Below are 230,686 nucleotides of genomic sequence, written 5' to 3' on the forward strand. Positions count from 1 at the left end.
TTCACTGCGTGTCTGACCGCACAGACCGCGGCTAAAAATACCGGCACTATCCCTATTCAAGGCTGCACAGCACCTGTCTTGTGCCAAAATGGCAATGCCAGTGCTGGGAGTCTCTGCCATGTCTGTTATGTCTACCCCGCTTATCACTAATCACCTGCTGCAACTGTTAGCTGACGCTGACCGCCATGTTTTATTGCAGCATTGTGATGTGGTGCAGCTGCAATTTGCCGATATTCTTTGTGAACCCAATCAACGTTACCGTTACCTGTACTTTCCACTGAGCGGCTTTATCTCGTTGGTCACAAAACTGGCCGGTCACAAACCGCTGGAAATGGGCTTAATTGGCAACGAAGGCATGCTGGGTGTCACACTGGCACTGGGCATTAGCCAGGCGCCAATGCAGGCAGTGGTGCAGGGCAAGGGCACTGCCTGGCGTATTGAGGTCGCCGATCTACAGCAAGTATTGCTGCAGTGCCCGCACTTGCGGCACATCCTGCAACAATACCTGTTTGTGCAACTGTCGCAGTTATCACAAAGTGCGGCCTGTGCACACTTTCATGAACTCAGTCCCCGACTGGCGCGCTGGTTATTAATGAGCCATGACCGTGCACATAGCGATCAGTTTTATCTTACCCACCAGTTTTTGGCTGACATGTTAGGTGTGCGCCGCAGTGGTATCACCGTGGCGGCGGGTTTGTTGCAACAGCAGCAGTTAATAAGCTACAGCAGAGGCATGATGAGTATTTTGAATAGACGGGCACTGAAGCATCTGGCCTGTGAATGTTATCAAGCGGAGTTGGATGACTACCGCTCAGTACTGGGCGAGCCCACTAACCCGCTCAGACCACACTGCGCCCAAGGCACACCATAAGAAGGGCTCGCGCGGCAGAATGCCAATCCCTGACAAACGGCACCGAGCCGGTATGGTCAGCAGTATCTGCACGACACCAGCACCAGGCCAGTATTGCGCCGCTAACCATCGCAACGGCCAGCCCCACCGGCGAACTGGCTTTGTCGCTCACCGCCAGGCCTAACCGCCGGCTTTGCTGAACTAACTGACGGCGCTGCTGGGGTAGCCGGCATGACAGCAATGTAATACGTTTATCGGCATCCATGTCAGCCCACCTTGTCATCAGCAGTAAGCTGGCGCAAGCTGCGCATAGTGGCAGGAAAGCGTAACAGCCGGCTGTAATGCCGACAGCGACGCAGCAGCAGCCACACGCCGAGTAAGTTAGCTATTGTTGCCAGTGCCAACGCCTGTGCCAGCGATACACCATACTGCTGGGCAAACAACACGATTTGCGCCAGCAGCATAAACCACAGCGTTAGTACCAATAAGCCTACTAACAGAGCAGACACCAACAGCGCTACCATGCTGTAGGCTACGCGTTCACCTTCCAGCGTGATCAGCTGCAGCTGGTCATATAGCAGTGCCCGGGCTTGTTGCCACCAACAGTGCCATTGGGTACTGACATCGCTTTCAGATGAAAAAACACCCGCATCAGCGGGTGCCTTTGTTGAGTCAGCTGGCATCGCCGCCACCACTGCGATGGCTTAGCCACCAGCTAAATAACACACCACCGGCCAACGCGAGACCAATCGACATTAGCGGGTGATTGCGCACCTGAAGGCGCGTACTGTCGGTCAGTTGCTGCTGCAGATGCTGCAGCTGTGCACCCTTTGTGGATATCGCCTCGGCAGCATGATTGGCACCATTGGCCATTTTATCTACCGTACTGTGCGCACTGGCAGTCATGTGTTTTAGCGCCGGCGCTGCGGCATCCGCTGCGCTGTCAATTGCACGATGCACGCTACCAGATGCCGTATCAACTTTACGGCTAAAGGTATTGTTACTGGTGGTTGGATCTGTTAGCTGTTCCATAATAACTCCACTGATAAGTGATGCTGGCAGGCTTGCCAGCGTCCTAGCAACAGTATGTCGGTTTGCCGTACCAACGTCGGTGCGCTGTCGCGCTTAGCGTCGATAATGGTCATTCTTGCGACTTAGCAATAATCACCTCTACCCGGCGATTCTGCGCCCTGGCATCAGCCGAAGTGTTCGCGGCCAACGGCTCGCCCTCACCTTTGCCCATTGCACTTAACCGGCTGGCTGCAATACCTTGCGCCACTAAAAAGGCTTTTACCGTATCAGCCCGCCGTTGTGATAGCAGCATGTTGGCGGCGTCAGAACCAATATCGTCGGTATGCCCTTCAATTTGCGCGATGCGTTCAGGATAGGTATTTAAGAACTGCGCCAGTTTGTCCAGATGGTTATCGCTGCCCAGTTTGAGTTCAGCCTTAGCCGTGTCAAACAGTACGTCACCCAGTGTCACCACCAAACCTCTGTCTGTAGGCCGTGCGTTAAGCTCTGCCACTTCATCCCGCAAATTTTGGCTGGCGGCATCGGCTCTATCTGCACGCTCACGCTCAGCTCGCGCATCAGACAATGCCATCTGTTCGCGGTTCTCTGCCACTATAGCTTGTCGTCTGGCTAGCTCGCTTTCACTGCGGGCACCAGAGGCATCAGTGCGGGCGCTGCGGGCATCGGCCTGCGCCCGCTCGGCTTCTCGTGTGCGTGCATTAAGTCTGATGTCATCACGCTGCTGGCTCAGTTGTGCCCGCTGCTGCTCCAGCCTGCGGGTTTTCGCCTGAGTGCTGGCCAAAGTGACTTTGCGCTCAGCCATAGTAACGCGATGTGCGGCCAGGGCGCTGTTTTTCTCGGGTTGCTCTGCCACCAATACCGCCCGCTCAGCCTCTTTAATAGCCAGAGGGGCTAACAAGGCCAGTTGTGCATCTGCCTGTAATTGGGTTAACTGCTGACGCACGGCCGCTGCGCCATCCGGCGCTTTAGGTGCACTGGCACAGCCACTGATAAAAACAGTGGCAAGGCTCAAACTCAGTAGTGTTTTACGAAGTCCGCTGGTCGTTTTCATGGTTTTACTCCTGACAGGTTACGTTGTGTTTCCTGTTGCAGCGCATTAATACTTTGCTGCATATCCTCGTTTATCGCCTGCGCTTTTAACAGCTCCGCTCTGGCGATTGCCAGCTCAGCACTGAGCTTTGACTGCAACGCCAGCCGCTCGGCCTGTGGCATGTTTTTCTGGGCTATGGCGGTTCGGGCCGCAGTAAGCTCAGTACGGGCTGTGTTTAACTCAATGCTGGCATAGCGCACCACCTGAGCACGCTCAGCATTGGTTATGGCTTGTTCTGCCGCTTGCAATTCGGCCTGTGGTGGCTTAGGTGAGGCCGAGCAGGCTGTCAGCACCATCAAGGCGCCGAACAGCGCCAATTTGCACGGCTGAGGCTGGACGCACCAGGATCTGCCGTTACCGGGAAGGCTAATAAAGGTATTCATCTGTCGCTCCTGCTAGTGGCGGGCTGCAGTGAAGCTGCGCCCTGAGATACCATGACACAACGACGCGGTATGGTCGGTGCGCTAGCGCGCATAGCGGAAAACTGTTACGTTAACAAACCACAGGGCTAGCTGGCATAACCACCACCCCGCTGTTTTGCCCGATACATCGCTGCATCAGCAAAACCGATCAGTGCCTGCGCATCGTGGGCATCAGCCGGGTAACAGGCAACCCCGACACTGGCCGACAGTGATAAGGCACCAATAGCTAAGTGATATGGCTTTGCCAGTACGTTAATCAGTTTGCCAGCAAAAATATGAGCGTCCTGTTGTTGTTTAATGCTGTTCAGTAACACCAAGAACTCATCACCACCATGCCGGCTTACTGCGTCACTCTCTCGTATGGTGTGCTTTAGCCGGCTACTAACCTGCTGTAATACCGTATCACCAACGGCATGGCCGTATTGATCGTTGATAGGTTTGAATTTGTTCAGATCAATAAAAAGTACAGCAAAAATGCCCCGTTGCCGCTTCGCCAGGCTGATAGCCTGCTGAATACGGTCTAACATAATGCTGCGATTTAACGTTTGTGTTAGTGCATCACGCTGGCTACTTTGTGTCAGCTGCTTAAGCTGCGTTTGGGCACCAGCATGTAATACCCCGGCTTGTAATAGCGACACTAACAGCAGCTGGTTATCCTGCTTGAGTTGTTGCTGCTGTCGCTGCCACATATCATGCTGCAACATCAGCTCACAGCGCATTCTCACCAGCTCCGCGTGCTGACTTTCTGTACACAGCTGCAGTACGGTTTTTCGCAGCAAGTGCGCGTCGCAGTTTTGCGGCTCATTCATGTTAGCGGCCTATTATGTTGGAGGTTAACTTTGGGCTTTGCTCAGCCTAACGCGAAGGCTATGGTGCTAATGTGCGGTTTCGCACATTAGCTGCATAAAAGTGACATTAGAAAATCAGCTGTTTTGAGGTAACACTTTTTACACCACGGATATTTTGCGCCAGCTCTATCGCCAACGCCTGCTCTGCGCCGCTATCTAACTTGCCTGACAGCGTCACAACACCTTTTTCAGTATTCACTGAAATATCAGCACCGCTGACATTGCTGGAGTACATAAACGTCGACTTCACTTTAGTGGTGATCCAGCTGTCGCTTATTAGTGTGCCCTTGGTATCGTCGGTGTAGGCTTTGCCGGCCGCCGGGTTATTGCTGACCTGTAACTGATTGCTTACCGAACGCACACCATCAGTATTTTTTGCCAGTTTTTCGGCGTGTTGTTTTGCCTGTTGCGTGGCAACGGTGCCAGACAGCTCAACCTTACCGTTATCTGTCACAACTTTGGTGTCCATACCCTCGGTATGCTTACTCCACATCAGCTTAGACTTTACGGCTGTGGTTATAGCGGCATCGTCTACCACATCACCAAAACCACGGGTACTGCGCTGTGGCCGGGTGTATTCGGCGTCCACCTTTATCTGATTATCGACGGTTTCTATACCGCTGACGCCTGCAGCAATAGCCTGCGCCAGTTCTTTGTGCAATTCCTCATCGACATTGCCCGTGAGCGTCGCTTTGCCATCCTGTACGCTGACACTCAGGTCGTGCGCTCTGAGGTAAGGGCTTAGTGCATAGGTAGTCCAAATTTGTGCTTCCTGACGCGCATTGGCGACTGACTCACTTTGCTTGTTAATCCTAGCGGCATCTTCGGCCAACACCGGGCTGTTACCCAATATCAGCGTGATAGCCGATGCCAGTAGCAAGCGGTTATTCATGTGGCTCATACAATATTCCTTGCATTACTAAAGGATCCGCCGGCACCTTAATGCAGCACCGGCTGAAGATACTGGCTATGCCAGCTTGCATTTATCCAAAAAGCTGGCAACCTGCTTGTCGGCCATGTCGCGGCCGATGGCATAGCGCTGCTGCACCAGATTGCTAAGCTGTTGCGGGTCACCCTCACTTTTAAGAATCTCGGCTTCGCTAAGCTTGCCCCATTGGCTTTTGGCTGCTTTCACCTGCTGCGGCCATTTTGTCTTAACTGCATTGGCTGGCGTGACCTGAACTGATTTAGCGCCAGGGGCCGATTTATCGCCGCTGATCCCCTTGTCTGCCTGAGCATTCTTGCCGGCAGCGTCTGTTTTGGCAGTTTTAGCCACAGGATCTCCACGATACTGCTCGTCATATTTGTTCATGCTAACCTCGTCATCATTTACCGCCGTTACAGGGCTGTATTGGCCGGTGATGCACTGTAGCGCCATAAGGCAGGGGCAGTCCGTGCGCTAGCGCGCATATCAGCAACATTGTTTTAGTGTTATCGATAAAATGGTCCACATCGTATTAACCTTCAGCTATAGTAAACCGCTGTCGAGGCACCAACAGGAGTCCGGTGTTGCAAACCAGTCAGTTGCTTATTCAGTTAATGTTGTATGTGTTTTTGCCGCTTTGGGGTATTGCCGGTTTTATTGACTGGTGCTGCCACCGCGCTACCCGCATCGAGCAGACCTCAGGCTTAAAAGAGTCGCTTATTCACTCGCTGATGGGCATACAAATGGCAGTGCCGATTTTGCTCTGCCTGCTGTTTAAAGTGAATGTTCTGATCATGCTGATTTGCCTCGCCGCCTGGCTGGCACATGAACTGGTGGCGCATTACGACGTGCATTATGCGGCGCCTAAGCGCCATATCAGCGTGTGGGAGATGCACGCGCACAATTATCTGGCCACCCTGCCACTGTATATGCTGCTGCTGATTATCGTGATTAACTACCCGGTGTTTATTAAGCTGGTCAGTTTTAACTGGCAGGGCGAGTTTTACTTGCAGCGCATGCCCTATGCCCACGGTGGCGAGGGGTATTTGCCGTATTATCTTGGCTTTATGGCTGTAGTCTGTGTGCTGCCGTATATGGAAGAAAACCTGCGCTGCTTAATCGCGGCACTGAAGCGGTCGCAGGTGCAGGCATGAACGTTTATATCACCAGTAGCGGCCACTTTTTACCCGGCCCGGCTATTAACAACGATGAAATAGAACCACTGCTGGGGTTAGTGCACGGCAAACCCAGCCGGCTGCGACGGCGCATTTTACAGTCTAATGGCATTCAAACACGGCATTATGCAATTGATGCCAACCACAACACCACCATATCAAACGCCGGCATGGCAGCCAAAGCGGCCGAGCATTGCCTGAGCAGCAGCTTTTTAGGCAAACGGCAGATTAAAATGCTCAGCGCGGCCACCAGCCAGGGCGATATAGTGCTGCCGGGTTTTGGTTCTATGCTGCAGGCTGAGCTAGGGTTAAGCGACATTGAACTGCATAGCAGCCACGGCATTTGCTCCAGTAGCCTGATGGCACTCAAAGCCGCCTTTACTAATCTGAAAACCGGCGAACAGCCAAACGCGCTGGTGGTGGCCAGTGAGCTGACCTCACGCTTATTTAAAGCCAGCCGCTATGAAGCCGCTGGCGCAGAGCTGGATTTTAACGCTGAGTTTCTGCGTTGGATGTTATCCGACGGCGCCGGCGCCCTCCTGCTGGAAACCCAGCCGCGCGGCAAGTGCTTTCGTATCGACTGGATCCGCAGTTTTTCACATGCCGATGCGTACCCGGTGTGCATGAGCGTGGGTTATGCCAGTAGTAGCCATAGCGCTGGCTGGCAGGACTATGCCAGCTATGCCGAGGCTGAAGCAGACGGTGCCCTGTTAATTCGTCAGGATGTGCGTTTACTGGAAAATATCGTCAAACTGGGTGTCGATGGCTACCTGCGGTTAATCAGCGAAGGTCGGGTACAGCCAGACAAGATAGACCATGTGCTGTGCCATTATTCATCGCATTATTTTAAAGGCAAAATTTTCGACATGATGCAGCGCGCCGGCGTTGGTATTGCCGAGCATAAGTGGTATTCAAACCTGTATAGCCGCGGTAATACCGGCTGCGCGTCTATTTTTATTATGTTGGACGAATTTCGCACCAGCCAGCCACATCAGGTGGGCGATACCATTTTGTGTATGGTGCCCGAGAGCGGCCGCTTTAATAACGCCTATATGCAACTTACCGTGGTGGAACCATGACAGAGCACGTATTAAACCCACACAGCCAGCAGTGTTTACAGGCACTGATGCGGGTATGGTTTGACTTTGAGCGCCAGCTGGGTCGGGTGCCACTGCTCCAGCGTTTAGAGCGTGGCCAGTTTAGCAAAGCTGATTATTGCCAGCTATTGCTCAACTGGCGCCAGCAGGTGATAGAGGGCTCGCGCTGGATCAGCCGCTGTGCCTCCAGCTTTGACCGTGATTACAGCGATGTGCGATCCACCATTATCGGCCATGCCCGAGAAGAGCACCGCGACTACGAAATGCTCGAGCGCGATTATGTTGCCGCCGGCGGCAACTTAGCCGATATTCAAACGGCACCGCGCAATATTGGCACCGAAGCCTTACACGGTTTTTTAATGTACCGTGCCAGCCAGCCAAACCCAGTCGATTTGGTGGGTGCTATGTGGATTATTGAAGGTTTAGGCCAGAAAATGGCCGACAACTGGGCAACGCAAATCGACCGGGCTACGGGCGGCGATGGCAGTTATACCCGCTTTATGCGCTACCATGGCGCGAACGATGATAACCATATGCAAAAGCTGTATCAGCTACTTAACCGCTTATGCCAGAGCCCGGCTCAGCTCAGCGCCATAGTGCGCACCGCCCGCGTAACGGCAAAACTGTATTGCCTGCAACTGGAAGAAACCGACCATGACTACAGCGAATAAAGCCGGTTACAGCGCCTATCTGCGCGCTATCGCTAACGACAACTCACTGCCGATAGAGCAGGCTGCGCTGGATCTCTGGTTAAAAGATTTGCAAAACCCGCTGCGCTGGAGTGCAAGGCCGCTATTGCAGTTTATTTTTGCCGTATTACTGCACCTGATCTGGCTGTTTAAACGCCTGCCGCTGCCGCAGTTTAGCGCGCACAACACGTTGCAACGGTTAATTTGCTGGTTTTGCACACACTTTGTTAGTAAAGAAGCGAATTTACTGATCTTGCGCCACTATGCTACCGAGTCCAATGTGCTGAATTTTCTCGCTGCCAACAGCCCCAATGTCAGTTTTAACCCGGTGCGGCTGTATCCGAAAAGTATCGCCGATATGCAACACGCCAGCTTTGTTGAGCACGACCAGGAACTGTTTCGCCTGTTTGCTGAACTGGGCCACTGGCAATCGCCAAAACAACCTCTAGGCCCGGGTGAGCTGAACTGGCAGCATTGGCAAAGCATTGATATGCGGCGCTTTGACATTGCTGAAAAACGCACCCAGTGGCTGGATTTTGAAACTTCGCATGCGCTGTTTATGTGTTTGTTTTGTTTATTGTTAACCCGTGAAGAGTACCGTGATGCGATTAACGGCTTTAACCTGGACCAGTCTATCGCCATTCGTATTGGCGATCTGGTGGGTGATAACAGCCTGCGTGAGCTGGCCTATAACAAATATCCGCATTATTTAGTCGGCCCATGGAATTTAGGCCAACGCTTTTTAATGCACGGTTTTTTTACCGAGCATCTGTATGCCTACCTGCAGCAACATAAAACTGACCAAACCCAGAAAAATAGCACATAAATTACACAATTTATTTATATTAATCTGGCAAAACTGCACCGCTAACCGCATAATCTGATCCGTTTCCCAGCAGTATCCGGGACTATTTTTCAGGGAGAGAATCAGATGCTGCGAAGCTTAATTGTATTAACCGCGTTTTTTTGTCTGGCCGGCTGTAAAGACAAAGTAGAAATCCGCTATACCGACTTTAACGTGCCACACATTATAGCCACTTCATATTACGGCCTGGGTTATGGCAGTGGTTATGCTCAGGCCGAGGAGAACCTCTGCACACTGGCCGAACAAATCGTTAAACTCAAAGGCGAGAAGTCGCGCCACTTTGGCCCAGGCCAGCAACAATCTAATGTGCTGTCTGACTTTGGTTACAAAATTCTTGATTATCCCAGCCAGGCACAACACTATCTGCTGCAACTGCCGGAGGAAGCTGGCGAGCTGCTGCAGGGCTTTGTCAGCGGCTTTAACGACCGACTGGCTGAGTTAACACCAGATGCCTACCCCAGCCCATGTCGTCAGGCCAGCTGGGTTAGCCCGATCACCGCCACCGAGTTACTGGCCTATCATCTGGACTTAGCCGGCCTGGCTAGCAGCCGCAACTTACTGCTGCCCATGGCCGTTGCCCAACCGCCACTGCCAAACAACCAGCAGCAGGTCGCCCCCACATTTCAAGCTGAACATATTCTTACCAGTCGTGGTTTGGGCAGTAATGGCTGGGCGTTGGGTAGCGATACGACGTCCAATGGACAGGGGGCCTTACTGGCCAACCCGCATTTTCCGTGGGATGGTGAACTGCGTTTTTTTCAGCAGCACCTAACCATTCCCGGCAAGCTGGATGTTAGCGGCGTGACCCTGGTTGGTCTGCCAACAGTACTGATCGGTTTTAACCCACATCTAGCCTGGACTCACACGATTTCGCAGTCGAAACAATTTACTTTTTATCAGCTGGAGCTAGACCCGGAAAATCCGCTGCGTTACCGCTATGGTAATACCTACCGCGACTTTAGCCCGCAACAGGTGAGTGTTGATATTGGCTTGCCTGATGGCAGTGTACAACAAGTGTCGCGCACGTTTTACCACAGCCATTATGGCCCACTGTTGGATTTAAGCCCGTTGGACGCCAGCCTTGGCTGGACAACCCAATCTGTTATCAGTTACCGCGATGCCAATGCCGGTAATTACCGTATGCTGCAGCAATGGCTGGCCATTGGCCAGGCGCGCAGTAAAACCGAACTGATGGATGCGCTGGCGCAGCATCAGGGTATTCCCTGGGTGAATACCTTAGTCACTGAGCAAAGTGGCGCCGTGCATTATATTGACGCCAGCCAGGTGCCCCAGCTACACCCTGTAGCCGAGGCTTACTGGCGTCAGGCCAGCCAGTCACCGGCCCTGGCAGCGCTTTGGTTGGGTGGTGACGGTGCCGTGTTGTTGCCCGGTAGCGAGCCCATATTTGAATGGCAAGACAGCGGCCTGACGCATGGCGCCGGCCTGGTGCCCCTGCAACAGGCGCCCCAGCTGAGCCGCCGTGATTATGTGTTTAATGCCAATAGCAGTCACTGGCTGGTCAACCCACAACAGCCACTAGAAGGCTACAGCCTGATGTACGGGCCAGAGCGTAGCGAGCTTAGCCCGCGCAGTCGCTACAATGGCCAGTTGATAAACAGCCCGCAACTGATGGGCGCAGACCAGCGTTTTAGCGCCGCAGAGCTGCGGCAAGTATTTAACCGCAACGAGAGTTTATTCTCCGGCAGCTTTCGTCAGCAGTTAGTACAGCATTGCCTGGCCAATCCCCTATATACAAATGCCACCACTGAGCAGAGTATTGATTTGCAGCCGATATGTCAGGCACTGGCAAACTGGGATGGCCGCTACAACCTTAACAGCCGCGGCGCCCATGTAATGCGCGAGTTTCTGGCAGCGTTTCGAAGCCCGGCGCATGCCGCTCTTCAGCCTGAGCTTTATGCTGTTCCCTTTGATGCCAATGATCCTCTGCATACCCCTGACGGCTTAGCCACTGCTGACAATCCGCTAGCGGATCCTGTACTACAGGCATTAGGTCAGGCGGCTCTGCGTTTACAGCAAGCGGGCATAGCGCCTGATGCAACACTGGCCAGTATGCAATATCTCATTAAAGCTGAAGGCCAAACGCCAATTGCGATGCCAGGTGGCTATTCATATGAGGGGCTATTTAATATGGCCGAAGGTAGCCAGCAGTCACGCAGTACCTCAGAGCTGGCGAATAATATTACCGGCATCGGCAGGCCCGACTCGCCCTTGTTGCTGCACTTGCTGGCAGGTGAGCCGCGCGAAGCCTATACGTTAAACTCCGGTTCTAGTTTTGTCATGGCAATGGAATTTACCGGGCAAGGCCCAAAAGCCAGTATGCTGCATGCCTATAGCCAGGCACATGATCCGCAGTCGCCGCATTTTAATGACCAAACGCTGTTATACCGCAATCAAAAGTGGCAACCCATGTACTTTACGCCAGCAGAGATACAGCAACATACCAAACGGCTTATTCGGTTTAACCTACAAAGGCCAGAACAACAATAACCAGGAGCACTTAGGCTGTAATGAACAAGGTCGCACTGATCACGCTGCATGGCATGGGGGAAACTCAGCCCAACTACGCTGAGCCGTTGTTTCATCAGTTACGACAACAAGCCGGTCTGGCTGACAAGCCGCTTTATTGTGCTGCAGTGTATTACCAGGATTTATTGCAGTATAACGAGCAGCGGGTATGGCAGGCGCTGGGAAAAGGTTTACGCTGGGCGGCGCTGCGCCGCTTTATGCTGTTTGGTTTTGCCGACGCCGCTGCACTGGAGCACCGCAAAGAGCAGCCGCATAGCTTGTACCATTACGGTCAGTTAAAAATTGCCCGCACCCTGTATGTTGCCCGCCAACAACTAGCCACAGATGGCCAGCTGGTATTCCTGGCGCACTCATTGGGTGGCCATGTATTGTCGTGCTATCTGTGGGATGCCCAGCAAGCCAAGGCAGGTAATAAACCCGCAGCTGGCATCTGGCGTGACATAAAACGCTATCAGGCCGGGATCAGTGGCGATACACCACTTACCGATGATGACATCGCCTTTTTACGCGGCGATAGGCTGTCGGCGATAATCACTACTGGCTGCAATATTCCGATTTTTGTTGCCGCCCATGCAATAGAACAAATTATCCCCTTTACTAAGCCTAACACCGACTTTGTCTGGTATAACTTTTATGACAAAGATGATGTGCTTGGCTGGCCAATGGCGGGCTTGTCAGACGCCTATGCCAGCCTGGTAACGGATATTGAAGTGAACGCCAAAGGCGGCTTTTGGGGCTGGTTAACGGCCAGTTGGAACCCACTGTCACATAACCAGTATTGGCGGGATAACACCGTGCAACAAGCGTTGGCAAAGCGACTTAACCACTTGCTCTAGCCGGCAAATATTATCGATTAGCAAAAACAAAAAAGCAGAGCTTTCAAGCTCTGCTTTTTACTTGGGGCACTGCCTAATTAAGCACGTTTACGGCGTAACAACAGTAAGGGTAACGCCAGTAAGCTAAACCAACCGAAACTGCCACTGGATGGTTTGTTAATTTTGATGTTTAGTGCAGAAGTGCCGACCATACCGGCCGAATCAGTAGCAGTTACCACGACGTTATGCGTTTTGGCATCTGCTTTAGTTGGCATACGGCGTAACACTAGCTGGTTATCTACCACAGTAAACAAATCACTGTTTGTCGATAACTGCATTAAAGTAGCATCCGCTTCAGTAATTTCTACTTCAATGTCAGCAACTTTGGTGCCAGCTGCCGCACCAACATCAAATGCAGCCTGAGTTAATGTCGTAGTAACCTGTGGCGTCTCATCTGCCAGGTTTATTACGTCAACTAACACTGTAACAGGCTCTGATGTATTGCCCTCAGTATCAAGTGCAATAACTTCTAGCTGAACCTGCGTCAGACCAGCATCATAGTCCAACACTGCACTATTGCTAACAACAATGTCGCCGTTCTTCAGCAATGAAACCGCGTTTGAACTGCTTGCTGCTAACACGAACTCTGAAACTGGCGACGTAAAATCAACTTCAGCGTCTACCCTACCAACAACAGTGTCGTTAGCGGCATTTTCTTCTACTGTAAACTGCTGCCCCGCTATCACAGTTGGGGCCTGACCTGCGGCATTAATATCAGCGACAGCGATGGCATCACCGACATCAGATAGTAATACAAAACCCTGATCAGTTGTCCAGTTCAATACGGCAGATTGCCCTGGCGCCAACTCAGTAATTACGGCCGCATCTTCCTGAATGGTTGCTGCTGGTAACGAGGAGGGTGTATCAGCAGCAGCGTCAAGAGATGTCATGGTCACATCTGGTGACAATGCTAATTTAACAGTACCGACGATAGCGTCATCATTTGGCAAGCCACCAACTGAACCCAGGTTGTAACCATCGTTGAAGCTCAGATAAGCCACTCGGATATCTGAACCGATATCAGCAGCTGATAAACCAACGTCTTCCAAACACGCTGTTAGGGTAACATTACGCTGACCGGACACATGGTACGCATCACCAGCAATACCGCTCAGAGTACCAAACGGCACAGCAAATGACCCAACATAGCCGGTGAAGGCCGGGTCGGTTGAGAAGCTACCCAAGCGGCTTAACAACAAACTCATTACTTCATAATCCCAGCTGCCGTTGGCGCCGATATCAAGCAATACTGAGAAGTTCGCCTGCAAAGCATGCATTAACGGCTGATCAACAGTGAAGTTCGGTGCCAGCAGGTAACCAGAAGTACAATAATCGGCAGGAATTACATCCAAAGTCGCAGCGCGTAAATCTTGCGCCACATTATCTTTTGCAGAGGTGCCAACCAACTGAGCTGCAAATGGGCTAACCGATACCGCACCATCGTTACGAACAATGTAACGAATACCCTCTTCCGTGATATCTGAACGAATTTTCAGATCAGCGTTAGCTTTCGGAAGAATATGATAAACCAGGTGTAAGTCATGGCTCTCACCAGTAGAAGGATCGTTCAGCAATAACGCACCATCGTACTCAACCGTTGTCAGTAAGTCGTTCTTTTCTGAAGTTACACTGCCGTTTGCTAACTCCCAGTCATGTAATTTTGTTGGATCAATCGTGACTTGCACATCAAAGCTCACTGACTGACCTGGTCCTACAGAGACTGACGAAGGCATTGACCAGGTTAAAGCGCCCGTTGCCGTATCATCAGCAAAACGGTCTTGCACCGACAAATTGTACACTTTGGCTTCAGCGCCAAAGTTCTTTAAATTAACTGTTTTAGTGAATGTTGACACCTCGGTCATAGTTTGCAGACCGAAGGATAATGCAGCTTGCTTAGTATCGAATTTGGTATCGTACACCCAAGCAACTGCAGGCGAGTTGATAGCTTTTTCTACATCAACCAGACCTGCCCCCATCATGGTGATAGGTGCTAAAGCCGCTTGCGGATTCAGCGCTACAGGCTCAGCTGTCACATTCATATTCGCCGTGTTCATTAACATGGCTTTGGCTTCAAACGCATTTAGTTCTGGGCGCGCCTGACGTAACAAGCTCACCGCACCAGCAGTAATAGGACCTGAGAATGAAGTGCCGGTCGCTGGCGCAAGCCCTGTACCAGTACCCACATCCGCAACCATTATGACTTCACCCGGTGCGGTAATTTCAGGCTTTAATAAACCATCCATCGCCGGGCCACGTGAAGTAAAGTCGGTAATCGCGCCTGGTACAGCAAATGCCTCACTGACAACGGCGTATTCGACTGTCTCACCCTCAGCCAGCAAGGCTTTTATCACCTCACCATCTTCCAACGAAATACCTACCGTTGGAATGGTAATGCCTGGTGCATCGCCACCAGCACTTACCGGTCCGGCGCCGGCCGCGTTATTAGCTATGATGACAAACGCTGCACCTTTTTCCTGAGCGTTCAATACTTTTTGTGTAAAGTTACACGCACCACGGTCAACCAATACGGCTTTACCCGTTAAGTCTACATCCTCTGCAAAGGCATCACAGGCGAGATTGTTCGCTGCAATATACACCAACTCGGTATCTGCACTGCTGAAACTAAACTCTACTACCGGATTAAAACCTGCTGCAATCATCTCAACAGTTTCACCAGCTAAAGTGCTGGTTGTAAGGAACGCAGACTTGGCTGTTGGGTGAGTCATCGCGCCCACAGATAAAGCGTTAGGAGTAGTACTCGGACCTCCAACGATAAAAGGATTTGGACCATCGTTACCAGCTGAAATCACCATGTTAACGCCAAGCTCTACCGCACGCTGGATTAATAGTTGGGTGCCGCCAGAGGTATCCGTTGAGCCAAAATCACCACCCAATGACATGTTAATTACATCGACTCGGTCAGATAAATCGCCGTCACCATTTGGATCCATCGCGGCTTCAAGTGCGTTAATTTGTGCTAAACCCGGACAACTCTGGGTACACACGGTGTAAGCATAAAATTCTACTTCAGGCGCTATACCGTTAACTGAGTTAGCGACTGAAGTTCCGTGGCCCTCTGTAATAGGGTCAATAGGATCCGGGTCGTTGTTGATAAAATCATAACCGCCAATGACTTTGCCTTGGGGCCAGTTTACTGGGCCTTGGTCTGCAAAAGCAGCCGCATAAGCTTCCTCAGTACCGGCACCGCCCAAGGCTGCGTGGGTGTAATCAACACCAGAATCCAATACAGCTACCTTAATACCCGCACCAGTCGCCACACCTGACTGAACTACTGCAGACGCTTTGATATATTCTTGGCTGGCAGCAACTAATGGCTTGCTATCATAGACAGGTAGAATTTGTTTTACAGCAGGATGCTTAACCAACGCTTTCAGTGCTGAATCATTAGCCTCAACAACGACAGACGCTGCAAGATGACGGGTTGTTGTTAATACTTTTGCATCCGGATCTAGCTGTGTTAACTGCGCACTTACCTGCTGCTGTAGGCTGGTGATTTCAGCAGATAAATTCTGTGCCTGCTGAGCATCATAAGTACGACCAGACAAGGCAGCGCTGGTTGGTTTGGCATGCAACTCAATCAGGTAAGCAGATGCACGTTTTGTTTCGTTTTGCTCTATGCTCAGCTCACCTTTTCGATCCATACCCGCTACGGTAACTTTGGCACCCATTTTAAATTGCTCAAGCGTTGCTGCTGAAGCAGCACCGCTTATCGCTACTGCAACTGCAAGCGCGACCAACGATTTATTAACCTGTTTCAAAATGTTCTACTCCATACTTCTACTTGTTAGATTATGCACTCAACCTGGATTTTTATTGTTGGTGAGTAACTACTCTATTATCACAACCGTAAAAGAATGTAACGCTACATTGTCAATTTTTATGACAAAAAACAGGCAACATCTGTAAAGTTATTTTGGCTTTAGACTTTTCTTTGTAACAAAATAGAATAAAAATAAGTCAAAAATGTATTTTCTATTTCATCGGCAAATAAACCGTCACCACCAAGCCACCAAAAGCATGGTTATGTAACGTAATATCACCATGGTGCATATCGACTATCTTTTTGATAATCGCCAGCCCAAGGCCTGAGCCGCCGCTGCCACGGGCGATATCGCCCTGAGTGAAGGGTTCAAACATGGCTTTCATCTGATACTCGGGTATGCCAGGGCCATGATCGCGGATTTGTAAATAAACCCGTTTACGATTGCGTTCAAAACCGGTGGAAATCTCAATATCACCCTCGCTGTAGCGCAAGGCATTTTCCAGCAAGTTATTCAACAAGCGCTTGATAGCAATACGACGCAGGGTGATGTCAGGCAAGTCAGATGCCAGATGGGTACTAATATGGCGCTGCTGCAAATGTTCGGCTTGCACCAGCTCCTGCACCAGGGTATTCAGGCTCTCTCTTTGGCCGGGCTCTTCTTTGTGGTGGCGCAAATAATCAATAAATTGGTCGATAATGGCATTCATATCTTCAATATCATTAATAATGCCATCGCGGATCCAGCTGTCTTGTTCGTGCATCATCTCCGACGCCAGTCGGATTCGGGTAAGAGGCGTGCGCAAATCGTGTGATACACCGGCCATCAGTAAGGCCCGGTCTTGCTCTAACTGCCGGATACCGCGCGCCATGTAATTAAACGCCTTGGTTACCGCGATAATTTCAGTCGAGCCTTTATGCTCAGGTAGCGGCGGTGGAAACTCACCGCGACCGACCTGCAGCGCAGCCTGTTGCAGGCTTTTAAGTGGTCGGTTTAGCTGGCGGGCGAACAGCCAGCCTCCGCCGACACTGAGCACGCCTATCATCAGTAAATAAAACGTCAGCGGCGAAAAATCGGTTTCATCCAGCCCCGTTAGCGGCACTTTTACCCAATACTGTGGTGCCTGCGGTGGCCGCACCCAAAAAGCATAGGTATCGCCTTGTGCCACCCGCACCTCGGCAGGGCCGCCTAACTCACGCGACATCAGATCGGAAAAATAACCGTAGTAGCTGGCTTGTGCCAAACCGTGTTGCAGCGCCTGCTGCTCATCGTATACCTCAATGCCGGTGGCCTGCTGAAAGCGGCTGGTCAGCTCTTCCGACAGCACGGACTGATCATGACCCACGTCGATAAAGACCACCTTGATTTGTTTAGCAATAAGATGGTTAATTTGTTGCGTTGTCGGCTTGATAACGTAAAACGCCACAGACAAGTAGGACACCAGCTGATTAATCAGCAGCAAAAGGCCAATTAAAAATACCGTTTGGCCAAAGGCACTGCGGGGCAATAACCGCATTTAGCTTACACTGCCGTCGGGCACAAACACATAGCCCAAGCCCCACACCGTTTGGATATAACGCGGGTTAGCTGCATCGTCTTCCAGCATGCGGCGCAAACGTGATACCTGCACATCAATACTGCGCTCCATCGCTGAGTAATCACGGCCGCGTGCCTGGTTCATCAGTTTATCGCGTGACAGCGGTTCACGCGGATGGCTTACCAACACTTTGAGCACGGCATATTCGCCACTGGTTAACGGTAATAGCTCATCACCTTTGCGCATTTCACGGGTTGCCAGGTTAAACTTGAATGGGCCAAATTCGACCACGCCCTCATGCTGGCTGGGTGCACCGGGTAGCTCTTTACTTTTACGCCGCATAACAGCACGGATCCGCGCCAATAACTCACGCGGGTTAAAGGGCTTAGGCAGGTAATCATCGGCCCCCATTTCCAGGCCAATAATACGGTCAACTTCATCACCTTTGGCGGTCAGCATAATAATAGGGATTTCATTTTCCTGCTGGCGCAAGCGGCGACAGATCGACAAACCATCTTCACCGGGCAACATCAGATCCAACACCAGCAGATGAAAGTTCTCACGTTCCATTAAGCGTTGCATCTGCTCATAGTTTGCCACACTGCGTACTATGTAACCCTGCTCAACCAGATAGCGCTCTAATAGCGCACGCAGACGCATATCATCATCGACAACAAGAATTTTCGGCGTTTCTGAACTGGCCATAATGAAGCCTCCCTGAGATTTGCTTCACTATAAACGAAAAAACCGCCGCGGCGAAAAACCTTGGCGGTTGTTTATGTTACAAAGTTTGTCAGCCGATTTTTACCTTTATGGCTGCTCGTTTACCGGCACCCGTTTCAGTGGCGGGTTTACCCAAACCACGTGGCCGGTGTGAGCACTGGTACGGGTTAAGTTATTTGCTTGCTCAGTTAAATCCGGGTCTACCACATAAGTATATTTTGCCGGCGCAGTAGAACAGCCTGTCAGGCCCACTACCAGTAACGCGGCGACTACACTGACTTGTTTTGCTTTCATGCGCTGTTACCTCTTATCGTTGTGTAAAACAACTATAGTCAAGCGGTCATTAGCTGGCTAGCATATTTTTGTGACATCTAAATGACAGCAAGCACAAATAGAAAATAATTTACATGTTATTGTTTTTATTGATAATTTAAGCAGCTTAACTCTTATCCCGGTAAAGTTTGCGTCAATTAACTGACAGCCGATACAGTCCTGCGGTAAAAACTGCTACCATCACGCCTTCTGTTATTTAACAATAGTCGACATGCGTACCGATCTTATTACCCGTGAGGGCTTTGAAGCCCTGCAACAAGAGCTTGACTATCTTTGGCGCGAAAAGCGCCCCGACGTTACCGCCAAAGTCGCCTGGGCCGCCAGCCTGGGCGACCGCAGTGAAAACGCCGATTACCAGTACAACAAAAAGTTACTGCGTGAAACCGATCGCCGCATCCGCTTTTTGCGCAAGCGGCTGGAAGTGCTGAAAATTGTCGACTATTCGCCACAGCAGGACGGCAAGGTGTTTTTTGGTGCCTGGGTAGAGATAGAAAACGAGCAGGGCGAGCAGCTGACATTTCGTATCGTCGGGCCCGATGAAATATACGGCCGCAAAGACTACATCTCGATAGACTCACCGATGGCGCGGGCGCTGCTAAAAAAAGCCGTCGATGATGAAGTGCTGGTTAATACACCGTCAGGCAGCAAATTGTGGTTTGTTAATAGCATTCGTTATTCTTCACCCGCTTAATGCAGTTTATTGGATTTTTTGCCGCACACAGGCGACAATCGGCGCAGCTTATCAGCGTTGTCGCTGATGTTTTCTAACCCGAAAAGGGTGTAAGTACTCAGGATTTTGTAAGTTATGTCTATCATTGTTAAGCAAATTGCCGCAGAAATAGCCGCTCGCCCAGAGCAGGTCGTCGCCACTATCGCGCTGTTGGAAGAAGGCGCTACCGTACCCTTTATAGCCCGCTACCGTAAAGAAGTGACCGGCGGCTTAGACGATACCCAGCTTCGGCATTTAGAGCAGCGCTTAACTTACCTGCGCGAGCTGGAAGAGCGCCGTCAGGTGATATTAAAAACCATTGATGAGCAGGGTAAGTTAACACCCGAGCTGAAAAGTGACATTCTGGCAGCTGACAATAAAACCCGCTTAGAAGACTTGTACCTGCCTTACAAAGCCAAACGCCGCACCAAAGGCCAGATTGCCATTGAAGCAGGCATACAGCCGCTGGCTGATGCCTTGTTGCAAAACCCGGCGCTGAACCCGCAAACCGAAGCCGCGGCCTATATTAATGCCGACGCCGGCTTTGCCGATGAAAAAGCGGTACTCGATGGCGCCAAGTATATTTTAATGGAGCGTTTTGCTGAAGACGCTAACCTGCTGGCCCGTTTGCGTCAGCATTTAGCCCAGCATGCCATGGTAAAAAGCACAGTGGTGGCTGGCAAAGAGCAGGAAGGCGCGAAATTCCGTGATTATTTTGCCCACAGCGAAAGCTGGAAAACCACGCCGTCACACCGGGCGCTGGCCATGTTGCGCGGCCGTAACGAAGGAATCTTGCAGCTGCAACTGGTGCCGGATGCTAACGAGGAAACCGCTCATAGTCTGTGCGAGCAAATGATTGCCAGCCACTTTAATATTAAAGACGAGGGCCGCGCGGCAGATGCCTTTTTACGTACTGCAGTGCAGTGGACCTGGAAAGTAAAACTGCATCTGAGCCTGGAAAATGACTTACTGGGAGAGCTGCGCGAAAAAGCCGAAGAAGAAGCCATTAAAGTATTCGCTCGTAACCTGAAAGACTTACTGATGGCCGCGCCGGCCGGTATGCGCACCACACTGGCGCTGGATCCGGGCCTGCGTACCGGCGTTAAAGTCACCGTAATTGATGAAACCGGCAAGCTGTTAAACCACACCACCATTTTTCCGCATGCGCCACAAAATATGTGGGATAAGTCAGTGCGCAGCCTGGCGGCCTTGTGCCAGCAGTATAAAGTTGAGCTGATTGCCGTAGGTAACGGCACCGCCTCGCGTGAGACCGATAAGCTGGCCGGCGAAGTGATTAAAGCGGTCACAGGTCTGAATATCCAAAAAGTGATGGTATCCGAAGCCGGTGCGTCGGTGTATTCCGCCTCTGAGCTGGCGGCACAAGAGTTTCCGGATCTGGATGTGTCGCTGCGTGGTGCTGTCTCTATCGGCCGCCGCTTGCAGGACCCGCTGGCCGAGCTGGTGAAAATTGAACCCAAAGCGATCGGCGTGGGCCAGTATCAGCATGATGTTAATCAGAGCCTGCTGACTAAGTCACTCGATGGTGTGGTAGAAGACTGTGTAAACGCCGTTGGCGTTGATCTGAATACTGCTTCAGTGCCACTGCTGGCGCGGGTGGCCGGGCTAAATAAAACCCTGGCGCAAAATATCGTGTTTCACCGCGACAGCCACGGCCGCTTTAACGAGCGTAAAGAGCTGTTAAAAGTGCCACGTCTTGGGCCAAAAGCCTTTGAGCAGGCCGCCGGTTTCTTACGCATTAATAACGGCAGCAACCCGCTGGATGCCTCAGCCGTGCACCCGGAAGCCTACCCATTGGTAGAGAAAATTCTTGCTGCGCATCAAAAATCGGTAGAGCAAATTATTGGTAACAGCAGCTTTTTAAAATCGGTAGATGCCAAAGCCTTTGCTGATGAGCACTTTGGTGTGCCTACTATTACCGACATCTTAAAAGAGCTGGATAAACCGGGGCGTGACCCGCGGCCAGAGTTTAAAACCGCCAGCTTTAAAGACGGCGTTGAAACCTTAAAAGATCTTACTGTCGGCATGCTGTTAGAAGGTGTGGTGACCAACGTCACCAATTTTGGTGCCTTCGTCGACATTGGCGTGCATCAGGATGGTTTGGTACATATCTCATCGTTAACCGATAAGTTTGTCAGCGATCCGCATCAGGTAGTCAAAGCCGGTGATGTGGTAAAGGTAAAAGTGCTGGAAGTGGACATAGAGCGTAAGCGTATTGCGCTGACTATGCGCATGGACGAGCAGCCGCAACCCAAAACAGCAGCCGACAGAAATACACCGCGGCCACAGCAAAAAGCCGCTGCACCACGCCAGAGTAAACCGGTAGAGAACAACGCGGCTATGGGTAATGCTTTTGCCGAAGCTTTCGCCAAGCTGAAAAAGTAAGCACCAATAAAAACGCCAGCTTAGCTGGCGTCAGGCTTGTTGTAATGACTGTTTAATTTGCGGCTCAGTAGCACGCTGGTAAAAACCCGCTATCACACTGCGCCGCAGCGCCATCTGAGCGGTATCAGCCAGGGTGTCGCGCTGCGGAAACACGATGGCGCCACCGGCATCATCATTTACTTTGTAGCTAATGTCAGTTTGTATCTGCGGGCCGGCGAAAATCTGTCCGACAGCCGCTTCGCCATTCACACTGGCGTCGGTGTTACTGTCTTGCTGTACTGACTGGGCTGGTTCAGCCTGGTTGTTACTAACGACAGCAGAGGTTTGCTGCACCACTTCGGCTTGTGCTTGTAGTTGCCGCTGCGAGGCCTCGGCAGCAATGCGTCTATCTGCCGCTGAGGGTTCGGCCGGTGCCAGCGCGGCGGCACGTACCTGTTGCATTTTTTGCACTGTGGCTTGTGGGTCGCCGGGTACCGGCGAGATGTCTATTTGTACCTCACCACCCACCGCATATTGTTTACCATCCGGGCCTAGCTCATAAGAGTAACTGGGCGCGCCGGCATAACGGCCACCCACAGCAGCGTGCGCCTGCTCGTGCGCTTTCACTTCCTGATCACGGCTTTTCAGCTGCTGAATTTGCTGCTGCTCTTGCTGCTCAACTTTTTCCTGCTCAGCCTGCTGGCGCTTCGCCTGCTGTTGCTCAGCGGCTTGCTGCTTAGCATCTTGCTGGGCGCTTTGCTCACGCTGGCTATCAGCATCGCCATTTTGCTGGTCGTTACCCTGGCGCTCTCCACGGCCTTCTATCGCCTGCTGTGTTTCGGTTTCCTTGCCCTTGGCATCATACAAGGTCACCGCTGGCTGGCTGTTTGCTGTGCGGCTGCGCTCATCACTCACCGCCGGTTTATCGGGGCTGGCCTTTTCAGATTCTGTTATAGGTACAAATAAATCCCGCCGTACCGCATCGCGCCGCGCCATTTCGGTCGGCGGATTGGCGGTATTAATACTCACGTTGGGATAATTTGATACCAGCATCAGCGTTATACCCGGATATCAATCACACTACCGAGCACCTGATCGGCGGTTTGGATACTTCGCACATTTGCCTGGGCGTTACGCTCTTCCTGCCCCAATTGCACCAGGCTGTTGGTTAGCGACGGCGCCTGCACACTGGATGCTGAATTCGTGGCGGCTGGGTTGGTTGCTGCAGCCTCTGGCGTTTGTGCTACGGCTTGTTCAGTATCACTTTGTGGTCGGGTTTGGCGGTTAATTTCCAAAGTGGCCTGAGTGACACCCTCGCTGGCGCGGGCAAAGCCCTGCATACCAGAGTAAAACGCTGATTGAATGTCCAAGATACACCTCCTGCGACTTTAGCAAATACTGCTCAATTATTAACCAGGTTGGCGTAAAAGGGAAGCCTGCCCTTAGGCTATTTGGTTGTAAGCCTGGTGACCCTTCACACCGCTTCGCCTAACCAGTTGTTTAACCAGTCAATAAACAGCTGCGGGTGCGAAATAAAAGGCGCATGTGAGGCATGTTCAGCCACAGTAAACCTGGCCTTGGGCTGCAACTGTTGTAACTGCGTTAACACGGCCACCGGCACCAGTGAGTCAAGCCGGCCATAGAAACCGGCAACCGGCTGGCGTAACGCAGCAAACTCAGGCCGTAAGTCGCAGTGCAGCAGCTCAAGTGCACCCGCTATGGCATCTTGCGCTGGCATCGGATAGGCCATAATGGCCTGTTTTAACGTTTTAATATCATCACGGGCGCTACGGCTACCCAACGCCTGTATTGCCAAAAAACGCTCTACTGTTAGCGGCAAATTCTGACTAAGGGCGCCGGCAAACTGCTGCAGTACAGTTAGCTGCATACCCGGCCAGTCAGGCTGTGCAACAAAGCAAGGCGATGCGCCAATCAGCCCCAGTTTTGCCACCTTGTGTGGGTATCGCTTTGCCAGCGCGATGGCCAGCATGCCTCCCAGTGACCAACCACATACATAACTGCCTGTCGGGATTTGCTCTGACAGCTGCGCTACCACTGCATCCAGACCATATGGCTGTGGATAGTTTACCGCATTACCAAAGCCAGGCAGATCCGGTGTGGTTAGCATCACATTGGCGGCCAGTGTCTGGCGAACGCCCTGCCAGACGCCCTGGTTTACACCCCAGCCATGCAGTAAGACCAAAGCGGGTTTGTCAGATGTCATTTGCCCTGCCATAGTTATCAAAATGTAAATTTAATGAGTGATTAAGTTGCTTACTGCGCTTATTCGACAGTTTGCCCGGTTGTGGCACGCCGCACTGCCTGCCAGTTGTCTGTGGTGTAGTTTACCGGTGCAGCGCTTTGACCGCCAGCTCTGTGCCCACTGCCAGCAGGCGCTGCCGCAGCTGCCTTACCCGCATTGTCATTACAACCTGTTGTGGCTGCCGCACGTCAGCCGCGGCCTGAGCAAAACCCGTTTTGATCAGTTACTCAGTGTGGGCTTTTATCAGCAACCATACCGCCACTGGCTACAGCGCTGGAAGTTTGCTGCCGATGCGGCTGCCGGCGAGCTGTTACTGCAGCAATTTGACCTGATGTTACAGCAGTACCAACAAGACCGTCAGCCGCTACCACAGGCCCTGCTGTACGCGCCTATGCACCCACGCCGCCAGCGCCAGCGTGGCTTTAATCAGGCCCAATTGCTTGCTGAAGTGGCCGCCGCCAGGTTGAATATTCCGCTACTGCACGCTTTTAGCCGCAATACCAGTGTGCCGGCTCAGGTGGGGTTAAACCGCAAGCAGCGGCAACGCAACCTGCGCCAGGCTTTTACGCTGCAAGCCGGCACAACATTACCCGCTTGTGTCGCCCTGGTGGATGATGTGGTCACCACCGGTGCTACCGCCAACGAGCTTTGCCGCCTGTTGCGCCGGGCCGGCGTGCGCCAGATTAGCCTGTGGACGGTAGCAGTAACCTTAAATCATTAACCGGCGTCTGCGCTAAAGCTATGGCCCAGGTACAGCGCATTAACTAAAAGCCGGCTGGAGCCATAAAAATAGCCGCGAAACACCGGGTTATCGGTCATGGCGATCACCCGGCCTTCACCGGCATTATGTGCCAACAGCACGGCGCTTTGTTTTATGCGCGGCAAGTATTCTGCTGCCGTATAACCGGCCAACTGCGGCTGCTCGCTGTACAGCGCCACATTAACAAAGGGCTTGTGGCTGGGTTGTAACAAGCTGGTGCTGTTTTTAAACACCGGTAAACGGTTACTGGTTAAGCCAAAGGTGAGCGGGTGGCTTAGATCCAGCTCAGCCTGATAAATCGCCCCCGCAATACGCTGTTTGCCGGCCAGCAGCTCTTTATCCTGATAGCGCAGGTTATCGGCCGGGATCAGGCTATGCATTTCCTCGCCCTGCCAGACGCCGGTTTTTAGCAACCCCACCCGCGCCAACCAGGCCGCACCCGCTTTATGGCCCCACAACACACCGCCTTGCTCCAACCACTGGCGTAGCTTAGTGACTTCAGTGTCCTGCCAACTGCGGTAGTTGCCATCTGGCAAAATAATATGGCTGTACCGACTTAAATCCAGCTGTGCTAAACGCTGCGGTTCGGCCATGCTGGGCGAAATACCAGCCAGTCGCTCCAGGTTGTACCAGGCTTCACCGGCTTCGGTGGAATTAATACCCGGCCCGGCCAGCAGTAACACTTGCGGCAGCTGCACCGGGCTGAAGTTATGGCTGCCCAAGTCACTGCCAGTGGGGGTTAAACCCGAGCGGATTGCCTGTAGCGGCAAGCTAAAGCGCTGCTGCACACGTTGCAGCCGGGCAAACCAGTCTTGTTGCTGTTGCAAACCAGCGGCGACTACCATGCTGCCGGCCGGCAAGTTGATTTCACCCTCGCCACTTAGCGCGCTAAAGTCTTTCATTGCCGCACGCACGACTAACCGCTCGGCCAGTAACGCCTGCAATAGCAGTGGTGCCTGCTGATCCTGCCAGTTAAAGGCATAAGCATAAGCGCCTGCTGCCAATGGCGGCGCTTTGGCGGGGGCCGCTGGCCAGCTACTGCTTAGCAGGTTACTGGCCGGTTCACGGTTCAGTGCAGTAAAGGCAATATTGTAGGCGTAGGGTAAGGTCCAGGCTGACACATCATAAAAGGTATTGTCTTTAAAGGTTTTTTCCGTGCTGAACATGGCTTTAATCAGCCGGTATTGCGGCTGTTGTAGCGACACATAGTAACTGCTGCCGGCAGTATAGCTGTTGTCATCATCCTGCCAGTCGCGGCTTAACGCATAGACCTGCACATGGTGGCGCTGCAGCACGTCCAGCAACGCGGCCAGCCGGGTAGGGTCAGCAGTTTCAGTTAACATATAGCCTTTAACTTTGCTGGCGCGGGCCTGCTGCAAAGCCGATTTATAAAACGACTGCTGATAAGCCAACAGCTCGGCACGTTTGGCCACAGCACCGCGGATGGTTGATAACGAAGCCGTCAGCTGATTCTGAATGGTGGCACTGAAACTGAGCGGGCCATTGATGCTGTCCTGCACATGACCGCGGCTGCTGGCCTGCTCAAATAAAATACCAACACTGCCCTGGATATCCGGATAGGTTGAGCCTTTGCCAACATAAAAGTCGTCAAAACTCTCTTCGGTGTAGTACAACTGGCTACGCTCATCGAATGCTGCGGCATGAAACTGTGCCAGCTCTGCTGTCAGTTCAAAGTTGCGCTTGGGTGTCAGCGGATAATTGCGGCTTGGAATACCAGGTTGAAAAAAGTAACTGCTGTTGGTGCCCATCTCATGGTAGTCACCCACTACGTTTGGCAACCACTGTTGGTACTGCGCAATACGGGCCCGGCTTTCCGGGTGCTGCAGTAATAACCAGTCGCGGTTTAAGTCGAACCAGTAATGGTTTGGCCGGCCATTCGGCCAGGGCTCTACATGCTCACGGTGCTGCGGATCGGCCACCGGTGCCGCGCCTTTGTGCATATTGGCCCACAGCGCAAAGCGGTCATGGCCATCGGGGTTTAATACCGGCTGTAACAAGATAACGGCGTTATCCAACCACTGTTGCACCTCGGCAGTTTCTGCGGCGGCCAAATACTGCGCCACTAACATAGCGGCATTGGCGCCACTGGGTTCATTACCATGCACGCTGTAGCCCAGCCAAATCACCACCGGCGCATCGTCCGGTAAACTTGCGCCATCTCGGGCGGCGGCAACATGCTGCTGGCGGATCTGCTCCAGCCGCTGCAGGTTGCGTTCAGATGACAACACCAGTTGCAGCAAGGGCCGTTGTTCATGGCTGTAGCCAATAATCTCAAGTTGTGCTCGCGTTGAGGCCGCGTCGAGCTGCTCGAAATAACGCTGGATCTGATCATGACGGGCATGCCATTCACCTACGCTAAAGCCCAACACTTGCTGCGGAGCGGGCAGGGGCGACTGGCTTGGAGCCGGGCTGTATACCGGCTTGGCGATGCTGGCAAAGCTGAGTAGTAACAGGCTTAATGCAGTGTAATATTTCATTAGTTCATGTCCTTTTTGCTGCGGCTACGTTAGCCAGAACAGCGGCAAAACTCAAGGGGGCTGGCATCAGTGCAGCAGGAGGAGTATCATAGCCATTAACCTAGTAATTTAGTCAGGTACTATTATGATTACGATTTCAGAACAGGCGCAGCAGCACTTTGCCAAGCTGCTGGCCAAACAGCCAGAAGGCACCCATATTCGCGTTTTCGTAGTTAACCCGGGCACGGCGCAAGCGGAGTGTGGCGTATCTTACTGCCCTCCCGACGCGGTAGAAGACAGCGACTTGATGCTCGACTTTACCGGTTTTAAGGCGGTAGTGGATAACGAAAGCCAGCCGTTTTTAGTCGATGCTGAAATTGATTTTGTTACCGATCAGATGGGTTCGCAGCTGACGTTAAAAGCGCCGAATGCCAAAGTACGCAAGGTGAGTGACAATGCGCCCTTATTAGAGCGGGTGCAGTACGTGATTGACAGCGAAATTAACCCGCAGCTGGCTAACCACGGTGGCCGTGTTAGCGTAATGGAGCTGACCAATGACGGCGTAGCTGTGCTGCAATTTGGCGGTGGTTGTAATGGCTGCTCTCAGGTGGATTTAACCTTAAAAGAAGGGATTGAAAAAGAGCTATTAAACCGCTTCAGCGGTGAGCTGTCTGGTGTGCGCGACATTACCGAACATCAGCGTGGCGAGCACTCGTATTATTAAGCTTACCACCAGGCTGCCCACCTGACGGCAGCTGCGTTTAACGCCCGCTTATGGTATAAAACCAGCAGGTTTTTACTGTGGCGGGCACTCTATGACACACCAGCTAAAAAAATTCAGCAGCTTACTGTTGGCGGTAGGCTGTTTGCTTATTGCTCCTGCACAGGCAGCAGTGATGCTGATTTACCATCATGTCGCCAGCGATACGCCAAGGGTCAGCAGTGTAACGGCCGACGAGCTGCGCGGCCATTTACAATATTTCAAAGATAACCAGTTTCAGGTGATTGGCCTGGATGTGTTAATTCAGCATTTGCAGCAAAACACTGCGATACCGCAGAACGCTGTAGTCATCACTTTTGACGATAGCTACGAGAATAACTTCACCACCGCGCATCCGATCCTGCGTGAATTTGGCTACCCCTATACCATTTTTATCAGCCCAGGCAGCATTGATAAGGGTGATGGCCCTTTGCTGAACTGGCAGCAAGTAAAGCAAATGTCAGACGAGGGCGTACTGGTAGCTAACCACGCCATGTGGCATGAACATATGGCCAGGCCGGAATCGGGCGAAACAGAGCAGCAATGGCTTGAGCGCATGAAACAAAGCATACTGGCGGCCGAAGAGAAAATTGAACAGGTTACCGGGCAACGCCATCAATGGTTGGCCTATCCTTATGGTGAATACAGTGCAGCGCTGGAACAACTGGTCAGCGAGCTGGGCTTTATCGGCATTGGTCAGCATTCCGGTGCTGTTGGTGCCGACAGTGCGTTAACCCGCTTACCGCGCTTTCCGGCCGCAGGCCGCTATGCCGATCTCAAAGATTTAGCGCAGAAGCTACGTACGCTGGCGTTTAGCATCACTGATTACCATGCTGTAGACCCACTGGTGAGCCAAAACCCTCCACCGCTGACCTTAACCCTGAAGGTAGAGGACTTTAACCGCCAGCAGCTGCAGTGCTTTGCCGGCAGCGAAGTGCTGACGCCACAATGGCTGAATGACAACACCTTTAGCGTGCGCGCAAGTGAAGCACTTAATAAAGGCCGCAGTCGCTATAACTGCACCGCGCCATCCCTTAGCCGTAAAGGTTATTTTTACTGGTACTCGCAGCCCTGGCTCAATTAAAGCCTTGCCAATACCAACGGAAAATCCGCTAACAGCTGCTCGGCGTCTACTACCGGCAGCTGGCCGACTTGCATCGGCGGTTTAAACATCGCCACCAGCTGGCCCAGCGGGTTAATCAGCACTACCGAAGCACTGTGATCAACCAGATAGTTCTCTTCGGTGGTGCTGCTTAACGCATACATCAAGCCCAACTGACGGACAAAAGGAAATAACTGTTCATGGCCCGCTGTCATGCCCAGCACATTGGCTTGCTCAAAGTAACTGACGTAATTGTTTAACTGCTCTATGGTGTCACGGTTTGGATCAACTGAAATAAACCAAACCTTTAACGGCTCCTTCACCAGTGCAGCCAACTCAGGCTGCACGCCGGCCAGCTTAGCCAGGGTTAACGGGCAAATATCCGGGCAATAGGTATAGCCGACAAACGCAAGAGTCCATTGGCCATACAGCCGCTCACGGTTTACCGTGTCACCATGCTGATCGGTCAGGTTAAAGTCGGCCAGCGCTCTTGGCTGAGGGTATACCAGCGCCAGTTTTGGCTCGGCATGGCTACTGGCCAACTGATACAGCACAACGCCCGTGACCAAGGCCCCTGCCGCCAACAACACATACAACAGTTTACGAAACATAAATCGGCGCCACCTTAATATAGTGATCCACTAATAGCAGCAGGAATAATACCATCAGATGCACAACAGAAAACTTAAAGGTGGCCATGGCGCTGCCACTGTCGGGGTTAAACTTCAGTTTCCAGGCATGCTGCATAAAGCGCAGGTTTAACAGCGCACTGCCCAGCAGATAGATGGCCCCGCTCATGCCTACTAAATAGGGAAGTAAGCAAACAATAAACAGCAGCATCGTGTATAAACAAATCACACTTTTGGTAAACTCAATACCGTGCGTTACCGGCAACATAGGCATATTGACGCGGGCATAATCATCGCGCCGGTGAATCGCCAGCGCCCAAAAATGCGGCGGCGTCCAGGTAAAGATAATCATCACCAGCAGTAGCGCATGGCTGTCGACACTGCCGGTAATCGCCGCCCAGCCCAGCAGTGGCGGCATGGCGCCGGCTAAACCACCAATAACAATATTTTGTGGCGTGGCCCGCTTTAAGAACATGGTGTATACCACCGCATAACCAAACAAGCTGGCCAGCGTCAGCCAGGCGGTTAACGCATTTACCAAGCCATATAAAATGATAAAACCTGTTATTGCCAGGGTAAAAGCAAAGCTGCTGGCCTGTTTGCTGCTTAGCCTGCCTTTAGCCACCGGGCGGCTATAGGTGCGGGCCATCTGCGCATCAATGCGTTGGTCTACTACATGGTTAATCGCGGCGGCCGCCGCCGATAGCAGGCCTATTCCCACAGTGGCTGCCAGCACAGTCAGCAAGTCCGGCAGGCCGGGTACGGCCAGCATCATGCCCACCCAGGCCGTTAGCACCAACAGCGCGACAACCTTGGGTTTGGTCAGCTCGAGATAATCTTTGGCACGGCCCATCGCACTCTGCCGTTTAATCGCAATACTCATACTGTTGCCCTCCGTTGCCTGCTGTAACCCAGCTGCAGGTAAATCACCACCAGCAGCATCAGTAAATTTGCTGCAACAAAATTGTGTGCCACCGCATTCGCCAGCGGTAAGTGCAGTGCCACATTGGCCACGCCTAAACTAAACTGCACTGCCAACAACGCCGCTGCTGCCAGGGTTAACCGCTTCATTAAGCTGCTTTGCACCCGGCGCCACAATTGCCACAGAAACAGCGCTAACACCGTAAGTGTTACCAGAGCACCAAAGCGATGGAACACATGTACCGTTTGCCGCGCTTCGGCCGACATGACGCCATATTCATAATCGTCATGGCCTAAGTGTAAATCAAAAGCCTCAGTGATATTTAGCCGCTGCTGCCAGCCGGCTTCACAGATCGGTAAGTCAATACAGGCCAGTGCCGCATAGTTGGCAGCTGTCCAGCCACCCAGTGCAATCTGTGCTACCAGCACAATTATCGCCAGCACGGCAAAAGGCTTAAGTGCCGCCAGTTGAGGCTCCTGTACCTGATACTGCGGGTGCAGCCGCAGCCAATGCACCGCCAGCAAACACAGCAGACTAAAACCACCGAGTAAATGCCCCATTACCACCAGCGGTAATAAATTTAGCGTTACTGTCCACATACCCAGCGCGGCCTGAAACACCACCAGCGCTAACAGCACGGACGGCAACACCTTGGGGCTGGCGCGGTTAAACAGCGCGACAAAGAAGATAGCTGCAATCAACAGGCCTAAACTGCCAGCAAAGTAGCGATGAATCATTTCATTCCAGGCTTTGTGCGGCTCCAGTGGTCGTTCCGGAAAGGCTTGCAGCGCCGCTTCGACATGATGCGGCTTTTGCGGCACCTTTAAAAAACCATAGCAACCGGGCCAGTCAGGACAGCCAAGGCCCGCATCAGTCAGGCGAGTATAGGCCCCCAGTAAAATAACACCCATAGTCAGGAAAATGGCGATAGTCGCCAGCCATTGTTGTTTTTTCATACGCTGGTCCGATCGTAGTTAACTAACTTAAGTAAATCCTGCCGGATGGCTTTGGCCGTCGGCGCCATCTGCTCGGCTGATGCCGGCAGCGGGTACCGCAGCAGCACCAGCCCTTGCTGATCAATCAGTAAGATCTGGTTTTGCAGCTGCTCTGGCAGCGGTAGTAACACCTCAGCTTTGCTGATCGCATGATAAGCCTCCGGCACAGTCGCATCGCCCAGCAACAGTGGCTGCACATGCTGCTGTTTGCGTCCAAGGCCCAGATATAACTGCTGTAGGGTGTGTAAACCCTGTAAACATTGACTGTCACAGTTTGCCGCCGGTGCCACCGCTAAACGCCAGTGCGCTTTCGCCGTGGTAGGCGCCAGTAAAAATACTTCTTGTTGCTGCCATTTGCCCTGACTGGAAGCGCCGGCATTAAACCAACCTTGTTTCAGCACCAGCCAGGCTGCCAGCAATGGCAGGGCACAGCAGCCGATAAACAGCGCCATAAACTTATATTTATTCATCTTGCACTCTCCCCTGATGCGCGGCGGCCAGTGCCACACCAACGACTGCCACTGCCAGCAAGAACCATTGCAGCGCATAACCCCGGTGCTTTTCTGGCGGCAGTACCACCGGCTGATAATGGCTGATAAACGCACTGCTTTGCTGCTGATACAACAACACCGGCAACAGGTTAAGACCACTGATGCGTGCCAGCTCGTCATAGTCAACCTGCTGAATGCGCATTGGCCAGCTGCCGGTCTCTTCGGCATTTTGCCCCAGTAACATCAACCCCGAGACTTCGGTACGTAATAAGCCATCTAACTGAATATACTTGGGTACTTCGATAAGCGGCAGCTGACCGCGGTCGCGCCCTCCAGCCACCCAGCCTAAATTCACCAGTAACAGTTGGTTTAAGCCCCCAGTTTGCACCGGCACGATGACATCGTAGCCCACCTGACCCTCAACAATCTGGTTATCCAGCAGCCAAATGTAGGGGGCAAGCCAGCGTGCTTCGCCTCTAAGCGGTGCACCATCAATATCTGTCGATTCCAGCGTAGCAAGTTGCCCAGGCGTTAAGGCACCCTGTGAATGTAATGCAGCAAGACGTTGCAGTTGTTCCGTTTTTTCGCTGGCACGGCTCAATTGCCACCAGGACAAGTTGATTAAAATGGCAAAAGCAGTCAGAGTGAGGCACAGCCATAGCGGATTAACGGCAAAATACTGTTTTGCCAATTTAATGCGCATAACTCAGTCCCCGGAGGCGGTTTGCTATGTTGGTAAAGCTCGTTGTCATCGCACTACTACTTTTTATTATTTTTAATCTGGTGCGGGCGGCCTTGGTGATGTTGCGCCAGCCACAACCAGAAGTTCGCATGTCGCGTTTTCTTGGTCGTCGGGTGCTGTTTTCAGCCCTGGTACTGCTGCTGATCTTTTTAGCCCAGCTACTGGGGCTGATTGATACCAACCCCAGGCCTTACTAACGCTAAATTACATACACAAACACATATAAACACAGCCAGACGACATCAACAAAGTGCCAGTACCATGCTGCTGCCTGAAAAGCAAAATGCTTCTCAGGCGTAAAGTGGCCTTTTAACACCCGTAAGAACACAAACAGCAGGATGATGGCACCCAGTGTTACGTGCATGCCGTGAAAGCCGGTCAGCAGGAAAAAGGTGTTGCCATAAAAGCCCGATGCCAGCGTTAACCCCAGATCGCGATAGGCGTGAATATACTCATACACCTGTAAACCAAGGAAGGTCGCGCCCAGCAGCAAGGTAACCAGTAACATCAGCTTTAACTGGCCACGTTTGTTTTGCTCTAAGCCGGTATGAGCAAAGTGCAGGGTAATGGACGACAGCACCAGAATGGCAGTGTTAATCAGTGGCAGCCCAGTAGCCGGCATGGCCTGGGTTTCAATACCACCGGGTGTTTTTAGCAAGGGCCACATGGCTTCGAAATTTGGCCAGAGAATTTCAAACGTCATTGCGTTGTTACTGCCGCCACTTAACCAGTCGAGTGCAATCACCCGGCCGTAAAATAAGGCACCAAAAAACGCCATAAAAAACATCACTTCTGACACAATAAACCAGCTCATACCCTGACGGAAAGAACGGTCCATTTGCGCGCTGTACAAGCCACTCATCGACTCATCAATAACGTTTTTAAACCAGCCGAACAGCATAAAAATAAGCACAACAAAGCCGGCAGCAAGCATGTAGCCACCAAAACCGGGTTGTTGTTTAGTAACTTCGTTAACATAGGTGCCGGCACCAAAGGCAATCAGAAATAGCGCAACTGCGCCAACGATTGGCCAGGGGCTCTGGGCAGGAACATAGTATTTTTCGTATGTCTTAGTCATGTTATTCCCCAGGTTGGGTTGAAACGGCGCTGCTGTCCTGCCAGGCGCTGGTTACATCATACAAAGTGTAAGACAGCGTAATGGTAGTGAACTGGCTGGGTAACGCCGGATCGACATAAAACTGTAATGGCATCAGCATGTCCTTGCCGCCAGCTAACTGCTGCTGGGTAAAGCAAAAACACTCTATTTTGTGAAAGTACAACGCAGCCTGTCCTGGTGATACCGATGGCACCGCCTGACCGACAATCATGCGGCCGGTCGGGTTTTCTGCCAGATAATTCATATTATGAATTTCTCCGGGATGCACTGTCATTCTGGTAACTTCAGGTTTAAACACCCAGGGCATTTGCTTGTTGGGTCGGGCGACAAACTCAATCACCACCTGCCGGCTGTTATCTATCATGGCTGCCTCAGCCGAAGCGGCCGTAGCAGCAGTTTTACCGTTTAAACCGGTCAGGTCACAGAACACGTCGTACAGCGGCACCAGCGCAAAACCAAACCCAAACATGGCCAGCGCAGTTACGGCTAATTTGACGGTTAACGGTTTGTGTCGCAGTGCCATAGCCGGCTCCTACTTAATTACCGGTGGTGTATCGAAGGTATGGTATGGCGCCGGTGAAGGCACTTGCCACTCTAAACCTTCAGCACCTTCCCACACCTGTGCTGTCGCTTTCTCGCCGCCACGGGCACACTTGACGAGCACCCAGACAAAAATCAACTGCGAAGCGCCAAACAAGAAGCCACCAATGCTAATAAAAGCATTAAAATCGGCAAACTGCAGTGCATAGTCCGGAATACGTCTTGGCATGCCGGCCAAACCGACAAAGTGCATCGGGAAGAACAGCAGGTTTACCGAGATCAGCGAGCACCAGAAATGCCACTGGCCCAGTTTTTCGTCGTACATATGGCCGGTCCATTTCGGTAACCAGTAGTAAGCTGCGGCAATAATCGAGAATACTGCACCTGTCACCAGTACATAATGGAAATGTGCTACCACAAAGTAGGTATCGTGGTACTGGAAGTCTGCCGGAGTAATGGCCAGCATCAGACCGGAGAAACCGCCGATGGTAAAGAGCACAATAAAGGCCAGCGCAAACATCATCGGCACTTCAAAGGTCATGGCACCGCGCCACATAGTGGCCACCCAGTTAAATACCTTCACGCCGGTGGGCACGGCTATCAGCATAGTGCAGTACATAAAGAATAAAGCACCCGCCACCGGCATACCCGTGGTAAACATATGGTGCGCCCAGACTAAAAACGACAGGATAGCGATACTGGCAGTGGCGTACACCATAGAGGCATAGCCAAACAGTGGCTTACGGGCGAACGTCGGCACTATGGCGGAGACAATACCAAAGGCCGGCAGGATCATGATGTACACCTCGGGGTGGCCAAAGAACCAGAAAATATGTTGGAACAGCACAGGGTCACCACCGCCGGCCGCATCAAAGAAGCTGGTGCCAAAGTATTTATCGGTCAGTACCATGGTCACCACCCCCGCCAGTACCGGCATCACCATAATCAGCAGGAAGGCAGTGATTAGCCAGGTCCAGACGAACAACGGCATTTTCATCCAGGTCATGCCGGGGGCACGCAGGTTAAAGATGGTCACTATCACGTTAATGGCGCCCATAATGGACGATATGCCCATAATGTGCACCGAGAACACAAATAACGCCGTGCTGTCGCTACTGTAGGTGGTGGACAGCGGTGCGTAGAATGTCCAACCGAAGCTTGGGCCGCCACCTGGCATAAACAGCGACATCAGCAGAATTAAAAACGCAAACGGCAGGATCCAGAAGCTCCAGTTGTTCATGCGCGGCAGCGCCATATCAGGCGCGCCTATCATCATTGGTATCATCCAGTTAGCCAGGCCGGTAAAGGCGGGCATTACCGCACCAAACACCATGATAAGGCCATGTACTGTGGTCATCTGGTTAAAAAAGTTGGGTTCAACAAACTGCATACCCGGCTGGAAAAGCTCAGCACGGATCACCATCGCCATAGCGCCGCCGATAAAAAACATGATCAGCGCGAACACCAGATACATGGTACCGATATCTTTATGGTTGGTGGTGTAAAGCCAGCGTTTTATGCCGCTGGGTTTGTGGTCATGATGCTCGTGATCATGTTCATGATCTGTCACTACTGCACTCATCCGTTATTCCCCTTTACCTTGTAGCACGGCGTGCACATCAGCCGCCTGCACCAGCTCGCCGGTATTGTTACCCCAGGCATTACGCTCATAGGTAATTACCGCAGCAATTTCTTTTAAGCTCAGCTGCTTGGCATAAGCCTGCATTGCAGTACCGGCTTTGCCGTTCAGAACGATGTCTATATGGCCCGGTATATCATTCAGCGCCATGGCGCTGCCTTTCAGTGCAGGGAAAATGCCGGCTAAGCCCTCGCCATTGGGCTGATGGCAAGCCGCACAATAGGCAATGTAGGTGCGCTCACCGACGCTCATCAGCTCGTCCATGCTCATGTTCATTGCCAATAGCTCCTGCTCCTCCGCTTTGGCCTTGGCAATACGCTCAGCTTCGCCGTTTAACCATTGCTCGTAATCGGCAGGGTTTTTCGCAATCACCACCACTGGCATAAAGGCGTGGTCTTTACCGCACAGCTCAGCACACTGGCCGCGGTAAATACCTGGCTCCTCTACCCGGGTCCAGGCTTCGTTGATAAAGCCGGGGTTGGCATCTTTTTTCACGGCAAAGGCCGGTACCCACCAAGAGTGGATCACGTCATCTGATGTCATTAAAAAGCGCACTTTTTTGCCGGTAGGGATCACTAAAGGCCGGTCTACCTCAAGCAGGTAGTTTTCGCCTTTGGCAAACCTGTTATTGATTTGCTCTTTAGGTGTCGCCAGCAAGGAATAGAACTCGACATCGGTGTTTAAATACTTGTAATGCCATTTCCACTGCGAGCCGGTCACCAGCACAGTGACATCAGCCTCTGTGGTGTCTTCCATTGCAATCAGGGTTTTGGTCGCCGGAATGGCCATGATGATTAAGATAACTACCGGTATCGCCGTCCAGAGTATTTCTACTTTGGTGCTTTCATGGAACTGAGCCGGCTGCACGCCACGTGCTTTTCGGTGCCGTAGAATGGACCAGAACATGGCCCCAAACACCACTGCACCTATAGCGCAACAAATCCAGAATATCGTCATATGCAGGCTATACACCTGCTGGCTGATTTCCGTTACACCTTTGGTCATATTCAAAGGCATATCTGTTGCATTAGCGGTTGCAGCTAAAAGCAAGGCTGGCAGCGACCAACGAAGACAACGCGTTTTCGTCACTGGACTTCTCCTCTGTCATTTTGCAAAGCAAACTGCAGAAACTAAGTACACAGTACTACACGGTTCTTACACACCCACACCGAACCCATGCCTGAAGTTTCATCAGTTTATTATTGTTATTGTAAGTATCGGTTTCGGGGCTAGCGCTGAAACCGGATCTGACCCTGTTGTTATTTTTTAATCAGATTCGGGTTAAGAATTATCCAAATAATGGCGGCTGTAAACCCCTAAATAACAAAAGCGCCGGCAAACCCATGTGGTCATACCAGCGCCTCGAGTGAAATAACTTACTGAGCTTAGTACAATTTATAACCAGCTGCCGTTACGGATAACGCCTACAGCCAAGCCTTCGATAGCAAAATGCTGCGCACGCAGGTCTACTTTTATCACATCAAAATCTTTATTTTCTGGTTGCAGCAATACGGTGGTGCCTTCACGCTGAAACCGCTTCACCGTGACATCTTCATCTACCCGCGCCACAATAACCTGACCGGGTTGCGCCTGATTGGTTTTATGCACCGCCAGCAAGTCACCGTCTAAAATACCAATGTCCTGCATGCTCATACCCTGCACCCGCAATAAAAAGTCAGCATGCGGCTTAAACAAATTAGCATCAACCTGGTAATAGTCCTGCACATGCTCGGTCGCCAATATTGGCTGGCCAGCCGCCACCTTACCAATTAACGGTAAACCTAATTGCTCTGGCTCATCATTATCCACCAACCGGATGCCTCTGGAGGTGCCCGGCATCATTTCAATTACGCCTTTTTTCGCCAGTGCTTTTAAATGCTCTTCTGCCGCATTCGCCGACTTAAAGCCCAGCTGCTGGGCTATTTCAGCCCGTGTTGGCGGCATTCCGGTGTCTTGTTGATAGTCTTTAATCAGTTGCAGGATCTCGGCCTGCCGCGGTGTTAGTGGTCTCATAGTGCTGGTTACCTGTACAGTGAATACTGTGAGTATATACAGGCGTGTAACAAATGCAAGTTTCAGTCAGCGCGGGCAATTTTCCAGGCCACGCCATCGTGTTATGCTATGCCACTTTGTTCGTTGAGGAAGAAAGGCAATGTTTCGGCCGGTAAAGTTGTTTGCAGCCTTATTAAAATGGCCATTGTGGCCGCTGCTGAAGTACAAGATAGTACCGGAGCAACCGGTAACTGAGCTGGCATTAGAGCAAGCTAAACCCTTGTTCTATATTTGCACTACAGAATCAGCTGCCGATTTCGCCGCCATGCGGCGTATATGCGAAAAGCTCGGCTTGCCTGATCCGGCAGATAACGTCATGCTGGACGGTAAAGCCCATCCACGCACTTTATTTCTCGAAAAGCCCCACACCCTTTTGCTGCCGCGCGGCAAAACCACGGCTTTGGCGCAAGGCCAGGCGTTGTTGCAGGCCCACCTGGCTAACCCGCAGCTGGACGCCCAGCTAATGCCGGTAGCCTTGTTATGGGGCCGGGCGCCGGGTAAAGAAAACAGTATTAAATGGCTATTAGGCGAAGCCCATGCGCCTAATTGGCTGGCAAAGCTGTTGATCGTATTGATCTCTGGTCGCCATACGCTGGTGCGGTTTAGCCGGCCAGTCTCGTTAAAAATGATGGCAGCGCAGTTTGGCGCTGGCGAAAGCACTGCACATAAACTACTGCGCATGTCGCGCTTTCACTTTTACCGCCAGCGCCTGGCTGCAACCGGGCCGAAACTGGTTAACCGTGCCCAGTTGTTTAATGCACTGTTAGGTGCACCAGCGCTGAAAAAAGCCATTGAAGATGAAGCCAAAGCCAAGCGGATTTCAGTAAAGGCCGCCCGGCAAGAGGCACGTAAGTTGCTGCTGGAAATTGCTGCTGACTATCGCTCGTCAACCTTGCGGGTTGGCGACAGAGTACTGCGCTGGTTATGGAACAAGCTGTATAAAGGTATCAAGGTCAACAACGCCGACATGCTGCGCGACCTGGCACAAAAAGGCCATGAGATCGTGTATGTGCCCTGCCATCGCAGCCATATGGATTACCTGTTGCTTAGTTATGTTATTTACCAACAGGGCCTGGCACCACCGCATATTGCGGCCGGTATTAACCTGAACTTCTGGCCGGCCGGGCCGATTTTCCGCCGTGGCGGCGCTTTTTTTATTCGCCGCAGTTTCAGTGGCAATAAGCTGTACTCGGCAGTATTCCGTGAGTACCTGTGCCAGCTATTTAGCAAAGGCTATTCGGTAAAGTACTACACCGAGGGCGGTCGCAGCCGTACCGGCCGCTTACTACAGCCAAAAACCGGCATGCTGGCGATGACACTGCAGTCTATGCTGCGTGGCATAGAGCGCCCGGTCACGCTGGTGCCGGTGTATCTGGGCTATGAGCATGTAATGGAAGTAAACACTTACCTGCGTGAGTTAAAAGGCTCTGGCAAACAAAAAGAATCAGCGCTGGGCGTGTTAAAGGCCATTCGTAATCTGCGCGATTACGGCTATGGTTTTGTTAATTTTGGCGAACCGATAACCCTGAACAGTTATTTAACCCAGCAGGTGCCCGACTGGAAGCAAAACATCGATCCGCTGGAAATACAAAAACCGCAGTGGCTTAACCCGGTCGTCGCGCATCTGGCCGACAATTTAATGCAACGGATTAATCAGGCAGCCGCGCTTAACAGTATCAACTTACTGGCACTGTGTTTGTTGGCCACCGAGCGCCATACTATGGCCCGCAGTGAGCTGACGGAACTGTTAAGCTTTTACCTCAGCTTACAGCGGGCAGTACCGTACCATCAGCAGGTGACACTGCCACAGGAAAGCGCCGCACAACTGATAGACCATGCCATCAGCCTGCAAAAAGTGCAACAGCACAGCGACAGCTTTGGCGAGCTGCTCAGTTTGACGGCAGACAATGCCATTCTAATGAGTTACTACCGCAACAATGTGCTGCACTTATTTATGCTGCCCGCCATTATTGCCAGTGCAGTGCTGCACCAGCGCCGTATCAGCCTGACACAGCTGACCGCTATAGTACAGCAGTTGTATCCACTGCTGCGCCACGAGCTGTTTTTAGATATCAGCTCGCCAGAAACCTACAGCAAAGCCGTATTACAACACCTGGTAGAATCGGGTCTGGTGCTGCAGGAAGGCGATAATTACTGTGCCCCGGCGCAACACCAGAGCGGCTTTGCCATGTTAAGTATGCTGGCGCACAACGCCGAGCATACTTTGCAGCGCTATGCCATGGTATTACAACTGATCCAGCGTGAAGCGTTAAACCGCGCCGAGCTGGAAAAGCACAGCCATGAGCTGGCGCAGCGTTTGTTAAACCTGCACGGCATAACCGCGCCCGAGTATTATGACAAACAATTGTTTGCCACCTTACTGGTAGCGCTAAAAGACAGTGGCTACAGCCAGCTGGATGAACAAAGCCGGGTGTGCGCCACCGAGCGCCTGCATCAGCTCAGTGACACCGTCGCCGGCTTATTACGCAGTGAGGTGCTGCAAAGCATTCACAGTATTATGCCAACCAGCAGCCACTAACGGCTGCTAGGGTAAGCGCGAATGACCCCTTCCTGAATAGTCGACGCCACCAACTTACCCGCGCGGTTATAAAACTGACCGCGCACTAAACCGCGACCACCGGACGCGCTGGGGCTGTCAACCGCATATAACAACCAGTCATCAAAGCGAAAATCCTGGTGAAACCACATCGCATGGTCAATAGTCGCGACTTGCATGTTTGGCGCCATAAAAGACTTACCATGTGGCTGCAAGGCAGTAGGCAGAAAGTTAAAATCTGATGCATAAGCCAGCAAATACTTATGAACGCGCAAATCATTCGGCATGGCGCCGTTGGCTTTAAACCAAACATAACGTTTGGCCGCACTTATCTGCGGTTTAAACGGGTTTTGAAAATCGACCGGGCGCATTTCAATCGGTTTTTCACAAATAAACTTGCTGCGCAGGCTTTCCGGGATCAGCTGGGCATGCTGCTGGTAAAACTCTAAATCAGACACCAGCTGCTCTGGCGCCGGCACTTCTGGCATCTGGTCCTGATGTTCAAAGCCGGTTTCTTCTGCCTGAAACGACGCCGTCATATAGAAAATTGGCTTACCAAACTGAATGGCGCTCACACGGCGGGTGCTAAAGCTTTTACCATCACGGATATTTTCCACTTCGTACACTATGGGCCGCGACGCATCGCCGGGGCGCAAAAAATACGAGTGAAACGAATGCACCTTGCGATCTTCTGCAATGGTCTCTTTTGCTGCCGACAAGGCTTGCCCCATTACCTGTCCACCGAACACGGCCTTAAAACCTAAGTCCTGGCTTTGGCCACGATACAGGCCCTGCTCTATGGTTTCTAACTTCAATAAGGCCAGCAAGTTGTCTAGTACCTGACTCATGGTTTTCGCTCCGGTTCCGTTTGTGCAAACTATAGTGGTATTCTGCCGCAAACGACGGAGATCAGCAAAGATGGCGTATTGGTTATTTAAAACCGAACCTGAAGAATGCAGCATTGATGATTTTGCCCGCGCCCCAAACAAAGCTATTGTTTGGGAAGGGGTACGCAATTATCAGGCACGCAATATGTTGCGTGATCAGGTAAAACAAGATGATTTGGTCTTTATTTATCACTCTAGCTGCAAACTGATCGGAGTAGCAGGTATCGCCAAAGTGGTGCGTAGTGCCTATCCGGATCCGAGCCAGTTTGATAACACAAGTGTTTATTTTGACGCGAAATCTTCGCCGGATGCACCGCGCTGGGTAGCGGTGGACCTGGTGTTTGTTGAAAAATTACCGGCTATTATCACGCTGGACAAAATGAAAAGCTCGGCTAAGCTCTATGGGTTGCCCCTGGTGCAAAAGGGCAGCAGATTGTCTGTTATGCCGGTTACCGAGCCGCAGTGGCAAACCATTTTGCAGCTGGGTGAACTGCAATAACAGATGTGTTGCAAACCCGATATCCCTGATAGTTGGAGCCTGTTATGTCTACTGAAAGGCGCCAGATGGACAAGGATATACATTTTTTCTGGGACGATCTGAGTCTGGCACAGAAGTTTTCCGTCGCGGAGTTACAACGCTTCGGCTACGATTTACTGTTTGTTCGTCATCTTGCCAATGGCAGTTTGGCGGTGCTGTCGGCAGGGTCTAAAATGGCCGCCATTGATATTGACGGCCAGATTGATACCGAGCCCCAAGTCGTATTACGTCATTAAAGGTCGTGCTAACCACGATATGCTGGCTTAGAGGTTGCTGACTTTCGCCGCAGCCTCTTCGCCAGCGAGTCCCGCCACCGCACTACAAAGCTGGATGTAAGCCATAATCGTATTACTTTGCCACAGCGTAGTCAGCCGGCTGTGTTTTTTCATCATTTGCTCCAGCACCAGACTGTCCAGCCCGGGATGATGGCGCAACTGCTGTTTAAACACTTGCTGCGGCAGTAACGCCTTTTGGCAGCACTCTTTTATCACGACCGGTAAACTTAAACATAACACCCGCGCCAGCTGCATTTCACGGTTGCTCAGTAGCGGCTGCGCCGGTTGCAGCGCTAATTGCTGCTCTAACAGGGATTTCTGTTGTTCTGCCAGTTGATAAGCCGCCTGCTGCAGCCGGATTGATTCCTGCTCACGCTGCGCTAACTGTTTTTGTAAGGTTTTATTGGTTTTACCCAGTTGCTCAGTTTGCCACAAGACGTACAACAACACCGGGGCCAGTACCCCGAGTACTACCAGCCACATCATAATGCACTAGATCCCCAACATAGGTCACCGAGTACCACAGCGGCGGCAAAGCCGCTGTGATCAAGAGTATTTTTATTGCTGGCTATTATCCGGGGCTTGCTTCGCGCTGGCAATATAGTTACGCACTAATTGTTCCAGAATTGGCAGCGGCAAACTACCGTTACCTAACAGTTGATCGTGAAACTCACGCACATTAAAGCGGTCGCCCAGTGCTTGCTCTGCTTCAGCACGCAGCCGCTTAATGGTAATTTCACCCAGCTTGTATGACAGCGCCTGGGCCGGCCAACTGATATAACGGTCAATCTCGGTAGTGACGTTGTGCATCGACAAGGCGGTATTGGCGGCCATAAAGTCAATCGCCTGTTGCCGGCTCCAGCCCATACTGTGCATGCCAGTGTCGACCACTAAGCGGGCGGCGCGCCACATTTCATACGTCAAGCGGCCAAAGTTACTGTAAGGGTCCTGATAAAAGCCCATCTCCAGCCCCAAATACTCGGCATACAGACCCCAGCCTTCGCCAAAGGCTGAGGTGTAAAAGCTGCGCCGATAATCCGGTAAACTGGCTTGCTCACTGGCCAGGGCAATTTGTAAGTGATGGCCCGGCACCGCCTCATGTAAGGTCAGTGCCTCCATTTCATACAGCGGACGGCGGTTTAACGCATAGGTATTGACCCAGTAAAAGCCCGCCTGGTCATCACGTGAAGCGCCGGAATAACGGCCGGTGGTGTATTTAGGCGCAATCTCAGCCGGTACCGGCACCACACCATAAGGCGTGCGGGGCAGGGTTTTAAATAACTTGGGCAGCTGTGCATCGGCTTTTTTCGATAAGAACGCCGCATAACGCATCAGCTCGTCGGGCGTTTTCGGGTAAAACTGCGGATCCGTGCGCAAAAACTGCACAAATTCGGCAAAACTGCCGTTAAAGCCAAGGTCATCAATTACTTGCTGCATTTCGCCACGAATGCGTTTTACTTCATCCAAGCCAATCTGATGCACCTGTGCAGGTGTGAGCGCCAAAGTGGTGTAATGCTGCAGCCTGTTTTGATAGTACTCGGCACCATTTGGCAGCGCTGAAGCGGCAATACTGTCGCGGGCTGCCGGCAGATACTCATCCAGCATAAACTGATAAAACGCCTGATAGGCCGGGTTTACTGATAAACGGATTTGCTGTTTAGCTTCATCGACCAGCTGTTGCCAATCAGCATCGCTGACAAAGGCCGGCTGCTTAGCGAAGGGCTGAAAAAACACGCTGTCGGCAGGCTCTGCCACCACGTAAGAGATAATACTTTTCTCAAAACCGGTCAGTACTGCTTTGGGTTGTGTCATGCCGCTGGCGATACCCTGACGCATCCAGTCCGTTTGTTGGCTCATGTAACGGGGTATCGCTGATAATTGGCGCAAATAGTTCTGATAATCACTGATACTGCGAAAGGCGGTGCGCTGAGGCAAAAAACCCAGGTTGGTATGAAAACCCGACTCTGCTGTTAACGGCATCAGATGTGCGCCAAAGCGGTATTCGTCAATATCGTCGGCCAAACGGTAAGCCAAAATCGCATGATTAATGCGGTTTTGCTCTGACAGGCTGTTGACATTGACTTGCTGCAGCTTGGCTTGCCAGGCTAACCGTTGCTGCTGCCGCTGCGCCAGTGCCTGCGGCGACATATCAGTTAACTGACCAGGCTCGCTCTGGCGTAAACGCTGCTCACCCTGCCATATTTGCTCTGCCAGGGCGGTAAAGCGCTCATCAGCACGTTGCGGGCTACCGGCACAGGCGGTGAGTAATAACGTCAGTAAAAGCAGCACTTTAGTATCAGGTCGGCTAGACATAAAACGAGATCCTTGTGGGGTGTAATGCGTCGATTGTAACCACTTTACCGGCCAAAAACAGGCCGTTAAACGGCGTACAAGGGTAATTAGTCGGATTAGCAGCTTTACAGCGACCGTTGTAGTGCTGCTTTTAGCAGCAAACTGACGTTATTTTCTGCGTATGCATCGCAAACGCCGTACGGCAGTTGCCAGTATTTAATATTCGCGTAGTATGGCTATGGCATCAAGTACGTTATCATCTGGCTGTGATTGGCAGCGGGTTAAGCAAGCGGAGTTTTACGTGGTCTTATGAAGTATCAGGATTCACTACAGCAAGCCAGTGAGAAGGCCTCTCAGGTTAAGGTATTTTTGCAGCGTGCCAGGCTTGCGGCTCATCCGGTCAACTATGCAGTTTGTTACGAATATATCAGCGGCCACAATGCCGCACTCTGTCACATCATTGAGCAAAAGCTGGCGGCACAGGCGCCGCTTGATGATTTTGTCATGGCAGACTTATACAGCCGTTTTTTAACAGATCACAGCCCACAGCAAGAACAGTTAATGCAAGATGCCAGCGGCATCGCTACCCGGGTCGCCGCTTATACCGATGTTGCCGCAGAGCAACTGGAACAGTACCTGCAGCAACTGGATAGCACTGTAATGCAACTGCAGCAACATGAGGTATCCGACCCTATTCTCAGCGATATTGCGCAGCAGTTACAACAAAGCAGTGTGCAATTTCAGCTAAGCCAACAACAAATTCAGCAACAGTTACTCACCGCAAATCAGCAAAGCCAGCAACTGCGTCAGGAAATAGAGCAACTAAAACAGCAGCGCTTATTAGATCCGCTCACCGGCTTATACAACCGCCTGGCAATGCAAAATCAGTTAGATATCTGGTTTACCGAGCAACCTGAACGGCGTATTGCGGCTATTGCGGTAGATTTGGATCACTTTCACCGCTTTAATCAGGAATATGGTAGCGCCGTGGGCGATGTGATCCTGTCGAAGGTGGCGCGCAAAATCAGCAGCTATGTACAAAGCAGCGGCTTGCCGGTGCGCTCGGGCGGTGAAGAATTTTTAATTCTGCTACCAGACGTTGATTTACGCAGCGCCAGTGAAATCGCTGAGCAGGTGCGCCGGGGCGTGGAAAAGCTGCGGTTTGTCTCCTCCCGCAACAAAAAAACCTTGCCAAAAATTACCATCTCGCTGGGTGTGTCGGTATTTCAACCCAATGAAAACTGGTACCAGTTTTTAGGCCGTACCGCCGCCGTGCTGTCACTGGCCAAACAACGTGGCCGCAACCAGGTGGCCAGCGAGACCATGCTGGCAAGTTAACCCAACAACAACGGCGTATAGAAAAGCCAACACAGAAGTTGGCCTGTGCGCTGTTATCTTTTACACTAGCCGCATTTAACTGCCTACAGGCCCGCAGCATGACTGATAAGCAAAACACCACGCATTTTGGCTACAAAACCGTTGCCGCCGAGCAGAAAGTCTCGCTGGTGGCCAATGTATTTCACTCTGTCGCCGCCAAGTACGATGTGATGAACGACTTAATGTCGCTCGGCATTCACCGTTTGTGGAAACGCTTCACCATTGACTGCAGTGGTGTGCGCCCCGGCCAGCAGGTGCTAGATTTAGCCGGCGGTACCGGTGATATTACCGCGCTGTTCTCCAAGCGGGTGGGGCCAACGGGTAAGGTGGTGCTGGCGGATATCAATGCTTCTATGCTCAATGTCGGTCGTGACAAGCTGCGCGATTTGGGTCTGGTTAACAACATTGAGTATGTACAGGCCAATGCCGAAGCGCTGCCGTTTGCCGACAACAGCTTTGATATTATCAGCATTGGTTTTGGCCTGCGTAATGTAACGGATAAAGACGCTGCACTGCGCTCTATGTTTCGCGTGCTAAAACCGGGCGGCCGCTTGCTGGTGCTGGAGTTTTCCAAACCCGAACAAGAGTGGCTCAGCAAGGTGTATGATTTGTACTCGTTTAAATTGCTGCCGGCGATGGGCCAGTTAGTCGCCAATGACAAAGAAAGCTATCAGTATCTGGCGGAGTCTATCCGCATGCATCCGGATCAGGAAACGCTAAAAGCCATGATGCAGGACGCCGGTTTTGCCGAGGTGAGCTACCACAACCTCACCGGTGGCATAGTCGCTTTACATCGCGGGTACAAATTCTGATGTTACCGCTGTTGCCCCAGTTTATCTGTGCTGTGGCAGAAACAGCTATGGCGAGATTGATCGCGATGGACCCGGATGCCAAGCCACGTTTAGCCAGGCTTGCCGGCAAACAACTGTCGTTTCGCTTAAAAGAGTGGCCAACCACGCTGGTACTCAGCGCCACTCACGAGACTATTTTGTTTAACCAACACGACCACAGTGTCGATTGCGCCATTGTTACCGATATGGCCAGCTTACGGCTGCTGCGCGACCCCAGCCAGCTCACGCGGCTGATTAAAGCCGATGCACTGCAGATCGATGGTGATATTCAGGTGGCGCAGCAATACAGTCATTTTTTTCAGCAGCTAAATCCGGACTGGCAACAACGTTTGTCACTGTATGTTGGCGACGCCGCTACGCATAAAATCAGCCAGAGCCTGCTGCAGTGGCAGCACTACTTAAGCCAAAAAAGCCAGGCACTGGCCCAAATGGGTGGCGAACTGTTACAGGACGAGCTCAGAGTAAGCCCGGATAAAGCTGAGCTGGCACAATTTAGCCGTGACGTCAGCGAGCTGGCGGCACGAACCGATGTTTTGCAACAACAACTTGCCGCTTGCAGGGAGTCCTAGTGCGTATCAGTCGTTTTTATCAAATCCAGAAAACCTTATTACAATTTGGTTTGGATGAACTGATCCCCGCGCAGTGGCAGCCCTGGTACGCCAGGCTGGCAAGGCGCAGTTTGTTTTGGTTGCGTAACCAACACCCACAGCAGCCGGTGGGGGTGCGTCTGCGTCTGGCGCTGCAAAGCCTGGGGCCAGTATGGGTAAAATTTGGCCAAATGCTATCGACCCGGCGCGACCTGTTTCCGCCGCACCTGGCGGATGAATTAGCTAAGTTACAGGACAAAGTGCCGCCCTTTGATGGTGCCAGAGCGCAGCAGTTAATTGAACAAGCGCTGGAGCTCAATGACATCGCTGAGCTGTTCAGCGAGTTTAATCAAACCCCGCTGGCGTCTGCCTCTATTGCCCAGGTGCATACAGCCTGCTTACGCCAGGATGATGGCAGCCTGGCCGATGTCGTGATTAAAGTGATCCGTCCAGATATTAAACAGCAAATTCTGGCCGATCTGGCACTAATGGATACGCTGGCCGATGCCGCCGCGCGCTTTTTACCCGACGGCAAACGGTTAAGGCCACGCGAAGTGGTGTCGGAATACCGTAAAACGATCCTTGATGAGCTCGATTTACAACGTGAAGCGGCAAATGCCATTCAGTTAAGGCGTAACTTCGATGGCTCAGACTCGCTGTATATTCCCTTTGTTTACAGTGATTACAGCCGCACCAATGTGATGGTAATGGAGCGCATCTATGGCATACCGGTGTCAGACATTGCCGCACTGGAAGCGCAAAACACCGACATGGAACTGCTGGCCAAACGCGGTGTAGAAGTATTTTTTACCCAGGTATTTCGTGACAGTTTTTTTCATGCGGATATGCACCCGGGCAATATTTTTGTCTCACGTGAACACCCTGCTAACCCTAAATATATAGGCATAGACTGCGGCATTGTCGGCACCTTAAATGCCGAAGATAAACGCTACCTGGCGGAAAACTTTGTTGCCTTTTTTAACCGCGATTATAAAAAAGTCGCGCAGTTGCATGTTGACTCGGGCTGGGTGCCGGCCCATACCAAGGTGGAAGAGTTTGAAAGCGCTATCCGCACGGTGTGCGAGCCCATTTTTCAAAAGCCGCTGGCCGAGATTTCGTTTGGTCACGTATTGCTAAACCTGTTTAACACCGCCCGTCGCTTTGATATGCAGGTGCAACCGCAACTGGTGCTGCTGCAAAAAACCTTACTGTATATAGAAGGCCTTGGGCGTCAGTTATATCCACAGCTGGATTTATGGAAAACCGCTAAGCCGTTTTTGGAAAATTGGGTGAAACAACAGGTTGGCTTACCTGCTGTGTGGCGGCAGGTAAAAGAAAATTTGCCATTTTGGGCAGAAAAGCTGCCACAAATGCCAAACTTGCTGCATCAGTATCTGGAGCAGGGGCCGAAACAGCAGCGCCAGTTACTTAATCAGTTACAACAGCTGGCACAGCAACAGCAACAAGCAAAAGCACAAATTGTTGCAGCAACCTTTGCTGCAGCCAGCCTGATCAGTGCTAGTATAGTGTTCAGTTTTGGCAGCCCCTGGCCTGCGGTGGCGCTGCTGGGCCTTAGCATCGTATTTGCTGCTAAAGCCTTATTGCGATAATGCGTTTGTCATAATAACGACATAAGCTAGCGCTGCCATCACGGCAGTTAATCAGAGGATAGAGAAAATTATGTTTGGCAATATCAGTATTTGGCAATTACTTATTGTACTGGCGATCATTGTATTGCTGTTTGGCACTAAAAAATTACGTGGCATTGGCTCTGATCTCGGCTCGGCGGTAAAAGGCTTTCGTAACTCAATAAAAGATGCACCTGAAGACGACAGCACCGAAGCATCGCAGCAGCCACAACAACCGCCGCAACAGCTGAATGAAAAAGCTAAAACAGACAGCACTGCGCCCGGCAGCAACAGCCAACAAGAACAAAACGTTAAAGACAAAGTATAAATGGGCTTCTGGGAGCTGGTTGTCATCGCCGTAGTGGCATTGTTGGTGTTGGGGCCAGAGCGGTTACCCGGTGCTATTCGCTCGGTGCACAAAACCGTGCGCAGCATCAAGCAGTTTGGTCAGCAAATGCAGGCTGAACTGAACCACGACTTGCGCACGCATGAATTGCATCAGAAGTTGAAAGACGCCGAAGCGAAAGGCCTGCTAAACCTGACCGAGCAGGAAAAAGCTGCGCTGGCTGAGTTAAAACAAGCCGCAGCGGAGGTCACACCGTCACTGGCTGCGCCTGCATCCACGCCAGCAAAAGAGCAAACTGATGAGTCAGAACGTAAATCCTGATAGCTTACTTGGGCATTTGATTGAACTGCGCAGCCGCTTATTACGCTGCGTGGTCGCTGTGATTCTGGTATTTGCCGCGCTGGCAGCCTTTGCGCAAGACATTTATCACCTGCTGGCACAACCACTGTTAGCCGTGCTGCCGGAAAACAGCAGTATGATCGCCACCGATGTGGCAGCGCCGTTTTTTGCGCCGTTTAAACTGACCTTTATTGTCGCCATTTGCCTGGCCGTGCCCTATCTACTGCTGCAGGTGTGGCAGTTTATTGCACCGGCACTGTATAGCCGGGAGAAGCGCCTGATGGCACCTTTGGTGATCAGCAGCACCTTACTGTTTTACAGCGGCATTGCCTTTGCGTATTTCGTTGTATTTCCAATTATTTTCGGCTTTTTCACCAGTGTGGCACCGCAAGGCGTTACTGTCGCCACCGATATCAGCAGCTACCTGGATTTTGTGCTGAAGCTTTTTTTTGCCTTTGGCCTGTCATTTGAAATTCCGGTCGCCATTTTGCTAATGGTGTGGACCGGCGTGACCACCCGTGAAGCACTGGCAGAAAAGCGGCCTTATATTATTGTCGGTGCCTTTATTTTAGGTATGCTGCTCACCCCGCCGGATGTTATCTCACAAACGCTGCTGGCGGTGCCAATGTGGTTATTATTTGAACTGGGCTTGTCATTAAGCCGGTTTTATCAGCCGAAAAATACTGAGCCCTGCGAACAACAACCAGAACAACAGCCAGAAAAACAAAAACAGGAACAACAGCGATGAAATATGTATTAGCAATCTGCAGCGCCTTACTCAGTGTCAGTGCAGCAGCTGATAGTAAGATCCCTGTACACCAGGCGGTAGAACTGTGCCGTGCCGAGCAAAATGCCCTGCGCCGCTTAACCTGTTATGACGCAATATCTCTGACATCAGCGACCACACCGGGCGTTAAAGCACTGCCGTCGCAGGCCAATGAGCGGGCTCAACAAGCCACAGTGAAACCGACCACAGCTAAGCCAGCAAAAAGCGACGATGACCGTTTTGGGCTGGAGCATAAAGAGCAGGCCGATGCCGATGAAACCTTAAGGGTTACAGTAAAAAACGTTAGCTACACGCCACGCAAAGAACTGATTGTTGAATTCGACAATGGCCAGCGTTGGCGCCAGATTGGCAGCGACTATTACGCCATTGCTGTTGGCCAGCAGCATACGATTAAACGTGGCGTACTTAACGCGTTTTTCCTCGCTAATGACAATAATAACCGCACCATCCGCATTAAACGCGAGCAATAAGATGCCGCTGTGGTGTGATATCGGCGTTAATCTGTTTAGCAGTCAGTTTGACGCCGACCGGCCAGAGGTGCTGCAACGCGCCCAGGGCGCCGGCGTGGCGCAGCTTGTACTGATTGGCAGTGATATTACCGAAAGCCAGCAAAACATTGCCTTTTGCCAACAGCACAGCGGCTGTTTTAGCACGGCCGGTGTGCATCCGCATCAGGCGGCACAGGTCAGTGACACCTGGCTAAGCGACCTGAAACAATTGCTGACACGGCCAGAAGTTGTAGCGGTAGGTGAGTGCGGTCTGGATTTTAACCGCGACTTTTCACCAAGACCAATGCAACAACAGGTGTTTGCCGCACAGCTGCAACTGGCCAAACACGCCAACAAAGCGGTATACCTGCACGAGCGCGATGCCTTTGCTACCCAGCTGGCCATGCTACAAGAGCAGCAAATACAGCATGGCGTAGCGCATTGTTTTACCGGTGATATGACACAAGTAAAAGCCTATCTTGACCTGGGCCTGCATATCGGTATTACCGGCTGGCTCTGTGATGAGCGCCGCGGTGATGCGCTGCGCCAGGCGTTGCAGTATATTCCGCTGGACAGATTACTGCTGGAAACCGATGCGCCCTATTTATTGCCACGCGATTTAAGCCCAAAACCGGCAAGCCGTCGCAACGAGCCTGCCTTTCTGCCGCATATTGCCAGTGTGGTGGCCAGCTTACGTCAGCTCACAACCGAAGCGCTGGCAACGCAAGTGTTAGCTAACAGCCAACGGCTGTTCGGCCTGCCAGCACTGAGTGGTGATGCTTAACATGGCTGCTGTTTTGCTCTACTTTCTGGCCGGGCTGTTGCTTGGTACTCTGCTGGTGGGGCTGACAGCTGTGCTGATACTGCGCCGCTGGCGCCAAACAGCAGGCGATCTGGAAAGCCAGCTGCGCAGCCATAGCTTTGAGCTGCAAATTGCCTTAGATGAGCTCACCGAGGCAAACCGCCAACTGGAGCTCCAAACCCAGATTGATGCCTTATCCGGCGTCTATAACCGCGCCTATTTTGACCGGCAGTTAACTGCAGAGCTTAAGCGCAGCCGGCGCGAGCAGCGCACTGTCGCGTTGGTGCTGCTGGACATTGATCATTTTAAACAGATTAACGACAACCACGGCCATTTGGTGGGTGATCAGGCCATAAAGCAAGTGGCACAGCTTATCCGTCAGCACGTAAAGCGCCCGGCCGACAAGGTATTTCGCTACGGTGGTGAAGAGTTTGCTCTTGTGCTGCCCAACACCAGCCTGGAGGGCGCAGTGCAGCTGGCCGAGCGTATCCGCCAGCAGTTAAGTGCCGCCAGCATTACCACTGCCGCTGAAACCCTGACACTAAGTTTAAGCGCCGGCTGTTATGCCGCCATACCGGCAAAAGACAGTGATAACGACGAATTTATTGCCTTTGCCGATAAAGCCTTATACCGCGCCAAAGCCGCCGGACGGGATCAGGTACACAGTTATCCGGCACCAGTGGCAGCAGCAGTAACAGGAGAGATACATGAACACTAACCGCTATTTTCCCGCCAGCCGCCTGCGCCGCATGCGTGAACATGATTTTAGCCGCCGCCTGATGGCCGAGCATCAGCTGACCGTAAACGACTTAATCTACCCGATGTTTATTATCGAGGGGGAAAATAAACGCGAAGCTATAGCGTCTATGCCAGGCATTGAGCGCTTAAGCCTGGATTTATTGCTTGAGGAAGCCCAGCAGCTGGTTGAGCTGGGTATTCTGGCTATTGCGCTGTTTCCGGTTACCGCTAGCGAGAAAAAGTCGTTACAGGCTGAAGAGGCCTGGAACCCGGATGGTCTGGCGCAGCGCGCTGTACGCCTGCTAAAACAACAGGTGCCTGAGCTTGGTATTATTACCGATGTCGCGCTGGACCCATTCACCACCCACGGTCAGGACGGCATTATTGATGATAACGGCTATGTCATGAACGACATCACCACTGCGGCCTTAATTAAACAGGCGTTATCGCACGCCGAGGCCGGCGCTGATGTGGTGGCACCGTCAGATATGATGGACGGCCGTATTGGCGCTATCCGTGAAGCGCTGGAAGAAGCGGGCTTTGTTAACACCCGCATTATGGCGTACTCAGCCAAATATGCCTCCAGCTACTATGGCCCGTTCCGCGATGCGGTAGGCTCGGCCGGTAATTTAAAAGGCGGTAATAAAAAAACCTACCAGATGGACCCGGCTAACAGCAATGAGGCCTTGCATGAAGTCGCCATGGATTTAGAAGAAGGCGCCGATATGGTAATGGTTAAGCCAGGCATGCCTTATTTAGACATCGTGCGGCGGGTTAAGGATGAGTTTGGTGTGCCGACCTTTGCCTATCAGGTCAGCGGCGAATACGCGATGCATATGGCGGCTATTCAAAACGGCTGGTTAGCCGAAAAACCGGTGATTATGGAGTCGTTGCTGGCGTTTAAACGCGCTGGTGCCGATGGCATTCTGACCTACTTTGCTAAGAAAGTGGCAATGTGGTTACAACAAGATAAATAAGCCGTCTAAAAAGAGCAGCGGTTGCTTTAGCACACACGGCTTCTCCGTAACATCCTTATTTAATCAGCAGCTCCCAGCCGGCTTGCTGCTGATACTGTACTTCCTGCTCCAGTTCGGCGCGCATCAGCGGGTGCTGCTCTAACCAGCCGGCCGGCATGGTCAGCACTAACTGTTCGCCTTTGCTGCTAATAGTGACTTGCGGCAACACCTCATGGCGGCGGCGCATCGATAAAATCACCGCCAGGCGCAAAATTCGGGTTAACCGCACGGTCAGCAGCACTGACGTCATGGTTTGGCGGGCGATAATCTCGCGGCTGATATCAGCGCGATGGTTATGCACCAGCGCCATCACCAGCTGCTGCTGCGCGCGGGTAAAACCGGGTAAATCCGAGTGGTTAATAATGTAGGCACCATGATGGTGATGGTTCTTATACTCAATCAGCAAGCCAAGTTCGTGCAACAGCGCGCTGCATTTAAGCATGCTGTGGCCTTCAAATTTGTTTAAATCCCAGCGGCTTTGTAGCTGATTGGCCAGCTCTGCAGCCATTTCGGCCACCCGCTCGGCGTGGCGCTGGTCGATAAAATAGCGCACCATCAGGCTGTTTACCGTGCGGCTGCGCACATCGGTATGCTGCAACTGTGGCAACATGCTGTACAACACGCCTTCACGCAGGGCGCCGCCGGATAAGGTCATGCCAGTAATATTTAAGCAGCGAAACAGCGCAATCAGAATGGCCAACCCGGACGGAAACACCTGCTTGCGCTCTTGCGCAAGACCAGTAATAGTCAGCTGCTCCATACGACCGCAGGCCAGCGCCTGCTGCATAATATCTTCCAGCCGGCTTAGGGTAATGACTTCATCTTTACCCTGCGCCACTAAAATTTCCTGCATCGCCTGTACAGTGCCCGAGGCACCTACCGCCATCTGCCAGCCGGTGTGCTGATATTGGCTGGCAATGGTTGACACTTCCTGCTCAGCAGCTGCAATGGCACGGCTAAAGTTATCTTCGCTTAGCTCGTCATCGGCAAAATAACGCTCAAGGTAGGTGACACAGCCCATATTCAGGCTGGATAACAACAGCGGGTTAAAGCCAGCACCGATGACCACTTCGGTACTGGCACCACCGATATCAATCACCAGCCGGTTAGTATCACTGTTAGAAGTGTGCGCCACGCCTAAGTAGATAATACGGGCTTCATCTTCGCCACTGATTACCGTGACTTTCTGGCCCAAGATGGCTTCGGCTTCTTTAAGGAAGGTTTTAACGTTTTTGGCCAGCCTGAGCGTGGCAGTGCCGACAATACGGATGTTTTGCGGTGGTATATCCTGCAACCGCTCCGCAAATAAGGCTAAACATTCCCAGCCGCGTTTCATCGCTTTGCGGCTTAACACCAGGTTTTCGTTTAGCCCGGCGGCTAAACGCACTTTGCGCTTTACCCGGCCAATAACCTGTACCGAGCCGCCAACCACCTTTACCATCAGCATATGGAAGCTGTTGGAGCCAAGATCAATCACCGCATAGATATCCTGATGCGGTGATTGGTCGGCGGTCAGCGCCGGATTAACGAGGACGGTTGCGAGGAGCTCTTGCGCCATGACTACTGCGCCCACCTGCGCCTGAACGGTTGCCAGCTCTGGCCTGACCGGCCCGGCGGCGAACCCGCGGCTTCGGCGCTTTAAGATCGTCCAGCAGGGCGCTGGCATCATATTGCGTTACCGGGATCGGATGACGGATATAATCTTCAATCGCGGTTAAATTAAGCGCGTAGCGCTCACAGGCAAAACTAATGGCCTTACCGCTTTCACCGGCGCGGCCAGTACGGCCTATACGGTGCACGTAGTCTTCACAATCATCCGGCAGGTCAAAGTTAAACACATGGCTAACCTTAGGAATATGCAGACCACGGGCGGCGACGTCAGTCGCTACCAGGATATCCAGCTTACCGCTGGTAAAGTCTTCTAAAATGCGCAGGCGTTTTTTCTGAATTACATCGCCAGTCAACAGGCCAACACGGTGACCATCAGCCTCCAGCCAGGCATGCACTTCTTCGCACCAATGCTTGGTATTGGCAAAGACGATGGCTTTATCCGGCCACTCTTCTTCCATCAGTGTTAACAGCAGCGGCATCTTATGCTCGTCCGAGGGGTAAAACAGCTCTTCGCTGATGCGGCTGCCAGTCATCTCTTCCGGTGCTACATGAATATGTACCGGCTGGTTCATTTTTTCAAACGCCAGCTCCTGCACCTTGTATGACAAGGTAGCCGAGAACAACAAGCTTAAACGCTCGGTAGCCGGCGGCATGCGGTTAAACATGAAGCGGATGTCTTTAATAAAGCCCAGATCGAACATCCGGTCAGCCTCATCCAGCACCACTACCTGAATTTGCGATAAGTCGTACAGGCCCTGCTTTAAATAATCTATTAAGCGACCGGTAGTACCAATTAAAATATCAACGCCTTTTTCTAACAGCTGGCGTTGCGTATCGTAGCCTTCGCCCCCATAGATCAGGCCAAGGCGCAAGCCGGCTTTTTCGGCCAGCATTTTTGCATCCTGGTGGATCTGTACTGCCAGTTCCCGCGTAGGAGCCATAATAATGGCGCGCGGCTGGCCAGAACCTTTAGGTTCATGGGTTAACAGATAATGGAAGGTCGCTGTTAAAAACGCCAATGTTTTGCCGGTGCCCGTCTGGGCCTGGCCGGCAATGTCTTTACCGGCTAATGCCAGCGGTAAACATTGGGCCTGAATAGGCGTACAATAGCCGAAACCTTGCGCATTTAACGCGTCAAGAACCTGTGGCGCCAATGCGAAATCGGCGAATTTATGTGTAGTTAAGTGTGTTTTATTCATACGGCGCTAAGCATAACCGTTACGCTTGCAATAAGGAACAGCCACGTTTAAATTGATAACACTTTTTTGCAGCAGCCCTGCATAGCACTAGCGGAGACATAAATGAGCGAACATATTTTACAGGTTTCAGATGACAGTTTTGAAGCCGACGTACTAAAAGCCGACGCCCCGGTTTTAGTCGATTTCTGGGCAGAGTGGTGTGGTCCTTGTAAAATGATCGCTCCTATTTTGGATGACGTGGCAAAAGACTACGCTGGCAAAGTGACCGTGGCGAAAGTAAACATTGATCACAACCCCAACACACCGCCTAAATTTGGTATTCGTGGCATCCCAACCCTGCTGTTATTCAAGAACGGCCAGGTGGCGGCGACTAAAGTAGGCGCACTGTCAAAAACTCAGTTAAAAGAGTTTCTCGATAGCAACATCTGAGCAAGCTGAAAAAAGGCGTATTTTTATACGCCTTTTTCTCTCTCAGCGCTGGACGCACCTGTCCGCTGCTGCTATTGTGTAGCCAATATAACGTTCTAAACCACGCTTGTCTGTCGAAAAACCACTTCCAAACCTTATTTTATCGAACTGATAAGCATTACCCTGTTTTTATTTCAACAAGAAACCCATCAATATGCATTTAACAGAACTAAAACTGAAGCCGATTAGCGAGCTGGTTGAATTGGCTGAGTCTATGGGCCTGGAAAATATGGCCCGCCTGCGCAAACAGGACATTATTTTCGCCATTTTAAAATCCCACGCCAAAAACGGTGAAGAGATTTACGGCGATGGCGTACTGGAAATCTTGCAGGACGGTTTTGGTTTTCTGCGCTCTGGTGACAGCTCGTATTTAGCCGGCCCGGATGATATTTATGTGTCGCCAAGCCAAATCCGCCGTTTTAACCTGCGCACCGGTGACAGCATTTCCGGCCTTATCCGGCCTCCGAAAGAAGGCGAGCGCTACTTTGCTTTATTAAAAGTTAACGAAGTTAACTTTGGCCGGCCAGAGCAAGCCCGCAACAAGATCCTGTTTGAAAACTTAACGCCACTGCATGCTAATTCACGCCTGCGGATGGAGCGTGGCAACGGCAGCCGCGAAGACATCACCGCCCGGGTACTGGATTTAGCCTCACCTATCGGTAAAGGCCAGCGCGGCTTAATCGTCGCACCACCGAAAGCCGGTAAAACCATTTTGCTGCAAAATATCGCCCAGTCTATCGCGGCCAACCACCCGGACTGTGTGTTAATGGTATTGCTGATTGACGAGCGGCCGGAAGAAGTAACCGAGATGCAGCGCCTGGTTAAAGGCGAAGTTATCGCTTCAACCTTCGACGAGCCCGCCAGCCGCCACGTACAGGTTGCTGAAATGGTAATCGAGAAAGCCAAGCGTCTGGTTGAGCACAAAAAAGACGTCATTATTCTGCTGGACTCTATTACCCGTTTAGCCCGCGCCTATAACACGGTTATTCCAAGCTCAGGCAAGGTATTAACCGGTGGTGTAGACGCCAACGCCCTGCATAAGCCAAAACGTTTCTTTGGTGCTGCCCGTAACGTGGAAGAAGGCGGCAGCTTAACCATTATAGCCACTGCGCTGGTCGATACCGGTTCTAAGATGGACGAAGTGATTTACGAAGAGTTTAAAGGCACCGGTAACATGGAGCTGCACCTGTCGCGTAAAATTGCTGAGCGCCGCGTGTTCCCGGCCATCGACTTTAACCGTTCAGGCACCCGCCGCGAAGAGCTGCTGGCCTCACCGGAAGAGCTACAGAAAATGTGGATCCTGCGCAAAATTCTCAACCCGATGGATGAGACCGAGTGTATGGAGTTCCTGATTGACCGTCTGTTAATGACCAAAACTAACGACGAGTTCTTCGAAGCCATGAAACGGCAGAAAAGCTAAGCCCAAGTCAGCGAAACCAGAAAACCGGCCTTTGTGCCGGTTTTTTTGCTTCTTATTGCTGTAAATCTTGATAAAACTGTTTAATTACCAGCACCTCAGTCTGGATATGCTGCCATGCGTCATCATCCAGCCAACGTCGCATGGCCAATACATATTCTGGTTGTAACCACAATTGCATAAGTACTGCATCAATTGCAGCAATAATTTGCTCACCGTCACCGCCTGGCGAGCAGGTAATATAAGAAACACTGGCATCCGTTGCTCCCGCTATGACCAACTGATGCAGTTTAGCCGGTTTTTCAAGCAATTCATTGTAGTAGCGCATTCGCTCTGGATACTCTAATACATAATCAACACGACCATTGCGTAACAATGCGGCGGCATTTAGCTCACTGGTAAAAGCATGGCTGCTGAGATTAGTGGCGTTATGCTGCAATGCCTGCTCTACCACGGGTGAATAATATCGACTTGGCTGGAAAGCGCCTCGTAACCTGTTGTCCAGAGCCAGTTGACCGATATCAACCACGTCATCAGTAATAGCCGGGTGCGCCAACAGATCTTGCTTAATAAAGCCGATACTTATCGCCGGGCCCACAGCCATCGGCGTGGAATAAAGACGGCTTTGCTGACGCTCTTCTGAGTACAAGGTGCCAACAGCGCAAACACCCGGCGTTTGTTGCAGAAATAACTGCTCCAACCTCGCCAGGCTAACTAAGCGGGTATGGTGGGAAAACTGTGGCAAGGCCGCCACAACCTGCTGGCGTAATAAATCAAAAGTACCTTGGTTTTTGAAAGGGCCACTGACAATTTGATGCGGTGGCCAGTCGGTTTGCAGCCAGGTAATCTTGGGCGCTGCGCTTACTCCCAGCGTAAGGCTTGCGGTAAATAGCAGTAATAACAGGCGAAAAAGCATCAGTAAGTCCCAGAGTTGTGTTACACAACTTTAGTCAACCCCGGGGCCTGCCGTCAATTACCCTATGGTATGGTGTACCAGCGGATAAGCTGCCGTTTCCATATCAACTAACACTAACGCCTGCAAGTATTCGGCCGCTGCAACTTTTGCCGCATCCGCATTTGCAGCATGTACTTTTGCCAGTACATCGCCTTGCTGTACCTGCTGGCCAGAAGGGACAATGTGGCTAAAACCCACCGCAGGGTCAATTTGCTGGCTGGGGTGCGAGCGACCGCCGCCTAAACGTACCACCGCCATCCCCAGGCCGACAGTATCAGTGTAATTCACCACACCGGTCTGAGGGGCAATAATATCCTGTATCACAGGTGCAGTTGCCAAATAATGCTGCGGCTTTTCCAACAAATCGGCAGGGCCGCCCAGCGCCGATACCATTTTGGCAAAAATCTCTGCCGCTTTGCCCGAGCTTAAGCTGTGTTCAAGCGCCGCAACCGCACCGGCTTTGTCTTTGAACAAACCACCCAGCATTAACATATTGGCGCCCAGCTCCAGTGTAACCTGGTGTAACCTGGGTTCCCGGTATTTACCGGTTAAATAATCCAGTGTCTCCAACACTTCCAGTGTATTACCAGCCGTGTTGCCTAAAATCTGGTTCATGTCGGTTAACAGGGCGCGGGTATTCACACCGGCACCATTAGCCACATTAACGATACTGTTGGCCAGCGCTGAGGCATCGTCTACTGTGCGCATAATAGCGCCGTTGCCGATTTTGACATCCATCACCAGCGCATCTAAGCCTTCAGACAGCTTTTTCGACAAAATAGAGGCCGTTATCAACGGAATAGACTCCACCGTAGCGGTCACATCGCGAATAGCATACAACCGCCGGTCAGCCGGCGCCAATTCACTGCTTTGACCGACAATCACACAGCCCAGTTGTGGCAACAGTTTACGGATGGTGTCCAGTGACTGGGTGCAGCTATAGCCGGGAATGGTTTCCAGCTTATCCACAGTGCCACCAGTATGGCCTAAACCGCGTCCGGCAATGCTGGGCATATAAGCGCCGCAGGCAGCGACCATCGGTGCCAGCATTAAGGTCACTTTATCACCCACACCGCCGGTGCTGTGCTTATCCACTACCGGGCCATTTAATTTACCCTGCCAGTTAAATACTGTGCCGCTATCGCGCATGGCGAGAGTTAACGCGACAATTTCATCCACACTCATGCCGTTTAAATAAATCGCCATTGCCAGCGCCGCTACCTGGCCCTCGCTAAAGCTATCGTCGGTTAAACCGCGAACAAATTGCTGAATTTCGGCCTGGCTTAGCGTATTGCCATTGCGTTTGGTTTTAATAATTTCCTGCGGGATCATCAATTAAGCTCCGACTTTAGTGCTGTTGGCTAAATAGGTCGGGGTAAAGGCCGCGGGCAATAACTCGCCCAGCGTCCACTGCTGCTGTTGTTTTAAGTGGTTGCAACTGGCTACGGGCGCATCAGGGCTGAAGAATTCGGCGATCACCTGACGGCAGATACCGCAGGGCGGAGTAAGCGCAGGTTGTGGTGTATATACCAGTAACGCGCTGAATTTGCGCTCACCGGCCACCACGGCAGCGGCGATCGCATTGCGCTCGGCGCAAACCGTACCACCATAAGAGGCGTTTTCGACGTTACAACCGGTGTAAATCTTGCCACTTGTAGCTAGCACAGCTACACCTACCGGAAATTGACTATAAGGCGCATAAGCCTGCGCCGCGGCTTGCTCTGCCGCGCTCTGTAGCGCAGCCCAGTTAATGTCGCTCACTGGTTAAACTCATGTTATTAATGGGCATACAGTGTTACTGGGAAAAGCGGCAAGGTCAAGCCTGTTACGGCTGACGCCGCTGCCACTACGGCTTATAATTGCGCCAGTTTTATTTTAGGAAGACACTTTGCAAGCAATTAACTATCTGGCGGGGTATCCGGCCAGCATTCAGCAACAGGCAACTGAATTAGCCAACAGTGGTAAACTGTCGCAGTATTTGCACAGTAAATACCCTCAAACGCATCAGATCCAAAGCGACAAAGCGTTGTACAGCTATGTTAACGAGCTAAAAAACGACTTTATGCGCAATAGCCCGCCACTGAGCCTGGTGCGCTATGACAGTAAACTGAACATTATTAAACAGGCGCTGGGCATGCACACCTTTGCCTCGCGTGTGCATGGCAGCAAACTCAAAGCCCATAACAGCATTAGTATAGCGGCGTTGTTTAAACAAGCACCGGCCGAATTTCTGCGCATGATAGTGGTGCATGAACTGGCGCACTTTAAACAAAAAGAACATAACAAAGCGTTTTACCAGCTATGTCAGCATATGGAGCCGCACTACCACCAACTGGAGCTGGATACGCGACTTTGGTTGCTGTGGCGGGATCTGAGCAAAGCCGAAAGTTAATCTTAACCTAACAAAGAAAACTTATCGGCATCCAGGTGTGCTGGAAACTGCTGCCGGTACTGTCGAAGCGTGGTTAAATCCAGCGTTCCCGTTAATATGCCAGTCTCGTCAGGCGCCAAGTCTGCCTGTGGCTGACCAAGATAATCAATAATTAAACTATCACCGCGATAGGCAATAGCATTACCATCGGTGCCGACCCGGTTACAACCAAGCACATAAGCCTGATTTTCTATCGCCCGTGCCTGCAACAAGGCGCGCCAGGCGTGGCTACGTGGCGCCGGCCAGTTGGCAACATAGAGCGCGATGTCGTAGTCATTAAGGTTGCGGCTAAATACCGGGAAGCGCAGGTCGTAACATACTTGCAGCAAAATACGCCAGCCACGGTACTGCACCACGACACGCTCTGCCCCGGCCTGATAGGCCTGATGCTCGCCGGCCATACGGAACAAATGCTTTTTGTCGTAGTAGCTGACCTCACCTTCTGGCGTCACAAAGTAACAACGGTTAACACAGCCGCTATCAAGCCGGGTCGCCACCGAACCGACAATGGCTGCGCCAAGTTGTTTCGCCTGCAGCGCCAGCCAGGCTAATGTTTCGCCTTCAGGCTCGGCAATTTCACTGCTTAGCATAGAAAAGCCTGTGCTAAACATCTCTGGCAGCACAATTAAATCAGCTTGTACATCTTGTAACTGTGCCGCCAGTTGCTGCCGGTTAGCTGCGCCGTCCTGCCATACCAGTTCGGTTTGCAGTAGCGCTACCCTAAGTTCAGTTAAAGCTGACAGTTCGGTTAAAGCTGACATAGCACCTCCGCCGCAGCTTGCAAGGTACTCTGTTGCTTGGCAAAGCAGAAACGGATAATACGGCTGTCAGGTGGCGTCTGATAAAACACTGACAGCGGAATCGCCGCCACTTTGTGCTCAATGGTCAGCCAGCGACAAAACGCCACATCATCCAAGTCACTGATGGCGCTGTAATCGGCCAGCTGAAAATAAGTCCCCTGACAAGGGAGTAACGTAAAACGACTATTGGCCAGTAAAGCTGCGAAGCTATCGCGCTTTTGCTGATAGAACGCCGCCAAGCCGTTCACCTGCTCATGGTGCTCTGCCAGCATATCGGCAATGGCATATTGCGCCGGGGTAAAGCTGGAAAAAGTAACATACTGATGGATTTTACGAAACTCGCTGCTCAGTAGCGCCGGTGCCACACAATAGCCCAGCTTCCAGCCGGTAACATGAAAGGTTTTACCAAACGACGACACTATAAAGCTGCGCGCCGCCAAATCAGCAAAGCTATTGGCACTAAGCTGTGGCGCCGCATCAAACACCATATGTTCGTACACTTCATCACTGATGCAGTACAACTGATGCTTAACCGCTAGTTGCTGCAGAGCCAGCCAGTCCTGCTGGCTAAACACCATGCCGCTGGGGTTGTGCGGGCTGTTAACAATAATCAGCTTGGTGCGAGCGGTTATCGCCTGCGCGACCTGCTGCCAGTTAACCCGGTAATCCGGTGCCTGTAATGCAATGTGCACCGCTTTAGCGCCGTTTAACGCTATCGCAGGGGCGTAACTGTCATAGGCCGGATCAAACACAATCACTTCATCACCTGCCCCTGCTACGGCACTAATCGCCACCATCAAAGCTTCGGTAGCACCACTGGTTACCGTCACTTCCTGTTCAGGGCAGACAGCCCGGCCGTAGCACTGCTTTAACAAGGCGGCGATTTGCTCGCGCAGTACGGCAATGCCTGGCATCGGTGCATACTGATTCAGCCCCTGACGAGCATGGTGCGCCAGCCGGCTTATCAGCACGTCGCTGGCGGCAAAATCCGGAAAACCCTGAGACAAATTAATCGCTTGCTGCTGGGCAGCCAGCTGCGACATCTGGCTGAAGATGGTGGTACCTACAGCTGGCAGTTTGCTTGCAAATGACATAAGACAAGAAAAAGTTGCGAAAACCGGCTTGAATGCTATCATTTAGCCCGTTTTGTGTATAGACATCTAAACGTTTAAGCGTATAGCAATCAGGTTAACTTTATTATGAATAATACTGCCCAGCTGCATCAGCTTAACCCCAATGCCATCGCCTTATGTGCGCTGGGTCGCTGGATCGCCAGCCGTCATTGGGTACCCGCTACCGGCGGTAATTTTTCCATCCGAAGCAGCGAGAATAGCGCGCTGGTTACCGCTTCAGGTAAAGATAAAGGTGAGCTAAGCCCACAGGACTTATTACCCGTTAGCTGGCAGGATGGCACCCTTAGCTGCCCTGGAAAGCCCTCGGCCGAAACTGCGCTTCACGCCCAGTTGTACCAGTTGGATAGTCAGGTAAAAGCCGTGCTGCACACCCATTCGGTGCAGGCAACCGTGTTCTCGCGTCTTATCAAAGACGATAGTTACCAGTTCTGTGGTTATGAGATGCAAAAAGCGATTAGCGGCCATAGTTGCCATGACGCGCCGTGCACCCTGGCCGTGTTTGATAATACGCAGGATATCCCGGCTTTAGCTGAGCAAGTTCGTCAGCGCTGGCAACAGCAGCCGCTAAACTGGGGCTTACTGGTACGCGGTCATGGCCTTTATGTCTGGGGCCGCAGCCTGGATGAGGCAAAAAGGCATTTAGAAGGCTGGGAGTTTCTTATAAACTGTGAGCTTGAGAGGTTAAAGCTAACAAGGTAAACCGTGAAGTACTCAGCCATTATCACCGACATTGAAGGCACTACCAGCCGGATCAGTTTTGTAACCGAGATTCTGTTCCCTTATGCAGCACGCGAGCTGCCGGAATTTATGCAGCAGCATGCCAGCGATCCAGCCGTTGCCGAGCAACTGGCCGCCTGCCGCAGCCTGATGCAACAGCCCGACGCCAGCCTTGACGCCGTTATTGCACAGCTGCAGCAATGGATTGCCGAAGATAAAAAAGTTACCCCACTAAAAGCGCTGCAGGGCATGGTGTGGCAGCATGGTTATCAAAGCGGTGCTTTTAGCGGCCATGTCTATCAGGATGTATTTGAAGCATTAAAGCGCTGGCAGCAACAGGGCGTAAAGCTATATGTTTACAGCTCAGGTTCAGTACAGGCACAGCAGCTTTTATTCAGATACAGTGACTTTGGCGATATGACACCGCTGTTTAGCGGCTATTTTGACACCCGCATCGGCGGCAAAGGCGAGATGTCTTCTTATGCTGCCATCTTGCAGCACTTACAGCTACCGCCAAAGCAGGTGCTGTTTTTATCCGATGTGGTGGCCGAGCTGGATGCTGCTGCACCACTGGGTATGGCTACCATACAACTGATCCGAGAAGGCCAGGCGAGCGCCCGTCATGCCACAGCGCATAACTTTAACGAGGTTGAGGAGCTGATTGCATGAGCGAACTAACCGTTTATAGCAGCGATAATCCGGCGCAGCCGCTGCTGCATACCCGCAATAGCCATGATATTCAGCAACAGTTACACACTGCCGGTGTGCGCTTTGAGCAGTGGCAGGCGAACGCGCCGATTAGTGCAGATAGCAGTGCCGATGAGATCCAGGCTGCCTACGCCACCGATATTGCCAAGCTGCAGGCAGAAGGCGGTTATATTACGGTGGATGTGATATCGCTGAGCGCCAAGCATCCGGATAAAGCGGCATTGCGGCAAAAATTTCTCGCCGAGCATACCCATAGTGAAGATGAAGTACGGTTTTTTGTTCGCGGCCAGGGTTTGTTTTGTCTACATATCGCCGACAAGGTGTATCAGGTGCTGTGTCAGCAAAATGATTTAATCAGTGTTCCTGCAGGTACCACGCATTGGTTTGATATGGGCAGCGAACCGGAGTTTACTGCTATCCGTTTATTTAACAACCCCGAGGGCTGGGTGGCTAATTTTACCGGCAACGATATTGCCAGCCGCTTTCCGTTATTGCCTTGAGGTGCTTAAAATGCCCCAACACAGTGCAATACCAGGAGTAGCCAGCTTCTGATAAGCGTATAAAGTAAATCAAGATCAATTAATTAACTGCAGTGCTTGCGCTGGTACTGCTTTTGCTTATCCTTGTCATATTCTGCTGCCATACTATGGCAGCATGCACTAAGCACCAGAGCTAATTAACTATGTTACCACTGCACACCCCGATGCGCGGCCTGCGTTGTTTTTGCGTCGCCGCCGAGTGTCTGAGTTTTAAAGAGACGGCAAAAAAGCTGTATTTAACGCCGTCGGCGGTAAGCCATCAGATTAAACAGCTGGAAGACAACCTTAATCTGGCCCTGTTTGAGCGTAAAACCCGGGCCGTGGTGCTAACCGAGGCCGGTAAGCGTTTTTATCAGGCTATCGCACCTCTGATGGAGCAACTGGCGGATACCATTGCGGATTTCAGCCAGGCCGAGCGCATGCTGCAGGTGAGTATTTCGATGCCGGAGTTTTTTGCCAGCGAGCTGTTTGTACCGCGGCTGATTGGTTGGTCTGAACAATATCCAAATATCAATTTGACGCTGGAAACCATAAAATCACGCCGAGACAGCCCGAAATATACCGATTTGTCTATCGTGCTGTCAGGCAAACGGCCTGAGCAAAAACAGGTATATGACCTATTTCCAATAAGCTACATTCCGGCCTGTAACCCGCAGCAGTACCAGAAATGGCACAGTAAAGGCTACCGCATACTGGAGCAGGTGCCGCTAATTTTGCATCAGGCACGGCCGCATGCCTGGCATCAATGGGCCGAGCACGTGGGTTATCATGATTTTGCGCCGAAGCAAATTATTCAGCTCGACAGCATGTTTAGCGTGGCGCGGGCGGCACAGCAAGGCTTAGGCGTAGCATTAATACCTCTGCCTATAAGTGCCGGCTGGTTTAGTAACGGCAGCCTACAACGCTTATTTGAGCAAGAACTGCTAAGCCGCGACCGCTACTATCTGGTGCGGCACGATGATGATCCAAACCGGCAGGAAATACAGCTACTGATAGACTGGGTGCTGCAGAGTTTTCATATAGATAACTAGCATTCGATACCACCTTATCGCAGTGGGACTACCAAAAAACACACCCCGCTAAGCGGGGTGTGTTTTTAACTGTTTTGCCACTTTAGTTCAGGGCTAGAACGGGATATCGTCATCAAAGTCGATAGGCGGTTCCATCGGCGCGCGTTGTTGCGGCTGAGCCGGTTGCTGGTAGCCACCTTGTGGCTGTGCCGGCCGCTGTTGAAAGCCACCTTGTTGTGGTGCAGCTTGCTGATAACCACCTTGCGCCGGCGCCTGATAAGCCTGCTGCGGTGCGGCTTGCTGATAACCGCCTTGTTGTTGAGCCGGCTTCTGGTAACCGCCTTGCTGGCCGCCGCTCATACCACCAGCCATGCCACCGCCTTGTTGCTGACCGTCACCACGACCGTCTAACATTTGAAGCTCGTTGGCAATAATTTCAGTGGTATAACGCTCTACACCGTCTTTGTCCTGCCATTTGCGCGTTTTCAGCTTGCCTTCAATATAAACTTTGCTGCCTTTACGCAGGTACTCACCGGCAATCTCGGCCAGACGCTGGTAAATCACTACGCGGTGCCATTCGGTTTGCTCTTTTTTTTCATTAGTGGCTTTGTCGGTCCAGCTTTCTGAGGTGGCTACGGTTAAATTAGCCACTGCGCCGCCTTGCGGCATATAGCGCACCTCCGGGTCAGTACCCAGGTTGCCAATCAGTATTACTTTATTAATGCCACGCGCCATGCGAATTCTCCTAAAATGTTAAGCCCCGGCCGCGGCGATCATCGCCTGCGCCTGCGCTGTGTCAAATTGTGCTGAACTGACTTTCAGATAACAGCGCTGCTCTGCCAGAAGCAATGTCACTTCCTGCACCCCGGCTAATGCCGTTAATTGATTGGCTAGTTGCTTAGCCTGTTGCTCCGACTGTATCGACACCGCCAATGACAAGCGCTGAGCGCGCGGTGGAATGCGAAGGGTGCTGGCAACGAGCAGCCATATTAAACCAATAACTGCCAGCACAGCAAACAGTGATTGGTAGCCAAAATGTTGTACTACGGCACCACCAAGAATGCCGCCTAAAAAGGCGCCGAAAAACTGGCTACTGGAATAAATACCCATAGCACTGCCACGTTGGCCGGCAGGTGCCACCCGTGACACCAGTGCCGGCAAACTGGCCTCTAAAAAATTAAAGCCAACAAAAAATAGCAGCAAGGCGACGGTCAGTGGCCAAAAGCCGGGTACGAGCAGCGCCACTAACATGGCCGCAATTAACAGCGCTATCGCCAGCAGAAAAAAGCCTTTTTCCTGCGCTTTGCGCATAGCGATAATCATCATTGGGATCATCAGCACAAAGGAGCCCAGCAGCAGCGGCAGGTAAAACTGCCAGTGTTGGGTTGAGACTAAACCATATTGCTGTAACAGTGCAGGTAACACCACAAACATGGCGGTAAGCATTAAATGCAGCAGTAGCACACCGGCATCTAACTGCAATAACTGCCGATGTTTCAGCATAGCCAGCAAGCTTTGTGGCAGCGCCAGCGTTTCGGCCATAGGTGCTTTATTCACACTATTTGGCAATAAAAACGCCACCAGCAGCATAGCGATGCACGCCAGCAGCGCGGTAAACCAGAATACGCCAGTTAAGCCGGCCCATTTTGCCAATAGGGGCCCAAGTATCATGGCTGCGGCAAAGCTTAAACCAATACTGGCACCGATAATGGCCATTACTTTTGGCCGCTGTTCTTCACGGGTCACATCGGCAGCAAAGGCCAGTATCGCCCCGGCAATGGCACCTGCACCCTGTAACACCCTTCCCAGCGTCACCAGATACACTGAGTCAGCCAGCGCTGCAACGACCGAGCCCAGCGCAAATAATGCCAGGCCGCCCAACATTACAGGTTTGCGGCCAATGCGGTCAGATAACCAGCCTAAGGGAATTTGCAAGATGGCCTGGGTTAAACCATAAGCGCCAATGGCCAGGCCAATCCACAATGGTGAAAAGCCTTGCAACTGCTGGCCATAGAGGGCAAACACCGGCAATAGCATAAACAGCCCCAGCATGCGGCTGGAAAATACCAGCGCCAGTGCCAGGGCAGAGCGTTTTTCAAGGGAATTTAACTGATGCATTAAACTCACAGCAAAGCGTTTAAATTAAGCGCGCCAGTGTAGCACAGAACCGGCGCGCTTTAAGTAGCTGGCTCGCAACTGTAGTAGTTTATGCCTCACTTATGGCTTATTGCTGGCTTTGGCGGTGAAATAACCCTACCGATAGCAACAGCAGGCTAAGCGGTAGCAAGCTTAAATAAAATGCCGTCTGACCATCGAAACTGGCAAAGGTGTAGCCGGTTATCATAGAGCCGGTGGTACCGCCCAGCGCTGAAAACACCACAATAAGCCCGGTCATAGGAGCATGTTGGACTTTAGGCAATGCACTTAACATGACCGAGTTAATTACCGGGTAGATGGGCGCCATAAACAGGCCAATTAACGGAAACAGATAAGCCGCCAGCGGTGCAGTAAACAGCGTAACCTCAGCATTGTGGGCGATATCCCGTGTTAATGGCAGCGTAAGTAGGATCAGCAGCGCCATCGCAATAAGGCAGCCGTTTAACAGCCAATACCAGGACAGTTTCTTTAAGATAACCCCGGCCGAAATACGGCCCAGCGCTAAGCTGGCGGCAAAAATGCTGGTCAATTGCACACTAAGCTGGTTGGGCAACTGCAGTACTTCGTTATTAAAGGTCGGCAGCCAGCTGCCAATGCCCTGCTCGATTAACACATATAAAAACGCGGATAGCACAAACACAAACACCAGCGGTTTATACACCAGCTGCAGCATGGCGATAAAATCCTGCCGCAGCGCCTGAGTTGGCGGTAACACCAGCTTAGGAAACGGCGTACTGCTTAGCAGCAGCAAATTGGCAACACACAGCAGCGCCAGCAGCCAGTAAACCTGTAGCCAGCTATCTGACGCCGGTGCTGTTGGGTCCATAAAAGCGGCAAACAGCCAGTAGCCCGACAACACCCCCAGCATAAAGCCGCCCTCAATAAAATTTAGCAAAGACGCATGCGCAGCTTTGGTTTCGGTAACCATACCAATGCTGGCGTATACCGAGACTTTTACCAGTGCAAAACTGGCCCCAACGGTGAAAAACAGCAGCTTGGTCGTCCAGAACGCCGGCAATAACGGCATAGCAACACAAGCCAGTGTCACCAGCATTAATGCCAGCTGCAGCGCCAGCTTGTAACCCAGCCGCGGCAGAAAAGAGGCGATGACAAAAGACACCACCGCAATAGGAATATCTTTAAAGCCCTCCAGCACACTGGCCGCTTCTTTACTGATTTGATAGGTGTGGATCACCTGCAAAATCACAGTGCCAACACTGTTGAGCAAAATGGCAAACACAAAGTAGGTCAGCAGCAAGGATAAGCGGATACGCATAGTGGCCATATTGTTGTTCTCTTTTGGCTGTTTAGTACAGCGTCTGTTATTTAACCCTGTTGTCAGTCACTTTGCTGACATTTTGTACTATAGCGCGGTTTTGATGCATATTGCAATCGATTGCAAAAGCTGTATATTAAGCTTATTTACAGCCAGACAAGCGGGTATGCTTTATGTCGTTACAACCTCACGCCGCCGTGCGGCCCCTGACTACCGAGCCCTGGACGCTCACCGACAGCCATTATCAGCCACAGCATCTGCTGCTGCAGGAAACCCTTCTCAGCCTGGGTAATGGTTATATCGGTAGCCGCGGTACCTTGGAAGAAGGTGCGGCAGAAGGTACCGCCAGCTGTGAGGGCACCTATTTAAACGGCGTGTACAGCAGTGAGCCTATTCATTATGGTGAGTCAGCTTACGGCTTTGCCAAACATAACCATAAGATGCTGCAGGTGGCCAACGGCAAGCAGCTTAAGCTGAGTATCGACGGTGAAGCCCTGCATGCTAAAACTGCCGTTAAGCACACACGGCAACTCGATTTACAGAACGGTGTACTCAGCCGGCATACTGAATGGCACAGCCAAAGCGGCAAACAGCTGCGCCTGCAAAGTCGCCGCTTTGTGTCACAGGCCAACCCAAACCTGCTGGCGATAGAGCTGACCCTAACGGCAGTGAATTTTTCCGGCGAAGTGGTACTGCAAAGTGGTCTGGATGCGGCTTATCCGGGTTTTTACAAAAAAGACGACCCAAGGGTGGGTGAAATGTCGATTGCCGACAGCTTAACCCTGCTCAGGCAACAGTTTAATGATGACAACAGCCTGATGCTGCACCGTGCCAAAGGCGCTCATTTTATCGTGGCGGCGGCAGCGAGCCATCTGCTGCCAGACAGCGCCAGCTCACTGGCGCAGGACGACACAACACCTAATAAACTTAACCAACAATTTTCACTGAAACTGGTACAAGGTGAAGCGCAAACCCTGCACAAGCTGGTGATTTACTGCCACAGTGCTGACATTGAGGCGGGCGAGGCCCTGTCGCAACAAGCGCTGCGTTTGCTTAACCGTGCCCGGCAGCAGGGCTTTAACCAGCTGCTAAGCGAACACCAGCAATGGTGGCAGCAATACTGGCAGCAGGCCGATGTGGGTATTGAAGGCGATGTGGCGCTGCAACAAGCCATGCGCTTTAACCTGTTTAGCCTGGCGCAATCGGCCGGTCGTAATGGTCAGAGTAATATCGCTGCCAAAGGCTTAACCGGCCCGGGCTATGACGGTCATTATTTCTGGGATACCGAAATTTACGTGGTGCCGGTAATGAGCCTGACCCAGCCACAGATTGCCCGCGCCCTGCTAAGTCAGCGGTATAGTCAGTTGGATGCGGCGCGCGAGCGCGCCCGGCAGATGTCGCACAGTCAGGGTGCACTGTACCCCTGGCGCACCATCGGCGGTGAAGAGTGCTCGGCCTATTTTCCGGCTGGTACCGCGCAGTACCATATTAATGCTGCTATTGCTTATGCCATTCGCAGCTATTATCTGGCCAGCGATGACTGGGCTTTTATGCAGCAAATGGGCGCGGAAATGCTGATTGAAACCACCCGTCTCTGGCTGCAATTGGGCTTTTTCTCTTCGCGCAGCGGTAAGTTTGAAATTCATATGGTAACCGGGCCTGATGAGTACTCGGCGCTGGTAAACAATAACTTTTACACCAATGCTATGGTGCAATTGCAGCTAAAGTTTACGCTGCAAATAGTGCAGCAACTGCAGGCAGAGCAACACCCGCTGTTGCTGCAACTAGGGGTTACAGAAGCCGAATTACAACAGTGGCAACGGGCTGCCGACAACATGTACCTGCCCTTTGATGACATGCTGCAAATACATGCCCAGGACGATAACTTTTTAAGCCGTAAGCCGTGGGATTTTGCCAATACACCGACCGACAAGTACCCGCTGCTACTGCACTATCACCCGCTGGTGATTTATCGCCACCAGGTGTTAAAGCAGGCCGATGTGGTCTTGGCGCTACTGCTGCTGGACGATGCGATTCCCCAGGCGCAAAAGCAGCGCGATCTGGCCTATTACGAGCCGCTTACCACCCATGACTCCAGCTTATCCAGCTGTATTCACAGCATAGTGTTTGCCGAAACCGGCGACACTGCGCGGGCACACGCGTTTTTTGGTGACAGTGCCCGAATGGATCTGGACAACCACCATGGCAACACCGAAGTAGGCGTGCATATCGCCTGTATGGCCGGCAGTTGGCTGTCGCTGGTGATGGGCTTTGCCGGCGTGCGCTTGCGCGCCGATGGCCTGCACTTTAACCCTCTGCTGCCCGCTCAGCTACCGGGTCTCAGCTTTCGCTTAAATTATCGCGGCCGGCTGCTGCAATTTAGTGCCGACCAGCAACAGGCCAGTTATACACTTGTAAGCGGCGAGCCATTAACACTGTTTCACGCCGCACAAGCGCTGACACTGAATGAAGGTGAAACAACCAGCCGGGTGTTAGGAGAGCATGTATGAGTTGCCAGGCAGTCATTTTTGATCTGGACGGCGTGTTAACCGACACCGCCATTTACCACTTTTATGCCTGGAAGGCATTAGCCGATGAGCTGGGCATTCACTTTACCGAGCAGGATAACGAGCAGCTAAAAGGCGTTGACCGCTTAGGCTCGCTGCGCTGGATTTTGCAACAAGGTGGCTTAACGCTAAGCGGAGCCGAAGAAGCGCGGCTAATGCAGCAAAAAAACGCGCATTATCTTAAGCTTATCGACCACATAACACCGGATAACCTCTACCCCGGTGTGGCAGCGCTCTTTGCGGAATTAAAGCAGCGCGCTATAAAAATTGGCCTGGCCTCGGCCAGTAAAAATGCCGCCTTTGTGGTTGAGCGCTTAGGCATTGCAGCACAGTTTGACTATATTGCCGATGCGAATCAGGTGGTGAACAGCAAGCCCGACCCGGAAGTGTTTTTACTCGCCGCCAAAGGGCTGGGTGTGCCGCCAAAGCACTGTATCGGCGTGGAAGATGCCCTGGCCGGCATAGAAGCTATTAACCGCGCCGGTATGAAAGCCATCGGCATTGGTGATGCAAAAGTACTAAATAGGGCTATCAGGGTATATTCAAGTGTGAAGGCGATAACGCTTGAAGAACTGATAAGTGTCTGAGGGTTCGAGTGGCGGTTAGCATTGCTGACGGGGTGACACAGAGTGTCTGAGCCCTGCCGCAGGCATAAGGGCGACAAATTCGTCAGGAACGAATTTGAACAGCTTTAGCTGGCTTGCGTAAGGCAGGAAGCCTGGAGTAGTTGCTGTGGCGAGCCCGACGGCAATGGTAACGCAAGCCACGGCAAAGTCTCGCCGCGCTAACTTCTCCGCAAGCTCGACTGCCGTTCAATTAACTTAACCGGCAGCAACTGCGAGGCAGCCTTAGCGCCATTGATCTGGCCAAGTAATTGCGCAACCAGTAATTTACCACCGGCCTGAGTGTCCTGCTTCACCGTGGTTAACGACGGCGTACAGTAGGCCGACATGGCAATATCATCAAAGCCCACCAGCGCGACCTGTTGCGGCACACTGACACCGTGCTCCAGCAGCGCTTTCATCGCGCCCATGGCAATAGCATCACTGGCGGCGAAAATACCATCCAGGCTGCCAAGCTGCTTAAACAATGCCTGCTGCGTCTGCACATAACCAGCCTGGGCGGTAAAGTCGGTATTAAGCTGCAGTAGGGGTTCAGGCTTTGTGCCGGCGGCCTGCAAGGCGTCCTGATAACCCAGATAACGCATTTCAATTTCGGTATGGCGGATATCGCCCAAAAAGGCAATGCGCTTACAGCCTTGTGCCAGCAAATGGCTAACCGCCAGCGTAGCGCCCTGACGATTGTCGCTGCCAATAACCGCAAAGGCTTCGCTGCCGGTGGGTGCACCCCAGACGACAAAAGGCACACCGGCACTGCTGAGTTGTTCTACCCGCTCATCATGCTCGCCCTGGCCAATCACAATCAGGCCATCGGCGCGTTTAGAATCGAAGTAGTAGCTGCGCCAGTCTTTGTCAGTGGTTTTGCTGGTGCTCAGCAGCATATCGTAGCCCTGACGGGTCAACTCATCGGCAATAACACCGAGAATGTCCAGCAAGAACGGATCGGTAATGGTTTGCTGGGTTTTGGCATCAAACAGAATAATAACGGCGATAGTATGGCTTTTTTGCGTGCGCAGGCTGCGGGCAGTGGCATTGACCTTAAACTGGTGCTCGGCCGCGATTTGCTGCACTTTTTCCCGCGTTTGCGCATTAATCACCGGGTTATCGCGCAAAGCGCGTGATGCGGTAGATTCCGACACGCCGGCCAGCCGGGCAATATCAGATAAAGTCAGGGTTTTTGCCGGTTTTATTCCCACGTTAACTACTTTTAGTCCGTTTGCACTGCACTTAACGGCAATAATGCCTCAATGGGCACAGGGTCGCAACGGCAGCATTCAGCAAAGTGGACAATTAAACAGCAAAGTTCTTTTGCAATCGTATGCAAAAACAGCAAAACAGCTATTGCAATCGATTGCAATATCACCTATGTTTAAATCCGACCGGCACTGCAGCAAGTAAAACAGGCTAAACCAAGCCATTAATACGCCGGCGTTATAATCGACAGGATAGCAGGAGAACAACAGATGGTAGCCCGACTCAATAAGATCAGCGCCGCACTGGCACTGCTTTGCAGCATGCCCCTTATCGCCCAGACCAACACCGAACAAAACGCCGAGGCCCAAACGCAAGGCGAGATAGAGCAAATAGTCGTCACCGGTAAAGCCAGCGGTATGTCTGGCTTTAAAGTCGACAGCAGCTACGCCATTACCAATGTGTCTGCCGAAAATATTGGCCGGCTGGCACCGAAAAGCACTGCTGAGCTGTTTACCGTAGTACCCGGCGTGTGGGCCGAAAGCTCAGGCGGTATTGCCGGCGCCAACGTCTTTGTGCGCGGCTTTCCCAGCACCGGTGACGCCCCCTTTGTTACCATACAGTTAAACGGTGCGCCCATTTTCCCGCCGCCAACGCTGTCGTTTTTAGAAAACTCATCCATTTTCCGCCTCGATGAAACCGTACATTTTATGGAAGCACTGCGCGGTGGCTCTACCCCTGTGTTATCGAACGGCCAGCCCGGTTTAACCACTAACTTCCTGTTAAAAGAAGGTAGTGAAGTGACCGAAGGCCTGGTGAAATTCTCCACCTCCAGCTACGGCCTGCGCCGGGTAGATGGCGTCGTCAGCGGTGAAATTGCCGACCGGCTTTACGTGATGGCCGGCGGTTACATCAGCAGCTCTGAAGGCCCGCGCGAAACCGGCTTTAACTCAGAAAAAGGCCATCAATTTACCGTTAATGTCACCAAAGAGCTGGATAACGGCAGCATCAATGTGTATACCCGCCAAACCGACGATCACGGTGTCTGGCACCTGCCGGTACCGCTAAATGTGGCCGGGGTGGATAACAGCTACAGCCAGATTGGGCCAAATAACCGCTTGGGTAAAATTGCCTATGGCCCGGATGGCGAAGAGCAAAGCTTTGACTTTGGCGACGGCCGCGGCTGGGATGGCGGCATTACCGGCGGTACTGTTGACTTAGACCTCACCGACAGCTGGCGCTTAATGTACCGCTTTAGCCATATTGCCGGTGCAGCCAATACCTTTGGCCTGGTGCCGGAAGGCGGCGCGACCACGCTTGGCAATGTTGCCGGCGTTAACGGCCCGGTTACTGGCGTAGCCACCGGCACCGTGTATGACAACGATACCGTGGTGCAGCAAATTGGCCGCTGGGTGGTGCTAAAAGACATTGAAGCCTTTACCAACGATATCGCCTTTAGCAAAACCACCGACAACGCCGTATACACCCTGGGGTACTACGCCACTAACTTCTCGGTACAGGACTGGTGGTCTATTGGCAACCAGCTGTGGCATGTGGTGGAAAAAGGTGGCGAAGCACTCAGCGGTATCGACTGTAATGACAACCTGCAAAGCTGCAGCTGGAACTACGATATCGACGCCACCGGTGATGGCGATACCAGTGCCTTTTACGGTGCGGTAGAGTACCAGTTAAATGAGCAATGGCGGGTCGATGCCGGCCTGCGCCGTGAAAACCACAACATCAGCTACGTCGTAGATGAAGGCTTAACCGGCGATATCAGCAAAGCGGTGGATTATGACGAAACGAAAACCGCCTGGACCGCCGGCGTAAACTGGATGTGGCAGCGTAATATGGGGGTATTCGCCCGCGTTAACAAAGGCAATAAAATGCCGTTTTTTGACGATTTCCGCGATAACTATGGCGCCTTTGAAAGCGGCGATAAGCTGATTAAAGAAGTCACCCAGTACGAGTTTGGCTACAAATGGGCCGAGCAGAATTACAGTATCTACTTAACCTCGTTCTACAACGAAGTGGATGGTGAGCTGTTTGTTACCCGCCCGGGTGCACCGGCCGAAGTGTTAACCACCGAAGCCATGGGTATTGAGTTTGACGCTAACTATCGCGCCGATAATGGCTTTGCCGTTAACCTTAATGCCACTGTGCAGGAAACCGAGATTACCAACCACCCGGATCCGCTAGTGGTGGGTAACCAGGCTATCCGTCAGCCCGACTGGATGCTGCGCGTCACACCAAGCTACGGCTTTGACTTGGGCAATATGTACGCTACGGTCTACGGCACTTTATCATCAGTGGCCGACCGCTTTGGTGATAACGGTAACAGCGTGACGCTGGACGGTTACAGCAAAATTGACTTAGGTGTACAGCTGGATGTCACCGAGCGGCTAAAAGCGCAGTTATCGGTGGCGAATCTGACCGATAAGGACGGCATTACCGAAGGCGACCCACGCAGTGCCGGCAGCCCGAACGGCCGCTATATTATGCCGCGTAGCATCGATTTTAATATCAGCTACAGCTTTTAAGATCCTCTCCCCGGTGTTAACCGTATTGCCTCCACTTAGTGCGGAGGCTTTTTTTTCTGCCCATCTAGTGTATATTTGTACAGTTTTGCTGCCTTTAATGCCCAACCGGAAACCATTATGGATAAAATCGACATTCGCGGTGCCCGCACCCACAACCTGAAAAACATCTCGCTGACCATACCGCGCGATAAACTGATTGTGATCACCGGCTTGTCCGGCTCGGGCAAATCATCGCTGGCATTTGATACGCTGTACGCTGAGGGGCAGCGCCGCTATGTCGAATCGTTATCCGCCTATGCCCGGCAATTTCTAAGCCTGATGGAAAAGCCCGATGTTGACCATATCGAAGGTTTATCACCGGCCATTTCTATTGAGCAAAAATCGACTTCGCACAACCCGCGCTCTACTGTGGGTACCATTACCGAAATTTACGACTATCTGCGTTTGCTGTTTGCCCGCGTCGGCGAACCGCGCTGCCCAACGCATGATTTACCTCTGGCAGCACAAACCATCAGCGAAATGGTCGACAAGGTCACCACCTTCCCCGAAGGCACCAAACTGATGGTGTTAGCGCCGGTGGTGCAAGAGCGCAAAGGCGAGCACGTAAAAACACTGGAAACCTTAGCTGCCCAGGGCTATATCCGCGCCCGCATCGACGGCGAAGTGTGTGATTTATCTGATCCGCCTAAGCTCGACTTACACAAAAAGCACACCATTGAAGTGGTGATCGACCGTATTAAAGTGCGCGACGACATTAAAACGCGGCTGGCCGAATCCTTTGAAACCGCGCTTAGTTTGTCCGGCGGCGTGGCAAGGGTAGCACTGATGGACGAGCCGGATGCTGAGGAGCTGGTGTTCTCGGCCAATTTTGCCTGCCCCAGCTGCGGTTATTCCATGGTTGAGCTGGAGCCACGGCTATTTTCGTTTAACAACCCGGCCGGTGCCTGCCCCAGCTGTGATGGCCTGGGCGTAAAGCAATATTTTGACCCGAACAAAGTTATTGTCAGCGACGAGCTTAGCCTGGCCGGTGGTGCGATACGGGGTTGGGATAAGCGTAATTTCTATTATTTCCAGATGTTAAAGTCGTTAGCCGACCACTATGGCTTCGCGCTGGATGTGCCCTTTAACAGCCTGACAAAAAAACAGCAGGACGCCATTTTATACGGCAGCGGCCATACAGTAATCGATTTCAAATACCTCAACGATCGCGGCGATATCGTGCAGCGCAGCCATCCATTTGAGGGCATTTTACCTAATATGGAGCGGCGTTATCGCGAAACCGAATCCAATGCGGTGCGCGAAGAGCTGAGTAAGTACCTGGCGCATCAGGCCTGCCCCAGCTGTCATGGCACCCGCTTGCGCGAAGAAGCCCGCCATGTGTTTATCGGCCAGACTAATCTGCCACAGGTGGTTGAATTGTCGATTGGCGACTGTATGGCGTTTTTTCAGCAGTTAACACTGACCGGCCAAAAAGCACAAATTGCCGAGAAAGTATTAAAAGAAATCCAAGACCGGTTAAGTTTTCTGGTTAACGTTGGCTTGAACTACCTGAACCTGTCGCGCAGCGCCGAAACCCTCTCCGGCGGTGAAGCACAGCGCATTCGCTTAGCCAGTCAGATTGGTGCCGGTTTAGTTGGCGTGATGTATGTACTGGATGAGCCGTCGATTGGCCTGCACCAGCGCGATAACGATCGCCTGCTTGGCACCTTAACCCACCTGCGTGATTTAGGTAACACTGTGATTGTGGTCGAGCACGATGAAGACGCAGTACGGATGGCCGATCATATTATCGACATTGGCCCGGGTGCCGGTGTACACGGCGGTAATATTGTTGCGCAGGGTACGCTGGATCAGGTCATGGCGGCACCGGACTCATTAACCGGCCAGTATTTGGCCGGTACGCGCAAAATTGAGGTACCGCAAAAACGCCACAAACCCGGTAAGAAATGGCTAGAAGTGTTGGGCGCCAGTGGCAATAACTTAAAGAATGTCGATATTGCCATTCCGTTTGGCCTGATGACCTGTGTTACCGGTGTATCCGGCTCAGGCAAATCAACGCTGATTAACGACACCCTGTTTCGCGTCGCACATAAGGTGTTAAATAAAGGCGAGGGCGATGACGCCGCGCCGCACCGCGAGATAAAAGGCCTGGATCACTTTGATAAAGTGATTGACATCGATCAGAGCCCGATCGGCCGCACGCCGCGCTCCAATGCCGCCACCTACACCGGCATTTTTACCGCCGTGCGTGAGCTGTTTGCCGGTACTCAGGAAGCGCGCTCACGTGGTTATCAGGTGGGCCGCTTTAGCTTTAACGTTAAAGGCGGCCGCTGTGAAGCCTGTCAGGGTGATGGTGTTATTAAGGTAGAAATGCACTTTTTACCCGATGTCTATGTGCCGTGCGATGTGTGTAAAGGTAAGCGCTATAACCGTGAAACGCTGGAGATTAAGTACAAAGGCAAGAATATCCACGAAGTACTGGATATGACCGTCGAAGACGCGCTGGACTTTTTTGACGCCATACCGGCGATTAAGCGTAAAGTACAAACCCTGATGGATGTAGGCCTGTCTTACATTAAGCTGGGCCAGTCGGCCACCACCTTATCTGGCGGTGAAGCCCAAAGGGTAAAACTGGCGCGCGAGCTAAGCAAACGCGATACCGGTAAAACGCTGTATATTCTGGATGAGCCCACCACCGGCCTGCATTTTTACGACATTCAGCAACTACTTAACGTACTGCACCGGCTGCGCGATCACGGTAATACTATCGTAGTGATTGAACACAATCTGGATGTGATTAAAACCGCCGACTGGATCATCGACTTAGGCCCCGAAGGCGGCAGCGGTGGCGGTGAAATTTTAATCGCCGGCACACCAGAGCAAGTTGCGGCCTGTGAAAAGTCCTACACCGGGCATTATTTAAAGCCATTGTTAACTAAGTAACTTGTCAGATGCGGCGCTTATAACCAGCGCCGCACGTTTTCGCAGTAAGCCTGATAATCAGCACCAAACTTCTGCAGCAAAAAGCGCTCTTCCGGTGCTATCTGAAACCGGTTTATATACAGTACAAACACTGGCAGCAAGGCAAAAGCAGCAGCGTTCATCAAAAAACACGCCAGTGCTGCCAGTAGCAATAAAAAGCCAACATACATAGGATTACGGCTGTAGCGATAAATGCCGCGAATAACCAAACTAGAGCTTTGCTGCGGCACCCGTGGGTCTACTGTGGTATTCGCGCGGCGAAATGCCAGTACACCGGCCAGTGCTACAGCCGCACCGCTAATCGCAAAAATGCCCGCCAATACAATGTGCCACATCACCTGTTGCATCAAAGGTGGCACCCACTGCGCCAGCGCCCACATAGCTAAGGCAAACAGCAGCACCAACACCAGCGGTGGGATTTTAAGTTCAAATGCTTTCATCACGGGTATCCATTCATTTTCTGTAGTTGCATCATACTACTTAGCAAACTCTACAGACTGGGAATTTGTTGAACTGACACTTTTAGGCGCAGAGAAGTGTTGAGTTTTCACATTTTTATGCGCAGAAAAGTGTGGGATATTGGGTTTTAAAGCGCAGAAAAGTGTGAAGCGGCTGTCACGCTTGCTGAAAAATATGAGAATAAAAAAGGGGCAACAACTGTTGCCCCAAAAACGCTAGTGTAGCTACCAGAGGAAATTAGAACTGGCCAGTAACGCCTAAGCTGTAAACTTTGTAGCCAGAGAAATCGCTGTTGCTGGCAAAGCGGGCTTCTAACGCCCAGTTGGTGTTAAAGAAGTGCTTGGCATTCAGGCTGTAATTGTCAGCCTTGTCGTACGACAAGCCAACAGAGGTCATTTGGCTGAAGTAGTAATCGGCTTCTGCTGCCCAGCTTGAGCTGCCATCGTTGTCTGCTAACGCCACGCCTACTGCAATATAACGGCCTTCGTTCAGTGCAGCAAAGTACTTGCTGCTTAACGTGAAGTAGTCAAACTCGTCGTCTACTTCGGCAGTAAAACCAACGTAGTCATTACCTTGCAGCTGGTGGTTGTAGCTGGCAGAGAACCAGTAAGTCGTGCTTTCGTCTTCTGGTTTAACCGCACGGGCGCGCACAATAAAGTTATCTGATACCAAGTAGCCCAGACCAAATTCGTTAATATAGTCACCGCTTACGCGGTTGTGCTCAGCAGATACCACTAAGCCGTTCGCTGCGAAATACTCACCGCCCAGGCGCAAGAAGTTTTCGTCAAAGGCGCGTGAATAACCGGCATTAATGTTGGTTACTTTATTGATGTACTCGAATTGATCTAACGGGCCTAAAGTCACTTTTTTATCGAAGAAGTAAGTGCCGTTTAAATGCCAGTTGGTTTCGTTGTCGCCACTAACACGGGCATGGTCAGCGCGCAGTTCGGTGAACAGCTGGTAGTCTTCTGCAGATACAGCAGTAGTGGCGGCCAGTGCGACAACAGGTAATACATACTTTAACGTCATTGTTTCAGATCCCTAAGTTGGTAATAGCGGCGCGCATACTACAGAGGGCAGCTTTGAATGTAAAACAAAAGTTCAATTTTATTTTACAAAATAAACTAATTGGCTACTTTTCAACCTTAAAAGGGGACATTATTCTGATAGCGGTGTTAACTCAGGCTATTTAGCCTAGCTGCACTAAATAGCGGCGTAACTGCGCTACCCGCTCTGGCCGGTTAAACAGCTGGTACAACTGCAGCCAGTCGGCCGGCGGCATCCAGCAGATACCGTCTTGCCAGTGGCAACGCTGCGGTACAAAAGTCCACTGCGTTTGTTGTTGCTGCTGCACCACCGCAATACCGGCCATTAGCTCAATGTCTGGCCAGCCTGAGCGACTAAAACGGCAAAAGTGCGCTGACGCATAAAGCGGGTGCGGCCCGACCGGCTGCAAGCTGAAATTGGCATTAAGCACAGCGCAAATCACGGTAAAGTCTATTTCAGTGCAGACGATATCAATATCATTAGGCGCAGGTTCCAGCCCCAGCTGCCACAGCAGGCAACTGCCGCCAATGCCAAATTGAAACGGTTGCAGCAGGGCGCAAAGCTGTTGTAACTGCGTCTTTAACTCAGGGTGTTTCATCTAACGCCTTTATTAGTTGGGCCAGATAGACCAGCTTTTCATTATTGAGCTGACGATAGTCAAAATACGGGCAAACCAACAACCTGTTGTGCTGATCTATAGCAAATTCATTATTCAACCAGTGTAGCTGTGCCGGCAAACCACTCTCCAGCAGGGCTTTAGCATAAGTACGGCCGGCGATAATATGCACGGTTTTTTCTGCTGGCATTAGCTCAGGCGCACTAAATAGCAACGCAGTTTGGCTACCCGCCTGCAATAGCTGCCGATCTCGGTACTGTTGCCAGCTTAGTGCCTGTTGTGCAAACGCAAAATGCTTAATGTCCAATACAAACAACAGCTTGGCGTAAACATTAAACAGCTTACGCCAGCCATTACCGCAGGTGCGGTTGATAAGCTCGAGCTCGCCGGCCTGCATCGGCTGCACGCCAGACGACGATGCATACTCAGCCATCGGTGGCCGTTTATCGACATAAACACGAATAACAGCGGCGTTGTCGCCAAAGCCGGTCGGGCTGATAGATGGCATGGTGATCACCTGCAGAGGTAATGAGAAAAGGCAGCCGCAGCTGCCTTTTTCGCGCGATAAGGTTGGTGTTAAGCGTCTTTTTGCAACAAGTACTCTACCAGTTGCTGCAGCTCTGCACTGATATTGCGCTGGTCCAGTGCAGCGTTATTAATTTTATATTTGCCATTGACGATAAGCAGCGGAACACCGGTTAACACCCGGCGATTAGACAGCTCGTCCTGCTCTTTTTTCATCTGGTTGGCCGCGCCGCGAATAGAGAAGCTTTTCATGGCTTTATCATAGGTTTCGCCGTCAATGTCGTGCACCAGCACCAGATTGCGGATATCGTTTTCATTGGCAAACGGCGCGCGGGCACGGTGGATCTGGTTAAAAATCGCACTTGCTACCTGATCGCCCTTGCCCAGGTTTTTCGCCACCAGATAAGCGCGGGCCAGCGCATTTTGCAGCTCGGGTGAGGCGGCGCGAATAAAGTCGACATGCACCTTTTTAAACTCGACGCCTTCTGGCAGGTTTTTTGCCAAATTCTGCGCTACCGGTTCAAAAGCATTACAGCCACCACAATAAAACGAAAAATATTCTTTCACTTCCGGCTTCGCAGTTACCTGTTCGGCCACCACCTCGTAGTGCTTACCTTGTTCAAACTTGGGTGCACTGTCAGCACAGGCTGCCAGTGGTAACATCAGTGCAACTGCAATAACAGATAACAGCTTTTTCATTGTGTTTTAGGTCCTTCATTAGGCTTGTTGGCCACAGCTTAGCAAAAACTCAGTAGTCTGGCACCAGTGAAAGTGGTGGCTGTTGCAGTAAATACAACTGCTCTTTTAATGCCAGGCATTGTTGTTCCCAGTATTTGTCTGTGGCAAACCAGGGAAAGTTCAGCACAAAGGCCGGATCCTGCCAGCGTCTGGCCAGCCAGGCCATATAATGGATCATCCGCATGGCGCGCAGTGGCTCAATTAACTTCAGCTCGGCCGGGTCAAAGTCGCAGTATTGCTCATATTCTTCCAGCATCAGCTCCAGGGTGTAGCGCTGCTGCTGGCGGTCACCTGATAGCATCATCCACAAGTCCTGAATAGCCGGGCCCATGCGGCAATCATCCAGATCGACAAAAAACGGCCCGTCATTGTGATAAAACAGGTTTCCGGCATGGCAGTCGCCATGCAGCCGGATCAGCTGACGCGGCTTGTATTGCCGTACACACTCGTCGATGACCTGCTGCAGCACGGTATCAAAGGCGGGTTTAAGGTAAGGCGGAATAAAGTCCAGGGTGTTTAATACCTGCTGGCTTTGCAACAGGTGACTGTCGATACTCAGCACAGGCCGGTGGCTGAATGGTCTGGCCTTGCCTACCTGATGCAGGCGGCCCAAAAATCGCCCCAACATGGCAAGCTGTTCATCGTTATCAATCTCTAGCGTGCGGCCACCACGGCTGGGATACAGCGCCAGCTGATAACCGGCGTACTGCAGCAATGACTGACCATTAATACGCAGTGGCGCCACCATTGGAATATCTGCCGCGGCCAGCTCAAAGGCAAAGTCATGCTCTTCCTGCAACTGTGCCGGGTTCCAGCGCTGTGGCCGGTAAAACTTTACCACATACTTTTGTGCCTGCACTGAATCGCCCTGCCAGGCGCTGAACTGATACACCCGGTTTTCATAGCTGTTTAGCGCACTCAGGCCAGAGCTGATATCCAGGCCGTACTGCTGCAGCGCATCGATAATCATATCCGGCTGCAGCGCGGCAAAATCAAAACTGGCCATTAATTATTACCGGTAAAGAAACGGCTGTGCTGCTCGAGCACCTGGCCACTGTCACTTTGCGCTACGCTGAAATTAATATCTAATGATTTCGCCGTGCTGGCGTAAGGGTCCATCACCAGGCTTATCGGTACATTGCGCGTTTCCCCGCCCTGTAAACTCACCTGTTGCTCACCAATCCAGCCCAGTTCTACTTCCGCTGCCACTGCTAGCTTAAAGGTAACCGCCTGCTGTGACTTGTTGGAAATACTTAAGGTAAAGGTATTTTCTATTAAGCCGTCATTACTGATACGGTACAAGGCGCCACGGTCACGGATAATATTCATCTCAAACGGCACCCGGCTGTACAAGGTCCAGACAAAGGCACTACACACCACCAGTAACACCAACAGGTAACCTAATAGTTTTGGCCGCAATACCTTAGTCGGTTTACCGTTTAAACTGTGCTCGGTGGTGTAACTGATAAGGCCGGTCGGGTAGCCCATTTTCGTCATGGTATCGTCGCAGGCATCAATACAGGCACCGCAGTTAATACACTCGTACTGCAGGCCGTTACGAATGTCGATACCGGTAGGGCACACCTGCACACAGAGGTTACAGTCGATACAGTCGCCCAACCCCTTGTCTTTGTAGTCTTTATCTTTACGGCTTCGCGGGCCACGGTTTTCGCCGCGCTTCTCATCATAGGTCACGGTAAAGGTGTCTTTATCAAACATCGCCGACTGAAAACGGGCATAGGGGCAAATGTGCGTACACATAATTTCCCGCATCCAGCCCGCATTACCGTAAGTACAAAGGGTAAAAAACAGCACTGACAACACGGCCCAGAAACCGGCTTCCAGCGTGAAGAACTCGACAAACAGCGATGCCACCGGCGTAAAGTAGCCGACAAAAATCAGTGCGGTGAGTAACGAGAAGGCCAACCAGCAAAAGTGGGTTGCCGCCTTTTTGAAGAACTTGCCCGCCGACCAGGGATCAGCATCGAGCTTCATGCGCTGATTGCGGCTGCCCTGAATTTTTTCTTCAAACCAGATAAAGATAAAGGTCCACACCGACTGTGGGCAAAGATAACCGCACCAGACCCGGCCATAAAAAGTAGTGACAAAAAACAGCGCATAGGCGGCGATAATAAAAATCCAGGCCAGAATGGTGAAGTCCTGCGGCCACAGCGTTAGGGCGAAAATATTGAATTTCTGCTCGCCAATGTCCAGCAAAATCGCCTGATGGCCATCATAGCGCAGCCAGGGTAGCAGCATAAACAGCCCCATAAAGACAAAGCCCATGTAGCGTCGTATTGCCTGGTGCAACCCCTTCACCGCCCGCACGTAAATACGGTCACGCGGATGATAGACCGCAGCTTTGCCGGTCTCAGGTTTATGCACTTCAACGTGCACGGGTATGTTTTTAATATCTATTTTTTGCTGATCCACGGCTGTCCCCGTTACTGCCTTTGCCGCTGAGTATAACAGTTTAGCGGCAAAAAATTTTGACCTGTAACAAAGCAACTTCTGTGCCTGCCGCTTTATCGTGCTTTTCAGCCTGATATACCACGCCGCTGACAACCTGCTTGACATTACCGGCGCAAAACCGACAACGCGGTTAACAGGGGTTATCCGTAACAGCCCGATGTACTCTGCCCGGTAATCCGTTACAATAGCGACTCGTTGTTAGCGGAGTACCCTAAATATGAAGAAGTTTTTTTGGTTAGTGGTCATCATTTTACTGCTGATCACTTTTTCTGATAGTCAACTGCTGCGCCCCTATAAAGAACAATTGGTCGACCTGGTCGTCGACTACGTCGCTATCGGTGTCGATGATAAAGAAGCTGCCCTGCGCAAAACCCGTAAAGAGTTACAACAGCTAGCCGAACAGTGGGGGGACTCTCAGCGCAACTATATCGACAAAGCCGCCACCAGTGCAGAAAGCTTGCTGAAGTTTCGCCGTGACTACTGCATCAATAAAGACTTTAACCCGATTTTATTCGGCGAGCCGCTAACCCAGGTTTGTGCCATTATTAACACGCACCAGCAGATGTTAGCCCAACCTTAAGCAGAGGACAGTTCATGCGTACTTGCGGTATTGAAATTAAAGGCAGCGAAGCCATCATCTGCCTGATGACCCTGAAAAATGGCTTGTTTGAACTGCCTGACTGCCGGCAAACCCGTTTTGTACTGAGTAATGACAGCGACCAGCAGCAAATGCGCCACTTTCAGTTTACCTTTGCCAAGTTTGTCGAAGATTATCAGGTTAGCCAACTGGTGATTAAAGAGCGGCCACAAAAAGGCAAATTTGCCGGTGGCGCTGTTGGTTTTAAAATCGAGGCGGCTTTGCAGCTTATTGCCGGCTGCAACTGTGCTGTGATCAGTGCTAACGACATAAAAGAGAAGCTAAAACGCCACCCGCTACCGGTCGATTTTAAAGCCACAGGGTTAAAGGTGTTTCAGGAAACGGCCTTTATTGCCGCTTATGCCCACCTGATGAAGTAAGCCAGGTTACTTTTTTGGCCGGTTAAGGCTGCGCTTAACCGGCTTAGTTGCCTGTAAGATCAGCTTGCGGATCAGTTTAGACTTGGCTTCACCCGTGGCCCGGCTTAATTCATTCAATGCATCGATGGCTTCCTGGCTTAAAGTGAAAGTAGCATGGCGCATTGGCAGCCGGCTATTGTCGTCCTCTTCATCAGGTAGCATTTGCCGCATACTGACAATACGCGGCATACCCAACGCATAATTGGTGGCATCATCAATAAACTCGTCAGCCGTGAAACCGGGTTTACCGGGCGGCTGAGACTTTTTCTTCAGATCGGTCAGCGCCATCTTCTTGTATCGCCTTCATTGCCAGTAACTCGGTTACTATATCACGGATTTCCTGTGCCGCTTTGCCATCGGGTTCAACGTCCATCACCGACAGGCCCTTTTCTTCACTGTCATCATAGGCATTGCGGTTGTAGGTAATAGCGTCCAGCACACGGATATTAAAAGATTTACACACTTCTTTGGCATCCAGAATACGATTGGCCTGATTCGGTAACGACGGGCATTGGGTAATCACACAGCCGACTATCATCTCAGGGTTTACCACATTGCAGGCACTGACTAAATCTTCCAGATGTTCCAGCGTTTTCAGGTCACGCCGCTTTGGCCGCAGCGGAAACAATACATGAGACGCCACCACCATGGCCGAGCGCAGCGCCACGCTATCCTGACCACCACAGTCGACAATCACCACGTCGTAGTGCATTTCCAGACTTTTTAACTCGTAACGGATCTTGCCATACATTTGTACGCAATTGATCCAGGGTAAGGAGGGATCCAGATGCCGTTCCTGCACCCAGTCTGAAGACGTGCGCTGGGGGTCACAATCAACCAGCATCACATTGGCGTTTTTTTCACGCGAAAAATACACCGCAATGTTTTGCGCCAGACAGCTTTTTCCGCTACCACCTTTTTCACCACCAACTAACAAAATCATCGGACTACCCTCATCTGTACTCATGGCTGTCAGGCTGCTGACAGGGCCGTGCAGATAAGTGTAGATGACAACGGCAACTACACCAGTAATTTGACGAAAGAATTACGGCTAACTAAATGCTTTGCAAGGCATTAGTGTTAGCCGTACAGGTATAAAACCAGTTGATTTCTCAGGCGACTTGTCCGCGGCGACGTAAGCCTAGCAGGCCAAGTGATAACAAGGTCAGCCAGCTCAGGCTGCCGCCGGAACTGTCGTTGCTTGCCGGTGGCGGTGCACTGTTGGGCACTATGCTTAAGCCCGCGGCTGTATTGGCACGGGCGTCTACCACGACCACTGATTCGATAGTAATTAAATTGTCTGCCGCCAACGGCTTGTTATCGTCCCGGTCACTGCTGCTGTAGTTACGCAGCGGTAAGTCATCAATACCCGGGAAGTTATAGCGTGGCAATGCCGCTATCGCATCGATGACCGCCATATCGGCCGAACTTATCTGGCCAAATACGGTAAAACCGCTGTTTTGCACATCCAGATTGGCACTGTTATTTGCCAGATTGATAAACCACTGGCTGGTGGCGCTGTTCGGGTTGTTTGGCAATTTTGCCATGGCCACAGTAGCACGCACATTTGACCATTTTGGCTCATTCACAATAGCGGCATTGGTGCTAATGGCTTTTAGCGGTAGCTGCTGGTCAAAGCTAAAACCGCCACCCTGAATAACAAAGCCAGGCACAGAGCGGTGAATCACTGTGCCATCATAACGGCCGGAACTGACATAATTCAGAAAGTTTTGCACCGTGACCGGTGTGGTTTCATCAAACAGGTTAATTTCAAACTTACCCACATTGGTGGTCACTTCAACAATGGTTGCTTGTGCCAGGCCGGCACTACCCAACCAGCCGGCGACAGCACAGGCTACTGCTTTTAAGGTCTTCTTGTTCACAGGTTTAAAGCTCCGCAACGTTAACTGGCAGGCAGCATAAGACAGCTAGCAAGTTAATATCCACTGCAATAACAATTAATTACGCTTAGTTACACGGCTATCAATGTCAACCGTTTTTTTCCGCCGGTAACCGCCGCCTGCCGGCTTGGCAACGGCCTTTTTTCCACGCCAGCGTCGCTTGGGTTGTTGTGGTAAGCCAGCCGGTACATTGCTCGCAGCCTGGGCAATAAGCTGAGCTAGCTCAGCCTGCAGTGGCTGCATAAAGGCTGAATAGCTTTGCTGGCGCTGGCATATCGCATTTAACGCTGCCTCCCAACGCGCTGTCATATCGGGTAATACCGCCTGTTCAGGTAGCGCCGCAACAAGTGCTTTACCGGTGGCAGTAGCATGGATCTGCTTACCTTGGCGTACAAGATAGCCACGCTTGAAAAGCAGTTCAATAATGCCAGCACGGGTCGCTTCGGTGCCCAAGCCATCGGTTTCACGCAAAATACTGCGGATCTTGTCATCCTTAACAAAACGGCTGATGCCGGTCATCGCAGCCAACAAGCTGGCATCGGTAAAGGCTGCCGGCGGCCGGGTTTGCTTTTCTAACACCGTAGCAGCAGTGCAGGCTAGCTGCTGCCCAACCACCAGCGCGGGCAGAGAGCGATTTTGCGCTGCCGCATTATCATCACCAGCCTCTGCTGTAGCTCGTCCACTGTGAGTCGGTACAGCGCTATCTGCCTCGGTGCGAAACAGCTGCTTCCAACCGGCATCTTGCTCTGTACGTGCCTTAGCAATAAAAACACCACCGGCAATATTCAGCTCTACACTGTGGTCCCGGTAGCAATAAGCCGGGTAAAACTGCACCAGATACTGACGGGCAATCAGCCGGTACAAACGCTGCTCAGTCAGATTTAGCTTTGTCAGGGGTAACTGTTTTTCAGTTGGAATAATAGCGTGATGCGCCTGCACCTTAGCCTCATTCCAGGCTTTGCTGACCAGCGTCACGTCAGCCTGAGTTACGCCATCGGCCAGGCAGCTATCATTTGCGGCAATGGCCGCACAGACCTTCGCTGATTGTTTTCGTTGCTCTGGCGGTAAATAACGGCAATCAGAACGCGGATAGGTAATCAGCTTGTGTCTCTCATACAACTGCTGGCAACTGTCCAGCACCTGCTGTGCGCTCAAGCCATAGCGTTTAGCCGCGTCAATTTGCAGCGCCGATAAATTATACGGCAAAGGTGGCGCCTGTTTCCCATCTTGCTGCTGCACGGTGGTGACGCTGGCTGGCTGGCCACTGATTTTTTGCTGTACCTTTTCGGCCAGCGCCTTGCTAAGCACCCGCCCTTCCTCATCTTGCCAACGGGCACAGGCACTGCTGGGTTGCCAAAGTGCGTGAAATGCCTGCTGCTCTGACGAACCGGGCTCTGTTGTGTTTAGCTCAGCCCGCACCTGATAGTAGGTTGCACTGCAAAAATCGGCTATCTGTTGGTCACGTTTCACCACTAAACCTAATACGGGCGTTTGTACCCGGCCAACCGACAACACCCCCTGATAACCAGCTTTTTGCCCCTGCAGGGTGTAAGCCCGCGTCATATTTAAGCCGTATAACCAGTCTGCCCGGCTGCGCGCTAACGCCGACGTAGACAGCGCAGCAAAGTGCTTATTGGGTTGCAGTTGCTTGAGGGCGCGGCTCACTGCCGGTGGGTTCAAATCATTGATTAATAAGCGCTGGGTACCCGCCAGTTTATCAGCACTGACACCGCAATACGCCAGCACTTCATCTACCAGCAATTGTCCTTCGCGGTCGGGGTCACCGGCATGCACGATTTGATCGGCCTGACGGAGTAACCTTTTCAATACGTTAAGCTGCTGTTCAGCTGACTTGCGTACTTTCAATAACCATTTCTCCGGCACTATCGGCAGCGGAGCCATTTGCCAACGCTTATAGTCGGGGCTGTAATCTTCTGGCTCGGCCTGTTGTAACAGGTGGCCGATACACCAGCTGACCACGTCCCCATTGGCAAGGCGGATACAACCGGCTTCTTTATGCTGAGGCTTGGGCAACACAGCGGCAATAGCCCGGCCAAGGCTGGGTTTTTCTGCGATATACAAGATCATGGCACTGCCTTAACTGTTCATTTATACAGTAATTTAGCTGGCGCTGCAGCAACATGCAAAGAAAATGTAATTAAAATTTGGCTTTAGGCTAAAAGTGCTTAAAATGGCAATTCGGTTAACCTGTTAGGCTCTGGTATTTCACCCACGTCAGTTGGATAAATTACGATGCAATATAGTGAAGTTAAGAAAATCTGTGATGAGTTGCACAAGACCGGCAAGCCCGTTTCATTAGATTATTTAATTTCAAAAGTACCCGGCGCACAGGCCAGTCTGGTTGTACACTATCAAAAGTGGCGTAACGAGCAGGCAAACCGGGCACCGGCGCCAGCCGAAGTAACGGGGGACAGTATGTTCAGTGCCGACTTTATCACTGCGTTTCAGAACGAGGCCGAAAAGCACGCTAAAAAGCTGACCGACCAGCTTAACCAGCAGTTACAACAGGCCATGCAGGCTGAGGTACTCGCCGCTGAGCACAACCGCGAACTGCAACTGGAAGTTGAGCAGCTACAACAGCGTAAAACAGAGCTGGAAATCAGCCTGGCGCAGCAGCAACAGCAGCTTTCCACCCAGGCAGAAAAATACGCCGCCTTAACGGAAGAGCGCGACCAGGCCGTTAAATTAAGCCAAAGCCAGCAAAAAGCGCTGGCAGATACTGAACAGCAACTGGCAAAGTTACAAGAATCGCTCGACAGCACGACACAACAACTCAATGCCAAGCAAAGCGAGCTTGAAAGCGCACAGCAGCAGCTGGCTGCCGCCCAGCAAGAGGCTGAACAAGCAAAGCAGCAGGCAGAGCAAATTCAGCTGAAACTGATCAGTGCGCAACAAACGCAGGACGAGCTGGAAGAGCAACTGCAAAACGAACAGCAGTTACACCAGCAAAAATTACAGCAACTGCAAGAAGAGTTGGCAGCAGCAGAACAAGAGCTGGAGCCGTTAAAAGAACAGTTAGCCAAGGCGCAAGCCGCTGAGCAGCAGCTAAGCGCATTACAGCAATCTGAAGCCAGCGTTAAAGCAGAATTGGCCGCGGCACAGCAAGCCTCGAAAAAAGCCCTGCAAGACTTACAAACCCGCGAACATGATGTTACTGAACTACAGGCCATGCTGGATGAGTTTGAAACTAAGTTACAGCAAGCCACCAAAACCGAAACCCAGGCGGTGGCATTAAACAAGCGGCTGCAGGCACAACTGGAGCAGTTACAAAATTCGGTGCAGGAGCAAGGTGGCAATGCTGCTGATCAAGCCGCCTTAGTTGCTGCACAAGCTGCAATGGCGGAAGAGCGCGATAAAGCCCTGCAACAACTAACCGAAGTGCAACAGCAATTAGCCCAGGCACAGCAGCAGGCAGAAAAACTGCAAGCCGAGCGTGAACAACTACAAGCTAAGCTGGAGCAAACAGCTCAGGGCGAAGCGCCGGTGGAAATGGTGGTTGATGAAGCTCAACAACAGGCCGCGCAGGAAACCATCGCCCGCTTAGAGAAAGAAGTTGACACCCTGAGCAAGCAGCTGAGCGAGCTGACTAAACAGTTAGACCACAGCCAGCGCGATGCCGAAGTACACCGCGACAACGCCCTTAAAGCAGAGCAGCAGTTAGATGCAATGCAAAAAGCGCAAAGCACTGAAATTGACGACTCGCAGGATATTCAGGCCACGCTGGAGCAACTGCGCGCCAATAACGCCATGTTAAAAGAGCAAAGCGCCATCACAGCCGGCCATCAGGCTGAGCAGCGTGAAGTTATCCGCCAGCTGCGCGAAGAGCTGCAACAACAGCGTGATATGGTCGCCGATATGCAGCTGGAACAAGATAAGCTGAAGAAACAAAAAGCGCAATTAGAGCAGCAAGTTAGCTTTGTAAAAGACAATGCCGCTGCCACTATTGAGCGCTTAACCCGCTACCGCGAACAGGCTCAGGAAAAAATTGAAAAGCTGGAGAAGAAGCTGAGTAAATTGTCCGATGGCTAATAGCCGCTTCAGGTTTCTACCAATGATCACGGTGTTGTTATGCAGCGCCGTGTTTTTATCCTCTTGCAGCAGCCCAAACCACATTCAGCAGCAGATTGGTGAGCACGCCGTTATTAAACGCTTTGCCGACGGCGAACTCGCTGGCCGCTTTCATAACCTTTACCGCCCACAGCAGGGTTGGCCAGCTTACCCGAAAAGCTGCGAACATGATTGCTATCCGGCCCATGCTGATGTCAGCTGCCAACAACACGGCCAGAATTGTCAGTACACCGGCCCGCAGCAATCACCCGAGCTCGCTACCGGTTTTAACCTGCAGTGGCTGGGGCATGCCAGCTTCTTAGTGAGCACGACGGATGGCCAGCAACTGCTATTTGACCCGGTATTTGGCCAGTTTGACTGGCCGTTAAACTGGGCGCAGCATCTGGTAGGCATTATCAAAAGGCCCCATACACCCAAACTGAGCGCCGAACAACTGGCGGCTACCGATGCCGTGCTGTATTCGCATCTGCATTATGATCATTTCAGCCATGCCAGCATTGCACAAATTGGCACAGAGGCTACTTACTACCTGCCACTGGGTATGGCAGACGATATGCCTAAAGGCGGCTACCAAATTATTGAAAAAGCCTGGTACAGCCAAAGTAAACGCGGTGAGTTAAGCCTACATCTGGTACCGGCGCATCACTTTAACAACCGCAAACTGTTTGATGACGACAACAAAGCACTGTGGGGCGGCTGGCTGTTGGAGCAAAATGGCAGAACCCTGTTTTTCGCTGGTGATACTGGCTATTCCAACCACTTTAAGGATATTCAGCAGCGTTATGGCGATATTGATATCTGTCTGTTGCCGATAGCGTCTTACCACAGTGACAAGCAGCCAGATTGGTACCGCTATGTGCATACTACGCCGGAAGATGCATTAGTGGCTGCTGCCGAGCTGGGCTGCAAGGTGATGATCCCCTGGGGTTATGGTAATGCCAGCTGGCAGATGGGTGACATCAGCTCGCACTCGCCACTGCTGCGTTTGCTGCATATGCAGCAGCACCTGAATAGCCAGGTACCGCTGCTGATTTTAAATGAAGGCGACAGTGTCGCCTTGTAATAACAGGTGGTTACAGTACCGGCTTTAACCGCGCCTTTGCCGCCAGTGTGTTACTGAGTTTGCCGGTTACTGCCCACACCAACAGCGCCAGCCAGGCAACCCAGGACAAACCGGCCGGAATATTTAACAGTGCAATTTTGCCCAGGTGCTGGCGGTTAAACGCCAATGCCAGCAAGCTGGGTAAAAACCACACCGCGAAAAAGAGCACACCAAAACCGACTAAAAACACCGCATCGGCCTGATGCCAGGCACTGCTCATGGCGGCAATAAATTGGTTTAACGTTTCCATCTGTTAGTCCTCCTTAGTGACTTTTTTCACGGCAGCTTCAATTACCATCGCAATCAGCCACATGGCAGCAAAGAAGATGCCGAATGACACCAACTGATGGTTGTCAGCCTGCTGCCAGGCGGTAGTAAAGGGTGTTATTAACTGTTGTAAGGTTTCCATGGTTATTTCCTCGCTAGGTTTAAAGTGTTTTGTTTTGAGTTTAGATTTACAGTTCAGTGTTACTCAGCTTGGCCAGCTCAGCTTTAAGCGCCGCAACAGGGTGGGCTTTGCCTTGCTGTACCACGGTATGCACGCTGGTTAGGGCATTCAAATCGTTAACCGGGTTAGACGACAGCACGATAAAATCGGCAACAAAGCCTGCGGCCAGCTGGCCGGTATCGGGTAAATCCAGGTGGCGGGCACCGCCTACGGTGGCCAGTTGCAACACCTGCCAGTTGGTCAGGCCGGCCGCTTGGCTTAATTGCAGCTCGCGCAGATAAAACGGCCCACTGGCGCTCAAATCTGTGCCTATTGCCAGGGGGATGCCGGCGTCATATAGCCGTTTAAACAATTGCTTTACCTTGGGCATTTGTTGTTGCGCGCTGACATAATCTGCTTCAGTCCAGTTATAACCGGGCGCCGCCATCAGCGCCCGCCAGCTATTGCGCATTTGCGGGTGAAATACCCACATTTGATCTTCCGGATACAGTTTTTCTAACTCGCGGGCATAATAAAACAACTCGTTTACAACCAGCGTTAAGTCAACGCGGGTTTGCTGCTGCGCCAGTCGGCTTATTAGTTGCTGAAACGGCTCGCTGTCGAAGTCGACATGATGAAACCAACTGTAAATGAAGCGCTGATCAAACGGGTTTTTACGCTCAGCCAAGTAGGCAGACTTCCCCTCGCCAGTCAGCAGCTCAGCGCTGGTGGGTAAAGCGTGAGTTAATCTGTCGATACCCAATTCGGCAGCGTAAAGCCAGCTGACGCTATCAAGGTGTGCAACTGTCTTTAAACCGGCCTGTTTTGCCAGACGCACACCAAGGGCGACCTCGTCTTTGCTTAAGCCAGCATAAAGTTTGATGTACTCGACTCCCTGAGCTTTTTGCCGGCTGATTTCAGCCTGCCAGCCAGCTTCATCCTGCGGATGCACAGAGCCACCAATAATGGGCGTGGGTTCAAAAATAAAGCCGGCGTAGCTCAGTTTTGGGCCGGGCCAGTTACCGGCCTGCTGCTGGCGGACATATTCGGCATTAGCCTCTGGCTCACCAGCAGGGCTAAAAGCCGTGGTAACGCCGGTGGCTAAGGTGCTTAGCGCGTGATAACGGGTAATTTGGTTGTGGCCTTTCATCGTCATCACCGGTATGCCATCCTGCATTTCCACCCGATGCGGCCCGGCGGTCAGGTGCAGGTGCACATCAATCAGACCCGGCATCACGTACTGGTCTTGCAAATCAATCCGCTGTGACGCCTCTGGTAATGCCGCATCACCCTGCTGCTGGCCTAGTTGTGTAATACGGCCATCTTTTACCAGCAGCCAGCCATCGGTCAGCTGTTGCTCGGTGGCCGGGTTAAGCAAGGTCGCATTGTGGTACAGCACGGTGTGCTGTGCTGGCTGTTGTGCGCTTGCCGACACACTCAACAGCGCGGCGATAACGGTTAAGGTAAATTCTTTTTTCATAATATGGCTCCGGTTTTGTTCTGTTGTTGCAAGTTAAGTCGTTGAATTTTCTTTAGCTGTTACAGAATATTTTTTTATTTTTTTATGTAACACTTGGCAGCCAGCAACAGACTTAACGGGTATGCGCAATAAACAGCGGCATAGCCAGACACCGCACTTAACAGCAAGGCAGCAGGGTTTGATCACAGGAAACAATAACAACCAGAGCGCTACCGAGTTTGTGTTACAGCTATGGCAGCAGCATCAGGGCGCGATAAGCCGCAGCTTATTGGCTAATGAAGCTGACCCGGCAGCACGGCAGGATTTAAAGCAGGATATTTTCCTCGCGCTGCATCAGGCAGCTGAACGCTTGCAGGCAGCAGAGCTACCAAGGGCGTATTTATTTCGCATAGTGCATAACGTGACAGTTGATCATATTGCCCGGGCACAGCGGCATAAGTGGCAGCCGCTGGATGACGATATCCAGCAGCAGCTGCTGGATGACTGCCCCTCCGAGCAGTTGGGCGAGGCGCAGCAAAGCCAGCAACTGATGCAGGCGGTGCGGCGCTTATCGGCCGCCAACCGCCAAGTGATATTACTGGCGATGGAAGATTTAGATGCACCAGAGATCGCAGACATTCTGCAGATCAGCCACGGCGCAGTGCGGGTGCGGCTGAACCGCGCCAAAACCGAATTAATGGAGTTAATGCAAGATGGCCGATAATTTTGATTTTGCCGCCTTGGCTAAGAGCTGGCAGCAGCAAACGGTGGCGGAAGAAGCCCCGCCCAGTGCGGCGGATTTAGCTCAGGCCAGCCAGCGCCAACGCGAGCAAAAACTGCTGATGTATGGTGAATGGCTGGGCGCACTGATCATGGCCGCTGCAGCAGTATGGCTGTTGGTTAACCTGCCAGGCTTACTCGGCGGCGTTGCGGCACTGTTTCTGCTGTTAGGGGCATTAAGTACAGCTTATATCAGCTGGCAGGTGCACCGGCCAATACTGGCCTATGACAACTGGAGCAGCAGCGGCTTGCTGGGCTTTCGCGTTAAAACCTGCCAGCTAAGCTTGCGCTATTACCGTTATACCCAGCTAAGCTGCGCCGCGCTTATCGTGTTTACGCTGATCCTGTGGTTATTACAGCTGCTACAGCTGGAAAATACGCCACTAAATATGCTGCTGTTTTACAGTCTGCTGGTATCACCAGCCTGCTTATTTGGTATTTACCGGCTGCAGCAAAAAATACGGTTAAAAACCGTTGAGCTGCTGCAATTAGAAGCGCTGGCAGAAGATTTTGCGTAATCTTCACAACAATAACCCGCCAAGCAATAAACTGCCGGCAAACACCGGCAGCGACCAGCAATGAAACTCGCGCCACAGCCCCGGTTGTTTACTAAGCCTAAGCGCTATTACATTAGCCAGCGAGCCAATGGCCAGGCCAAAGCCGCCCACACTGACGCCCCAGCTCAGCGCGGGCCAATCATCGGTAAAGTGCTGCAGAAAAATCGCTGCTGGCACATTGGAGATCAGCTGTGACAACAGCGCCGAGCCGGTATAGCTGCCATTGGGCAGCGCCATCAGCTGTACCGCCAACTGTTGCAGCAGCGGCAATTGCGCCAGTAAGCCCAGATCAATAAACATCAGCATAAATACCAACAGCAAGAGCCAGTCGATACCCGTTACCACACAGCGTTTTAACACAAAGTACGCCGCCACTAAGCCAACCGTCGCATAAGGCGCCAACTGGTACTCCATTGCCAGAATAAACAACGGATAACCGGCCAGCGACCAGGCAAATAGGCGGCGGTTATCGCTATTGTTGTTATGCGGCACGCTAATGCTCAGCCGTTTCCCTCCAAACGCCAGGCAACTTAATAGCAGAATGAACAGCATCAAACTGAGCGCCAGTGGCGCCATCATTAAGGTAAATTGCCAGAAGCTATAACCGGAGGCCTGCCACAGCAGCAAATTTTGTGGGTTGCCAATTGGCGTTAAGCTGGAGCCGGCATTAACCGCCAGCGCGAGAAAAATAATCAGCCGGCCCACCGGCAAACCGGTCAGGCGGCCAATGCTCAGGCTGATTGGCACCAATATAAACAGCGCCACATCATTAGTGACAATAGCCGATAACAGTGCCGCGAACAGCAATAACAGTGCCGCCAATACACGCTCAGAATGGCAACGCGGCAATAGCCAGGCCGCCAAGCGGGCTAAGTAACCGCTGTCTTCCAGCGCCCGGCTAAGTAGCATTAAGCCGGCCAGTGCCGTAACGGTATGCCAGTCCACTAAAGCAACAATACCCGCCGGCGCTGTTGGCTGAAGCCATAACAGCACGGGCAGCAGAAGCAGCAGGGCAAGTAACAGGTAATCTTCCCGCAGGCGGTAGAGCAAAGTGCGCATCAGGCGTTAGTCAGCAGCGATAATATCGGTGGCCATTATAGCGACATTATTGCAGTTCAGGCTGCTGGTTTTGGTTCAGGTTAATAACGAAATCAGCAGCGTTGGGCAGCTGTTGCCAGCTGGCCAGCGTTAAACGCTGAAACGGCAGCATAAAGCGCACAAGCTCCGCTTCCGTCATGCCGCGGCCACGCTCACGCCGAAGCTGCTGCTCTTGTTTGGCGCGCCAGCGGCACACACTTTGCCAGTCGGGTGCGTTAAGCCAGATTAGCGGTTTCAGTAGTTGCCAGTATGCTGCGTAAGGCCCGGCCAGTTGTGTATTTACATAATGGCGCCAGCGGCCATCACTATCTTCGCCCGCTTCCAGTGCGTTTACCGGCACAGCCAGCTCAGCGCCGGTTTGTGGTTTAACACCCAAGCACCAGCCTTCGATAATTAACACATCCAGTTGCTGCGCCGGTAAAGCAGCGACAGGTTCATCCTGTGCCTTATCAAACTGCGGCAAGGTGACCTCGTCCCCGGCTAATACCGCTTTAGCGTCAGCAATGGCGCGGGCAATATCGTGTGTACCCGGCACGCCACGTTGCGCCAGTAACGGATGAATAGCCAATGCCAGCTGTTGGCGCCGGGCTTTACTCAGATAATAATCATCCAGCGACACCGCAGCCGCTTTGACACCCTGCCGTTGCAGCTGCGCCACCAATTCGGCGGCTAAAGTGCTTTTACCACTGCCCTGAGCGCCGCTAATACCGACAACGGCAGGCTTGGGCAAGGCTTGTAGCCGCTGCAATACCTGCGTCACCAGCGCCTGATAGTGCAACAGGCTGGCCGGGCTCAATTGATGTTGTAAGTTTGATGTCAGCAGCATGTTGATATCCTATTGTTTTTACGCAGACGCTGCTTTAAGGTGAGCGCCAGACGCTAACACCGGGTAGCGCAGTGTCAGGGACGTTTGAGCGCTATGGCAGTAAAAATCAGTAACCTTAGTTTATACCGCGGTGACAAAGCGGTGTTGCAAAACTACCAGCAACAGTTTAGCCAGTCTCGCAGCTGTATTACCGGCGCCAACGGCAGTGGCAAATCCAGCTTGCTGTGTGCCATTGCCGGCATTCTACCTTACCAAAGTGGCACTATTCACTGGCACGACAGCCTGATAAGCCAGGCCCGTGCTGATATCGCCATCGCCAGTGATGCCATTGCTCTGCCAGAGTTTGCCAGCGCAGCCGATATTATTTTGCTAACACAACAGTTATGGCAACTAAGCTGGCCGCAACAGTTGATTGACAGCTTTAATTTTGCAGCCCAGCTTGATACCCGTTGTGGCAGTTTATCTACCGGCAACCTGAAAAAGCTGCAGCTTATTCTGGCGTTTATGCGCCAGCCGGCACTACTGCTGTTAGATGAGACCAATATTGCGCTGGATAACGCGGCGCAGCAAACGCTGTGGCAGCTAATAGCAGACTTTGACGGCTAGATTATTGCTGCCAGCAATGAAGCGCAATTGTACGCCAGTAAAGGTTTCGCTCTGGTTGATTTGCATGCGGTTTAACGCCTACCTAAAGCTGCGCTGGCGCTGTTTTTATACCGCCAGCCAGCAATTGATACAGCAACTGCAGCAATTACTACTGTGGGTCATGGTATTGGTGGGGCCGGCACTGGCGGCGCTGGGCTTTATGCTATTACTGGCATTGGGTTTACTGTATCAGCCTGAGCTTACTGCAACACAGCGCCTGCTGTTGTGCTGGAGCTTACTCAGCGGCCAAACCTTATTGCTATGGTTGTATCAGCAGGCCATTCTTGCCAGCCGTTACCGGCTGTTTTTCGGTAGTTTCGCCATAGCGCCACTCTGGCAGCGCAGTGTCGATATCCTGCTGATGTTAGTCTGTAGCCCCATATTGCTGTTGCATCTTTTGATCATCGCCGGTGCCGATCTCAACCAGTGGCACAGGGTGCTGCCTCAGCTAAGCTTTGCCCTAATGCAGCTGCTGTTTGCGCTAAGTGCGCTGTACCGGCCACAGCCCACAGTCACGTTGATATTACTGTGTTTACCGGCATTGTGGCTATTACCGCTGCAATTTGGCACCGGTCTGGCAGTGCTAGCATTCATGTGGCTGTGTAGCGTGCTGCCGCTACGCATTTCACTGCCGAAAATCAGCAGCTACAGCCCGCTGTTGTTTTGGTGCCAGCTGTGGCACCAGCAAATGGCGCAGTGGTTAAGCCGCTTAATGCTGATACTGCTTTGCCTGCTTATTGCTTACATTAGCCTTAAGCAACGGCCAGATCTGGCGGCGACAATCAGCTTTAGTGCGGGTTTGCTGATGGTTTTGGTGAGCACCAGCATGCAACTTAGCAGCAATAACACTGTGCAGCAGTATCAGCTGTTTTTTCAGTTGAACCCACCCGCGCTGAAACGCTGGCAATTTTTACCACCGTTGCTGTTAGCTATGCTAAGTGGCACCTTGTTGCTACTGTTAGGGCTGTCAGCCAGCCTGTTACTGCTGTTATTGCCTGTCTTTTTAGTGAGCTGGTGTCTGGCATGGCGCCAACCACAGCGTTTTGTTGGCGGTTGGTTTGCTGCCAGCTTATTAAGCAGCGGCCTGTATATTCTGCTGGGTATTGGCTAAAGTAGCTGCATAACAACAGCTTAAACGGAAGCCATTATGCTAAACGCCGCGGCCAAACCCTTTGTTAAACTGGTAGAGCGCTACCTGCCCGACCCTTATATTTTTGTTTTGCTACTCAGTATCGTGGTATTCGCTGCGGCGGTGCTTTTACAACAGCAAAGCCCGCTGCAGGTGCTGCAATATTGGGGTGATGGCTTTTGGGGCCTGCTGAGTTTTTCCATGCAGATGCTGCTGGTGTTAGTAACCGGCTTTATGCTGGCCAGCACACCGTTGGTGACCGGTTTACTTAACCGGTTGGCGGCACTAGCAAAAAGCGCCGGTCAGGCGATTGTGCTGGTTACGGTTATTTCATTAATTGCCAGCTGGCTTAACTGGGGTTTTGGCCTGGTGGTAGGCGCCCTATTTGCCAAAGCCTTAGCGCGGCGTATTAAAGTGGATTACCGCTTACTGGTCGCCAGCGCCTATTCCGGCTTTGTTGTCTGGCATGGTGGTTTGGCTGGTTCTATTCCGCTGACTATCGCTACGCCCGGCCATTTTAGTGAGGCGCAAATTGGTGTTATTGCCACCAGCGAGACTATTTTTGCCGGCTTTAACCTGCTGTTAGTGGCGCTTTTGTTTATTGCCGTGCCGCTGCTGAACTACTTAATGCGGCCCTCTGCGGCTGACAGTGTCTATGTTGATGCCGCCAAACTGCAGCAAGACAGCCTGCCCGCGGGCGGTAGTAACCGGCCGGCCGATAAGCTGGAAAACAGCCTGCTACTGGCATTGTTCGTGGGCTTTGCTGGCATTGCGTATCTGGTGCAATACTTTGCCAAGGGCGGCAGCTTAAACCTGAATATCGTCAACTTCCTGTTTTTATTCCTCGCCATCGTGCTGCACGGCACACCCCGGCGCTTATTGCACAGCCTGCAACAGGCGATACAGGGCGGCGCCGGTATTGTGATTCAGTTTCCGTTTTATGCCGGCATTATGGCCATTATGGTGCAATCGGGGTTAGCGCAAAGTATGTCGCAGTGGTTTGTCAGTTTCGCTACAGCGGAAACGCTGGCGTTTTGGAGCTTTATCAGCGCCGGCATTGTGAATATTTTTGTACCCTCCGGCGGCGGCCAGTGGGCAGTGCAGGCACCGGTCATGCTGCCGGCCGCATTAGAGCTGGGCGCCGATGTCAGCCGCATTGCGATGGCGGTGGCCTGGGGTGATGCCTGGACTAACCTTATTCAACCGTTCTGGGCCTTGCCGGTGCTGGCCATTGCCGGGCTAAAAGCCAAAGACATTATGGGCTACTGCCTGCTGCAGCTCATCGTTACCGGGGTGATTATCGGCCTTGTACTGAGTTTTGCTTAAAAATGGCCGCGTTTGCGGCCATTTTTATACGTATTGCGGTTAAAAGTTATACCGCAGATTAGCACTAATAGCGCGGCGCTGGCCGTAGAAGCAGTCACCGCGAGCCAGGCAGGAGGTAATCACGGTTTTATCGGTAATATTCTGTGCCTGCAGGCTTAGCTGGTAGTCACCAAAGTTATAACCGACCATGGCGTCGAACAGGGTGTAACTGTCGGTAGTCAGTGGATCGTTAAGCACTACACCGTTTTGTTCAACATAGGCAGTACCGTCTGAGGTTTCACCGACATAACGCACACCGGCGCCAAACTGCCAGTTTTGCAGCACCGCCGGGCGCCAGGTGGCCCAGACAGACGCTAAATGCTCGGGCTGTGCAGACAAGGTCGCACCCAGTTCACCCACGGTATTGCTCTGGCTGACATAAGCATCGATATAAGCATAACTGGCGTAGATATCCAGCTCGCTCCAGGCCAATTGTGCTTCCAGCTCGATCCCCTTAGAGGTCACTTCACCATCCTGCACCTGGCCGTTGGGGTTAATCACCGCCGGATCGCTGGCCTGCACTGCCGATAAAGTGGTGGTGCGGTTTTGCTCGGTAATATCAAATACCGCCGCTGTCAGCAGATGCTCAGTACCCTTGGGCTGGTATTTTACACCGGCCTCTAACTGCTGGCCTTTTTTCGGCACAAAGGCCTTGCCATAGGCATCGGTGCCCAATAGCGGCTCGAACGACTCGCTGAAGCTGATATAGGGCGAAATACCACTGTCAAACAGATACATCAAACCTAACCGGCCAGTGGTAGCGTTTTGTGTGGTGCTGACGCCATTTTGTGGGTTAGTGGTCGCGCGGTCACGGCGCAGCGCGGCTGACACTAACCATTTATCAGCAATTTTCATATTGTCTTGCAGGTAAACGCCGGCCTGATAGGTGGTGCTGGATGGGTTATCGGCGATATTAGCTTCAGTTGGCAGATTGTCTACCTGACCGTATACCGGGTTATACAAGTCCAGTAAACCACCGGTTGCCGCATAGAAGCTGTCATTGTCAGTGTAAGCTTTTTGGTAATCAAAACCGGCTACCAGTGTATGCTCTACCAGGCCGGTTTGCAGCTTGCCGTGCAGCTGCACATCGCTGGTTAGGGCGCGGGCGTCGGCGTCACTCAAATACACCACCCGGTTTACGCTGCGGTTATCAGCCTGCAGCACAGGAGGCCAGCCGTACATCGTATGGTAATCGGCATGGCTGTCGCTGAAGCGGCTGGCTAAACGCAACTGCCAATCAGCCGATAAATCGTGTTCTACAATTGCCGTTAACGCTGTTTGCTCGGTATCGTATTTGTCAAAGCCTGGCTCAGAGACAAAGCGGTTGCTGGGGATCTGGCCAAATTCATTCGGTAAAATGGTGCCCTGATGCGGGAAAAACTGCGTGCTGGAGCCGGATTCATTCTGCTGGAAATTCGCCAATACGGTAATTTTAGTGGCGTCGCTGGCCTGCCAGCTAAACGACGGTGCCAGCACCACACTGTTATCCGGCACATAGTCGGTTTGGGTGTCGCTGTCGCGCCACAAGGCGACAATGCGGCCCTGCAGTGAGGCATCGTCATTTAACGCACCGGTAATATCGCCGGCCAGTTGCTTACGCGAATAATTCCCCAGTTGCGCCCATAGCTGGCCACTGGTGACGGGCTCGGGCTTTTTGCTGACTAAGTTAACAATGCCGCCGATAGAACCCTGGCCGTAAAGCACGGAGCTGGGGCCCTTTAAAATTTCAATTTGCTGCAGCGCATAGGGCGCAATACGCACATTGTTATAAAAACCAAACAGCGATTTTAAGCCATCCAGATACTGTACCGGCGACACGCCACGGATTTGCGCCCAGTCACCGCGGGTATCCAGGCCATAAGGGCCGTTGTACAAGCCAGACACGTAACCCAGCGCGTCCTGCACCGTTAACGCACCCAAATCGGCAATGCGCTCTTCGGTAAGCACTGACACCGATAGCGGTGTTTCAATAATCGGTGTATCTGATTTAGCACCAGAGGCGCTGACATACGAAATTAGCCCACGCGAGCTTTTTACCGTGATCACTTCAACGGCTTGCTCGTCATTCGTTACCTGCTGCGCTGCCAGCGGTTGGGCGATAGCAGCGATAATGCCCAGCGTTAATATGGAGTACTTCATGATGCCCCTTAGCCTCGACCAGTTAAATTGTCTACATGTTAATGATAATTGATCTCAATTACAATAGCGGTTGATAATCATTGTTATTAACATTAAACTGCGGCATCAGAGATAAAGCAGTTCAGGCAGGCAAGATGGCAAAGCTCAGTAATCGTTTTTGGTTTCAGTTACATGGCTGGTTTTCGCTGCCTATCTGGCTGATTTTCTGCTTTGTCTGTCTTACCGGCACTATTGCCGTTTTCAGCCATGAACTGACCTGGCTGACTAATCCGGCGTCGCGCGCCACTAACCCGGATAACTTAGCGGCCAAACCGGTGGCCGAGCTGGTGGCGGCGGTTGAGCAGGCTTATCCCACTGCCGATGTTGGCACTGTGATGGTGTTTGAGCCTTATCTGGTGCATGCCGTTATTTTTACCGATCATGACAAACCAAAAGCAATTGCTTATGTAAACCAATACACCGGTGACATTCAGCAGATTAATCAAGGCATTACTTTTATTGGTTTTATGCGTAGCCTGCATGGCTGGTTATTGTTTCCGTGGCAAAGCAGCTATAGCCTTGGCTACTACTTAGTGTCAGCCATGGCGCTGGTGATGCTGGGCGCTCTGGTTACCGGACTGATTATTTATAAAAACTTCTGGCGCAGCTTTACCCAGCCGAAAATACGTTTTAATCAGGGCAAAAAAACCGTACTGACCGACCTGCATCGTTTAGCCGGCGTCTGGTCTATCTGGTTTTTAATCATCATGAGTGCCACCGGCTTGTGGTATCTGGTACAGGCCGTCATGTGGCATGCCGATATCGACATTGAGCCGCATGCGCCGCTGGTCGCCGCTGAACAGCTGCCGGCAACGCAAACCCAGCCTCCGGTTAGCTTTGCCGATGCAATGCAAATTGCACAGCAGCGCTTCCCCGATTTTCAGCCCAGCTATGTCATGCTGCCCGAGCATAACCGCGGCATGTACAGCCTGATGGGTGGTGGCGACCATATCTTTTATGATCAGTACGCGTACAGCCTGAGCATTAACCCCTGGACCGGCGATATAGCGCAGGAAAAATCGCCAGCAAACATGAGCGCATTGCAAACCGTTATGCATATTGCCGACCCACTGCATTACGGCACTTTAGGCGGCATCTGGACCAAGGCGATCTGGTTTGTGTTTGGCCTTATTTTATCCGGCATGTCGATTACTGGTTTTATGATCTGGGGCAGTCGCACGGTTAAGGCGGTGCGGGCAAGTCGTCGTAGCGAAGCATTGCAGGAGGTGCGTGATGGCGCGAACTAACAGTGTCTGGCAGAGACATAAATACACATTAAATGGCCTGGTGCTGCTGCCGTTTTGGTTTTTGTATCAGTCGCTGACACCGGCCTTTCCACCCGTGTGGCCGGCGCAGCAAATCGGTGACTTTGAAATAGCGCCCATGCCGTTAAATCTGCAGCCGCCTTATGCCCACCACGACCAATACGTTAAAGACTTTTTTCTCACCTTTAATCAGGGTGACATCAGCAACATTCGCCAGGCCTATATCAATATTGGCCCGGCTGCCTTACCGCTGGCACAACTGCAGCAGGGTGAAGATGGCATACTGCACGGCAGCCGCCACGGCCAGCATGTGCATGCGATAGCGCCGAAAACACTGAGTGCCGGTGATAAAGTCTGGTTAACGCTGCAAACCTGGCAGAGTGAAACCCTCACCACCAGTTGGGCATTGCCCGCTAAGCTGATTACACAACCCTGATCATCTGCTCTCTCCACTCAGCCACATTGCCCGTACTGACGACCAACATCAATACAGGCAGTGCGGCTCATGCAATACTTTCATGTGCTGAGCCGCATTTACCGCCACAGCGCCAATCGCGGCGGCAAGCATCCAACTGCTGACTACACTGCCATCCTTTGGCGACATTTTAGTCACAATAGCTTTGTTAACCTTGCGCTGTTTAAGCAAAAAATACAGCGGATGGTTGGAGGAAAGCAGATGAACAGGCTATTAAGACAGGTACCGTGGTTAATGGTTGGAGGGAAAGCGCTATGAGCCGCTATTTAACACAACTGGCGTGGCTGACGCTGTCGGCGCTATTCTGTGGTTGGCCGGTGCTTAGCCAGGCAGCCGAAGCACCCGGCGCACTGACTATTATCGTGAAAGATCAAAACACGGATCGGCCACTTTCAGAGGTAAAAATCACGCTAACCGAGCGCGAAAGCAACACCGCGCAAACGTTAACAACCGATGCCCAGGGCCGTATCCTGGTAGAGCAGCTTGCCCCCGGGCTGTACTCGGTAAGCCTGGCCAAAAGCGGCTTTACCTCCGTATATGAGCCCAGCGTACGGGTGGTAACGCGCAAAAACATCAGGCTGGCATTGGCGCTAAAACCGCAGGCGATTGAGGTGGTAGAAGTCCGGGCGCAGCAAGCGGCCACCTTTGCGGCCGGTTCCAGCACCTATCTGGACCGGGAAGCGCTGCGCAGTGCCGTCGGTGGTGGCGCCGATCCGCTGCTGTCGCTGGACGGCTTGCCTGGCCTGGCCTCGGCCAGTGAGTTTGCCAGCTTTAGTGTGCGTGGCCGTGGCCCACGAGATAACCTGGTGTTTGTCGATGATTTTCCATTTGATAAAGCGGTGCACTTTGACGCCACCTTGGGCGAAGAAGAAGATGTCGGCGGCGGTGGCCGCTTCTCGATTTTTGCGCCCAATGTGATAAGTGGTGCAGAGTTTTCACCCGGTGGCTGGGGCGCGGCCTATGGTGGCCGGGCGGCATCGCTACTCAAACTGGATGTGGCCGATGGCAACCCCAGCCCGTCGGCCAGTTTACGGCTGGATCTGGCCGGTTATGAAGTGGGTTACGACGGCCCGGCTGGCATAACTGACGACGCTACCATGCTGGTATCAGCCCGCCGGCTGGATTTCGGCAAGTTGTTTGAAACCATTGAAGAGCTGGATATTGGCGATCCGGTATTAAGGGATGTGATTGTAAAATCGGTGATCCCGCTAAACCAGCAGCACAGTATGGAAATTCTGCTGATTGATACGCATGAGGATTATAGCCGCGACGTTACCCACGTGTTTGCCTCGCCCAACTTTGAAGATGCCGCCTTGCTGGACTTTGAACAGGACAGTGATCTGTACGGTATCACGTTACGCTCGTTAATTGGTGATAAAGCGGTGTTGACCAATAAGCTGTACTACCGCAAAAGCGACAAAATAAGCTCAGAAGGTGAAGCCTTTCCTGATCAGGTAGCTGAAGGCTCGCCATCATCTGATTTCCCTGTACGGGAAAACATTATCACCATAGCGGAAGCGGAAACCGAGCTTGGTTGGCGCAGCGATTATGACACTGTGAATCAGTGGGGCCTGTTTAGTGCCGGTGTGCGGCTAACGCAAATAGAGCTGGATTACAGCACGGTGTTAGACGGCGACTGGATCCGTTTTGTGTACGACAGCGACGATTTCAGGCCAGATCCACAGCAGCGCTATATTGTGCTTACGCCCGACAGCATCAACTCGGCGTTAAAGCAAAAAGAAACCAGTTATGCCGGTTATGTTGAACAGGTGTTTCAGCAGGGTGACTGGGATTTTGGCACAGGCTTACGCTTTGAACGCGATGGCTTTGCCGATCAAGGCGTTATTGCGCCGCGCATTAGTATGAACTGGCAGCCGGGAAAAAAAGTCCGCTACTTTGCCAGCGCCGGCCTCTATCATCAGTCGCCACGCTATTTAGAGCTTGCGGCCAACGCCTCGAACAGGCTTAAAATGGAAAAAACCAGCCATAGCAGTATAGGTTTTAAATATTTCCCCAGCAGCGACTGGTCACTGTTAACTGAAGCCTATTATCAACGACTGGACGATCTAGTAGTCGACCTTGACCGCACCAGCGGCACCTTTGCCAATATGGGTGATGGCCGCTCTTATGGTGTCGATATCGTTATCAACGGTACGATTTATCAGGGCCTGTACGCCAGCGCCACCTATTCGTACAACGATGCGGTAGTCGACCGTAAAGACGGCCGTGGCGATGTGGTTGCAGAGTTCAACCGCAAACATGTTGCTACCCTGGGCCTGACCTGGGAAATCAACAACCGTTGGAAAGTTGCCGCACGCTATAAATACCTTTCCGGAGCGCCAGATGATAACTTTATTATTCATGCCGACGCGCTGGGGTCGGGGCAAATGTTACGCTACTCAAAAGAGATTACGGAGCCTAATGTTGGCCGCAAAGACAGCGCGGGTTTGTTAAACATGCGGGTTGATTACCGCCGCGCCTTTGGCCCGATTGATGTCACTGCCTTTTTGGATGTGATCAACGTTACGGCAGCCTCGGCCAGTGATGAAACCGAGTTTGACTACCGCCGCGGTGTGGTGGTTGAGGATAGTAGCGAAGCCGAGCCGCTAATTGGTCTGCGCTTTGATTATGCCTGGTAAGGCACGGAGTAAGTGGACTGAAAAGGTCCGCTAAAAGGAGTCACTATGGTACAGGCGCTTGAGGTCGTGCCGGTCAGGTTGCTGGTTGTCGAAGACAACCGCGACATCTGCGATAACATTGCCGGCTATCTGGAAAAACATAGCTATGTGATGGATTTCGCCTATGACGGCATCAGCGCTATGTACCTGGCGTTAACCCAGCCGTTCGATGTCATAGTGTTGGACCTGATGTTACCGGGTATGGACGGCCTCAGTTTCTGCCACAAGCTGCGCCTTGAGGCCAAACTGCAAACCCCGGTACTAATGCTGACGGCGCGCGACACGCTGGACGACAAACTTAACGGCTTCGCTGCCGGCGCCGATGACTATCTGGTTAAGCCATTCGCACTGCAGGAATTGCATGCGCGGCTGCAGGCACTGTACAAGCGTAGTCATGGTAAAACTGACAACCTGCTCACAGTGGCCGATCTGACCCTGAATAAGTCGACGCTGCAGGTACACCGCGCTGGCCAGCGCCTTGATGTTAACCCTACCTGCCTGAAACTGCTGCAGCGCCTGATGGAACAGGCGCCAGCTGTAGTGATGCGCGATGAGCTGGAAACTTTATTATGGGCAGACGAGCGCCCCGATGGTGACGCACTGCGCTCGCATATGTATAAGCTGCGCCAGGCCATCGACCGGCCCTTTGCCTGCCCGCTTATTCATACCGTACATCGCATTGGTTATCGCCTTGCCGAGGATGCAGAGTAAAACATGTACCGTCATAGTTTACGCACCCGTGTTGCCATTGCCTTTGCTATCTGCGTTGCACTGCTTAGCATTGTCTGGGGCTTCGCCTTTTTGGCTGCTGTACGGCTAAGTGAAGATCGGGTGCTGATACAACAGCTACACGTTGCTGCGCAAAGCTATCCAGTGATGCCGGCAAACCTGCGCGGTTACGATACCGCTGCTAGCCTGCCAGCAGTGCTGCAGGCCTGGGCACAGACCAACCCGGCTACGGGCATTTACGAGTTTGAAGCGCAAGAGCTGCATGTGGCGGTAATCAAAACAGACTCGCGACAACCGGCTTTTGTGGTGTTTGACGTATCCGGCATAGAAGCTGCGTCGTCGGAAGACTGGTGGTTGCTGCTGGTGATCAGCGCTGTGGTCGGCACCCTGGGGGTACTGGGTTTTGGTCTTGGCGTGCTGGTGATGCGCCGGGCCGTCGCCCCAGTAGTGCAGCTGGCTAACGCTGTGGCCGACATCGACGTAGAGCAGCTGTCAGCGGAAGACTATAAACGTATCGGCTCTAACCGCTTTGGTGATGACGAGGTGGGCGTACTGGCCGCCACCATTGAAAAAACACTGCAGCGTATCAGCGCCTTTGTCGCCAGAGAGCGCGATTTTACCAGCTCTGCCAGCCATGAGCTGCGCACACCCATTACTGTTATTACCGGCGCGCTGGAACTGCTGGAGCAAAGTGCGCTGGCAGAAAGCGATAGAAAAACGCTGGATCGGCTGCGCCGCGCTACTTTGGAGATGAAAACCACCATCGAAATGTTCTTATGTCTGGCCCGTGAAACCGACGACGGCTTATATAACGAGCAGTTTTTCGTCATGCCGCTGGTCACAAACGCCATAGAACTACAGCGCCACCTGCTAAGCCGAAAGTCGCTAGCCGTCGACATCGACCAGCTCGCCAACCCCAGCGTCAGCGGCCATCCTCAGGCGTTCGCCATAGCGGTAAATAATCTGGTACGCAATGCCTTCGAGCATACCCTCACCGGTCAGGGGCCCATCACCATCCGCATTGCCGAGCGCGAACTGCTAGTCAGCAATCAACTAAACCCTGAGCCCACTGCGCCGCAGCCGGCCAGTGACGGCGCAACGCACGGCTATGGTTTGGGGCTGGGTATAGTGCAACGCTTGTGTGAACGCAACGGCTGGGCGTTTGCACTGCACGCCGATAAACAACACGTTGTTGCCCGTTTATCTTGGTAAAGCAAGAAAACCCAACCTGTCCATTTTTTAACCATTATCAACTATACTTAGCCATGTTCTGGCGCAGTAGCCGACGGTCGGCCGGGCGCCTATTCCTGATGGGAGCTCGGTTATGGCAGCGGCAAAGCGAATTATTATTTGTTGTGATGGTACCTGGAACGAACCGGATCAAAACCCGACTAATGTCACCAAGTTAGTGCGTAGCATTAAGCCTACCGCCAGTGATGGTATGCATCAGGTGGTGTTTTACGATCAGGGCGTTGGCACCGGCGGCAGCATAGACAAATTTATCGGCGGCGCCTTTGGTAGCGGGCTGGAAAAAAACGTCCTCGATTGCTATCGCTTTTTAGTACACAACTACCAGTTGGGCGATGAAATATACGCCTTTGGTTTTAGCCGCGGCGCCTACACAGCGCGAGCTTTTGTTGGTTTTATCCACACGGTGGGCTTGCTGGAAAAACCTAAACTGGATCAGTTAAAAGCCGCTTATAACTACTACCGCACCGAGCCAGACAAAAGGCCCGCCGGCAGTTATGACGACAACTACCGCCCCGATATCCGTATGGTCGGCGTGTTTGATACCGTCGGCGCGCTGGGCGCACCGACACCGCTGTTAGGCAAACTGACCCGCGGCTGGGTCGGCTTTTTTAACACCCACTTAAGCCAGCAGGTAAAACATGCCTACCACGCGCTGGCGCTGGATGAGCGGCGCGCGCCGTTTCAGCCCGATTTATGGACCGGCAGCATTAATGATGATCAACATGTCGAGCAATGCTGGTTTGCCGGCGCCCACTCTGATATCGGTGGCGGCTACGAAAAATGCGGTTTATCTGACATTGCCCTGCAATGGATGCTGATTAAAGCCTGTGCGCTGGGGCTGGAGTTTAACGACAACTACCTGCTGGAGTTGTGTAAGCCCGATTTAACCATGCAGCCACATAACTCTTACTCTGCCGGCTATAAATTGCTGGAAAAACTCGGCGCTGGTGAATCTGTGCGCCGTCTCTATGGAGATCCGACCAATCCGCCAATTAATATTAGTATTCACGACAGCGTGTATCAGCGTATTGCCGCCGGTTATTATCAGCCGCAAAACCCGGATTTTCCTGCTGCCGATAAACTGTCTGACCGGCGCAACAAACCACGCTTTGTTATTACCGACACCCCGGCCGCCCAGCTGACGTTAAAAGAGTTTGCCGAACAGTGCCAGTTGCTGGACTACAGCCAAGGTGGCGGCGCGCGTATTCAGTATAACGGCGCGCTGAAAAAAGGTGACAACCTGAGTATCAGTAGCAGTCATTTTGGCAGCAGTAGCGCCCTGTGCGTGTGGAAAAAAGGTAACCAGTACGGCCTGCAGTTCGCTGCCTGAGTATTCAGGCAGCGTTATTTGCCGCAGTCAGGATTTGGCGGTGGTCATTCGTTTGAACGACCACACCGCCAGTATGGCTAACAACAGGCTGGTGCCCAGCAGAATTAACAGGTGCAACCACAGTGCATAACCCTGATCCAGGCCAATCACTTTCAGGCCCAATTGCGATAAGTGATAGCTGGGCCAGATCCAGCTGGCATGCTGCATGAGCGCCGGAAACAGATGAATAGGCAACCAGAGGCCGGATAGCAGCGCCATCGGCAGGTAAATCAGGTTTACCACACCGGGGGCGGCTTTTTCGCTTAGCGTTAAGCCTAATATCAGCCCAATAAGAGCAAAGGGCACTGTCCCCAGCAGCAACACCAGTGCCAGCAACAGCCATTGTGTAGCCTGTAGCTGCACGCCGGCAAACAGCACAGCGATGCTAAACAGTAGCAGGATGATGATTAGCGAAAATACCAGAGCAGTGCAAAACTTTGCCAGCAGATACGCCGCTACCGGCATCGGTGATAACCGTTTTAATGTTAGCCAGCCGTGGCCTCGATCGCTGGCAATATTGATAGCAAAATTAAACATGGCCGGGCCCATAATGCCAAAGCAGCCATAGGTGACCAGCATATAGGCACTGGCAGCGCCGCTGTTAAACAGTACGCCAAAAAATAGATAAAACACCGTGGGAAACGCCAGTGCCGGCAAGACAAAACCCGGCGTGCGCCAGACACTGACTAAGTCGTACCAGGCTTCGTTGCGGTAAATATGTGCTGTGCTCATGCGGCGCGCTCCTGTGGTGTGCTGTGAGGTTGGGTAAGTTGTAAAAACGCCTGCTCCAATGCTACAGGTTGCACTTCTAACTGACTGACATTGTGGTCTGCCAACAACAGTGCCTTAACGCTTTGCTCAGCCTGGCTGCTTTGCAGGCGAACCATGTCTTTGTCCCGTTGCAGCTGGAATACACCCGGCAGCGCGAGTAAAGCCTCATCCGTTAACGTGCTGCAACAACTGATAACCTTGTACTGGGTTAAGGCTTTTAGCTCAGCGGGGCTGCCATTAGCAACAATGCTGCCTAGGTGTAATACCGCAATACGATCGGCCAGTTGTTCGGCCTCTTCCAGATAATGGGTGGTCAGCACGATAGCGACACCTTGCTGCTGTAGCTGCTTAATCTGCTGCCATAAAACACGCCGTGCCTCGACATCCATGCCCAGTGTCGGTTCATCCAAAAACACCAGCTTAGGCTTGCCAGCCAACGCCAGCGCGAACAACAAACGTTGTTTTTGCCCGCCAGATAACCGGCCAAAGCGTTGTGTGCGCTGTTGCGTGAGCCCGGCCAGTTGTACCAATTCATCGGCGCTATAGCCGTTGGCATAGTAACTGGCGAATAAATCGCACTGTTCAACCACGGTTAAATTGGCGCTTAAGCTACCGATTTGCAGCATCACGCCCAGCTGCTGACGCAGCGCAATACTGCGTTGGCAGCCGGATTGCCGCTGGTCAAACAGGCGTATTTCACCGCTATCGGCATTTACTAACCCCAGGATGGCTGAGATTAGCGTAGTTTTACCGGCACCGTTTGGGCCAAGAATACACAGCACCTCACCGGCAGTGACGCTGATATCAACGCCGGCCAGCACAGTGTTAGTACCATAACGTTTTATCAGGCCTGTTACTTGTAGCGGTTGCTGTATCATTTTGCACCTCCGCCAATCTGCTGTTGTAAAAACTGCGCAATCTGCTGGTTCAGCCAGTCCGGGGCGTCGGCCATAATAAAGTGCTTGGCATCAGGCGCAAAAGCAAAGCGGTGGTACTGCACCGGCGCATTAGCCAGCTGATTTTCATAGTTTTTCTGCACCTGCTCCGGCGTGCTGTAAGGTGCACCATGCTGCAGTGCACCCAAGGTTAATACCGGCACGCGGATATTCGTCAGCTGTGGCCGTAAATCAGCCCGCATCAGTTCGCCCATTACGCGGCCAGAGGTGGCACCATCTGAGCGGTACATATCGGCGACAATACGCTGATGCCACTGTGCGTTATTAGCCATACTTTTCGCCATACTCATCGGGTCAAAGCTGCCTTGAGGCTGCTGAGTATCGCCGCTGTTATTCGCCTGGCTGGCGGCAAACAGTGCGCCCAGTGCCGGTAAACCATCGACATTTACCACTGCGCCTATCTGCTCTGGTGCGCTGACGGCCAGCGCCAGCGCCAAATACCCGCCCAGTGAGTGGCCAATCACTACCGGTTTGTTCAGCTGTTGCTCACTGATATAGCGCAAAATGGCTTGCTGTTGTAACGGCAGATAACCCTCGCCCCAATTTTGCATCGGAATAGGCGCCACACCGGCAAAGCCAGCCAGGGTAAAAATATGCAGCTGATAGTTCGCTTTCAGAGCATCTACCGTGCTTTGCCATACTTCACCGGATGACGCCAGCCCAGGTATAAGGATGACCGCTGGGCCCTGGCCTACCACCTCAACATTAAAGCAGTTGCAGGCATGCTGTGTTTGTTGTGCACTGGCAACGGGTTGCGCTTGTGCTGTCGCGAGCAGGCTGGCTAAACCGCTGCCTAAACCCATTGCCAGTAATAAAGTGCGGATACTGATGTTGAATGTTTTCATAATGATGACCCCTTGTGTGGTTGAGTGCGTTTTGTTGTGGCCAGTTTAGGCGTTGGGGCGCAGCGACACAGCTGGCAGTTGTCAGCAATAGCGCATGACAACTGTCATGCTGGAATATGACCTTTGTCACTGGCGTACTAAGGGGCAAGCTGATTACACTGGCAGGCAGGTAATAGCAGGAGAAACGGATGCAACCGTACGACAAGCTGGAGAGCAAACTGAGCTGGGTTTATCTGATAAACCTGATTTTCTATTTTATTCCGCTGCTGAGTATGCGTTTTGCCGTATGGCAGTACCTGAGCATGGCAGCAGCGTTGCTATTGTTTTTGTTCTGCTATTTTTGGGCTTATCGTAGCCGGCGCAGCGACATGCACTGGCCTATTGCCGGTATCGTGCTGGTGGCGGCGTTAATAACCCCGGTAAATTCCGGCTCGATTTCCATGTTTGCCTATGCCAGCTTTTTTATCGGCTTTGCGTATCCTCTGCGCCGTTATCTGTTGTTATCGGCTATGTTAGTGGCACTACTGGCAGCACTGGAGCTGATGCTGCAGATTAACTGGTCGCTGTTTTTACCTCTAGGCATCCCTATTGTACTGGCGGTCGGCTTATTGGGCCGGGCCGAACAGGCTAAGCTGTTGCACCGGCTGGCTGAGCGTAAAAGCGAAGATGAAATTAAGCAGCTGGCTACGATGGTCGAGCGTGAGCGTATTGGCCGGGATTTACACGATATTCTCGGCCACACCTTATCCAGTATTATTTTGAAAGCCGATTTGGCAGAAAAGCTGCTGGCGCGCCAGCAAGCCGAAGCGGCACAACAGCAGCTGAGTGAATTGAGCCAGATTGCCCGTGAGGCGTTAGGTCAGGTTCGCCAGAGTGTATCGGGCTATAAACATCAGGGCCTGGCGGCCGAAGTGCATAAGCTGCTAAGCCGGCTGCGTGATGCGGGTTTTCAGGCTGAATTGCAAGGCGAACTGCCCACACTCGATAGCCGGCGTGAAACCGCCTTAATACTGGCGCTAACAGAACTGGTGACCAATGTGATTCGCCACAGCAAAGGTGACAGTTGCAGCCTGCATTTTATGCAACAAGGCACCAGCTTTAGCGTTTGCCTGAGCGACAACGGTCAAACTGAAGAGATTAAAGAAGGTAACGGCATTATCGGGCTGCGCGAAAGGTTAGCGGCGATAGGGGCTACCCTGACATTACAACAACAGGACGGCTTAACAGCCTGTATTCGGCTGCCATTGCAGGAGAGCGCACAATGAAGATTTTACTGGCGGAAGATCAGGCCATGGTGCGTACCGCACTGGCCAGTTTGCTACGCCTTGAAGCTGATTTTCAGGTTACTGAAGCCGCAGACGGCACGGCAGCCTTGCAACAGTTAAAGCAGCAGCCATTTGACTTGCTGCTTAGCGATATAGAAATGCCGGGCAAAACCGGCATTGAGCTGGCGCAATATATACAACAGCAGAAAATGGCTACCAAGGTGGTTATCATCACCACCTTTGGCCGGGCTGGCTATGTGAAAAGGGCCATAGATGCCGGCGTCGGTGGCTTTTTATTAAAAGATGCTCCAGTCGATCAATTGGTTAGCGCAATTAACCAGGTGATGGTCGGTAAGCGGGTAATCGATAGCGAGCTGTTGTTAAATTCATTGGGTGAGCAAGACCCGCTATCCGACAAAGAGCGTCAGGCGCTGTGTTTGGCGGCCGAAGGCCACAGTACCAGTGAGATCGCCAGTGCACTGTATATTGCCGAGGGCACAGCGCGCAATTATTTATCTGAGGCCATCAGCAAACTGAATGCTGCCAACCGAATAGACGCTGCGCGCATCGCCCGGCAAAAAGGCTGGTTGTAGCAGCAAAGTAAATAATGCCATGTTATGCTGCTAAACAAGCACAGTAAGCGGATATACAGCGTGGCATTTCAGGCAGTTATTTTTGATATGGACGGCGTGCTGATTGACTCAGAGCCGTTATGGACAAAGGCCGAGCAGGTTATTTTAGGTGGCCTTGGGGTTGATTTTAACCGGCCGCCGCTACTGCAAAGCACCGGCCTGACGACTGCCAGTGTTATCGCGCACTGGTATCAGCACCAGCCCTGGCCTGGCCCGGATCAGCAACAGGTGCATCAGCATATCATCGACTTTGTCGCCAGCGGCATCGCTGCCAGCGGTGAGGCCAAAACCGGCTTGCCGGCCTTACTTGATAGCATTGCCTCACAGCAGCTTAAAATGGCGGTCGCCACAAATTCGCCAAAGCAGCTGCTTGATACCACTTTGCAGCGACTGCAGATCCGTCATTATTTTAGCGCGCACTGCCATCTGGAGCTGGTAAAGCAAGGCAAACCGGCACCGGATATCTACCTGCTAGCAGCCGAAACACTGGACGTTTCACCACAAGATTGCCTGGTATTTGAAGACTCGTTCGCTGGCGTGACAGCGGCTAAAGCGGCAGGTATGACAGTGGTAGCGATACCGGCCGCACACGAATGGCAGCATAGTAAATTTGCCATAGCCGATCATAAAATCCGCTGTTTCAGCGAGTTTGATTTGCCGCAGTTTATTAACAGCAGGGACTAAGCATGGATTTTCGCCTGAAAATTATAGCCGACCGGCCGCTGCAAAGCCGCACATCTGAGTTATCACTGGCGCTGGAGAGTGACCGTGGCCGCATTATTCACTCGGCGGCCGTGCGCCGCTTACAGCAAAAAACCCAGGTGTTTCCGCTGGAGCGCAATGCAGCGGTGCGTAGCCGCTTAACCCATTCGCTGGAAGTGCAGCAAAGCGGCCGTTTTATTGTGCAAAGCCTGTTTCGCTTGTTATCGGCAGATCAGCAGGCCCGCTATGGCTTAACCGGGCTGGAGCGGCCGACAGAAACCCTGGTTGAAATGGCCTGCCTGCTGCACGACATTGGTAACCCGCCCTTTGGTCATAGTGGTGAAACGGCGATTAATCAGTGGTTTGCTGCTGCCCTGCCGGCACTGAGTAAACAACATAGCCTGACAGACGACAGCCGTTGGCAACAGCTCAGCGCAGAGCTAACGCAATTTGAAGGCAATGCCCAGGCCATCCGGCTGGTGCACAGCCTGCAGCGGATGAACCTGACCTACTCGCAACTGGCCTGTATTTTAAAATACACCCGCCAGGCTGGCGATGCTAAACTAGCGCCAGATCAGCCACTTAGCTACCTGCAGAAGAAGCCAGGATACTATTTTTCCGAACAGGAGATAGTGCAGCAGTTGTGGCAACAGCTTAATACCACGCCCGGTTGTCGCCATCCGCTAACCTACATTATGGAAGCGGCCGATGATATTTCGTATTGCCTGGCCGATATCGAAGATGCGGTCGAAAAAGGCCTGCTTAGCCTGGAGCAGTTAGCAACCGAACTCAATACCGCCTTTAGCCAGCAGGAGCCTCAGGGCCGGTTGATTGCCACCCACAGCGGCGGTAGCGAGAGTTTTGCCGCACTGCTGCATAGTGCCATGCAAAGCGCCACCGATGAGCCGATTAATAAAACCTCGGCGTTTTTTATCAGCCTGCGCGTAAAACTTATTCACCCGCTGGTGCGCCATGCCGCAGAGCAATTTATTGCCAATATCGAGTCGGTGTACCACGGCCAGTTAAACCGGGCCCTACTGGAAGATGGCAGCCAGTATCATGCCATTACCAGCAGCTTTAAACAGGTAGCACGCCAATTTGTATTTAACCAACCGGAGGTCGAAACGCTGGAGCTGCAGGGCTTTCGCATTATCAGCGGTTTGCTCGGAAGCTATTTACCGTTACTGCAGTTATCGCGTGCCGACTTTACTGCTGTGCTAAACAACACCGGGTATCACTTTGCCGTGGCGCAGCGGCTGGCGCACCGGCTACCGAACAAACACCTGGCAGCCTATCAGCTGGCGGTTGAGCCAGTGCAGCAAAAGGATAGCGCTTTGGAGCTGTATTATCGCTGCCGGCTATTGCAGGACTTTATCAGCGGCATGACTGACCATTTTGCCTTTGACGAATACCAGACGCTGGTAAGTTGTCGCTAGTTGGCTGGCAAAAGCCGGCAACTGCAACTAAGGTTATCGTCAGTTTGCACTAACAAGGACGACACACTATGCGACTTCTGCTACTTAGCTCCTGCTTGCTGCTGAGCTTGCCGCTTTATGCCAACCCGAAACTGGATATGATGCCGGGCAAATGGCAGCACAGCTTTACCCTGCAAAGCGCCGATGGCGAAATTGAGCGAGCCATGGCAGAAATGCAAAAACAGCTGGCAGCGATGCCCGCGCAGCAACGGCAAATGATGGAAGCAATGATGAAAAGCCAGGGCATGCAGCTGGATTTAAGCGGCGGCAGCATGGAAGTGTGCTTAACCGCCGACGACATTGCCAAGGGCCAGCTGCCACAACAAGACGGCTGCCAGCAGCAACTCAGCGAACACAACGGCAGCTACAAGGTCAGTTTTCAATGCAGCGGCAACCCACCCAGCGAGGGTGAAGGTGAGTTTCGCCTGCTAGGCCCCAAAGCCTATGAAGGCACCATGCGGGTGCACACTCAGGTAAAAGGCCAGCCACAACAGCTGACCATGCAGCAACAGGGCAAATGGCTGGGCAATTGTGGTTAGCCGCTTGCTAACCACAGGAGCACAACCAGTCCGGGCGAACAGCGTTAGTCAAGCTGTAACTGACTGAATAGCCAATCCAACGCCTGCTTAATTTGCAATGGTTGCTCAAGCGGCACCAGATGGTCGCTGTCGCCAAGCGATATATATTGGCCATTGGAGACTGACGCCTGTTCAGCACTCCAGGCACTGCCTTCCTGCTGCCACAGCTGCAACATCTCTGCAACAGCAATATCTTCTGCCGCTGCAATCTGTGCTGACTCAAAATCAGTATCGATAATAGTTATGGGAATACTCGTCACCATAGATAATTGAGCGTAATGTGACAAATCTGCTGCATATCCTGCAATTTCCCTGGCGCGGGTTTGCTGCTGTGATATCAGCAAACGTCGTTGCATGACTTGTTCGTAGTAGCTCCAGTCCACGGGCGTTTGGAACCTTGCTGCTAACTGTTTAGCCTCAGCGTATTCCTGCTCAAGTTTCTCGTGGGTACGCTGTGTCCAATTACCCGCTGCGATATGCGGCAACAATTGCTGTATATTTTCGGCATACCAGTCAGCCGGATAGCCTTGATAAATACTGAGTGAATGAGGCGTAGGGGTATCTGGGTCAATATACAGCATGGCTTTAATATCAAATTGCTGTTGATATTCCTGGTAAAACTGCCGCGCACTAATACTTCCACTGGAAAACGACACCAGTATCAGCTCAGTTTCATCAAGCTGTTGCAGCACTGTGGACAAGTCCTCTGCGAACTGTATATACGATACATGATCCCTACTACCACTGTAGCCAGTACCCGCCCGGTCGACACTATAGACTCTGTATTGCGCCGCAAGCAGTGGCTGCAATGCAGCAAACCAGGCACTGTCACTATGGTAGTTATAGTTTGGACCACTTAGTAAAACGACCGCAGGCCCCGAATGCTCGCTGCCCATTGCGCGAACATGAAAATCGCCGTTAGCGGTACTCACCACTTTTGAGAATTCGGGTAGTTCAGGCTGCGCCAGCGTATCAAAGAAACGAATAATATGTTCTGACGTATCAAAACTTGAGAAACGCCAACTGTGACCACCATAAGCAACACTGTATAAATTAAACTTTTGCACACCATTAGTGTAGCTGGTCAGCCCGGCACTAAGTTGTGGGAATGGCTTAACCAGCTTGTACGGTAAGCTTTGATGCTTAGTGGCATGCAACGAAATAGCCCGCGGCGAACTAATCAAACCAAAATTTGCATGGTCCGAACCGAAATAAGGCAATACAGCATCATTTGAGCCATGCACCATCATGACTGAGACAGCTTTTTCAGGCGCACAACTAGCGGCAAGCTGGGTAGACATTGAGCCAGCAACGACAGCGACCGCTTTAAATACAGCACTGCGATTACAAGCAAGGTTTTGTGTAAATAACCCGCCTTGCGAAAATCCTGCCGCATAGATCTCCCCATCGATAATTTGATATCGCGAACGAATATCAGCAATCACAGCATCAACAAAGCCCAGATCATCAACATTTTTCCGGTGCGCAATGTTGCAACTACAACCTTCATTCCACTCTACTTCTTTTGAATTTGGATAAACGACAATGTAGTCCTGACTGTAAGCATCAAATTGAGCCGTGTCGTGCATCACATTGGCATTACCACCAGAACCATGAAAAACCAGTAGCAATTTATAGGCTTTTGCTGGCTGGAAATTTTCGGGCAGCGTAAGCAAATAACTGCGCTTATCAAGGTAAGTTAAATTAGCGTCCGGAGCACTGCTGCTAATATTGTTAGCCCCTCCGGGAGAGAGGCAACCGGTTAAATGCTGCAATATCACCCATATCAAGATTGCTAACAGTATTTGTTGTATTTTCATCACTGAGTCCTGTAAAAATAACCTAAGGCCCAAGCCTAGTGAGAAAGCGGGCACTTGCCGTGGTGCTAAGCATGATGATTTTGTGATGAAAAGCTTACCGGACCCCTTATGACACCAAGTACACCTCCGACAGAGCACTGGCTACTGGGAAATTTGCAGTACCACGCCAACGAGCGCCGACTGTGCTCAGCTCTACAACAGCTTTACCTGGAACCGCGCCAACATCAGCTTTTGTTATGCCTGTTGCAGCGTCCGGGTCAGGTGTTGAGCCGGGATCAGCTAGTCGCCGCAGTATGGCAAGGGCGGATAGTGAGTGATAGCGCAATAAATCGTGCCGTGTCAGTATTGCGTAAAGCCCTGGCTCGTCTAGACCCAGAGTCGGAGCACATTGAAACGCTGCCCAAGCTGGGGTATCGCTTGTTGCTACCCGTGTCTGCATTAGCTGCGCCAAACGAGCCAGCGGCTACCAAGCCAGCACCAACTAAGCCGTCCAGCCGCCGATATCATGCTCTGCTGTTTTTAACTTCAGCATTGGCAGCTGTGTTATTGTGGCTAACAACACCTTCGCAACCACCGCGTCTTAGCACATCCAATATAGTGCCGCATACCAGCTTTAATGGTATCGAAAGTCAGCTTAGTATCAGTTCAGCTAGTGGACGCTTATTGTATCAACGCCAGACTGACGATGGCCGCTCACAGATCTGGCTCAACACGCTGACAGATGATAACCACCTGCTGCTAACCCCGACGCAGTTGGATAGCCGTAATGCCGCTATCAGCCCGGATGGCAGCCAATTTGCTTTTGTCCGGCTGAGCGACAGTGGCTGTCAGATTTTACTGCAACCGTTGCCTATAAGCGCAGATGCGGTTATTCCTCCCAGGCTACTGCACCAATGTCCTGACGATAGCCTGCCACTGCTTAGCTGGCAGCAGGATGGTCAGGCGTTGTATTTTCGACAGCGGATAGATAAAACAGCGCCCTACAAAATTTACCAGTTGAGTCTGGCGAGTGCGGCAGTTCGTCAGTTTACGCTGCCCCCACCCAACTACTCTGGTTTAGGGGACATTGCACTGTCAGCCTCTTCAACACAGTTGGCCGTATTGCGCTATCTGTCGTTAGATAATACCCAGTTACTGGTTTTAGAACATGATAGCGGCCGGGTTATTAGCAGCAAGGTGTTACCACGGCATTTTACCACGCTAACCTGGTATAACGACCAGACGCTGTTATTGGCAGCAGAACAGCAGCTTTATCACTATTCGTTTGCCAACGCACAGCTTGAACCTTTGTATCAGGCAGCGGCGCCGGTGCGCTCAATGGTGGTCATGGGTCAACAACTGTTTTTTAGCACTGCAGAGCTAAACAGCGACATTTGGCAACAGCCAGAGCATGGTGAGGCAGCGGTGCGGATAAACAGCTCGCGGCAGGACATTATGCCGCGCTTGGCACATCAAGCTGATAAGCTGGCATTTTTGAGTAACCGCAGCGGTACACAGCAGTTATGGTTACAGGATGAAACCGCTACTGAAGCTCTACTGGCAGAGTTACCCGGCAAACCCGGCTTTGTCAGGCTGGAATGGTCGGCTGACGACAGTCACTTACTGTTCAGTAAAGATGACGCAGCCTATATTGTTGACGTGTCTAGCGGTAAGTTGGGCACTCTGCTGGCAGTTGACCAGCAGGTAGGAGTAATCAACTTCGGACCGCAACCGCATCAAGTGCTATTTAGCAGCCGGCGCAGCGGCGACTGGCAACTGTGGATGTATGACAGTCAAACTCAGGCACTACAGCAACTGACTGAGCAGGGTGGCTACAGCGGCCGCATTTGGCAGGGCGCGTTGTATTTTAGCAAGTATCATCAGGATGGTCTGTGGCGCAAAGATCTGGCTGGCGGCGAAGAACAGCTACTGCTAGCGCAGTTTGATAAAATTAACTGGTTAAACTGGCAGATTGAGCAAGACCAGTTGTATTTCTATCAACCGGCTGAGGGCATTTACCGGCTGGATTTAACCAGCCGGACCACTCACCTGCATCTGGCTGAGCCGCAGAACTTTATCCGCCATTTTAATGTTCGCCGCGGCAGCACAGTTTATGTCAGCCACGGCGGCCTGCAGGGAGATATCTACCAGTTAAAATTACAAACTGAGTAATGCCAGCTCAGACGGCTCCACGCCACAGCGCCATCAGCGCCTGTTGTAATTCACTGACAAAATCGCGTTGTAGCTGTTTTAAGCCTTGTTGTTGCAATAGCTGCTGCACGCTGGCAGGCAAGTGCGTGCTTTGGTACAAGCCCAGCGTTAAAGCATAGCTGTGCAGTAACAGTTGGCTGGCACGGGCTGGCGTAAGCTCAGTAAAACGTGCTGCCAGCTTCACACCCAAGCTGTCCAGCGCCTGCGCCAGCTGCTGCTTAAACGCCAGCAACTGCGGCTGTGGCAGGTTTTGCTCCAGTACGGCATTCAGTAGCGCCAGCAGTGGCAGCAGGCCGTCTGATTGCTGAAGCAGCTGCAGATACTGTTTGGCAAAGGGCTCGGCGGCTTTGGCTAAAGGCTGGGGCAGCAAAGTGATTACCGCTTCAAGCTGATTAAACAGGCTAGCAAAGTCGTCACTTAACAGCGCGAGAAAGATCTGCTCTTTGCTTTGAAAGTAGCGGTACACCGTACCCTTGGCTAAGCCAGTGTCGGCGGCAATATCCGCTACCGCTGGCAATCGTTGCTGCTGCAAAAATAGCGACCTGGCGGAGCGTAAAAAATCGGCGCGCCGCTGCGCTTTGGCCTCAGGGCTAATGGCATTATGTTTCATGCTTAGCCTTTTAGCTTAATCAGCCAGTCGGTCATTTTCTCGGCCAGCTTGCCATAGGGTGGCAACAGCATACTGACACTGTTGTAAGCTCCCTGCTTAAACACCGGCCTAAGTTTACTAAAGGTAATAAAGCCCTCATAGCCGTGATAATGACCCATGCCACTGTCGCCGATGCCGCCAAAAGGTAAATCATGCTGGCCAACATGTAAAATGGCATGATTAATAGTAACGCCGCCGGACATCACTTCGGCTAAATAGCGCTGTTGCAGGGCTTTATCGTACGTAAAAGGGTAAAACGCCAGCGGCCTGGGTTTGCTGTTTATGTAAGCGATCACTTCGCTGGCATCGCTATAGGTTTTCACCGGCAACAGCGGGCCAAAAATCTCCCGTTGCATCACCTGCATCTCATCAGTGACATTAAACAGCAGGGTCAGCGGGAACTTGCGTGAGCCTGGCACGGTGGTCTGGTCCGGCATCAGGTTAACCGCGGTAGCCCCTTTAGCAATGGCGTCGTCCAATGTGGCCTGCAAACGCTGATAAGCGCGCTCATCAATAATGGCGGTGTAATCGTTGCTATTGATGTCAGGATAACGCTCTGCCACCAGTTTTAGCGCCAGCTCGGTAAAAGCCTGCTCAGTGCCGGATGGTAAAAACAGGTAGTCGACATTGGTACAAATTTGGCCGGCGTTAAAGGCTTTAGCCCAGAGAATACGATCTGCCGCTTTGTCCAGCGCAAAGTCTGGCGCCACCACTGCCGGTGATTTACCGCCCAGCTCTAGCGTAACCGGGGTGAGGTTTCTTGCTGCACTAGCCATGACGGCTCGACCGGTTTGCGCCGAGCCGGTAAAAAATAAATGATCAAATGGCTGGCTCGAAAATGCCGGGCCACTGCCATTATCATCAGCGAAGAACTGCAGTTTATCGGCTGGAAAATACTTAGGCACAAGCTCAATCAACAGCTTAGCTAACTGTGCTGAGTTTTCTGACATTTTCACCATAGCCCGGTTGCCGGCAGCAAAAATAGACACCACCGGTGCCAGTGACAGCATAATCGGGAAGTTCCACGGCACAATGACACCCACCACACCCAGCGGCTGAGGAATAACGGTGCAGCTAGAAGTGGGAAACAACAAGCGGTCGATATGGCGTTTTTGCGGCTTCAGCCATTTTTTCAGCTGCTTTTTCGTGCGGCTGATGTCTTCCAGCACCATTAAAATTTCGGAAAAACGTGTTTCAAAGCGGCAACGGCTGCCATAGTCAGCATTCACTGCCTCTACCAGCGCCGGCTCGTTATCGCGGATCAGTGCTTTTAGCGCGTCTAAATCGGCCAGTCGCTGTGCCAACGTCGGCACCGGGTTGGCGTGATACGCCGCGCGCTGCTGCGCCAGACAGTCGGCAAAGCGGGCAAAAGCCGGGTGGTTATTGCTATCGGTAACAGGCTGGTTCATAGCTTCCTCAACAATGACTAACGGTCATTTACACCTGACAGATTAGTGACCAACGGTCATTTTGTCAATCAGGCTAAGGGTTACGACGTTAAGCCAATAACACTGCCGGCATGAAACTGCTAAGCTGACGGCCTGTTAGCGTAACAAACCTTTATTTTCGCGGAGCCTGGCCATGTCAGCAAAAGCGCAGTCGGCGTTTTACATTATGTTAGGTGGCTCTGTGGTGCTCACCATAGCGCTGGGCATCCGTCATGGCTTTGGCTTGTTTTTAACACCGATGAGCGATGAATTTGGCTGGGGCCGCGAAACCTTCGCCCTGGCCATAGCGCTGCAAAACCTGATTTGGGGCCTGACCCAGCCGTTAACCGGCGCGTTGGCCGACCGCATCGGTGCGAAAAAAGTGGTACTGGCTGGCGGTTTATTTTATGCCGTGGGGCTGGCCACCATGGCGCTGGCCAGCAGCGGCGTTACCCTGGCACTCAGTGCCGGCGTATTAATTGGCCTGGCACTGTCGGGCACCTCTTTTACCATTATTCTTGGCGCCATCGGCCGCGCCGTGCCGGCGGAAAAACGCAGCATGGCGATGGGCATTGCCAGTGCTGCCGGCTCTTTTGGCCAGTTTATTATGCTGCCAGCCAGTTTGCTGCTGATTACCCAACTGGGCTGGGCTGCCGCCTTAACCGCACTGGCGCTGCTGGCACTGTTAATAGCGCCACTGGCTTTTATGCTGCGTACACCGGTTAGTGATACACCAAGCGGGCCACAGCAAAGTATCGAGCAGGCGCTGCGTCAGGCGGCGGCGCATAAAGGCTTTTGGTTGTTATCGCTGGGCTTTTTTGTTTGTGGTTTTCAAGTAGTGTTTATCGGCATTCATTTGCCGTCTTACCTGCTGGATCATCAGCTGGCACCGGCGGTGGGCACTACGGTGCTGGCACTGATTGGTTTGTTTAATATCTTTGGCACTTACAGCGCCGGCTGGCTGGGCGGGCGCTGGTCTAAACCTTTGCTGTTAAGCGCCCTGTATGGCTTACGCGCCGTGGTCATTATCGCCTTTTTACTGGCACCGCTGACCAACTGGAGCGCCTACCTGTTTGGCATGGCGATGGGCTTGTTGTGGTTATCGACAGTACCGCTGACCAACGGCACAGTGGCCAGTATTTTTGGCGTGCGCTATTTATCGATGCTGGGCGGCATCGTATTTTTATTTCATCAACTGGGTGCTTTTCTCGGCGGCTGGTTTGGCGGCTATATTTATGACCAGACCGGCAACTATGACTTAGTGTGGTATATCGCCATCGCGCTAAGCATTGTAGCCGCAGTGCTAAACCTGCCGGTGAAAGAGCAGGCTGCCACAGTAAAGCTGGTAAACGCATGAAAAAACACGGATTAAAAGTGCTATGGTTGTTACTGGCACTGCTGCTGGCGGCAGCCTGGTGGGGCTGGCAGGCCGGCGGCATACAGCTGCTGCAGCCGGGGATGGCCTGGTGTTAAAAGCTAGCCACTTAGCGCACAGGCCGACTCGCGGCATACCAGCACCGGCTCAAACACGTGCTTAAGCGCCAGCGCCTGTTGCTGATAAATATGCTTTAGCACCCAGCGCGCCGCCATGCGGCCCATCTCGCCGATTGGGTAGTCGATGGTGGTCAGTTTCGGGTGGATATAGCGGGCTAAAATCAGGTTATCAAAACCGACTATCGAAAGTTGCTCCGGCACTTGTAAACCATGCTGACGCGCCACGTCCATCGCGCCGGCAGCCATTTCATCGTTCGCGCAGACTAAGGCAGTAAACGGCAGCTTTTTATCCAGCAGCTGCTGCATACAGGCGCTGCCGCTGCTGTCCTGAAAGTCACCTTCGGCAAATAATGCCGGGTTAAAGGTTACGCCGTATTCGGCCATGGCTCTTAAGTGGCCGGCGTAGCGGTCTTTCGCATCACTTTTCCACATTGGGCCGGCAATATAGGCGAGTTGCCGGTGGCCTTGTTGCAGCAATTGCTTAGTGGCCAGATAACCACCTAATTCATTGTTCAGACAAATACAGTTGTCAGCCAGTTGCGAGATATAACGGTTGATCAGTACCACAGGGATATTGCCCGCCGCCAGCTTGATTAAATAGTCATCTGACACGGCTTCAACGTGCAGAATAAGCGCATCACAGCTGCGGCTGATCAGAAACTCGATGCCGTCTATTTCACTGGCCTCTTCACTGTGGCCGGCGGCGATAATAACGTGCTTACCAGCAGCGCGGCATTCGTTTTCAATACCGGCCAGCATATCGCCATAAAAAGGACCATGTAATTCAGATACCAGGATGCCGACGCTGTTAGAACGGTTAGATGCCAGCGACTGGGCAATAGTGTTGGGCCGATAACCCAGCTGCGCCATCGCCGCTAACACCTTGCTACGGGTTTTTTCACTAACCCGGGCATTGTTGTTCATCACACGCGACACAGTGGCCAGCGACACACCCGCTAATTCTGATACCTGATAAATGGTTGCCATGCTCTGCCTGCAGCCGTTGTTTGCTGTTGTTTGCTCTAGTGTTAGCCCGGTACTTTAGCATGCACAGCCGCGCTCTGCCCAGACTGCAACTGCTGATGAATAGCCAGCACCCGCGCCCCGGTTAAGCGGTAACGACTCATCACTAACGCTACAGCAATTGAGCCCAGCGCCGGAAACAGCGTAAAGCTAAGCAGTATGCCCTGCGCAGCGGCCGGCGTTTGCGTGCTGTCGGCCTGATAACCATAAAACGCCAACAGCCAGCCGGCCAAGGCACCGCCCAGCGCCAGCCCCAGTTTGATAAAAAACACGATAGACGAATACACCAGACCGGTAATTCTGATGCCGGTTTTGTAATGACCATAGTCAACGGTATCGGCCATTTTCGCCCACAGCAGGGGGGTGGCCATTTGCAGGAAAAAACACCAGCCGACATACAGCGTAACGGCTAGCCACAGTTGCTGCGGCGAGATAAAAAAACTGCCAACACAAATTGCCGCCGAGATCAGTTGCAGGCCAATGTAAGCTTTTACTTTATCGACATAACGGCTAAGCCACTGCGCCACTGCGCAGCCGGCAATATTGCCCAGCATGCCCAGCGTCATAAAGGTGGTGATGAGATCTTCGCGTAGCAGGTAGTACTTAACATAGTAAATGGCCAGGGTGTTTTTCAGTACCATGCCGGTAAGCAGAAAAAACGCCGCCACACATAAAATGCGCCACTGATCATTTTGCCACAGCGCGGCAAAGCTACTGCCCAGTGTTAACTGTTGATCGGCCGGCGGCTTAACCCGCTCTTTGGTGCCGGCAAAACAGAGTAAAAACAGCAGCAGCCCCAGCACGCTCATAGCCGCAATAGTCAGCTGATAACCTTTGGCGTTATCGCCATTACCGAAAAAATTTACCAGCGGCAGGGTGCAGGCAGTGACCAGCAGGCCACCGAGCATACCAAACACAAAACGATACGACTGCACTGACACGCGCTCATTAGGCTCGGCCGTTAACACGCCACCCAGGGCAGAATAGGGAATATTAATGGCGGTATAGGCCAGCATCAGCAAGGTGTAGGTGGCAAAGGCATAAATCACTTTGCCATTAGCGGATAAATCGGGCGTGGTAAATGCCAGTACACTGCACAGTGCAAACGGCAGCGCCAGCCAGAGTAAATAGGGCCGGTACTTGCCATGCCGGCTGGTGGTTTTGTCGGCCAGCGCGCCCATCAGCGGATCTGTTACCGCATCGATAATCCGCACCAGCAAAAACATGGTGCCGACTACAGCCGGCGAAATGCCAAAAATATCGGTGTAAAAGAAGGTTAAAAACAACATTACCGTCTGAAACACGATATTGCTGGCGGTATCGCCCAGGCCATAGGCCACTTTTTCGCGTTTGGTCAGCATAAGCTTCGCCTGTTATTTTTTACGGCCGGCGAACAGGTCGCGCAGCGCTATGGCACTGTGTTTTAGCGTACGCTGTTGGCTTTGATAGTCAACATAGACAATACCAAAGCGTTTGGCGTAGCCCTCAGCCCATTCAAAGTTATCCATCAGGCTCCAGGCAAAATAGCCGTCGATACGCATGCCGGCGTTAATCGCATCTTCAGTAGCCTGTAAATGCTGATGAAAGTAAGCTACCCGGCTGTGGTCGGCCACCTGACCATCGTGCAGGCTATCCGCCATTGCCGCACCATTTTCAGTAATATAAACCGGCGGCAGTGGGTAACGCTGGTGCATCGCCAGCAGAATTTCGGTTAAACCCTGCGGGTATATTTCCCAGCCCATTTCGGTCAATGGTGGTGTGGTAGGTGGCACATCGCTAAACCAGCCCTTGCTGTTGGCGCGGTACACGGTGCGGGTGTAGTAATTTATGCCGAGAAAATCCAGTGGCTGGGCAATAATCGCCATATCGCCGTCTTGTATCACTGGCTTATCCCCGGGCGCTAGCTCGTCCAGCAGCGGCGGGTAACAGCCCTCTAATAATGGCTGAATATACCAGTGGTTGTGGTACTGATCGGCCATGTCGGCAGCACGACGATCGGCTGCACTGTCTGTCGCCGGGTGGCAGGGGCTGAAGTTTAACACTATGCCATTCACCGCATGCGGCGCATATTGCCGCAACACCTGCATGGCCAGACCATGCGCCAGTAATAAATGATGCGCTACCTGCCGGCCTTGCTGGCGGTTTTGCACGCCCGGCGCATGAATACCGGCCTCGTAACTTAAATAGGCGCTGCAAAACGGCTCGTTTAACGTGGCGTAGGAGTACACCCTGTCGCCAAACGCCTGCGCCACCACTTTGGCGTAGTCAGCAAACTTATAGGCGGTGTCGCGGTTTAACCAGCCGCCGTTATCCTGCAGATACTGTGGCAAGTCCCAATGGTACAGCGTAACAAAGGCTTTGATATTACGCGCCTTTAGTACTTCGAGTAGCTGCAGATAAAAATTCAGCCCCTCGCTGTTAATGCTGCCATCGCGGCGGATAATACGGCCCCATGATAGCGATAGCCGATACGCATCGACGCCCAGCGCAGCAATCAGCTCTACGTCATCCTGCCAGCGGTTTACATGGTCGCAAGCCACCAAGCCGTCAGAGCCGTCTTTAATACGGCCCGGCGTGGCGCAAAAGGTATCCCAGATACAGGGCTCACGGCGCTCGGCCGCCCCTTCAATCTGAAAGGCTGCAGTGGCTACGCCAAATACAAAGTCAGGCTGTAGCAAGGGTGAGTTGGCATTTAAAGTAATCTTCATCTGTTTTGCTAGGTTCCATCTGGGCTGCGGTGCCGGGCACAGGCAATAAAAATATTGCCAACAGCGTGATATATGCTATAAATGAAAGCGCTTACATTATACTAGACGGCCGATTCTATGCCGTCAATTAAAAACACAGATCGCCGGGGGGGCAGGATGGCAGCATCACCAGTTAACAATGACGCCGTAGCAGCGTCAACAGGCCAAAGCAATTACCGCTTTGCGCTTACCTCACTGACTTCATTATTTTTTATCTGGGGTTTTATCACCTGCTTAAACGACATCCTGGTGCCCTATTTAAAAGGTTTGTTCGACCTTAGCTACACTCAGGCCCTGCTGATTCAGTTTTGTTTTTTCAGTGCCTATTTTGTCGTGTCGGTACCCGCGGGCATCTTAGTTAGCCGCATCGGATATCAGTCAGGCATTGTCACCGGCCTGCTGATCGCCGGCGCCGGCTGTTTACTGTTTTACCCGGCCGCCGCCGCGCATTATTACCCGCTGTTTTTACTGGCACTGTTTATACTGGCCAGTGGCATAACCATTTTGCAGGTTGCCGCCAACCCTTACGTCAGTGTGCTGGGCAAACCCGAAACGGCCTCCAGCCGGCTTACCATGACACAAGCTTTTAACTCGCTGGGTACCACAGTGGCGCCATTTTTCGGTGCCTGGTTAATCTTTGGCGGTATGGATGCACCCACACCAGGTGAAGTGACCGAATCGACGGTACAGTTACCCTATTTAATTTTGGCGGCAGCGCTGATTGTGATGGCATTGGTATTCGCCTTCTTGCGCTTGCCAAAACTCGGTAAGAAAGACGCTGGCGTAAACATTACCGGCGCCGCCTGGCAGTACCGCCATCTGGTGCTGGGCGCCCTGGGTATTTTCGTCTATGTTGGCGCTGAAGTGGGTATTGGCAGCTTTTTAGTCAGCTTTATTACCCAGCCGGACATTGGTGCCTTAGAGGCCAAAACCGCTTCGCATTATATTGCCTGGTACTTCGGTGGCGCCATGTTAGGCCGCTTTATTGGCGCTGTGGTGATGCAATATCTGGCGCCAGGCAAAGTGCTGGCCTTTAACGCCATCTGTGCCGTGCTGCTGCTGGCGGTGACGATTACCACGGGTGGCAAGTTGGCGATGTTCGCCGTACTGCTGGTCGGCCTGTGCAACTCTATTATGTTCCCGACCATTTTCAGCCTGGCGATTGCCGGTTTAAAACAGCACACCAGTCAGGGTTCAGGTATTTTATGCCTGGCGATTGTTGGTGGTGCCGTGCTACCGCTGGCGCAGGCGGCACTGGCCGACAGTTTCAGTGTGCAGCTGGCCTTTATTATTCCGCTGCTATGTTATGTCTATATTGCCTGGTATGGCGCTGTGGGCAGTAAACCGAAAACCACCGCCTGAAGGAGAGTAGAATGACCGTTCAGTTTAAACCAGCCTTACTTGCCCTTAGCTGCGCCCTAGCCCTTGCCGCCTGCAGCCAGCCGCAAGCGCCTGATAGCACGGCAGACAGCGACACTAAGCGCGCCGACAAAATCTGGCCCAGGCTAAACTTACCGGTAGCGCAGGACGCGGCGATGGAGCAGCGTATCAGTGAGATGCTGGCCGGCATGACACTGGCGCAAAAAGTGGCGCAGATGATCCAGCCGGAAATCCGTGATATTAGCGTTGAGGATATGCGCAAATACGGTTTTGGCTCGTTTTTAAATGGCGGCGGCGCCTTTCCAAATGATAACAAACACGCCACCCCAGCCGATTGGATAGCACTGGCCGAGGCGATGTACCAGGCCTCAATTGACGATAGCCTGGATGGCAGCGCTATACCAACGATGTGGGGCACCGATGCGGTGCATGGCCATAATAATGTCATCGGCGCGACCTTGTTCCCGCACAATATCGGCCTGGGCGCGGCCAATAACCCGGCCTTAATTGAACAAATTGCCCGGGTTACCGCGCGAGAAGTAATGGTAACCGGCATTGACTGGGTGTTTGCTCCGACCGTTGCCGTGGTGCGTGACGATCGCTGGGGCCGTACTTACGAGGGCTACTCAGAAGATCCAGCCATAGTGCATGACTACGCGGCGGCAATTGTGACCGGCTTGCAAGGTGCGGCTGATGCCGACTTTTTAGGCAGCGAACGGGTCATCAGCACCGTTAAGCACTTTGTTGGCGATGGTGGCACTGTCGGCGGTGACGATCAGGGCGATAATACCGCCAGCGAGCAGGATTTATTCCGCATTCATGCCCAGGGCTATGTTGGCGGCCTACAGGCTGGCGCGCAAACCGTTATGGCATCCTTTAACAGCTGGCATGGCAGCAAAATTCATGGCGATAAGTACCTGCTCACCGACGTATTAAAAGACCGCATGGGTTTTGATGGCTTTGTGGTAGGCGACTGGAACGGCCATGGCCAAATTCCGGGTTGTACTAACGACAACTGTGCTCAGGCGGCGCTGGCCGGTTTAGACGTGTACATGGTGCCCACCCCGGCCTGGAAACCACTGTATTACAACTTAATTCAGCAAGTGGAGAGCGGTATCATTCCGCTAAGCCGCATCGACGATGCGGTGCGGCGTATTTTGCGGGTAAAACTGCGCGCGGGCTTATTTGATAAACCCAGCCCGGCACTGCGGCCACTGTCTGGCAAAACCGAGCTGATTGGCTCAGCCGAACACCGTGCTGTGGCGCGCAAAGCCGTTCAGCAATCCTTGGTACTGCTGAAAAACAACGACAGCCTGCTGCCGCTTAACCCGACGCAGCGTATTTTGGTCACCGGTGAGGGTGCCGATAATATCGGCATGCAATCAGGCGGCTGGACCATTAGCTGGCAAGGCACCGGCAACAGTAACAGCGACTTCCCCGGTGGCAGCTCAATCTATGCTGGCATTAAACAGGCGGTTGATGCAGCCGGCGGTAACATTGAGCTAAGCCAGGATGGAAGCTACCAGCAAAAGCCTGATGTGGCCGTCGTGGTATTTGGCGAGCAGCCTTACGCCGAAGGCAATGGCGATTTAGACAACCTCGAGTACCAGCGCGGTAACAAAACGGATTTAGCCCTGCTGCGTAAACTTAAAGCCGACGGCATTAAAGTGGTATCGTTGTTTATCAGCGGCCGACCGCTGTGGGTTAACCCCGAGCTGAATGCCTCAGACGCTTTTGTTGCCGTCTGGCTGCCTGGCAGTGAAGGGGTTGGCGTGGCCGATGTCGTCATGGCTAACGCCGATGGCAGTGTCAATGTCGACTTCCACGGTAAGTTATCCTTTAGCTGGCCGGCCACACCACAGCAGCATGCTAACGTTGGTGATGCAGAGTACCAGCCATTGCTGCCGTATGGCTTTGGCCTGCGCTATGGTGAGCACAGCAGCTTAAGCAACAGCCTGAACGAGCAGGTAGCCGTCGATAACAGCCTGGACGATTTAGTGCTGTTTGAGCGGGCAGTGAAACCACCGTATCAGCTGGTATTGCACAGTGGTGATGACAGTAAAACCATGGACAGCAGCGTGACGCAGCTGGGTAATATCGCTGTACGCACCTTTGATAACAAAGTGCAGGAAGATGCCCGCCGCCTAAGCTTCAGCGGTGCGGCTAAAGTAAGCTTAACCAGCGCCTTCCCGGCCGATTTACGCGCTTATGCCGAGGCCGGCAGCGCCTTAGTGGTAGAGCTGCAGTACCGTGGCAACCTGCCAGAGCAAGTGCTACTGGGTATGAACTGTGCACACAGCTGCGATGCCAGCGTGGACATTACGCCAACTCTGCGCTCCCTGCCAGAGGCGAGCTGGCATAGCCTGAGCATTGACTTAGCCTGTTTTGCCAAACAGGGAGCCGACTTTAGCCAAATCTTTACCCCGCTGTCGCTGCAAACCAGCGGCGCGGCTGAGCTAAGTTTTACTGATGTCCGCTTGCTACCCGGCAAAGCGCATAGTGCAGACCTGCGCTGCGCTGCCGAATAACAACCTTAATTTCTCTCGTGTGTGTGTTCTGCCGGCGAAAGCCGGCAGTTTTTTATCCGGCCTTGACCAAAGTGTCTTATACCGGACACTGCAGCAGCCTTTAGCTAAACCCAAGCCATAAAAAAAGCCTCACTGCTAAGAGTGAGGCTTTGATGCCTAGCCTGCCTGCCCGGTTGAACGGGCCGGGCTGGGTTAATTGCCCATGGTGTATCTGACACCTATGGCGTAGCGCGGGCCGTATTGCGCAGCACTTAAGAACTGCCGTTCGAACCGGCCAAAGCTGCGTTCGGTTTCGTTGGTCAGGTTGATGCCTTCGAAAAATACCGTCAGGTTGTCGTTTACCGCGTAGTTAACGCTTAAATCCCACTGTAAGTATTCTTCCACATAGTTTGGTGGCGCGTCGGTGGTGTCTGGCTGGCCCTGGCCGGCCAGATACTCGTCACGCCATGCCGCGGTTAACTTGACTGACCAGCCGTGTTTTTCATAAAACACCTGCCAGTTGGCCGAGTTGCTTAAGCCAGGCAGAATGGCCTGTGCCGCCAGCACGAAATTATCGTACTCGACATCACCGTCGACCAGGGTGCCGTTGATGCCGGTACCAAAACCGCTGTCACCAAACACATGCTGCACCGCAAACTCCAGGCCGTTTACTCTTCTGGAGCCTACGTTTTCAGGCGAGTTAATAGTCCACTGAATCAAGGGGTCGGTATTAGGGTCCGGTAACACCCGGTTGTTTTCACCTAAGCCCACGCCATTGGCCACAATTTCATTGTAAATGGCACCGTCGGTAGCCTGCTCGCCACGTGCTTCGATAGCGGCAACTGCAGCGTTCCAACGCTGGCCCAGATACACGTCGTGCAAGCCCTCGAAGGTGGTGGTGACTTGTGAGTTATCAATCCAGTCGTCAACGTCTTTCCAGAACACGCCAATAGCGGCGTAGCTGGCATCGGCGTAGTAATATTCTAAAGAAAGGTCCAGATTGGTAGACTCAAATGGCTTCAGATTAGGGTTACCGCGGCTACCACTTCTGGCGCCTATCTTAGGTGAAGGCGTCAGGCTCAGGTTACCCAGCATCTGCCCCAGGGTAGGCCGGGTAATGCTCTTGCCTGCTGAAAAACGGCCGACCAGATCATCGGTAATATCGACTTTCAGGTCAAACATTGGCAGCAGCAAGTCATAGTTACCGGTGAACTCAACCTCTACAAGTTCGCCACCGCTAGCAAACTGTGTCAGCCACTCTGAACCACCGGCCCAATAGACATACTCAGGCACGCGGCTTTTCGCCGGACTGACAATGTCAGTCTCTTCATAACGCAAACCCAGGTTTACATCGACATAGTAGCCTTTAACTTCAAATTCCCACTCGGTTGACACATACAGACTGACGGTTTCTTCCTCAATGCGATTGACCGGGAACATGTCCGGGCCGAAAGTGCCTATCTCATAGGCATCAGCGCCCAATACATCTGCGGTAAGCGCCGCCAACTGCCGGGTAATGGCTTCATCGATATTAAAGGTATAGGCATAACCAGGCGATACACCGCCTGCACCAAAGGAGAACTCATCCAAAAAGTCACTCAGGTCAACCCGGGTAAACATGTTATCCGGGAAAATTTCAGCAAAGGTGCCGTTATTAAAGCCCGGTGCATTGGCGTTGTTAGAGCCGCCAGAGCCGCTGAGCGATTGCTTGGTGTACGCTGTGCCGAATGACACAGCCGCCAGCCCATAACCCAGTTCAGGCAGCCACTCGCCGCCAAACTGAACTTGATCAACTTCTGATTCACCCGGCGTGCGGGTGAAAATACTGAAGTTCGAGCCTATTTCATTCGGGCTAAGTTCATTGCTGCCGTTTAGCCAGCGGATGTTGTAGCCGGGAATATCACCGTCGCGGAAAAAATACTCCTTGGATGCTAGGGCTGCCGAGCCCAGGATAACCCGCGCCTGCGCTCCGATGCCCTTATCTTTGCCATTGTCTGTGGTGGTTTTAGACGTATGCGCATCAAAGTTAAAGTTTAATGTATCAGAAAACGCCCAGGCCAGATTAAAGCCAGTGGCTTTGGAGTCGACTTCGGCAGTTTCCCTAAAGCCGGTAAAAGAGCCATCGTCGCCGGATGAGTTGTAATAAATGGCCGTGCCATTTTCATCCAATTCATAGGCATTGGCGTTACCGCCAAAGGAGCCATTCCAGACGCCCCAAGACAGCGAGTTATTACCGGTCACTGCATTAGAAATGGTGTGATCCAGCGTCAGGATCACATTATCCGTCGCGGCAAACTGAAAGGTGACCTGACCATTGGTGCGCTCACGCTGAATATCGTCACGAGCGAAACTGATTTCCTGCGGAAAAAATGCTGCCGTGACAGGCTGTAAATCACCATTTTCATCGGGTCTGAAGAAGCGGGGAATAACGTCGCCATTCGCATCTACTGGCCTGCCATCGACGATATCCGCCTCATCTACCGATAAAGACGGGTTTAACTGCCAGGAGCGGACATTAGCCGACTGACGCTGGAAATCCCGGCGGTGGAAGGAGAAGTTAGCGCTAACACCAAAACGGTCATCCATAAAGGTATTGCTGTAAATACCGGCTAACTCGGGCGTTACATCATCACCGGCTTTATTCGAGCTGTCATGCAGCCCTTTTGCCATCAAGGAGTAACGCTCGCCCGGACTTTGCAGCGGTTTGGCCGTAACAATATTCACCGTGGCGCCCAGGCCACCTGTTGGTACATCGGCACGGGCGGTTTTGTAGATCTCCAGCGCGCTGACGCCCTCAGAAGATAAATTTTCAAAGTTAAACGAGCGGGAAAACCCTGTTCCGGCCATCTGACGACCATTAAGCGTTACCAGGTTAAATTCTGGGCCAAAGCCACGCACGGTGATCTGGCTGCCTTCACCGTTGGCCCGGCTTACCGACACGCCGGTAATACGCTGTAACGATTCAGCCAGGTTGGTATCGGGGAACTTACCCATTTCTTCTGCTGAAATCGCATCCATCACACCCGAGCTATCGCGTTTCATATCCATTGAACGTGCCAGCGAGCCGCGAATACCTTTTACCTGAATCACTTCGAGTTCAACGTCTTTGGCATTGTTTTCGGTTTCGGTTTGCTGTGCCTGTACAGGCATTAACAAACCGGCTCCTAACACCACAGACACGGCAAGCGCGACGCGATTTTTATTAAATAAGCTTGATTTACGCATGTTTATAATCTCACCGTGCTGAATTAGTTATTTGAAATTTCAACGTTATCAATTTGGTACACCGCACCCTGGCCAGTACCCCAAGCCGGGAACACCATAAGCACGTTGATGTCACTGATATCTAAACCAGCGTCAAACAGACTTTGCAGGCTAAAGCTGTAGCGCGCCCATTCACCGGTTACCGGTGCCTGACCGCCATTACCATTGGCCAGCGGAAGCTCGACGGCCGAGGCCGCGCCAGAAGACTCAATTTTAAATAGCCAGGTTGAGTCAGGATCAGTCGGCGCATCTACCACGCGCAGGTCAAAACTGACACTACCATTGGCCAGTAGTGGCGTCGCATCAAAGGATACGCCCTCGTTGGCTAAAATACCCTGTACGGTTTCCGGTGAACCCAGTACTGAAAACTGCGCGACGTTACCATAAGTAGCTCCGGCATCGACAACCTGCGGCGTTGAACCTGCACAACAGTCCCACAAGCTCCAGTCTGTGTTGACCGCATCACGGAACAACGTTAACGAACCCGCACTCTGCGCATTGGGGTTGTAAATCCGCACGTTATCCAGACGATATACCGCGCCTTCACCTGTACTCCAGGCCGGGAATACCATCAGCACATCAATAGCACTGATATCCAGGCCCGCATCTGACAGACTTTGAATACTAAAGGTGTAAGTAGCCCACTCTCCGGTAACCGGTTCGATACCGGCACTACCGTCGCTTAGCGGTAGCTCAACCGCTGACGCTGCGCCATCGGCTTCAATTTTAAACAACCAGGTCGACGCCGGGTTAGACGGGGCATTTACCACTTTCATTTCAAACTGCACTACGCCCTCAGTTAACAAAGCTGAGGCATCAAACGGCTCACCAGAACCATCTGGCGCGCGGTTAATAAAGCCCATAACGGTTGGGGTTGCGCCAATAGTGAACTCTGCAGTCAGGCCATGCGCTTCATCATCCATTACTTCAACCGGGGTAGAACCGCCACAGCAATCCCACATTGGCCAGGCTGGATTCTCGCTATCGGTGAAAATGGTCAATTCAGGTGACGCGGTATCGGGTTGGGCAATTTTTACATTGTCTACCCGGTACACGGCGCCTTCACCAGTATCCCAGGCAGGGAAAATCATCACTACGTCGATAGCTGACAAGTCCAGCCCGGCATCAGCGAGCATTTGCAGCGGGAAAGTGTAGGTTTGCCACTGGCCGGTAACCGGCGTCACACCCTGGCTGCTGGCAGTAATAGGTAACTCGGCAAAAGTCGTGTTTTCGTTACTCTCTACTTTAAACACCCAGGTTGAAGCTGGGTTATTTGGTGCCGATACCACCTGCATATCAAAGCTGATACTGCCATTTTCAATTAATGGCGAAGCATCAAACGGGCTGGGCACACCTGCCGGGTCAGTAATAAAAGCGGAGCGGCTAATAAAGCCATTGACCGTAGGCTGCGCACCCACGACAAACTCGTACACATTACCACGGCCCTCAACCTCAAGTAGCGCCGGCGTTGAGCCACCACAGCAATCCCATGCCGGCCAGTTTGGATTTGGCGTATCTGCAAAGATGGTTAAGTTTTGTGCTACACCGGTTGACGGCGGTGATGGAATAGGCGCTTTGCCTTCTACCAGGGTGTTTTCATCTTTATAGCCGGCACGTATAGTTTCACAGCCCTTGCCGCTGTCTAAATCCTGGCCGCACTGGTATACCCGCACATAATCAATTTCATAGGTTTGGCCATTGGCAAAGGCTTCAGCATCAATACCCAGGTTATTTACATTCTCTGGCCAGTTACCGCCAACAGCCAGGTTTAACAACAGGTGAAAGCGCTGATCAAAAGGTGCCGCATTCCACTGCGTCTCGAGCTCGCCGGTAGCAATATTAAAGTACTCGGCAAACCAACCACGGTGACTGAGGCCAACGGCCTCACCACGGCTGTTAAAACGCACTTCAGACGCCATTTGCGTCTGATACAAGTAACCGTCAACGTACCAGCGAATTTCGCCTTCCTGCCACTCTATGGCATAGGTATGAAAATCATCGGCCGGGTTAATGTCGTCTGGCAGCAAATAGGCTTTGCCTGAACTTTCGTTATTGGGAAAGTCGCGTCCATAATGTAAAGTGCCATACACATTGGCTTCGACTATACCTTCGGCATTCACTGTCTTAAGGTTAACCGCTTCCATAATGTCAATTTCGCCGGATTTTGGCCAGCCGCCATAAACTTCATCGGTTGGTAGCATCCAAAACGCTGGCCAGGCGCCCTGACCGGAAGGCAACTTGGCCCGCATTTCAAAACGACCGTATTTGAAATCACCCTGATATTTAGTATTTAACCGGGCAGAAGTATAGGGCAGTGGCGAGCCTTCCGGTGCCGGCAATGCGACGATATGCAGTTTGCCATCAGCAACAAAAGCGTTATCCGCACTGTCGGTGTAACACTGCTTTTCATTGTTGCCACCGCCGGCACAGTTTACTTCGTGTGTCCATTTGTTGCGGTCGATACTGTTGCCATCAAATTCATCACTCCACACCAGCTGCCAGTCACTGACCGGCTCGGTGGGGTTAACCGCATTAACATCGGTACTGGTGGCAACATCACCACCACATCCGGCTAAGCCAGCCGCCATAAGCACGGCGGTTAACGCTGAAAGTTGTTTCATTTTTATTCTCATCCCCTGGATTTTGCTACCTGCTGACTGAAACGCCATACCATAAAGGTACCTGCAACATAAATGTAAGCGCTTACAAAAGGTAGATGATTAAATTTCGCCCGTCAATAGTAGCGCCATAAAAAGCTGCGCCAACAACAAGCAAAAATGGCAACCAAATGAATTTTTCATTACATTTCAATGAATAAGATTGCACCATAAAAAACACAGCACCCGGCGGCGCCTGTTTTTGGTGCAGCCTGCAGCGCCAGACACCGCAGTAGCCACTTTTTGATCTGTATCCATATTGGTAGCAATAATCAACGCTAAACTTAGCTGCAGGGCAAAGGCGCGCTACACCAAGGATACCTGATGAGAAAACTGTCGTTGATATTGCTAGTCACCGCCAGCGCGGCCCTGGCCTGGTGGCAGCTTAAACCCGACGCAGAAATTGCAGTAAGCACCACCACTGTGAGTAAAGGCAGCGTAGCACAGCTGGTCGCAAATACTCGCGCCGGCACCGTTCGGGCTTGTCAGCGCTCTAAGTTATCGCTTACCAGCGGCGGTACTGTTGCTGCACTGCATGTGCAAAATGGTGATCGGGTAACGCAGGGTCAATTACTGATGTCGATGTGGGATCAGGACCTGCAGGCACGGCTCGAGCAAGCCAAAGCACAGTTAAAAGTGGCTGAGCTGGCTAAAGCCGAGCGCTGTGATGCCAGTGACCGCGCCGCGCGTGAAGCAAAACGGGCACAGAGCCTGGCAAAGCAGAAGTTACTGTCTGACGAAGCGTTGGATCAGGCGCTGACCAACGCCGAGCTTACCCGCCATAGCTGCCAGCGTGCGGATGCCGAGATCAGCGTTGCTAATGCTCAGCTCACACTGCAACAAGCACTGCTAAGCCAAACCCGGTTACTGGCACCGTTCGATGGCGTGGTGGCGGAAATTAACGGCGAAGTCGGTGAGTTTGTCACACCGTCACCACCGGGCATTATTACCCTGCCAGCGGTGGATTTAATTGCTGATCACTGCCTGTATGTGCGCGCACCGATAGATGAAGTGGATGCCGCCGGTATCCGGGTGGGTATGCCGGTGAATATAACGCTGGACGCCTATCGCGGCCGCCAGTTTGCAGGCACCGTCAGCCGCATAGCGCCCTATGTGCAGGATTATGAAAAGCAAGCCCGCACCGTTGATGTCGAAGCCCGTTTTAACCAGCTGCCAGACGATGTATTGCTGCTGATAGGCTACAGCGCCGATATGGAAATCGTACTGTCGCAACAGGACGACACCCTGCGCCTGCCAACCGAAGCGATATTTTCGCAAAATCAGGTGTTGGTGGTGGGCAAAGATAATGTACTGGAAGCGCGCAGCGTTAGCACCGGCATCAGTAACTGGCGCTGGACGCAAGTTCAAGCCGGGCTTAATGCCGGCGAACGGGTATTGCTAAGCCTGGATACGCCGGGCGCCGTCGTTGGTGCCCGTGTTAACTTTACCGACAGTAATAGCGACCGCCATGATTGAACTAACCAGTTTATGTCGCACCTTTATGCTGGGCGATCAGGCGGTACACGCGCTGGATAATATCAACCTCAGCATTCAAAGCGGCGAATATCTGTCGGTAATGGGGCCATCCGGCTCGGGTAAATCCACCTTACTTAATGTGCTGGGGTTACTGGATGTGCCCGACAACGGCCACTACCTGTTGCAGGGCACCGATACCACCTTACTGAGCGAAACCGAACGCGCCCGCTACCGGCGGGAGCATATTGGCTTTGTGTTTCAGTCTTACCATCTGGTGCCCCGGCTAACCGCGCGGGAAAACATCGAACTGCCGCTGGTACTGGCCGGTGTGGCACCGCATCAGCGCAAGCCAAAAGTGGATGCGATGTTGGCACAGCTGGGTTTGACCGAACGGGCCGATCATTTACCGAACCAGCTCTCCGGCGGCCAACGGCAACGGGTAGCTATCGGCCGCGCCATTATTATGCAGCCGCGCTTGCTGCTGGCCGATGAGCCGACCGGCAACCTCGATTCACAATCGGGCAGCGATGTCGTTGCCATACTGGAGCAACTGAACCAGCAGGGTATTACACTGCTGGTGGTAACGCATGATAACGCTCTGGGCCAGCGCGCCCGGCGGCGTATTCGTATGACCGATGGCAAAATTGTGGCTGATGAACAAGGCACGGCAACATCGGCAGCGAGCCATGCGTAGTGCCGACTTGCTGCGCTTTAACCTGCAACTGCTGCTGCGGCATCGCTTTCGCAGCCTGATGATTTTGCTGGCGCTGGCCATCGGTGTGGCGGCGGTTAACCTGCTCACAGGGCTAGGCGAAGGCGCCAAGGCTTATGTACTAAACCAGTTTTCGCTGCTGGGTAACGAAACGCTGATTATGCTGCCAGGGAAAAAGGAAACCAGTGGCGGTATGCCACCTATTACCGGCGAAGCACCACGTGATATCACGCTGGATGACGCTACCGCGATCAGCCGTTTACCCGGGGTCGCCGCTGTAGCACCGTTACAGGTAGGCATGGCCGAAGTACGTTTTGATGCCCGGATGCGTGAAGTGGTAATCGCCGGCACCAACCATGAATTTTTTGCTATTCGCCAGCTGCAGGTACAACAAGGGCAAATACTACCCGCGCTGGCGCTGGATATCGCCAGCCCGGTGGCGGTAATTGGCAGCACAGTAAAACGCGAATTGTTCGGCAATGAGCCTGCACTGGGCCAGTGGCTGAAAGCGGGAGACCGGCGTTTTCGTGTTATCGGCGTACTGAGCGGCAAAGGCCAGGCCATGGGTATGGATATGAACGATATCATGATCGTGCCAGTGGCCAGTGCGCAAATGCTGTTTAACAAGGCCGGTTTATTCCGTGTGTTTATTCAAAGCGAAGACAGCAGCGCCATACCGGCAGTAAAACAGCGGGTAGAACAGCTGATGCAGCGCCGCCAGGACGGCGTGGCCGATATTACGCTAATCAGCCAGGACGCCATTTTAAGCTCGTTTGCCGATATTTTAAGTACACTGAATCTGGCGGTCAGTGGCATTGCCGCCATCAGTTTATTAGTGGCGGGTATTCTGATCATGAACGTCACGCTTATTTCCGTCAGCCAGCGCACCGCCGAAATTGGCTTACTAAAAGCCATCGGTGCCGCCAATCGCGATATTCAAACACTGTTTTTAAGCGAAGCCCTGCTGATGGCGCTGTTAGGCGCCGCTGCCGGCATGCTGTTAAGTGAGATTGGCCTGTTGGCGATGCGCTTACGCTTTGCTGATTTAGCCTTTCATACGCCCTGGTGGGCCAGATTACTGGCGCTCAGTATCGCCATTGCCACCTCTTTGCTGTTTGCCTGGGGGCCATCACGGCGCGCCGCAAATCTATCGCCGATAAGCGCCTTACAAGGAAGGGTTAATTGATGGGCAGGGCCAACTGATGCGTACAGCTGATTTCTTAAAGCTGGTGCTGCGTAGTCTTTCCAGCGCCAAAATGCGCAGCAGCCTGACTGCACTTGGCATCGCCGTTGGCATTTGCGCGGTAACCTTGCTGACGTCTTTGGGCGAGGGCGTGCGCGATTATGTACTCACCAATTTTTCCCAGTTTGGCACCCGCATAATTGCCATTAACCCTGGTAAAACCATGACCGGCGGTATGGGCGGCCTGCTACAAACCGACCGGCCACTCACACTGGATGATGCCGAAATGCTAAGGCGTTTGCCACACGTAACCCATGTGGTGCCCATAGTGCAGGGCAGCGGCACCATAGAGGCGAGCGGGCGCTCACGCAGTACTGACATTATCGGCGCGAATCATGATATTCACGGTGCCTGGCAATTTGATTTGGCGCTGGGCCGCGGTTTACCCGAAGATGAAGCCGGACGCAGCCGCAGCTTTGCCGTATTAGGCCATAAAGTGCAGCAAGAGTTGTTTGCCGGGCAAAACCCGCTGGGGCAAAGCATCCGCGTTGGCGGTATGCGCTTTCGCGTGGTTGGCGTGATGGCCGCCAAAGGCCAGATGCTCGGCTTTGATCTGGACGATATGGTGTTTATTCCGGTCGATAAAGCGCTGATTCTGTTTAACCGCGACGGCCTGATGGAAATCGACGTAGTATTTGCCGACAGCGCCAGCACCGACACTGTGCTACAAAGTGTGCGCAAGCAGCTAACAGCCCGTCATGGCGCAGAGGATTTCAGCTTAATTTCACAGGACGATATGCTGCAAAGCCTGGATAACATACTGCAAGTGCTCACTGCAGCCGTAGCAGCGTTGGGGGCGATATCATTGCTGGTGGGTGCCGTGGGCATTGTTACCATTATGAGCACCGCCGTGCGCGAACGTACCAGCGAAATTGGCCTGTTAACCGCGCTGGGCTGTAATCAGTACCAGGTGTTGTTACTGTTTTTAGCCGAAGCAGTCGCACTGTCACTGGCCGGCGGCATAGCCGGTATTGCCGTCGCCATCATGTTGGTGTTAAGCCTTGGCGTATTGCTGCCAGCGCTGCCGCTGCAACTCAGCCTGTTTTATCTGTTTTTATCATTACTATTATCGGTTGCCATTGGCCTGGCTGCAGGCATTACGCCGGCACGGCATGCCGCGAGAATGAACCCGATAGATGCACTGCGCGCCGAATAGCCTTTGTTTACCTGGCTTGTTGAACTAATACAGCTTGTTTATACCTAAGCGTGCAGCTACACTTTGCGTGTTTTTCATACAGGAGTACAACCATGACAAAACCAGCCGCCGAGCATGGCCGCGGTGAGATCCGCGACAATGCGATTAAAGCACTTGTTACCAGTAAGTTGTTTCAAACAAAAATCGTCAAAGCGAAAAAGGGCAAAGGCTCCTACAACCGCAAAGGGCGTAACTCGAGAGATTACGCCCTTGTTGTTTCTAGCGCAGTACACTGATCGCCGCCTTTACCTTTCGCTGCTTTTACTTACGCACATACCCGCCGACGGGCTATACTGCCAGCACACAAAACCTGCACTAAGTCAATATGAACGCTGAAGTAAACATTGAAGACCTGATCGAAGGCACCGGCAAAGCCGCCGAACGTGGCGCACTGATCACCGCACATTATCGCGGCTGGTTAGAAGATGGCACCGAGTTTGACTCCTCCTACAAGCGCGGCGAACCATTTCAAATTGTGCTGAGTAACAACCGCGTTATTCAGGGCTGGATTTTAGGCTTAAAAGGCATGAAAACCGGCGGCAAGCGTAAACTCTGGGTACCGGCAGCTTTAGCCTACGGCGAGCGCCAAATCGGCAACATGATCCCACCAAACAGTAACCTGATTTTTGAGATTGAACTGCTGGAAGTGCTGACCCGGGATGATTGATAGCTGTAATTCGATGCTGGTTTATACATTGCTTTTCAGCATGAACCGGCTAACAATTAAGCCTCTGCCGGAGAATTAACTATGCCAAGCCCGTTAAGAAAAGATGAAGCCCACAAACTGATCGATCAGTTGCCAGCCGATGCCACCTGGGAAGATCTAATGGAACAGATCTATGTACGTCAGGCTATTGAACAAGGCCTTAGCGATAGCGAACAAGGCAAACTGCAAACAGTGCAGGAAATCCGCAAAAAATATGGTTTAACACAGTAAGCTCACTGCATGAAGGTGCTATGGTCTGACAATGCCGCAGAACATCTTGATGCCATATTTCATTACATCGCCGCTGATTCGGCAGTGTATGCGCTAAAAACCGTTGATGAAATTACCCGCCGTTCAGCACAAATTGCCGACCACCCATTATCCGGTCGGGTCGTTCCCGAATACAACCAGACACAAATCCGTGAAGTATTGTACCGCGACTACAGGATTATCTATTACATCAAACCCGATCAAATTGAAGTGTTAGCGGTGATCCGTAGCCGGATGCTGCTATCTGATAGTGAGTAGGCATTTAGCTGAGTGTATAGAAAACGGTGTTTTCTATACATTTCAGATCTGACATATATAGATTTTCGCGTTTTCTATACATGTTCAATCTATCGTCAAACTAAATCCATCGATTAAGAACAACGTGTTCACTAAGGAAACTTGTTAATTGCGAATGAACAACAGCGACTATTGAGCCACAAGTAAAAAAGAGTAGCGCCGGTGCGGCCTTAACTCCGCGCCAGCAGGCCTTAGTGCAGTTTTACCATAAAGGGTTTACCAATCTGGCGCTTTTGACCCTGCCCGCTACAGTGCTGGTAATTATGTGGCTGGCAGTATCGAAGCAAGCGCTTTGGTGAGATTAAAAAACAAACGTTTAATTTATCCTAACCCGATTATTCAAAATGAAAAACTCTGCTATCCAGCCCGGCATTGTTTTCCAGCTCGGAATTGTTAAATTCAATCAGATAAAAGGACTCAGACGAGTTGGGCTTGTCATTAGTAACGACTTTAAAGTAAAAGCGATTTGTGAAAAAAATGGAGTTACTGCCGTAAATACCGGTAATTTTGAACATAGAGCTAGCAGCAACGTTAGTTCTTGATAGCACTTCTGGACCAGAGAAGTTAGGCTCTGGAACAATATAAACGTAATCTATTTTCTGATCTCTTATTGAGCCAAAAGTAACGCCTAAGGCTTCAGTTTCAATCTTTGTGCTGATGTTTTTACCGATGAAAGCGCTAAATCTGATATCGTCACTGATATCGACGTATTTTGTCGGTGTACATGACGCCAGAGTCAGTAATGACAGCAAAAGCAAGGCATGGAAAGTCTTAAATTTGGCAATCAATATGTAAATCCTTTTAATTTCTTAATACCCTAAACTTGGTTATACAAAAAGCAAAGCGATTTTTGGTACAAGGGCAGTTCGGTGCACAGGTTCAAACTTTACGATTACTCCAGAAGCCCGGCCTGCGGCTTTGGTGCATTACGGCAACTACATATAGCTCGTTATTAAATGGCAAGTACACTACAGCAAATGGAAAACGATGCAGCAGAAAACGGCGGGCTTTTTTACCGAACTTTGGCCAGCTTTGTGGCATTTGGCTTATTAAGCTGTAGGCAGTTTCAAGTTCCTTGATAAAGTCATCACCCAAGCCATCTAACTGTAGCTGATACCAGTTGTAGGCATCGGCAATGTCCTGATAGACCGCGGGGTGAAACTTAAGCGGAGTCATTTGGCCTTATCTTTACCTAATTGTTTTTTGATATCCTGCCATGACGCAACGGCTACATAACCGCCTTCAATTTCGCCTACCCGCTGTTCAGTTACGGCCAGCCATTGTTGTTCTGCATCATCATCCTGTTGCTGATCGAGGCTGGCGATCAGCGCATGTGCCAACCTGGCACGTTCATCTGCAGTCAGGCTTTTACTGGACGCCAGTACTTGTTCAAATAAAGTAGTCATGTTTACCGCCTTAACGCTATTGAATTTTGATTGTAGCAGTTTGATGTACTGCGCCAAGCGGGGGACACGGCAATAAAAAAGGCCATCACAATAAGCTGTTGATGGCCTTGTTATTTTTAAACGTAAATTATTCTACCGTTACTGACTTCGCCAGGTTGCGTGGCTGGTCTACGTCGGTGCCTTTGATAATGGCAACGTAGTAGCTTAGCAGCTGCAGTGGCAGGGTATAGACGATAGGCGCCAGGATGTCGGCGACGTGTGGCACGTTGATTACACGCATGGTGTCGTCAGACTGGAACTTAGCATCGGCGTCGGCGAATACGTACAGAATACCGCCACGAGCGCGCACTTCTTCGACATTAGATTTCAGCTTTTCCAACAGATCGTTGTTGGGCGCCACCACGATAATTGGCATATCAGCGTCGATCAGCGCTAGTGGGCCGTGTTTTAGCTCACCGGCGGCATAAGCTTCAGCATGAATGTAAGAGATTTCTTTTAACTTTAACGCACCTTCCATGGCGATAGGGTACTGATCGCCACGGCCTAAGAACAGCGAGTGGTGCTTGTCGGCAAACTCTTCGGCCAGGGCTTCAATTTGCGGCGCTAAGGTTAAGGTTTGCTCCAACTTGGTTGGCAGGCTCTTTAAAGCGTCGGTCAGTTCGCGCTGCGCCGCCGCGGTTAAGCCGTTGTACTTACCAATGGCCATGGTCAGCATAGCCAGGCCAACTAACTGCGTAGTAAAGGCTTTGGTTGAAGCCACACCGATTTCAGCGCCAGCGCGGGTCATAAAGGCTAAGTCTGATTCGCGCACCAGTGATGAACCGGCCACGTTACAAATGGTTAAGCTGCCCAAATAGCCCGCTTCTTTGGCCAGACGCAGTGCGGCTAGTGTGTCGGCGGTTTCGCCTGATTGCGAAATACTCACCAGCAGGCTATTTGGCTGCACGAATGATTTGCGGTAACGAAACTCTGAGGCAATTTCAACGTTACAGGAAATACCGCCTAACGACTCTAACCAGTAGCGCGCTACCATACCGGAGTGGTAACTGGTACCACAGGCGACGATTTGCACGTGTTTAACTTTTTTGAACAGCTCGGCTGCGCCATTACCGAAGGTTTCATCCAGCACTGAATCGTTGCTTAAGCGACCTTCCAGCGTGTTATTAATCGCATGCGGCTGCTCATAGATTTCTTTTAGCATAAAGTGGCGGTACTGGCCTTTGTCGCCGGCGTCGTAACTGACGTTAGATTCGTGAACTTCACGCTCTACCGGCTGGCCGTCTTTATCGAAAATGGCCACGCTGTGGCGGGTAATTTCCGCTACGTCGCCTTCTTCCAAGAAGATAAAACGGCGCGTAACCGGCAACAGCGCCAGCTGATCGGAGGCGATAAAGTTCTCACCGATACCTAAACCAATCACCAACGGGCTGCCTGAACGGGCTACCACGACACGGCTGCTGTCGGTTTTATCCAGCAATACCGTGCCGTAAGCGCCGTGTAGCTGCTTAACCGTGGCTTGTACCGCAGCTAACAATGAACCGGCGGTTTTTAATTCTTCTTCAACTAAATGCGCGATAACTTCAGTATCGGTATCTGAGGTAAACACATAACCTTTGGCTTTTAAGGCATCACGCAGTGGGCTGTGGTTTTCGATAATGCCGTTATGCACTACAGTGATGTTGCTGGAGACATGCGGGTGGGCATTGCGCTCGCTGGGCTCGCCGTGGGTAGCCCAGCGCGTATGGGCAATACCAGTACCACCAACTACCGGCTTTTCAGCGACCGCATCGGCTAACTCTTTTACCTTACCTAAGCGGCGCAGCCGGGTAAGGTCGCCACTTTCGGTGACGACTGCCACACCGGCTGAATCGTAACCACGGTACTCTAAGCGGCGCAGGCCTTCTACCAGAATATCTACTACATCACGCTGCGCTACTGCGCCTACTATGCCACACATAAGTTTGCTCCAAATATTTTGTTAATTAGCTTAACGTGAACAGCTGACTCAGGCCTGAACCCGGATCACCTGCACACCTTGTTGTTCAATTTGTGCTGCATCGGCAGCGGCTAACCCTTCGTCGGTAATAAGAACCTTCACCATAGACCACGGCAGTTCCAGGTTATGGATTTTGCGGCCTAATTTGTCTGATTCCAGCATCACAATCACTTCGCGCGCCACTTCGGCCATCACCCGGCTTAAACTGTACAGTTCATTATAGGTGGTAGTACCGCGAGCCAGGTCGATGCCATCGGCGCCGATAAACAGCTGGTCAAAATCGTAATTGCGCAGCATTTGCTCGGCCAGCTGACCCTGAAAGGCTTCAGACTGCGGGTCCCAGGTGCCGCCGGTCATCAATAAGGTGGGCTCGTTTTCCAGCTCGCGCAGCGCATTGGCGATGGCTAATGAGTTGGTCATTACCACCAGGCCGCGCTTAGTAGCCAGCTCGGGTAACAGGGCAGCGGTGGTGCGGCCACTGTCGATAATGATGCGGTAATGATCTTTAATCAGGCTGGCGGCGGCTTTGGCAATAGCTAACTTTCGCTTTGAAACTTTCTCTAAGCTACTGTCACTGACAAAGTCCTGCGGTACCGGCACGGCACCACCGTAGCGGCGCAGCAATAAGCCCGCTTGCTCCAGCACAGTTAAGTCTTTGCGAATGGTCACTTCTGAAGTATGAAACTGTTCAGCCAATTGCTCTACTGACAGTTCGCCCTGCTGTTGTAACTGGCTGACGATCAGATGCCGGCGCTGTTGGGTATTTCGTTTATTCATATCTTTCGAACAAGTTTCAAAACGAAAGTTATTTTAACGACTTTTGCGGCTATTGCAAGCTGATATATTGCTTAGGTTTCCAGCTGCAGTGGCAACCAGATCTTATACTGCAAGCCATGCTCCGCAGGACTGGTGACAGTGATGCGGCCTTTTAGCCTGGCGGTTACCAGATTGTAGACAATATGAGTACCCAGACCGGTGCCGCCCTGATGCCGTTTGGTAGTAAAAAACGGGTCAAATAACCGCGCCAGATCGGCTTCATTCATACCACAACCGTTGTCACTGTACTGCAGTAGCAGCATCTGCCCCTCTTGCTGCAACTTTATATCAATGCGCGGGGGGCTAACCCCCTGCAATCCATGATGCAAACTGTTCATTACCAGGTTGGTGATAATTTGCGCCATTGCACCGGCATCAGTGTGCATTGGCAATTGTGGCGGGCTATCGAGGCGCACTTCACAGCTGAGCTTTTTCAATTGTGGCTGCAGTGATAGCAGTACATCTTGCAGATAAGCAATCAGCTCGACATCACGCACGCTGTCACTGGATTGGTCCACGGATACCTGCTTGAAGCTTTGTACCAATTCGGCCGCACGCCGCGTATTACTATGTAAGATGCGTAAGCCATCAGTAATATGTGATAAAAAGCGTTCAAATTGGCTTTTTTGCACGCCGCCCTGCTGATAACTGGCCTGCAATTGCTCCAACTCACTGTGCAAATGGCTGGTCGCCGTGACACAAATCCCTAATGGCGTATTGATTTCATGCGCTACGCCAGCAACCAGAGCCCCTAGCGAGGCCATTTTCTCCTGCGTGACCAGCTGCTGCTGAGCAGCTTGCAATTCGGCATAAGAGTCCTGCAAGGCTTGATGCTGCTGTTTTAATTGTTCGGTTCTGGCAGCTACCTGCTGCTCCAGCTGCATACGATGCTTTCGTTCGCTGTTAAAACGCCAGATAATCAGCCCGGCAACCAGACCCAGTAGTAACACGGCCAACTGTAGCCGGAACCACCAGGTCATCCACCAGGGTGGTAACACGCTGATATCGAGCGCCAGCGGTGGCTGCCAGACACCCCCCTGGTAGCGGGCGCTAAGCAGGAAGCGGTATTGGCCGGCCGGTAAACGGGTATAGGTGGCGGTGCGGTTGTTGTCACTTACTCCCAGCCAATCGCGGTCAAACCCTTCCAGCCGGTAACGGTACTGCAATTGGTTGCTCTGCAAAAAATCCGGCGCGCTAAAATGCAGGCTAAACATGTCTTGTTGATAATCAAGACGTAGTTGCTGCATTTGCGCCAGTGGCACAGGTAGCACGCTGTCTGGTGCCGGGCGCACCGGCTGGTTAAACAAACTAAGCTGATGCAGCACCAGCCGGGGTGGCGGTAATTCTTGCCGGCTTAACGCCAACGGATAGATGTCTAACCCCTGTCTGCCACCGCGAAAAACCTTGTCATAAGCCACAGCGCTGGCGGCAATCCAGGTGGCGTCCTGTACGCCATGGCTGGCGCCCAGCTGAATAAAACCCTGATTCGCTTCAGACCAAATAAAGCGATACATTAAATTGAAGGCGGTTGCGCTTTTTAGTGCCTGATCGACATCCTCTGGCTGCTGATAGGCTTTAATACCAATAATGCGCTGCGGTTGTTGGCTATCACGCAATATTCGGTGATTCACATTACCGGCGCGAACGAATAGATGGCCGTTTTCTTCAAAAATGGCCTGCACCCCATTGTAAATCAGCGCCTGTCCTGCCGGCTTTGCTTGATGCCAATACCCGATATGGTCAAGCTGTGCACTTACCCGGGCCAGCCCCTGATCAACCGAGCCAAGCCAGATATCACCCAAACTGTCCTCGTACAACACGGTGACACTCTTAAACGGTAGCGATAGCGTCTCGTTTTGCGGTTGTAGCCAGCGAATTACGTTAAAGTCAGTATCTAACACAAAAACACCATCGGTGCGGCTGGCCAGCCAGATCCGCTGCTGCTTATCTAGGTGAATAGCACTGATATGTGGCTGCTGCGCCAACGGCAAGTCCAATAGCTGCCAGCTGTTGTCTGGCTGCAACCGGAACAGGCCATGATCGGTACCCAGCCAAACTTCTTCTGCCAACTTTTTTACCGAGCGCGCCAGTGTCGGCCGGGCACCAGGTTCATTGGTCGGCGGTAATGACCATTTTTTTAACGCCCCGGAAAGAGGGTTATAACGTGCCAGGCCCGAGCCGCGATTGGCCAACCAAACCTCATCTTCCGCCACGACATCAATGCCGAACACATCACTACTGCTCAGTAATAGAGGATTATCTGCTGCCGACGGCAGTACCTGTACTGCGCGGGCAAAGGTGCTTAACTGACTAAAACCGGCATGACTGATAAACCACAAGCTACCAACCTGATCCTGAAACATGCCAAAGATGGCATTAGTTTGCAGCCCCGACCTTAATAGCGGATCATGCTTGAAATGCAGCCAATGTGCCGCAGCAGCCCGATACTGCCATATGCCTTGATCGTAGCTGCTCAACCACAAGTCACCGTTTTTGTCTCTGAGGATATCTGTTAGCTGGCTGTGTAATAGCGTCTGAGGCACTGGCATAGCTTGCAGGCTATCATCTGGCCGTAGCTGCCAGATACCGCCGCCAAAGCTGGCCACTGCCAATTGATCCTGCGACAGCCAATGCAGTCGGGTCAGGTCGTCTGTCGTCAGCTCAGAGTTGGCGCTAAACCAGTGACGTAAGCCAGAGCCATCCCGTGCTATACGCACTAATCCAGCAACGTCATTGCCCGGCCGGCGCTGCGGCGCTTCTCCTAGTGCCAGAAATAGCTGGCTGTCGGTTATCATCAAATGATTGATAAACCGAAAATCGGCCAGGCTGTCTGGCATAAAGCGCTGTAACTGAGCGGCATCTGCGTCGAGTGTGGCAACACCGCCGCCGTAACTGCTCACCCACAAGGTGCCTGCGCTATCTTCTGTTATGGCTGTTATTTCGTTGTTTTCGCCACCCGGCCAGTCAAAACGGCGAAAGCGCTCGGTGGCAGGGTCAAAACGGTTTAACCCGCCATAGCGGGTGCCCACCCATAGCAAACCGCGGCTATCAATAAACAGGCTGGTGATCCAATCAGATGATAGCCGATCGGATGCTGATGCGTCGGCTGGATAATGTTTTAATGCTGCGCCGTCAAAGCGATAAAGGCCATGATGCGTGCCCAGCCATAAGAACCCCTGCTGGTCTTGCAACATACTGGTAGCAAATGGCGAAATGGCCTGGCTGTCAGCCAGATGCGTAAAGCGGGCATAACCGGGCAAAACAGTGACCTCGGCATTACTATACCAGCTGCACAACCACACTATGCTCCAACACAGCAGCCGCTTCACCGGGATCAGTCCTTTGCTACAGCACTATGGTTAAATTCTAGCCGCCATAGCCGATAGTGCCAGTTTGAAAAAACTTACCACACAATGTTGCAATTGATAACTATTCGCATTATAGTTTGAGTCATTGCGATGGAGCGCATGCAGTTACCGGCCCGGAGGGGCTTCTCTGGTCGTTGTTTTACTTGTCTTGCACATTAAGGGGTAGGTTATGCTACCCCTGTTTTTTTGTGCTGATGTTTACCAGGTAGTTTTTGCGGCGCTACTATTTGCCGGGCATAAAACTGATACGACCGTTTTGTACCGCCATATTCAGCGGCACAGCGGTAAGCAGCTTAATGGTGGGGTTAGTGGTATCCAGTTTATACACCGGGTTGTTGGCCAGATAGCCGTTTACCAACTGTAATAACTCGTTACTGACCGGCGCCAGGTTACCGCGATAGCCAGACGCCTCAATGTTGGAGTCCAGTAGCTTAACTGAGCGCAAATATATCGCCTGTTGCGCAGCGTCATAATAGGGTACGCCTTCCACCTGCAGTTGCAAGGTTGCCGGATAACTTAAACCAAACAAAGACAAAGCTGCGCTGGCATTGGTGTTTAGCCGTACCACGTCTGAATTATCCGGGCCAATATCCACCTGCATGCTTTCTACCTGCATATTCAACGGAATACCGGCCACATTCGCCTGACGCGTTAACTTGGGCACTTGCTGGCGTAGCAATTGCTCTAAATCCGCTTCGCTGACATGGTATGCCGACATTTGCTGCAGTTGGCTGCAGGCGCTTAAGCATAACAACATTATCCAGGGTAAAAACTTCATCGCTGATCCTTATTTGCTTTACTTTTGCACGCCATTACTGTGGCGCAGTGAATCTGAGCTGGGGCTGAATTAGCACTAAGGGCCTGGCAGCTTAACTTGGCTATACCTAAGTATATCGATGGCTGGCTTGAATAACCAAGTAAAGCAGGTATGCTAGGTTTAGCCTTAACTAATTTAATTGATGTCATTCAACAGCCAATGCGCAATTACAAAGCTGTAACTCAGCTTAAAACGCCATCGTTAACCAAATCAGTGCTGTTGCTGCTGACATTAGCATTACTCACTTTTCTACCCTTATTGTTTGGCCTAGATTTGCCAGAGTTGCCACATGAGATGTACCTGCCACTACATACCATGCTGGAAGTGATTGCTGTTGTGGTTGCTGCGTTAATTTTTGCAGTGATCCGCGAACAGGCGCTGGTAAAAATGACCCTGCGCGGTGCAGTGATTGCGAGTGCGTTTTTTGCCATTTTTTGGCTGGATTTGGCGCACTTACTGTCATTCAAAGGTATGCCGGCCTATTTCAGCACGAATGACTTTGAAAAAACAGTAAACTTTTGGCTGGCTGCCCGGCTTGTTGCCGCCCTGGCGCTGTTTTTTATTGTGCTGCCATTGGCCGACAAAAGCACGACTTCGCGGCGGTTTTATCAGATGTTACTGTCAGCCACGATAATGGTGCTGGCACTGCACTATTGGTTTATTGCGCTACCACATACCGTGCCTCGCACCTTTATCGAAGGCCAGGGCTTAACGTCGTTTAAAATTGCAGCTGAATATCTGGTAATTCTGATTAACCTGATAACAGTGCTGTTTATTGTGCGCTACCGGCGCAGCCAAAGCGCCTTTCATACGCCAGCCTTACTGGCCGCTGTGGTAACTATGGCGCTAAGTGAATTTTACTTTACCCTATACAGCCAGATGAGTGACAGTTTCAATATCTTAGGCCATGTGCTGAAACTGCTGTCCTATCTGTTTTTATACCGCGCCCTGATCTACGAAACCCTTGCCGCGCCCTATGCCATGTTGCAACAGTCCAGAGCTGAGTTGACGGCAACCTTGTCCGCAGTGCCAGACATTTTATTTGAGGTAGACCTGGATGGCCGGTTTTATCAGGTGCACCGCCGGCCAGAAGTACAGCTTTATCTGGAGCCCGAGCAGTTTTTAGGCAAAACCGCGCGCCAGGTTTTGCCACAGCAGGTGGTGCTAGCAGTACATAATGCTATACAGCAAGCCTACGCACAGCGGGGCTGTTCAGAAGCACAGCATTATACGTTAACCATTGGCAGCAACAGCGAACCCAGTTGGTTTCAGGTGATTGCCGCCTATAAAGGCGAAACAGCAGGCCAGTTGCCGCGTTTTATCTTGGCGGTGCGTGATATCAGCATGCAGAAAAAAGCTCAGGCTACCGAGCAACTGAATGCGCTGGCATTTCATACCCGTGAAGCCATTATGATCACCGACGCCCAGCAGCGTATTATCCGGGTAAACCCGGCCTTTACCGACATTACCGGCTATAGCGAGGCGGAGGTGGTGGGTAAAAACCCAACAGTGCTCAGCTCAGGTTTGCATGATAAACCGTTTTATCAGCATTTATGGCAAACCTTACAGCAATATGATGTCTGGAGTGGCGAGATATATAACAGACGCAAGAATGGCGAGGTCTACCCGGAACATGTGGTGATTAATGCGTTAAAAGATGACAAAGGTGTTATCACGCATTATATCGCCAGCTTTAACGACATCAGCAAAGCCAAAGCCGATCAACAGCGCATACACCACCTTGCTTACTATGATCCACTGACACAATTACCTAACCGGCGCTTGTTGCTGGATAAAATTGCCGAGATACAAAATGAGTGTCAGCGCAGTAACGATTTTGCTGCGCTGCTGTTTATCGATTTAGACCACTTTAAACAGTTAAACGACAGCCTTGGCCATTCTTATGGTGACGAGCTACTGTGCCAACTGGCGGAACGGTTGCAGCTGACCATTCGTGCCACAGACACACTGGCAAGGCCGGGCGGCGATGAGTTTATTTTGCTGGCCCGTTTACTGACCAAAGAGCAAGACCTGGCCGCACAAGATGCGCAGAACCTGGGCAACAAGTTGCTGCAGGAGATCCGTCAACCGTTTTTACTGAAGCAACATCAGTATCACCTTACGGCCAGTATTGGCATAGCGCTGTTTAACGACAACAGTAAACCGATTGACGAGCTGTTATCGTCGGCCGATTTAGCTATGTATCACTCTAAAGAGCGGGGACGCAACCAGCTGTACTTTTTTGAGCAGCACATGCAGGAAAACCTGCGCCAACGCCAGCAGCTGGAGCAAGGCTTAAAGCAGACGTTAGCCAACAACGAGTTCCGCCTGTTTTATCAGCCGAAGGTAAATAAAGAGGGTAAATTAGCAGGTTACGAAGCGCTGCTGCGCTGGCAGCGCCCCGGCCACGGCTTGGTTCCACCGGATCAATTTATTCCATTGGCCGAAAGTACCGGGCTGATTATTGATATCGGCCAATGGGTGCTGCAAACTGCCTGTGAGCAAATTAAGCAGTTCTGTAACCAAGGCACACCATTACCAATAGCAGTGAACGTTAGCCAGCGCCAACTGGCACAAAAAAACTTCGTGGCAACGGTGCAGCATATTCTGACCACTACGGCGATAGATCCGCATTTATTGGAGCTGGAGCTTACTGAGAGTATGCTGCACGATAACCTGGACAGCACACGGCATAAACTGACATTACTTAACCAGCAAGGCGTCTGCTTTTCACTGGATGACTTTGGTACCGGCTACTCGTCTCTATCGTATTTGAAAAACTTACCCATTAGCGTACTCAAAATTGATAAATCTTTTGTCCGCGAATTCCTCAGCCAGGACACTGATCACGCCATAGTGCGCACTATCTTGGCAATGGCAGAGTCGTTGTCACTGAGGGTGGTCGCAGAAGGTGTAGAGCAGCAAGCCCAGTTTGATGAGCTGGTGGCGCTGGGCTGTGATTTATTTCAGGGCTACCTGTTTGGCAAGCCAGCGCCGCTTAACCAGGCTGAATACGCCGCTTAACTTATTGCTCCACGTGAAACACCGCTGACCAGCCAACCGCAGCCAGCGGCTGTAAGTTATGCTATGCTCGGCAGCAATCCATCCGGGGTTATCCACCAACACGCATAATAGTTAAAAAGAGAACAATATGGCGCTAATTTTAAAACTGATTGCCGGCATAGTGCTGGGTATACTGTGCGGCCTGTATGCACCCCATGCCGTCACCCAACTGCTGCTGACTTTTAAAGCCTTATTTGGCCAGTTACTGTTTTTTGTCATACCACTGCTGATTTTATTTTTTATCACCAGTGGTATCGCAGCCTTGCCACGTAACTCGGGCAAGTTACTCAGTAAAACCCTGGCGATTGCCTATGGCTCTACCATAGCCGCCGGTACCCTGGCGTTTATTGTCGCCAGCATAGTGGTGCCTATGCTTACCAGCAGCGCCAGCGCGGCGCCTTCTGCGACGGGTGTAAGCTTAACGCCCTTTATTGAAATGAATATCCCACCGGTATTTAGCGTGATGACGGCGCTGACTCTGGCCTTTGTGTTTGGTTTAGGCATTGCTGCAACGCAAGCCCAGCAGTTAAAGCAAGTGTCTGATCAGGGCCGCGATATTATTCAGCTGGTACTGAGCAAGGTGATCATTCCGCTGTTGCCACTTTACATAGCCGGCGTGTTTGCCCAAATGGCCGCGGCAGGCACGGTGTTTGGCACCTTAAAAACCTTTGGCGTAGTGCTGGTGTTAGCGATAGTGCTGCACTGGGTTTGGATTATTACCCTGTATGTTATTGCCGGCATTAAAGCGGGCCGCTCACCCTTGGGCTTAATTAAAAATATGCTGCCGGCCTATTTTACCGCGCTGGGTACTATGTCCAGTGCCGCTACTATACCGGTATCACTACAGGCCACCAAAGCCAACGGCGTAAAACCCCATGTGGCAGACTTTACCGTGCCGCTATGTGCCACCATCCATTTGTCCGGTTCTACCATTACCATTGTGAGCTGTGCGGTGGCGGTAATGGCGATGCAAAACAACCTGGAAATTCCATCGCTATTTACTATGCTGCCGTTTATTTTCATGCTGGGCGTAGTGATGCTGGCTGCGCCAGGCGTACCGGGCGGTGCGGTAATGTCAGCGGTAGGTTTACTTGGCTCTATGCTGGGCTTTGGCGAAGCCGCCGTTGCACTAATGATAGCGCTATATATGGCGCAAGACAGCTTTGGCACCGCCTGTAACGTGACCGGCGATGGCGCGATAGCCGTGCTGGTAGATAAAGCAGAGTAATCGGTATCAGATTGCGCGCAGTGATGCCGGTTGCAACTCCCGTTCCGGCTCACCACAGCAAGTAGCGTGAGCTTCCTGCACACGCCCTTGCAGGCCAGCAGAGCTGTTCAAATTCGCTCCAGACGAATTTGTCGTCTTTTGCCTACGGCAGGACTCAGACACTCTGTGGTGACCGATCCGGGATTCCAACCTACTCATCTTGATACCAGTACCAATAAAACAGCCCGCAAATGCGGGCTGTTTTATTTAGCTTACTTTTTAATTTTCACTGGCCGTTGCCAGCCTTCAATATGCCGCTGTTTAGCGCGGGCAACAACCAACTCGCCGTCGGCGGCATCGCGGGTTAGTACTGAACCGGCACCGACAGTGGCATTAACGCCTACCGTAACCGGTGCTACCAGCGAGCTGTTCGAGCCGATAAAAGCCCCGTCTTTAATGGTGGTAACAAACTTATTCGCGCCATCGTAATTGCAGGTAATGGTGCCGGCACCCACATTCACCTTGTCGCCGATTATCGCATCCCCCAGGTAGGTTAAATGGTTAGCTTTAGAGCCTTTGCCCAGGGTGGTTTTTTTCATCTCGACAAAGTTACCCACATGGCTGTCGTCCAGCATGACGCTATCTGGCCGCAGGCGGGCATAAGGGCCAACCGAGCAATCGCTACCCACAGTCGCTTTTTCGATCATTGAGTTAGGTTTAATCTCTGTGTTATCACCGATAACGCAATCTTTCAGGATACAGTTGGCGCCAATGGTTACACCTTTACCCAGCACGACCTCGCCTTCGAAAATTACGTTAACGTCGATCATCACATCGTTACCCACGGTAACACTGCCGCGCACATCGATACGGGCCGGATCACGCAAATTCGCACCCGCCAGCATCAGCTCTTCAGCTTTACGCTGCTGATAAGCCCGCTCCAGCGCGGCTAATTGTACGCGGTTATTGGCGCCTTCCACTTCCATCGGGTTTTGTGGCTGAGCGGTGGCAATTTCAACGCCCTCATTGTGCGCCATGGCGATAACGTCAGTTAAATAGTACTCGCCCTGGGCATTGCTGTTTGATAACCGGCCTAACCAGTTTTTCAGCTGCTTGCCCGGCAGCGCCATAATGCCGCTGTTAACCTCGGTAATTTTTAACTGCTCGGCAGTAGCATCTTTTTGCTCGACAATACCTACCACTTTGCCGTTTTCACGCACTATACGGCCATAACCGGTAGGGTTTACCAAGTTAACCGTTAAAATCGCCAGGCCATTGGTCGGTTTAGCCGCTAACAGTTGTTGCAGGGTTTCAATGCGGGTTAATGGCACATCGCCGTATAACACCAGCACAGTGTCATCGTCAGCAATATTAGGGATAGCTTGGGCCACTGCATGGCCAGTGCCTAACTGCTCGGCCTGTAAAACCCAATGTAATGGCTGATCACCCATGGCACTTTTTAATGCCTCAGCGCCGTAGCCGTATACCAGCTGAGGTTTATCTGCACCCAGGGCACGGGCGGTGTCGATAACATGCTGTACCATCGGCCGCTCAGCGACTTTGTGTAATACCTTGGGTAAATCTGACTTCATTCTGGTGCCTTTGCCGGCGGCCAAAATCACTACATTTAATGCCATAAGAAGGGTCCCTGTCATGGTGCGCTTGCGCTGTTGCCCGATATTCTAATTGATCGGGCAACAGATTACAGGGGTAGGGTGAAGTTTTGCTGAATATCGCCCGGCTAAAACAAGCTCAGGCTATTTAGCAGTTGCAGATTAAGCCAAGCCCAGAGCACCACCCAGCTGGCCGACGCCAGCAAGGTACGGCCATGCTCGAGCTTGCAGAGTTTATCCAGTCTCATGGCAGGCTCCTAGTTTAGCTGCTCAACCTTATAACCAGCTTGCTTAAGCAGTGCCAACACACTGTGCTCACCCGCCAGATGGCCGCCACCAACCAACACCAGCTCTTTTTCTGTATTGCCAAACATTTGCTTTATTTGTGGCAACCAGGCCTGGTTACGCTTAACAAACAACGCCTGATATAACACCGGATCTAACTCGCGCGCCGGCTTTACAGCCAACTCGTCTAATTTAGCCATATCACCGGCACGCCAGGCATCTATCATGGCGCTAAAATAGGCCTTAAAGTCACCAAACTGTGCCAAATTCATTTGGATAAAGGCATCTTCATAACCCTCACCCATATTTGCCAGTAATTCGATCTGGCTTTCTACCGTTTCCAGATAGGCCTGCGCCTTACCATCAGCCTGGGCTTTTTTATCAAAATACACATCGACACCTTCGCCGGCCATTTGTGCTTTCATCATTTCCAGTGCCAACATTTGCAGCATAATAAAGCCCGGCTTGTAACCGTCTAACTGCTGTAACTGCACACCGTAAGGCGCAAAGTAATCACTCACCTGCTGGTACACCTCAGGCGATAATACCTTGGATAAGCTGCGACCATCGCTGTAGGCCATGGCCTGTATCATCGCCGTTTGCGCCGCAGTATCATCCGGCGCGGGCATTTTAGCTTCCAACACCAGGGTATCAGTGGCGTTGTAGGCTTGTTCAAATTCAGGCGGTAACGGGAAAGCCGAAGGTGGCAATAAATGCACGGTACCGCCGATATACAAATAGTCATCGCCTTTGCTCACTTTCCATACCGAACTTTGCGCCAGGGCATTGGTGGATATTAAGGCCGAGCCCAGTAAAAATGCACCGCAGCAGCGTGTAACAAGGGTATTTAGTTTCATGTCAGGTTCCTTAGTTATCGTTATCAAGAATTAGCGGCTTAATACTTGTTTCAGGCTGTCAGTTAAACCGGCCACAGCATTGTTCACTTCAGCACGAATACTGCTGCTTAATTGGTGTTGTACATCTGCCATCAACTCCATAGTGAGTTTGGCGACTTCAGCACTGGGCTGCACAACAACGTCTTTTTGTTGCTGTTGTTGCGCTGTTATTTGGTTTGGCACTGTTTGTTGTACTTCAAGCTGTTGCTGTGCGCTTGCTACCGTGCTGAAAAATAAAGCGCCAGTCAATAACAAAGTACGTGATGGTTTAATCATAGTGTTCATACTGGTGTTCCTTTTGCGTCAGTCAGAGTTATGTTGTTTATAACGCTGGACTTACTGCCTGTCCGTTACGTTGTTGAGGTCACTGTAGAGCGGCAGAGCACAAAAGTCGCTTATCAGAAGCTAAGCAATTTATTGCTAAGAAAATCGAATTTAACTCACTGTTTATAAAGTAAAATAACAAACCTTATGAAAACCTTATCGCCGTTTTCCTAAGCTTTTAACAGGCTTTATTTCACTTGAATCACCTATTGCATCTGTTAAAGTTACAGCCTGTTTAAAAAAGGATAACTCGTTAACAGATGGATACTTTACAGCTCGGCCCCTGGACCTTTACACCAGCCGATTTCAGCATTAACGATGGCACTGCGCGCAAAGAGCTTGAGCCGCTGCTGGTAAAGTTACTGTTATGCTTTAGCAAGGAGCCCGGCCGTATCATATCCCGGCAGGAATTAGTCGATACCATATGGCAACAAAGCTATGTCGATGACAACGCCATTAACCGCGCCATCTCTGAGCTAAGAAAAGCACTACAACACCCGGCACTTGAGCAGTCACCCATCAAAACGCATCATCGTAAAGGCTATAGCCTGCAGCTGCCGCAGGCCTTAGTTGCCACATATAGTGGACACGCCGCCATCTTGTCCGGCAACATAACACCTACTGTTAAGCGTAAACCGCGCGGGTTGTTGTCGGGCGTAGCGGCTGTATTGGTCAGCGTAGTATTAATCACCACAGCAGCGTTTTGGTATTGGCAGGCAGAGCCAATAACCGACAAGCCGGCAGCAGATAAGCCTAAACTTACCGAGCTTACTCTGCTAAATCAGCACAAGGTAACCTGGTTTAAAGGCATAGAATCACGGCCGCTGGTATCACCAGATAAACAATTACTGGCTTACAGTCATTCCTCGCCCGACGGTCAGATCCGGGTATTGGTGCGCAAACTCGGTGCCAGTGCAGGCCAGTTATTGCAGGAAGTGACGCTGGAAGCGCAAGATAAAATGTTCAGTGTGCAAAGCTGGCAGCCGCAAAGCCGCAACTTGCTGGTACAGCTAGTAAGCAAAGACGGCAGCAGCTGCGAATATCAGAACTACGACTTTAGCCTGTATCCGCAGTATCAAGTTAGCACACTGACTACCTGTGCCGGCTTTGTCTTGGGAAATGCCCAACAAAGCGCCGATGGCCAAACCTTGTATTACAGCAAAAGCAGTGCCGGTATGTATTCCAGTAATGCGCTGCTAGCAGAAAACCTCACCAGTGGCAGCATACAAACCCTGCTGGCCGCGCCTTCTGCCGGTTTTGGTGTCACTCTGCTGGCACTTTCAGCCGATGGCAGTAAGCTGGCCTATGTGCTGATGCCAGAGTCAAATAAACCTGAATTGTACCTGTATGAGCCGGCAAGCCGCGAACATCGCCGTATTGCCAGTTTACCCATGCCGTTGTTATTGATTGGCTTGGAATGGAGCCTGGATCAACAAAGCCTGCTGCTACCGGGTGTAGATGCCATATTGCAAATTAATCTGGCAGATAACAGCCAGCATATCTTAAAGCTGCCTGAGGGCGTAAAAGTGGGTGAGCTGTCACTGCTGGCAGAAAACCAGGCCTATATTTCCGGCCTGACGCCCGGCAGCACCACTCAGGCCGCTATGCAGCTGATAAAAGTGTCGCAGCCCTTTGACGAGGAAAAACGCCAGATTAGCTTTTTACATGATGCCGCCGGTAGCAGCCTGGCACTGGCCGTATCACCGCTATCGGCAGACAGCTATGCGTTTTCGGCCAACTGGACCGGCAGCTGGCAGCTCTGGCTAAGCCAGAATGGCAACAAACGCCAGCTGACTGAGCTGCCAAATACCGAGCAACCCATTAATGATATCAGCTGGTCGAATGATGGCCGCTATATTGCTTTTATTCAGCAGGGTAACCTGTATTTGTACGATACCCAGCGCCAGCAGCTGATCAATAAGCGTGAGCAAAACGACGTAGGCCAAACGCTGTGGCTGCCCGATAACAGCGGCCTGATCCTGACCCGGGTAGAGGCGAAAACACAAAACTTATGGCAGCTGGACTTAATCAGCAACGACTTTACCCAGCTAACCTTTGCCGCCGGTAACTTTGCCCAATACGGCAGTAACGGTGAGCTGCTATACCACAAGGACGGCAAGCTTTATCAATACGTTGACGGCGCAAAACAAGACAAATTGCTCGAGCAAAACACCGATGCCAACTATATGGCCGTCTGGCTGCGGCAAGGCCAGCAGCAATACCGCTACAGCATGCTGGGCCATATACAGCGGCGCAACCTGAGTAATGCCAATGAAGAAATAACTCAGCTGCCTTATCAGTTAATTGGCATACACCCTGACCCGCATAACCCGGATGTGCTATACGCCACGGCCTTTATTACACCCGAGCTGGCGCTGGAGTTTATTCAGTGGCAATAGTAAAGCGGGCAAGCAAGCTGTGTCCCGCTGCCGCATCTGGGGCGATGCTGACTTTAAAGCGCTGCTGCACCCGGATCTCTTCTGACAGCGGGGCTTGTAGCTCAAAACCCAACTTAGCCTCTGCAACGCGGTTTGACGCATAAGAGATAGACACCAACCTAGCGGTGAAATACTGCTGGCGATGTTGCAATTGATACAGTTCGCCAACTCTGAAATGATCCAGGTGCCTGTTTTACAGCCAAAAATAACATAAAACAGGCTGACCAGATTGCGCCACCGGAATGGTGGCTGCCGAAGTAACATAAGGCACAGCAAAATACCAATACATGCAAGCGGCTAACCCCCCTAACACCAAAACTATCCGCAGACGACGCAAGCTCGCCTCCTTATAACCTGCCACGCAGGCTTAAAATTGGTTCAAACAGCCAGCTCAATAAACTACGTTGCTCTAGCATAATATCGGCACTAAGCAACATGCCAGGTTGCAGCGGCAGTTCAGTGTCATAGGCTGAGATTGTTTGGCTGTCTAACTGGATATTGACCTGGTATACCGGCTCATTTAACGGTACCGGCAAGATCACATCACCCGGTAACAAGATGGCGGTAGACTGGTGCACTACCCGACCGCTTTGTACACCAAAACGTTGATAGGGGAAGGCTTCGAAGCGGATGCGGGTTGCTTGACCAGGCGCCACGAAGCCAAAGGCACGGGTAGGTACCAGTAGCACTGCGTGCAAAGTAGAGGGCTCAGGCATAATGGTTAGTAAGGGTTTGCCTGCTTGCGCCATACTGCCAAGCTCGGCATGTAAGTTATACACCTTGCCGGCGACGGTTGCTCTAAGCACGATTTCTTGCCGCGCAGCCAGCTCAGATTGCTGCTGAGACAAACGCGCCAGCTCTGACATCAAAACGCCTTTTTGCTGTTCAAACTCAATTGGCGCTGCGGCTTGTGCCGCTTCAACCTCTATCAACTGGCCGCGAATACTTTGATATTGCAGTTGCAGCGAATTATCTTGTTGCTGCACTGACAGTAGCTGTTCGCGCTGTTTATTCAGTTCCAGTGTGGCGACATGCCCCTGTTGCTGCAAAGCAGTCAACCTGTCGAGTTGTTGTTGTGCCAGGCTAAAGCGTTGTGCCGACAATTGGCGCTGGGATGAAACTTCGCTCAGCTGCTGTTGTAAATTACTCACCCGCTGCTGCAATGCCTGTTGTTGTTGCTGATACAGTAATGCAGCTTCTTCTAAGCGTTGCTGTAAGCTGTGCTGCTGCTCTGCGACAGAGGTCTGCAACTGCCCCCCGAGCGCTGCGCCAGCAGCCAGGTACTCATCGTAAGAAATTTTTACCAGGGGCTGGCCGGTCTCTACCAACTGGCCATCCTTAACAAACAACTCAACGACAGTGCCGGAGCGTTGCGGCGCGACTCTGGCCAAACCACGATCGGGTTTCAGAAACCCTTGTACGGTTTCCTTTCGGTGAAATGAGGCCTGGCCGAGAAAAACTAACGTTAAACCAACGACCAGCAACAATATTGTCAGCAACAAACTCACACTAAGAGGCTGGGCAATAACAACATTACCCTCCAGTTTTACGCCTTGCTGACGCAGCGCCTGCGGCCGGAATAGACTGGGCTCACTCATCTTTTTCCCCTTGCATTAATGTTTGCTTTGCTGTGCCTGATAAGCTTGCAGCAAAGGGTCAAGCATAAAGTTGAAGTTGGGCCCAAGCTGGTTTAACCGGTGCAGAAACAGGGCAGTACCCGCTGAGCCGTCAGCGTAGTCAGTGTTTACTTTGGTGCGATTATTGGCCGGAAAACACAGGCCCTCTTCACGCTCTACCGCAAACACCTTAAGCGCATCGGCAGCCTGACAAGCCAGATAGTAGTATTCTTCTTGCTGTAAAAACTGATACGCATCGAGCAAATAGTTACCCAAACCACTGATACCACTGAATAACCCTGAGTTAACGGTGTATTTAGCGGAAACTGACGGTTTAATATCGTCTAAAAACTGGCGATATACCGGCTCACCTGTCAGCGCATGGTAGCGCAGTACCACAGTAGCAACCCCAGCCGTGCCATAACCCAGATAAGGATATAAAATAGAAGCATTCGTGCGACGCACAAAGCCATAGGAACCCTGAGTCGATTTACCGTGATTAAAATCAGCCTGCAGGGCTAATTTCCCTAAAGCCAGATAATGTTCATTTTCAGTGGCACAGTATAGGTACAATAAAAATAACGCTATACCACTGCCACCTTCCCACAACCCAATGCCGACACCGGCAGCTGACGCAGCATCTTCCCAGTAAGCACCACCATCCCGGTATACTGCAGTGTCCAACAATACATCCGCAATACGGCAAGCCTCGCTCAGCGCTTGCGGGTCCTGTGTTTTATGCCAGCGATACAGCAAACTGTAACCCAGGCCCGCTGCACCATAGCCCAGCGACATATTGCGATAAAGCTGCCGGCTCAGGGCGCCTTGCTGCAATAAGCGTTCAGCCCGGTCTGACATCTGCAGATCCTGTAATAACCAGGCCAACCCCGCCGCACCATTTAACAAACCGGGTAGCAATTCTGTTGTTTGTTGTAGGCGCCGTGTAAACCACTGTATCAGGGCTTCGGGCACCTGACCGGTCAGATGATGCCAGGCATAAATGACGCCCGCAGCACCATGATCCAATGCCAACGCATGCTGACACTCCGGGCCGAGCGGTAAAATTCTGTCACGCCGATCCAGTTCCAGATGATGTTGGTTATACCGCAGGATGTTATCTATCATAGATGCTGCCATATGCTGAACCGCACCATGCTGCACACTGGTGTTTAGCTGTACTGCATGTACCGTGCTGGCATCTGCGGCTGCTAACAAGTTGATAGCCTGATCCAGGCCAGCATTTTTGTCTGTAAGCAGGTAAGTGACACACTGCAAATACTGTGGCGGCAAGCCTATGTCATGCTCTAACGCTTGAAAGAATACTTGTGCATAGTCTTGTTTTAAATTCAGTAGGGTACTGCTGGGCATAAACATTGCCACCAGCACACAACCTAATGCGTAGATATCATCCTGATACTCGACACAATCCCGGCTGAGCCGGTCAGAACGGGCAAAACCCGGTGTGTAAAAATTAACGGCAACATCAACACCACTTTCGCATGCTCCCTCAAAATCAATTAACTTCACCTCCAGTGTGTCCGGACACACCATCAGGTTATTCAGTGATAAATCGCCAAAGATAATGCCGTTAGCATGCAGGGTTTTAATCAGCTGGAAACAGTTGATCGCAATTTTTATGCTGTTCGCTATCCAATCCCGCATTTGCTGATCGGTAGAATGGCTATGAATAATACGACACTGTTGTAGCTGATAACTACGTAGTGTCTGACCAGTAACAATTTGTTGTGCCAGGTACCAGTGCTGCCACTCCTGAAACAAACCATAAGCCTGTGGCGCGATACCGCTGGCAGCAAGCCGCTGTAAAATCCGGTACTCTTTATGTAACCGGGCTATGCAGTCTTCGTCAGCATCAACCCCAACATAGGGCCGTGCTTCTTTTACTATAACGGTCTCATTGCGCTGTACATCATTTGCCAGATACACACCGCCGGCATTGGAAAACTTAATAACTGACTGCATATGGTAGCGACCATCGAATAAGCCGCCATTAGGCTGGTCGTTATCGGCTTGCCCGGATGTTTCGGCGATATCAGCGAGCAGAGGATCAGTAACAAAGTCTGGCAAAATAAACTGTGCATCACGTTTATCTTCGGTGTACTGAAAAGCAGCGTTAATAATACAGGCTGTACTGCGGTTGAAATTATCTTTTAGATCAAAAGACTTAAAGCCGCCATAGCGGTAAAACAATACCTTAGCGTCTTTATATGGCCGATCAGAGAGAATATAAGGGCCATCCTCATGCTTAAGCACTTCGTATAGTGCGGCGATAAGCGCTTGAAAGCATGCCGTTGTGGCCGGATATATGGTAATGAACTTACCTGAAGCAGAGCGCGTGCAGTTTTTGCCCAACAAGGTTTTCAGAATTTTACTGTCGCTGGCAAACTTAAATTCCGTGTTATGCGCAACACACAGTGGCACAACTTTCTGTAGCGTGTTGTATTCATTGCCCCAACGGCTGGAAACATGAATCTTCCAGCCTTGAACGGGCTTATTGTCGTCTGTAGAAATCGCTTGGGTCCAGAAGTAATCCTGCCGTAAGCGCCAGCTAATTGGCAATAGGCTACTAACAACATCATAATATTCATTCTGTGGCTTACGCCATTCAAAAGGAATATAAAAGTCAGGATGTACATTCAAATCGCGCATCATCAATCTCCACACAAATAAAAAAAACAATACACTCATTATTGAATAAACAATACCTGTCACATATGGCAGGTATTTAAAATAAAAAAGCGGGCCAAGCCCGCTTTTTTATTTTTTATTGATTAGCGCGAGATCACTTTCTCGCCACCTTTACAGCTGTCACTCATGGTGCTCCACTCATCATCACCCACACCACCGCAACCACGACTCATTGTGCTCCAGTCCATTGGTGCAACTTGGTCAGAGATACGGCCACCGGATACTTGCTCTAACTGTTGCAGGTTTAATACTTTATCTTTGTTGATGTCTTGATTTTTCATTTTGTATTTTCCTATTGATTGTTGAGTTTATTTTTTAACGCTGTTGCTAACCAACGATTCAATAATAGATACATTAATAAATAAAAACACCTGTCAGATCTTACAGTGAAAACATAAAACTGGCCGAAGCCAGTTTTATGCAATATCCTTTAACCGCTCTCGCTTATATTGTTCAGTAACATCCATTAGCTTGCCATTACATAGCAACAACACCCGATCAGCGCTGCTAATTGTTTCAGGCCGATGAGCGATAATGATGCGGGTAATACACAAGGTTTTTATCGCCTGGTTTACGTGACTTTCTAACTGAATATCCAGGCTTGACGTAGCCTCATCGAGAAAGAGGATTTTCGGCCGTTTATACAAAGCCCGGGCTAAATACAGCCGTTGACGTTGGCCGCCGGATAACGAGCTACCCATGTCACCAATTAAGGCGTTATACCCCATAGGCATCGCCGTGATATCCCGATGTATACCTGCCATTACTGCGCATTGTTGTACCCGTTCCAAGTCGATATCCGGGTCAAAAAAGGCAATATTCTCCGCCAGGCTGCCACTGAGTAATTGGTCTTGTTGCATCACTGCCGCCACTTGCTGCCGGAAATGCAGCTGTCCCAAGTGCCGGATATCGATACCATCAACCAATACCTTACCCTCGGCAGCCGGCAGCAAACCCAACATCACTTTTGCCAATGTGGTTTTGCCCGCGCCTGAGGGGCCGATAATGGCAACACTTTCACCTGAGGCAATACTAAAGGTTAAGTTATCAAATAAAAGCGGCTCGGTTGCCGAGTAACGATACGCTAGCTTTTCAACACTGATTTGCCCACTGATCTCATGATAAGCACCAGCTGCTTTGTCAGATTCTTTTTCGGTCAGGGCAATATCGGCCAAACGCTCCAGGTGTAGACGGGTCATAAACAGTTGCACCAGCTTTTCGATTAATGACGCCGTCCGTTCAGTAAATTGGCTTTTATAGGTCATAAACGCAAACAGCATGCCGACTGACAAGCTGCCATTAATGACCGCCAGTGCACCTAACATCACAACCAGTGTGTTTTCAACACCAAAAAGTAACTGGTTAATCGTTTGGTAAGAAACCTGCCACTTACCCAGCAAAAACTGCTGGTTTACTGATTCGGCGTAGCGGTTTTGCCAAATGCTGAGGCGTTGGCTTTGCTTACCAAACAGCTTGACGCTTTGCATGCCACGCACGGTTTCCATAAAGTTCGATTGCTCTTTGGCGCTCGCCATTATGCTGGCTTCAGTACGCTCACGCATGGGTTTGTACAACAACCACCTTAATAAGGCATATAACAACACCGCACTTAGCACCACACCGGCTAATAACGGGCTATAAAGATACATCATTACCAGTACACCAACCGCCATAATGCCGTCGATCAGGCCTTCTACCAGACTGGTCGTCAGTAATTCCCGCACACTGTTAAGTGAACCAAAGCGCGATACAACATCACCGATATGGCGTTTCTCAAAATAAGACATGGGCAGGTGCACCAAATGACGAAATAAATTGGTCGCCATCTGCATACTCATGGTTGAGCCAAGATACAACACCAACCAGCTACGTAGCGCCTGAGTAACAACCCGCACCAACATCAACAATCCAAACCCAAGCGCCAGTACACTTAACAAAGGCTTATCCATGCTCACCAGCACATCGTCGACAACCAGTTGCAAGTAGTAAGGCGCTGCCAGCACAAACACCTGTAACAGCACCGATAGCAGAAAAATCTTTGCCAGTGCCGGCCCTAAGCCCTGAATGCGCTGCCAGAAAGTAGTCAACCCCAAGCGAACTTTTTCATCACGTGGTTGAAACTCACTACTGGGTTGCAGCTCCAGAGCAATACCGCTAAAGCTGTCAGACACTTCTGACAAAGGCACCCGACGTTCACCGACCGCCGGATCAAGAATAACAATATGTTGCTTACAGACTTTTTTGAGTACCACAAAGTGGTTCATATTCCAGTGCAGGATACAAGGCAGGCTAAGCATGCGCAGCTCATCCAGCTCCAGCCGCAGAGCCCGCCCCGCCAGATTTAGCTGGTCAGCCAACTGCAATAAATGTTGTAAATTAGTACCTTTTAAGGATACAGAAAACCGGCTTCTGACGGTGGCGAGATCAAGCTGATGGCCATGATGTCCTGCAATCATAGTGACACAGGCCAAACCACATTCAGCAGCCTCAGACTGATAAATTAATCGCATAGCAGACTCCTTATTGGTGTCGTCTGATTGACAGTAGAGCGCGTGTCGACGCAGGGTTCTGTCAGGGCGAATAAGGCTGTCGCCGTGGCATGACAACACGTTTCCACCTTGTGCTGTAACTGGTTTAGGCTCATCACTTCTTTGGCGTAGTCCAATTCAGGGTAAGATGCTGACTGTGGCATTTCGTACTCCTGCTCAAAGGTTAATTTGCCCGACGGCCAGGCAACGGCTGATCGCCTGCTGCCGATTGTTACTATTGGTTTTACTGATGCAATTGCCCAGATGAAAATTGACGGTGCGCTCAGAGATAGCCAGGATCTGACTGATTTCCCATGACGTTTTGCCTTTGGCAGCCCAACTCAAGCAGGCTTTTTCACGCTGAGTCAGTGTAACCGCCGCTTCACTGTCATCGTGAGAGACCCGGGTCAGCGTTTCAACGATGTAGTGGGCAATAATGGTCCAGTACCAGGCTATTTGCTGTGCTAAGGTTGCCTGCTCTGGATACAACCCAATCAACAAAGCGCCGTGATCGGTACCCAACGCCTTTACCGGAATGACTAAAATGTTATTGGCCTGTGCACTATGCTCAACAAACTGCTCAGTTAAAGCTTGTGCAGGTGTACAACGTTTATGGCAAAACTGCTGCAGGGTTTCGTTACCCACTAGCCGGTGAAAATCGCTATCCGCACTGGCTGACAATACCAGTGGGGTCCTTTGGCTGCGCCACAACACTATGCCGCAAAAACGATAACCAAATTGCTGTTGTATTTGCTGAAAAAAGGCTGGTAAAGCATCGAGCGTTGTCATTTGCTCCAGCTGTTTTACCATGGGTTCTAATTGACTCATGTCGCTGCTCCCTGTTGGCTAAATAGACTATTACTCGTCAGCAGGCTGATCTGGCGGACAAATAAACCAACATTGGGGAGTTATTACCGGCTTCTCAGGTTTGACCTGACTTTCATCTGCCAGCACAGGGTTAGCAACACTCAAAACGACCAGTACGATGATGCTGGTGATAACAGTAATGATATTTTGCTTAGTCATGTTTGCGTCCTCTTTTGATTGAGTTGGGCGGGCCAGTTAGCGGCCTGCATCAAGAGTGGACGTGAAGTGATAATACTGCGATAACTTGTCGCGGACTTTGCTGTGACTTTCAGAATAAGGAGTTATAACCAAAGTTATAACCAAAACTAACTATCTGATTATTATCAATTTTAGGTTTAAAAAACAATAATTCATTGCCTGATTTATCCAAGGAAAATTGTGGGCTGAATTCGCTGTAAGCCAGCTTTCGCTGCCAGTGTTGTCCACTATTTAGGTTTATACTAACCAATTCCCAATCAGACATCAGATTGCGATGCAGAATATTCAGGTTATCACCACGTAACGCCAGTTGATAATGCAAGTCATAATGAATCCCCTGATATAACTGAGTAATTCGCTGCATACGCTGATCTAACAGCCATACCGAGCCATCTACCGCAGCAGCAATGAAACCTGCTTTGTAGGGTTGCAGCCAACGATAGTCATGTAATATTACCCGCTGCGTCGCCAGTTCAATATCGTATTGTACTATCTGCCAGTTACCACCACTGGCAGCAGCAAAATAAACGTAGCGGCCGTCATCACTAAATACGCCCTGATCAATCTGCTGAGTGCTTAACGACAAGTGCACTAGATCACCGCTTCGGGTATCCATCAGCTCAAGCCGGTTTAAGCGTTTGAGTAAAAGCAGATGTGTAGCCGCCTGATCCAACAGGACAAATGGCGCTTCTGATTGCATAACCAATTGCTTTTTGCCGGAATCGCGGTAAAAACGCGATAACTGATAATAGTGACCAAGTTGCTCAGTTAACCAATAAAAAGCCTGGTCATGGCTGTATTGCACAGACTGTACTTGCGCGTGCATTTGTAAGTGCTGGCTAAAACCATCAGTATAGGGCCAGGGCGTCTGATAAAGTTGTTGTTCAGTCGGTTTTCGATAAATTGCGGCAAAGTACCCACTTCTGTCTGTAACAAACTCTTTGATATGCTCGGCTGACGCAGCTACAGGCTCAAGCCGGTCATTGTTAATGTCAAACCAGAGAAACTGCTGCTGTTGCTTTAACAGCAAAGCATCTTTGGCCAGCCAACTTAGCCGCATATCCAATAGTTGATCACTGAGTTTATGCTCCTTCACTAATTCTTTATCAGCTACACGGTATAACTGTAGATACAGCTTTCGCTCAGCAATATTGGCTCGGATCAGTGCCAGATGTTGTTTATCCGGAGACAACCGGGCATAGGCATCCTGCACCGCAGCAGCACTACTATAGCTAAACTGGCTATATCTGCCGCTTTCTATATCTAATTGGTAATAATGGATATTGCCGTTGTAACTTTTTCCTGCTGCGATCAACAACTGGTTATCTGGCAGGGCCATAGGGCCCGCCAGTATGGGTAACCCCGCCATAATGTATTGGCGCGGGGCGGCGGCCAAATCAGCCAAAGGCTGAATATACAATTCAGCGACATCCTGGCGAAAGCCAACATAAGCCAGAGCACTGCCATCGGCGACAAAATCGACAAAACGCACATGCGGTACCGGCGTTTCGACCTTAGATAACTGCCCTTTGTGCCTGTCATACAAGTAAAGCTGCCAATTATCACCACTGCTGATACGACCAACGAAGGCCTGATAACGGCTGTCCGGTGACACCGCCAGGCTAGCTTTTTGCCCGGGAATATCCAGTTCAACTTGCATTAAGTGGGTGTGCACTTGCACCGGAGAAGCAAACCATAACAGAGCAGTTACAAGGACTGTAGCACTGGCCAGGCTACCTAATATTAATTGCTTTACCCAGGACAACTTGAATAGTCGCGGCTTTGGACTGCTAACAGCTAGGTTGTCTCCCGCCTGAATTGCCATACTATCGCTGCTCTGCACAGCCGGACAAACAAGCTGATAACCTCGCTTCATTTGTGAGCGAATATACTTCGGCTTCTCGTTGTCGTTATCGCCCAATAAAGTGCGTAACTTACTTATGGTGCGCCTTACAGCGGTATCCGTTACCACACGGCCCTGCCAAACCTGCTGGTGCAGCTCCTGCAAACTGACAAAGCGGTCTGGATGTTCAATCAGGTAGCAGAGCACTTCAATCACTTTCGGTTCTGCTGCAATTTCTTCCTGCTGTCGGTATAACAGACGCTGCTGGATGTTTACTCTGAACTCACCTAGATCAACCATCTTCATTTGCTAAGCGCCACCATGTTAACAGCTTAGAATTAATATTTAAGCCAGTTTATTTACACATAATAAAGATAAAGAAACATTAATCAACAATGTCCCCGAACTGGCACAACGGCGGTAAGACAGCCTAAACGGCAAATAAAAAGTGATTAATCACAGAATATATAAGACAAAAAAGCCACCTTGCGGTGGCTTTTTTCATTTCGGAACCCGAACTTATTTTTTACGCATTTTCTGAATAATGCGCAGCTGAGCAATGGCTTCTGCCAATTGCGCGGCAGCTTCAGCATAGTTGAAGTCTGCGCCAGCGTGCTGCATCGCTTCTTCAGCACGTTTTTGTGCATCTAAAGCGGCTTGCTCATCTAAGTCTTCGCCGCGTACCGCGACATCAGCCAGTACAGTGATCGTATCCGGTTGTACTTCAAGTACACCACCGGCAACGTAAATCACGTGTTCTTCGCCAAACTGTTTCACGATACGGACCATGCCAGGTTTCAGGGTGGTCAGTAACGGGGCGTGAAAAGGTAAAATACCCAGTTCGCCCTCACTGCCTGTGACCTGCACGGATTCGACAAGGCCGGAGAAGATTTTTTCTTCGGCACTTACTACATCCAGTTGCACTGTCATCGCCATCTCGCTCTCCTAAAGCCTGAACTTACAGTTTCTTCGCTTTTTCGATCGCTTCGTCGATAGAACCAACCATGTAGAACGCCTGCTCTGGCATATGGTCGAACTCGCCGTCCAGAATGCCTTTAAAGCCACGGATAGTTTCTTTCAGCGGTACGTATTTACCTGGTGAACCGGTAAATACTTCAGCTACGAAGAATGGCTGAGACAGGAAGCGCTGAATTTTACGCGCACGGTATACGGTAGTACGGTCTTCATCAGACAGTTCGTCCATACCCAGAATCGCGATGATGTCTTTCAGCTCTTTGTAACGCTGCAGTACAGATTGTACACCACGTGCTACTTCATAGTGCTCTTTACCGATTACCAGTGGATCTAACTGACGAGAAGTTGAATCCAGTGGGTCGATCGCCGGGTAAATACCCAGTGACGCGATGTTACGGCTTAGTACTACGGTTGCATCTAAGTGCGAGAACGTAGTCGCTGGTGACGGGTCAGTTAAGTCATCCGCAGGTACGTATACGGCCTGGATTGACGTGATTGAACCAGTCTTAGTAGAGGTAATACGCTCTTGCAGCGCACCCATCTCTTCTGCCAGCGTTGGCTGATAACCTACTGCTGATGGCATACGGCCCAGAAGTGCAGACACTTCAGTACCAGCCAGTGTGTAACGGTAGATGTTATCAACGAAGAACAGCACGTCACGGCCTTCATCACGGAATTTTTCCGCCATGGTTAAGCCGGTTAACGCTACGCGTAAACGGTTGCCTGGTGGCTCGTTCATCTGACCGTACACTAACGATACTTTGTCCAGTACGTTAGAGTCTTTCATTTCGTGATAGAAGTCGTTACCTTCACGGGTACGCTCACCCACACCGGCGAATACTGAGTAACCGCTGTGCTCGATCGCGATGTTACGGATCAGTTCCATCATGTTAACGGTTTTACCTACACCGGCACCACCGAACAGACCCACTTTACCACCTTTGGCGAACGGACATACCAGGTCGATAACCTTGATACCAGTTTCCAGCAGCGCGTTTGATGCTGCTTGATCTTCGTATGAAGGTGCTGAACGGTGGATAGACCAGCGCTCTTCTTCACCGATTGGGCCCGCTTCGTCGATTGGCTCACCCAGAACGTTCATAATACGGCCCAGTGTGGCTTTACCCACCGGAACCTGAATTGCTTTGCCGGTATTCGCTACAGCTGCGCCGCGACGTAAACCGTCAGTTGTACCTAATGCGATAGTACGAACAGTACCGCCACCCAGCTGTTGCTGAACTTCCAGCACCAAACCAGCCAGATCACCGTCGGTCACGTTTAACGCGTCATAGATACCAGGTACCGCATCTTGTGGAAAATCGATATCCACAACGGCGCCAATGATTTGGACGACCTTACCTTGACTCATGATGTTTCCTCAAATTTCTCAAAACTGTTTACCTTAGCCTACAGCTGCCGCACCTGCGACGATTTCGCTAAGCTCCTGGGTAATCGCGGCCTGACGTGCTTTGTTATAGACAAGCTTCAGGTCGTCCATCAGGTTGCCGGCGTTATCGGTTGCAGCCTTCATGGCTACCATCCGCGCCGCGTGCTCACTGGCAGAGTTCTCTACCACACCCTGATAAACCTGCGATTCGACGAAACGGTCCAACAACATATCTAAAATAGGTTTTGGATCCGGCTCGTACAGGTAATCCCAGTTATGTGCTTTTTGCTCAATATCTGCTTTTGGCAAAGGTAAGAGTTGATCGATCACTGGCTCCTGCTTCATGGTGTTTACAAACTTGTTGTACACCAGGAATAAGCGGTCAATCCGGCCTTCGTTAAATGCTTGCAGCATCACTTTTACCGAACCGATCACATCAGCCAAACGTGGTACGTCACCTGAACCCGCCTGTTGCGCGACTACCTTACCACCGAAACGCTTGAAGAAGGCGGTGGCTTTATTACCGATAACGGCAAACTGCGCATCCACACCTTTGTCTTTCCAGCTTTTCAGCTCCAGGGCAACTTTCTTAAACTCGTTGGTATTCAGGCCACCGCAAAGACCACGATCAGTAGAAATGACAATATAGCCAACCCGTTTTACCTCACGATCCGCTAAATACGGATGGCGGTATTCCAGGCTGCCATTGGCAAGGTTACCAATCACTTTGCGCATACCTTCAGCGTATGGGCGAGTTGCAGCTACGCGGTCTTGCGCTTTGCGCATTTTGCTGACCGCAACCTTTTCCATAGCACTGGTGATCTTGCGAGTATTATTAATACTCCCGATCTTACTTTTTATCTCTTTACCACCGGCCATGACTGTATCTCCGATTCATTCAACGAATGGGGTGGGCTAGCCACCCGCATTGATTACCAGGTCTGCGTTGCCTTGAATTTCTCAATGGCAGCTTTGAACGTAGACTCGATTTGGTCGTTGTAGTTACCGGTTTTATCGATCTCAGCCATCAGCTCAGCGTGTTCTGCTTTCATGAACGCGATCAGGGCAGCTTCAAAATCCAGGATCTTGGCTACGTCGACGTCTTTCATAAAGCCTTTTTCGATAGCGAAAATAGACACACCCATTTCGGCAACAGACATCGGGCTGTACTGTAACTGTTTCATCAGTTCAGTAACCTTCTGGCCGTGCTCTAACTGAGCGCGGGTTGCATCGTCTAAGTCAGAGGCGAACTGCGCGAACGCAGCCAGTTCTGAGTACTGGGCTAATGCCAGACGAATACCACCACCTAATTTCTTGATGATCTTGGTTTGTGCAGCACCACCAACACGAGATACCGAAATACCGGCGTTAACCGCTGGACGGATACCAGCGTTGAACAAGTCAGTTTCTAAGAAGATCTGACCGTCAGTAATCGAGATTACGTTAGTTGGTACGAACGCAGAAACGTCACCCGCTTGAGTTTCGATAATTGGTAATGCGGTTAAAGAACCGGTTTTACCTTTTACTTCACCGTTAGTGTAACGCTCAACATAGTCCGCATTTACGCGAGATGCGCGCTCCAGCAGACGTGAGTGTAAATAGAATACATCACCTGGGTAAGCTTCACGGCCTGGTGGACGACGTAACAGTAACGAGATCTGACGGTAAGCAACAGCTTGCTTAGACAGGTCATCGTATACGATTAGGGCATCTTCACCACGGTCACGGAAGTATTCACCCATAGTACAACCAGCGTAAGGTGCCAGGAACTGCAGCGCAGCTGCTTCAGAGGCAGACGCAACCACCACGATAGTGTGGGCCAGGGCGCCGTGCTCTTCCAGCTTACGTACTACGTTGGCGATAGTAGAGGCTTTTTGGCCTACGGCAACGTAGATACATTTAACACCAGTGCCTTTCTGGTTGATGATGGCATCGATGGCTAATGCGGTTTTACCGGTTTGACGGTCACCGATTAACAATTCACGCTGACCACGACCGATAGGGATCATGGCATCAACCGACTTATAACCGGTCTGCATTGGCTGGTCGACTGACTGACGGTCGATAACGCCCGGGGCGATTTTCTCTACCGGCTCAAAACCCGCAGCATCAATTGGACCTTTACCGTCGATAGGTGCACCTAAGGTGTTAACCACACGGCCTAACAGCTGTGGGCCAACCGGTACTTCTAAAATACGGCCAGTGCTTTTTACTTTGGTGCCTTCAGTTAAGTCCGCATACGGACCCATTACTACGGCACCTACTGAGTTGCGCTCTAAGTTCAGCGCGATAGCATAACGGTTGCCAGGAAGCTCAATCATCTCACCTTGCATACAGTCGGCAAGGCCATTGATACGGATGATACCGTCAGTTACCTGAACGATAGTACCTTCGTTACGAGCTTCACTGACCACTTCGAACTGAGCAATACGACTTTTGATCAGTTCTGATATTTCAGTGGAATTCAGTTGCATTCTCTGTTCCCCAATTAAGACTGCAGCGCAGTTGCTAAACGGTCCAGCTTACCGCGGACCGAGCCATCAATAACCATGTCACCTGCTTTGATCAGCATACCGCCGACCACTGCAGGATCTTCGCTACAGTTCAATTTAACTTTGCGTGCCAAACGTTTAGAAAGTGCCGCGGCTAACGCGTCCTGTTGTGCTTTTGAAAGCTTGGTAGCAGAAACGACGGACACGTCAATTTCCTGCTCATATTCAGCTTTCAGCGCCACAAAGGCGGTTAACACTTCAGGCAACGCCAGCAAACGATGATTTTCTGCCATCACTTTAATCAAGTTCTGACCGTGCGCATTCAGTTGCTCACCACATACCTGGATAAACAGACCGGCTTGCTTTTCAGCAGAACCGTTGGCGCCTAAGTAAGCGCCAACCTGGTCGTTCTTTGCCACTTCAGCAGCAAAGACCAACATCTGTAGCCAGGCATCCAGTGCATTTTGCTCAACGGCAAAATCAAAGGCTGCTCTGGCATAAGGACGAGCAATATTAGTCAAATCAGACATAGCTCATCCTCTTACAGTTCTTGAACCAGTTTTTCCAGAATGTCGCTGTGAGCAGCTTCATCAATAGAACGTTGCAGAATTTTCTCTGCGCCAGCCACTGCTAAGGCAGCAACTTGCTTGCGCAGCTCTTCGCGTAAACGATTACGCTCAGCTTCTAATTCTGCTTTAGCCTGCGCCAGAATGTTTTCACGTTCTGCGTTGGCTTTGTGCACGGCTTCATCAATCATCTTGGCTTCGCGTTTTTTCGCTTGCTCAATAATTTCTGCCGCCTGCGCTTTGGCTTCTTTTAACTGATCTTTGGCTTTGTCCTGGGCTAATGCCAGGTCTTTTTCTGCCCGATCAGAAGCAGCTAAACCGTCAGCAATTTTCTTCTGGCGCGCTTCAATAGCATTGTTCAGCGGTGGCCAGACAAACTTCATACAGAACAGCACGAACACCGCAAATGCGATTAATTCGCCCAGCAGAGTGGCGTTTAAATTCACGACCGCTCCTCCTTAGTTAACAGTTGTTCGGATTAACAAAAAGCCTTCGATTACAGAGCGAACAACATGTACATAGCGATACCAACACCGATCATCGCAACGGCGTCGATAAGACCTGCCAGGATGAACATTTTAACTTGCAGTTGTGGTGCTAATTCAGGCTGACGGGCACAAGCTTCTAAGAACTTACCACCCATGTTACCGAAGCCCAGTGCGGTACCGATGGCGCCGAAACCGATTAACAGAGCAACTGCGATTAATTTGATAGCTACTGCAATTTCCATTTTTATCTCCAGAGTTTTTAAGGTTAAGTTAAAGTAAAAAGTTAATGGTTATCTGAGCTGGCCATGCTTAAGTAAACAATGGTCAACATCATAAATACGAACGCCTGCAGCACAATTACCAGAATATGGAATACTGCCCAGACAAAGTGCAGCGGTAACTGTAGCAGACCGATAGCACCGATAAGGATAAAGATCATTTCACCGGCATACAGGTTACCGAACAGACGCAGTGCCAGTGAAAATGGCTTAGCGACCAGCGCGATAGTTTCCAGAACTAAGTTAGCCGGAATTAACACAATTTGCAGCGGTACGTTTTTGCTGCTAAACGGGTGCAGTGTCAGCTCTTTAATAAAGCCCAATACACCTTTAATGCGGATTGAATAGCCGATCATCAGAATAAACACACCAATTGCCAATGCGGCCGTCAGGTTTACGTCTGTGGTCGGTACAATTTTCATGTACACATCGTGGCTGTCCATACCGAACGCCTGTTCACCGACAAAACCGGCAAAAGCGGGCAGGAAGTCTACGGGTATTAAGTCCATCAGGTTCATTAAGAACACCCAGACAAAGATAGTCAGTGCCAGTGGTGCAATTAACTTGCTCTTGCCGTGGTAGGTGTCTTTCACGTTGCTGGCAACCAGCTCAACGATCATTTCAATGAAACACTGAAATTTACCCGGAACGCCGATGGTGGCTTTGTTGGCCGCACTGCGGAAGATCCATAAAAAGATCAAACCCAGGCCAATAGACCACGCTAAAGTATCGATATGCCATGTCCAGAAGCCAGCCTCGCTACACGCTTTGTTAAATGCGACACTGCCATCGACAGTACACATTTTGGCGTTAGTAAGGTGGTGCTGAATATGGCTAGAGAGGGTTAACTCTTCACCTGCAGCCATGTTTCATCCCATTGTTAATGTTTAAAAAAAACCGGTGCCATCCACTGTGTTAAAAGCGTAAACACAAAGCCGGTAAAAAAAGCAGGCGCTACCAGGCCAGGCTGTGAAAATACGACGCTTATTAACACTGCGGTTAAAACTAATTTAGCCGACTGCCCCCGCATAAAGGCCGCCAGCACCTGGTTGGCGTTAATTGCTGCACTAAAGCGAAAGGCGAAAAACGCAAACACACAATTTGGTATTACGGCCACCAAACCACCCTTAAAGGCTGATTTTGCCGCGGCTGCATCGGCAGCTAAAAAAAAAGCCAGTGTCATAACGCCGGCTACTGCAAGCTGGCATAGTACCAGCTTATAGGCTGATTTGCGCGCCATTACCGCACTTTGATCAGTCACTGTCTGTGCCCCTGAAAACACCCGGGAGGGGGCGGAAAAAACTTGCGAAAGTATACTTATTTGCCTTCAATTTGCAACAAAAAGCGGCGCGCACGCCTTGCCAGTCCAGATATCTGCACCAAAATGGTGTTTTATTGCTCACCGGCCTGCAGTTTGGCAATAATGCCATCTAATTCATCCAGACTGCTGTAACTGATTTCCAGCTTACCTTTGCCTTTGTTGTTGTAGCTAATTTGTACCGGCGCGGCAAAGCGCTCACTTAAACGCTGCTCTAACGACACCACATCCGGGTCGCGCGGCTTTTCTGCTACGACCGGTTTAGGCTCTAAAATGCGCCGCACTAAATTTTCAGTTTCACGCACAGTCAGCTGTTTCGCTGCCACTAAACGGCCGGCGTCAGATTGTTCAGCGTCTTTAAGTGCCAGCAATGCCCGGGCATGTCCCATCTCAATATCACCGTGCTCGAGCAGCAGTTTTACATCGTCGTTTAACTGATTAAGCCGTAATAAATTGGTTACCGAAGCGCGCGATTTGCCCACTGCATCGGCCACTTGCTGGTGGGTCAGGGCAAATTCTGTCAGCAAACGCTCCAGCGCCACCGCTTCTTCCATCGCGTTTAAATCTTCGCGCTGAATGTTTTCAATCAGGGCTATAGCAACTGCCGCTTCATCTGGCACATCTTTGACGATGCAAGGCACTTCACTTAGCTGCGCCAGCTGGCTAGCACGCCAACGCCGTTCACCGGCAATAATTTCAAACTTATCTTTGGCTAAAGGCCGCACTACTACAGGCTGGATCACGCCCTGGGCGCGGATAGAGCTTGCTAAGTCTTCCAGCGCTTCTTGCGACATATCTTTACGTGGCTGATATTTACCCGGCGTGAGAAACTCGATCGGCAACTGCTGCAGTTCACTGCTGCCAGGATTAGCAGCACTGTTGTTGCTGGCTCTGTTGGACGTAAGTAAGGCATCCAGACCCCGGCCCAGACCGCGTTTCTTTACCGACATGAAAAAGCTTCCCTAAAAATAGTCATTTAAACCGAGCTGCTCTGGCTCACTGTTTTTTTATCTGCCCGGCGTAACATTTCACCTGCCAGCGCTAAATAGGCTTTGGCACCAGTCGAGCTTTTATCGTAATACATCACCGGCGCGCCAAAACTGGGCGCTTCGGCCAGGCGCACATTACGCGGGATCACAGCGCGGTATACCTTATCACCAAAATGTTGTTTTAACTGCTCCGATACGTCATTGGCCAGCCGGTTGCGCGGATCGTACATGGTTCTTAAGATCCCTTCGATCTTAAGCTCAGGATTAACTGCTGCGGCTAACTGATTAATGGTCTCGACCAGCGCCGTTAAGCCTTCTAAGGCAAAATACTCGCACTGCATCGGCACCAGTACGGTGTCAGCCGCTGCCATCGCGTTCACAGTCAGCATGTTGAGTGAAGGCGGGCAGTCGATAAAGATAAAATCGTAGCTGTTGCGATAGTCTTTTAAGGCGTTACGCAGGCGCAGTTCGCGGGCAAACAGGTTCATTAAACGCACTTCGGCCGCGGTTAAATCAGCGTTTGCACCCACCAGGTGGTAACCGCCACTGGTTTCTTTCACCACCACTTCCTGTAGCGGTTTATCATCGACCAGCAGTTCGTAAGCCGTAGCGGGTAGATCGTACTTATCCACACCGCTGCCCATAGTGGCATTGCCTTGCGGATCCAGGTCTATCAGTAACACCTTGCGCTTGGTCGCCGCCAGAGACGCGGCCAAATTTACCGCTGTGGTGGTTTTACCTACGCCACCTTTCTGGTTAGCTATTGCGATCACTTTCGCCACAAGATGTCCTCGTTATCAGTTAGCAGGGGTCCAGTATTACCAAATGCCGTTGTGCATGCAACTCTGGCACACTAAGTGCCTGAACGCTGGCTACTTTAACAAAATCGGGTAAAGCTGCAATTTCTTCTTGTACTGCAGCGCCCTTCATGGCGAAAAAGCGCCCAGACGGCGCGGGTAAATGCCGACACCAGCTGAGCATATCGTTCATTGAGGCAAAAGCCCGGCTGATCACGCCATCGTAACCTTGCTCTGACTGGTGATCTTCTACCCGGCTTTGTAAGGGGTGGATATTGTCCAGTTTCAGCTGCAATTTAACCTGGTTTAAAAAACGAATGCGTTTGCCCAGGCTATCAAGCAGGGTAAATTGCTTATCAGGGTAATAAATGGCCAGCAATACGCCCGGTAACCCCGGGCCTGTGCCAACGTCAATAATACGCTCGCCACTTAAGTAAGGTGCCACCACCAGGCTGTCCATTACATGTTTGATCAGCATTTCCTGCGGATCGCGCACTGAAGTCAGGTTATATGCACTGTTCCATTTGTCCAGCAGCTTTACGTAGTCGACACATTGCTGCAGTTGCTGCTCTGACAAGGTTAACGCCGTTTGCGCTACCAGCGCGCGTAATTTATCTAACATTATGATCCCTAATATAAATTACGCAGACTTACGCAAAAGCCCCTGTTTTTTCAGGTATACCAATAACAACGAGATTGCCGCTGGTGTAATGCCGGAAATGCGCGACGCCTGGCCAACCGTTTGCGGCTGGGTTTGGTTTAGTTTCACGATCACTTCGTTAGACAAACCTTTAACGGCTTTATAATCAAACTGTTGCGGCAATAAGGTTTGCTCATTGCGTTGCTGTTTGGCAATTTCATCTTGCTGCCGCTGAATATAGCCTTCGTACTTGATTTGTATTTCAACTTGCTCAGCTGCAGTTTGATCTACAAGGCCAGGGCCAAGATCTGCGATCTGCATTAGCCGTTCATAGGAAACCTCTGGCCGGCGTACTAGTTCTTCCAGGCTGGCCTCTTTGCTAAGTGGGGTTTTAACCAGGTCGTTTACCGCTTGCAAGGCAGCGTGTTGTGGATGGATCCAGCTTTGTTTTAACCGTTGCCGCTCCAGTGCAATCTGGTCCATTTTCTGGTTAAAGGCAGCCCAACGCACATCATCTACTAAGCCCAGCTGACGGCCTTTTTCGGTTAATCGAGCATCAGCGTTATCTTCCCGTAGCATTAAGCGGTATTCAGCACGGCTGGTAAACATCCGATAGGGCTCTTTGGTACCCAGCGTAGTGAGATCGTCCACCAGTACGCCCAGGTAAGCCTGATCCCGGCTGGGTGACCAGCCCTGTTGCTCCTGGCTGAACAATGCCGCATTTAAACCGGCTAGTAAGCCCTGGGCTCCCGCTTCCTCATAACCGGTAGTACCGTTTATCTGGCCTGCGAAGAATAAGCCACTGATAAATTTGGTTTCCAGTGTGTTTTTCAGATCACGCGGATCGAAGAAATCATACTCAATAGCATACCCTGGGCGGGTTATATGGGCGTTTTCCATACCTTTTATCGAGCGTACTATGCTCAGCTGTACATCAAACGGCAGACTGGTTGATATGCCATTCGGGTAAAGCTCATGGGTGGTTAAGCCCTCAGGTTCGATAAAGATCTGATGTTTGTCTTTATCAGCAAAGCGCATAATTTTATCTTCAATTGATGGGCAATAGCGTGGGCCTATACCTTCAATCACACCAGTATACATTGGCGAGCGATCCAGATTATTACGGATCACCTCGTGTGTCTGCTCGTTAGTGTAGGTGATGTAGCAGGGAATTTGCGTTGGATGATCGCTACGCTTACCTAAAAATGAAAACACTGGTGTAGGTGTATCACCTGGTTGTGCCTGCATTACTGAAAAATCAACAGTCCGCGCATCAATACGCGGGGGGGTACCGGTTTTTAAACGATCGACTCTAAAAGGTAATTCACGCAGGCGTTTAGCCAATGCAATGGACGGCGGATCTCCGGCTCTGCCACCTGAATGGCTTTGTAAACCAATGTGGATCTGGCCACCTAAAAAGGTACCTACGGTTAACACCACTGATTTGGCACGAAATTTCAGCCCCATCTGAGTAATTACACCGGTTACTCTGTCTTGTTCGACAATCAGATCATCACAGGCTTGTTGAAAAATATTTAAGTTCGGCTGGTTCTCCAGCATCTGACGAATAGCAGCACGATACAATTGGCGGTCAGCTTGTGCCCGCGTGGCTCTTACAGCGGGTCCTTTGGAGCTGTTCAGTGTTCTAAACTGAATACCGCCTTTGTCAGCTGCCAACGCCATAGCACCGCCTAGAGCATCAATTTCTTTTACTAAATGCCCTTTACCAATACCACCTATTGCCGGGTTACATGACATCTGGCCCAGTGTTTCAACATTGTGGGTTAACAATAAGGTGTTACGCCCCATACGGGCAGCTGCCAGTGCAGCCTCTGTGCCTGCATGGCCACCACCCACAACGATGACGTCAAAAGTCTCTTGATACAACATAGCTGCCTCGGTATTGCGCTTTGCAGGCTGATTAAAAAAGGGCGCTTATTGTATCCTGATCCTTGGTTAAGGGGAATGGTGTTGCTGGCTTAGGATCGTTTAAATTAAATAAGATCTTTTTAGAGATCTTTTTATTATGTTTACTACTAAGCAGGCAGTTTTCAGTGGATAACAGGATCTTTGTAAAAAGGATCAGTAGCTTATTTAGGATCAGATCCTGTGATCAAGCTAGGATCTGTTCGGGTTTAACCCGTGATCAACTTGCTAGGTTATCCACATATCAAAAAAATATTTTTGTTATAACAAGGATAAAAACAGCTTTAACACCGGAAAAACCTATAGTTATACACATAGATTTATCGTAAAAGTTGATTCTGTGTATAAGACTGTATAACCGTAACAAGGTAAATAATCGCCTTTATCATCGCTTTATCACTTGCTTATCAAGACAAGGCGTTCAGTAGCCGTTACTGTGGCGACAAGTTGGTTTTATTGCTGAGGCCAACTGGGAGAGACGAGCATTATCCTGTTCTTCCTGAGATATACTTGTGTTTGCGGGTGCTTGCCACCCGCTTTTTTTATGGCAGTTGTTTTATCAACTGTGGCAACCAGGCCAGTGCAGTATCTTCCGGCAGTTGTGGTTGCTGTGCATCAATTTCTAACGCGGGCAGCAGCTTGTTGGCGCCCTTTTCCGTTAACAGGCGGCTTAGTTTGCGACCCGCCTCACAAAAAGTATCGTACGAAGCGTCACCTAAAGTGATCACGGCATAAGAAAGTGTGGTAAGATCACTCCGATCTTGTGCTAATTGATCCGCAAAGGGTTGAATATTATCAGGCAGATCTCCTGCGCCATAGGTGGATGTGATCACTAACCAGACGTTGTTCGGGTTGAGGTGATCCAGTTCGGGTTTCAGATGAAGACTAATCTCATAGCCCGCTTGTACCAGTGTTTCAGCAACTTGTTCTGCCACATATTCCGCTGCGCCCATTTGGCTGCCAACGAGGATGTCTATCATGATAAGCCTCTTGTCAAAAGAATGTTTGGCTATACTACTGGAATAAAATCGGCCATGGCTATGCCTTTGGTCCGGTTTAGATGTTTTTACTGCTCTGCAGGCTAAGTAAAAACAACAATAGCACTACCACTACGCCTGCGTGTTATTGAGGTTTAAACAACGTATGTCTGACACTGTGTCATTTTCCCAGCTAATGCTGCCTGAAGCTATTGTTCGTGCAGTTACTGAACTTGGCTATGAAACCCCATCGCCGATTCAGGCGGCGGCTATCCCTAAATTATTGGCTGGCGAAGATGTATTAGGCCAGGCGCAAACCGGTACCGGAAAAACCGGTGCTTTTGCTCTGCCTTTATTAGCACGGCTTGACCCTGCGCAAAACGATCCACAAATTCTGGTTCTGGCACCTACCCGCGAGCTGGCCATACAAGTGGCTGAAGCATTTCAGGCTTATGCCCGCTATATGCCGGCGTTTCACGTATTGCCATTATATGGCGGCCAAAGCTACACCAATCAGCTGAAGTCTTTAAAGCGTGGCTCGCAGGTGATTGTCGGTACACCGGGCCGTATTCTTGACCACTTAGACCGTGGCACCTTAAAGCTTGATAAGCTGCGCGCTATCGTGCTGGATGAAGCCGACGAAATGCTGCGTATGGGCTTTATTGACGATGTGCAGACCATTATGGACGCTACACCGGCCGGTCGTCAGGTGGCGATGTTCTCGGCCACTATGCCACCGCAGATCCGTGCTATTGCGCAAAAGCATTTAAAAAATGCTGAAGAGATTAAAATTGCCTCAAAAACCAGCACGGTTGAGCGGATTAAGCAAAGTTACGTGATGCTGGATGGCAACCAAAAGCTGGATGCCTTAACCCGTGTACTGGAAGGCGAAGAATACGATGCCTCTATCGTGTTCGTGCGCACGAAAAGTGCCACCGAAGAAATTGCTGAAAAACTGGGTGCCCGCGGTTACGCCGTAGCCTGCTTAAACGGTGATATGAATCAAGCGCACCGTGAACTGACCATCCGTAAAATGAAAGCGAACCAGCTGGATATCATTGTAGCCACCGACGTGGCTGCCCGTGGTCTCGATGTTGAGCGCATCAGCCTGGTAGTAAACTACGATATCCCATACGACAGCGAAGCCTATGTGCACCGCATCGGTCGTACTGGCCGGGCAGGTCGCGAAGGTAAGGCGATTTTGTTTGTCTCGCCACGTGAGCGCCGCTTACTACGTACTATCGAGCATGCGACCAAGCAGCCGATTGAAAAAATGTCACTGCCATCCGGACAAGTGATTGAGCAGCGCCGTATCGAGTCGTTCCGTGAGCAATTAGCGCAAACCATCGAAACGCAAAACTTAAGCTTCTTCCAAGACTTAATTAACGACTGGCGCGAGAAGATTGATACTACCGAAAATGATCTGGCTGCAGCCTTGTTATATTTGGCGCAAAAAGATCAGCCGCTCAATGTGGCCAGTCAGTTCCCGGAAATCCGTGAGCCGCACGCCCGTGGTGAGCGTGATGAGCGTCCGCGTCGTGACCGTGGCGACAGGCCTGAGCGCGGTGAGCGTCCGGATCGTGGTCCGCGCGTGAAGCGGGAAATGAAAGGCGATTACCAGACCTACCGTATTGAAGTGGGTAAAGAGCATGGCGTGCGTGCTGGCGACATCGTCGGGGCTATTGCCAATGAGGCCAATATCGACAGCCAGTTTATCGGTAATATTAAACTGTTTGATCATTTCAGTACGGTAGAGTTGCCAGCAGCTATCCCGAATGAAATTTTTCAGCACCTGAAAAAGGTGTATGTGCGTAAGCAAAAGTTAAATATCACGGTAGACAGCGGCGCAGCACCGGCAGGTGATCGTCGGCCGTCAAATGGTCCGGGCCCGCGCCCAGGTGCAGCACCGCGTGCGCCGCGTAAGCCACGTGACTAAAAGTTATAGCTGTTAAGAAAACCCTGCCTCGGCAGGGTTTTTTATTTAGTCAGATTAACCATTTGCCGTGTTAAAACGCTCTTGTTTAGCGGACCAAAGTTGCCTAAGGTAGAACGCTGTTCTAATAACGATAACAAAAAAGAGTGCGATGCCAATGTCCAGTAAGTTAACCCGATTTTCGCTTGCCAGTTTAAGCATAGTGCTATTTTGCAGCAGCTTGGCGGCCAGCGCAGCTATTCGCCAAACCAAAGGCGATTTTGAAGATAAGTTTCGCCAGCTAGATGAAGTACTACCAACACCCAACGTGTACCGCAATGCTGCCGGTGAGCCGGGCCAGCAATACTGGCAGCAACAAGTTAACTATAAAATGGATGTTAAGCTGGACGAGGCCAAACGCCAGTTAAGCGCCAGCCAGCAAATTCATTATAAAAACAACTCACCTTACACGCTGAAGTATCTGTGGCTGCATCTGGATCAAAATATCTTTAAAAACGATTCTATGGCTGAGATGAGTACCGACTTTGGCGGTATTGGCCGCCGTGGCCCGGCTACCGCTATTGGCGAGGGCGACATTACAGCCCGCTTGAGCCTGGAAGAGCTGCGCCGGCAACAGTTTATGACCGACAATGAGCTGGGTTTTGTTATCAGCAATGTAAAAAGCAGCAGCGGTAAAGCTCTGCCAGCGACGTTGGTGGGTACGCTGATGCGCATTGATTTGGACAAGCCATTAAAGCCCGGTCAGGCGATGGACTTCAGCCTCAATTTTGCCTTTAACATTGTTGAAGAAGACGCCGTATCGGCGCGCTCTGGTTATGAGCACTTCCCCAAAGATGCGCGTGAAGGCGGTAATGATATTTTCCTGTTAGCGCAGTGGTTTCCACGCTTAGTGGCTTATACCGACTATGAAGCCTGGACCAATAAAGAGTTTCTAGGTCGTGGTGAGTTTACGCTGGAATTTGGTGATTATGATGTCCGGTTAACAGTACCAAGCGATCATATCGTGTCGTCTACCGGCGAGCTGCAAAACGCCAGCAAGGTGTTAACCAAGCAACAGTTATCGCGTTTAGAACAGGCAAGAACGGCAAAGCGGCCGGTGTTTATTGTTACCGAGCAAGAAGCGCTGGAAAACGAAAAGGAAGGTACTGATCAGAGTAAAACCTGGCATTTTAAAGCGAAAAATGTGCGCGATTTTGCCTGGGCGTCATCGCGCAAGTTTATCTGGGACGCTAAAGGCTATCAGCAGGGCGGCACAGAACAGCCGTTTGTGATGGCGATGTCGTTTTACCCGAAAGAGGGCGGTGAGCTGTGGCAGAAATATTCCACCGAAGCCATAGTGCATACCATGGAAGTGTATTCACGTTTCTCGTTTGATTATCCGTATCCGGTAGCACAATCGGTAAATGGCCCGGTCGGTGGCATGGAATACCCGATGATCACCTTTAACGGCCCGCGCACCAAATTGCAAGATGATGGCAGCCGTACCTACTCGCAAGCGGAAAAGCGCTTTTTAATTGGCGTAGTGATCCATGAAATTGGCCATATTTACTTTCCGATGGTAGTGAATTCTGATGAGCGGCAGTGGACCTGGATGGATGAGGGCCTTAACAGCTTTTTAGACGGCGTGGCTGGTCGTGAGTGGGATCCGACCATACCGTGGGGGGTTGAGCCGCGTGATATTGTTGATTACATGAAGTCAGACGTGCAGGTGCCTATTATGACCCAGTCCGACAGCGTGCTAAAACTGGGACCAAATGCCTATACCAAACCGGCTGCAGCGCTGAATATTTTGCGTGAAGTGATTTTGGGTCGCGAGCTGTTTGATTTTGCCTTTAAAGAATTTGCTACCCGCTGGAAGTTTAAACGCCCGACGCCGGCCGATTTCTTCCGGACCATGGAAGAAGCCAGCGGCGTCGATTTAGATTGGTTCTGGCGTGGCTGGTTTTACAGCACTGACCATGTCGATATTTCGCTGGATAAAGTCTTTCAGTTAAGACTGGATACTAAGAACCCGGATATCGACTTTGCCCGCGAACGCAAAGCCGAGCAGGACAAGCCAATGCCTCTGTTTGTTGAGCGCAATCAGGCTGAAGGCAAAGTGCTGTGGATTGATAAAAACCCGGACGTACGTGACTTTTACGACGAAAACGACCGTTTTACTGTTACTAATAAAGAGCGTAACGCCTACAACAAGTTTTTACACGAGTTAGAGCCGTGGGAGCGCACAGCGTTTGAGCGCGCGGTAGCCGAAGACAAAAACTATTACGTACTGCAGTTTAGTAATAAAGGCGGCCTGGTGATGCCGATTCTGTTGCAGCTGCACTATACCGATGGCACGAGCGAGCAACAGTATATTCCAGCCGAGATTTGGCGGCGTAGCCCTAAAGCCGTTAACCGGCTGGTGGTAACGGCTAAAGATAAAGTGTTAAAAGAGGTGGTGGTCGATCCGAAGTGGGAAACGGCTGATGTCGATATCGAAAACAACTTCTACCCGCGTCGTATTATTCCATCACGTATTGAGGCTTATAAGTCTGAGAAGAGCAAAGCCAAAGTCAGCCGTGATATCATGCAGGATGTAAAAACGGAGCTAAAAGATCCGGCAAAAAAAGCTGATGCTGTAGACAAGCAGGACGGTAATTAATGCGCCGGTTGGGGGCTTCTTTATTGCTGGCAGTGTTAAGCTGCCAGCTTGGCGCGCACGAGATGAAAGCCGCATTGACCAAAGTGCTGTTTAATGAGCGTAGCGGCAACATTGAAGTGATGCACCGTTTTTATGTGCACGATGCCGAGCATGGCGTAAAACAGCTATTTGATAAAAGCGCCGATTTACTCAACAGCGAGCAAACCCAGCAAACCTTTAGCGACTATGTTGGCAAAGAGTTTGCGCTAGCCACTCTGGCCGGCCAGCCCATTACGCTAACCTTACTGGGTGGCCAGCTGGAAGGACGCTATTTCTGGGTGTATCAGGAGGCGGCGATACCGGCGGGCTTAACAGGCTTACGTATTCAGCACAAGGCGCTGCAGGCACTCTGGCCAGCCCAGGTTAACACGGTGAATATTGAAGGCCGTGGTGAGGTAAAAAGCCTGAGTTTTAACAGTAAAACCGATTGGCTGCAGTTAAGTTTTTAACAACAGCTTTAAATAACGCCGGGCAGACGCTATATAAGTTGCAGTTAACCTAAACTGGAGATTGCGATGATTATTGCCTGTCCTGGCTGTAATAGCTTAAACCGGCTACCGCCTGATAAGCCGGCGCAGCAAGCGAACTGCGGTAAATGTAAACAGCCGTTATTTCAAGGTAAAGCGCTGGAACTTACCAGCAGTAACTTTGCCGCTCATGCGCAAAAAAGCGAACTGCCGCTGGTGGTGGATTTTTGGGCCAGCTGGTGTGGCCCCTGCCAAAGTTTTGCGCCGGTATTTAGCCAGGCATCCAATGAACTCGAGCCGCATTTTCGCTTTGGTAAAATTAATACCGAGCAGCAGCAGGCACTGGCAGCACAGTTTAATATCCGCTCTATTCCTACTTTAATGGTGTTTAAGCAGGGCAAGGTTATTGCGCAGCAAGCGGGTGCCTTTCCCAAGCAAGCCTTTTATCAATGGTTATCGCAATATAAGTAAGTATTTACTCACTTTTTGGAGGCGTTATGACAAAGCAGGTTTTCACCCTAAGCAGCCCCGATATCAAAGAAGGCCATTTTATGGCCAAAGATCACGAGTTTGACGGCTTTGGCTGTAGTGGCAGTAATGTGTCGCCCGCGCTGAACTGGGCTAACGCACCGGCAGGCACTAAAAGCTTTGCCGTTACCGTGTTTGACCCGGACGCGCCCACTTGCTCTGGTTTTTGGCACTGGCTGGTTACGGATATTCCTGCTGCTGCAACCGGTTTAGCCCGTGGCGCCGGCAAAGGCAGTTTGCCGCCAGGTTGTCGCAGTTTCACCAACGACTACGGCATGAAAGACTTTGGTGGCGCCTGCCCACCAGAGGGCCATGGTATGCACCGTTATCAATTTACCGTGTGGGCCTTGCCGGAAGATACGTTACCGGCCGCCGATGGCGCCAGCGCTGCGGTAGTGGGTTTTATGCTAAATGCTATGGCGCTCGGTAAAGCCACCCTAACGGCGACCTACGCTCGTTAAGTGTTAAAAAAGGGACATCAGACTAAGGCCGCATACCGCGGCCTTTTTTGTTGCGCTAAGCTAAGGCTTTTCGGCTGCCGGAGGCATTACTCTGCCAATATCAGCAAACCACCCGGTTAACCACATGCCGCAACGTTTTTATGTGTTGCTGGCCGGTTTTTTCAGTCAGTTGCTATGCCTCGGCGTGGCGCGCTTTGCTTATACTCCGCTGTTGCCGCTAATGCAGCAGCAACAAGTATTGGACGATGCCAGCGGCGGTTACCTGGCTGGGGTTAACTACCTCGGTTATATGGCGGGTGCTTTGCTGGCTGCCAGCCTGAGCAACCTGCAATTAAAAGACACTCTGTACCGGCTGGGTTTGCTGTTAGCTGTACTGAGTACCCTTGGTATGGCATTAACTGAAAACGTTTGGCTATGGTCGCTATGGCGCTTTGTCGCCGGCTTAAGCAGTGCCGGTTCTATGCTGATAGCCTCCGGGCTGATTATGCATTGGCTTTTAAGCCATAAGCAACGGGCGGAACTGGGTATCCATTTCGCCGGCTTGGGCTTTGGCATAGCGTTATCGGCGTTGTTAGTTGAGCTGATGTTAATGCTACAGCTGGATTGGCGTGCGCAGTGGCAATACTTTGCTTTATTTGGCCTGCTGTTGGCGATCCCGGCCTGGCGCTGGTTACCGCGGCCGGCAGTCGTAACGCAGTCGACACAACATAGTGCTGTTGATACGCCCCCGGCCAACCGCTTTATCCGCCTGATGTTGGCCAGCTATTTTTGTGCCGGCTATGGCTATGTGATCAGTGCAACCTTTATTGTCACCATTGTCGAGCGCATGCCCGGCTTAAGTGGCAGCGGTAACCTGAGTTTTATCGTACTGGGGATGGCCGCCACGCCGGCAGTACTACTGTGGGATCTGGTTGCCCGTAAAACAGGCTACCTTAAAGCGATAATGTTAGCCCTAATACTGCAAGCGGCGTCGATACTGCTGCCATTATGGTTTAGCAGTATCGCCGTTGTGTTATTCAGTGCGGCCTTATTTGGCGCGACTTTTGTCGGCGTAGTCAGTTTGGTATTAACCATGGCAGGGCGCTTATATCCGAGTAAACCGGCAAAACTTATGGGTAAAATGACCTTAGCCTATGGCAGTGCCCAGGTGATAGCACCGGCGTTAACTGGCTACTTAGCTACGCTAACCGGTCATTATGATATCGGGCTCTATCTGGCGGCAGGTTTTGTCAGCTTGGGTGCGATTTTGGTCTGGCTGCTGATAGCAACGGATAACACCGCACAGCAGCTAGACAAAGCAAACTAGCTATTTACCAATACAAAACGAGCTGAAAATCCGTCCGAGTAAATCGTCTGAGCTAAATTCGCCGGTAATTTCATTTAAGTGCTGCTGGGTTAAGCGCAACTCCTCGGCCAGGATTTCGCCGGCAATATAACTGTGCAGCTGCTCCTGACCAATCGCCAAATGTTCAGCCGCTCTGTCTAACGCATCTAAATGACGGCGGCGGGCGAGGAAGCTGCCCTCGACACTGCTGTCAAAGCCAATACATTGCTTTAAGTGCTCGCGCAGGGCATCAATACCGGCGCCGGTTTTGGCCGAAATACGATACACCGGCGCTTTGCTGCTGGTATCTGCTGTCGACTGTGCAGAGCGCAGCTCGCCGGTTAAATCTGCTTTATTGCGGATCACGGTAACGCCTAATCCTTCTGGCAGGCGGTCGATAAAGTCTGGCCAGATATCATGTGGGTCGGTAGCGTCGGTAGTGGTGCCATCAACCATAAACAATACCCGATCGGCTTGATCTATCTCTTTCCAGGCGCGCTCAATACCAATTTGTTCCACCTGATCGGTGGCTTCTCTGAGGCCGGCGGTGTCGATAATATGCAGCGGCATGCCGTCGATATGAATATGTTCACGCAACACATCACGCGTGGTGCCGGCAATGTCGGTAACGATAGCGGCTTCTCGGCCGGCTAAGGCGTTAAGCAAGCTGGATTTACCTGCATTAGGACGGCCGGCAATCACCACCTTCATGCCTTCACGCAAAATGCTGCCCTGCGTTGCTTGTTTTTTTACGTTCGCCAGATAGTCAATTATCTCGGCCAGATCAGCCGCTACTTTGCCGTCGGATAGAAAGTCGATTTCTTCATCCGGAAAGTCGATTGCCGCTTCGACATACATGCGCAGGTGAATGACTTTTTCCACCAGTTCATGAATATGGCGGGAAAACTCACCCTGCAGTGATTGCATGGCGCTGCGTGCCGCCTGCTCGCTACTGGCATCAATTAAATCGGCAATGGCTTCGGCCTGAGCTAAGTCGAGTTTGTCGTTTAAAAAGGCGCGTTCAGAAAATTCGCCAGGTCGGGCAATGCGTACATTGGGTAGAGCTAACACCTGCTTTAACAGCATATCGAGCAGTACCGGGCCGCCGTGGCCTTGTAGCTCTAAGACGTCTTCGCCGGTAAAGGAATTGGGGCCGGGGAAGTACAGGGCTATGCCCTGATCCAATACTTGCTTATTGTTGTCAAAAAACGGCAGGTATTCGGCATAACGCGGTTTGGGAAGGCGATTCAGTATGGCTTGTGCCACCGCTTTAGCATCCGGGCCTGAAATACGAATAATACCCACACCGGCGCGGCCGGGGGCGGTAGCGAGTGCGGCGATGGTGTCGGTAGTAAACATGGGTTGCCTCTTAATAGAAAAAGCCTGTCAGCATAATGCGACAGGCTTAAGGTAGTACTGCAAGTATTAGGAAATCATCATTTCGCCGCTTTCGACAGCACATCCCTGTGCTGTCTCAATCTCCGCGACATCCTTGTCGCCGCTACATGATGACACCTAATTCTTGCTTTAAAGTTCAGTTAAGCCTTTTTAGTATGCAAACCTTTCTTTTCCATACCTTTGTAGATGTATAACATCTGCGCCAGTGAAATCAGGTTACTGACAAACCAGTACAGTACCAGACCACTTGGGAACCACAGGAAGAATACCGAGAACGCCACCGGCATCCACATCATAATCTTCTGTTGCATCGGGTCGGTAACCTGCATGGGCGTCAGCTTTTGCATCAGGTACATACTGGCACCAAATAACACCGGCAATACATAGTAGGGGTCTTGTGCTGATAAGTCAGTGATCCACAGCATAAAGGGCGCGTGGCGCAGCTCAACGCTTTCGACAAATACCCAGTACAGTGCCAGGAATATCGGCATCTGGATCAACATCGGTAAGCAGCCACCCATAGGGTTTACTTTCTCTTTGCGATACAGCTCCATCATGGCCGGGCCCATCTTCTGCCGGTCGTCCTTGTATCGCGCCTGCAGCTCGTCAATTTTCGGCTTTAAGTTACGCATCTTCGCCATCGACTCGTACTGCACCTTGGTTAGTGGGTACATTATGCCTTTAACAATCAGCGTGATAATAATAATCGCCACACCCCAGTTCACGACAACGCTTTGAATAAGCGTCAGTAACCAGAACAGCGGCTGCGAGATAAACCATAAGAAGCCGTAGTCAACGGTTAAGTCCAGGCCGTTGGCCAATTTGGCCAGGTTGTCCTGGGTTTTCGGGCCGGCGTAAAAAGTACTGCCCAGTGTTACCGTGGCGCCTGGTTCTATATTCACGGCCGGGCCTTTGGCGCCAATCACGCCTTGACCGTTGCGTACCAGACTGTACAGTTGGTTATCCGCTTGCTGATCCGGTACCCATGCCGACACGAAGTAATGCTCCAGCATGGCCACCCAGCCACCGGTCGTGGCTTCAAGCAGGTTTTTCTCCTGCATGTCGTCAAAGGCATACTTGTTGTAGCGCTCAGAGGTGGTGCCAAAGGCGGCACCGCGGTATATCGGCATCATCATGCTGGCACTTTCGCCGTTATCGATAGTTTGCACCAGGTGCTGATAAGGCTGTACGGTTTTTACTTCAGCACTTTGGTTAAGCAGCAAATATTCTACCCGGACATCATATTGGCCAGCGGTAAAAATAAAGCGCTTTTCTACCTGTAAGCCGTTGTGGCTAAAAGTTAATGGCACTACCAGCTCGGTTGCACCTTCAGGCATGCTGTAGCTCGTTTGCGCGGCGCTATATACAGGCCGTGGGTTACGGCTGTCGTCCGGGCCATCACGGCCAATCAGGCCACTTTGAGCAACATACTCAAAGCCAGGTAAACGACGCATTAACGGGTAAGGTTCGGCTTTACCCTTTTCCAGTTCGAAGTCGGGTAGGGTTAGCGCAACAATGTCACCACCACGACTATCGATACTCAGGTTAAATACGTCGGTGCTGACGGTTATAGTGCGGGCACTTACCGTGGTTGTGGCAGGCGCTTGCTCTGCGTCAGCTGTGGTCAGTTGTAGATCAGCGGAGCTGGTCGCGCTGTTTTGGCTGATTCCAGCGACCGGTGTCACCGGCTGCGGCGCATTAGCAATATTCCACTGCTGCCAGAGTAAAAAACTGACCAGTGCCAGACCAATAACTAATAAACTACGTTGTGATTCCATGGTTTAGCTTTTCTCATTGTGCTTTTCAGGAACAGGATCATCACCGCCTGCATGTAAGGGGTGACATTTTAATAAACGTTTCGCTGCTAACCAACTGCCTTTGAACACACCAAAACGCGCAACGGCGGTAATTGCATAATGGGAACAGGTGGGCTGAAAACGACAGCTGGGGCCAAACAGCGGGCTAATCAGTTTCTGGTAGCCTTTTAGCAGCAGTAACACTAGGCTGATTGCTGCGCGGTGTATTGGCGAGCGATTTTGCGCCATAACTTTTCCAGTTGCCTATGTAACTCATCATTAGCCGTATTGCTAATGTCACCCTTCACCATCAGTACCAAATCGACGCCAGGCAACTCATGTTGATGCAAACGAAAATTATCACGCACACAACGTTTAATACGGTTGCGGTGCACGGCTAATTTAACACGTTTTTTAGCGATAGTAAGGCCTAATCGGGGATGCGACAGTTGATTGGCTTTGGCTAGGATAGTAAACAGCGGGGAAGACACCCGAAACGGGTTTTGGAACACATTGTCGAACTGACTGGGAGTTAACAGTCGTAACTCCCTGCCGAATTTCAGGCTGACCACTCAGCGGTTAACCGCTGATTAGGCAGTTAAACGCTTACGGCCTTTAGCACGGCGACGCGCTAATACCTGACGACCATTTTTAGTGGCCATACGAGCACGGAAACCGTGGTTACGCTTGCGTTTTAATACGCTTGGTTGAAAAGTTCTTTTACTCATAATTTCATCCGTCCGGTAGAAATATTTACTAAAGGTTTCTGTGTTTTAGCAAATATACCAAAACGCAGCTGACAAAAATGAGCGCGAATTTTAAGTAGTCTGTGGCCTAAAGTCAATCTGATCCTGCGTTTTATTGCAAGCTGATCATCCGTGATCCTGGCGACAACAAAAGTTTTCCACAGGCAGATGGTGGTTAAGTGAATAAAGTGTGAGTTGTTCAGCAGTTAGATCAGATAATTACGATAAAAAGCAACGGTATTGTTAAAAGGTATAAGATAATTTTTTTGATAAAAAACAGTTGCATAGATAGTTTTTTTTCGTGGTTGCTTATTTTTGTAAAAGTCAATATTGATGTTGTGGATAAGATAGTACCATAATGTGCGCTTGGTTAACTTACGCCAGCCTTATTCATCATAATAACCAAGGCTTCTGGAGAGAGGGTGTATCAGTCCGTTTGGCAAAATTGCCTGCAAGCGCTGCAAGCCGAATTACCGGCACAGCATTTCAGTATGTGGATCCGCCCACTGCAAGCTGACAGTTCTGACACTGGGCTTACCCTGTACGCGCCTAACCGCTTTGTACTGGATTGGGTACGCGAAAAGTATTTAAGCCGGATCCTGGAGCTGATCCACGATTATTGCGGCGACGATGCGCCGCGGTTAAAGTTTGATGTTGGTTCAAGCCAGAGTAATAGCCGCAGTAGCGTAAAAGCACCGGCGCCGGTAGCGGTTACGCCGGTAGAAACGGTGGCCAAAGACAGCCCCGAGCCAGCCCCTAAAACTATTGTCACCAGCAATGTGCGCGCCAATTACACCTTTACTAACTTTGTTGAAGGTAAATCGAACCAGTTAGCTCGTGCAGCTGCGTCACAAGTGGCCGATAACCCTGGTACGGCGTACAACCCATTGTTTATTTACGGCGGCACCGGTTTGGGTAAAACTCACTTATTACATGCGGTGGGCAACGGCATTTTGGCCAAGAAGCCCGATGCCAAAGTGATTTACATGCACTCTGAGCGCTTTGTGCAAGACATGGTAAAAGCGCTACAAAACAATGCGATAGAAGAGTTTAAGCGGTATTATCGTTCGGTCGATGCGCTGCTTATCGATGATATTCAGTTTTTCGCCAATAAAGAGCGCTCGCAAGAAGAGTTTTTCCACACCTTCAATGCCTTACTCGAAGGTAACCAGCAAATAATCTTAACCAGCGACCGCTACCCGAAAGAAATTGATGGCGTCGAAGACAGGTTAAAATCTCGCTTTGGTTGGGGCTTGACTATTGCCATAGAGCCGCCAGAGCTGGAAACCCGGGTGGCGATCCTGATGCGTAAAGCACACGAAAACCAGATCCGCCTGCCGGAAGAAGTGGCGTTTTTTATTGCCAAGCGGCTGCGCTCTAACGTGCGTGAATTAGAGGGTGCACTAAACCGGGTTATTGCTAACGCCAACTTCACCGGCCGGCCCATTACGATAGATTTTGTCCGTGAAGCGCTGCGCGATTTGCTGGCATTGCAAGATAAGCTGGTCACTATTGAGAATATTCAAAAAACCGTGGCCGAGTATTACAAAATTCGTGTGGCCGATTTATTGTCTAAACGGCGCTCGCGTTCGGTAGCTCGGCCCAGGCAGATGGCTATGGCGTTGTCAAAAGAGCTGACCAACCATAGCTTGCCAGAAATTGGCGATGCTTTTGGCGGCCGAGACCATACAACCGTGCTGCATGCCTGCCGTAAAATTGAGTCACTAAAAGAAGAAACACACGAAATAAAAGAAGATTTTCAGAATTTAATCCGCACCTTGTCATCGTAAAGGGACTGGCTCATGCTATTTACCATCAACAGAGACGCCTTACTCAAACCATTGCAAATGGTGTCTGGTGCTATTGAGCGCCGTCACACGCTGCCAATTTTATCTAATGTGTTGGTCGAAGTTAGCGACGGCAGTTTATCGTTGACCGGCACCGATCTGGAAGTTGAGCTGGTGGCCACCACAGAGGGCTTAACAGTGCAAAGCCCTGGCCGTGTTACCGTGCCGGCCAAAAAGTTGCTGGATATCTGCCGCAGCCTGCCAGAAGGGTCCGATATCCGTGTTCAGCTGCAGGGTGATAATTGTATTTTAAGCAGCGGTAAAACCAAGTTTACCTTGTCGACGTTAAGTGCGGCTGAGTACCCTAACCTGGAAAGCTGGCAGGGCGAGGTGGATATTCAACTAAGCCGGGCGCAACTGCGCAAGCTGTTGGACGACACCGCCTTTTCGATGGCGAACCAGGATGTGCGCTACTACCTAAATGGTTTGTTGTTTGAAGTAGACAATGGCAGTGTAAAAGCTGTCGCCACTGATGGCCACCGTCTTGCCCTAAGTAACCTGGACTTACCGGGGCTGGCGGCGCAGCAAAAGCAAATTATTATTCCACGTAAAGGTGTGCTTGAAATTATGCGGCTGTTGGCCAGTGATGATCAGCTGGTAACGCTTAGCTTAGGCCAGAACCATATTCGTTTAACCGACAGTAATTTTGTTTTTAGCAGCAAGTTGATTGATGGCCGGTTCCCGGATTATCGCCGGGTACTGCCGCGCAATAGTACCAAGTTGGTTACTGCCCATCGCAGTATATTGAAAGACGCTTGCACCCGTGCCTCTATTTTATCGAATGAAAAGTACCGTGGTGTGCGTTTCACACTGGCCAGCCATGAGCTGCAAATTGTAGCGAATAACCCTGAGCACGAACAAGCCGAAGAAGTCATCGAAGTAGAATATCAGGGAGATGACCTGGAGATTGGTTTCAACGTTGGCTACTTGCTGGACGTGTTGAATACCCTAGCCACAGATCTGGTGCTACTGCATTTGAATGATGCTAACTCCAGTGCCCTGGTAGAAGGCGTAGGCAACAGCGGCGCCAGTTACGTTGTTATGCCAATGCGCTTATAAGCTATGTCACTGCTGTCGTTGCATGCCAGTCAGTTTCGCAATCTGACGGCAGTGTCGTTTAAGGCGCACCCGCAATTTAACCTTATCGTTGGCAGTAATGGTAGCGGCAAGACCAGTTTACTGGAAGCCATTTACTATTTGGCGCATGGTCGTTCGTTTCGCACCAACCGGCCACAGCGTTTGGTGCAACATGACACTGACGCCTTTACCCTGCACGCAAAGCTTAGTGCGCAGCAACAAACCTATAGTTTGGGTTTACAACGCGATAAGCAGGGTGAGTTGCTGCTAAGGCTTAACGGCGCTAATGTGAACCGTTTGGCTGAGTTTGCCGCGTTATTGCCTGTGCAGCTGATTACACCTGATAGCTTTAGGTTGTTTTTTGGCGGGCCGAAAGAGCGACGGCAATTTTTTGATATGGGTTTGTTCCACGTGGAACCACACTTTTTTGACTGCTGGTTAAGGTTCAATAAAGTACTAAAGCAGCGTAATGCCCTGTTAAAAACCAGCCGGCACTACGATAACCAGTTCAAGTATTGGGACGAGCAGTTTGTAGCGCTAGCGTTCGAATTACAACAATTGCGCCAGGCTTACGTAACCCAGCTACATCAGGCATTTTTTGAGCTAACAGCCGCTGAGACGTTGCTTCAACAGCTAAGCTTTCAATTACTGCAAGGCTGGCCAGATAAGCTAAACACTCCCGAACAGTTGCTGCAGTTATTACAGCAAAGTTTTGCCCAGGACAGTCGGATGGGGTTTAGCCAATATGGCCCGCAAAAAGCCGATTTGAAGATAAAAAAAGACCAGGTTAGTGCCGAAGAAGTGTTATCCCGTGGTCAGTTAAAAGTGTTATTATTTGCGCTTAAAATTGCGCAGAACAACGTTATTCGTGACAGCGGGCACAAACAGCCACTGCTACTGATTGACGATTTGGCGTCGGAGTTAGACTCAACATCAACCCGGCAGATTTTTAGCTATTTATGCGATATAAACTCACAGGTTTTTATTACTGCAATTAACGCTGAACAAGTGACACCTTTTATTGCCAGTGAACAGCAGGCAATGTTTCACGTGGAACACGGACAGCTAACAGCACGGACAGATAACGATGGCCGAACAAAATAATTACGATTCTTCCAGCATAAAAGTATTAAAAGGACTGGATGCAGTTCGCAAAAGACCCGGTATGTACATAGGCGATACCGATGACGGTACCGGTTTGCACCACATGGTGTTTGAGGTGGTGGATAACTCTATCGATGAAACCTTAGCCGGCCATTGTTCTGATATCTGGGTAACCATTCATAGCGACGGCTCGGTGTCAGTGCGCGACAATGGCCGTGGCATTCCAACTGAAATGCATGAAGAGGGTGTGTCAGCGGCTGAAGTTATTATGACGGTGTTACACGCCGGCGGTAAATTCGACGACAACTCCTATAAAGTGTCGGGCGGCTTACATGGTGTGGGCGTATCCGTGGTGAACGCGTTATCTGACAAACTGGAACTGACCATCCGCCGTGGCGGTAAAGTACACCAGCAAATTTATCATTTGGGCGTACCACAGGCACCATTGGCTATGATCGGTGAGACCGAGGATAAGGGTACTGCCATCCGCTTTTGGCCCAGCCCAACTATTTTCAGCGATATTAACTTCCACTTTGATATTCTGGCCAAGCGCTTACGTGAACTGTCGTTCTTAAATTCAGGCGTGAGTATTATTCTGACCGATGAGCGCAGCGACAAAAAAGACCACTTCAAATATGAGGGCGGTATTGAGGCCTTCGTACAGTATTTAAATCGCACTAAAACCAGTGTGCATCCAAAAGCCTTTTATTTTTCCGATCAACGTGACGACGACATTGCAGTCGAAGTTGCGATGCAGTGGAACGACAGTTATCAGGAAAACGTGTTCTGTTTTACCAATAATATTCCTCAGCGCGATGGCGGCACCCACTTAGCCGGTTTTCGTGGAGCACTCACGCGGGTATTAAACAGCTATATTGAGCAGGAAGGCTACGCCAAGAAAATGAAGGTGCAGGCGTCTGGCGATGATGCGCGTGAAGGTCTAACGGCGGTTATCAGCGTTAAAGTGCCCGATCCTAAGTTCAGCTCACAAACCAAAGACAAGTTAGTTTCCAGTGAAGTGCGCTCAGCGGTTGAAAGCGCCATGGCAGAAAAGTTGAACGAGTACCTGCTGGAAAACCCAAACGATGCCAAAATCATTGTGGGTAAAATTGTCGATGCCGCGCGGGCACGCGATGCGGCGCGAAAAGCGCGTGAAATGACGCGGCGCAAAGGCGCGCTGGATATCGCCGGCTTGCCGGGTAAACTGGCCGACTGTCAGGAAAAAGACCCTGCGTTATCAGAACTATACATAGTAGAGGGTGACTCTGCGGGTGGCTCGGCTAAACAGGGCCGTAACCGTAAGAACCAGGCAATACTGCCACTGAAAGGTAAAATTCTTAACGTAGAAAAAGCGCGCTTCGACAAGATGTTGTCATCACAAGAAGTGGGAACCCTGATTACGGCACTAGGCTGTGGTATCGGTCGCGAAGAATACAACCCGGATAAAACCCGTTATCACAGCATTATTCTGATGACGGATGCTGATGTTGACGGTTCGCATATCCGTACGCTGTTGTTAACTTTCTTCTACCGCCAGATGCCAGAGCTGATTGAGCGTGGCTATATCTATATCGCTCAGCCGCCACTGTACAAGGTGAAAAAGGGCAAGCAAGAACAATATATTAAAGACGAAGCGGCGCTGACCGAATACCTGACCACGCTGGCGCTGGACGAAGCCTCGTTACACGTCAATGCCGATGCGCCGGGGATCAGCGGCGAAGCGTTAGAAAAGTTGGTGCGCCAGTACCACAAAGTTGATGCGACCATCGCAAGGTTAACCCGTAAAATCCCGTTTAATCTGTTAAATGAGCTGATTTATGTGCCGGGCTTTGATGTGGCGCAGGCCAAATCGGCTGACTACGCTGAGCAGTGGACCAATAGCCTAACCCAGCGGTTAATCAACAAAGAAGGTGATGGCTCCAGCTATAGCTATGCGGTACATGAAGACCGCGAACGCCAGCTGTTCCTGCCCAAAGTGATTATCCGCCAGCATGGTATTGATAATGAATACTTACTGCACCATGACTTTGTTACCTCGCGTGATTATTTAAGCATTGCGGCGCTGGGCGACGAAATCCGTGACCTGATTGAAGAAGGTGGTTTTGTCCGCCGTGGCGAGAAGGTAAAACCGGTAGAAACCTTCCTCGAAGCTTTAGACTGGTTAATGAGCGAGTCTAAGCGTGGCCTTTACATTCAGCGCTATAAAGGATTGGGCGAGATGAACCCGGAGCAGCTGTGGGAAACCACTATGGATCCGCAAAGCCGCCGTATGTTGCAGGTAACCATTGAAGATGCGATTGGCGCTGACCAGTTGTTTGCCACCCTGATGGGTGACCATGTAGAGCCAAGACGTGCCTTTATTGAAGAAAACGCCCTCTATGTGGCTAACCTGGACGTGTAACCAACATCATTAAGTACCAAGGGGCTGCGGCCCCTGTGTCATTTTAGCGAGTTAACAGCGCATGCATAAATACGATATTAAAACCTTTCAGGGCCTGATCTTAGCCCTGCAGGATTACTGGGCGCGTCAGGGCTGCGTAATAGTGCAGCCGCTGGATTTAGAAGTGGGTGCAGGTACTTTCCACCCGATGACCTTTTTACGCTCCTTAGGCCCTGAGCCAACTAACGTGGCCTATGTACAGCCGTGCCGCCGGCCGACTGATGGCCGTTATGGCGAAAACCCTAACCGCTTGCAGCATTACTACCAGTTTCAGGTAATCTTAAAACCATCACCTGACAACATTCAGGAGCTGTATTTAGGCTCGTTGCGCGAGCTGGGTATCGACACCCTGGTGCACGACATCCGCTTTGTTGAAGACAACTGGGAATCGCCAACGCTCGGCGCCTGGGGCCTGGGTTGGGAAGTATGGTTAAACGGTATGGAAGTAACCCAATTTACCTACTTCCAGCAAGTGGGTGGCTTAGAATGCCGCCCGGTCACCGGTGAAATCACTTATGGTTTAGAGCGTCTGGCCATGTATATTCAGGGCGTCGACTCCATTTACGACCTGGTCTGGACCGACGGCCCCTTGGGGCGCGTCACGTATGGCGATGTGTTCCACCAGAACGAAGTAGAGCAGAGCACTTATAACTTTGAGCATGCCGATGTCGCGGCACTGTTTAGTTACTTTGACCAGTGCGAAAAAGAAAGCCAGTACTTAATTGAGCAAGGCCTAGCCCTGCCAGCTTATGAGAAAGTGATGAAGGCCTCGCATGCCTTTAATCTGCTGGATGCACGTCACGCTATTTCGGTAACCGAGCGGCAGCGCTATATTCTGCGGGTACGCACCCTGGCTAAGGCCTGTGCTGAAGCTTATTATGCCGCGCGTGAAAAACTGGGTTTCCCGCTGTGCAAAAACACCAATAGTGCGAAGCAGGAGGCCTAATGAGCGCGCAAGATTTTTTTGTTGAAATTGGTACTGAAGAGCTGCCACCTAAGGCACTGAAAACCTTAGCCACCGCCTTTGCGGATAACCTGCAGGCTGAGCTGGCCAAGCTTGAGTTAAGCCACAGTGATGTGCATTGGTACGCTGCACCACGGCGTTTAGCCGTGCGCATCAACGCGCTTACTGCTCAGCAAGCCGATAAAGTGGTAGAAAAACGCGGCCCGGCGTTGGCATCAGCCTTTGATGCCTACGGCAACCCGACCAAGGCAGCGCAGGGCTGGGCAGCGGGTTGTGGCATTACTGTCGAGCAGGCAGAAAAGCTGGAAACCGATAAAGGTGCCTGGTTATTGCATAAAGCCAAAGTGGCAGGGGCCGCAACGGTGAGCTTATTGCCCGAGGTGGTCCAGCAGGCGTTGGCGAAATTGCCTATTGCCAAGCCAATGCGCTGGGGTAACTCAACTGCCGAGTTTATCCGTCCGGTACACACCATTATTATGTTGTTTGGCCGTGACGTTGTACCCGCTACTATTTTGGGCCGTAACAGTGGCAACCAGACACATGGCCATCGTTTCCATGCGCCGGCAAAAGTCACCATTAACCATGCTGATGACTACCTGGCTAGCATGCGCAGCGCCTTTGTCGTCGCCGACTTTGCCGAGCGTAAAGCCTTTATTGCGGCTGAAGTGACAAAAACCGCAGCAGCATTACAGGGTAAAGCGCTGATGGACGACGCTTTACTGGAGGAAGTTACGGCCTTGGTTGAATGGCCTGTGGTGTTAGTCGGCAGCTTTGAAGAAAGCTTCCTGCAGGTGCCGGCAGAGCCGTTAATTTCAACGATGAAAGATAACCAGAAGTACTTCCCGCTACTGGATGGCAACGGCAAATTACAAAACAAATTTATCTTTGTCGCCAACATTGCCAGCAAAGATCCGCAGCAAATCATTAGCGGTAATGAAAAGGTTGTACGGCCGCGTTTATCCGACGCGCAGTTCTTCTTTAATACCGATCGTAAGCAAAAGTTGGTCGAGCGCCTAGATAGCCTGAAAACCGTACTCTTCCAGCAGCAGCTGGGTACGCTGGCGGAAAAATCTGAGCGCATCAGCAAGGTGGCCGGTTTTGTCGCAGCGAAAATCGGTGCCGACGTTGCCGCGGCAGAACGTGCAGGTTTGTTATCGAAAACTGACCTGATGACCAATATGGTGGGCGAATTCCCGGAAGTGCAGGGCATTATGGGAATGCACTATGCTCGTTTAGATGGTGAAAGCGAAGCGGTGGCGCTGGCGTTAAATGAGCAGTATATGCCGCGCTTTGCCGGTGATCAGCTGCCCAGCCGGTTAGAGGGCGCCGCGGTCGCCATTGCCGACAAACTGGATACGCTGGTCGGCATTTTTGGTATTGGTCAGGCACCCAAAGGTGATAAAGACCCGTTCGCTTTGCGCCGCGCGGCTATAGGTGCGCTGCGTATTATGGTGGACAAGCAGCTGCCGCTGGACTTGGCCGACATTATCGCCTTCAGTCAGCAAAGTTTTGGTACTAAGCTGACTAACAATAACGTTGCCGAGGATGTGCTGGAGTTTATGCTGGGCCGCTTCCGCGCTTGGTACGAAAGTGAAGGCTATAGTGTAGATGTTATCCAAGCGGTGTTGGCGCGTCGGCCAACTAACCCGAGTGATTTTGACCGCCGGGTGAAGGCTGTTGCCGAGTTTCGCAAGTTAGACGCCGCCGCCGCCCTGGCTGCGGCGAATAAGCGGGTCGCCAATATTCTGGCCAAGGTTGAAGGCTCCATTGCCGATACGGTTAAAACCTCATTATTGCAGGAAGACGCCGAGCAGGCGCTGCATAAAGCCATAGCGGCGGAGCAGGCCTATCAAGCTGACCAGCATAGCTACGCTGAAGGCCTGGCGCACTTAGCAGCCATGCGCGAGGTGATTGATACCTTCTTTGACAAGGTGATGGTAAATGCCGATGATGCTGCCGTGCGGGCCAACCGCCAGGCACTGTTAAAGCAACTGCGCGAGCTATTTCTGCAGGTTGCGGATATCTCGGTTTTACAGTAACTTGTTGAAATAATAGAAAAAGCCAGCTAATTGCTGGCTTTTTTGTTGCAGAGGCTTAACACACCTGATCCCGACCTGCACCCTTTGCCTTGTACAACTGCTCGTCTGCTTGCTTTACCGCCAGCGCAAAGTCTTCTGCGCCGGTACAGAGGGCAATGCCAAAGCTGGCGGTCAGCGGATAATGGTCTGGTAATACGGTTAACTGCAGCTGGCTAAAATGTTGCCGTATTTTCTCTGCCACCAGGAAGGCATCGGCCCGGTTGGTATGTGGCAGTATCAACAAAAACTCTTCACCGCCGGTGCGGCAAGCGATATCTTGCTGGCGCAGCTGCTGCTTAAACAGGCTAGCAATGGCTTTTAATACTTCGTCGCCAGCGTCGTGGCCAAAACGGTCATTCAGTTGTTTAAAATGATCAATATCACACATGATCAGCGACAGCGGAAAAAACTGTGTCGGCTGCAGCGCCAGGCTTGGCAACAAACTCGCATCAATAAAGCGCCGGTTGGCGAGGCCAGTGAGCGCATCGGTATTGGCTTGCAGCTCTTTACTCTGCTGCAGCAGCTCCATAGCCTGATGGCTGCGCTCACGGTAGTGATCGTTAATCCAACACACGGTAATAACAATAAGCAGTGAGGCAATAAAACGGCTGGATTCTGCCTCTTTATACTGCGCCAGTATTACATCCGGCACAAACAGCATTATGCAAAGCGTTAATACCAGTAGGGCATTACTGAGCAGGGCGACCCGCACGCCCAACAAGCCAAACAAAATGGCCGGAAACGGAAACACCCAATACAATGCGGTGTTATTAAAGCCACCCTGATATACCAGACTCAGTACAAAGCCACCTACCAGCACCGCCTCTATTAGACAGGCGCGCTGCAGGTTACGGCTGACGTGGAACCAGAGTATATTCAGCAAAAACGCTAGCCCGGTACCAAACAGAATAACCGGCAGTAACACCTGTTCAGCCGAGAAGTTCTTCACGCCATAGACAAACATCACCGCGCTGGTGATATAGCTGACAAAGGCTAATATATAGCGCCGGCGACGTGCATCAATTTTTTGCGCTTGCTTGTTGCTAGAAGGCGAAATGGCTGCGTGCAAAGTCTTATTCTGGTTATATGCAGATAAACTGATGCTAGCACAAAAAAACAGCAGCTTTATAGTGAAATTGCACCTAAAAACTGCGTAATGGCTTAGTGCTTAACGCAATGCAGCACCGCTGTTTTAGCTTTTGTACCCGGCAATTAGTTGAGTTTTTGGTAGATGTTGTGTTAACCACTGCAGCAATGGCTGATACTGCTGTAGCGGAAACTTATACCTAACCTGTAGCTCGTTATTTAGCGGGAAGTCGATATAACCAAACTGATCTTGTTCAAACAGCTTAATTTGCTCAATCGCGCTGATATCACCTTGTTCCATACCCACACGCAATTTGTCGCCCTGCAGCGAAAAAAGCGACAGTACATCTTTGCTATAGACGTAATCGCCCTTATGCCTGATGGGAAAGCCAAACATCACTGCGATATCGGCAAATAACAGCAGCAGCACGCCAACAGCGGCATACCAGTTAAACCACCAGATAAAAGCGGCAATGATAACCAGCAACACCACCTTGGCGATGTTCGACGTTTTTATTAACTGCCATAACATGCATGTTTATCCTTATCAGCATTACTTTTACTAAGTTATGAGCACTTCTTGCCACTTTCAACTAAGGCTCAGCGGGCAATTGTAACAAAGGGTGTAGATTGGCCGGGCTAGCCGTTACAACTACATAACCCCTTACATTTAATCGCTAAAATATCACGCGGTTTTCTGTCAGTTTGTTGTTTATCGCAAGCTATGTAAGGACGCAACATGAAGCTGAAGAACAAATCTAAACGGCTTAGTATTGGCTGCCTGGTGGCGACCAGTATGCTGACTGCGCCAGTGTCGGCCATTGTTATTCGTCACGATAAGCCGGTAGAGCATTATCTGGCGGCTAAAGCTGACTTCCCGCCGCTGGCGACTTTTTACACCATCGGCGTACACGGCACCTTGATTGCGCCACAATGGGTGCTAACCGCAGCCCATACGGTATTTTGTCTAAACCCCGGTCAGACTATTCAGATTGGCGATGAATTAGCTGAGGTTGAGGCGCGCTATAGTTACCCGTCTTATCAGCTCGGTGAGAAGAATGATCTCGCGCTGATTAAACTGGCAAACCCGGTACTAAGTGTTGAACCTGCCAAACTGTACCGCCAAAAAGATGAACGCACTCAGGTATTGTGGTTTATCGGCAGTGGTGGCACCGGTACCGGCTTAACCGGCGAAACAGTTGGCTATAAAGACAACAACGGTGTACTGCGCAAGGCGCAGAACAAAGTGACGGCAGTTACAGCGTCTGATTTGCGGTTCGTGTTTGAATCAGGCGACAAAGCGCTTGAGCTGGAGGGCGTATCCGGCAATGGCGACAGTGGCGGCCCGGCCTATCTTATAAAAGACGATGGCTATTACCTGCTTGCTGTAAGCTCCAGAGTAGACTCATGGTTTAAAGATGTTGGCGAATACGGCGTTAAAGAGCTGTATACCCGGGTATCCGCCCACGCCGATTGGATTGACCAGGTCATGGCCGCTGATGAGACTGAAAGAGCAAAACTCACCTCAGCCGACGGCTTCCTGCAAGATGGCATGACGGCTGAAAATTTGCCTGGCATTTGTGCATCAATAAGTTTGAAACCGAAAGCGTAACGGCGGAAGTGCACTTTTAGACTGACTTTTTCACCACATACCGATACGGTAATTCAGTCGTATCGCTGGCCACTAACTCATGATCCATAAAGCGGCAAAATGCTGGTATATCTCGGGTGGTGGCCGGGTCGTCTGCGATAATCAGCAAGGTTTCACCCACCTGCATTTTACGCAACTGTAACCGCACCATCATTACCGGCTCGGGGCAGCGCAGGCCCAAGGCGTCGAGGGTTTGATCTGCGCTGCTAAACATATCTTTCATCTGTACTCCGGTAAAACTGTAAAACGGTCTGTGGCTGTGTCAACAGGATTCGCGCCTAAGTCTGTATACCAATAAATAAGGGCCGTAAAAACGGCCCTTATTCTATGCGATTGTGCTTACTGCTGCCAGCTTATGGCCGCTCGAACTAGGGTCGTTCAAAAACAGTCGCAATACCCTGGCCTAAACCGATACACATGGTAGCCAGGCCAAACTTGCCGCCTTTATCTTCCATCACGTTAATCAGCGTAGTGGCGATACGTGAACCCGAGCAGCCCAGCGGGTGGCCCAGGGCAATAGCGCCACCGTTCAGGTTGACTTTCTGATCAGCTACTTCTAACAGGCCTAAGTCTTTCATTACCGGCAGTGCCTGGGCAGCGAACGCTTCGTTCAGCTCGGCGTAGTCGATATCGGCAATGGTAATACCGGCGGCTTTTAACGCCTTTTTCGATGCTGGTACCGGGCCATAACCCATGATAGACGGGTCGCAACCGGCCACACCCATACCACGTACATAAGCGCGGATAGGCAGGCCTAAGGCTTTGGCTTTGTCTTCGCTCATGACCAGCATGCCTGAAGCACCATCAGACAGCGCAGAAGAGGTGCCTGCAGTTACCGTGCCGTTGGCCGGGTCGAATACCGGGCGCAGTTGGCCCAGCGCTTCTACTGTGGTTTCCGGCCGGATAACTTCGTCGTAATCCATCAGCTTTAACACGCCGTCAGCATCGTGGCCTTCGGTGGGGATAATTTCGTTTTTAAAGCGGCCCTGCACGCTGGCTTCTTGTGCCAGGCGGTGTGAGCGGGCGCCGAATTCGTCCTGCTGCTGACGGCTGATGCCGTGCAGTTTACCCAGCAATTCAGCGGTTAAGCCCATCATCCCTGCCGCTTTGGCGACAGAGGTGGATAAGCCCGGGTGGAAATCGACACCGTGATTCATTGGCACATGACCCATATGCTCAACGCCGCCGATTAGATACACCTCACCCATACCGGTTTGAATGGCGCGCACGGCATCGTGCAGTGCTTGCATCGATGAGCCACATAAACGGTTTACAGTAACGGCGGGCACGGAATGTGGAATGCCGGCTAACAGGGCTGCGTTACGCGCGACGTTAAAGCCTTGCTCCAGCGTTTGTTGCACACAGCCCCAGATAATGTCGTCGATATCGCTTGGGTTTAATGCCGGGTTGCGCGCCACCAGAGACGCCATAACATGGGCAGACAGCTGCTCGGCACGGACATTACGGTACATGCCGCCTTTAGAGCGGCCCATCGGGGTACGGATGCAATCTACAATAACTGCGTTCTTCATTATTCTGCTCCTGCGCTTAAACCGGGAAAAAACATTCGCCATTGGCGGCCATGGCGCGTGTTTTGTCTGTCACCTGATATATTTCGCCTAAATGGGCGTATTTATCAGCCAAGGCAACAAAGTTAGCCAGGCCCAGGGTGTCGACATAACGCAGCGGGCCACCACGGAACGGAGGGAAGCCTAAACCGTAAATTAAGCCCATATCGGCTTCGGCGGCGCTGGCCACGATGCCTTCTTCCAGGCAGCGGATGGTTTCGTTAATCATTGGCACCATCACGCGGGCAATAATCTCATCAGCACTGAAGTCCTGCTTATCAGCAGCAATGCCGGCTAACAGGCTAAGTGCGGCCGGATCGATATCTTTTTTCGGCTTACCCTTGGCATCTTTACTGTAAGCATAGAAACCAACGCCGTTTTTCTGGCCATAACGGTCGGCTTTATACATTGCCGCAACCGGATCATTATCCAGCTTGGCCATACGGGTAGGAAAGCCGGCAGCCATTACGTCGGTACAGTGATACGCAGTATCTAAACCGACCACATCCAGCAGGTATGCCGGGCCCATTGGCCAGCCGAACTGCTTTTCCATTACCTTATCAACCTGGGCGAAATCAGCACCGTCTAGTACCAGCTTGCTAAAGCCGGCGAAGTAAGGGAATAGCACGCGGTTAACAAAGAAACCCGGGCAGTCGTTAACTACGATAGGTGATTTGCCCATCCTGGCTGCGTAAGCCACTACTGCAGCAACGGTTTCATCGCTGGTGTCTTTACCGCGGATAACCTCAACCAATGGCATGCGGTGTACCGGGTTAAAGAAGTGCATACCACAGAAGTTCTGTGGCCGGCTTAAATTCGCTGCCAGTGAATCGATAGAAATAGTCGAGGTGTTAGAGGTTAAAATCGCATCCTCGGCTATCAGGCCTTCCACTTCTTTTAATACCGCGCCTTTGACTTTCGGGTTTTCAACCACGGCTTCAACTACGATATCAACGCCTTTCACGGTGTCGTTGCTCAGCGTAGGCGTAATAGACGCAATAACCTTGGCCATGCCCACCGCATCCAGCTTTTTGCGCTCGACCTGCTTGGCCAAAAGCTTAGTGGCTTCGCCCATGCCCAGTTCAAGCGCTTTGTCGGCGATGTCTTTCATTACTACCGGTACGCCTTTAAGTGCAGACTGATAGGCAATACCACCGCCCATAATGCCCGCACCTAATACCGCGGCTTTATTAACGGCTTTGGTTGCTGTTTTTGCAGCTTTTTTCGCTTTGCCTTTGATCAGCTGGTCGTTTAAGAACAAACCAATTTGTGCTGTGGCGGCATCGGTTTTCGCCAGTTTGGCAAAGCCGGCATTTTCCAGCGCCATCGCGCCAGCGCGATCTAAACCGGCAGCCGCTTCAATGGTGCTTACCGCAACCATGGGTGCAGGGTAGTGTTTACCGGCTGTGGCAAACACCATGCCCTTGGCAGTAGAGAAGCTCATGGTGGCTTCGGTTTTATTCAGTTTAAGTGGTTGCAGTTTTACTGCGCGCTTTTTGCGCCAGTCCAGTTTGCCGGCGATGGCATCTTCCAGCATGCTCAGTGCGGCTGCTTCCAGTTTCTCTGGTGCCACTACGGCATCAATTAAACCAAATTTTTGCGCTTGCTCGGCGCTGTGATCTTTACCGGTCGTGATCCATTCCATGGCATTGTCTGCACCGATGATGCGCGGTAAGCGTACGGTACCGCCAAAGCCTGGCATTAAGCCCAGTTTTACTTCCGGCAGACCGATTTTTGCTGTGGTATCCGCTACACGATAATCTGTAGTCAGTGACCACTCACATCCGCCACCCAGCGCGAATCCTCTGATGGCGGCAATGGTAGGTACCGGCAAATCTTCAGCCAGGTCGAAAATATCAGAGGCTTGTTTTATCCATGGGATCAGTTCACTTTCCGGGCGCTGAAAGGTGCTTAAAAATTCAGTGATGTCGGCGCCAACAATAAAGGTATCTTTTTCACTACAAAAAATAACACCTTGCAAGGCCTTGTCGGCGTGCAGTTGCTCTAAAGCTGTCTTACAATCAGACAGGGTCTGCTGATCAAATTTGTTTACTGAGCCCTTGGCATTAAAAGCAAAGCGGGCGATACCAGGTTTCAGGTAAGCAACACTGATGTTGTCACTCTGGTAAATCATAACGGTGCTCCTTGGTCGCGTATGTTAGGGTTTTTCGCAACTGGTACGATGAGGTTGTCTTGCTCAGTGTGTCGCGGTTTCTTAAAAAATTCAACCGTTATTTAAACGCATGTTTGAATTGGTTGGCGACGTGCAGCAGTAACTATAGGTGTATTTTACTTTTTTAGTGATGTTATTGAGGTTATCGCAGTGAAACAATGGGTTTTAATGTTGAGTAACCTGCTCCTGGTGCCGCTGGCAACGGCATCGGTGTCTTCCGAGGCAGCGTTACGTAATGAATTTTTACAGGCTGAACGCCAGATTGGCAGCCTGAAGTATGAACAGGCACAAAAGCTGCTAGAAAAATTTGCCGATTATCCGTTGCAGCCCTACCTGCAACAGCGGCGGCTACAGCAGTTTTTAACGGCCGATGAGCGTATTGCCGGCTTTTTACAGCAATACGAAAAAACGCCGATGGACTGGCCGCTGCGTAAACCCTGGTTGCTTGATTTGGCCCGGCGGCAACAGGCGGCTACCTTTTTGGCGAATTATCCTGGCTCAAGCGATGCGGAACTGGAGTGCCTGGCGCTGCGCTTTAAGCTGGCCGCAAAAGATGCCGATAGCAGCAAGCTCTGGCCACAGGTGAGTCAGCTTTGGGTGGTGGGTAAATCGCAGCCCAAGGCTTGTGACCCGCTGTTTAGTGCCTGGCGTAAAGCTGGACAGCAAACGCCCGAAAGAGTGTGGCAGCGTATTCGTTTGGCAGCCGAAGGGGGGGATGCCAGTTTAATTCCCTATTTAAAAACCCAGTTACCTGCCGACCAGCAGTACCTAGCCGATATGTATCAGCAAACCCGGCGCAATCCGGCGGTGATTGCTGGTAGCAGGTTTTTCCCACTGAAAAAAGTGCAGGAACGTGATGTGCTGGCCTATGGCCTGAAACGGCTAATTTGGCGCAGCCCCAAACAGGCACTGGCTGTGTGGCAGAAATTTGTTAATGACCCTTATTTTACCACCGCGCAGCGACTGGATGTGCAGCGTCAGTTTGCCATCGCCCTGGCCAGTAAAGGCGAGGCTGAAGCGGATAATTGGCTTAGTACATTGCCGGCAGAACTGCTGGACCAAACGCTGGCGCACTGGCAGGTAAGTCATGCATTGGCACAATTAGACTGGCCCAGAGTGCAGCAGGTAATACAGGCCTTTCCGGCCGAGTTGCAGCAAGACAACAGCTGGCGCTATTGGCTGGCCCGTGCCTATGAGCAGCAGGGTATGACAGATAAAGCGCAGCCGCTGTTTCAGCAGTTGGCGCTACAGCGCCACTTTTATGGGTTTATGGCTGCCGCTAAGTTAGGCCTGCCGCCCAGCCTGGCGCATGCGCCGGTAAAGGTGTCAGAGCAGGAGCTGGCCAGCTTAAAGCAGCACCCGGCGGTTTTACGGGCGCAGGAATGGTTGGCACTGGGGCGGTTAACCGAGGCGCGGCGCGAGTGGAACCACTTGCAAAATACCTCGGATGAACAGCAAAAGCTGGTCTCGGCCAAGCTGGCGCACCAATTACAGTGGTACGAGCGGGCTATTTTTTCACTGGCCGATGTCGGCTACTGGGATGATGTTGAATTGCGTTTCCCGCTGGCGTTTCAGGAAGAAATTGGTCAGTTTGCCGCCAAAGCTGAGATCGACAAGGGTTGGGCCATGGCGATAGCCCGGCGCGAAAGCTCTTTTATGGCGGATGCCGCCTCGCCGGTAGGTGCGCGGGGTTTAATGCAGCTAATGCCGGCTACCGCCCGGCAAATTGCGAAAAAACCGGTACAACTGACCCAGCTGTATCACCCGGCCACCAATATTGATTACGGCACTGATTATTTGAATTATTTACGCAAGCGTAATGATGGCAATTTGCTGATGGCCACTGCGGCTTATAATGCGGGCTATAGCCGGGTAAAGCAGTGGATCCCGAAAGATTATGCCGTGCCGGCCGATGTCTGGGTAGAAACCATTCCGTACCGCGAAACCCGTGAATATGTTAAAGCGGTAATGGCGTATTATCAGATTTACAATATCCGTTTAAATACGCCCACCGACGTATTCAAGCCGCTGACCACGATGCAGATTGGGGTGGTGGTAGATTAATGCTATGATGCCAGCCAGATTTTTCAGCCAACAGGTCAGACACTTATGACAGCTTCTTATCAAAGCCTGTATCAGGCCCATATTGCCGAATTACAATTGCGTACCCGCCGTTTACTGCAGCGGGAGAATCTGGACGGCCTGGTAATCCATTCCGGCCAGACCCAGCGCAAGTTTCTCGATGACATGGACTACCCGTTTAAAGCCAACCCGCTGTTTAAAGCCTGGCTACCGGTAGTGGATAACCCGCATTGTTGGCTGCTGCTCGATGGCGTAAATAAGCCCAAGCTGATTTTCTACCGGCCGAAAGATTTCTGGCACAAAGTGCCGGACGAGCCGCATGATTACTGGGCAGAGCACTTTGATATTCAGCTGCTGGATAAAGCCAATAAAGTAGAAACCTTGCTGCCGTATGACAAAGCCCGGCTGGCCTATTTAGGTGAGCATATCGAAGTGGCGCGTGCGCTGGGATTTACCGAGATTAACCCTGAGCCGGTGCTGAACTTTATTCACTTTTACCGTGCTTATAAAACACCTTACGAGCAGGCGTGCTTGCGTATTGCCAACCAAATGGCGGTGGCCGGCCACACTGCGGCGAAGGCGGCGTTTTACGCAGGGGGCAGCGAGTTTGATATTCAGCTGGCGTATTTAGCCGCAGTGCGTCAAACCGAAAACGAAGTGCCTTACGGCAACATTATTGCATTAAACCAAAACTGCGCCATTTTGCATTACACCGCGCTGGAGCGTAAGGTGCCTAAGCAGCACCACTCCTTTTTAATTGACGCCGGCGCCGAGTTTAATGGTTATGCCGCCGACATTACCCGTACCTATAGCTTTGATACCAGTAATGAATTTGCCAGTTTGATCAGTGCCGTTAATGAAGTGGAATTAGAGCTGGCCGGCGCGCTGAAGCCGGGGCTGAAATACGGCGAGCTGCACGTGAAATGCCATCAGCGTATTGCCGAAATTCTGCAGCGCTTTGACTTTGTCCGTTTATCGCCAGAGGCCATCGTAGAAAGCCAGATCAGCCGTACCTTCTTCCCCCATGGGCTCGGTCATCATTTAGGCTTGCAGGTGCATGATGTTGGCGGCTTTATGGCTGACGAACGTGGCACCCACGTGGCGCCACCAGAAAATCATCCGTATTTGCGTTGTACCCGCACCATTGAAGCCAATATGGTGTTTACCATTGAGCCGGGCTTGTACTTTATCGACAGCCTGCTGGCCGATCTGGCCGCTACCGAGTTTGATAAGTACATTAATTGGCAGAAAGTGGATGCGTTCCGTCAGTACGGCGGCATCCGTATTGAAGATGATGTGATAGTGCATCAGGACCGCAACGAAAATATGACCCGTGATCTAAAACTGGCATAAGCGCAGGGAGCGCGGGGCATGCAATACCGTTCGATAATCCGTATTTTGGGCCTGCTGGTGGCTATTTTCAGCATCAGCATGGTGCCACCAGCCTTTGTTGCTTACTGGTATCAGGACGGCGCCGGTGTGCCCTTTATGTTGTCTTTTGTGCTGTGCTTGTTTATCGGCTTTTTAATTTGGTACCCCAACCGGCAATATAAAGCCGAACTAAAAGTGCGGGACGGCTTTTTAATCGTGGTGCTGTTTTGGACCGTGCTGGGGGCGGTGGGTGCCATTCCGTTTATGCTGGCCAGCAACCCGCACTTAAATCTGGCCAGTGCGATGTTTGAAGCCTTTTCCGGCCTTACCACCACCGGCGCGACGGTGCTGACCGGCATCGAATTTTTGCCCAAAGCCATTTTGTACTACCGCCAGCAGCTGCAGTGGCTAGGCGGTATGGGGATCATCGTATTGGCGGTAGCTATACTGCCGATGCTTGGTGTTGGTGGTATGCAGTTGTATCGTGCCGAGACGCCCGGGCCGGTAAAAGACAACAAGATGACGCCGCGTATTGCCGATACCGCCAAACACTTGTGGTATATCTATCTGGCATTAACCTTGGCCTGTGCGTTGGCGTTTGCCCTGGCTGGCATGAGTTGGTTTGATGCCATTTGCCATGCGTTTTCTACCGTGGCCATCGGCGGTTTTTCTACCTATGATGCCAGCATTGGCCATTTTAACAGCCCGTTGATTAACGCCATTTGCGTGATTTTTTTGCTGCTAAGTGCCATTAACTTCCCGCTGCACTTCGCCGCCATTCGCGGTAAAAGCGTGAGCACTTACTTTCGCGACCCTGAGTTTAAAGCCTTTTTAGCGATTCAGTTTGCACTGATTTTTATCTGTTTTGCTGTGCTGTTGCACACCAACGTCTACAGCACCACGGCAGATGCGCTGAATCATGCGGCCTTTCAGGCGGTGTCTATTTCTACCACGGCAGGCTTTGCCACCGATGGTTTTGCTGCTTGGCCGTTGTTTTTACCTATTCTGCTGATCTTTTCCAGCTTTATTGGTGGCTGTGCCGGTTCTACCGGTGGCGGCATGAAAGTGGTGCGGGTATTACTGTTGTTTTTACAGGGCATACGTGAGCTTAACCGGCTTATTCATCCGCGTGCTGTGTATGCCATTAAACTGGGGCGCCGGCCGGTTGCCGATAGAATAGTTGAAGCGGTTTGGGGCTTTTTTGCCGCCTATGCACTGGTGTTTGTGGTGATAATGCTGCTGCTGATTTTAACCGGGCTGGATAATATTACGGCCTTTACCGCCACTGCTGCCTGTTTAAATAACCTGGGGCCGGGCTTGGGCGAGGTGGCAGCGAACTTTGGTAGTATTCCAGATGCCAGTAAATGGTTGTTGGTGATAGCCATGGTATTCGGCCGTTTAGAGATTTTTACGCTATTGGTGCTATTTACACCGGCATTCTGGAAAGATTAACCCACTGCAACCAGTGGGTTAGCCCGTTTAGATAAAGATCGCGCTGACCTGAAACAGTTTTTCCACTTCAACGATATGCTTTTTGTCGACCATAAACAAAATGACGTGGTCGTCGGTTTCAATCACGGTGCTGTCGTGGGCAATGAGGACTTCTTCGCCACGCACTATGGCGCCAATGGTGGTGCCCGGCGGCAATTTCAACTCACCAATGGCTTTACCTACCACTTTGCTGGTGCTGGCATCACCACGGGCTACCGCCTCGATAGCCTCTGCTGCGCCACGACGTAATGAATAGACATTGACGATGTCACCACGGCGGATGTGGGTTAGCAGGGCCGAAATCGTCGCTTGCTGTGGTGAGACTGCGATGTCCACTTCGCCGCCTTGTAACAGGTCGACGTAGGCGCCGCGTTTAATCAGCACCATGGTCTTTTGTGCGCCCATTCGCTTGGCGAGCATGGCCGACATAATATTAGCTTCATCGTCGTTGGTGACGGCGATAAACACATCGACCTGTTCAATGTTTTCTTCTTCTAACAGCTCAGGATCGGACGCATCGCCAACATACACCACGGTATTATCCAGCGCACTGGATAAAAACTCGGCCCGCTCTTTACCGCGCTCGATCAGCTTAACGTTGTGCGTTTTTTCCAGCGCCCGCGCCAGGCCAAAACCGACATTACCACCACCGGCAATCATAATGCGCCGGTAGCTGCGCTCCAGTTTTTGCAGCTCGCTCATCACGGCGCGGATATGCTTGGTGGCCGCAACAAAAAACACCTCGTCGTCGGCTTCGATAATCGTGGTGCCAAGCGGTTTAATGGCATGGCCGCGACGGTAAATAGCCGCAACCCGGGTTTCGATATTGGGCATATGCTCTTTCAACGCGGATAGCGCATGGCCCACCAGTAAACCACCGTAATAGGCTTTAACGGCGACTAAGCTGACTTTACCACCGGCAAATTCCACCACCTGCAAGGCACCGGGGTAGTCAATTAAACGGCGGATATAGTTGGTGACCAGGGCCTCTGGCGCAATAAAGTGGTCTACCGGCATATCATCTTTATGAAACAGCTGATCGCGGTACTTCAGATATTGATTGGTACGAATACGGGCAATTTTCAGCGGTGTGTTAAAAATACTGTAGGCTACCTGACAAGCAACGATATTCACTTCATCACTGTTAGTTACGGCAATTACCATGTCGGCATCTTCAGCGCCGGCTTTTTTTAAAATATCCGGGTGTGAGCCGTGGCCGTGCACGACCTGTAAATCGAAGCGGTCTTGCAGTGCGCGTAGCTTATCAACGTTACTGTCTACCACAGTGATATCGTTTTGTTCGCCAACCAGGTTTTCTGCCAGCGTAGCACCTACCTGGCCAGCGCCTAAGATAATAATCTTCATGCTGTCTCACCCCGTATTGGCTGCTTAATCAGCCGGGCGTAATAAAAGCCGTCCATATCCTGCTCACCCGGTAACAACTGCCAACCGATAGTGTCGGCGTTTTGCTGAGGTAATGGGTCTAAACGTGCATCGGCGTTGTGCTGCAAAAAATGGCTTATTTGCGCGCTGTTTTCATCCGGCAACACGCTGCAGGTGGCGTAAAGCAGCACGCCACCCGGGGCCAGCAAACGCCAGCACTGCTGCAGGATTTCTTGTTGCAGCTGACACAGCGGCGCTATATCGGCGTTCTTCCTCAGCCAGCGAATGTCGGGGTGACGACGAATCACGCCCGTCGCCGAGCAGGGCACGTCCAGCAAAATACGGTCAAATAACTGGCCTTGCCACCAGCTGTTGGGCTGCGCAGCATCTGCCGCTATCACCTTGGCGGTTAAACCAAGTCGGGTTAAATTTTCTTCCACCCGGGTTAGCCGTTTTGCATCTTTATCCAGTGCCGTGAGGTTTGCTTCAGGTGCCAACTCCAGAATATGACAGCTTTTGCCGCCGGGCGCGCAGCAGGCATCTAAAATGTGCTGGCTATCATCAACCTGCAACAGCGTCGCTGCGTACTGGGCAGCCGCATCCTGCACCGAAAACCAGCCTTGTGCATAACCTGGCAGTGTGGTGACATCCTGCGCCTGCGCCAGTTTTATTGCCTGGGGTAACTCGGCTATCGGCCGGCTATACTCTATGCCTGCGCGGGTGAGTGCTGCCGCGTAGTCGGTTCGGTCAATGCGTTGGCTATTGACCCTCAACCAAAGCGGCGCTTTTTGTTGGTTGGCCCCAAGTATTTGTTGCCACTGCTGCGGGTAGGCTTGTCGTAAACGGTTTATCAGCCAGCCGGGGTGGTTATATTTCACCGCATCGGCAGCAGTATCAAACTGAAATAACTCCGGCTGACGCTGCACGCTGCGCAGCACGGCATTAATCAGCTTAGTCAGTGACTGGCCTTTAAGCGCGCGGGCGGCGTCTACGGTTTCACTGATCGCAGCGTGGTCGGGGATACGCATAAACTTAAGCTGGTAAATACCGACATATAGCAAAAACTGCAGCGGCCGCAGTTGCTTAACCAGAGGTTTTGTCATCAGCTGACTGCAGACGGCTTCTAACTGCGGCAATTGGCGCATCACGCCAAAACAGATTTCCTGCAGCAGGGCTTTATCTAAAGGGTTAGCCAGTTGCGCCTGAGCCTTGGGTAACACCTCAGACAGCGACATGCCCTGATCGACCACATCAAAACAGCTGCGCGCAGCCAGTACCCGCACATTATTGCTCATGGCGTGCAGCTCAGTTGCTGGCCCGGTTTTAACCAATCTGTGCGGCCATTCAAAAAGTCTGCCGCTGCCATCGGCTTTTTGCCGGGCGGTTGTAACTGGGTAATCACAAAAATGCCGTTAGTACAGGCTATGGCGATACCGCTTTTATCGGCCGACAATACGGTGCCGGCTACTTTGCCGCTTTGGCTGCTCAGGCTATGCGCCTGCCAGACTTTGATATTGCCTTGGGGCAGGTTTAGATAACTGACTGGCCAGGGATTGAAGGCGCGTACTTCGCGGGCCAGCGCAGCGGCGTCTTTACTGAAATTCAGTAATGCTTCGTCTTTGTGCAGTTTTTCGGCATAAGTCGCCAGTTGGTTGTCTTGGGCGGTCGCGGTTTGCTGTAGTTGTGGCAGCTGTGCCAGTGCGTCTAACAGGGCTTGGGGGCCAAGCTGCGCTAATTTATCGTACAGGGATGTGCTGGTGTCATCGTCACTGATATTGCAACTGACGGTGCTTAGCATTGCACCGGTATCAAGGCCTGCGTCCATTTGCATAATGGTAATGCCTGTTTCGCTATCACCCGCCCAAATTGCGCGCTGTATTGGTGCAGCACCACGCCAGCGTGGTAGCAAGGAGCCGTGCACGTTAATGCAGCCTAATTTAGGGGTGTCGAGTACCACTTGCGGCAAGATCAGGCCATAGGCGACGACGATCATCAAATCAGCATGTAAACCGGCCAGCTCAGCCTGAGCGGCGGGCTTTTTCAATGACTTTGGTTGATACACCGGCAACTGGTGTTTCAGCGCCAGTTGCTTAACGGCACTGGATTGCAGCTGTTGACCGCGACCGGCAGGGCGATCGGGTTGGGTATAAACGGCGACCACCTGATGGTTGGCGTCGAGCAGGGCTTGTAAATGCCTGGCGGCAAAATCCGGTGTACCGGCAAAAATAATACGTAAAGGAGAGGTCACGGTGTTTCCTGCTTACAGCGCGTGGCGCTGCGCCATCTTGGCTTCTTTTTCCAGCTTTTTACGGATCCGGTCACGTTTCAGCGGTGACAAATAATCGATAAACAGTTTGCCCACTAAATGATCCAACTCGTGTTGCAGACATATGGCCAACAAACCATCGGCTTTAAGCTCAAAAGGATTGCCGTTTTTGTCCAGCGCTTTTACCGTAATTTCAGCTGCACGCTCTACTTTGGCATAGCTTTGCGGAACAGATAAACAGCCTTCTTCGTAACTGGTGTCGCCGCTGCGGTTGGTAATTTCCGGGTTAATAAACACCATAGGTTCATTACGATCTTCAGACACATCGATCACAACGACACGTTGATGCACGTTGACCTGGGTGGCCGCTAACCCTATGCCATTTTCGGCATACATGGTGTCCAGCATGTCGGCGACGAGTTGCTTAATTTCAGCGTTAACACTGTCAACGGGTTTGGCGACTGTGCGCAATCTTTCATCGGGATAATGTAAAACGTGTAAAACGGCCATAACACCTACAAAAATATGCTTTGTTTCAAAGGTTGTGGTATGTTTTAATTTTAGCCATTAATCCGCTGTATTAACAGCTTAGTGTGCAATAATTACAACAAGATCGAGCTCAAGGATGCAGGCATGCTGAAAAAAATTGCAACTGTCGTCACTCTGTTAGTTATGAGTGGCTTTTTTAACGTAGTAGCGGATGTGTTAAAAATTCGCGACGATGCTCCTGCGAGCTATGTAGTGAAAAAGGGCGATACCTTATGGGATATCTCTGCCCTGTATCTGAACGAGCCTTGGTTATGGCCACAGCTATGGCAGATGAACCCACAGGTGGATAACCCGCACTTAATTTTTCCAGGTGATACCTTAACGCTTACATTCGATGCGCAGGGCCGGCCCCGGTTAAGCGTGAATGAAAACGTTAAGCGCTTGTCGCCAACTGCCCGGAAAACCATGAAAGGCGGTGATGCCATTAGTACTTTGCCGCTGAGTATGATTAGGCATTATCTGACCTTTGAGCAGGCATTAAGTGACGAGCAAATAGCCGCACTGCCGTATATTCTCGGCTCCAATGCAAATGTGAAAAACTCGGTTAGCGACCATATCATCTATGCCAAAGGCGTACTGGAAGCTGGTGCGTCTTACGGTGTCTATCGGAAAGGCAAGCCTTATATCAACACTGAAGATGGTGAAGTATTAGGGTATGAAACCAGCCTTATCGCCACTGCACGTGCATTCAGGCCTGGACGCGAAGCGACGGAAGAGACACCCACTGAAGCGGCCTCATTAAATGTGCTGAGCGTAAAACGCGAAATCAAACAGGGCGATCGGTTGATGCCAGCGCTGGAAGGTCAGGCCTTGCCCGCGTTTTTTATCATGCAGAAGCCTGAATTTGATATCAGCGGCACCATTATTGATACCACGTCTAATTTGCGCGAATTTTCTAAATGGGACATCGTAGTATTAAACCGTGGCAGTTTGAATGAGCTAAAAGCGGGCCATATGCTGGGTATTTATCGCAACTCACCTACTGTAATCGACGGTAAAAATGGCCCGGTATATGTTGAAGATGCCAATAAATTGCAAAAGGCATTTAAAAACTTTGGCGATAACAGTATTACGCTGCCTCGGGAAAAAGTGGGCGAGTTAATGGTATTTAAAGTGGCTGAGCGTTTAAGTTTCGGCATTGTCACTAAAACACAACAACCTATCCGGGTGGGCGATACGATAGCCAACCTGTAACATTCTGCATAATGGAGCCAGTTTGCCATGGAAGACCTTCGCAACTGGCTCGCTTTAGCCACTGTGCATGGCCAGGATGGCCTGAAGTTCCAACGTCTGAGCGAGCATATCTGTTTAGCTGAGCTGGTAAAGTTGCCGGCCAGTACCTTGAAAAATATTGGCTTTACGGAGCGGCAGGCATTCTTGCTAACCCAGGAAGCCACCCCAAAAGTAGAAAAAGCAATACGCTGGCTGGCGCAAAGCGACCAGCATCATGTTATCACTTACCAGGATCCGCGTTACCCGCCGCTGTTAAAGCAAACGAAGCAGCCGCCTTTAGTGTTGTTTGTCAAAGGCGATCCAATGATCTTATCGCAGCAACAGTTAGCCATGGTTGGCAGCCGCACGCCTACACCAACCGGGCGCAAGGTGGCACAAAGTTTTGCTGCTGAGCTATCGCAGCAAGGCTATGTGATCACCAGTGGTATGGCGCGTGGCATTGACAGTGAAAGTCATAAAGGTGCCTTAGGTGCTGGTGGGTTAACGGTTGCCGTGCTGGGGCACGGGTTAGAGCATGTTTATCCAACATCAAATAAAACCTTGGCAGAGCAAATAACTCGGCAGGGTGCACTGGTGTCAGAATATTTTCCTGATGTACAACCGCGGGCGGAATGGTTTCCGCAACGTAACCGGATTGTAGTTGGTCTAAGTATTGGCACCATAGTGGTGGAGGCTGGGCTTAAAAGTGGCACACTGATCAGTGCTAATTTAGCCGCAGAATACAGCCGGGATGTATTCGCCGTGCCAGGTTCTATCTTCAGCCCGCAATCGTCGGGGTGCCACCAACTTATTCAGCAAGGCGCTAAACTGGTGACCAATGTGGCCGATATATTGGAAGAATGGCACTTTTTTACTAAAAGTTGTCTGAAAGGTGAGGCAGAGGCAGAAAAAAGTCAGCAATCAGACTTGTTTGCCGGCCAGTTGTTGGCTAACGTAGGAGATGAAGTTACCGCAGTTGATGTTATTGCTCAGCGCGCCGGGATGGCGATTGCCGATGCAAATATAGCGCTGCTACAGCTGGAGTTAGCTGGTGAAGTAGCGGCAGTTCCTGGTGGCTACATAAAAGTGAGGAGTGCCTGAGTATGTTTGATATCCTCGTTTATCTGTTCGAAAACTATATTCACAACGAAGCCGACATTTACGTTAATCATGCTGACCTTACCAAGGAGTTAAGTCGGGCAGGTTTTCATGACGACGATATCTTTAAAGCGCTCAAATGGCTCGACAACCTGTCTGCGCTGCAGGAAAGTCACGTTAAGCCGTATTTATCCAAAGGCATTTCCAACGCCACCCGCATCTACAGCTTGCCAGAGCAAACCAAGCTGGATGTAGAGTGTCGCGGTTTTCTGCTGTTTTTAGAGCAGATCAACGTGCTGGATGCGGTAACCCGCGAGATGGTTATTGACCGGGTAATGGACCTGGACAGCAGCAGTATGAGTCTGGAAGACCTGAAATGGGTGGTGTTGATGGTGTTGTTTAATGTGCCTGGGCATGAAAACGCTTACGCCCAGATGGAAGATTTAATTTTTGATGAACCTGAAGGGCCGCTGCATTAAGCGGCCTTCAACCTTATGAGTGACCATTCTGCATTATTTTCGCTGCCACATCAGCAGCAGCTTTGCCCTTTATGTCAGCAGCCTCTGGTGATGAAGTCGTCCAAAAGCGGGCCTTTTCTTGGTTGCAGTGCTTATCCGGCTTGCCACTATACAAAAGCGTTACATCAGCATGAAACCACGATAATCAAAGTGTTAGATACTGAGCTTTGCCCGCAGTGCCACCACCCGCTGGCAGTGAAAAATGGTCGTTACGGCATGTTTATCGGCTGTACGCACTATCCCGAGTGTCACTTCGTGGTGCATGAACAGGATGAGCAGCCAGAAGCGGAAAAGCTGGCCTGTCCAAAATGTAAACAGGGACAGCTGATTGAGCGGGTAAACAAGTTTGGCAAACATTTCTGGGGCTGTGATAACTACCCGAAATGTAAGTTTTTACTCAATGACAAGCCGGTTACCGGACACTGTGTAACTTGCCACTTTGGTCTGCTGGTTGAGAAAAAAGGTCAGCTATTTTGTGCGGATAAAGGCTGCGGCGTGAGGCACCCGGCGCCAGAGTAGCGCCGGATAGCCGTGTTAGTGTAGCCGGGCTGCCATTTTTTCCAGCTCAGGAAAGGCTTGCTCTGGTAGCAAACTAATTAGCTGCTCAAAGCGAGCTTTTAGTTCAGCATTGGTCGCGCCAGATAAATTGATATGGCCCATTTTCCGACCAGCGCGCTTGGTTTTACCGTACCAATGCAGATGCAAGCCCGGTATTGCCAGAATGCTCTTTGGCACCGTGTCTTCACCAAGAATGTTAACCATCAGGCTGGGGCGTACCAGCGCTGTACTGCCCAGCGGTAAGCCGCAAACGGCGCGTAAGTGCTGCTCAAACTGACAAACATCGGCACCTTGCTGCGTCCAGTGTCCGGAGTTATGCACCCTCGGTGCTATTTCATTTACCAGTAGCTCGCCATTTACGTCAAAAAACTCAATTGCCAATACACCGACATAATTTAGCTGATTAGCAACGGCGGTAAACATGTTTTGCGCTTGTTGTTGTAGTTGCTCATTACCGGCCACCGCCAGCGAGACGCTAAGTACACCGTTTACATGATGGTTTTCGGTGAGTGGAAACACCTGTACATCACCATTAGCACGGCGGGCGCCAATTAATGAGACTTCGCGCTGAAATGGAATAAACTGTTCAGCGACAATGCTTTGCTTGTTGTCAGCTTGTAAAAAAGCACCGATTTCTTGCCATAAGCTGGCGGTATCTTCGGCTTTTTTCAGTCGCCACTGGCCTTTACCGTCATACCCAGCCAGAGCACTTTTAAACACTAGTGGCAGACCAAGCTGGCTGATGGCCTGATGAAAATCCTGCTCGGTATTTACAATGCGATACGCAGCTGAGCGTACACCCGCATTATCCAGTAATTGCTTTTCCAGCCGGCGATCACCACCGGCTTTAATTGCCGTTTCGCCGGGTAAAAATTTACCGCTTTGCTGGCACTGCGCCAGTATCGGTAATGGTATATGTTCAAACTCTGCTGTTACAACATCAGCGTCAGCAATTGCATTATCCAAACCTTTACCCAGTGGCTGCTGGGTTAATGGGTGTACGATATTATCGCTATTTACATCATAAGCACTGATGCTGATATTAAGCGGTGCACCGGCCAGCGCCATCATGCGGGCTAATTGGCCGGCACCAAGCACTAATACCTTCATGACTGCACCTGTGATGGATCAGGTTGGCTTAATACCATATCAGTCTGTGCTTGGCGAAAGGCATCAATCTTGGTCATTAGCTCCGGGCTATGGGTTGCCAGAATTTGCGCCGCTAACAGGCCGGCATTGGCAGCACCGGCATCACCGATGGCTAAGGTACCCACTGCCACACCTTTGGGCATTTGTACGATCGATAACAGCGAGTCCAGCCCTTTTAACGCTTTAGATTGCACTGGCACACCAAGTACCGGCAGGCTGGTGAACGCTGCGGCCATGCCCGGTAAATGGGCAGCGCCGCCGGCGCCGGCAATAATGACTTTAAGGCCCCTGCTGGCGGCTGTGCTGGCATAATCGGCCAGTAACTGTGGTGTGCGGTGTGCGGAAACAACTTTGGTTTCATAGGCAATACCGAATTTATCCAGCATATCAGCGGCGTGCTTCATAGTAGGCCAGTCAGACGTCGAGCCCATGATAATGCCAACTTGCATCTATTGTTTCCTTATCTACGAGATGAACTAAGCGCGTGAAGGCGCTATTATAGCCAGTTGCAGCGCTGAAGAAAATTTTAACTGCGTTTTTCCTGTGTTTAACCAAGGTGGCGGGCCATTATGTCTTTGTATTACGCTGTTATTGACGCGCTAATTGCTGGTGGCGTTATTGCTTACCCTACCGAAGCGGTATATGGCCTGGGCTGCGATCCGGATAACGAAGCCGCAGTGCTGGCGCTGCTGGCGATAAAACAGCGGCCGGTAGAAAAGGGCCTTATCCTGGTGGCAGCCAATTATTCGCAGCTGATGCCCTATGTTGATGACAAAGCGATACCGCAGGAAAAACGTTATCAGATCTTTTCCAGCTGGCCCGGCCACGTCAGCTGGGTGCTGCCAGCCAGCCAAACGGCACCTAAGTGGATAACCGGGCAATTTGATAGCATAGCCGTGCGGGTGAGTGCGCACCCGGTGGTGCAGCAACTCTGTTTAACCTATGGCAAGCCTTTGGTATCGACCAGCGCCAATTTATCCGGCCAGCCCGGCATTACCAATAAAACCGAGCTTGAACAAAGCTTAGGTACTATGCTGGCGGCTATCGTGCCAGGCGCCTTGGGTGGTGCCACTCAGCCCAGCCAAATTCGTAACGCCCTGACCGGTGATATTGTAAGGAGTTAAAGTGACAACGAACCAACCGCAGCAGCATCTGGCCGCCGTGCAGCAGTTTTTGCAGCAATTGCAGGATGATATTTGTGAAGCATTGCAGCGCGCTGATGGTAAAGCGCAGTTTGTCGAAGATGCCTGGCAGCGACCTGAGGGTGGCGGTGGCAAAAGCCGTGTACTGACCGGTGGAGAGGTATTTGAACAAGCCGGCGTCAATTACTCCCATGTGTTTGGCGCCAATATGCCGGCTTCAGCCACGGCACATCGGCCAGAGCTGGCTGGCCGCAGTTTTAATGCATGCGGTGTGTCGTTAGTGATACACCCCAATAACCCGTATTTACCCACTACCCATGCTAATGTGCGCTTTTTTATTGCCGAAAAAGCCGGCGAGCCAGCTGTGTGGTGGTTTGGCGGTGGTTTTGACTTAACGCCTTATTACCCGTTTGAAGAAGATGTTATCCATTGGCACCAGACCGCTAAAGCGGCGGTAGATCCTTTTGGTGAGCAATATTATCCGGCGTATAAAAAGTGGTGTGATGAATATTTTTACCTGAAACATCGTGGCGAAACCCGCGGTGTTGGCGGGCTTTTTTTTGATGATTTAAACCAACCTGGTTTTGAACAGAGCTTTGCATTAATGCGGGCTGTCGGTGAGGCTTTTGTTCCGGCGTATTTGCCGATAGTTGAAAAACGCAAAGATACAGCATTTGGTGAGCGCGAGCGGCAATTCCAGTTATACCGCCGTGGCCGCTATGTTGAATTCAATCTGGTGTATGACAGAGGCACCTTGTTTGGCTTGCAAAGTGGTGGTCGCACTGAATCCATTTTGATGTCGATGCCACCTTTGGTGCGATGGCAGTATGGCTACCAGCCAGAAGCGGGTAGTGCAGAAGCAAAGCTATACGACCGTTACCTGAAGCCACAGGACTGGCTCAAATGAAACCACTGATTATTGTTGTCGCTGTTTGGCATTAATGCTTTTAATACAATCCTGTAAAGGCCCGGCAAGTTAAATTGCCGGGTTTTTTCTTTGTAACTGCTGA

Annotated in this window: 215 protein-coding genes (2 of these 215 running past the window's edge); 98 read left to right on the top strand and 117 right to left on the bottom strand. The window is 51.4% G+C overall.

Annotation, left to right across the window (positions count from 1 at the left end; translation table 11 throughout):
• Positions 1 to 16: the 3' end of a Crp/Fnr family transcriptional regulator gene (locus ABGI61_RS01880; RefSeq protein ID WP_440590647.1), read on the top strand. Its footprint begins 758 nt before the window's first position; only the last 16 of its 774 coding nucleotides appear in the window; the start codon falls outside the window, past its left edge; it ends in the stop codon at positions 14 to 16.
• 102 nt (positions 17 to 118) lie between these two features.
• The gene (locus ABGI61_RS01885; protein ID WP_347596002.1) at positions 119 to 871 is read left to right on the top strand and encodes a Crp/Fnr family transcriptional regulator; all 753 of its coding nucleotides are present in this window, start codon (positions 119 to 121) and stop codon (positions 869 to 871) included.
• Here ABGI61_RS01885 and ABGI61_RS01890 read toward each other — a convergent pair.
• From ABGI61_RS01890 to ABGI61_RS01925, 8 genes are all read right to left on the bottom strand, one after another.
• The gene (locus tag ABGI61_RS01890; RefSeq protein WP_347596005.1) at positions 840 to 1,115 is read right to left on the bottom strand and encodes a hypothetical protein; all 276 of its coding nucleotides are present in this window, start codon (positions 1,113 to 1,115) and stop codon (positions 840 to 842) included. The genes ABGI61_RS01885 and ABGI61_RS01890 overlap by 32 nt on opposite strands.
• Before the next feature lies 1 nt (position 1,116).
• Positions 1,117 to 1,533, bottom strand: coding sequence for a hypothetical protein (locus ABGI61_RS01895; protein WP_347596008.1), 417 nt, complete (start codon positions 1,531 to 1,533; stop codon positions 1,117 to 1,119).
• Positions 1,523 to 1,882, bottom strand: coding sequence for a hypothetical protein (locus ABGI61_RS01900; RefSeq protein WP_347596011.1), 360 nt, complete (start codon positions 1,880 to 1,882; stop codon positions 1,523 to 1,525). Before ABGI61_RS01900 ends, ABGI61_RS01895 begins: the two co-directional genes overlap by 11 nt.
• A 109-nt stretch (positions 1,883 to 1,991) precedes the next feature.
• The gene (locus tag ABGI61_RS01905) at positions 1,992 to 2,933 is read right to left on the bottom strand and encodes an OmpA family protein (protein WP_347596014.1); all 942 of its coding nucleotides are present in this window, start codon (positions 2,931 to 2,933) and stop codon (positions 1,992 to 1,994) included.
• A complete protein-coding gene (locus ABGI61_RS01910; RefSeq protein ID WP_347596017.1) occupies positions 2,930 to 3,355 on the bottom strand; it encodes a DUF4398 domain-containing protein in 426 nt (141 codons plus the stop codon). Before ABGI61_RS01910 ends, ABGI61_RS01905 begins: the two co-directional genes overlap by 4 nt.
• 125 nt (positions 3,356 to 3,480) lie before the next feature.
• Positions 3,481 to 4,203, bottom strand: a complete 723-nt coding sequence (locus ABGI61_RS01915) for a diguanylate cyclase domain-containing protein (protein ID WP_347596020.1) — start codon at positions 4,201 to 4,203, stop codon at positions 3,481 to 3,483.
• A 106-nt stretch (positions 4,204 to 4,309) separates the two neighbouring features.
• Entirely contained in the window at positions 4,310 to 5,143 is an 834-nt protein-coding gene (locus tag ABGI61_RS01920; protein ID WP_347596023.1) for a BON domain-containing protein, read from the bottom strand.
• Positions 5,144 to 5,209: 66 nt separating this feature from the next.
• Positions 5,210 to 5,620, bottom strand: coding sequence for a CsbD family protein (locus ABGI61_RS01925; protein WP_347596026.1), 411 nt, complete (start codon positions 5,618 to 5,620; stop codon positions 5,210 to 5,212).
• 128 nt (positions 5,621 to 5,748) lie between these two features.
• Between ABGI61_RS01925 and ABGI61_RS01930 the strand changes: the two genes are divergently transcribed.
• From ABGI61_RS01930 to ABGI61_RS01955, 6 genes are all read left to right on the top strand, one after another.
• The gene (locus tag ABGI61_RS01930; RefSeq protein ID WP_347596029.1) at positions 5,749 to 6,321 is read left to right on the top strand and encodes a diguanylate cyclase; all 573 of its coding nucleotides are present in this window, start codon (positions 5,749 to 5,751) and stop codon (positions 6,319 to 6,321) included.
• Positions 6,318 to 7,421: a beta-ketoacyl-ACP synthase III gene (locus ABGI61_RS01935; protein ID WP_347596032.1), complete on the top strand. Its 1,104-nt coding sequence runs from the start codon at positions 6,318 to 6,320 to the stop codon at positions 7,419 to 7,421. The genes ABGI61_RS01930 and ABGI61_RS01935 overlap by 4 nt, the downstream gene beginning before the upstream one ends.
• A complete protein-coding gene (locus ABGI61_RS01940) occupies positions 7,418 to 8,110 on the top strand; it encodes an iron-containing redox enzyme family protein (RefSeq protein ID WP_347596035.1) in 693 nt (230 codons plus the stop codon). Before ABGI61_RS01935 ends, ABGI61_RS01940 begins: the two co-directional genes overlap by 4 nt.
• Positions 8,094 to 8,954, top strand: a complete 861-nt coding sequence (locus ABGI61_RS01945) for a DUF6999 family protein (protein ID WP_347596038.1) — start codon at positions 8,094 to 8,096, stop codon at positions 8,952 to 8,954. The genes ABGI61_RS01940 and ABGI61_RS01945 overlap by 17 nt, the downstream gene beginning before the upstream one ends.
• A 105-nt stretch (positions 8,955 to 9,059) precedes the next feature.
• A complete protein-coding gene (locus ABGI61_RS01950) occupies positions 9,060 to 11,501 on the top strand; it encodes a penicillin acylase family protein (RefSeq protein WP_347596041.1) in 2,442 nt (813 codons plus the stop codon).
• Positions 11,502 to 11,521: 20 nt separating this feature from the next.
• A complete protein-coding gene (locus ABGI61_RS01955; protein WP_347596044.1) occupies positions 11,522 to 12,376 on the top strand; it encodes a hypothetical protein in 855 nt (284 codons plus the stop codon).
• Positions 12,377 to 12,453: 77 nt separating this feature from the next.
• Here ABGI61_RS01955 and ABGI61_RS01960 read toward each other — a convergent pair whose 3' ends face one another.
• The 4 genes from ABGI61_RS01960 to ABGI61_RS01975 all read right to left on the bottom strand — a co-directional run bounded on the left by ABGI61_RS01960 (position 12,454) and on the right by ABGI61_RS01975 (position 18,751).
• Positions 12,454 to 16,194 carry a S8 family serine peptidase gene (locus tag ABGI61_RS01960; protein ID WP_347596047.1) on the bottom strand — a complete coding sequence of 1,247 codons (3,741 nt, stop codon included), beginning with the start codon at positions 16,192 to 16,194 and terminating at the stop codon, positions 12,454 to 12,456.
• Between the two features lie 214 nt (positions 16,195 to 16,408).
• Positions 16,409 to 17,713 carry a two-component system sensor histidine kinase EnvZ gene (gene envZ / locus ABGI61_RS01965; protein WP_347596050.1) on the bottom strand — a complete coding sequence of 435 codons (1,305 nt, stop codon included), beginning with the start codon at positions 17,711 to 17,713 and terminating at the stop codon, positions 16,409 to 16,411.
• A complete protein-coding gene (ompR, locus tag ABGI61_RS01970) occupies positions 17,714 to 18,439 on the bottom strand; it encodes an osmolarity response regulator transcription factor OmpR (protein WP_008222220.1) in 726 nt (241 codons plus the stop codon).
• Positions 18,440 to 18,544: 105 nt separating this feature from the next.
• Positions 18,545 to 18,751, bottom strand: a complete 207-nt coding sequence (locus tag ABGI61_RS01975; RefSeq protein ID WP_347596055.1) for a hypothetical protein — start codon at positions 18,749 to 18,751, stop codon at positions 18,545 to 18,547.
• Between the two features lie 250 nt (positions 18,752 to 19,001).
• Here ABGI61_RS01975 and greB point away from each other — a divergent pair, with 250 nt between their 5' ends.
• Both greB and ABGI61_RS01985 read left to right on the top strand, forming a co-directional pair.
• Complete coding sequence (greB, locus tag ABGI61_RS01980; RefSeq protein WP_347596058.1) at positions 19,002 to 19,481, top strand: transcription elongation factor GreB; 480 nt, start codon at positions 19,002 to 19,004, stop codon at positions 19,479 to 19,481.
• 114 nt (positions 19,482 to 19,595) lie between these two features.
• Complete coding sequence (locus tag ABGI61_RS01985) at positions 19,596 to 21,902, top strand: Tex family protein (RefSeq protein ID WP_347596061.1); 2,307 nt, start codon at positions 19,596 to 19,598, stop codon at positions 21,900 to 21,902.
• Between the two features lie 30 nt (positions 21,903 to 21,932).
• On the opposite strand, the gene ABGI61_RS01990 is transcribed toward ABGI61_RS01985, so the two are convergent.
• The 3 genes from ABGI61_RS01990 to bioH all read right to left on the bottom strand — a co-directional run bounded on the left by ABGI61_RS01990 (position 21,933) and on the right by bioH (position 24,105).
• The gene (locus ABGI61_RS01990) at positions 21,933 to 22,934 is read right to left on the bottom strand and encodes a putative metalloprotease CJM1_0395 family protein (RefSeq protein ID WP_347596064.1); all 1,002 of its coding nucleotides are present in this window, start codon (positions 22,932 to 22,934) and stop codon (positions 21,933 to 21,935) included.
• A 5-nt stretch (positions 22,935 to 22,939) separates the two neighbouring features.
• Positions 22,940 to 23,251: an excinuclease ATPase subunit gene (locus tag ABGI61_RS01995; RefSeq protein WP_347596067.1), complete on the bottom strand. Its 312-nt coding sequence runs from the start codon at positions 23,249 to 23,251 to the stop codon at positions 22,940 to 22,942.
• A gap of 104 nt (positions 23,252 to 23,355) precedes the next feature.
• Positions 23,356 to 24,105 carry a pimeloyl-ACP methyl ester esterase BioH gene (gene bioH / locus ABGI61_RS02000; protein WP_347596070.1) on the bottom strand — a complete coding sequence of 250 codons (750 nt, stop codon included), beginning with the start codon at positions 24,103 to 24,105 and terminating at the stop codon, positions 23,356 to 23,358.
• A 37-nt stretch (positions 24,106 to 24,142) separates the two neighbouring features.
• Between bioH and ABGI61_RS02005 the strand changes: the two genes are divergently transcribed.
• Complete coding sequence (locus ABGI61_RS02005) at positions 24,143 to 24,865, top strand: ComF family protein (RefSeq protein ID WP_347596072.1); 723 nt, start codon at positions 24,143 to 24,145, stop codon at positions 24,863 to 24,865.
• Here the strand turns inward: ABGI61_RS02005 and ABGI61_RS02010 are convergent.
• Positions 24,862 to 27,402, bottom strand: a complete 2,541-nt coding sequence (locus ABGI61_RS02010; protein WP_347596074.1) for a M14 family zinc carboxypeptidase — start codon at positions 27,400 to 27,402, stop codon at positions 24,862 to 24,864. The genes ABGI61_RS02005 and ABGI61_RS02010 overlap by 4 nt on opposite strands.
• A gap of 124 nt (positions 27,403 to 27,526) precedes the next feature.
• On the opposite strand from ABGI61_RS02010, the gene nfuA reads away from it, so the two are divergent.
• Together nfuA and ABGI61_RS02020 are read left to right on the top strand one after the other, a co-directional pair.
• On the top strand, positions 27,527 to 28,105 hold the full coding sequence (gene nfuA, locus ABGI61_RS02015) for a Fe-S biogenesis protein NfuA (protein ID WP_347596077.1): 579 nt from the start codon (positions 27,527 to 27,529) through the stop codon (positions 28,103 to 28,105).
• Positions 28,106 to 28,196: 91 nt separating this feature from the next.
• The gene (locus ABGI61_RS02020; protein ID WP_347596080.1) at positions 28,197 to 29,225 is read left to right on the top strand and encodes a polysaccharide deacetylase family protein; all 1,029 of its coding nucleotides are present in this window, start codon (positions 28,197 to 28,199) and stop codon (positions 29,223 to 29,225) included.
• Here the strand turns inward: ABGI61_RS02020 and ABGI61_RS02025 are convergent.
• Genes ABGI61_RS02025 through ABGI61_RS02045 form a run of 5 tightly spaced genes read right to left on the bottom strand, consistent with a single transcriptional unit; the run spans position 29,222 to position 32,983 of the window.
• Positions 29,222 to 29,854 carry an SCO family protein gene (locus ABGI61_RS02025; RefSeq protein WP_347596083.1) on the bottom strand — a complete coding sequence of 211 codons (633 nt, stop codon included), beginning with the start codon at positions 29,852 to 29,854 and terminating at the stop codon, positions 29,222 to 29,224. The genes ABGI61_RS02020 and ABGI61_RS02025 overlap by 4 nt on opposite strands.
• Positions 29,844 to 30,755, bottom strand: a complete 912-nt coding sequence (gene cyoE / locus ABGI61_RS02030) for a heme o synthase (protein ID WP_347596086.1) — start codon at positions 30,753 to 30,755, stop codon at positions 29,844 to 29,846. The genes ABGI61_RS02025 and cyoE overlap by 11 nt, the downstream gene beginning before the upstream one ends.
• Complete coding sequence (locus tag ABGI61_RS02035) at positions 30,752 to 31,750, bottom strand: COX15/CtaA family protein (protein ID WP_347596089.1); 999 nt, start codon at positions 31,748 to 31,750, stop codon at positions 30,752 to 30,754. The genes cyoE and ABGI61_RS02035 overlap by 4 nt, the downstream gene beginning before the upstream one ends.
• Positions 31,747 to 32,259 carry a redox-active disulfide-containing membrane protein gene (locus ABGI61_RS02040; RefSeq protein WP_347596092.1) on the bottom strand — a complete coding sequence of 171 codons (513 nt, stop codon included), beginning with the start codon at positions 32,257 to 32,259 and terminating at the stop codon, positions 31,747 to 31,749. Before ABGI61_RS02040 ends, ABGI61_RS02035 begins: the two co-directional genes overlap by 4 nt.
• On the bottom strand, positions 32,252 to 32,983 hold the full coding sequence (locus ABGI61_RS02045) for an SURF1 family protein (RefSeq protein WP_347596095.1): 732 nt from the start codon (positions 32,981 to 32,983) through the stop codon (positions 32,252 to 32,254). The genes ABGI61_RS02040 and ABGI61_RS02045 overlap by 8 nt, the downstream gene beginning before the upstream one ends.
• A gap of 26 nt (positions 32,984 to 33,009) precedes the next feature.
• Here ABGI61_RS02045 and ABGI61_RS02050 point away from each other — a divergent pair, with 26 nt between their 5' ends.
• Entirely contained in the window at positions 33,010 to 33,219 is a 210-nt protein-coding gene (locus tag ABGI61_RS02050; RefSeq protein ID WP_347596098.1) for a DUF2909 domain-containing protein, read from the top strand.
• A gap of 2 nt (positions 33,220 to 33,221) precedes the next feature.
• On the opposite strand, the gene ABGI61_RS02055 is transcribed toward ABGI61_RS02050, so the two are convergent.
• The 5 genes from ABGI61_RS02055 to lexA form a co-directional block, all read right to left on the bottom strand.
• Positions 33,222 to 34,100 (bottom strand): cytochrome c oxidase subunit 3, encoded by an 879-nt coding sequence (locus ABGI61_RS02055; RefSeq protein WP_347596101.1) that lies wholly within the window; start codon positions 34,098 to 34,100, stop codon positions 33,222 to 33,224.
• Between the two features lies 1 nt (position 34,101).
• Positions 34,102 to 34,662: a cytochrome c oxidase assembly protein gene (locus ABGI61_RS02060; RefSeq protein WP_347596103.1), complete on the bottom strand. Its 561-nt coding sequence runs from the start codon at positions 34,660 to 34,662 to the stop codon at positions 34,102 to 34,104.
• 9 nt (positions 34,663 to 34,671) lie between these two features.
• Positions 34,672 to 36,261 carry a cytochrome c oxidase subunit I gene (ctaD, locus tag ABGI61_RS02065; RefSeq protein WP_347596106.1) on the bottom strand — a complete coding sequence of 530 codons (1,590 nt, stop codon included), beginning with the start codon at positions 36,259 to 36,261 and terminating at the stop codon, positions 34,672 to 34,674.
• Positions 36,262 to 36,264: 3 nt separating this feature from the next.
• Positions 36,265 to 37,407 carry a cytochrome c oxidase subunit II gene (coxB, locus tag ABGI61_RS02070; protein ID WP_347596109.1) on the bottom strand — a complete coding sequence of 381 codons (1,143 nt, stop codon included), beginning with the start codon at positions 37,405 to 37,407 and terminating at the stop codon, positions 36,265 to 36,267.
• A 306-nt stretch (positions 37,408 to 37,713) separates the two neighbouring features.
• Positions 37,714 to 38,331, bottom strand: a complete 618-nt coding sequence (lexA, locus tag ABGI61_RS02075; protein ID WP_347596112.1) for a transcriptional repressor LexA — start codon at positions 38,329 to 38,331, stop codon at positions 37,714 to 37,716.
• 139 nt (positions 38,332 to 38,470) lie between these two features.
• On the opposite strand from lexA, the gene plsB reads away from it, so the two are divergent.
• Positions 38,471 to 40,909, top strand: coding sequence for a glycerol-3-phosphate 1-O-acyltransferase PlsB (plsB, locus tag ABGI61_RS02080; protein WP_347596115.1), 2,439 nt, complete (start codon positions 38,471 to 38,473; stop codon positions 40,907 to 40,909).
• Here plsB and tesB read toward each other — a convergent pair.
• Complete coding sequence (tesB, locus tag ABGI61_RS02085; RefSeq protein WP_347596118.1) at positions 40,906 to 41,775, bottom strand: acyl-CoA thioesterase II; 870 nt, start codon at positions 41,773 to 41,775, stop codon at positions 40,906 to 40,908. The genes plsB and tesB overlap by 4 nt on opposite strands.
• 70 nt (positions 41,776 to 41,845) lie before the next feature.
• Between tesB and ABGI61_RS02090 the strand changes: the two genes are divergently transcribed.
• Positions 41,846 to 42,313, top strand: a complete 468-nt coding sequence (locus ABGI61_RS02090; RefSeq protein WP_347596120.1) for an EVE domain-containing protein — start codon at positions 41,846 to 41,848, stop codon at positions 42,311 to 42,313.
• A 44-nt stretch (positions 42,314 to 42,357) separates the two neighbouring features.
• A complete protein-coding gene (locus ABGI61_RS02095) occupies positions 42,358 to 42,588 on the top strand; it encodes a hypothetical protein (protein WP_347596123.1) in 231 nt (76 codons plus the stop codon).
• Positions 42,589 to 42,615: 27 nt separating this feature from the next.
• On the opposite strand, the gene ABGI61_RS02100 is transcribed toward ABGI61_RS02095, so the two are convergent.
• Positions 42,616 to 43,113, bottom strand: a complete 498-nt coding sequence (locus ABGI61_RS02100) for a hypothetical protein (protein ID WP_347596125.1) — start codon at positions 43,111 to 43,113, stop codon at positions 42,616 to 42,618.
• 72 nt (positions 43,114 to 43,185) lie between these two features.
• Complete coding sequence (locus ABGI61_RS02105; RefSeq protein ID WP_347596128.1) at positions 43,186 to 44,940, bottom strand: DUF885 domain-containing protein; 1,755 nt, start codon at positions 44,938 to 44,940, stop codon at positions 43,186 to 43,188.
• Positions 44,941 to 45,228: 288 nt separating this feature from the next.
• Between ABGI61_RS02105 and ABGI61_RS02110 the strand changes: the two genes are divergently transcribed.
• The 11 genes from ABGI61_RS02110 to hemB all read left to right on the top strand — a co-directional run bounded on the left by ABGI61_RS02110 (position 45,229) and on the right by hemB (position 53,839).
• A complete protein-coding gene (locus ABGI61_RS02110) occupies positions 45,229 to 46,257 on the top strand; it encodes a GGDEF domain-containing protein (protein ID WP_347596131.1) in 1,029 nt (342 codons plus the stop codon).
• A 98-nt stretch (positions 46,258 to 46,355) separates the two neighbouring features.
• Positions 46,356 to 47,108, top strand: coding sequence for a bifunctional demethylmenaquinone methyltransferase/2-methoxy-6-polyprenyl-1,4-benzoquinol methylase UbiE (gene ubiE, locus ABGI61_RS02115; RefSeq protein WP_040552177.1), 753 nt, complete (start codon positions 46,356 to 46,358; stop codon positions 47,106 to 47,108).
• Positions 47,109 to 47,155: 47 nt separating this feature from the next.
• Positions 47,156 to 47,716 (top strand): ubiquinone biosynthesis accessory factor UbiJ, encoded by a 561-nt coding sequence (locus ABGI61_RS02120; RefSeq protein WP_347596136.1) that lies wholly within the window; start codon positions 47,156 to 47,158, stop codon positions 47,714 to 47,716.
• Positions 47,716 to 49,344, top strand: a complete 1,629-nt coding sequence (gene ubiB, locus ABGI61_RS02125; protein ID WP_347596139.1) for a ubiquinone biosynthesis regulatory protein kinase UbiB — start codon at positions 47,716 to 47,718, stop codon at positions 49,342 to 49,344. Before ABGI61_RS02120 ends, ubiB begins: the two co-directional genes overlap by 1 nt.
• Positions 49,345 to 49,414: 70 nt before the next feature.
• Positions 49,415 to 49,690: a Sec-independent protein translocase subunit TatA gene (tatA, locus tag ABGI61_RS02130; RefSeq protein WP_347596142.1), complete on the top strand. Its 276-nt coding sequence runs from the start codon at positions 49,415 to 49,417 to the stop codon at positions 49,688 to 49,690.
• The gene (gene tatB, locus ABGI61_RS02135) at positions 49,691 to 50,029 is read left to right on the top strand and encodes a Sec-independent protein translocase protein TatB (RefSeq protein ID WP_347596145.1); all 339 of its coding nucleotides are present in this window, start codon (positions 49,691 to 49,693) and stop codon (positions 50,027 to 50,029) included.
• Positions 50,007 to 50,795 carry a twin-arginine translocase subunit TatC gene (gene tatC, locus ABGI61_RS02140; RefSeq protein WP_347596148.1) on the top strand — a complete coding sequence of 263 codons (789 nt, stop codon included), beginning with the start codon at positions 50,007 to 50,009 and terminating at the stop codon, positions 50,793 to 50,795. The genes tatB and tatC overlap by 23 nt, the downstream gene beginning before the upstream one ends.
• Positions 50,792 to 51,304, top strand: a complete 513-nt coding sequence (locus tag ABGI61_RS02145) for a hypothetical protein (RefSeq protein WP_347596151.1) — start codon at positions 50,792 to 50,794, stop codon at positions 51,302 to 51,304. The genes tatC and ABGI61_RS02145 overlap by 4 nt, the downstream gene beginning before the upstream one ends.
• 1 nt (position 51,305) lies before the next feature.
• The gene (locus ABGI61_RS02150) at positions 51,306 to 52,106 is read left to right on the top strand and encodes a TatD family hydrolase (RefSeq protein WP_347596154.1); all 801 of its coding nucleotides are present in this window, start codon (positions 51,306 to 51,308) and stop codon (positions 52,104 to 52,106) included.
• A 1-nt stretch (position 52,107) separates the two neighbouring features.
• On the top strand, positions 52,108 to 52,842 hold the full coding sequence (locus tag ABGI61_RS02155; RefSeq protein ID WP_347596157.1) for a GGDEF domain-containing protein: 735 nt from the start codon (positions 52,108 to 52,110) through the stop codon (positions 52,840 to 52,842).
• Positions 52,832 to 53,839, top strand: a complete 1,008-nt coding sequence (gene hemB / locus ABGI61_RS02160) for a porphobilinogen synthase (RefSeq protein ID WP_347596160.1) — start codon at positions 52,832 to 52,834, stop codon at positions 53,837 to 53,839. The genes ABGI61_RS02155 and hemB overlap by 11 nt, the downstream gene beginning before the upstream one ends.
• 55 nt (positions 53,840 to 53,894) lie before the next feature.
• Here hemB and gppA read toward each other — a convergent pair whose 3' ends face one another.
• Both gppA and rhlB read right to left on the bottom strand, forming a co-directional pair.
• A complete protein-coding gene (gene gppA / locus ABGI61_RS02165) occupies positions 53,895 to 55,436 on the bottom strand; it encodes a guanosine-5'-triphosphate,3'-diphosphate diphosphatase (protein ID WP_347596163.1) in 1,542 nt (513 codons plus the stop codon).
• Positions 55,402 to 56,688 (bottom strand): ATP-dependent RNA helicase RhlB, encoded by a 1,287-nt coding sequence (gene rhlB, locus ABGI61_RS02170; protein ID WP_347596166.1) that lies wholly within the window; start codon positions 56,686 to 56,688, stop codon positions 55,402 to 55,404. Before rhlB ends, gppA begins: the two co-directional genes overlap by 35 nt.
• A 102-nt stretch (positions 56,689 to 56,790) precedes the next feature.
• Here rhlB and trxA point away from each other — a divergent pair, with 102 nt between their 5' ends.
• Entirely contained in the window at positions 56,791 to 57,117 is a 327-nt protein-coding gene (trxA, locus tag ABGI61_RS02175; RefSeq protein ID WP_347596169.1) for a thioredoxin TrxA, read from the top strand.
• A gap of 193 nt (positions 57,118 to 57,310) precedes the next feature.
• Positions 57,311 to 58,576, top strand: a complete 1,266-nt coding sequence (rho, locus tag ABGI61_RS02180) for a transcription termination factor Rho (RefSeq protein ID WP_008222597.1) — start codon at positions 57,311 to 57,313, stop codon at positions 58,574 to 58,576.
• A 52-nt stretch (positions 58,577 to 58,628) separates the two neighbouring features.
• On the opposite strand, the gene ABGI61_RS02185 is transcribed toward rho, so the two are convergent.
• Genes ABGI61_RS02185 through ABGI61_RS02195 form a run of 3 tightly spaced genes read right to left on the bottom strand, consistent with a single transcriptional unit; the run spans position 58,629 to position 61,289 of the window.
• The gene (locus tag ABGI61_RS02185; protein WP_347596172.1) at positions 58,629 to 59,489 is read right to left on the bottom strand and encodes a TIGR02285 family protein; all 861 of its coding nucleotides are present in this window, start codon (positions 59,487 to 59,489) and stop codon (positions 58,629 to 58,631) included.
• 57 nt (positions 59,490 to 59,546) lie between these two features.
• A complete protein-coding gene (gene deoA / locus ABGI61_RS02190) occupies positions 59,547 to 60,860 on the bottom strand; it encodes a thymidine phosphorylase (protein WP_347596175.1) in 1,314 nt (437 codons plus the stop codon).
• A gap of 3 nt (positions 60,861 to 60,863) precedes the next feature.
• On the bottom strand, positions 60,864 to 61,289 hold the full coding sequence (locus tag ABGI61_RS02195) for a cytidine deaminase (RefSeq protein WP_347596178.1): 426 nt from the start codon (positions 61,287 to 61,289) through the stop codon (positions 60,864 to 60,866).
• 127 nt (positions 61,290 to 61,416) lie between these two features.
• Here ABGI61_RS02195 and ABGI61_RS02200 point away from each other — a divergent pair, with 127 nt between their 5' ends.
• Complete coding sequence (locus tag ABGI61_RS02200; RefSeq protein ID WP_347596181.1) at positions 61,417 to 61,920, top strand: M48 metallopeptidase family protein; 504 nt, start codon at positions 61,417 to 61,419, stop codon at positions 61,918 to 61,920.
• A 2-nt stretch (positions 61,921 to 61,922) separates the two neighbouring features.
• On the opposite strand, the gene ABGI61_RS02205 is transcribed toward ABGI61_RS02200, so the two are convergent.
• Both ABGI61_RS02205 and ABGI61_RS02210 read right to left on the bottom strand, forming a co-directional pair.
• On the bottom strand, positions 61,923 to 62,720 hold the full coding sequence (locus ABGI61_RS02205; RefSeq protein ID WP_347596183.1) for an amidohydrolase: 798 nt from the start codon (positions 62,718 to 62,720) through the stop codon (positions 61,923 to 61,925).
• Positions 62,708 to 63,853, bottom strand: coding sequence for a methionine aminotransferase (locus ABGI61_RS02210; RefSeq protein WP_347596185.1), 1,146 nt, complete (start codon positions 63,851 to 63,853; stop codon positions 62,708 to 62,710). The genes ABGI61_RS02205 and ABGI61_RS02210 overlap by 13 nt, the downstream gene beginning before the upstream one ends.
• Before the next feature lie 105 nt (positions 63,854 to 63,958).
• Between ABGI61_RS02210 and ABGI61_RS02215 the strand changes: the two genes are divergently transcribed.
• The 4 genes from ABGI61_RS02215 to ABGI61_RS02230 all read left to right on the top strand — a co-directional run bounded on the left by ABGI61_RS02215 (position 63,959) and on the right by ABGI61_RS02230 (position 66,887).
• Entirely contained in the window at positions 63,959 to 64,591 is a 633-nt protein-coding gene (locus tag ABGI61_RS02215) for a methylthioribulose 1-phosphate dehydratase (RefSeq protein WP_347596187.1), read from the top strand.
• 3 nt (positions 64,592 to 64,594) lie between these two features.
• A complete protein-coding gene (gene mtnC / locus ABGI61_RS02220; protein ID WP_347596190.1) occupies positions 64,595 to 65,278 on the top strand; it encodes an acireductone synthase in 684 nt (227 codons plus the stop codon).
• Positions 65,275 to 65,817, top strand: coding sequence for a 1,2-dihydroxy-3-keto-5-methylthiopentene dioxygenase (locus ABGI61_RS02225; protein WP_347596193.1), 543 nt, complete (start codon positions 65,275 to 65,277; stop codon positions 65,815 to 65,817). Before mtnC ends, ABGI61_RS02225 begins: the two co-directional genes overlap by 4 nt.
• A gap of 182 nt (positions 65,818 to 65,999) precedes the next feature.
• Entirely contained in the window at positions 66,000 to 66,887 is an 888-nt protein-coding gene (locus tag ABGI61_RS02230; RefSeq protein ID WP_347596195.1) for a LysR family transcriptional regulator, read from the top strand.
• A 93-nt stretch (positions 66,888 to 66,980) separates the two neighbouring features.
• On the opposite strand, the gene ssb is transcribed toward ABGI61_RS02230, so the two are convergent.
• The 3 genes from ssb to ABGI61_RS02245 form a co-directional block, all read right to left on the bottom strand.
• Positions 66,981 to 67,601 carry a single-stranded DNA-binding protein gene (gene ssb, locus ABGI61_RS02235; RefSeq protein WP_347596198.1) on the bottom strand — a complete coding sequence of 207 codons (621 nt, stop codon included), beginning with the start codon at positions 67,599 to 67,601 and terminating at the stop codon, positions 66,981 to 66,983.
• 18 nt (positions 67,602 to 67,619) lie between these two features.
• Positions 67,620 to 68,984 carry an MFS transporter gene (locus ABGI61_RS02240; RefSeq protein ID WP_347596200.1) on the bottom strand — a complete coding sequence of 455 codons (1,365 nt, stop codon included), beginning with the start codon at positions 68,982 to 68,984 and terminating at the stop codon, positions 67,620 to 67,622.
• A gap of 106 nt (positions 68,985 to 69,090) precedes the next feature.
• A complete protein-coding gene (locus ABGI61_RS02245) occupies positions 69,091 to 70,308 on the bottom strand; it encodes an MFS transporter (RefSeq protein ID WP_347596202.1) in 1,218 nt (405 codons plus the stop codon).
• Between the two features lie 164 nt (positions 70,309 to 70,472).
• Here ABGI61_RS02245 and ABGI61_RS02250 point away from each other — a divergent pair, with 164 nt between their 5' ends.
• Together ABGI61_RS02250 and pgmB are read left to right on the top strand one after the other, a co-directional pair.
• Complete coding sequence (locus ABGI61_RS02250; RefSeq protein WP_347596205.1) at positions 70,473 to 72,809, top strand: glycoside hydrolase family 65 protein; 2,337 nt, start codon at positions 70,473 to 70,475, stop codon at positions 72,807 to 72,809.
• Complete coding sequence (gene pgmB / locus ABGI61_RS02255; RefSeq protein WP_347596208.1) at positions 72,806 to 73,453, top strand: beta-phosphoglucomutase; 648 nt, start codon at positions 72,806 to 72,808, stop codon at positions 73,451 to 73,453. Before ABGI61_RS02250 ends, pgmB begins: the two co-directional genes overlap by 4 nt.
• Before the next feature lie 197 nt (positions 73,454 to 73,650).
• Here pgmB and ABGI61_RS02260 read toward each other — a convergent pair whose 3' ends face one another.
• Positions 73,651 to 74,682, bottom strand: a complete 1,032-nt coding sequence (locus ABGI61_RS02260) for a LacI family DNA-binding transcriptional regulator (protein WP_347596211.1) — start codon at positions 74,680 to 74,682, stop codon at positions 73,651 to 73,653.
• Between the two features lie 267 nt (positions 74,683 to 74,949).
• Between ABGI61_RS02260 and ABGI61_RS02265 the strand changes: the two genes are divergently transcribed.
• Positions 74,950 to 77,217 (top strand): TonB-dependent receptor, encoded by a 2,268-nt coding sequence (locus ABGI61_RS02265; RefSeq protein ID WP_347596214.1) that lies wholly within the window; start codon positions 74,950 to 74,952, stop codon positions 77,215 to 77,217.
• Between the two features lie 117 nt (positions 77,218 to 77,334).
• Positions 77,335 to 80,160 carry an excinuclease ABC subunit UvrA gene (gene uvrA / locus ABGI61_RS02270; protein WP_347596217.1) on the top strand — a complete coding sequence of 942 codons (2,826 nt, stop codon included), beginning with the start codon at positions 77,335 to 77,337 and terminating at the stop codon, positions 80,158 to 80,160.
• A gap of 17 nt (positions 80,161 to 80,177) precedes the next feature.
• Here the strand turns inward: uvrA and ABGI61_RS02275 are convergent, their stop codons facing one another.
• The 7 genes from ABGI61_RS02275 to ccoG form a co-directional block, all read right to left on the bottom strand.
• Entirely contained in the window at positions 80,178 to 80,639 is a 462-nt protein-coding gene (locus ABGI61_RS02275; RefSeq protein WP_347596220.1) for a methyltransferase family protein, read from the bottom strand.
• Positions 80,640 to 80,895: 256 nt separating this feature from the next.
• The gene (locus ABGI61_RS02280) at positions 80,896 to 81,687 is read right to left on the bottom strand and encodes a putative porin (protein WP_347596223.1); all 792 of its coding nucleotides are present in this window, start codon (positions 81,685 to 81,687) and stop codon (positions 80,896 to 80,898) included.
• Positions 81,688 to 81,847: 160 nt separating this feature from the next.
• Positions 81,848 to 82,303, bottom strand: coding sequence for a hypothetical protein (locus tag ABGI61_RS02285; protein WP_347596226.1), 456 nt, complete (start codon positions 82,301 to 82,303; stop codon positions 81,848 to 81,850).
• A complete protein-coding gene (locus tag ABGI61_RS02290; protein ID WP_347596229.1) occupies positions 82,290 to 82,829 on the bottom strand; it encodes a DUF6942 family protein in 540 nt (179 codons plus the stop codon). The genes ABGI61_RS02285 and ABGI61_RS02290 overlap by 14 nt, the downstream gene beginning before the upstream one ends.
• Positions 82,830 to 82,897: 68 nt before the next feature.
• Complete coding sequence (locus tag ABGI61_RS02295) at positions 82,898 to 83,545, bottom strand: thiol:disulfide interchange protein DsbA/DsbL (RefSeq protein ID WP_347596232.1); 648 nt, start codon at positions 83,543 to 83,545, stop codon at positions 82,898 to 82,900.
• Between the two features lie 49 nt (positions 83,546 to 83,594).
• Positions 83,595 to 84,590, bottom strand: coding sequence for a serine/threonine protein kinase (locus tag ABGI61_RS02300; protein ID WP_347596235.1), 996 nt, complete (start codon positions 84,588 to 84,590; stop codon positions 83,595 to 83,597).
• The gene (gene ccoG / locus ABGI61_RS02305; RefSeq protein WP_347596238.1) at positions 84,590 to 86,017 is read right to left on the bottom strand and encodes a cytochrome c oxidase accessory protein CcoG; all 1,428 of its coding nucleotides are present in this window, start codon (positions 86,015 to 86,017) and stop codon (positions 84,590 to 84,592) included. Before ccoG ends, ABGI61_RS02300 begins: the two co-directional genes overlap by 1 nt.
• Before the next feature lie 256 nt (positions 86,018 to 86,273).
• Between ccoG and ABGI61_RS02310 the strand changes: the two genes are divergently transcribed.
• Together ABGI61_RS02310 and ABGI61_RS02315 are read left to right on the top strand one after the other, a co-directional pair.
• On the top strand, positions 86,274 to 86,636 hold the full coding sequence (locus tag ABGI61_RS02310) for a hypothetical protein (RefSeq protein ID WP_347596241.1): 363 nt from the start codon (positions 86,274 to 86,276) through the stop codon (positions 86,634 to 86,636).
• Positions 86,637 to 86,650: 14 nt separating this feature from the next.
• A complete protein-coding gene (locus ABGI61_RS02315; RefSeq protein WP_347596244.1) occupies positions 86,651 to 87,073 on the top strand; it encodes a DUF3010 family protein in 423 nt (140 codons plus the stop codon).
• A 6-nt stretch (positions 87,074 to 87,079) separates the two neighbouring features.
• On the opposite strand, the gene ABGI61_RS02320 is transcribed toward ABGI61_RS02315, so the two are convergent.
• The 4 genes from ABGI61_RS02320 to ABGI61_RS02335 all read right to left on the bottom strand — a co-directional run bounded on the left by ABGI61_RS02320 (position 87,080) and on the right by ABGI61_RS02335 (position 91,101).
• Positions 87,080 to 87,400 (bottom strand): ribbon-helix-helix protein, CopG family, encoded by a 321-nt coding sequence (locus ABGI61_RS02320; RefSeq protein ID WP_347596246.1) that lies wholly within the window; start codon positions 87,398 to 87,400, stop codon positions 87,080 to 87,082.
• The gene (locus ABGI61_RS02325) at positions 87,357 to 88,079 is read right to left on the bottom strand and encodes a nucleotide-binding protein (RefSeq protein WP_347596249.1); all 723 of its coding nucleotides are present in this window, start codon (positions 88,077 to 88,079) and stop codon (positions 87,357 to 87,359) included. The genes ABGI61_RS02320 and ABGI61_RS02325 overlap by 44 nt, the downstream gene beginning before the upstream one ends.
• 145 nt (positions 88,080 to 88,224) lie before the next feature.
• On the bottom strand, positions 88,225 to 88,995 hold the full coding sequence (locus ABGI61_RS02330) for a peptidylprolyl isomerase (protein WP_347596252.1): 771 nt from the start codon (positions 88,993 to 88,995) through the stop codon (positions 88,225 to 88,227).
• Between the two features lie 75 nt (positions 88,996 to 89,070).
• On the bottom strand, positions 89,071 to 91,101 hold the full coding sequence (locus ABGI61_RS02335) for a DNA topoisomerase III (RefSeq protein ID WP_347596255.1): 2,031 nt from the start codon (positions 91,099 to 91,101) through the stop codon (positions 89,071 to 89,073).
• A gap of 165 nt (positions 91,102 to 91,266) precedes the next feature.
• Here ABGI61_RS02335 and ABGI61_RS02340 point away from each other — a divergent pair, with 165 nt between their 5' ends.
• Positions 91,267 to 93,063 (top strand): coiled-coil domain-containing protein, encoded by a 1,797-nt coding sequence (locus tag ABGI61_RS02340; protein WP_347596258.1) that lies wholly within the window; start codon positions 91,267 to 91,269, stop codon positions 93,061 to 93,063.
• Positions 93,064 to 93,085: 22 nt separating this feature from the next.
• Positions 93,086 to 94,165 (top strand): MBL fold metallo-hydrolase, encoded by a 1,080-nt coding sequence (locus tag ABGI61_RS02345; RefSeq protein WP_347596260.1) that lies wholly within the window; start codon positions 93,086 to 93,088, stop codon positions 94,163 to 94,165.
• 10 nt (positions 94,166 to 94,175) lie between these two features.
• On the opposite strand, the gene ABGI61_RS02350 is transcribed toward ABGI61_RS02345, so the two are convergent.
• The 3 genes from ABGI61_RS02350 to ABGI61_RS02360 are packed head-to-tail and all read right to left on the bottom strand — an operon-like array spanning position 94,176 to position 96,111.
• Entirely contained in the window at positions 94,176 to 94,454 is a 279-nt protein-coding gene (locus ABGI61_RS02350; protein ID WP_347596263.1) for a superinfection immunity protein, read from the bottom strand.
• Positions 94,455 to 94,457: 3 nt separating this feature from the next.
• On the bottom strand, positions 94,458 to 94,613 hold the full coding sequence (locus ABGI61_RS02355; RefSeq protein WP_347596266.1) for a hypothetical protein: 156 nt from the start codon (positions 94,611 to 94,613) through the stop codon (positions 94,458 to 94,460).
• A 46-nt stretch (positions 94,614 to 94,659) separates the two neighbouring features.
• Positions 94,660 to 96,111 (bottom strand): amidohydrolase family protein, encoded by a 1,452-nt coding sequence (locus tag ABGI61_RS02360; RefSeq protein WP_347596269.1) that lies wholly within the window; start codon positions 96,109 to 96,111, stop codon positions 94,660 to 94,662.
• Positions 96,112 to 96,289: 178 nt separating this feature from the next.
• Between ABGI61_RS02360 and ABGI61_RS02365 the strand changes: the two genes are divergently transcribed.
• On the top strand, positions 96,290 to 96,814 hold the full coding sequence (locus ABGI61_RS02365; protein ID WP_347596272.1) for an RNA polymerase sigma factor: 525 nt from the start codon (positions 96,290 to 96,292) through the stop codon (positions 96,812 to 96,814).
• The gene (locus ABGI61_RS02370) at positions 96,804 to 97,388 is read left to right on the top strand and encodes a hypothetical protein (protein WP_347596275.1); all 585 of its coding nucleotides are present in this window, start codon (positions 96,804 to 96,806) and stop codon (positions 97,386 to 97,388) included. Before ABGI61_RS02365 ends, ABGI61_RS02370 begins: the two co-directional genes overlap by 11 nt.
• A 3-nt stretch (positions 97,389 to 97,391) precedes the next feature.
• On the opposite strand, the gene ABGI61_RS02375 is transcribed toward ABGI61_RS02370, so the two are convergent.
• Together ABGI61_RS02375 and ABGI61_RS02380 are read right to left on the bottom strand one after the other, a co-directional pair.
• Positions 97,392 to 98,486 carry an SLC13 family permease gene (locus tag ABGI61_RS02375; protein WP_347596278.1) on the bottom strand — a complete coding sequence of 365 codons (1,095 nt, stop codon included), beginning with the start codon at positions 98,484 to 98,486 and terminating at the stop codon, positions 97,392 to 97,394.
• A gap of 46 nt (positions 98,487 to 98,532) precedes the next feature.
• On the bottom strand, positions 98,533 to 99,351 hold the full coding sequence (locus tag ABGI61_RS02380) for a kinase (RefSeq protein ID WP_347596281.1): 819 nt from the start codon (positions 99,349 to 99,351) through the stop codon (positions 98,533 to 98,535).
• Between the two features lie 93 nt (positions 99,352 to 99,444).
• On the opposite strand from ABGI61_RS02380, the gene ABGI61_RS02385 reads away from it, so the two are divergent.
• The 3 genes from ABGI61_RS02385 to ABGI61_RS02395 all read left to right on the top strand — a co-directional run bounded on the left by ABGI61_RS02385 (position 99,445) and on the right by ABGI61_RS02395 (position 102,451).
• On the top strand, positions 99,445 to 99,957 hold the full coding sequence (locus ABGI61_RS02385) for an ABC transporter ATP-binding protein (RefSeq protein ID WP_347596284.1): 513 nt from the start codon (positions 99,445 to 99,447) through the stop codon (positions 99,955 to 99,957).
• Between the two features lie 64 nt (positions 99,958 to 100,021).
• Positions 100,022 to 101,107, top strand: a complete 1,086-nt coding sequence (locus tag ABGI61_RS02390) for a DUF6136 family protein (RefSeq protein WP_347596287.1) — start codon at positions 100,022 to 100,024, stop codon at positions 101,105 to 101,107.
• 36 nt (positions 101,108 to 101,143) lie between these two features.
• Entirely contained in the window at positions 101,144 to 102,451 is a 1,308-nt protein-coding gene (locus tag ABGI61_RS02395; RefSeq protein ID WP_347596290.1) for a short-chain fatty acid transporter, read from the top strand.
• 39 nt (positions 102,452 to 102,490) lie between these two features.
• Here the strand turns inward: ABGI61_RS02395 and ABGI61_RS02400 are convergent, their stop codons facing one another.
• On the bottom strand, positions 102,491 to 104,629 hold the full coding sequence (locus ABGI61_RS02400; RefSeq protein ID WP_347596293.1) for a TonB-dependent siderophore receptor: 2,139 nt from the start codon (positions 104,627 to 104,629) through the stop codon (positions 102,491 to 102,493).
• Positions 104,630 to 104,763: 134 nt separating this feature from the next.
• On the opposite strand from ABGI61_RS02400, the gene ABGI61_RS02405 reads away from it, so the two are divergent.
• From ABGI61_RS02405 to ABGI61_RS02435, 7 genes are all read left to right on the top strand, one after another.
• Positions 104,764 to 105,915, top strand: coding sequence for a PepSY-associated TM helix domain-containing protein (locus ABGI61_RS02405; RefSeq protein WP_347596295.1), 1,152 nt, complete (start codon positions 104,764 to 104,766; stop codon positions 105,913 to 105,915).
• On the top strand, positions 105,902 to 106,369 hold the full coding sequence (locus ABGI61_RS02410) for a PA2404 family protein (RefSeq protein ID WP_347596298.1): 468 nt from the start codon (positions 105,902 to 105,904) through the stop codon (positions 106,367 to 106,369). Before ABGI61_RS02405 ends, ABGI61_RS02410 begins: the two co-directional genes overlap by 14 nt.
• A gap of 69 nt (positions 106,370 to 106,438) precedes the next feature.
• Positions 106,439 to 106,666 carry a hypothetical protein gene (locus ABGI61_RS02415; RefSeq protein ID WP_347596301.1) on the top strand — a complete coding sequence of 76 codons (228 nt, stop codon included), beginning with the start codon at positions 106,439 to 106,441 and terminating at the stop codon, positions 106,664 to 106,666.
• Complete coding sequence (locus tag ABGI61_RS02420; protein WP_347596304.1) at positions 106,663 to 109,047, top strand: TonB-dependent receptor; 2,385 nt, start codon at positions 106,663 to 106,665, stop codon at positions 109,045 to 109,047. The genes ABGI61_RS02415 and ABGI61_RS02420 overlap by 4 nt, the downstream gene beginning before the upstream one ends.
• Before the next feature lie 45 nt (positions 109,048 to 109,092).
• Positions 109,093 to 109,797, top strand: coding sequence for a response regulator transcription factor (locus ABGI61_RS02425; protein WP_347596307.1), 705 nt, complete (start codon positions 109,093 to 109,095; stop codon positions 109,795 to 109,797).
• A gap of 3 nt (positions 109,798 to 109,800) precedes the next feature.
• Positions 109,801 to 111,027 (top strand): sensor histidine kinase, encoded by a 1,227-nt coding sequence (locus ABGI61_RS02430; protein ID WP_347596310.1) that lies wholly within the window; start codon positions 109,801 to 109,803, stop codon positions 111,025 to 111,027.
• A 112-nt stretch (positions 111,028 to 111,139) separates the two neighbouring features.
• The gene (locus ABGI61_RS02435) at positions 111,140 to 112,396 is read left to right on the top strand and encodes a T6SS phospholipase effector Tle1-like catalytic domain-containing protein (RefSeq protein WP_347596313.1); all 1,257 of its coding nucleotides are present in this window, start codon (positions 111,140 to 111,142) and stop codon (positions 112,394 to 112,396) included.
• A 27-nt stretch (positions 112,397 to 112,423) separates the two neighbouring features.
• Here the strand turns inward: ABGI61_RS02435 and ABGI61_RS02440 are convergent, their stop codons facing one another.
• From ABGI61_RS02440 to ABGI61_RS02450, 3 genes are read right to left on the bottom strand one after another with little or no spacing between them, the layout of a single operon-like run.
• Positions 112,424 to 113,167, bottom strand: coding sequence for an ABC transporter permease (locus ABGI61_RS02440; RefSeq protein ID WP_347596316.1), 744 nt, complete (start codon positions 113,165 to 113,167; stop codon positions 112,424 to 112,426).
• Positions 113,164 to 114,084, bottom strand: coding sequence for an ABC transporter ATP-binding protein (locus ABGI61_RS02445; protein ID WP_347596319.1), 921 nt, complete (start codon positions 114,082 to 114,084; stop codon positions 113,164 to 113,166). Before ABGI61_RS02445 ends, ABGI61_RS02440 begins: the two co-directional genes overlap by 4 nt.
• A complete protein-coding gene (locus tag ABGI61_RS02450) occupies positions 114,081 to 115,007 on the bottom strand; it encodes an alpha/beta fold hydrolase (RefSeq protein WP_347596322.1) in 927 nt (308 codons plus the stop codon). The genes ABGI61_RS02445 and ABGI61_RS02450 overlap by 4 nt, the downstream gene beginning before the upstream one ends.
• Before the next feature lie 188 nt (positions 115,008 to 115,195).
• Here ABGI61_RS02450 and ABGI61_RS02455 point away from each other — a divergent pair, with 188 nt between their 5' ends.
• The 5 genes from ABGI61_RS02455 (at position 115,196) to ABGI61_RS02475 (ending at position 119,620) form a co-directional block, all read left to right on the top strand.
• Entirely contained in the window at positions 115,196 to 116,272 is a 1,077-nt protein-coding gene (locus ABGI61_RS02455) for a sensor histidine kinase (protein ID WP_347596325.1), read from the top strand.
• Positions 116,269 to 116,865 carry a response regulator gene (locus tag ABGI61_RS02460; protein ID WP_347596328.1) on the top strand — a complete coding sequence of 199 codons (597 nt, stop codon included), beginning with the start codon at positions 116,269 to 116,271 and terminating at the stop codon, positions 116,863 to 116,865. The genes ABGI61_RS02455 and ABGI61_RS02460 overlap by 4 nt, the downstream gene beginning before the upstream one ends.
• A 60-nt stretch (positions 116,866 to 116,925) precedes the next feature.
• Entirely contained in the window at positions 116,926 to 117,588 is a 663-nt protein-coding gene (hxpB, locus tag ABGI61_RS02465; protein WP_347596331.1) for a hexitol phosphatase HxpB, read from the top strand.
• A gap of 2 nt (positions 117,589 to 117,590) precedes the next feature.
• On the top strand, positions 117,591 to 119,042 hold the full coding sequence (gene dgt, locus ABGI61_RS02470) for a dGTPase (RefSeq protein ID WP_347596334.1): 1,452 nt from the start codon (positions 117,591 to 117,593) through the stop codon (positions 119,040 to 119,042).
• 68 nt (positions 119,043 to 119,110) lie between these two features.
• Positions 119,111 to 119,620, top strand: coding sequence for a DUF3617 domain-containing protein (locus tag ABGI61_RS02475; protein WP_347596336.1), 510 nt, complete (start codon positions 119,111 to 119,113; stop codon positions 119,618 to 119,620).
• A gap of 44 nt (positions 119,621 to 119,664) precedes the next feature.
• On the opposite strand, the gene ABGI61_RS02480 is transcribed toward ABGI61_RS02475, so the two are convergent.
• A complete protein-coding gene (locus tag ABGI61_RS02480) occupies positions 119,665 to 121,479 on the bottom strand; it encodes an alpha/beta fold hydrolase (protein WP_347596339.1) in 1,815 nt (604 codons plus the stop codon).
• Positions 121,480 to 121,587: 108 nt separating this feature from the next.
• Here ABGI61_RS02480 and ABGI61_RS02485 point away from each other — a divergent pair, with 108 nt between their 5' ends.
• Positions 121,588 to 123,630: a winged helix-turn-helix domain-containing protein gene (locus ABGI61_RS02485; protein WP_347596342.1), complete on the top strand. Its 2,043-nt coding sequence runs from the start codon at positions 121,588 to 121,590 to the stop codon at positions 123,628 to 123,630.
• A 7-nt stretch (positions 123,631 to 123,637) separates the two neighbouring features.
• On the opposite strand, the gene ABGI61_RS02490 is transcribed toward ABGI61_RS02485, so the two are convergent.
• On the bottom strand, positions 123,638 to 124,279 hold the full coding sequence (locus ABGI61_RS02490) for a TetR/AcrR family transcriptional regulator (RefSeq protein ID WP_347596345.1): 642 nt from the start codon (positions 124,277 to 124,279) through the stop codon (positions 123,638 to 123,640).
• Between the two features lie 2 nt (positions 124,280 to 124,281).
• Positions 124,282 to 125,727 carry a coniferyl aldehyde dehydrogenase gene (locus ABGI61_RS02495; RefSeq protein ID WP_347596348.1) on the bottom strand — a complete coding sequence of 482 codons (1,446 nt, stop codon included), beginning with the start codon at positions 125,725 to 125,727 and terminating at the stop codon, positions 124,282 to 124,284.
• Between the two features lie 172 nt (positions 125,728 to 125,899).
• On the opposite strand from ABGI61_RS02495, the gene ABGI61_RS02500 reads away from it, so the two are divergent.
• Positions 125,900 to 127,102 (top strand): MFS transporter, encoded by a 1,203-nt coding sequence (locus ABGI61_RS02500; protein WP_347596351.1) that lies wholly within the window; start codon positions 125,900 to 125,902, stop codon positions 127,100 to 127,102.
• Positions 127,103 to 127,221: 119 nt separating this feature from the next.
• Here the strand turns inward: ABGI61_RS02500 and ABGI61_RS02505 are convergent, their stop codons facing one another.
• The 3 genes from ABGI61_RS02505 to ABGI61_RS02515 are packed head-to-tail and all read right to left on the bottom strand — an operon-like array spanning position 127,222 to position 130,970.
• Positions 127,222 to 128,226 (bottom strand): LacI family DNA-binding transcriptional regulator, encoded by a 1,005-nt coding sequence (locus tag ABGI61_RS02505; protein ID WP_347596354.1) that lies wholly within the window; start codon positions 128,224 to 128,226, stop codon positions 127,222 to 127,224.
• A 41-nt stretch (positions 128,227 to 128,267) separates the two neighbouring features.
• Entirely contained in the window at positions 128,268 to 129,623 is a 1,356-nt protein-coding gene (locus ABGI61_RS02510; RefSeq protein WP_347596357.1) for a glycoside-pentoside-hexuronide (GPH):cation symporter, read from the bottom strand.
• Positions 129,624 to 129,635: 12 nt separating this feature from the next.
• On the bottom strand, positions 129,636 to 130,970 hold the full coding sequence (locus ABGI61_RS02515; RefSeq protein ID WP_347596360.1) for a GH1 family beta-glucosidase: 1,335 nt from the start codon (positions 130,968 to 130,970) through the stop codon (positions 129,636 to 129,638).
• A gap of 156 nt (positions 130,971 to 131,126) precedes the next feature.
• Between ABGI61_RS02515 and ABGI61_RS02520 the strand changes: the two genes are divergently transcribed.
• Positions 131,127 to 132,371, top strand: a complete 1,245-nt coding sequence (locus ABGI61_RS02520) for a sugar MFS transporter (RefSeq protein WP_347596363.1) — start codon at positions 131,127 to 131,129, stop codon at positions 132,369 to 132,371.
• A gap of 11 nt (positions 132,372 to 132,382) precedes the next feature.
• Positions 132,383 to 134,917: a glycoside hydrolase family 3 protein gene (locus ABGI61_RS02525; protein WP_347596366.1), complete on the top strand. Its 2,535-nt coding sequence runs from the start codon at positions 132,383 to 132,385 to the stop codon at positions 134,915 to 134,917.
• Positions 134,918 to 135,109: 192 nt separating this feature from the next.
• Here ABGI61_RS02525 and ABGI61_RS02530 read toward each other — a convergent pair whose 3' ends face one another.
• Together ABGI61_RS02530 and ABGI61_RS02535 are read right to left on the bottom strand one after the other, a co-directional pair.
• On the bottom strand, positions 135,110 to 138,121 hold the full coding sequence (locus ABGI61_RS02530; RefSeq protein WP_347596369.1) for a TonB-dependent receptor: 3,012 nt from the start codon (positions 138,119 to 138,121) through the stop codon (positions 135,110 to 135,112).
• A 23-nt stretch (positions 138,122 to 138,144) separates the two neighbouring features.
• The gene (locus tag ABGI61_RS02535; RefSeq protein WP_347596372.1) at positions 138,145 to 140,781 is read right to left on the bottom strand and encodes a family 16 glycosylhydrolase; all 2,637 of its coding nucleotides are present in this window, start codon (positions 140,779 to 140,781) and stop codon (positions 138,145 to 138,147) included.
• A 360-nt stretch (positions 140,782 to 141,141) separates the two neighbouring features.
• On the opposite strand from ABGI61_RS02535, the gene ABGI61_RS02540 reads away from it, so the two are divergent.
• From ABGI61_RS02540 to ABGI61_RS02575, 8 genes are all read left to right on the top strand, one after another.
• Positions 141,142 to 142,293, top strand: a complete 1,152-nt coding sequence (locus tag ABGI61_RS02540; protein WP_347596375.1) for an efflux RND transporter periplasmic adaptor subunit — start codon at positions 141,142 to 141,144, stop codon at positions 142,291 to 142,293.
• A complete protein-coding gene (locus ABGI61_RS02545; RefSeq protein WP_347596378.1) occupies positions 142,286 to 142,987 on the top strand; it encodes an ABC transporter ATP-binding protein in 702 nt (233 codons plus the stop codon). Before ABGI61_RS02540 ends, ABGI61_RS02545 begins: the two co-directional genes overlap by 8 nt.
• A complete protein-coding gene (locus ABGI61_RS02550) occupies positions 142,980 to 144,191 on the top strand; it encodes an ABC transporter permease (RefSeq protein ID WP_347596381.1) in 1,212 nt (403 codons plus the stop codon). The genes ABGI61_RS02545 and ABGI61_RS02550 overlap by 8 nt, the downstream gene beginning before the upstream one ends.
• Before the next feature lie 16 nt (positions 144,192 to 144,207).
• A complete protein-coding gene (locus ABGI61_RS02555) occupies positions 144,208 to 145,404 on the top strand; it encodes an ABC transporter permease (RefSeq protein ID WP_347596384.1) in 1,197 nt (398 codons plus the stop codon).
• 92 nt (positions 145,405 to 145,496) lie between these two features.
• Positions 145,497 to 145,679: a ribosome alternative rescue factor ArfA gene (locus ABGI61_RS02560; protein ID WP_347596387.1), complete on the top strand. Its 183-nt coding sequence runs from the start codon at positions 145,497 to 145,499 to the stop codon at positions 145,677 to 145,679.
• Positions 145,680 to 145,768: 89 nt separating this feature from the next.
• Positions 145,769 to 146,110 carry an FKBP-type peptidyl-prolyl cis-trans isomerase gene (locus ABGI61_RS02565; protein ID WP_347596390.1) on the top strand — a complete coding sequence of 114 codons (342 nt, stop codon included), beginning with the start codon at positions 145,769 to 145,771 and terminating at the stop codon, positions 146,108 to 146,110.
• Between the two features lie 81 nt (positions 146,111 to 146,191).
• Positions 146,192 to 146,380 carry a hypothetical protein gene (locus ABGI61_RS02570; RefSeq protein ID WP_347596393.1) on the top strand — a complete coding sequence of 63 codons (189 nt, stop codon included), beginning with the start codon at positions 146,192 to 146,194 and terminating at the stop codon, positions 146,378 to 146,380.
• A gap of 9 nt (positions 146,381 to 146,389) precedes the next feature.
• Positions 146,390 to 146,677 carry a type II toxin-antitoxin system RelE/ParE family toxin gene (locus tag ABGI61_RS02575; protein ID WP_347596396.1) on the top strand — a complete coding sequence of 96 codons (288 nt, stop codon included), beginning with the start codon at positions 146,390 to 146,392 and terminating at the stop codon, positions 146,675 to 146,677.
• Between the two features lie 374 nt (positions 146,678 to 147,051).
• On the opposite strand, the gene ABGI61_RS02580 is transcribed toward ABGI61_RS02575, so the two are convergent.
• The 7 genes from ABGI61_RS02580 to ABGI61_RS02610 all read right to left on the bottom strand — a co-directional run bounded on the left by ABGI61_RS02580 (position 147,052) and on the right by ABGI61_RS02610 (position 155,080).
• Positions 147,052 to 147,504, bottom strand: a complete 453-nt coding sequence (locus tag ABGI61_RS02580) for a hypothetical protein (RefSeq protein ID WP_347596400.1) — start codon at positions 147,502 to 147,504, stop codon at positions 147,052 to 147,054.
• A 91-nt stretch (positions 147,505 to 147,595) separates the two neighbouring features.
• Positions 147,596 to 147,892 (bottom strand): type II toxin-antitoxin system RelE/ParE family toxin, encoded by a 297-nt coding sequence (locus ABGI61_RS02585; RefSeq protein ID WP_347596403.1) that lies wholly within the window; start codon positions 147,890 to 147,892, stop codon positions 147,596 to 147,598.
• A complete protein-coding gene (locus ABGI61_RS02590) occupies positions 147,889 to 148,122 on the bottom strand; it encodes an addiction module protein (RefSeq protein WP_347596406.1) in 234 nt (77 codons plus the stop codon). The genes ABGI61_RS02585 and ABGI61_RS02590 overlap by 4 nt, the downstream gene beginning before the upstream one ends.
• Positions 148,123 to 148,249: 127 nt before the next feature.
• Positions 148,250 to 150,079 carry a glutamine--fructose-6-phosphate transaminase (isomerizing) gene (glmS, locus tag ABGI61_RS02595; protein ID WP_347596409.1) on the bottom strand — a complete coding sequence of 610 codons (1,830 nt, stop codon included), beginning with the start codon at positions 150,077 to 150,079 and terminating at the stop codon, positions 148,250 to 148,252.
• Positions 150,080 to 150,127: 48 nt separating this feature from the next.
• Entirely contained in the window at positions 150,128 to 150,895 is a 768-nt protein-coding gene (locus tag ABGI61_RS02600; protein ID WP_347596412.1) for a DeoR/GlpR family DNA-binding transcription regulator, read from the bottom strand.
• 71 nt (positions 150,896 to 150,966) lie between these two features.
• Positions 150,967 to 154,263 (bottom strand): sensor histidine kinase, encoded by a 3,297-nt coding sequence (locus ABGI61_RS02605; RefSeq protein WP_347596415.1) that lies wholly within the window; start codon positions 154,261 to 154,263, stop codon positions 150,967 to 150,969.
• Positions 154,264 to 154,525: 262 nt separating this feature from the next.
• Positions 154,526 to 155,080, bottom strand: a complete 555-nt coding sequence (locus ABGI61_RS02610; protein WP_347596418.1) for a YceB family lipoprotein — start codon at positions 155,078 to 155,080, stop codon at positions 154,526 to 154,528.
• 150 nt (positions 155,081 to 155,230) lie between these two features.
• Between ABGI61_RS02610 and ABGI61_RS02615 the strand changes: the two genes are divergently transcribed.
• Both ABGI61_RS02615 and ABGI61_RS02620 read left to right on the top strand, forming a co-directional pair.
• On the top strand, positions 155,231 to 158,143 hold the full coding sequence (locus ABGI61_RS02615; protein WP_347596421.1) for a bifunctional diguanylate cyclase/phosphodiesterase: 2,913 nt from the start codon (positions 155,231 to 155,233) through the stop codon (positions 158,141 to 158,143).
• Positions 158,144 to 158,270: 127 nt separating this feature from the next.
• Entirely contained in the window at positions 158,271 to 159,410 is a 1,140-nt protein-coding gene (locus ABGI61_RS02620) for a dicarboxylate/amino acid:cation symporter (RefSeq protein ID WP_347596424.1), read from the top strand.
• A 251-nt stretch (positions 159,411 to 159,661) separates the two neighbouring features.
• Here the strand turns inward: ABGI61_RS02620 and glmU are convergent, their stop codons facing one another.
• The 3 genes from glmU to ABGI61_RS02635 all read right to left on the bottom strand — a co-directional run bounded on the left by glmU (position 159,662) and on the right by ABGI61_RS02635 (position 162,468).
• Positions 159,662 to 161,026, bottom strand: coding sequence for a bifunctional UDP-N-acetylglucosamine diphosphorylase/glucosamine-1-phosphate N-acetyltransferase GlmU (gene glmU / locus ABGI61_RS02625; RefSeq protein ID WP_347596427.1), 1,365 nt, complete (start codon positions 161,024 to 161,026; stop codon positions 159,662 to 159,664).
• Between the two features lie 233 nt (positions 161,027 to 161,259).
• Positions 161,260 to 162,144: a TraB/GumN family protein gene (locus ABGI61_RS02630; RefSeq protein WP_347596430.1), complete on the bottom strand. Its 885-nt coding sequence runs from the start codon at positions 162,142 to 162,144 to the stop codon at positions 161,260 to 161,262.
• A gap of 30 nt (positions 162,145 to 162,174) precedes the next feature.
• Positions 162,175 to 162,468, bottom strand: a complete 294-nt coding sequence (locus ABGI61_RS02635) for a hypothetical protein (RefSeq protein WP_347596433.1) — start codon at positions 162,466 to 162,468, stop codon at positions 162,175 to 162,177.
• Positions 162,469 to 162,767: 299 nt separating this feature from the next.
• On the opposite strand from ABGI61_RS02635, the gene ABGI61_RS02640 reads away from it, so the two are divergent.
• Entirely contained in the window at positions 162,768 to 164,906 is a 2,139-nt protein-coding gene (locus tag ABGI61_RS02640) for a winged helix-turn-helix domain-containing protein (RefSeq protein ID WP_347596436.1), read from the top strand.
• On the opposite strand, the gene ABGI61_RS02645 is transcribed toward ABGI61_RS02640, so the two are convergent.
• The 23 genes from ABGI61_RS02645 to mioC all read right to left on the bottom strand — a co-directional run bounded on the left by ABGI61_RS02645 (position 164,890) and on the right by mioC (position 187,539).
• Entirely contained in the window at positions 164,890 to 165,060 is a 171-nt protein-coding gene (locus ABGI61_RS02645; protein WP_347596438.1) for a hypothetical protein, read from the bottom strand. The genes ABGI61_RS02640 and ABGI61_RS02645 overlap by 17 nt on opposite strands.
• Positions 165,061 to 165,292: 232 nt before the next feature.
• Complete coding sequence (locus ABGI61_RS02650) at positions 165,293 to 166,543, bottom strand: HlyD family secretion protein (RefSeq protein ID WP_347596441.1); 1,251 nt, start codon at positions 166,541 to 166,543, stop codon at positions 165,293 to 165,295.
• 15 nt (positions 166,544 to 166,558) lie between these two features.
• Positions 166,559 to 169,228, bottom strand: a complete 2,670-nt coding sequence (gene lanKC / locus ABGI61_RS02655; protein ID WP_347596444.1) for a class III lanthionine synthetase LanKC — start codon at positions 169,226 to 169,228, stop codon at positions 166,559 to 166,561.
• A 122-nt stretch (positions 169,229 to 169,350) separates the two neighbouring features.
• Positions 169,351 to 169,548 carry a hypothetical protein gene (locus ABGI61_RS02660; protein WP_347596447.1) on the bottom strand — a complete coding sequence of 66 codons (198 nt, stop codon included), beginning with the start codon at positions 169,546 to 169,548 and terminating at the stop codon, positions 169,351 to 169,353.
• Between the two features lie 135 nt (positions 169,549 to 169,683).
• Positions 169,684 to 171,777 carry a peptidase domain-containing ABC transporter gene (locus tag ABGI61_RS02665; protein ID WP_347596450.1) on the bottom strand — a complete coding sequence of 698 codons (2,094 nt, stop codon included), beginning with the start codon at positions 171,775 to 171,777 and terminating at the stop codon, positions 169,684 to 169,686.
• Positions 171,768 to 171,959, bottom strand: coding sequence for a hypothetical protein (locus tag ABGI61_RS02670; RefSeq protein WP_347596453.1), 192 nt, complete (start codon positions 171,957 to 171,959; stop codon positions 171,768 to 171,770). The genes ABGI61_RS02665 and ABGI61_RS02670 overlap by 10 nt, the downstream gene beginning before the upstream one ends.
• Before the next feature lie 13 nt (positions 171,960 to 171,972).
• The gene (locus ABGI61_RS02675; RefSeq protein WP_347596456.1) at positions 171,973 to 172,623 is read right to left on the bottom strand and encodes a helix-turn-helix transcriptional regulator; all 651 of its coding nucleotides are present in this window, start codon (positions 172,621 to 172,623) and stop codon (positions 171,973 to 171,975) included.
• A gap of 30 nt (positions 172,624 to 172,653) precedes the next feature.
• A complete protein-coding gene (locus ABGI61_RS02680; RefSeq protein ID WP_347596459.1) occupies positions 172,654 to 172,821 on the bottom strand; it encodes a hypothetical protein in 168 nt (55 codons plus the stop codon).
• 109 nt (positions 172,822 to 172,930) lie between these two features.
• Positions 172,931 to 175,003 (bottom strand): winged helix-turn-helix domain-containing protein, encoded by a 2,073-nt coding sequence (locus ABGI61_RS02685; RefSeq protein WP_347596462.1) that lies wholly within the window; start codon positions 175,001 to 175,003, stop codon positions 172,931 to 172,933.
• Positions 175,004 to 175,222: 219 nt separating this feature from the next.
• The gene (locus ABGI61_RS02690; protein ID WP_027670541.1) at positions 175,223 to 175,639 is read right to left on the bottom strand and encodes a F0F1 ATP synthase subunit epsilon; all 417 of its coding nucleotides are present in this window, start codon (positions 175,637 to 175,639) and stop codon (positions 175,223 to 175,225) included.
• Between the two features lie 22 nt (positions 175,640 to 175,661).
• Positions 175,662 to 177,047 carry a F0F1 ATP synthase subunit beta gene (gene atpD / locus ABGI61_RS02695; RefSeq protein ID WP_347596466.1) on the bottom strand — a complete coding sequence of 462 codons (1,386 nt, stop codon included), beginning with the start codon at positions 177,045 to 177,047 and terminating at the stop codon, positions 175,662 to 175,664.
• Between the two features lie 33 nt (positions 177,048 to 177,080).
• Positions 177,081 to 177,944, bottom strand: a complete 864-nt coding sequence (gene atpG, locus ABGI61_RS02700; RefSeq protein WP_347596469.1) for a F0F1 ATP synthase subunit gamma — start codon at positions 177,942 to 177,944, stop codon at positions 177,081 to 177,083.
• A 53-nt stretch (positions 177,945 to 177,997) separates the two neighbouring features.
• Positions 177,998 to 179,539, bottom strand: coding sequence for a F0F1 ATP synthase subunit alpha (gene atpA, locus ABGI61_RS02705; RefSeq protein ID WP_347596472.1), 1,542 nt, complete (start codon positions 179,537 to 179,539; stop codon positions 177,998 to 178,000).
• A gap of 14 nt (positions 179,540 to 179,553) precedes the next feature.
• A complete protein-coding gene (gene atpH / locus ABGI61_RS02710) occupies positions 179,554 to 180,087 on the bottom strand; it encodes a F0F1 ATP synthase subunit delta (protein ID WP_347596475.1) in 534 nt (177 codons plus the stop codon).
• A gap of 11 nt (positions 180,088 to 180,098) precedes the next feature.
• Complete coding sequence (gene atpF / locus ABGI61_RS02715) at positions 180,099 to 180,569, bottom strand: F0F1 ATP synthase subunit B (RefSeq protein ID WP_008222394.1); 471 nt, start codon at positions 180,567 to 180,569, stop codon at positions 180,099 to 180,101.
• 50 nt (positions 180,570 to 180,619) lie between these two features.
• Positions 180,620 to 180,853: a F0F1 ATP synthase subunit C gene (gene atpE / locus ABGI61_RS02720; protein ID WP_008222392.1), complete on the bottom strand. Its 234-nt coding sequence runs from the start codon at positions 180,851 to 180,853 to the stop codon at positions 180,620 to 180,622.
• 41 nt (positions 180,854 to 180,894) lie between these two features.
• Positions 180,895 to 181,755: a F0F1 ATP synthase subunit A gene (gene atpB / locus ABGI61_RS02725; protein WP_347596478.1), complete on the bottom strand. Its 861-nt coding sequence runs from the start codon at positions 181,753 to 181,755 to the stop codon at positions 180,895 to 180,897.
• Between the two features lie 14 nt (positions 181,756 to 181,769).
• The gene (locus ABGI61_RS02730; protein WP_347596481.1) at positions 181,770 to 182,150 is read right to left on the bottom strand and encodes an ATP synthase subunit I; all 381 of its coding nucleotides are present in this window, start codon (positions 182,148 to 182,150) and stop codon (positions 181,770 to 181,772) included.
• A gap of 131 nt (positions 182,151 to 182,281) precedes the next feature.
• On the bottom strand, positions 182,282 to 183,157 hold the full coding sequence (locus ABGI61_RS02735) for a ParB/RepB/Spo0J family partition protein (protein WP_347596485.1): 876 nt from the start codon (positions 183,155 to 183,157) through the stop codon (positions 182,282 to 182,284).
• Between the two features lie 26 nt (positions 183,158 to 183,183).
• The gene (locus ABGI61_RS02740; protein WP_347596488.1) at positions 183,184 to 183,978 is read right to left on the bottom strand and encodes a ParA family protein; all 795 of its coding nucleotides are present in this window, start codon (positions 183,976 to 183,978) and stop codon (positions 183,184 to 183,186) included.
• Between the two features lie 19 nt (positions 183,979 to 183,997).
• Positions 183,998 to 184,615: a 16S rRNA (guanine(527)-N(7))-methyltransferase RsmG gene (gene rsmG / locus ABGI61_RS02745; protein WP_347596491.1), complete on the bottom strand. Its 618-nt coding sequence runs from the start codon at positions 184,613 to 184,615 to the stop codon at positions 183,998 to 184,000.
• Positions 184,616 to 184,633: 18 nt separating this feature from the next.
• A complete protein-coding gene (gene mnmG / locus ABGI61_RS02750; protein WP_347596494.1) occupies positions 184,634 to 186,523 on the bottom strand; it encodes a tRNA uridine-5-carboxymethylaminomethyl(34) synthesis enzyme MnmG in 1,890 nt (629 codons plus the stop codon).
• 578 nt (positions 186,524 to 187,101) lie between these two features.
• Positions 187,102 to 187,539 carry an FMN-binding protein MioC gene (gene mioC / locus ABGI61_RS02755; RefSeq protein ID WP_347596497.1) on the bottom strand — a complete coding sequence of 146 codons (438 nt, stop codon included), beginning with the start codon at positions 187,537 to 187,539 and terminating at the stop codon, positions 187,102 to 187,104.
• 163 nt (positions 187,540 to 187,702) lie between these two features.
• Here mioC and ABGI61_RS02760 point away from each other — a divergent pair, with 163 nt between their 5' ends.
• The 6 genes from ABGI61_RS02760 to ABGI61_RS02785 all read left to right on the top strand — a co-directional run bounded on the left by ABGI61_RS02760 (position 187,703) and on the right by ABGI61_RS02785 (position 194,911).
• The gene (locus ABGI61_RS02760) at positions 187,703 to 189,472 is read left to right on the top strand and encodes a DEAD/DEAH box helicase (protein ID WP_347596500.1); all 1,770 of its coding nucleotides are present in this window, start codon (positions 187,703 to 187,705) and stop codon (positions 189,470 to 189,472) included.
• A gap of 154 nt (positions 189,473 to 189,626) precedes the next feature.
• Positions 189,627 to 192,110, top strand: a complete 2,484-nt coding sequence (locus ABGI61_RS02765) for a M1 family metallopeptidase (protein WP_347596503.1) — start codon at positions 189,627 to 189,629, stop codon at positions 192,108 to 192,110.
• Complete coding sequence (locus ABGI61_RS02770; RefSeq protein WP_347596506.1) at positions 192,110 to 192,598, top strand: DUF6702 family protein; 489 nt, start codon at positions 192,110 to 192,112, stop codon at positions 192,596 to 192,598. Before ABGI61_RS02765 ends, ABGI61_RS02770 begins: the two co-directional genes overlap by 1 nt.
• A 66-nt stretch (positions 192,599 to 192,664) precedes the next feature.
• Complete coding sequence (trxC, locus tag ABGI61_RS02775; protein WP_440590648.1) at positions 192,665 to 193,087, top strand: thioredoxin TrxC; 423 nt, start codon at positions 192,665 to 192,667, stop codon at positions 193,085 to 193,087.
• Between the two features lie 26 nt (positions 193,088 to 193,113).
• Positions 193,114 to 193,605 carry a YbhB/YbcL family Raf kinase inhibitor-like protein gene (locus tag ABGI61_RS02780; RefSeq protein WP_347596509.1) on the top strand — a complete coding sequence of 164 codons (492 nt, stop codon included), beginning with the start codon at positions 193,114 to 193,116 and terminating at the stop codon, positions 193,603 to 193,605.
• 124 nt (positions 193,606 to 193,729) lie between these two features.
• Positions 193,730 to 194,911, top strand: a complete 1,182-nt coding sequence (locus ABGI61_RS02785) for a YbfB/YjiJ family MFS transporter (protein WP_347596512.1) — start codon at positions 193,730 to 193,732, stop codon at positions 194,909 to 194,911.
• On the opposite strand, the gene mnmE is transcribed toward ABGI61_RS02785, so the two are convergent.
• From mnmE to rpmH, 5 genes are all read right to left on the bottom strand, one after another.
• Positions 194,912 to 196,288 carry a tRNA uridine-5-carboxymethylaminomethyl(34) synthesis GTPase MnmE gene (gene mnmE / locus ABGI61_RS02790; RefSeq protein WP_347596515.1) on the bottom strand — a complete coding sequence of 459 codons (1,377 nt, stop codon included), beginning with the start codon at positions 196,286 to 196,288 and terminating at the stop codon, positions 194,912 to 194,914.
• A 179-nt stretch (positions 196,289 to 196,467) separates the two neighbouring features.
• A complete protein-coding gene (gene yidC / locus ABGI61_RS02795; protein ID WP_347596518.1) occupies positions 196,468 to 198,105 on the bottom strand; it encodes a membrane protein insertase YidC in 1,638 nt (545 codons plus the stop codon).
• Positions 198,106 to 198,108: 3 nt separating this feature from the next.
• Positions 198,109 to 198,327, bottom strand: coding sequence for a membrane protein insertion efficiency factor YidD (gene yidD, locus ABGI61_RS02800; RefSeq protein WP_440590649.1), 219 nt, complete (start codon positions 198,325 to 198,327; stop codon positions 198,109 to 198,111).
• Positions 198,327 to 198,695, bottom strand: a complete 369-nt coding sequence (gene rnpA / locus ABGI61_RS02805; RefSeq protein ID WP_347596524.1) for a ribonuclease P protein component — start codon at positions 198,693 to 198,695, stop codon at positions 198,327 to 198,329. The genes yidD and rnpA overlap by 1 nt, the downstream gene beginning before the upstream one ends.
• A gap of 18 nt (positions 198,696 to 198,713) precedes the next feature.
• Positions 198,714 to 198,851, bottom strand: coding sequence for a 50S ribosomal protein L34 (gene rpmH, locus ABGI61_RS02810; protein WP_008222343.1), 138 nt, complete (start codon positions 198,849 to 198,851; stop codon positions 198,714 to 198,716).
• A gap of 440 nt (positions 198,852 to 199,291) precedes the next feature.
• Here rpmH and dnaA point away from each other — a divergent pair, with 440 nt between their 5' ends.
• The 6 genes from dnaA to glyS all read left to right on the top strand — a co-directional run bounded on the left by dnaA (position 199,292) and on the right by glyS (position 208,340).
• On the top strand, positions 199,292 to 200,659 hold the full coding sequence (dnaA, locus tag ABGI61_RS02815; protein ID WP_347596529.1) for a chromosomal replication initiator protein DnaA: 1,368 nt from the start codon (positions 199,292 to 199,294) through the stop codon (positions 200,657 to 200,659).
• Positions 200,660 to 200,671: 12 nt separating this feature from the next.
• Complete coding sequence (gene dnaN, locus ABGI61_RS02820) at positions 200,672 to 201,775, top strand: DNA polymerase III subunit beta (protein ID WP_347596532.1); 1,104 nt, start codon at positions 200,672 to 200,674, stop codon at positions 201,773 to 201,775.
• Positions 201,776 to 201,778: 3 nt separating this feature from the next.
• Entirely contained in the window at positions 201,779 to 202,897 is a 1,119-nt protein-coding gene (gene recF / locus ABGI61_RS02825) for a DNA replication/repair protein RecF (protein ID WP_347596535.1), read from the top strand.
• On the top strand, positions 202,881 to 205,298 hold the full coding sequence (gene gyrB / locus ABGI61_RS02830) for a DNA topoisomerase (ATP-hydrolyzing) subunit B (protein WP_347596538.1): 2,418 nt from the start codon (positions 202,881 to 202,883) through the stop codon (positions 205,296 to 205,298). Before recF ends, gyrB begins: the two co-directional genes overlap by 17 nt.
• Before the next feature lie 61 nt (positions 205,299 to 205,359).
• Positions 205,360 to 206,283 carry a glycine--tRNA ligase subunit alpha gene (gene glyQ / locus ABGI61_RS02835; RefSeq protein WP_347596541.1) on the top strand — a complete coding sequence of 308 codons (924 nt, stop codon included), beginning with the start codon at positions 205,360 to 205,362 and terminating at the stop codon, positions 206,281 to 206,283.
• Positions 206,283 to 208,340: a glycine--tRNA ligase subunit beta gene (gene glyS, locus ABGI61_RS02840; RefSeq protein WP_347596544.1), complete on the top strand. Its 2,058-nt coding sequence runs from the start codon at positions 206,283 to 206,285 to the stop codon at positions 208,338 to 208,340. The genes glyQ and glyS overlap by 1 nt, the downstream gene beginning before the upstream one ends.
• 55 nt (positions 208,341 to 208,395) lie before the next feature.
• Here the strand turns inward: glyS and ABGI61_RS02845 are convergent, their stop codons facing one another.
• Both ABGI61_RS02845 and ABGI61_RS02850 read right to left on the bottom strand, forming a co-directional pair.
• Positions 208,396 to 209,448, bottom strand: a complete 1,053-nt coding sequence (locus ABGI61_RS02845) for a GGDEF domain-containing protein (protein WP_347596547.1) — start codon at positions 209,446 to 209,448, stop codon at positions 208,396 to 208,398.
• 123 nt (positions 209,449 to 209,571) lie between these two features.
• The gene (locus ABGI61_RS02850) at positions 209,572 to 209,997 is read right to left on the bottom strand and encodes a hypothetical protein (protein WP_347596550.1); all 426 of its coding nucleotides are present in this window, start codon (positions 209,995 to 209,997) and stop codon (positions 209,572 to 209,574) included.
• Between the two features lie 207 nt (positions 209,998 to 210,204).
• Between ABGI61_RS02850 and ABGI61_RS02855 the strand changes: the two genes are divergently transcribed.
• Positions 210,205 to 211,077, top strand: a complete 873-nt coding sequence (locus tag ABGI61_RS02855) for a S1 family peptidase (protein WP_347596553.1) — start codon at positions 210,205 to 210,207, stop codon at positions 211,075 to 211,077.
• 16 nt (positions 211,078 to 211,093) lie between these two features.
• On the opposite strand, the gene tusA is transcribed toward ABGI61_RS02855, so the two are convergent.
• The 3 genes from tusA to fadB form a co-directional block, all read right to left on the bottom strand.
• Positions 211,094 to 211,339: a sulfurtransferase TusA gene (tusA, locus tag ABGI61_RS02860; RefSeq protein WP_347596556.1), complete on the bottom strand. Its 246-nt coding sequence runs from the start codon at positions 211,337 to 211,339 to the stop codon at positions 211,094 to 211,096.
• A gap of 145 nt (positions 211,340 to 211,484) precedes the next feature.
• Positions 211,485 to 212,648, bottom strand: a complete 1,164-nt coding sequence (gene fadA, locus ABGI61_RS02865; protein WP_347596559.1) for an acetyl-CoA C-acyltransferase FadA — start codon at positions 212,646 to 212,648, stop codon at positions 211,485 to 211,487.
• Positions 212,649 to 212,664: 16 nt separating this feature from the next.
• Positions 212,665 to 214,818 carry a fatty acid oxidation complex subunit alpha FadB gene (gene fadB / locus ABGI61_RS02870; RefSeq protein ID WP_347596562.1) on the bottom strand — a complete coding sequence of 718 codons (2,154 nt, stop codon included), beginning with the start codon at positions 214,816 to 214,818 and terminating at the stop codon, positions 212,665 to 212,667.
• Between the two features lie 189 nt (positions 214,819 to 215,007).
• On the opposite strand from fadB, the gene ABGI61_RS02875 reads away from it, so the two are divergent.
• From ABGI61_RS02875 to ABGI61_RS02885, 3 genes are read left to right on the top strand one after another with little or no spacing between them, the layout of a single operon-like run.
• On the top strand, positions 215,008 to 216,921 hold the full coding sequence (locus ABGI61_RS02875; protein ID WP_347596565.1) for a transglycosylase SLT domain-containing protein: 1,914 nt from the start codon (positions 215,008 to 215,010) through the stop codon (positions 216,919 to 216,921).
• A 45-nt stretch (positions 216,922 to 216,966) separates the two neighbouring features.
• Positions 216,967 to 218,292: a Xaa-Pro dipeptidase gene (gene pepQ / locus ABGI61_RS02880; protein ID WP_347596568.1), complete on the top strand. Its 1,326-nt coding sequence runs from the start codon at positions 216,967 to 216,969 to the stop codon at positions 218,290 to 218,292.
• A gap of 18 nt (positions 218,293 to 218,310) precedes the next feature.
• Positions 218,311 to 219,762: a TrkH family potassium uptake protein gene (locus ABGI61_RS02885; protein ID WP_347596571.1), complete on the top strand. Its 1,452-nt coding sequence runs from the start codon at positions 218,311 to 218,313 to the stop codon at positions 219,760 to 219,762.
• A gap of 27 nt (positions 219,763 to 219,789) precedes the next feature.
• Here ABGI61_RS02885 and trkA read toward each other — a convergent pair whose 3' ends face one another.
• Genes trkA through def form a run of 4 tightly spaced genes read right to left on the bottom strand, consistent with a single transcriptional unit; the run spans position 219,790 to position 223,960 of the window.
• On the bottom strand, positions 219,790 to 221,166 hold the full coding sequence (gene trkA / locus ABGI61_RS02890; RefSeq protein ID WP_347596574.1) for a Trk system potassium transporter TrkA: 1,377 nt from the start codon (positions 221,164 to 221,166) through the stop codon (positions 219,790 to 219,792).
• A complete protein-coding gene (gene rsmB / locus ABGI61_RS02895; protein WP_347596577.1) occupies positions 221,163 to 222,479 on the bottom strand; it encodes a 16S rRNA (cytosine(967)-C(5))-methyltransferase RsmB in 1,317 nt (438 codons plus the stop codon). The genes trkA and rsmB overlap by 4 nt, the downstream gene beginning before the upstream one ends.
• Positions 222,476 to 223,432 carry a methionyl-tRNA formyltransferase gene (gene fmt / locus ABGI61_RS02900; RefSeq protein ID WP_347596580.1) on the bottom strand — a complete coding sequence of 319 codons (957 nt, stop codon included), beginning with the start codon at positions 223,430 to 223,432 and terminating at the stop codon, positions 222,476 to 222,478. The genes rsmB and fmt overlap by 4 nt, the downstream gene beginning before the upstream one ends.
• Positions 223,433 to 223,444: 12 nt before the next feature.
• Complete coding sequence (gene def, locus ABGI61_RS02905) at positions 223,445 to 223,960, bottom strand: peptide deformylase (RefSeq protein WP_347596583.1); 516 nt, start codon at positions 223,958 to 223,960, stop codon at positions 223,445 to 223,447.
• A gap of 123 nt (positions 223,961 to 224,083) precedes the next feature.
• Here def and ABGI61_RS02910 point away from each other — a divergent pair, with 123 nt between their 5' ends.
• The 4 genes from ABGI61_RS02910 to ABGI61_RS02925 are packed head-to-tail and all read left to right on the top strand — an operon-like array spanning position 224,084 to position 227,346.
• Positions 224,084 to 225,193, top strand: a complete 1,110-nt coding sequence (locus ABGI61_RS02910) for a LysM peptidoglycan-binding domain-containing protein (RefSeq protein WP_347596586.1) — start codon at positions 224,084 to 224,086, stop codon at positions 225,191 to 225,193.
• Between the two features lie 27 nt (positions 225,194 to 225,220).
• Positions 225,221 to 226,312, top strand: coding sequence for a DNA-processing protein DprA (gene dprA / locus ABGI61_RS02915; RefSeq protein WP_347596589.1), 1,092 nt, complete (start codon positions 225,221 to 225,223; stop codon positions 226,310 to 226,312).
• A 2-nt stretch (positions 226,313 to 226,314) separates the two neighbouring features.
• A complete protein-coding gene (locus tag ABGI61_RS02920) occupies positions 226,315 to 226,788 on the top strand; it encodes a DUF494 family protein (protein WP_347596592.1) in 474 nt (157 codons plus the stop codon).
• Positions 226,789 to 226,803: 15 nt separating this feature from the next.
• A complete protein-coding gene (locus tag ABGI61_RS02925) occupies positions 226,804 to 227,346 on the top strand; it encodes a DNA topoisomerase family protein (RefSeq protein WP_347596595.1) in 543 nt (180 codons plus the stop codon).
• A 15-nt stretch (positions 227,347 to 227,361) separates the two neighbouring features.
• Here ABGI61_RS02925 and ABGI61_RS02930 read toward each other — a convergent pair whose 3' ends face one another.
• Together ABGI61_RS02930 and purE are read right to left on the bottom strand one after the other, a co-directional pair.
• Positions 227,362 to 228,495 carry a 5-(carboxyamino)imidazole ribonucleotide synthase gene (locus ABGI61_RS02930; RefSeq protein ID WP_347596598.1) on the bottom strand — a complete coding sequence of 378 codons (1,134 nt, stop codon included), beginning with the start codon at positions 228,493 to 228,495 and terminating at the stop codon, positions 227,362 to 227,364.
• Positions 228,492 to 228,983 (bottom strand): 5-(carboxyamino)imidazole ribonucleotide mutase, encoded by a 492-nt coding sequence (purE, locus tag ABGI61_RS02935; protein ID WP_347596601.1) that lies wholly within the window; start codon positions 228,981 to 228,983, stop codon positions 228,492 to 228,494. Before purE ends, ABGI61_RS02930 begins: the two co-directional genes overlap by 4 nt.
• A gap of 120 nt (positions 228,984 to 229,103) precedes the next feature.
• Between purE and tsaC the strand changes: the two genes are divergently transcribed.
• From tsaC to ABGI61_RS02950, 3 genes are all read left to right on the top strand, one after another.
• Positions 229,104 to 229,658 (top strand): L-threonylcarbamoyladenylate synthase type 1 TsaC, encoded by a 555-nt coding sequence (gene tsaC / locus ABGI61_RS02940; RefSeq protein ID WP_347596604.1) that lies wholly within the window; start codon positions 229,104 to 229,106, stop codon positions 229,656 to 229,658.
• Position 229,659: 1 nt separating this feature from the next.
• Positions 229,660 to 230,583, top strand: a complete 924-nt coding sequence (gene hemF, locus ABGI61_RS02945; protein WP_347596607.1) for an oxygen-dependent coproporphyrinogen oxidase — start codon at positions 229,660 to 229,662, stop codon at positions 230,581 to 230,583.
• Positions 230,584 to 230,657: 74 nt separating this feature from the next.
• Positions 230,658 to 230,686: the 5' portion of an RNA polymerase sigma factor gene (locus tag ABGI61_RS02950; protein WP_347596610.1), read on the top strand. Its footprint extends 634 nt past the window's final position; only the first 29 of its 663 coding nucleotides appear in the window; its start codon is at positions 230,658 to 230,660; the stop codon falls past the right edge of the window.

It is taken from the genome of Rheinheimera fenheensis (assembly GCF_039871805.1).
GTDB lineage: Bacteria > Pseudomonadota > Gammaproteobacteria > Enterobacterales > Alteromonadaceae > Alishewanella > Alishewanella fenheensis.

Bases quoted from the DNA above. Each gene is read 5' to 3' on its own strand.
- ABGI61_RS01885 (WP_347596002.1), top strand. From the start codon at position 119: ATGTCTGTTATGTCTACCCCGCTTATCACTAATCACCTGCTGCAACTG.
- ABGI61_RS01890 (WP_347596005.1), bottom strand. From the start codon at position 1,115: ATGGATGCCGATAAACGTATTACATTGCTGTCATGCCGGCTACCCCAG.
- ABGI61_RS01895 (WP_347596008.1), bottom strand. From the start codon at position 1,533: ATGCCAGCTGACTCAACAAAGGCACCCGCTGATGCGGGTGTTTTTTCA.
- ABGI61_RS01900 (WP_347596011.1), bottom strand. From the start codon at position 1,882: ATGGAACAGCTAACAGATCCAACCACCAGTAACAATACCTTTAGCCGT.
- ABGI61_RS01905 (WP_347596014.1), bottom strand. From the start codon at position 2,933: ATGAAAACGACCAGCGGACTTCGTAAAACACTACTGAGTTTGAGCCTT.
- ABGI61_RS01910 (WP_347596017.1), bottom strand. From the start codon at position 3,355: ATGAATACCTTTATTAGCCTTCCCGGTAACGGCAGATCCTGGTGCGTC.
- ABGI61_RS01915 (WP_347596020.1), bottom strand. From the start codon at position 4,203: ATGAATGAGCCGCAAAACTGCGACGCGCACTTGCTGCGAAAAACCGTA.
- ABGI61_RS01920 (WP_347596023.1), bottom strand. From the start codon at position 5,143: ATGAGCCACATGAATAACCGCTTGCTACTGGCATCGGCTATCACGCTG.
- ABGI61_RS01925 (WP_347596026.1), bottom strand. From the start codon at position 5,620: ATGGCGCTACAGTGCATCACCGGCCAATACAGCCCTGTAACGGCGGTA.
- ABGI61_RS01935 (WP_347596032.1), top strand. From the start codon at position 6,318: ATGAACGTTTATATCACCAGTAGCGGCCACTTTTTACCCGGCCCGGCT.
- ABGI61_RS01940 (WP_347596035.1), top strand. From the start codon at position 7,418: ATGACAGAGCACGTATTAAACCCACACAGCCAGCAGTGTTTACAGGCA.
- ABGI61_RS01945 (WP_347596038.1), top strand. From the start codon at position 8,094: ATGACTACAGCGAATAAAGCCGGTTACAGCGCCTATCTGCGCGCTATC.
- ABGI61_RS01950 (WP_347596041.1), top strand. From the start codon at position 9,060: ATGCTGCGAAGCTTAATTGTATTAACCGCGTTTTTTTGTCTGGCCGGC.
- ABGI61_RS01955 (WP_347596044.1), top strand. From the start codon at position 11,522: ATGAACAAGGTCGCACTGATCACGCTGCATGGCATGGGGGAAACTCAG.
- envZ (WP_347596050.1), bottom strand. From the start codon at position 17,713: ATGCGGTTATTGCCCCGCAGTGCCTTTGGCCAAACGGTATTTTTAATT.
- ompR (WP_008222220.1), bottom strand. From the start codon at position 18,439: ATGGCCAGTTCAGAAACGCCGAAAATTCTTGTTGTCGATGATGATATG.
- ABGI61_RS01975 (WP_347596055.1), bottom strand. From the start codon at position 18,751: ATGAAAGCAAAACAAGTCAGTGTAGTCGCCGCGTTACTGGTAGTGGGC.
- greB (WP_347596058.1), top strand. From the start codon at position 19,002: ATGCGTACCGATCTTATTACCCGTGAGGGCTTTGAAGCCCTGCAACAA.
- ABGI61_RS01985 (WP_347596061.1), top strand. From the start codon at position 19,596: ATGTCTATCATTGTTAAGCAAATTGCCGCAGAAATAGCCGCTCGCCCA.
- ABGI61_RS01990 (WP_347596064.1), bottom strand. From the start codon at position 22,934: ATGCTGGTATCAAATTATCCCAACGTGAGTATTAATACCGCCAATCCG.
- bioH (WP_347596070.1), bottom strand. From the start codon at position 24,105: ATGACATCTGACAAACCCGCTTTGGTCTTACTGCATGGCTGGGGTGTA.
- ABGI61_RS02010 (WP_347596074.1), bottom strand. From the start codon at position 27,402: ATGAAATATTACACTGCATTAAGCCTGTTACTACTCAGCTTTGCCAGC.
- nfuA (WP_347596077.1), top strand. From the start codon at position 27,527: ATGATTACGATTTCAGAACAGGCGCAGCAGCACTTTGCCAAGCTGCTG.
- ABGI61_RS02020 (WP_347596080.1), top strand. From the start codon at position 28,197: ATGACACACCAGCTAAAAAAATTCAGCAGCTTACTGTTGGCGGTAGGC.
- ABGI61_RS02025 (WP_347596083.1), bottom strand. From the start codon at position 29,854: ATGTTTCGTAAACTGTTGTATGTGTTGTTGGCGGCAGGGGCCTTGGTC.
- cyoE (WP_347596086.1), bottom strand. From the start codon at position 30,755: ATGAGTATTGCGATTAAACGGCAGAGTGCGATGGGCCGTGCCAAAGAT.
- ABGI61_RS02035 (WP_347596089.1), bottom strand. From the start codon at position 31,750: ATGAAAAAACAACAATGGCTGGCGACTATCGCCATTTTCCTGACTATG.
- ABGI61_RS02040 (WP_347596092.1), bottom strand. From the start codon at position 32,259: ATGAATAAATATAAGTTTATGGCGCTGTTTATCGGCTGCTGTGCCCTG.
- ABGI61_RS02045 (WP_347596095.1), bottom strand. From the start codon at position 32,983: ATGCGCATTAAATTGGCAAAACAGTATTTTGCCGTTAATCCGCTATGG.
- ABGI61_RS02050 (WP_347596098.1), top strand. From the start codon at position 33,010: ATGTTGGTAAAGCTCGTTGTCATCGCACTACTACTTTTTATTATTTTT.
- ABGI61_RS02055 (WP_347596101.1), bottom strand. From the start codon at position 34,100: ATGACTAAGACATACGAAAAATACTATGTTCCTGCCCAGAGCCCCTGG.
- ABGI61_RS02060 (WP_347596103.1), bottom strand. From the start codon at position 34,662: ATGGCACTGCGACACAAACCGTTAACCGTCAAATTAGCCGTAACTGCG.
- ctaD (WP_347596106.1), bottom strand. From the start codon at position 36,261: ATGAGTGCAGTAGTGACAGATCATGAACATGATCACGAGCATCATGAC.
- lexA (WP_347596112.1), bottom strand. From the start codon at position 38,331: ATGAGACCACTAACACCGCGGCAGGCCGAGATCCTGCAACTGATTAAA.
- plsB (WP_347596115.1), top strand. From the start codon at position 38,471: ATGTTTCGGCCGGTAAAGTTGTTTGCAGCCTTATTAAAATGGCCATTG.
- tesB (WP_347596118.1), bottom strand. From the start codon at position 41,775: ATGAGTCAGGTACTAGACAACTTGCTGGCCTTATTGAAGTTAGAAACC.
- ABGI61_RS02090 (WP_347596120.1), top strand. From the start codon at position 41,846: ATGGCGTATTGGTTATTTAAAACCGAACCTGAAGAATGCAGCATTGAT.
- ABGI61_RS02095 (WP_347596123.1), top strand. From the start codon at position 42,358: ATGTCTACTGAAAGGCGCCAGATGGACAAGGATATACATTTTTTCTGG.
- ABGI61_RS02100 (WP_347596125.1), bottom strand. From the start codon at position 43,113: ATGATGTGGCTGGTAGTACTCGGGGTACTGGCCCCGGTGTTGTTGTAC.
- ABGI61_RS02105 (WP_347596128.1), bottom strand. From the start codon at position 44,940: ATGTCTAGCCGACCTGATACTAAAGTGCTGCTTTTACTGACGTTATTA.
- ABGI61_RS02110 (WP_347596131.1), top strand. From the start codon at position 45,229: ATGAAGTATCAGGATTCACTACAGCAAGCCAGTGAGAAGGCCTCTCAG.
- ubiE (WP_040552177.1), top strand. From the start codon at position 46,356: ATGACTGATAAGCAAAACACCACGCATTTTGGCTACAAAACCGTTGCC.
- ABGI61_RS02120 (WP_347596136.1), top strand. From the start codon at position 47,156: ATGGCGAGATTGATCGCGATGGACCCGGATGCCAAGCCACGTTTAGCC.
- tatA (WP_347596142.1), top strand. From the start codon at position 49,415: ATGTTTGGCAATATCAGTATTTGGCAATTACTTATTGTACTGGCGATC.
- tatB (WP_347596145.1), top strand. From the start codon at position 49,691: ATGGGCTTCTGGGAGCTGGTTGTCATCGCCGTAGTGGCATTGTTGGTG.
- tatC (WP_347596148.1), top strand. From the start codon at position 50,007: ATGAGTCAGAACGTAAATCCTGATAGCTTACTTGGGCATTTGATTGAA.
- ABGI61_RS02145 (WP_347596151.1), top strand. From the start codon at position 50,792: ATGAAATATGTATTAGCAATCTGCAGCGCCTTACTCAGTGTCAGTGCA.
- ABGI61_RS02150 (WP_347596154.1), top strand. From the start codon at position 51,306: ATGCCGCTGTGGTGTGATATCGGCGTTAATCTGTTTAGCAGTCAGTTT.
- ABGI61_RS02155 (WP_347596157.1), top strand. From the start codon at position 52,108: ATGGCTGCTGTTTTGCTCTACTTTCTGGCCGGGCTGTTGCTTGGTACT.
- hemB (WP_347596160.1), top strand. From the start codon at position 52,832: ATGAACACTAACCGCTATTTTCCCGCCAGCCGCCTGCGCCGCATGCGT.
- gppA (WP_347596163.1), bottom strand. From the start codon at position 55,436: ATGGCGCAAGAGCTCCTCGCAACCGTCCTCGTTAATCCGGCGCTGACC.
- rhlB (WP_347596166.1), bottom strand. From the start codon at position 56,688: ATGAATAAAACACACTTAACTACACATAAATTCGCCGATTTCGCATTG.
- trxA (WP_347596169.1), top strand. From the start codon at position 56,791: ATGAGCGAACATATTTTACAGGTTTCAGATGACAGTTTTGAAGCCGAC.
- rho (WP_008222597.1), top strand. From the start codon at position 57,311: ATGCATTTAACAGAACTAAAACTGAAGCCGATTAGCGAGCTGGTTGAA.
- ABGI61_RS02185 (WP_347596172.1), bottom strand. From the start codon at position 59,489: ATGCTTTTTCGCCTGTTATTACTGCTATTTACCGCAAGCCTTACGCTG.
- deoA (WP_347596175.1), bottom strand. From the start codon at position 60,860: ATGATCCCGCAGGAAATTATTAAAACCAAACGCAATGGCAATACGCTA.
- ABGI61_RS02205 (WP_347596183.1), bottom strand. From the start codon at position 62,720: ATGTCAGCTTTAACCGAACTGTCAGCTTTAACTGAACTTAGGGTAGCG.
- ABGI61_RS02210 (WP_347596185.1), bottom strand. From the start codon at position 63,853: ATGTCATTTGCAAGCAAACTGCCAGCTGTAGGTACCACCATCTTCAGC.
- ABGI61_RS02215 (WP_347596187.1), top strand. From the start codon at position 63,959: ATGAATAATACTGCCCAGCTGCATCAGCTTAACCCCAATGCCATCGCC.
- ABGI61_RS02225 (WP_347596193.1), top strand. From the start codon at position 65,275: ATGAGCGAACTAACCGTTTATAGCAGCGATAATCCGGCGCAGCCGCTG.
- ABGI61_RS02230 (WP_347596195.1), top strand. From the start codon at position 66,000: ATGTTACCACTGCACACCCCGATGCGCGGCCTGCGTTGTTTTTGCGTC.
- ssb (WP_347596198.1), bottom strand. From the start codon at position 67,601: ATGGCGCGTGGCATTAATAAAGTAATACTGATTGGCAACCTGGGTACT.
- ABGI61_RS02240 (WP_347596200.1), bottom strand. From the start codon at position 68,984: ATGCATCAGTTAAATTCCCTTGAAAAACGCTCTGCCCTGGCACTGGCG.
- ABGI61_RS02245 (WP_347596202.1), bottom strand. From the start codon at position 70,308: ATGGCCACTATGCGTATCCGCTTATCCTTGCTGCTGACCTACTTTGTG.
- ABGI61_RS02250 (WP_347596205.1), top strand. From the start codon at position 70,473: ATGTCGTTACAACCTCACGCCGCCGTGCGGCCCCTGACTACCGAGCCC.
- pgmB (WP_347596208.1), top strand. From the start codon at position 72,806: ATGAGTTGCCAGGCAGTCATTTTTGATCTGGACGGCGTGTTAACCGAC.
- ABGI61_RS02265 (WP_347596214.1), top strand. From the start codon at position 74,950: ATGGTAGCCCGACTCAATAAGATCAGCGCCGCACTGGCACTGCTTTGC.
- uvrA (WP_347596217.1), top strand. From the start codon at position 77,335: ATGGATAAAATCGACATTCGCGGTGCCCGCACCCACAACCTGAAAAAC.
- ABGI61_RS02275 (WP_347596220.1), bottom strand. From the start codon at position 80,639: ATGAAAGCATTTGAACTTAAAATCCCACCGCTGGTGTTGGTGCTGCTG.
- ABGI61_RS02280 (WP_347596223.1), bottom strand. From the start codon at position 81,687: ATGACGTTAAAGTATGTATTACCTGTTGTCGCACTGGCCGCCACTACT.
- ABGI61_RS02285 (WP_347596226.1), bottom strand. From the start codon at position 82,303: ATGAAACACCCTGAGTTAAAGACGCAGTTACAACAGCTTTGCGCCCTG.
- ABGI61_RS02290 (WP_347596229.1), bottom strand. From the start codon at position 82,829: ATGCCATCTATCAGCCCGACCGGCTTTGGCGACAACGCCGCTGTTATT.
- ABGI61_RS02295 (WP_347596232.1), bottom strand. From the start codon at position 83,545: ATGAAAAAGCTGTTATCTGTTATTGCAGTTGCACTGATGTTACCACTG.
- ABGI61_RS02300 (WP_347596235.1), bottom strand. From the start codon at position 84,590: ATGGCCAGTTTTGATTTTGCCGCGCTGCAGCCGGATATGATTATCGAT.
- ABGI61_RS02310 (WP_347596241.1), top strand. From the start codon at position 86,274: ATGAAGAAGTTTTTTTGGTTAGTGGTCATCATTTTACTGCTGATCACT.
- ABGI61_RS02315 (WP_347596244.1), top strand. From the start codon at position 86,651: ATGCGTACTTGCGGTATTGAAATTAAAGGCAGCGAAGCCATCATCTGC.
- ABGI61_RS02320 (WP_347596246.1), bottom strand. From the start codon at position 87,400: ATGGCGCTGACCGATCTGAAGAAAAAGTCTCAGCCGCCCGGTAAACCC.
- ABGI61_RS02325 (WP_347596249.1), bottom strand. From the start codon at position 88,079: ATGAGTACAGATGAGGGTAGTCCGATGATTTTGTTAGTTGGTGGTGAA.
- ABGI61_RS02335 (WP_347596255.1), bottom strand. From the start codon at position 91,101: ATGATCTTGTATATCGCAGAAAAACCCAGCCTTGGCCGGGCTATTGCC.
- ABGI61_RS02340 (WP_347596258.1), top strand. From the start codon at position 91,267: ATGCAATATAGTGAAGTTAAGAAAATCTGTGATGAGTTGCACAAGACC.
- ABGI61_RS02345 (WP_347596260.1), top strand. From the start codon at position 93,086: ATGATCACGGTGTTGTTATGCAGCGCCGTGTTTTTATCCTCTTGCAGC.
- ABGI61_RS02350 (WP_347596263.1), bottom strand. From the start codon at position 94,454: ATGGAAACGTTAAACCAATTTATTGCCGCCATGAGCAGTGCCTGGCAT.
- ABGI61_RS02355 (WP_347596266.1), bottom strand. From the start codon at position 94,613: ATGGAAACCTTACAACAGTTAATAACACCCTTTACTACCGCCTGGCAG.
- ABGI61_RS02360 (WP_347596269.1), bottom strand. From the start codon at position 96,111: ATGAAAAAAGAATTTACCTTAACCGTTATCGCCGCGCTGTTGAGTGTG.
- ABGI61_RS02370 (WP_347596275.1), top strand. From the start codon at position 96,804: ATGGCCGATAATTTTGATTTTGCCGCCTTGGCTAAGAGCTGGCAGCAG.
- ABGI61_RS02375 (WP_347596278.1), bottom strand. From the start codon at position 98,486: ATGCGCACTTTGCTCTACCGCCTGCGGGAAGATTACCTGTTACTTGCC.
- ABGI61_RS02380 (WP_347596281.1), bottom strand. From the start codon at position 99,351: ATGCTGCTGACATCAAACTTACAACATCAATTGAGCCCGGCCAGCCTG.
- ABGI61_RS02385 (WP_347596284.1), top strand. From the start codon at position 99,445: ATGGCAGTAAAAATCAGTAACCTTAGTTTATACCGCGGTGACAAAGCG.
- ABGI61_RS02390 (WP_347596287.1), top strand. From the start codon at position 100,022: ATGCGGTTTAACGCCTACCTAAAGCTGCGCTGGCGCTGTTTTTATACC.
- ABGI61_RS02395 (WP_347596290.1), top strand. From the start codon at position 101,144: ATGCTAAACGCCGCGGCCAAACCCTTTGTTAAACTGGTAGAGCGCTAC.
- ABGI61_RS02400 (WP_347596293.1), bottom strand. From the start codon at position 104,629: ATGAAGTACTCCATATTAACGCTGGGCATTATCGCTGCTATCGCCCAA.
- ABGI61_RS02405 (WP_347596295.1), top strand. From the start codon at position 104,764: ATGGCAAAGCTCAGTAATCGTTTTTGGTTTCAGTTACATGGCTGGTTT.
- ABGI61_RS02410 (WP_347596298.1), top strand. From the start codon at position 105,902: ATGGCGCGAACTAACAGTGTCTGGCAGAGACATAAATACACATTAAAT.
- ABGI61_RS02415 (WP_347596301.1), top strand. From the start codon at position 106,439: ATGCAATACTTTCATGTGCTGAGCCGCATTTACCGCCACAGCGCCAAT.
- ABGI61_RS02420 (WP_347596304.1), top strand. From the start codon at position 106,663: ATGAGCCGCTATTTAACACAACTGGCGTGGCTGACGCTGTCGGCGCTA.
- ABGI61_RS02425 (WP_347596307.1), top strand. From the start codon at position 109,093: ATGGTACAGGCGCTTGAGGTCGTGCCGGTCAGGTTGCTGGTTGTCGAA.
- ABGI61_RS02430 (WP_347596310.1), top strand. From the start codon at position 109,801: ATGTACCGTCATAGTTTACGCACCCGTGTTGCCATTGCCTTTGCTATC.
- ABGI61_RS02435 (WP_347596313.1), top strand. From the start codon at position 111,140: ATGGCAGCGGCAAAGCGAATTATTATTTGTTGTGATGGTACCTGGAAC.
- ABGI61_RS02440 (WP_347596316.1), bottom strand. From the start codon at position 113,167: ATGAGCACAGCACATATTTACCGCAACGAAGCCTGGTACGACTTAGTC.
- ABGI61_RS02445 (WP_347596319.1), bottom strand. From the start codon at position 114,084: ATGATACAGCAACCGCTACAAGTAACAGGCCTGATAAAACGTTATGGT.
- ABGI61_RS02450 (WP_347596322.1), bottom strand. From the start codon at position 115,007: ATGAAAACATTCAACATCAGTATCCGCACTTTATTACTGGCAATGGGT.
- ABGI61_RS02455 (WP_347596325.1), top strand. From the start codon at position 115,196: ATGCAACCGTACGACAAGCTGGAGAGCAAACTGAGCTGGGTTTATCTG.
- ABGI61_RS02460 (WP_347596328.1), top strand. From the start codon at position 116,269: ATGAAGATTTTACTGGCGGAAGATCAGGCCATGGTGCGTACCGCACTG.
- dgt (WP_347596334.1), top strand. From the start codon at position 117,591: ATGGATTTTCGCCTGAAAATTATAGCCGACCGGCCGCTGCAAAGCCGC.
- ABGI61_RS02475 (WP_347596336.1), top strand. From the start codon at position 119,111: ATGCGACTTCTGCTACTTAGCTCCTGCTTGCTGCTGAGCTTGCCGCTT.
- ABGI61_RS02480 (WP_347596339.1), bottom strand. From the start codon at position 121,479: ATGAAAATACAACAAATACTGTTAGCAATCTTGATATGGGTGATATTG.
- ABGI61_RS02485 (WP_347596342.1), top strand. From the start codon at position 121,588: ATGACACCAAGTACACCTCCGACAGAGCACTGGCTACTGGGAAATTTG.
- ABGI61_RS02490 (WP_347596345.1), bottom strand. From the start codon at position 124,279: ATGAAACATAATGCCATTAGCCCTGAGGCCAAAGCGCAGCGGCGCGCC.
- ABGI61_RS02495 (WP_347596348.1), bottom strand. From the start codon at position 125,727: ATGAACCAGCCTGTTACCGATAGCAATAACCACCCGGCTTTTGCCCGC.
- ABGI61_RS02500 (WP_347596351.1), top strand. From the start codon at position 125,900: ATGTCAGCAAAAGCGCAGTCGGCGTTTTACATTATGTTAGGTGGCTCT.
- ABGI61_RS02505 (WP_347596354.1), bottom strand. From the start codon at position 128,226: ATGGCAACCATTTATCAGGTATCAGAATTAGCGGGTGTGTCGCTGGCC.
- ABGI61_RS02510 (WP_347596357.1), bottom strand. From the start codon at position 129,623: ATGCTGACCAAACGCGAAAAAGTGGCCTATGGCCTGGGCGATACCGCC.
- ABGI61_RS02515 (WP_347596360.1), bottom strand. From the start codon at position 130,970: ATGAAGATTACTTTAAATGCCAACTCACCCTTGCTACAGCCTGACTTT.
- ABGI61_RS02520 (WP_347596363.1), top strand. From the start codon at position 131,127: ATGGCAGCATCACCAGTTAACAATGACGCCGTAGCAGCGTCAACAGGC.
- ABGI61_RS02525 (WP_347596366.1), top strand. From the start codon at position 132,383: ATGACCGTTCAGTTTAAACCAGCCTTACTTGCCCTTAGCTGCGCCCTA.
- ABGI61_RS02530 (WP_347596369.1), bottom strand. From the start codon at position 138,121: ATGCGTAAATCAAGCTTATTTAATAAAAATCGCGTCGCGCTTGCCGTG.
- ABGI61_RS02535 (WP_347596372.1), bottom strand. From the start codon at position 140,781: ATGAAACAACTTTCAGCGTTAACCGCCGTGCTTATGGCGGCTGGCTTA.
- ABGI61_RS02540 (WP_347596375.1), top strand. From the start codon at position 141,142: ATGAGAAAACTGTCGTTGATATTGCTAGTCACCGCCAGCGCGGCCCTG.
- ABGI61_RS02545 (WP_347596378.1), top strand. From the start codon at position 142,286: ATGATTGAACTAACCAGTTTATGTCGCACCTTTATGCTGGGCGATCAG.
- ABGI61_RS02550 (WP_347596381.1), top strand. From the start codon at position 142,980: ATGCGTAGTGCCGACTTGCTGCGCTTTAACCTGCAACTGCTGCTGCGG.
- ABGI61_RS02555 (WP_347596384.1), top strand. From the start codon at position 144,208: ATGCGTACAGCTGATTTCTTAAAGCTGGTGCTGCGTAGTCTTTCCAGC.
- ABGI61_RS02560 (WP_347596387.1), top strand. From the start codon at position 145,497: ATGACAAAACCAGCCGCCGAGCATGGCCGCGGTGAGATCCGCGACAAT.
- ABGI61_RS02565 (WP_347596390.1), top strand. From the start codon at position 145,769: ATGAACGCTGAAGTAAACATTGAAGACCTGATCGAAGGCACCGGCAAA.
- ABGI61_RS02570 (WP_347596393.1), top strand. From the start codon at position 146,192: ATGCCAAGCCCGTTAAGAAAAGATGAAGCCCACAAACTGATCGATCAG.
- ABGI61_RS02575 (WP_347596396.1), top strand. From the start codon at position 146,390: ATGAAGGTGCTATGGTCTGACAATGCCGCAGAACATCTTGATGCCATA.
- ABGI61_RS02585 (WP_347596403.1), bottom strand. From the start codon at position 147,892: ATGACTCCGCTTAAGTTTCACCCCGCGGTCTATCAGGACATTGCCGAT.
- ABGI61_RS02590 (WP_347596406.1), bottom strand. From the start codon at position 148,122: ATGACTACTTTATTTGAACAAGTACTGGCGTCCAGTAAAAGCCTGACT.
- glmS (WP_347596409.1), bottom strand. From the start codon at position 150,079: ATGTGTGGCATAGTAGGCGCAGTAGCGCAGCGTGATGTAGTAGATATT.
- ABGI61_RS02600 (WP_347596412.1), bottom strand. From the start codon at position 150,895: ATGAATAAACGAAATACCCAACAGCGCCGGCATCTGATCGTCAGCCAG.
- ABGI61_RS02610 (WP_347596418.1), bottom strand. From the start codon at position 155,080: ATGAAGTTTTTACCCTGGATAATGTTGTTATGCTTAAGCGCCTGCAGC.
- ABGI61_RS02615 (WP_347596421.1), top strand. From the start codon at position 155,231: ATGCTAGGTTTAGCCTTAACTAATTTAATTGATGTCATTCAACAGCCA.
- ABGI61_RS02620 (WP_347596424.1), top strand. From the start codon at position 158,271: ATGGCGCTAATTTTAAAACTGATTGCCGGCATAGTGCTGGGTATACTG.
- glmU (WP_347596427.1), bottom strand. From the start codon at position 161,026: ATGGCATTAAATGTAGTGATTTTGGCCGCCGGCAAAGGCACCAGAATG.
- ABGI61_RS02630 (WP_347596430.1), bottom strand. From the start codon at position 162,144: ATGAAACTAAATACCCTTGTTACACGCTGCTGCGGTGCATTTTTACTG.
- ABGI61_RS02635 (WP_347596433.1), bottom strand. From the start codon at position 162,468: ATGAACACTATGATTAAACCATCACGTACTTTGTTATTGACTGGCGCT.
- ABGI61_RS02640 (WP_347596436.1), top strand. From the start codon at position 162,768: ATGGATACTTTACAGCTCGGCCCCTGGACCTTTACACCAGCCGATTTC.
- ABGI61_RS02650 (WP_347596441.1), bottom strand. From the start codon at position 166,543: ATGAGTGAGCCCAGTCTATTCCGGCCGCAGGCGCTGCGTCAGCAAGGC.
- lanKC (WP_347596444.1), bottom strand. From the start codon at position 169,228: ATGCGCGATTTGAATGTACATCCTGACTTTTATATTCCTTTTGAATGG.
- ABGI61_RS02660 (WP_347596447.1), bottom strand. From the start codon at position 169,548: ATGAAAAATCAAGACATCAACAAAGATAAAGTATTAAACCTGCAACAG.
- ABGI61_RS02665 (WP_347596450.1), bottom strand. From the start codon at position 171,777: ATGCGATTAATTTATCAGTCTGAGGCTGCTGAATGTGGTTTGGCCTGT.
- ABGI61_RS02670 (WP_347596453.1), bottom strand. From the start codon at position 171,959: ATGCCACAGTCAGCATCTTACCCTGAATTGGACTACGCCAAAGAAGTG.
- ABGI61_RS02675 (WP_347596456.1), bottom strand. From the start codon at position 172,623: ATGAGTCAATTAGAACCCATGGTAAAACAGCTGGAGCAAATGACAACG.
- ABGI61_RS02680 (WP_347596459.1), bottom strand. From the start codon at position 172,821: ATGACTAAGCAAAATATCATTACTGTTATCACCAGCATCATCGTACTG.
- ABGI61_RS02685 (WP_347596462.1), bottom strand. From the start codon at position 175,003: ATGGTTGATCTAGGTGAGTTCAGAGTAAACATCCAGCAGCGTCTGTTA.
- ABGI61_RS02690 (WP_027670541.1), bottom strand. From the start codon at position 175,639: ATGGCGATGACAGTGCAACTGGATGTAGTAAGTGCCGAAGAAAAAATC.
- atpD (WP_347596466.1), bottom strand. From the start codon at position 177,047: ATGAGTCAAGGTAAGGTCGTCCAAATCATTGGCGCCGTTGTGGATATC.
- atpG (WP_347596469.1), bottom strand. From the start codon at position 177,944: ATGGCCGGTGGTAAAGAGATAAAAAGTAAGATCGGGAGTATTAATAAT.
- atpA (WP_347596472.1), bottom strand. From the start codon at position 179,539: ATGCAACTGAATTCCACTGAAATATCAGAACTGATCAAAAGTCGTATT.
- atpH (WP_347596475.1), bottom strand. From the start codon at position 180,087: ATGTCTGATTTGACTAATATTGCTCGTCCTTATGCCAGAGCAGCCTTT.
- atpE (WP_008222392.1), bottom strand. From the start codon at position 180,853: ATGGAAATTGCAGTAGCTATCAAATTAATCGCAGTTGCTCTGTTAATC.
- atpB (WP_347596478.1), bottom strand. From the start codon at position 181,755: ATGGCTGCAGGTGAAGAGTTAACCCTCTCTAGCCATATTCAGCACCAC.
- ABGI61_RS02735 (WP_347596485.1), bottom strand. From the start codon at position 183,157: ATGTCGGTAAAGAAACGCGGTCTGGGCCGGGGTCTGGATGCCTTACTT.
- rsmG (WP_347596491.1), bottom strand. From the start codon at position 184,615: ATGTTAGATAAATTACGCGCGCTGGTAGCGCAAACGGCGTTAACCTTG.
- mnmG (WP_347596494.1), bottom strand. From the start codon at position 186,523: ATGTTGTATCAAGAGACTTTTGACGTCATCGTTGTGGGTGGTGGCCAT.
- mioC (WP_347596497.1), bottom strand. From the start codon at position 187,539: ATGATAGACATCCTCGTTGGCAGCCAAATGGGCGCAGCGGAATATGTG.
- ABGI61_RS02760 (WP_347596500.1), top strand. From the start codon at position 187,703: ATGTCTGACACTGTGTCATTTTCCCAGCTAATGCTGCCTGAAGCTATT.
- ABGI61_RS02765 (WP_347596503.1), top strand. From the start codon at position 189,627: ATGTCCAGTAAGTTAACCCGATTTTCGCTTGCCAGTTTAAGCATAGTG.
- ABGI61_RS02770 (WP_347596506.1), top strand. From the start codon at position 192,110: ATGCGCCGGTTGGGGGCTTCTTTATTGCTGGCAGTGTTAAGCTGCCAG.
- trxC (WP_440590648.1), top strand. From the start codon at position 192,665: ATGATTATTGCCTGTCCTGGCTGTAATAGCTTAAACCGGCTACCGCCT.
- ABGI61_RS02780 (WP_347596509.1), top strand. From the start codon at position 193,114: ATGACAAAGCAGGTTTTCACCCTAAGCAGCCCCGATATCAAAGAAGGC.
- ABGI61_RS02785 (WP_347596512.1), top strand. From the start codon at position 193,730: ATGCCGCAACGTTTTTATGTGTTGCTGGCCGGTTTTTTCAGTCAGTTG.
- mnmE (WP_347596515.1), bottom strand. From the start codon at position 196,288: ATGTTTACTACCGACACCATCGCCGCACTCGCTACCGCCCCCGGCCGC.
- yidC (WP_347596518.1), bottom strand. From the start codon at position 198,105: ATGGAATCACAACGTAGTTTATTAGTTATTGGTCTGGCACTGGTCAGT.
- rpmH (WP_008222343.1), bottom strand. From the start codon at position 198,851: ATGAGTAAAAGAACTTTTCAACCAAGCGTATTAAAACGCAAGCGTAAC.
- dnaN (WP_347596532.1), top strand. From the start codon at position 200,672: ATGCTATTTACCATCAACAGAGACGCCTTACTCAAACCATTGCAAATG.
- recF (WP_347596535.1), top strand. From the start codon at position 201,779: ATGTCACTGCTGTCGTTGCATGCCAGTCAGTTTCGCAATCTGACGGCA.
- gyrB (WP_347596538.1), top strand. From the start codon at position 202,881: ATGGCCGAACAAAATAATTACGATTCTTCCAGCATAAAAGTATTAAAA.
- glyQ (WP_347596541.1), top strand. From the start codon at position 205,360: ATGCATAAATACGATATTAAAACCTTTCAGGGCCTGATCTTAGCCCTG.
- glyS (WP_347596544.1), top strand. From the start codon at position 206,283: ATGAGCGCGCAAGATTTTTTTGTTGAAATTGGTACTGAAGAGCTGCCA.
- ABGI61_RS02850 (WP_347596550.1), bottom strand. From the start codon at position 209,997: ATGTTATGGCAGTTAATAAAAACGTCGAACATCGCCAAGGTGGTGTTG.
- ABGI61_RS02855 (WP_347596553.1), top strand. From the start codon at position 210,205: ATGAAGCTGAAGAACAAATCTAAACGGCTTAGTATTGGCTGCCTGGTG.
- tusA (WP_347596556.1), bottom strand. From the start codon at position 211,339: ATGAAAGATATGTTTAGCAGCGCAGATCAAACCCTCGACGCCTTGGGC.
- fadA (WP_347596559.1), bottom strand. From the start codon at position 212,648: ATGAAGAACGCAGTTATTGTAGATTGCATCCGTACCCCGATGGGCCGC.
- fadB (WP_347596562.1), bottom strand. From the start codon at position 214,818: ATGATTTACCAGAGTGACAACATCAGTGTTGCTTACCTGAAACCTGGT.
- pepQ (WP_347596568.1), top strand. From the start codon at position 216,967: ATGACAGCTTCTTATCAAAGCCTGTATCAGGCCCATATTGCCGAATTA.
- ABGI61_RS02885 (WP_347596571.1), top strand. From the start codon at position 218,311: ATGCAATACCGTTCGATAATCCGTATTTTGGGCCTGCTGGTGGCTATT.
- trkA (WP_347596574.1), bottom strand. From the start codon at position 221,166: ATGAAGATTATTATCTTAGGCGCTGGCCAGGTAGGTGCTACGCTGGCA.
- rsmB (WP_347596577.1), bottom strand. From the start codon at position 222,479: ATGAGCAATAATGTGCGGGTACTGGCTGCGCGCAGCTGTTTTGATGTG.
- def (WP_347596583.1), bottom strand. From the start codon at position 223,960: ATGGCCGTTTTACACGTTTTACATTATCCCGATGAAAGATTGCGCACA.
- ABGI61_RS02910 (WP_347596586.1), top strand. From the start codon at position 224,084: ATGCTGAAAAAAATTGCAACTGTCGTCACTCTGTTAGTTATGAGTGGC.
- dprA (WP_347596589.1), top strand. From the start codon at position 225,221: ATGGAAGACCTTCGCAACTGGCTCGCTTTAGCCACTGTGCATGGCCAG.
- ABGI61_RS02920 (WP_347596592.1), top strand. From the start codon at position 226,315: ATGTTTGATATCCTCGTTTATCTGTTCGAAAACTATATTCACAACGAA.
- ABGI61_RS02925 (WP_347596595.1), top strand. From the start codon at position 226,804: ATGAGTGACCATTCTGCATTATTTTCGCTGCCACATCAGCAGCAGCTT.
- ABGI61_RS02930 (WP_347596598.1), bottom strand. From the start codon at position 228,495: ATGAAGGTATTAGTGCTTGGTGCCGGCCAATTAGCCCGCATGATGGCG.
- purE (WP_347596601.1), bottom strand. From the start codon at position 228,983: ATGCAAGTTGGCATTATCATGGGCTCGACGTCTGACTGGCCTACTATG.
- tsaC (WP_347596604.1), top strand. From the start codon at position 229,104: ATGTCTTTGTATTACGCTGTTATTGACGCGCTAATTGCTGGTGGCGTT.